The following is a 230,686-nucleotide window of genomic DNA, read 5'->3' as shown; positions in this document are numbered from 1 at the left end:
ATCATGCGCCAGGGCCGCTGGTCCAATCCGCGCACCGTGCACGGCTACATCCGCACCGCCAACCCACTGGAAGACAATGCGGTGACCAAGCTCGGACTGTGACCTCGGGAGTAGCCGAGCCAGTCGGAAGGCATGTTTGCTACAGATATGCTGGTCGTGTGCTCTCAGCGCCGGCGCCGATGCTGGCCGTCCCCGGACGGCCACCGCAGGACCGCGGGCGGTGGGCGTTCGAGATGAAATGGGACGGCATTCGCGCCATCGCGCGCTGCCGGGACGGGGACTGCCGTTTCTACAGTCGCAACAACCGTGATCTGAGTGGGTCGTTTCCCGAGCTCACAGCGATATTGGCGGATTTGGGCGAGCGCGGTGAACTGGTCCTGGACGGGGAGATCGTCGCGCCCGATCCGAAGACGGGGGCGCCGTCGTTCGGCCGCTTGCAGCGGCGGATGCATGTGGTCTCCCCGAGCGCGGAGTTGCTGCGCGGATTCCCGGCGCAATATCTCGCCTTCGATGTGCTGGCCGTCGATGATGAGGTTCTGCTGAATCTGCCCTATACCGAGCGCCGCGAGCGCTTGGCCGAACTCGCGCTCGACCGGCCGCTTGCCCGCACCCCGCCGCATTACACCGATATCGATCCCACCGTGCTGATGAACGTCGCCCGCGAGCACGGTCTGGAGGGCATCGTCGCCAAGCGCCTGGATTCCGCCTACTACCCCGGCCGCCGCTCCCCGTTGTGGATCAAGACGCCGCTGCGCAGGACGACGGAGGTCGTCGTCGCAGGCTGGTTACCCGGCAGCGGGCGTTTGTCCACGACGTTCGGTTCGCTCGCGCTCGGCGCCTACGACGACCACGACCGGTTGGTGCATATCGGCAACGTCGGCACCGGATGGACCATGCGCGATCGGCGCGACCTGCAAGCGCATCTGAACGAGTTGTCCCGCCCTGACACGCCTTTCGATGTCCCCCCGCCGCGCGCGATCGCCGTATCCGCGCACTGGGTGGAGCCCGTGCTCGTCGCCGACATCGAATATCGCGAAGCCACACCGGAGGGCCTGCGCCACCCCAGCTGGCGCGGCTTACGCCCGGACAAGGCCCCGCACGAGGCGAAAGTGCCGCTACCGCACTGACCCCAACGGCTCATTCCCCCAGACCCGGTCCTGTGGCTCGAACGACCCCGTCCTCGAAGACCAGCCGATAGACCGCGGGCATCGGCATCGCCCGCTGAAACGCCCAGCCCACCTCTCGGCGACCGAACCCGATCAGCGCCCGGGAGATAAAAGTCCCGTGGCTGCCGATGATCACGGTCCGGCCCGGGTGCCGCTGCGCCAACTCCGTCAGGATCGCGGTGGCACGGCCGCAGAGCTGTCGCAAGCTCTCCCCGCCGGGCCTGGCCAGCCATGGCTGAGCCCAGCTTTCGGCGTAGTAGCGGGCATAGCCGGGAGTCGGACCGATCCCGGAATCCCACTCGCGCAATTCGTTGTCGGTTACGACCGGAAGGCCGGTGAAACGGGCCAATGGTTCGACGGTTCGGACGGCTCGCAGGTAGGGACTGGAGACGATCGCGGCGGGTTGTTCGGCGGCCAGTTCGGTGACCAGTCCCTCGGCCTGGCATCTGCCCGCCTCGGTCAACGAACGCTCGTAGTCACCCGGTCCGCCCGGCCGCGGGATGAAGGGCTGCGCATGACGGACCAGAACGAGCACAGATCGCGTAGTCACCCCCTTTCGCACTCCTGTCCCCCGCCTCAGCGGCACGGGCTCGATTCGACAGCGACGCCGCGCTCCTGCTCCGGTGCGCACCCCACGCACCCGGCCGAATCACCGCCGGCATCGGCACTTCTCGCACGCACCGACAGGAATGGCGACCGGTCGTGCGCGATGCGTCGCACGACCTCGGGAAGCAAGGTGTGTTCGGCTTCGAGGACCCGTGCGCCGAGCGTGTCGGCGGTGTCGCCGGGGCGGACCGGCACCTCGGCCTGGGCGAGGACTTCCCCGGTGTCGTATACGCCGGAGACGAGATGGACCGTCGCGCCGCTGACGGGGTCTGCGGCGTCGAGGACGGCTCGGTGCACGTACCTGCCGTACATGCCGGGGCCACCGTGGCGGGGCAGCAACGCGGGATGGACGTTGATGATCCGGGCCGCGAATTCCGCTTCTGTGCGCGGACCGATCTTCTTCAGGTACCCGGCGGTCACCACGAGATCGGTCGAGTGCTCGACGAGTGCGGCGCGGATGGCTTCGTCCGGGTCGTCGTGGGTACGCCCGGACAGGTGCCGGGCGAGGATGCGGTTGTCTCGGGCGTAGCGCAGCGCACCGGAGTCGCTGTTGTTGCTGATGACCAGCACGATCCGGAACCGTGCGTCCGCGTCGCGGGAAGCGCGGTGCAGCGCACGCAGATTGGACCCGTTGTGGGAGGCGATCACCGCGACCCGAAGTTCCGGCATGGTCGCTCAGTCTTTCACAGCGGCTACCGTGCGCGGGCATAGGCGTAAGTCCGGGCGGCACCGCCGCCTTCACGAGAGCCCGGTGTCCGGCGCCTATAACGCACGATGGGCACCACGATCGTGCGCAGGGAGAGGTCAACGGTCGGGGTGCAGCCGATCGGCGTGGTCTTCGAGGCGAGCAGGCCACTGGTCGATGTGGACCAGCGGGGCGCGGCGCCGGGCCGGGAGGATGCCGAGGATGCCGCGATCGGCACGCAGGTCCGAACGTGCCTTGGCGACATAGTATTGCGTGTGGCAGGCGCCGGGGTGCCTGCGGCGGGCTTCGGCGAGCCATCCGGTGGCTTGGCGCAGAGCTTCGGTGCGGGTGAGGGGTTGATCGGCAGGCAGCAGCAGGGTGGCGTGGTCGGGGTCGGCGACGACCGCGGAGCCGAGATGTTGCAGGCAGCGGCCGATACCGGGGTCGTCATCGAGGGCGCGGTAGGCGGTCAGGGCGAGTTGCCAGCAGCGCAGGGCTCGGCGGGGTTCGCCGCGGGCCCACCACAGGGCTCCCATGGTCTCGTGGGTCTGCGCGCGGCCGTCGGGATCGAGGCCGGCGCGGGTGAGGGATTCGGCGAGTTCGAGGCGATCCTGCGCGGCGTCGAGGCGTCCTTGCCGGATGTGCACGACGGCGAGGTTGATCAGGGCGCACACCTCACCGGCGACGTCGTCGCGCGGCAACAGCCACCACGCGGTCTCCAACTGGTCGGCCACCTTGTCGAGATCCGGAGCCGCGGTGGCCAGCAGGCCCAACGCCGTTTGATGTTCCCAGCGGGCGGCCAGGCTCGTCGACAACCGCCGCGGCCGATAGCCCGGCGGTCGCTCGTCCAGCCGGCCCGCTCGCAGCCTCACCAGGTCGCGGTTCAGCTCGTCGATGCCGGGAAGCGAGCGCAGTTTGTCGGCCAACCCATGCGCGTTCTCTCCCAGGCCGCTTCGGGCATACCACACGTCCAGGGCATGGCCGAGGCGAATCAGGTACTCGACCGCTGCCGGGGGGAATTCCACGCCCGGTTCGGTCTCCTCGCCCGGCTGCGCGCACGCGGTCACCAGGGCGCGCAGGTAGGGTTCCTCGGTCTCGAACCAGCGGCGAGCGCCCACGGCGAAGCGCCGTGACTCCAGCGCGATCGCCCAGCGGCCGGCACGATCGGCGTAGTGATGCAGCAGCGCGGTGAGCGCGGCGGCCCACTGCGGTCCGGCGGTCACCGTCGCCCGATTCGGCAGCCTCGGCACGTGCCGCACGCAGAACCGCTGCGCACCGTGGGGGGCCAGGACCCCGCGGCGGCGCAGCCCCTCCAGCAGTTTCGCCGCGGTGCGTGCTGAGGGTTCCCTGGCCAGCGGCAACCGCCCCGGCGTGTCACGAATGGCGTTGAGCACCGCCAACAGCGCGACGGTTTCGTAGTCGTGCACCGGCAGATCCCGCAGCACCGCGGCAATGAGATGCCCGTCCAGCGCCGCGACCCGCCGTGGAGGCGGCGCGACCACCCGCGGTCTGTGGTCGGCCAGCGCGGGGCCCGGCTCGATCAGACCGGCGATCAAGTCCATTTCACGGGCGGTGCGTACCCTGGTGCGATACCCGCGGACGAACCGGGACAACGCATAGGTCGCGGCCGCGACGATGAACAGCACCGACAACCAGCGCAGCGGCCCGCCGAAGAACTGCACGAGGGCGTTCTCGCCGAACGAATTCACCACCAGGGTGCGCACCAGCTCGAACAGCACCGTGTAGGCGACCAGCGAGGCCGTGCCGAGAAATCCTATCCAGATCGACGATCTCGGCGTCGCGGTCTGCCCGACCGGTTCGGTGGGTTCGGTCGATGGGCTCACCGGATTCCTCCCTCGCCGCACCGGTTGCCACCGGCTCGGTTTGCTTCATCGCAGCACTCCACCGGTCAATCCCGGCACGACCCAGCGCCGCCAGGTCACCAACAGCAGCGCCACCGGCAGCACGGCCGACACGAGCGCTCCGGCGGCCACTTGCGCGATGTTCTCGCCGAATTGTCGTGCTTCGCCCCACAACAGCAGCGACCACGGGCTCGCTCCCGCTCCGCTGACCACGAGCCCGATGAAGAAGTCGTTCCATACCTGGACGAATTCGAGCACCGCCACTGCTCCCAGTGCGGGCCCGGCCGAGGCCAGCACGCGATGGGCGATGGTGCCCGGACTGGCCAGACCGTGCAGGGTGTCGGCGGCGGCGCTGCCCGGCGGAGCGAGCATCGCCCCGCGCAACACGAGGATGGCGATCGGCAGCCCGGCGGCGGCGTGCACGAGGATCAGCGGGATCCGCGTGCCCGACAGCTCGTAGGCGTCGACGAGACCGTCGAGCGTTCCGAGATAGGTTTGCGCCGGGATCACCGCGAGCACCACCAGCGCCACGACGGCCAGCCGGGCGGCAGTGCCGTTGGGCCGCAGCGCGGCCAGCCGGTAGGCCACCGGCGCGGCCGCGGTCACCACGACCACCGTCGCGATTCCCGCGACCCAGGCGGTGGTCTGCAGCGAGCGCCACAGTCCGTCGTCGCCTAGTACCAGAGCGACGGCGGAGAATCCGAAGCCTTCGTGTCCGCGCAGCCCGGTGTAGGCGAGGACGCCGATCGGGTACAACACCAGCAGTGAGACCAGCACGATGCCCACCGCCCGCACGGGGCCGATGCGCCGGCGTCCCGCCACCGACATCGCGTGCACCGCCGACCAACTCGCGCGGTGCCTGCGCACGTCCACTTGCAGCAGCCAGGCGACCGCGCCCACGAGCACCGCCAGCGGCAGCGCGTAGGCGGCCGCGACGCCGGGCCTGGCGTCGGCGGCCAGCCGCCACCAATGCACGGTCGCACTGTCGACCTGGTACTCGAGTGCCCCGGGCACGCCGATCAGCACCACGTCGAAGACACGCGCGGCCGCGACCCCCACAGCCAGCCCGGCGACCAGCAGCACCGGGCGCAGCAACTCGTACAGCCGCATCGCCATCGGTCTGCCGTCGTCACGGTAGAGATACCCGGCGCGCGCCGGATCGGCCTCTATCGCATGGATTCCCGCGCGGAACAGCGCGGTGAGAAAGCCCAGCCAGGTCCACAGGAACGCCGACCCCAGCATCGCCGCCAGCCACCACCGGTAGAGCCCGACGTCCTGGATGTCCAGCCATCGGGCGCCATTGCCGAAGATCACCCGGAACGCCACCCCGGACACGAGCGCCGACACACCGAACGGCACGATCAGCGGCAACCACAGCCATCGCGCCGCCCGCCCCCACCAGGCGATCGCCAGCGCCAAAATCAACAGCCCGATGCCGAAGGCCACCCACAGCAGCGTGCGCAGGTACGCGCCCCGGCCGTCGGCGGTCATCGTGGCGCCCAGCAGCCACATTCCTCCGACGGTGCCGCCGATCGCGAAAACCCACGCCGGTATTCGTCTGCGGGGAGCGCCCAGCCGCCTGCGCAGCACCGCGGGCAGGAGCGCACTCGCTGCGACGACCGCGCAGGCGAGGACCTCCAGCGGGCGCGCCCGGGTGGCGATGAGGACGGTCCACCCGGCGGGCAGCACCAACAGCGCGACCGTCAGGACCGTCGCGGGCAGTCTCGCCAGCCAACCCAGCCAGCGCCGTGGCCTGCCGCCGGGTACCAGCGGTCCGCGCATGCGGCGGGTGGCCAGCTCGATGCGCAGACCGTTGACGTCGAAATCCGGGGTCGTGGTCATCGGCGCCGCCGCTCGACGTCGTCCAGCGCGGCGATCGCGCGGCCGGTGGCCTCGGCGACCCGCGTCTGCGCACCGTCACCGATCGCGATGAGGAACTCCGTCAGCACCCGCCACAATCCTTCCCGGCCGCCGACCGGCCCGATCCGATCGGACAGATCGAAGGTGCTGCGGGTGGCGAGTTCCCGCGCGGAGGGCGCCAGCAGCGGCGAGTAGTCCGCCTCGGTGCGCAGGTTCGGCGCGAGGAAACCGCCGTAGCGCTGGATCCACGGCAGCGGGGCGCGGGCGCCGGCCAGTTTCTCGACCAGTTCGGCTGCGCGCGGGTTCGCCTGCTGCGTCACCACGATCACGTCACCGCCGACGATCTTCGGCCGCCCCGACGCGGCGGTCACCGCTGGAAAGGGCACGACCCCTACGGCGTCTTCGACCTTGCGCCCGGACGCGCGTACCGCGCTGCGCACGATCGGTTCCGCGAAGTCGGGAGCGACGACCGCCGCGGCCCGCCGGTGCTGGAACACGTCCCGGACGGCGTCGGAGAACTGCCTGGTCAACGCGACACCGACGCCGCCGGGAAAGGCGTGGCGTTGTCCCCACAACACACCCAGATGCCCGAACGCGGCCCGCACCGCCGGGTTGTCCCACTCGCGGCTGTTCTTCGAGGCCAATTCGTCGTAGATGCGCGGGGATTCGGCGAGCAGCACGTTCTCGAAGAAGTCGGTCAGCACCCAACCGTCGGCGGCGGCAAGCGCGAGCAGGCGGATCGGCGTCTGTGCGAGCACCTCCATCCGGTTGACCCAGTCGCCGAGAATCCAGGCGGCCGGTTCCCCCAGGCCGTGGGTGGCGAACTGCTGCCGGTCGAACCACACCAGCGACTTGTCCGCGGCCTTGAACGGCACACCGTAGAGCCGGTTCTCGTAGCGCAGCAAATGTTGCCAGGGCTGGGCGTAGCGGGTGCCGAGTTCGTCGGTCCACACCGTCTCGGCGACAGGCCGCAGTTCGTGCCGTTCGGCGAGTTCACGCACCCGTCCCGCCTGCGGAAGCAACACCACGTCCGGCGCGGACCGGCCACCGGCGGTGAACGCGGTGTCGGTGTTGTCCCCGAGGGGGATCACTTCGACCGCGAAACCGAGGTCAAGTCCGGCCAAGACGGTGTGGAAGGCCGCGAGCTCCTGCCCGCTCCAGGACACCCCTACGCGCACCGCGTCGGAGCTGCCCAACAGCAGGTCCGGCGCGCACGCAGCAGCCAGCGGGACAACGAATCCCGCTTGCAGCATCGCTCTACGCGTCCCCATCGACCCCCGATGTCATTGCGTGCCAATCGAACCCGATTATGCGGCAAAGCCGGCGCGCCGGTGGGCACTTCGCGATCTTTCGCGCACCGGCAGGTCATGGTGCACCGCGGCGTCCTCGGCAGCGTCGAGCGGGCGCCGTAGCAGGCGATCATCGGCGTCGAGGGGGCCGCGGCGGGCGATGTGATGCTGCGTCCAAGTGACGGACGCGGCCCGGGCTCGATGGCGGTCGGGCGCATCGAAGCCCTGCTCGCGGTCCACGGTGCCGAACCGTGGGTGGTCGCGTGACCGGTGGCCGCTTGCCCGATCACCTCTGTGTAGGCCTTGTCACAGCCTGGTACACGCGCGTACCGTTCGGGTGGTACATCGAAGTACCACGCGAGGAGGTGGGCATATGCCCGCTGTGCGACTGCCCAAGGGACCATCCACCCCTCCGATCGTGCAGAGCCTGCAAATATTGACCGGACGCACCCGCACGTGGCGGCGCATGCACGACCGCTACGGGTCGGCCTTCACCATCCAGATGCCCAGATTCGGACGCACGGTGGTACTCGCCGACCCCGCCGAGATCAAGGCGCTCTTCACCACGAGCACCGAACTCATCGACAACATCGACGTCAACCTGGGCGAATTCCTCGGCCCCGGCTCGTTGTTCGCACTGACCGGCACCGAACACCGCAAACAACGCAAACTGCTCACCCCGCCTTTCCACGGCCGCAGGCTGACCGTGTACGAATCGCTGGTCGAAGACGAAGCCGTCCGCGAAATGCAGTCCTGGCCCTCGGGCCGCGAGTTCGCGACGATGGACTCGATGATGCGCATCACGCTGAATGTGATCCTGCGGGCGGTATTCGGCGCCGAAGGCGCAGAGTTCGAGCGATTGCGCGAACTGCTGCCCAAACTCGTGCTCATCGGATCTGCGCTGGCCGCGTTCCCGGTGCCCAAGCGTGCGCTGGGCAGATACGGGCCCTGGTCCCGGTTCGCGGCCTACCGCCGCCGCTACGACGAGATCGTCGAACGGCTCATCGAGCGCGCGATCCACGACGGGATCGACCAGCGCGACGATGTGCTGGCGATGATGCTGCAAGCGCGCTACGACGACGGCTCGGCCATGTCGCGCGGTGAGATCGCCGACGAATTGCTGACCCTGCTCACCGCCGGGCACGAGACGACGGCGACGACATTGTCGTGGACGATCGAGCGGCTACGCAGGAACCCGGAGGTTGTGCGCCGTTTGGTCGACGAAGCCGATGCCGGGGGCTCGCAACTGCGCGAGGCGACGCTGCTGGAGGTGCAGCGCGTACGCCCCGTGATCGACGCGACCATTCGCCAGGTCCGGGCCGATTCACTGCGACTGGGCCGGTGGACGTTGCCGAAAGGACAGAAGGTGCTGGTCAGCATCCGGCTGATGCACGACAACGAGGATCTGTTCCCGAATGCCCGCACCTTCGACCCCGATCGTTTCCTCGGCGTGCGGCCGGGCACGTTCAGCTGGATCCCGTTCGGCGGCGGCAGCCGCCGGTGCATCGGCGCCGCGTTCGCCACGATGGAGATGAACGTCGTGCTGCGCACCCTGCTGCGCGATTTCACGCTGGAGCCGACCGACGCCCGCGGCGAGCGCGCGCACTTCCGCGGCGTCGCTCTCGCCCCGGCCGAGAAGGGTCGCGCCGTGGTGCACCGCCGCACGCCGCGACACAGTGTCCCCGCACTCGACCGCGCCGCCCGGACGCGCGATTACCACGCCATCACCTCCGAAACCAGGAGTATCGATGTCCCGCACCCGTAGGCCACTGTCGGGCCGCCCGGTGATGATCACCGGCGCGGCCTCCGGGATCGGCCGCAGTCTCGCCCGATTACTCTCCGGCACAGGCTCTCCCGTCGCGATAGCCGACATCGACCAGGTCGGGCTGAAAGAGACCGCCGCCACGCTGACCGGCCCGGTACTGACCCGCGTCCTCGACGTGCGCGACGCCGCCGACCAACTCGCGTTCGCCGAGGAGGTGCGCGACTGGCTGACCGCGCCGCTGGCGGCGGTGTTCAACAACGCCGGTGTCGCGGTCTCCTCCTCGGTGCTCGACGCGGTGCCCGAGGACGACGAATGGCTGCGGCGCATCAACTTCGACGGAGTCGTCAACGGCACGCGTGCCTTCCTACCCATCCTCGTCGAGCAGGATCACGGCGTCATCGTCAACACTTCGAGTGTGTTCGGGCTGCTCGGCATGCCCAACCAAAGCGCGTACTGCGCGGCGAAATTCGCGGTGCGCGGGTTCACCGACGCCCTGCGCCAGGAACTGCGCGACACCGGCGTGTCCGCGGTGAACGTCCACCCGGGCGGCATCAGCACCAACATCGCGCGCAATGCCCGGGTCCGCAAGGACCCGGAAGGCCGTGGCCGTACGCACGAGCAGATGGCGGCGGAATTCGAGGCGCTGACACTCACCACACCGGAGAAGGCGGCCGACATCATCCGCCGCGGCGTCGAACACGGCAAGTCCCGCATCCTCGTGGGACCCGACGCCTATCTGTTCGACATCTTGGCGCGGGTGACGCCCACCCACTACTACGGTGTGGTCGCGCTACTCGAGCGCCGCCTGCGCACCCGCGACACCACGGGAGCACCGGCATGAGCGAACACCTCGACGTCCTGATCGTCGGCGCCGGCCTGTCCGGCATCGGTGCGGCCCACCACCTGCAGGCGGCATTCCCCGCCCGTACCTACGCGATCCTCGAGGCACGCGACAGCCTCGGCGGCACCTGGGATCTGTTCCGCTACCCCGGCGTGCGCTCGGACTCCGATATGCACACCCTCGGATACCGATTCCGCCCGTGGACACAGGCCGAGGCCATCGCCGACGGTCCCGCCATCCTGCGCTACATCCGCGACACCGCCGCCGACGCCGGCATCGACCGGTTCATCCGATACGGGCATCGGGTGACCGACGCGTCCTGGTCAAGCGCCGAGTCCCGCTGGAGCGTGCTGGCCGAACACGACGGCGCCACGCGCACGATCACCTGCGACTTCCTGCTCGTGTGCAGCGGCTACTACCGCTACGACGAGGGCTACACACCACAGTTTCCCGGCATCGAAGATTTCCGCGGCCGGCTGGTGCATCCGCAGCACTGGCCCGAGGACCTGGACCACGCGGGCAAGCGGGTGGTCGTCATCGGCAGCGGCGCCACCGCCGTGACCCTGGTACCGGCCTTGGCCGAGACCGCCGCACAGGTGACGATGTTGCAGCGGTCGCCGACCTACATTCTGCCCGTCCCCGCCCGGGACACGGTGGCCGACCGGCTGCGGCGACTGCTGGGCCCGCGGCGGGCGTACGCCGTCGTCCGCTGGAAGAACGTGCTGATCAGCACGCTGATCTACCAGTTCAGCAGGCGCAGGCCCCGGCAGATGCGCAAGTTCATCCGCGATCTGACCGTCAAGCGACTGCCCGAGGGCTATGACGTCGACACCCACTTCAAGCCGTCCTACCAGCCGTGGGATCAGCGGCTGTGCCTGGTGCCCGACGGAGACCTGTTCCGCGCGATCCGCGCCGACCGCGCCACGGTGGTCACCGATCGCATCGACAGGTTCACCGCCACCGGGCTGCGCTTGGCATCCGGGCGCGAACTCGACGCCGACGTGGTGGTGACCGCGACCGGCCTGCGACTGCTCGCCCTCGGCGGCATCCGGCTCACGGTGGACGGACACGAGGTCGAGCTGCCTCAAACCATGGCCTACAAGGGAATGATGCTGAGCGGAGTCCCGAACTTCGCCTTCACCATCGGCTACACCAACGCGTCCTGGACACTGAAAGCCGACCTGGTCAGCGAATTCGTCTGCCGACTGCTCCGTCACATGGACGCGGGCGGCTACCGGCAGACCACCCCGTGGCCGGACCCCGCCGTGGCGCCGGCGCCGCTGCTGGACTTCCAGGCCGGCTACGTGCTGCGCGACATCGACCGATTCCCCACGGCCGGATCCCGGGCTCCGTGGCGGCTCGGCATGAGCTACGGCCACGACGTGCTCACCTTGCGCTATGGCCGCATCGATGACGGCACCATCCGATTCACCCGTCGCGGCGCGCCGTCCGGCGACGCCACGTCGTGGTAGCGGGGCACGATTCCGGACGGCCGACGGTCCGACAGCGCGACGGTGCGGGCAACCACCCGGCCGCGTGGCACGGGCCGGACACGACGAACCGAACGGAGTAACTAACCTGATTCTCGTGACACGCGCCGAGCCGGTACCCCGCACCTCCGCCGACAACGACGCGGACTCGGGGTTTCGCCGCCGCCTGCTCGACGGCATGGCCGTGGCGCTGCGCGAACGCGGTTACCAGGACTCGACCGTCGCCGACGTGGTCCGCCACGCCCGCACCTCACGCCGCACCTTCTACGAGCACTTCACCAGCAAACAGGACTGCTTCATCGCCCTGCTGACCGAGCATCACAAGCAGATGATCCAGCGGATCGATGCCGCGGTCGACCCGCATCTGCCCTGGCGCGCCCAGGTGCGCCAAGCCATCCAGGCGTGGATCCGCTCCGCGCAAGAAGAACCCTTTCTCACCCTCAGCTGGATCCGTGTCGTCCCCGCTCTCGGTGAGGACACCAGGCAGTTGCAGCGCGAGGTCGGCGACGCGTTCGTCGCACTGATCCAGAAACTCGCCGACACACCGGAATTCGCGGCGGCCGGACTGCGGCCGCCGTCCCGCCAGGTGGCGACCATCCTCTTCGGCGGCTTCCGAGAACTCATCGCCATCACCGTGGAAGACGGCGACGACATCGCAGGCATCGTCGACGTGGCGGTCGAATCCGCGATCGCGCTGGTCGGGCCGCACGTCTGACCCCCGGGCTACGCTGAGCGCCCGCGGTTACCGGGCAGCGTCGGTGAACGCTGCGTCGGTCAGCACCGGCACCGCCCCGCCTGCGTCGAGTTCGGTGGCCACCGCGTCATCCTCGACGGACCCGTCCGCGGCCACCGCCCGACCCGGCTCAGCCCTGCCCGGGGCGGCCGGGCCGATAGAACCACTCTTCCAGACCGAAATCGTCCCGGATCTTCTTCTGATCAACGAGGAACTGCTTGGTTCCCGTCAGCAGCTGGATACCGAGGGGCGCGAAGATCTCGTCGGGAATGTAGTCGGGGCGCGCGGTTGCCCGCACCACCGCCTCCGGCGCCTTCGATTGAGTGACTTCGTAACTCACGTAGTCCTCCCAATGCTCCTTCGCATACCGGTTGGCCTCGACGATCACCGACTGCCACGCGCCGCCGAACTCGGGATGGCTGTCGAGGAAGTCCTGGCTGCTGACCGAGGAGCTGGTACCGGCGAGATCGGGATGGTTGTCGTGGATCGAGTCGACTTGGTGGAAACCTTTGGCCAGGAACGCGTGGAAGAACGACGACGGGTTCACATCCGGCAACGCGACCGCCGCGATATCACCGCCGTTGAGCGGAGCCTCCGCGTCGGTGGCCAGCAGATGCACCAGCTGTGCCTGAATACCCTCGGCCTTCAGCGCACCCTGCAGGTAGCGATCGATGTAGGAACCCGACTGCACGCCGACCTTCCTGCCCGCCAGATCCTTCAGCGTCCGGATCGCCGGATCCTTGGCCACCACACCGGCGTTGTAGTTCACCGCCGCGATGGCCAGCAACCGCGTCTTCAACCCGCTACCGCGCGCGACCAGGGCGGGGGTGTCACCGTAGGTGGCGACGTCGAGGCGGCCCCCGACCAGTGCCTGGTTCAGGTCGGGACCGTTGGGGAAGCTGTAGACCTCGATATTGTCCACACCCAGCGGCTTCAGCGCAGGCAGCAGAGCACCGCGCTGATGGGCGAAGCCGACCGGTCCGGTGAGCACGTTACCGGTGCCGATCGTGCCGATACGAAGAGTCTTGATCTCGGCGCGGGTCGCCGAACCCGCGTCGTCCGCCCCGCAGCCGGACACGGCCAGCAGCAGGGCGGACACGACAGCAGGCACGATCAGCCTGAGATTGCGCATGATTCGCTTTCGTCGTTCACCAGTTCGGACAGCCGCGGCGGCGGAGCACCGTGCGGCAGACGCGGCCCTACCGCGAGGAGACTGCCGGGTTTGCGGCCGCGGCCCCAGCCGAGCTCCTTGCGGTAGCGGCCGATGTACTCGTCGCGGACCGCCTCGTGGTCGGCCAGCGGAGTCGATTCCGGGTCCACGTACAGCGCGTCCGTCGGGCAGTACGCCTCGCACATGAAACAGGTTTGGCAATCGGATTGCCGTGCGATGACCGGGATTCCGCTGTCGGTGCGGTCGAAGACATTCGTGGGGCACACGTCCACGCATTTGTCGCAGGCGATGCAGTCACCCGCGCGCACGATCTCGATCATCACGCCACCGCCAAGGCGCCGGTCGCCGCGGACGTCGCGGTCCACACCTCGTCGAGCCCACCGGACAGGACGTGGTGGTGCTGCTTCGGGTCCAAATCCGGATGGTCGGCGCGTTTGCTCATCCCCCGAGTCTCCGTGCGCGCCAGCGTCGACCGGTACATCAACCGTCCCACGGCGGTGATCGCGGCGGCCTGCCGCGCCCGCACCCGTTCGTCTCCGGTGCCGCCGCCCAAACCGTCAGCGGCCTGCTCCCACACACTGTCCAGCACGGCGAGCGCGGGCCGGATCCGGTCGCCGTGGCGCAGATAATTCTTCTCGAACGGGATCAGCTCCTGCTGCGCGGCCTCGACCACGTCCTCGGCCCGGACCGACTCGCCGTGTTCCGGCCGCAACCCGGTGCGCCCGGCTCCGCGCAGATCGGCACTGCGTGGGCCGGCCGATCCCAACGCGAACCCCGCCGCGCCGCGTCCGGCCCAGCTGCCCGACGACATCGCCCACGCCGAATTGTGGCTGCCGCCACCGGTGAAGCCGCCGCAGATCCGTTCCCTGGTCGCCGCGTCACCCGCGACGTACAGGCCCGGGACAGTGGTGGCGCAGTCGTCGTCGACGACATCGATGCCGCCGGTGCCGCGCACGGTGCCCTCGGCGAGCAGATCCACTTCGAACCGGTCGGTGAACGGGTCGATGCCGCGCCGGTCGAACTGCAAGAAGAAGTTGGGCTGCCCCAGCCGCATCTGCGCCTGCACCGTCGCATCGGCACGATCGAGCTGCGCGAACACCTTCTCCCGCAGCAGCGTCCGCGCGATCACCGAACGGCCCTTGGTCGAGCCGGCGCCCTCGAGCACCCGCCCGTCCTCCTGGAAGAAGGTCGCGTAGCCGTAGTAGGCGGTCTTGGTGATCGTCGAACCCTTCGGCACGATCGCGTACGCGTTGGAGAATTCCATGCCCGAGAAGCGAGCGCCCACCTCGGCCGCCATCAGCGCGCCGTCACCGGTGTCGACATTGGTGCCCAGCGCCCGGGACAGGAACGCGCAGCCGCCGCTCGCCAGCACCACCGCACCGGCGACCACCCGATAGTCCCGGTCGGCCTGACGCTGAAAGCCCGCCGCGCCGCGCACCACACCGTCGGCGTCGACCAGCAATTCCAGCGCGGGCGAGTGATCCAGGACGCGCACCCCGACCCGTTTCACCCACGCCCGCATCCGGCGCATGTACTCCGGGCCTTGCACGCCGGTACGAATCTGCGCACCGGTGCCGGGATCCACGGGGAACGGGTACCTACCCTCCACCGCGAGCCGATCCATATTCAGGTAGGTCTGATCGAGCACCCGATCCATCCAGTAGTGATCGGCCAGATGCCCGCCCAACGCTTCCCGGCTGGCTTTCGCGTTCGCCCGCGCGGTCGCCTCCGGCGCCACGTACCACACGCCGGTACCCGACGGGGCGGTGGCGCCGCTGGTCCCGCAGTAGCCCTTGTCCACCAACGTCACCTCGGCGCCGGCTTCGCGGGCATGGATCGCGGCCCAGCAGGCGGCAGGTCCGCCGCCGATCACCAAGACGTCCGTACTGATCTGCAACGGTGCACTCATGCGTCTGCTCCTGTCGGTGCCTCGGGATCCACGCCGAGTGCGAGCAGCAACCGGCGGCGGAGTGCGGAGAATTCGGGGTCGACCACCGATCGCGGGCGGGCGACGGTGATGTCGAAGGATTCGGCGATGCGGCCGTCGCGCAGCACGAGCGCGCGGTCGGCCAGCAGCAGCGCCTCTTCCACGTCGTGGGTCACCAGCAGCACCGACTGGCGGTGCAGCGTCCACAGGCGAGCCACCAGAGCCTGCACCTTCAACCGGGTCAGCGCGTCGAGGGCGCCGAACGGCTCGTCGAGCAGCAGCAGCTCCGGGTTGCGCACCAGCGCCCTGGCCAGCGCCACGCGCTGGGCTTCACCGCCGGACAGCGTCGCGGGCCACACATCCGCCTTCGCGGTGAGCCCCACTTCCTCCAGCGCCGTCAACGCCCGCGCCCTGGAGGCTCCATCGACGCCGAGAACGACATTGCGCCACACCGTCATCCAGGGAATCAGCCGGTGCTCCTGGAACACGATCGCCTTCGATCCGGGCACCTCGAACGATCCGCTGAACCCGCGGTCCAGCCCGCCGATCCCACGCAACAGCGTGCTCTTGCCGGAGCCGCTGGCGCCGAGCAGGGCGACGAATTCGCCGGGCGCGATATCCAAGTCGACCTCGCGCAGCACCGTGCGGCCGCCGAAAGCGCGCGCCGCGGAACGGATGCGCACACCGGTCCCGATGGTGGCGGTCATCTACTTCCCCTCATAGCCGGTGCGCCAGGACAGGAACCGGTGTTCCAGCACGCGCACGAACAGATCGGTGAGCAACCCGAGGACCGCGTAGATCACCAGGACCAGGAAGATCTGGTCGGTACGCAAAAACTCCTTGGCGTCGTTCATCAGGAAGCCGAGCCCCACCGGCGTGGTCTGCATCTCCGCGACCACCAGCGTGAGCCAGCCGATGCCCAGCGCCTGCCGCAGCCCGACGAAGATCTGCGGCAACGCGCCGGGCAGGATGATCTTCGTGGTCAGCTCGAACCGGTTGAGGCCGAGCGATTCCGCCGCCTCCACCAGCCGCCGGTCCACGCCACGAATCCCGGCCAGCACGTTCAGATAGATCGGGAAGATCGGCGCGACGATGATCAACGCGATCTTGAACGAATCACCGATGCCGAACCAGATGATGAACACCGGCACCAGCGCCAGCGTCGGCAACATCCGCAACGCCTGCAACGGGCCGTTGACCAGGTCCTCGGCGATCCGGAACAGTCCGGCCGCCACGCCGCACACCAGGCCGATGCCGATGCCGATCGCCAGCCCCACCGCCACCCGACGTCCGGACGCGGCCAGATGCTGCCACAACTCGCCCGACCGGATCAGCTCCCACCCAGCCTCGAGCACCTCGGTCGGCGCCGGCGTGGTCGTGCCGAGCCAGGACCGTGCACCGAGCTGCCAGATGATCACCGCCAGAATCAATCCGGAGGATGCCCGGGCCAGGCCGAGCAGCCCGCGGGCGAACGGGGCCGGGCTTTCGGTGGTCGCCTCGGCCGCGGCGGAAGGTGGCGCCGATGCGGTCGGATCCAACTGCAATGTCATCGGACACGGTCCTCACACGAGAAGTACTGTCCGGAACAGTAAGGCGCGCCGGCGGTTCACAGAATGGTTGCGATCAACGCGATCCTGAACCCGCGCGTGGTACCGCCACTGTGCTCGTCACCGCGCTCAGCAGGAAAGACGCGGGCCTCTCCGGGCCGGCCCGGTACCCCGGCCAGGACTTTGCCCGGACGGTCTCCCCTGTCGAATCATCCGCGCTCGACGAATCCGGCCGTCACGGACGAGGGGTGCGCCGCCGCCGTCCGAGAACCCAATTCGCTCAGCCGCTCGGCAAGGGCGGGCAGAACGGTCGAGCACCCCGCATCCACGGTGAGCGCGGCCAGCTCGTCACCGCGCGTGCGGCCGCGATTGACGATGACGACAGGACGGCCCCGCCTCGCGGCATGGCGTACGAACCGCAATCCGGACATCACCGTCAACGACGACCCGGCGACCAGCAGCGCGTCCGCGGCGTCGACCAGCTCGTACGCCGCGGCGACCCGCTCTTTGGGCACGTTCTCCCCGAAATACACGATGTCCGGTTTCAGCATGCCGCCACAGCGCACGCAGTCGACCATCCGGAAGCCACCGGTGTCACCGACCACCGCGTCCGCATCGGGCGCGACCTCGAGCCCATCGATCGTCACAGCCTCCGCGAAACCCGGATTCGCCGCCTCCAGCCGGTCGGCCAGCGACATCCGCGAAACCAGGCAGGCGCAGCCCAGGCAGCACACCCGCGCATAGGTGCCGTGCAGGTCGATCACCCGCCGATGCCCCGCCTTGGTGTGCAGCAAGTCCACGTTCTGGGTGATCAGCCCGGTGACCACGCCCATGCGCTCCAGCCGTGCCAGCGCGCGATGCCCAGGATTGGGGCGTGACCCGTCCATGCGCCGCCAGCCGACGTGATTGCGCGCCCAGTACCGCTGCCGGAATATCGAATCGCCGACGAACTGCTGGTAGGTCATCGGATTGCGCGGCGGTGAGGACGGACCGCGATAGTCCGGGATGCCGCTGTCGGTCGAGATCCCGGCGCCGGTCAACGCGACCACCCGGCGCCCGTCGAGCAACCGCACCAGCTGCTCGAACTCGGCGCCCGGAGACGTCCTCGGAAATTCCGGCATGCCGTTCAGGGTACGGCGGCCACTGGGGAAAGGCACGCCACCCATCAGGTGTTCGCCGAGGTCAGACCCGCCGCATCACCGACACGACCTTACCGAGCACGACCGCTTCGTCGCCGTCGATCACTTCGTAGACCGAATTGCGCGGCTCCAGGTACACATGACCGTTGCGCCGCCGGTACACCTTCACCGTCGCCTCTCCGTCGATCATCGCCGCCACGATCTCACCGGAATGCGCCTCGTGCTGCTTGCGCACCACCACGATGTCGCCGTCGCAGATGGCCGCGTCGATCATCGAGTCGCCGCGCACCCGCAGCCCGAACACCGTGCCGCGCCCGACGAGCTCGCGCGGCAACATCATCGTGTCCTCGGCGTGTTCCTCGGCCAGGATCGGAGCGCCCGCCGCGATATCGCCGACCACCGGCACCGCCACCGAATCCTCCACGGTCTCCCGCCGCGCGGGCGGGTGCAGGAACATCCGCACGTCGATCGGCCGCGACACCGTCCGGCTGCGGCGCAGGAAACCGCGCTCCTCGAGGCTCTTCAGATGCTTCGACACCGACGACGCCGACCGCAGACCCACCGCGTCACCGATCTCGCGCGTGTTCGGCGGATACCCGTGCCGGACCACCCAGTCCCGAATCGTGGCGAGAATCCGCTGCTGCCGCGGCGGTAACGTCGAGGTGTCGAGATGCTCGAACGCATCGAGCGGGTCGTATCCGGTCACTCGGGGAATGGTAGAGGCACGGGCGGACACTACCGCCCTGCCACCGCGCCGGGCACGCCGAACAGCGCCTGATCGGACTCGGGAACCCAGCAGGTGGCGGCGGTATCCCGGTTGTAATTGTCCGCGACGTGCTCGATCAAATGCCGCAGTCCCGGATGCCGGTTGCCCGCCGACCACAGCAACGCCAGCGGATAGGCCGGGGTGGGATCGACGATCATCAGGCGCCGCACGTTCGGATGCCACGGCGTCTGGCCCCCGTCTCCGCTGAAGGTCGTCAACGACGACGAGTCCGCGATACGTTCGACGATCTCCGCCATACCCGCCAGCGGCCCCCTGGTGTCGACCGGAATCCCGCTGAACGCGCTGAGATCTCGGTAGAAGTCGGCCCACTCCGATGGCACGCCCGCACCGGGCACCCACACCGGCCGCCCGGCGATCTCCCGCAACCCGATCGTCGACCGGCCTGCGAACGGATGGTCCTTACCCACCAGCAGATACAACGGCTCCAAATAGGCGGCAGCGGCGACGATCCCGTCGGGCAAAGCCACCGGGCCGCCGTAGGCGCGGGCCAGCGCCGCGTCGACGATGCCGCTGCGCAACGCTTCCCGCGAGGTCGTGATCATGTTCGAGATGACGATCTCGGTATCGCAGTGCGGATGCCGCGCGAGATAGAACTCCATCAAATCGGTCGCGGCCATCCGTTTTCCCAGCACCGCGACCCGCAACGGCCGTACTACTTCGCGCACCGCCCGCACCGCGGCCTCGGCGCCTGCGAGCAGCGACCGCGCGTGCGGCAGCAACCGGGTACCGGCGGCGGTCGGCACGCTGCCACCGTGCCCGCGGTCGAACAGCTCCGTTCCCAGCTGCGACTCGAGCTTCGCGATCCGCTTGGACACCGCCTGCTGGCTGATACCCAGCACGGCGGCCGCGTGACCGAACTGCTCCTCCTCCACTACCGCGACGAACGCGCGCACCGCCGCGAGATCCAGATCCACCCGCCACCTCCAGCGACAACCATACGTTGTCTCGTTTGCCGTGTCCTTGTTCGACCTGGACCATCTTTCCTGCTCATATGGAATCAACAATCACGATCGGCAGACGCAATTTACAACCAATCGATGTTACGCCGCACACGCCGAAGGCATCATCGCCACCATCGGCTGCCTATCCGGCGAGGTACAGACGCGACTGCGACTCGGAGAATTCGACGACGCCTACGAAGCCGCGGTCCGGTGGCGGGAAATCTTCGGCCCGACAACGTCTTCAAACCATCCGCGCGCGAAATCATCTACCACGCCCGCACCGGCCCGGCGCGCTACGGCATCGTTCCCGCGCTGCGCGTCCCACCTGTCCTCCGCCCTGCTCGGCGACCTCAAAGCGCTCCTGGGACCATCCTGTGTGGCGGGCGCAACGCCTCCACATCAGTGATCGGGCCCGCATAGCGCTCGACCTCCACCAGCGTGAGCTGTCCCGCACACCCCTGGCTGAGCGTGGAGGAAGGACGATCGGCGATGAGCACGTTCGGATTACCGTGGCGGCAGAACGTCGGGTCCGCCGGGTCGGGGTCATACCACGCTCCGGTGGACAGCTGCGCGACACCGGCCCGCACCCCATCGTCGACCACCAGACCCGCCAGGCAACTGCCCCGCTCGTTGAACACCCGCACGATCTCACCGGCACGCAGGCCACGGGCGTCTATGTCCGAGGGATGCATCCGGATCGGTTCTCGCCCATACACCTTGACCGACCGGCTGTAGGCGCCCATGTCGAGCTGACTGTGCAGCTTGGTCCGCGGTTGATTGGCCACCAGCTGCAGGGGGAACCGCGCCGCCGCCGCACCACCGAGCCACTCCTCCGGCTCCAACCACACCGGATGCCCCGGGCAATCGGCGTACCCGAAGCGATCGAGGGTCGCTGAGAAAATCTCGATCTTCCCGCTGGGTGTGATCAGCGGATACCGATCCGGATCGGCGCGAAAGTCCGCGGCCAGCACCTGCTTCGGGTCCGGGACCGGAAGCTCGAGGACCTCACCGGCCCAGAACGCGTCGAAGTCCGGCAGCTCGTGCCCCACATCCGACTGTTCGACGCGCCATTGCTCATACAGATACCTCAGCCATTCGACGGCCGACCGCCCCTCGGTGAATTCCTCGCCGACACCGAGCCGGTCGGCCGTCTCGGCGAAGATCGAATAATCGTCGCGCGCCTCCGCACGCGGGCGAGTCAGCGCCTTCATCGGGAAGAACGAACAGTCACCTTCCCCCACGCCGTAGTCGTCACGCTCGATCGACATCGTCGACGGCAGCACGATATCCGCGTGCCGTGCGGTAGCCGTCCAGAACGCGTCGTGCACCACGACCGTGTCCGGGCGTCCGAACGCCTTACGCAACCGCGCCAGGTCCTGGTGATGATGGAACGGATTGCCGCCACACCAGTACACCAACCGCACCTCCGGATACACCAGCTCCCGACCGTTGTAGCGGTAGGACCGGCCCGGCTCGAGCAGCATGTCCGCGATACGCGCGACCGGAATGAAGACATCCACGCCATTGCGCCCCTGCGGAAGTCGCGGCACCGGTCCGCGCGCCGGCTCCCCGACACCGGCAGCCGACCCGTATCCATGCCCGAATCCCCCTCCAGGAAGCCCGATCTGCCCTAGCATCGCCGCCACCGCGACACCCGCCCACAGCGGCTGCTCCCCATGCTCTGCCCGCTGTAGCGACCAACTCACCGTCAACAGAGTTCGCGCGGCAGCCATCTCACGCGCCAGCGTCCGGATCCGGTCGGCAGGAACACCGGTGATCGCGGCGGCCCACTCCGGATCCTTCACAACTCCATCCACCGCGCCGCGCAGGTACTCCGCGAAGCGTTCATAACCCACCGTGTACTCACGCAGGAAGTCCTCGTCCGCCGCCCCCTCCGCGTCCAGCACCTGAGCGAGCGCCAGCATCATCGCCACATCGGTACCCGGTCGTGGCGCGATCCACTCGGCTTCGCTCTCCTGCGGGGTGTCGTCGCGCAGCGGACTGATCGACACGAATCGGCAGCCCCGCGCCCGCGCGGCCTTGATCCAGCCGCGTGTGTTGTGCCGCGAGACCCCGCCCGGCGACACAGCCGCGTTCTTCGGCGACAATCCACCGAAAGCCACCACCAGCTCGGCATGTTCGGCCAAGACCGCCTTCGCCGTCGCCTGTTGGGTCACCCAGCCGATATCACCGATGACGTACGGCAGGAACACCGTCGAGGTACCCAGGCTGTAACTGTTCACGTGCCGCACGTAGCCGCCGAGACAGTTCAGGAAGCGGTGTAGTTGGCTCTGCGCGTGATGGAAGCGCCCGGCGCTGGCCCAGCCGTACGAACCGCCGTACACCGCCTCCGCTCCGTACTGCCGGTACACCCGGCCGATTTCGCCCGCCAGCAGGTCCAATGCCCGCTCCCACGACACCGGGACGAAAGACTCCGAGCCGCGCGGCCCTGGGCCCGGCCCGTTCTCCAGCCAACCGCGGCGGACATAGGGCCGATCGATACGCGTCGGATGGTGCTGCGCGGAAGCGATGTTGTCGATCAGCGGCACCGGCTCCGGGTCACCATGCCACGGCCGGACCGCTGTGAGCCGTTCACCGTCGCTGTCCGCCTCGAACGCGCCCCAGTGAGTCAGATGCGTGGCCACTGTCCCACCGTAACCGGACACACCGCCACCGGCCGCCACTCGTTCTCGATGCCACTCTCAGTCGGATATGCGGCGCAACTCGAAGATTCGGAACACCCGGCCACCGGAGAGTTCGTACTCCATGGCGTATCCGGGCCAGAACTCGACCGCCAGGTCCCAGACGCGCTTGCGCTCAACGCCGGTGATCTCGCGTACCGCGGCCAGGAACCGCTCACCCTTGTGCCGGACCGAGGCCGTTTGCGCGGCACGCAGGTTCGCCGACCAGGCGGGATGTTTGGGACCGCCCCAATTCGAACCGAGGACGATGAAGTCCGCACCGTGCGGGACATATAGCAACGACGTGGTGCGCGGGATCCCCGTCTTCCGCCCCGGCACGGTGACCTCGACGGACGGCAGCCCTGCCAGATCCAGCACGCCCTTTCGTCCGCCGCTCGCACGCCGGATCAGGCGTTCGACCCGCAGCACCGCCGGCGCCGACCGCATCACCCAGCGCTGCTGGGCGAGCCGTCGGGCCAGTAGCGGCACCGGATTCGAAGCCATAGACGAATACTGACACGCCTTCGGTCCCCCGCTGGATCGGCAGGCCGGTACCGAGGGACATCTCACACCAGACCACCTCCCCCTTCTTTGGCTTTTGTTTTTGTGCGAGCGGGACTCGGGATGGTTATGGGTAACCACATAGTGAGATACGCATATCTACGTATCCAAATGTTTTGATTATGAGTGCGCCGCTCCATTCCTTCCCCTTGCGTAGCTCTTCCAGCGAGCCCAAGTCCCCCGAGAATTCCGCTGCCCCCAACCCCTTCCCCGTCTTCAAGAAAACGGACAAGCGACCAGTTACCCTGTCCCCCGTGGTATCCATCCCGACTCGGTCCGTGCGCCGGAGGTCCGCGAGCGCCCGTCACCACTCTCGGAACAGGAGTTCGATGCGATCACACCCCCGCCAGGTCTCGGCTGCCCTCGCGGCCGTTGCCGCGGTCTTGCTCGGAGTCGCCGCTCCGGCCGAGGCCAGGCCCGCGCCACCCGCCGTGGTGGCACCGATGGGCCCGGACTTCCTCTGGGGCGTCGCCGCCTCGGGATACCAATCGGAAGGCCACGCCCCGGACAGCAACTGGTCCCGCTACGTCGCGGCCGGGAAAACGTCGGACCCCTACCGGGATTCGATCGACTTCTACACGCGCTACCGCTCCGACATCGCCCTCGCGGCCGGCCTGGGTGTGCGGGTATATCGCATCGGCGTCGAGTGGGCTCGGCTCCAGCCCGAGCCGGGCAAGTGGGACCCCGAGGGGTTGCGGTTCTACGACAACGTCATCGCCGCGATCACGGCCGCGGGCATGCGCCCCATGATCACCATCGACCACTGGGTCTATCCGGGCTGGGCGGTCGACCACGGAGGCTGGAACAACGCGGACATGGTCGAGGATTGGCTGGCCAACGCACGCACGGTCGTCGATCGCTACGCCCCGCACAAGCCGTTGTGGGTCACATTCAACGAGCCGACCTTCTACTTGGTGAACGAACTGCGCAACGGCGGACTGCCGCTTACCGCGGCGCCTGCCATGCAGGACCGGATCGCTCGAGCGCACAACAGCATCTACGACTACATTCACCGGATCCAGCCGGACGCCATGGTGACCAGCAATGTCGCCTACATCCCGGCCGCCGAGGACTTGGTGAACAAGCCACTGGTGGACAAAATCGACATCGCGCTGGACTACATCGGCATCGACTACTACTACGGCCTCTCCCCTGACAGCCTCGCTACCACGGGGAATCTCACCGAATTGTGGAAGAATCCACTGCAGCCGGAAGGCATCTATTACGCGCTGCAGCACTATGCGCGCCAGTTCCCCGGTAAGCCGCTCTACATCGTGGAGAACGGAATCCCCACTGAGAACGGCATGCCACGGGCGGACGGATACGGCCGCGCCGACTCCCTGCGCGACACCGTCTACTGGCTCCAGCGCGCCAAGGCCGACGGCATCAACTTGATCGGTTACAACTATTGGAGCCTCACCGACAACTACGAGTGGGGTTCCTACACACCACGTTTCGGCCTGTACACAGTCGACGTCCTCACCGATCCGGCACTGACGCGCAAGCCCACGGACGCGGTGGCCGCCTACACGGACATCACCCGAGCCGGCGGTGTCGCACCCGAGTATCGGCCGACTCGCGCGCCGAAGGACTGCTCCTTCGTCGACGGAGCGGCCAGTTGTTCCGACCCGGTCACCGTGCCGCGGTGATATCGAGCCGCATGAGCGCGAGCGGAGGTAGGCGATGACCGACGATCCCGTCTCGGTGCTACGGCGCTGGACTCATGCGGGCGGTATCTGGCGGGTCGCCGGGCGTCGATCCGGTTCGGTCACCGTCGCGCTCTACCAGTGCACCGGCGGTGAGGAAGTCGATCGCCTGACCTCCTCCGATCCCGCTCTGATCCGCTATCTCGGCGAGCGAACCAGCAGCGAGGACTGAATCGCTCAGCCCGCGACCGATCTCGTCGCCCCTGACCACAGCCGCTCCAGCACCTGCGCGGCCGGTTCCACGGAGGTGACCAGACCGACGCTCGAGCCCGCGTCGATCGGCGCGACGGCCGGGTCGTTCGCGGCGAGCGCGGCGGTCAGCGCGTGCTTGGCCGCCCGGTCCGTGGCGAGTTCCTCTTCCCGTCCAATCCATCGGTCGGTGAATCCGGTGCGCAGCACCCGCGCCGGAAACCTTGCCGGCCAAGGCAATCCCATCCCCACGTCGTAGGCGCGGGTCAGCACGGTGTCCGCACCGCGCGCGGCGAGCAGGGCCCGGCGGCCGGCATCCGGCAGCAGCGATTCCGAGCACGCCGCCAGGCACGTGCCGAGCCATGCTCCACTGGCCCCCGCCCGGAGTGCGGCGGCGAGATCTGCCGGCGCGCCGATGCCGCCCGCCGCCAGCACCGGGACGGTCGCCACGTCCAGCACCTCGTCCAGCAGCGGCAGCAGCGGCGCGTTCTCGGCCCCGTGTCCGCCACCCTCGACGCCGCGGGCCACGAGGACGCCGATGCCCGCATCCTGCGCACGCCGTGCCTCCTGCCCGCTGTAGACCTGGGTGGCGGGGACGATTCCCGCGTCCGCGAGGCGAGCCGCCCAGTCCAGGTCCTCGCCGAAGCTCACCGAGAGCAGTGCGGGACGAGCCTCGATCGCGACTTCCAGTAACCGCGGCTCCCGCGCGACCACCCAATCGACGAGCCCGATGCCGAAGGGCCCGTCCAGGCCGCGGATGTGGGGCAGCTCCCGCTCCAGCGCCGCGACCGATCCGGCGCTGCCCATCCCGATCATGCCCAGTCCACCCGCCGCGGTCACCGCCGCGGCGAGCCGGCCGCCCGCTACGCCACCCATCGGCGCGTTGACCAGTGGCATCCGCACACCGATCCGGCGCGCCCATGCCGTCGCCGCACTTACCTCGGGAGGCTGTTCGGAGGAACTCACGCGTCCCATCGCAACACACGCGGCCACGACCGAGCGCGGGCTCCCCCGTTGCGGGCGCGGATCACGCGCGGTGACCGAGCATGTCCAGCAGCCCGTCGAGCTGGAGTTCGAACAATTCGTTTCGGTCGGCGAAGGTGTCGGCGCCGTACATGTCGAAGACGTCCGCGCTCACCGCCCCGAACAGGCCCACCCAGAATGTCACGCCGCGGACGATCAGCCAATCGGGCACCTCGAGCTCGAACTGGTCGCGGATCCGCGCGAAACTGCCCGCGAGAGCGGCGGATAGCCGCGGCTCCCCGGCCGGCGCCACCAGTTCGCCTGCCCGGTATGCCCGAGCGAAGAGGACCAGCATCGTGGCGATCACGCGGGTGCCCGGCGCGATGGTCTCGGCAGCGGGTGCGTCGTAGCCGGGGACCGGCGTGCCGAACAGCAACCCGTAGCGGGCGGGTTCGGCCAGCGCCCAGCGCCGGACCGTTCGCCCGAGCAGCCGCAACCCGTCGATCGCATCGGCATCGGCCTCGTCCAGCGCGCCGTCGACCGCGTCGCCGAGGGCGTTGTAGCCGTCCACGACGAGCAGGGTCAGCAGTTCGTCACGACTGCGGACATATCGGTAGACGGCCGAGGAGACCACGCCGAGGTCACGCGCGACCGCACGCAGCGACAGGGCGGCGGCGCCGTCGGTCGCCAGGTGCTCCCGCCCGATCCGGACGATGTCGTTCATGGTCTGGGCCCTCGCACGGGCCCGAGGTGTCGTCGGCATAGCAAAACATTGCGCGCTTCAGAGAGCGTTGTCAACTAATGCGAGCATCGCTCTGAAAACAGTCCGGGCAACAGTTGGCAAACCCCATTACCCGAGCGAACCGCTGCTTCCAGCCGAGTTGCGAACCGTTACTTACCGGAGAGTAGTGTTAGCCGAGTCACTGGCGACACGATCGAGGAGTTCCACATGGACCAGCGGACGACGGATTTCGACGTGCTGATCGTCGGTTCGGGGTTCGGCGGCAGCGTCACCGCCCTCCGGCTGGTGGAGAAGGGTTACAAGGTCGGCGTGCTGGAGGCGGGCCGGCGCTTCGCCGACGACGAGTTGCCCGAGACCAGCTGGGAGTTGAAGAAGTTCCTGTGGGCGCCCGCGCTCGGCTGCTACGGAATCCAGCGCATCCATCCGCTGCGCAATGTCCTCATCCTGGGCGGCGCGGGCGTCGGGGGCGGTTCGTTGAACTACGCGAACACCCTGTACGTGCCGCCGGAGCCGTTCTTCCGCGACGCGCAGTGGCGTGACATCACCGACTGGCGCGACGAGCTGGCCCCCTACTACGAGCGGGCGCAGCAGATGCTCGGCGTGGTACGCAATCCGCACATGACGCCCGCCGACGAGGTCTTCAAAGCCGTCGCCGACGATATGGGTGTCGGCGACACGTTCGTGCAGACCCCCGTCGGCGTGTTCTTCGGCGAGCCGGGCAAGACCGTGCCGGATCCGTACTTCGGCGGCGTCGGCCCCGAGCGCACCGGGTGCGTCGAATGCGGCGACTGCATGGTGGGCTGTAAGTACGGCGCCAAGAACACCTTGGTGAAGAACTACCTCTACCTGGCGGAAAAGGCCGGCGCCGAGATCATTCCGATGACGACGGTCACCGAGCTGCGTCCGCATCCCGACGGCACCTGGGATGTGTCCACCGCCCGCACCGGCGCCTGGATGCGCAAGCAGCCCCGCACGCTCACCGCCACGCACGTCGTGCTCGCCGCCGGCACGCGCGGCACACAGAAGCTGCTGTTCGCCATGCGCGACAAGGGCGTCTTGCCCGACCTGTCCGATCGGCTCGGCATGCTGACGCGCACCAACTCGGAATCGATCGTCGGCGCGGCCACCAAGAAGGTGCGCCCCGGCGTCGACTTCACCAAGGGCGTCGCGATCACCTCATCGATCCATCCCACCCCGGACACACACATCGAGCCGGTCCGCTACGGCAAGGGCTCCAACGCCATGGGCCTGCTCCAGACGCTCATGGTCGACGGCGGCGGACGCATCCCACGGTGGCTGCGCTTCCTCGCCTTGGTGCTGCGGCATCCGATGGACCTGCTCAGGTTCCTCAGTACCAAGAACTGGAGCGAACGGACCATCATTTCGCTGGTCATGCAGCACCTGGACAATTCGATCACCACCTACACCAAACGTGGCTTGTTCGGTCGCAAGCTCACCAGCAAACAGGGCCACGGCGAGCCGAATCCGACCTGGATCCCGGTGGGCAACGACGTCACCAGGCGGGTCGCGGAGAAGATCGGCGGAATCGCCGGCGGTAGCTGGGGTGAGATCTTCAACATCCCGCTGACCGCCCATTTCCTGGGCGGCGCGGCGATCGGAGCCGACGCCGAGCACGGCGTGATCGACGCCTATCACCGCGTGTACGGCTACCCCACGCTCAGCGTCGTCGACGGCGCGGCGGTTTCGGCCAACCTGGGCGTCAACCCGTCGCTGACGATCACCGCGCAAGCCGAACGTGCGGCGGCGTACTGGCCGAACAAAGGCGAAGTGGACACTCGCCCTCCGGTAGGCACGGGATACCAGCGCATCGCTCCCATCGCACCAGCCAACCCGGTCGTTCCGGCGAGTTCGCCCGCGGCGCTGGTGCTTCCGATCGTGCAGATCCGGGAGACACCCGCCGCCGGGTAGGTCAGCGACCGGTCATGCTCGGCCAAATTCGTGGGGTCGGGCGGATCCGAAGCGAGAACCCGGCCAGCCGATGCCTGAACATGCCGCGCAGCAATCTCCACTGAACTAGCCTTTATCTGGTCTTTTGTCGCTACGACAGCCAGGAGGCGACCGATGAGCACACTGCGCCGCGGATGGGTCGGCCCCACGGCGATGGCGACGGCCGTCGTTCTCGCCCTGACCGGATGTGGCGGCGACGGAGCGGACTCCACAGGGGCGGGAGCGCCATCCGGTTCCGTGGCGATGCCCGACCGGTTCGCCGGTGTGCCGATACCGGATGGACGGGTGGACGACGCGGTGGGCGAGCTGGACGACCTCGCCGAGGGCCTGCTCACCTCCTCCGGCATACCCGGTATGGCGGTCGCCGTCGTGCACGGCGGAAAGGTGTTGTACAGCAAGGGCTTCGGCGTCCGCGACGTCGTCACCGAGGAGAAGGTCGACCCGGATACGGTCTTCCAGCTCGCGTCGCTGTCCAAACCGGTCGGCGCGACGGTCGTCGCTCGCCGGATCGCCGCGGGGGGCGTCGAATGGGATACCCCGGTGCACCGGCTGCTGCCGTCCTTCGCGCTCGCCGATCCCTACGTCACCGAGCACGTCACGGTAGGCGACCTGTACGCGCACCGCTCCGGACTGCCCGATCACGCGGGCGACCTGCTGGAAGACCTCGGCTACGATCGTGGGCAGATTCTCGACCGGCTCCGGCTGTTGCCGCTGGGCGCCTTCCGTGACTCCTACGAATACACCAATTTCGGATTGACCGCGGCCGCTGTCGCGGTGGCCACGGTCGCGGGAACCGATTGGGAGACGTTGTCCGAACAGACGATCTATCGCCCGCTCGGCATGACATCGACCAGCTCCCGCTACGCCGACTTCGCGTCTCGCGCGAACCGGGCCGAGGGTCACGTACTGGTCGACGCCAAGTACGAGCCGGCGAACCCGCAGCGTCAACCGGACGCGCAGTCCCCCGCCGGAGGGGTTAGTTCCTCGGTGTCCGACCTCGCCGAATGGATGACGATGGTGCTCGCGAACGGCTCTGCGGGCGGCTCCGTCCTGGTGCCACCGGAGGATCTCCTGCCCGCCATCTCTCCGCAGGCCGTGTCGGCGCCACCGAAGATGCCCGACGCGCGCGCCGGGTTCTACGGATTCGGTTTCAACGTCAGCGATTCCGCGTCCGGCCGGGTCGTCCTCGGCCACTCGGGGGCGTTCAGTCTCGGTGCGGGCACCGCGTTCACCTTGATCCCCTCCGCCGACGTCGGCATCGTGACTCTCACCAACGCGGCGCCGATCGGCGTGCCGGAAACGCTCAACGCGGAGTTCGCCGACCTGGTCCAGTTCGGGAAGATCCAGCAGGACTGGCGCTCGCTCTATCGAACAGCGTTCCAGCCGCTCGGCGCCCCGGCGGGGGTGCTCGCGGGCAAACAGCCGCCCACCGACCCCGCTCCCGCGCGACCGTCCGCCTCGTATGCGGGCACTTACGACAACGCCTACTACGGCCCGGCGACGGTCAACGCCACCGGCAATTCCCTGACCCTCGGCCTGGGCCCGAACAACATGACCTTCCCACTGGAGCACTGGGACGGCGATACTTTCGTCTTCACACCTGCCGGCGAGAACGCCAATCACGGCTCGGTCTCCCGGGCGACCTTCGATGGCGACAAGCTCATCCTCGAGTACTACGACACCGACCACCTCGGCGTGTTCACCCGTACGTGACTATCGCCGCCGGTGTGGGACTCATGCCCCTCGCCCGGCGCTATCCGAGCCTGCTCCGGGGGTTTGCTGTCGGCAGTTCCGGGAAGTCGCTGAATGCAGGAGAGGAGGCAGTGATGACCGAACAGAACGAGACCTACGACCCGCCGCAAGACACGGGTGCGCCCGACTCCGTCGAATCCGATCCGGCGGCGCTCAACAGCGCCGAGGATCTCGATGAGGACCGACTGCGTTCCGACCCGCTCGAGGCCGGAATGGACCCGCCGGAGCACTGGAGCGGCGTCACGAAGTACGGCGTGACGCCGTGGGAGCAAGCTCATCCGCGACCGATCGGCGACCGGCTCGCCGAGGAGGAGCCCGACATCGATCCGAGCCGAGTTCCGGAGACGGAGGAAGCCGGGAAACTCGACGACGACCGGAAGCTCGAAGACATCACCTCCGACGGAGAGGGCGTGCCCGCCGACCGTAGCTACGAGGAGGAGATCGGCGTCGCGGCCGACGTCGCGGGCGGTTCGGTGGCCGATGACATCCGTCGACCGGCCCCACCCGAATGAAGGGTGGGGTCCGGAGTTGATCGGCCGGCGGTCGCAACGACGCCGCCGGTCACCGGACACGACATTCGTCGCATATCGGATCGTCGCGCAAGTGACAGGCCGGGCAGTGTGCCCGGCCTGCCGCACTCCGATCCCCCGGCCTTACTCGTCCGAAAGCCATATCAGACAGAACGTGTGCCCCACCGGGTCGGCGTAAACACGGAACGCTCCGCCGGTTTCGCCTTGGACGAGTGTCGCGCCCAAAGCGAGCGCCGCGGGTTCGGCCTGCTCGATATCGTCCACCAATACGTCGAAATGAATCTGCTGGGATCCCTCGGGGTCGGGGAAACGTGGCGGTTTGTACTGCGGCGCTGTCTGAAACGCGATGCGTCTGCCCGAGGCATCGACCAGCACCACCCAATCGTCGTCATCATCCGCGAGCAACTCGCCTCCGAGCAGCTCCCGGTAGAAATCGGCGAGTTTTCGCGGTGCGGGGCAGTCCAGCACGACGCTGCGCAATTGTCCGACGGCATTGTTCGATGTCATACTCCGGCCTCCTACCTACGCCATTCGTCGTTGCCTACCCGCCCCCCACCGACGACAAACACGACCGCACAACCGGGCTCGCCCCTCGCCTCCCTCGCTCGGATCCGGCACGGACAGACCGAATGCAACGGCCCGCCCGGCGTCACGCTTCCGCCGGACGGGCCGCTTCCCCGTTCGCCATGCGACGCCGCCACGTCACACAGCGTGATCATGGTAAGCACTTTCCCCGGTCAAATCCGGCAGCCACGCCGGACCATCGGACGTCCGAGAAAAGACCGCAGTCGGTCGCGCATGTTATTCGCCGTGCGACGCTCGCCAGAGGATATCTTCGCGGCTGATCGCTTTTTCGGCGTCCGATACGATGTCCGCCCAGGCTGCTTCGGTGTTGTTCTGTTCCACGACTTCGGCGAAGCTGCTCAGTTCTATCGAGATTACGGCTCAGGCAGCGGCGCCGGTACTGTGCCTGCGGGGCGAGGACCAAGCGGCCAGACCAGCGATGGCGGCCGCGAAATGCCTGCGAGGTCGAAAACGACCGCGTTGAACGCACTCGCCGGCGCACCGGTCACCTCAAAAACGTGACCGCGTGCCGTATACCTGCGATCGACGCTGGTGATAGCTGAATTCGGTGGCGTACCACCGTTGTTGTTCGCTGATGCGATCGTCCAGATAGACGCGGCGCCGTTGGTCGAACGGCGCCGAACGCAGCCGGCGCACGCGATCGGTGATGGCAGGCGCGGTGGCCGGCCGCAGCGCGAGCCCCGAGATGGTTTGGCCGGCAGCACGATGCGCTGATCGGCATCGGCCGGGGCCAGCGTCCCGACGAACGGCGCACCCTGCACCGCGTACATCCAGGTCGCCGTGTTCACCGATTCGACGAGCGCGCGACCCTTCTACCAGGACTCGCCCGAGCGGCCGCGTAGGACACCGAGGGTTTGGACTGAAACATCGCGGTCAGGCCGGCCGCGCTACCGGTACGCGAAGAGCCGACGTGGACGGTGGACACCGCGCACGCAGCCGCTACCACCGTCAGTCCGGAGCCGGGGGAACAGGCAGCCGGTGCTGCTCGAATCCTTCCGCTCTTCGGGAATTGCGGATTTTGCAGCTACAGGCCATGTCCCGCGAAAGATGCGGCGTCATCCATGTCGACCCTGTAGATCTGCCATCAGATACCGGGTGGTGGCCCGATGCCCGTCGGTCACGGCGATGCGAGCAGTCCGCGCGGCAGCGCCGGAATTCGGTGAGCGACCGTCCATCCGAGACCAGTGGTGGAGCACCTGCGCTCGCAGGAACGCCCGGTCGCTCTGATTGTCGCAGATGAAGATCACCCTGGCGATGGGAAAGCGGTCGATCACGCGCTGCAATTCGAAGCGCGTTCCGGCGTTGGCGGGCACGTATCCGGCCAGGTCCAGCACAACGTAGTCGACCCGGGACAGCAGCATGTCCACCGCCGTCTGCCAGAAGCTGACGTGACAGAGGAGCGAACGCACCGGGTAGCTGCCCGCGGGATCGCGAACCCTGACCGCCAGATCGGTCACCCCCAGCAACCGCCTGCGCCCCGGCGGCAACGGGTCGGCCGAGTGTTTCGCCAGTTCCTCGCGCAACATGCGCGGTGACGCTACGAACATGGTGCGAAAGGCATTGTTCCTGCGCGCTTTCCGGACCTCTTCCGGGCTCACCGACGCTGCGCTGCGCAAAAGATGCACATATCCGAACTCGCGCCAAGCGCCACGCAGGAACTCTTTTGCGCGCGCTCGATTGTCGAACAGACGAAGATAGGCGATCCGGACCGGTTTCGCCCCGATCACGTTGGACTGTGGCGAGACTTGCCGAAGTAGTTCCTGACCGCGCGGCGGGGCGGTGAACTTCACGGTGAGTGCCGGAATCTCGGTTGCCCGCGACCAGGTCGGATCCGGGCCGATCCGACTGATCCGGGCGCTGTAGGCAGGGTCTTCGGACCATTTCTCGACCGTTCGGCTCGCACTCCATCGCCGCAACCGCAGCACCACCGACACCAGCAGCGCGGCTGCTGACAGGAACGCGAGGCCGAGGACGGCCGGCTCGAGTTCCGGCGCGGGACGCTGCGTCCCGTCGGGTTCCTCCACCGTCACCCCGGCTGTCAGCACCCCGACGAACAACGCGACCGGTACCGCGATCCAGAGCAATCGCCGCACCGTTACCGTGCCATGGCCGCGGACCTGCTGTTTCGTGGCCCGGTGCGTCTCCAGTGGCGGCACCAGCATGGCGATCCGATCGGGATCGCGGTCGACGCGCCGCCGAATCGTTCTGGCCCGCAGTCCCTGCGATGCGTCGGAGACCGTCTCCGCACCAGCGGCGAATGCCCCCACCCCCAGCACCGCCAGTGGAAACAATACCAGCTGCCGCCACGTCGACAATTCCACTCCGGGGACCCATACCGCCAGCAACTGCGGCCCACGAGCCCAAACCACGACCATAGCCGCCAACGACGCCACGAATCGAACGGCGTTACCGCCCGCCGAGCGGAACGACGCGGATTCCTCTTCCCGGACGCGAGCGTACAACTCGCTGTCGCCCATTCCGCTGACCACCGCTGCTGTACCGTCCCGCCCCTGTGCCGACGAGCATCCACACACCGACGTCCGCACCCGCCGTGCCGACGACACCCGCCCGGCACGTCAACCGCTTCCGCCGTCGCACCAGTATGAACCCGAAACAGTGCGGGGACATCGTGGTTGCCGCACGCGCTGTCGGCCGGCTCGATGGCGAGCCGCGACCCGTTCTATCCGAGGCGCACCGGCGCGGACTTGGGGAAGACGACCGGCAACGCCGTCAGAGCCCGGTGGAACGGGCCCGGCCGCCATTGCAGTTCGTTCTTGGGCCTGGCCAACTGGATCTCGGGCAGGGCATCGAACAGCTGATCGATGGCGTTCTGCACCGTCATGTACGCGACGGATTTGGCCGGACAAGCATGCGGGCCCGCACTCCAGGCCAGATGAGAACGGTTGCCGATCCGGCTACCGCCGGGTTCGTCGGTCCCGCGGATCTCGGGATCGTTGTTGCAGCCGGCGAGGCTGATGACGACCGGCTGGTCCGCGGGCAACCAGACTCCATCGACCATGATCGGCTGTCGCGGATACGTCGTGCAGAAGTTCGCCATCGGCGGGTCGTTGAACAAGACCTCGTCCAATGCGTCGGTCGTGGAAAGGTTGCGCCCGAGGACGTCGCCGAAGCGGAACCGGTCGTCGGTGATCATCAGCAGCACGGCGTTGGTGATCAGATTGCGCTGCGCTTCGAAACCGGCCCCGTAGAAGCTCATGAGCTGGGCGAAGATCTCGATATCGTCGAGATCGGTCGTGTGATGCGCCAGCCGCGAGGTCACGTCGTCGCCGGGCTCCCGGCGCTTGAGCCGGATGAGCTGCATCAACGCTTCCTTGAGCATCTTCATGCCCTCGGGCCCCCGGACCGTGTCGAAGCGCGCGGCCATACCGGTCGCGACCCGCTCGCCGATCTCGGCCGGGCAACCGACCATCGCGTTGAGGACGTCGAGAACGAGCGGAAACGCGTATTGGCTCACCAGGTCGGCGGATCCGGCTTCGCAGAAGGAATTGATCAGCGGGACAGCGATCTTCTCGACCGTAGTCGGCACGTCGAACAAATCGATCCCGTCGATGGCGTCGACGGAGGCATGCCGATAGCGGTCGTGTGCGAGGCCGGTGTTGTACCGCGCAGCCGGATACCACTCCATCATCGGCCGGACGGGCGAGTCCGAGGGGATGGTCTTCTGCCACGTGCGGGGATCGGCGGGGAAATGGTCCGGATCGCTCAGGATGCGCACCGCGGTCTGGTAGCCGATCACCAGAGTGGCGGGCACGCCGGGCGCAAGTTCGATCGGAACCAGCGAGCCGTGCATACGTCGCATCTCCCGGTATGCGCGATGCGGGTCCGCGACGAACTCTTTGGTGAACATCTCGACGCGCGCAGCGTCCGTCTCCGTCGGGGATCCGTGCTGGACGGGGCACGCTCCGGTTCCAGTGGTGTGCGGCGCGGCCATCGGGGACTGTGGTGTGGTCAAGAACGTGACTCCAGGTAATGGAACAGCAATTCGACGAACGTGGTCAGTGAGCGGGTGCACGTGCCTGCCGATTCCTGTCATCCAGAGCTCGGCGACCCGCTTACGCTAGCAACATAGCAACGCTCCGATCGTGGCGCTGACGAAGGCGGCGCCGACAAACGCACGAGAGCGCGTTCACGACAACGCAATTCGGCGCATTCGACCGTGACAGCCGGCCGGAGGCGCTGGTCGGTGGCCGACCGCACAGTGGTCGCGGGCCCGCTCGAACTCGTCCTCGGCGCGCGGAGGGTGTGGCACGCCGCGCGCGGCCGCAGGCCGCCGCGGCGCGGATCACCGTTCGCGTTCGTCACCTACGCCGGTCAGCGAGACCGTGGTGGCAACCGCCTGCCGTGCGCTGTCGACGGTGCATCGGCCGAGTCCGCAGGCGGTGGCGACACCATAGGCCGGGCGTCCGGCCGCTTGTTCGAAGAGAGCGAGCGCGCGGGCGCTGTCATCGCGGGAGTCCGGGGAGACGACACCGGCGATCACTCGCCACTCGGCGTCGAGCTTGCGCAGCGGTGCGTAGAACCGCGGATCCAGCGGCGCCGGTTCGGCACCATAGGCGCACGGGATATGCACCGGGGGTAGTGGAATCTCCTGCTTGTTCAGCAGCCGCGCGGTGTGCCCCAGCAACTTCACCGCAGGGGTGAGACTGCGCGGCGTCAGCAGGCTCTTGTGCTGATAGTCGCCGTAGCACAGGTGCACGATCGCCTCTGCTCCGATCTCGTGCATCCGCCCGAGAAAACCGGCGAGCTGCCCCGCGATGATCGGCCCGAGCACCCACTGCGAACGTAGTTGCTCGGCTTTGACCATGCTCAGCAGCGCCATGGGTGACTCCAGCTGAAAGACGACGCGGTCGCCGTACCGCTCGACCACCTCGGTCATCTCCTGCAACACCGCTTCGGTGAACACCGGTAGCTGCCGGAGCGCGGCCACCACGAGCCCGGAGCGCCGCACAGCCGGTCCGACCGGGAGCCCGGCGGAGACCGCCGCTCCCGCGAAGACGAACATCGCGAGGTCCAGCGGGTTCGGTTGACTGATCTGCACTTTCGTCGCGGCCAGCTCCGGCCGGTCGCGGCGCAGCGCCTCGAACGCGTCCACGACCCGGCCGATGCGCTCGACCCGGTCCATCGAGACGTGCCGCGGCTCCAGCGTGCACCCGGGCCGCACACCATAGCTGGGGAAATCGCTGTAGTCGGTGTACTCCCCCGCCCGGACGATCTCCAAGACGTCGGCGTGCTGCTTGCGCGTGCGAAGGTAGTCGAAGATCCAGTCCGGATCGAGGTCGCAAGGCACCGCCGTAACCGGCCGTCCTTCACTGTGGTCGGCAAACCATTCTATGACGGCACGATCACCCGTCATCAGTTCGGCAGGCAGGGTGCCGACATAATGCGCGTATCTGGTCATCTGTGGCTCTTCTGTTGTCTGGACGCGGGTTTCGCGGCCCAGGGCAATCCCGTTACGCCGATCGGTAGCTGTGTAAGCGTACACGGACGCACTCCGATCGCGCACCCCTGATGTTGCCACGCTATGGCGAAGCGCGGGGACCGCCCGAACATCCGTACCGCCCCACCTATCTCCGAAATTTCGCCACACGCAGATGGATTCGCGGTCTACCATCGGTGTCGACCAGAATCACGTGCTGGTCGGAGCTTTCCCACGACGCCTGGTTCGTACGGGCACCGTGTCGCGAATCGATTTGCTGTGCACCACTGATCTGATCCGAACGAACGCAGACTCTCGACGGCTCCGTCGTCGATGGTCTCGGTGTCCATCTCGGGGGTGAGAGCTTCGCATGACCATCGAAATGCTCGGGTCGAGCCGGCTTCGGCTCGTCTCCTGACCGATACCCCTTGTGCGTCTCGACGAGTGCGCGGGGTCGCCAGGTCCGATCCGCAGGACTGAGTGCCCGTTCAGCCGCGAGACGATCCGCTCGTGATTTTTCCACCGCCGCAGCACGACCGAGGATCCGCGCGATCTCCGAACCGGATGCGGCTCGCCGGCAGTGCTGGAAACGGCAGCGCTGGAAGACACCTTTACGCATCGACATGTAGTGCGGCAGGACCTGCGGTACAACCCGACGCGCCGGTCGCGAGAACCTCTCAGACAGAACGGAGTCCCCGTATGGCCTTCGAGCTTCTCGTGCCGGCTCTCACCGCGCTCGTGGCGGTGGTCGTCTTCGTGGCCGGGGATCGCCTGCATCCGAAGACGTGGCGGCAGACCGACGACGACACGGTCGGCGCACTGGTGCTCAACCTGATCAACACGATCTTCATGGCGGTGGTGGCGTTCATCGTGGTGATCGCCTGGCAGCAGTACGACAACGCGCGCAATCACACGATCGCCGAAGCCAAGGCGCTCATCGATACCTACTGGGCCGCACACGGAATGCCCGAGCCCGACCACACCCGAATCCAGGGCCTGGTGCGCGATTACACCGAGCAGGTCCTCACCGACGAATGGACCGTCATGGCCGACGACGGTCATCTCAATCAATCCACCCAGGACACCCTCGACACCCTGCGCGACGCGGTGGCCGAGGTGGACACCGCGGACGCCGAGGTCGACACGCTTCGTACCAGCGCGCTGACCAGCCTCGACGCGGTGGCCCAAGCCCGCGCCGATCGAGCGCTGGACGCCGGTTACCGGGTTCCCGGCTTCCTCTATCTGGCCATGTGGATCTGCACGGTGCTCCTGCTGTTCAGTGTGGTCCTCTCCGGCGTGCAGGTCACCAAGCGCAGTGTCGTGACCACCGCACTGCTCGGCGCGATCGTCGGTGTGGTGATCCGTGCGATCTACAACCTCGACGAGCCGTTCTCCGGCGGGAACGTGGTCCCGAAGGAAGCCTTTGAACTCGCTCTGTCCCGGTATCAGCACACCACCTGACCTTCCGGCCCGGTTTCGACTACGACGAGGCGACTGCACATGCGACGCAACCGTGAGGCAACTCGAACACAACAGTGGGCACGAGGATTGGCCACCGCGATGCTGCCGCTGACCATTGCGGCACTCGCGGCCCCACCGATGCGAGCAGCAGCGGAGCCCTTGCCGTGGCTGCCCCTCGGCGACCTCGCGACGGGGAGTTCGGAGGCAGCCACCGGCTCCGACCCGATGAGCACCTTCGCAGGCAGGGGTTCGAGCACCGGTGCCGGCGCCCCGTCGTCCGGTAGCGCCTCGGGTTTCGATGCCGAGGGCGCGACCAACGGCGGGTCTCTGGCTCTCGGCCCGGTTCGGCTGCCGTCCGGCAGTGCCGGTCATCCAGCGACCGGCAGCGCCGCGACAGGTGATGCTCTCGGCGGCCTCCTCGCCACCGGCCGTGGGGAACCCGACGAAGGGGCGACCCGCACAGCGGACACGGCGCCCCACCCGGATGGCGTGGCAGGTATCCCGGCCGAGACGCTGGAATCGGCCACGGGCAGCGTCCAGCAGGCATGTACCGGCAGCGCCGTGACGGGCAGCGCGTTGCTCCTACTCGGGCTCGCGACCGGCAGCGGCTTCGGCTCGCTCGGATCCAGCCTGATCGGCCCGGGGTCGAGCCTCATCGGCCCGGGGTCGAGCGGATCGGCCCTGGGCAGCGCCGCCGCGGGTAGCGCCTTCTCCGGCAGCGCTCTGCTGACTTGCTTGCTACTGCTTCCCACCCCGCCGCCGGTGCCCATGAGCCCTCTCCAACTCGGCCCGCCCGCCCCCGAATTCGGCATAATTCCGTCACCGGTCGCGATCACCGCGCAGACACCGTTCCAGGCCGAGCGCCCCCTCCCCGCGCTGCCCTCGTCCCCGCCCACCCGTCAACGGGGAAAGGACATTCGAGCCGCCGAACCGCCCCGCGACCCGGACGCGTGGAACCTCATGAGGCTGATGACGGTTTTGGTCGTCACGATCATCACCGTCGTCGGTATCCGTATATCCCCTGGCCCGCGACGGGTCCGGTGACCGACCCGGGGATGTAGCCGCACCCCGCCTCCCTCAAGAGCCGGCGGAGCGACGGCGTTGTCGATGTCCGCGCGAGTTCGCAGGGGGCGGCCTACCGGACGAGGCCGCCGACCGTTGTGGTGCACCGCCCCTGGGCGACGGCGCAGTGGCAGCGCGCAGCGTGAGCGGTGCGAGTATCGGACATCTCCGACACGCGCACCGGTTCACCTACTTCCGCGACTATTCAGCGCGGCCCCATCCGGATGGCGCCATCGAGACGGATGGTCTCTCCGTTGAGCATCGGGTTCTCCACGATGTGCCACGCGAGCGCGGCGTACTCGGCGGGGTCACCGAGTCGCGAGGGGTGCGGCACCTGGGCGCCCAGGGATGCGATGGCCTCGTCGGGCAGCGTGGCGAACAGCGGAGTGTGGAACAGCCCCGGCGCGATGGTCACCACACGGATCTTGATCGCCGCGAGGTCGCGCGCAACCGGCAAGGTCAGGCCCACGATCCCACCCTTGGACGCCGAGTAGGCCGCCTGCCCGATCTGGCCGTCGAACGCCGCTACCGACGCGGTATTGATGATGACACCGCGCTCCTCGCCCACCGGATCGGTCTCGGCGATTCGTTCGGCGGCCAGCCGGATCACGTTGAAGGTACCGATCAGGTTGACGTTGATCACCTTGGTGAAGTCCGCCAACGGGAACGCCCCGTTCTTGCCCACGGTTTTGATGGCATTGCCGATGCCCGCGCAGTTCACCGCGATGCGCAGGTCGCCCAGCTCTTGCGCGGCATCGAGGGCGGCCGTGACCTGCTCCTCGTTCGTGACGTCGGCCGCGGCGAAGACCGCGCCGTCGCCGAGCTCCTTGGCGACGGCCTCACCGGAGGACGACGGCAGGTCGATGATCACGACCTTCGCGCCCTTGCCGTGCAGTTCTCGCACGGTCGCCAAGCCGAGTCCCGACGCACCACCGGTCACCGCCGCGACCGCTTTGCTGATCTCCATCCCACTCCTCTTCTCCCGGTTGCCGAACAACGGCGCGAAACGCCGGCCGACTGGTTTCCGCTCCCCGCCCCGGGGCGGGGAGCCAGGTGCCGTGACCAATCGACACAGGCCGACAGGCTAACCGCCCAGGCAGCAATAAGTAAACAGCCATTCTCCTTCGAATCGACGAAAAGACCGCCTGGGGCGGCGCGAACCCTCAGCAGGAGCAGGGATATCGACGGGATGGCAAGCTGTCCGGCATGGCCGATATTCGCCTGGACGTCTCCGACGCCATTGCCACCATCACGCTCGACCGACCGCAGCAGCTCAACGCGTTCACCACCGCGATGGGCACCGAGTTGATCGAAGCCTTCGACACCTGCGACCGCGACGATCGGGTCCGAGCGGTGATCATCACGGGGGCCGGACGCGCCTTCTGCGCGGGCGCGGACCTGTCGGCGGGTGCGGAGACCTTCGTCGCGGGCGATGCGGGCGCCGCGGAATCCTTCCGGGACACCGGCGGCGAAGTCGTCCTGCGCATGTTCGAATCCCATAAGCCCGTCATCGCCGCCGTCAACGGCCCCGCCGTCGGCGTGGGCATCACCATGACGCTCGCGGCGGACTTCCGGATCGCGGTAGACAACGCCCGGATCGGGTTCGTCTTCAATCGCCGCGGCATTGTTCCCGAGTCCTGCTCCAGTTGGTTTTTGCCCCGCCTGGTGCCGATGCAGACCGCGTTGGACTGGGTGTACTCGGGCCGTCTCGTCGAGGCGGGTGAAGCACTCGAGGCCGGATTGTTCTCCGCGCTGCATCCCGCGGACACACTGCTGGACGAGGCTCGTGCGCTCGCCCGCCGGGTTACCGAGCATTCCGCGCCCGTGTCGGTGGCACTCTCCCGGCAGATGCTGTGGCGCAATCTCGGAGCCGACCATCCGATGATCGCCCACCGCATCGAATCCCGCGGTATCTACCACCGGGGGGCCGCCGCCGACGCCAGGGAAGGCGTGACGGCCTTTCTGGAGAAACGGCCCGCCCGATTCCCCGACAGCGTAGAACGCGACCTCCCGGATATCTTCGGTGACGATCTGGCGGTCCCGCCGTTCCGGCCGCGAAACATTGGGCGGTAGAAGTCGATCCGACTGCGCAGCGCGGGTCGGTCACGGATTCCGCATCGAGAATGGGCTCTCTCAGTGGCCCACTGCGCTGCCCTCGGTCCACGCCACGACGCGCAGCGGAAACGAGCCCGTCCCGCGCACCGGCGCAGGCAAAGCGACCAGCTTGGCGCCTGTGTCGGGCACCGAATCCAGATTCGTCATCTGCTCGATGATCGGAATTCCCGCACCGAGCAGGGTGTGGTGGCACGGCCGGGTCGGCAAGGACGTGTCGTCGATGTCGAGGGAATCAATTCCCACCAGCGCCACATTGGCGGCGACCAGCGCCTCGGCGACCTCACCGACCAGGAACGGATGCGCGGGACCTCGGTACTCGGACGACCCCCAGCCCGCCGACCAACCGGTGTGCACGAGTACCGCTTTGCCCCACAAGCGCGCGGGATCGCCGAGCACATCCGGCCCCACCGCGCGCAGTTCCGGCGCGCGGATCATCACGATCGGCACGTTGAACAACCGTTCCAACGGCAGTTCGGCGATGTCCGCGCCCTCGGCATGGAAATGGAAGGGCGCATGGATATAGGTCCCGGTCGGGCCGACCATGTCCACGCGTGCGATGTGGTAGGCCATGTCGATCAGCGGCGAGCGGTCCCGCGCCACAGCCGTGGTGATACGCGGGACCGGCAGGCCCGGATAGGTGAGCATGCCGTCGGATACCGGATGGGACAGCTCCACGATCGCTCGGCTCATGCCCGGGACGGTACCGCGCCGTGCACGGAGCGGATCAGGGCGCCGACGAAGCCGAAGAACTCACGGCGCCGTTCGCACCCGCCCGTCGAGATCGGCAGGTGCGCGCGGACCCGGAGAAGCGGAGAATGGACACCAGAAGGTCATCATGCGACTGCTACAAGGTCTGCTCGGTTCAGTGCTCGGGATCCTCACCGCCGTGCTCGGCACGGTCCTGGGGCTGGTCGCGGCCGTGCTGTGGCTCGTCGGCGCGGTGCTGTGCGTGACGATCATCCTGCTTCCGCTGGGCATCCCGGTCATCGGACTCGCCCGCCGTCTGTTCACCCTTTCCCGGCGCCTGATGCATCTTCCCTGAAGGCTCCGCCCGATGTCGGGATCGCGTTCGGTTCCGATGCCGACGCCGGGCATCACCCCTTCTCCGGAGCGTCGAAACCGAGTGTTGCACTCGATAGGCCGAGCGGATGACGGCGTAGAGCGCACGGACTTTCGGTCGCACAGTCCGACTCGGCGTCCGAACCACCGCGCTGCTGGCCGCGAGCACCACCGATGCATCCAGCGAATGCAGGAACGGGAACCGAAATCGGCGGCTTATCGGGTGCGTCCGAAACAGTGACCGCCGCCGAGGCGGCTAACCTCCGCCCGGGTGCGGGAACAACAGCGGCGCCAGGAAGCGCCGGGCGAACTCCTTCGCCGCCGCGGCATCGGCGAGCGGCAGCGCGCCACGCGGATTGGAGATGAACGACATCGTCAGGCGGACGAACAACTCGGCGACCACCTCGGCGTCGAAGACGCCGAGTTCGCCGCGCTTCTGCCAGTGCACGATGAAGCGCGAGACCAATGTCCGGCCCTGTTCGATGAATTCGTCCCCCGTGAGGAAACGGGCGAGCTCTCCGGCCGCCGAGGAGGCGCGCAGGCTGTGCGTCAGCAGGCGAGGCGCCTTCGCCTCGCTTACAAAGGCCGAGAACATCTCCGCCAGTGCACTCACCGGCCCTGCCGAGCGCTGCACCGCCTCGGCGACGATGATGCCGACACGTTGCGATTCGGCCATGAGCGCAAACCGCACCAAGGCGGACTTGGTGCCGAAACGGCGGTAGACCGTGGCCACGCCGACGCCCGCCCCCTCGGCGATGCGGACCATCGTCGTCTCCTCGAAACCCACCTCGGCGAAGCAGTCGCGGGCGGCATCGACGATGCGGCGCGACTTGGCATCCAAAGCGGTGAGGTCGGCCCACGCGTCGCCCACAGCGGCCAGGAACTCCGCGACGGTCGGGTCCTCGACGTCGCGTTCCGGCGAACGTGCCGAGGAATGCGCTTCGGCCGGGCCGACGCCACTCGGGGCCTTGTTCGGCCGGTTGCTCACCGCGGGCTTGCTCGAATCGTTTCGGTGCGCCCTCATCGGCGGGAGCCTACCGCCCGGCCGGTGCACCACCTCGTCACCACCATCCGACTTTCCGCGGCTCGGGACGCAGCATATCTCGCCTGCCGCACCACAAGAATGATAGTCTTAACCCTATATCACTATCACCCGTAGTTCAGAGGTGACCCATGGCAACGCACACAGAGCTGCCCGTTGTTTCCGAGTCCATCACCGGCGCCATGACGCCGGACCCGGTGCGTCCCGATGTCCTCGCCGAGTTCCGCAGGCATACCGGCAGCGTGCTGGCCGGCGTCTTCGCAGGCGCCGCCTTCGATCAAGTGGCGCTCGTCCCCGTCGCCGCCGCCGTGGACCGCACCGGTCGCTTCGCCGCGAACTTCGCCGATCGTGGCGTCCGTTCCGGTTTCTCCGCCTTGCTGGCGATGTGGGGCGACCCGGCCGACCGGCTGGCCGAGGCCGAATGGCTCAAGCAACGTCACCGCGACGTGCACGGCCGAGGCCGCGGCGACTATCAAGATGTCCGCTACAGCGCCCTGAACCCGCAGACGTGGATCTGGGTGGGCGTCAGCGGCATGTTCGTCGCGCTCAACACCTTCACCTATTGCACCGGCACGGTGCTGCGCCCGGAGGAGAAGGAAGTCGCGTATCAGATGCTGCGCGAGGGGTTCTCCGGGCTGGAACTGGCCGCGCGGTCGGGCAAGCTGCCCCCGGACCTGGCGTCGGCGACCGAGTACTACGACGCGATGGTGGAGCGGGAGCTGTCCGCCAACCCGTTCCTCGTCGAACAATTCGCCGGACTGACCCGGCTTCCGTTGCCCACCCTCGGGCTACCGTCTCTCGTGCGCCCCGTGCTCATGCCGTTGTGGCTACTGCTTCGCCCTCTGGCCGGTCACGTGATCCAGGTGTGCTCGGCCGAGGTCATGCATCCCGGTGTCCGCGGCATGGTCGGCTTCGAGCTGAAGCGGCGGCACCACCTCGAGTTCGCGGTGTATGTCCGGGTGCTGCAAGTGGCCTGGCGCCTGCTGCCGGATCGGCTGTTACTCCTTCCGCTGGCCTACAACCGCTTGCAATACGAGAAACTCGTCCGCTATCACCGCAAATTCGCACTGGACTCCTTCGCGCCTCCCTCCGGCGCGACGGGCGGCTGCCCGATCTGAGCGACCTGCCCGCCCGCAGACCGGCTCCGGATTCGAGTGATAGCGAAAGCTGCGTGTGCTATCACCGCACCGGCTGATCGCGATCTCCGCCGTCCTCGGCGGACCACGGACATGGTGGCAGCGTGGTGTCGAACCTATTGTTTCCCAGCGCGATTCAGCGGGATCCCCGCGCGGCGGCGGCGGCGATTCACCGGCTGCGAACGGCGTGGCAGAGGTAGCGTGTGCCGGTATGGCGACCCCCTTGGCGTATACGGCCACCTACACCCATTCGGCCGACGCGCTTCGTGCGGCGCTGGCCGACGAGCAGTACTGGAAAGACCGCATCGAGGAGGTCGGCGGGGACGACGCGCAGCTCGTCGAGTTCGACGCCGCCGAGGACCGCTTGTCCGTTCGAATGGTGCAGACCGTTCCGGCAGCGGAGTTGCCCAACGCTATCACCGCGGTGCGGCCCGAGGGCTTGGTCATTACCCGCTCCGAGACCTACACCCGCGAGGGCGGCAGTTTCGAGGCCCGCGTCCAGGGTGTGCCCGCCCAGGTGAGCGGCACCGTCCGGCTCACCGAGAGCGACACCGCGGCGGAGGCGCTCGTGGCCGGTGCCGCCGAAGTCGGTATCCCGTTGTTCGGGAAGAAGATCGAAGCCGCCATCGTGGCCCGGCTGCTCGACATGCTGGTCGCGGAGGCAAAGTTCACCGACACCTGGATCACCGACCACTGACGCCGTCCATCGGCAGCGGCCTTCATGAGGCTCCGTCGAGGCGATGGCATTTTGTGTGTGCTCCCATCCAGACCCGGGGCGCACTGGCCATCGAGCCCAACAAACGCGACGTCGCCTTGCCGCCGAGACATCCGCGGCCTACCGTGGGCCTGTTTCGTCCCGCCTCCCCTGGAAGGCCTTGTGTGACTTCCCTTGGCCCGCCCTCATACTCCCGCGGCGCGGCGCGGACCGCACGGCTTGTGGCGGTGTTGAGCATCGTCGCCCTCGGGTTCGTGACCGTTGCGGCCGGACCGGTCGACGCCCGACCCGAACTCCCGCCGCCGATCGGCAGGCACCCCGATCGACCGCATATCGCCGGTGCGGCTTCCGGACCCGGGCGGCTGGTCGAGCTGACGGTCCACTCGGCCGCGATGGCGAACGAGGTGACCGTTCGGGTCCTTCCGGCCGCAGACAGATCAGCTCCGGCACCCACCCTGTACCTGCTCAACGGTATCGACGGCGGAACCGACGGCAACTGGCTCAGCCGGACGGATGTGGGGGAGTTCTTCCGCGACAAGCAAGTCAATGTGGTGATCCCGTTCGGTGGCGCCAGCTCCTATTTCACGGATTGGCGCGCGGATGATCCGATGCTGGGGCGGCAGCGGTGGGCTACGTTCCTGACTCGGGAGTTGCCTCCGATCGTGGATGCGGAATTCGGGGGCAATGGGGCGAACGCGATCGCGGGCATCTCGATGGCGGGCACGTCGGTGTTCCAGCTGGCGTTGGCCGCGCCCGGGTTGTATCGGGCTATCGGCTCGTATTCCGGGTGTGTGCGCACCAGCGATCCGCAGGGTCAGGTGATCGTGAGCGCGGTGGTGGGCGGGCGTCGTGGCAACGTGGTGAACATGTGGGGTCCGCCGACCGATCCCGCGTGGGCGGCCAACGATCCTTATCTGCACGCGGACAAGCTGCGCGGTACCGCGATCTATGTCGCGAGCGGGACCGGTGCCCCCGGTCCGTACGACACCATCGACAGCGCAGGAATAGAGCACAACCCCAGCAAGCTGATCGACCAGCTCCTCATCGGCGGCGCCCTGGAGACATTCGCCGACCGCTGCACCCGTCAGCTGCGCGAAAGGCTGGATCAGCTGGCCATTCCCGCCACCTTCCAGCTGCGCGGCAGCGGCACCCATTCCTGGTCCTACTGGCAGGACGACCTGCACAGCTCGTGGCCGGTGTTCGCCGCCGCACTCGGCACCGGCTCCTGACGCGACCGGAGCCGCTGGAATCAAGCGGACGCTGCCACCTCACCGGTGGTGTGCTCGACGCCGGAGCGGATCGTCGCGGGATGACGCCCCAGGGCCGGAGCGATCAGCTCCGCGGTGTCGTGCAAGATCTGTTCGTAGTCGGCACGGCGGAACTCGTAGGGCAGCTCCAGCCGCAGCTCCGACGTCTCCGCGAGCACCGGATCGGCCCGCAGCCGGTCGACGATCTCCTCGGCCGGGCCGACCAAGTCCGGGGCGAACAGGACACGCCGCTCCCCTTGTGGCGCCAGGGTCCGCTCATACCTGCTCGCCGCGTACTGCCGGTACCGCTCGCGAGTCGCGCGGTCGGCGCTGTCGAACGGGACGATCACCCGTCCTACCGCGACCCGGGCCGGTCGGGCCGGGTCCACGAGTCGGCGGTACTCCCCGAGCAAGCTCAGTTGGGAGGTGGTGAAATCGTCGCTGCGCTCGCCGAAGACGATGTTCCCCGTGAGCAGGTTCAGCCCACTCTCCCCGGCCCAGCGGACCGAGCGGGAACTCGCCCCGCCATACCAGAGCCGATCGATCAAGCCGGGATTGTGCGGCTGCAATCGGGGACGCTGTGTGTTGCCCGGAGAGTGGATCACCGCGCCGGCGTCACCGAGAAAGTCACCCCGCAGGTTCTCGATCAGCCGGGTGATCCGGCCGTAGGACAGATCGTAGGAGCGCCAGTCACCGTCGAAGACCAGATCGCCGATCAAGTCGGCATGCGGCGGGGTGCCCGCGCTGAAGCCGGCCTGCAACCGGCCCCGCGAGAGCACATCGGCCAGCGACAGATCCTCGGCCAGCCGGAACGGGCTCTCGTAACCGATGGGAATCACCGCTGTGCCCAATTGGATTCGGCTGGTGCGCTGGCCTGCGGCGGCCAGGAACACCGCGGCCGACCCGACACCGTGCTCGAGATGACGCTGCCGGATCCACGCACCGTCGAAGCCGAGGCCCTCGCCGTACTCGAACAGCCGCAGCGTGTCCTCGAGCCCCGAGTAAGGGTCGTCGTCGGGGAAATTCCCCGGCGTCAGAAACGACAGCGTCCGGATCTGTAATGCTCTGTCGCTCATCGAGTTCAACCGCGCTCGTACGGGAGCTTCGCACCGGCTTCGATCGCGACCGGAAGCCGATTCTCCGCCGGTGGCAACGGGCAGGTCGCCAGGTCGGTGTAGGCGCAGGGCAGGTTCGCGGCTCGGTTGAAGTCCAGTTGCACCGATCCGTCCTCCCCGGGCGGGGACAGGTGCAGTACGCGATTGGCGGCGTAGGTGGTAACCCCGGAGGTCTCGTCGGTGAACAGTACGGTCAGGCTGCCGGGATCCTTGCCGGGGAACGCGGTCAGGCGCAGCGCCCGGCCGTCCAGCTCGAACTCCACTCGGCCGGGCGCGTCATAGACGTGTTCGAGTCCTTCGACAGCGGCGCCGACCGTGGTCGGCCGCGGCTTCGAAAAGGCAACATACCGGCCGGTGATCACCCATTTCGGGTGCGGTGGGTAGGCGGGCGTGCCGCGAAACGCCGTGCGCAGCGGGTTGTCCGGGTGCCGCGGGCGAACGATGTCGTACCCGCCGCGCTTGGCGACCTCGATCACCGCGTCACCCCACACGGCGTTCACGCCACCGCGTTCGGGGATGACGCCGAAGACATGCCGACCGCGCACCGATGTCCCGTCGACCACCAGCTCGTCACCGTCGTCGAGAACCACTGTGACGCCGTCGACGCCGGTGGACCAGGCGCCCGGCGCGTCGGGGAATCGCTGTGGGTCTGCGGTGAGCCAGTGCAGACCGGTGATGGACAGGAAGCCGTGCGGGTCGGCCAGTCGCGTCTCTTGCGTGCGGTGCCAGTCCTGCCATTCGGCGACGAAGGCGTCGGTCGGAGTCGCGGCGGTGGCCTGCGCTGTCATGTGGTGCTCCTCGTCTGAGGCTGCGGCTGTCCCCGAGTTCGGCGCTGTCGACGGAACCGGTACCTCGGTCGCGCTGTTCTCGGCAGTCCGAGGCCGGCACGTCTGCGGCCGAGGCGTCGGCGTCTCCTCTCGGGCAGCGAGGAACGAAGGCGTTACCGGATTCAATCGCGTACGCGCGCCCACGGACAGTATTGCGATCAGCGCGAACGCAATACTGCGCGCAGGCCCGGCGCACAGGACCGCGGCAAGTGATGGACGGCCGACAGATCGATACTGTGCCGACCACCGTGGTCACCGACCAGTAACCCGCTGACCAACGCGCCGTACTCACCGCGGCCCCGAACGCAGGTGGCGATGGTCATTCGAACCGCTCCCCCGTCATCGCGAGAACCCGGCGGGATGGCATCCATCCCGCCGGGACTCATGTGTCAGCGCGCTGCGCACACGTGCGACGTGCTGAAGGCCTGACGCGGCTCCACCGCGCTATCCCGCGGCCCGGCCTCCGAAGTAGTGCCCGCTGGGCACCGAGCCGGCCAGCGCGTCCTCGACGCAGGCGTAGATGGGCTGGAGAGCGTCGAGATCGAGGAGGGTCACGATGCGTGTCACGACCAACTGGTTGCCGACCACGCACAGCCGAACATCTCGGAGCCGGCATGCCTCGGCCTCCTCGGCCAAGGCCAGCATGGAACGGCAGGCCATGAAGCCGAGGCCGCCGGTGTCGATCACGATGATGCCCGGCGCCGCGGTTGCCGTGACGACCTCACGCAGCAGACTGCGCCACGTCGGCAGAGTATAGGCGTCGACTTCGCCGTGAAAATGGACGATGGACGCGTTGCCACGGCGTTCGACGGTCGCGCGCAATGCGGCGTGAGCGTCGTCCGGCCCTTCGGCCGGCGATTGGGTGGGGTTGCTGAGACCGTGCAGTGCTGTGCTCATATGGGCACACTCGATTCGTTTCGCGCTCGAAGCGCTCTACAGTGGGCCCACCCTGCATCCTCAAGACAGACCTGTCTTTCTTTACTAACAGAGACAGTACTGTCTGTACAGCGATACCGTGAAGGGGAGATGGAAACGCCGAACCTTCCACGCACCGCATCCGCCGCACCCGCTCGCGAGCGAATACTGAGCACTGCCTACACGTTGTTCACGCGGCGCGGCATCCGAGCGGTCGGCACCGACGAAGTGATCGCGGTATCCGGTGTGGCCAAGGCGACCCTGTACCGGCATTTTCCGTCCAAGGACGATCTTGTGCTCGCCGTGCTCCAGCGTCGCGAGCAGCTGTGGACGCTCGGCCTGGTCGAAACACAATCTCGTGCGCGCGGCAACACACCCGAAGAACAGTTGCTGGCGATTTTCGACGTCTTCCACGACTGGTTCCAGAAGCGGGAGGACTTCGACGGCTGCTCGTTCATCAACGTGCTGCTCGAACTCGGCGCCGCGCATCCGGCCGGGCAGGCCAGCATCGGATATCTGGACAATATCCGGGCCATCGTACGGAGCCGGGCCGAAGCGGCGGGACTGTCCGACCCGGACGATTTCGCCCGGTCCTGGCACATCCTGATGAAAGGCTCGATCATCTCCGCCGCCGAGGGAGATCTGCTGGCCGCTCACCGCGCCCAGCTCATGGCGCGAATGCTCATCGAACAGCACCGACCCGCCGCGTCATAGCGTCGCGGGCGCCGAGGCGGGCCAGGGCATGACCACCCGCGGGGCGGAATTTCAGCCACAGCTGGTTACGGCATCGCCTGCCCTCCGAGGGAGAGCGCCTCGGCCGCACCGCTGACGCTTATGCCGCTGATTCTTGTCGCTGCGCTCCGCTACATTCCACGATCATCGGGGTGCCCCAGCAGAAAAAGGGTGGCGCCCGTTCTTCGAGGAGTGGGAGTGTCGATGGGCGTGATCCTGTCGTTCACGAAAGTCACCGGCGAACAGCTGGGACGATTGGCCGCCGGGAGCGCGGACGAGCTATGGGCGCTCGAGTCCGCGGACGGGGATCCCTCCGGTTACCTGGACAAGTCGTGGGACGGGCTGCGATACCTGTTCGAGTCGGCCGAAGTAGGAATCGACCTGTTCTACGACGGCGACCTCCTCGACGACGAGTACTACGGATGGCCGGCGGATCTGGTGCGGGCTACCGCTCAGCGACTGAAAGCGGCACCGTTCGACCGGCTGGCCGCGCACTACGACGGCGCCGCGATGGATGCCGCCGACATCTACCCGCGCATCTGGTCCCGCGACGGCGAAGAGGGCTTGCACTACCTGCGCTACCACTACGACGCCTTGGTCGCCTTCTTCGACAATGCCGCGCGCTGCGGCGCCGCGGCGGTCATGCATTTCGGATGATCCACACCTGACCGATGCGGGATGCGGCACCGAAGGGCTGCCAGGCCACTGCCCGAGGGCTGCCCAGCGGCCCGCGTGGATCGAGTCATGGACGGTGGAAACGCCACTGCTGGATGTTGCTGGTGGCCGAGTAGCGCGTCAACCCGATCTGCTCGATCCCGATGTCGTGGCCGGGCAGGGCGAGGACGAACTCGACGACCGGCCAAACGGCGATGCGGTAGCAGGTGGGGTGGGCTTCGTCTGTGCTGATCCGCCATCCCATCGGCGTCCCGCTGCATTCGACATGGACACCTTCGGACACCAGACCGTCGCCGAGTCCGAGCCGGGTGCCGTTGCGGCCGTTGGTGATGTACCAGATCCCCTCGCCGAATTCCGGCGCGCTCGACAACAGCCAATGCTGCCAGCCGTCTTCGACACCCGCCTCCCCCACCACCGTGACCTGATCAGAGCTGTCGAGCGCCAACACATGACCCGTGCCGACGTTGACGATCCGATACACACCCTCGCTCAACTCAGCCATGATCCGTCGTCCTCACCGTATGGACACACCCCACATGCCAATGCCGACAGCATAGATACGATAGAACCTCAGCCGTGGTGGCCGGGCCGCAACCCGACAGCCAACGACGCCCGCACCGGATCGATCCGCTCGACGTCGGGGCGCGGCGTTCGCGGTTCCCGCTCCGCGGCGCCTCTGCCCAGCACGAAACTTACGAGCCGGGACTCCGGTCGAGCCGCATTCATTTGCCGGTTCGCGGGTGCTGCGGGAATCTCAGCCGTTGCCGTAGACCCGATCCGGCTGGACCAAGACCACCGCTCGGCGCTCGGCGGCCATCACCCTGTCGTACTCGTCCCAATCCTCGTGCACGCCACCGGCCGCGGTGAACACCTCACGCAGCAGAAGACGCAACCGCTCGGCATCGACGCCGGGGACCGGGTCGTCGGGACCGGCGATCCACACCGGCCCCTCGACGGCGGACCATTGCCATCCGGCGCGAACGACAACCGTCGCACGCGGCCGAGCACGCAGATAGGCCAATTTGCGGGCATCGCCGCGCACCACCATGCCCACCACGTCCGCACCGGTCGTGGGGTGTCGCAATACACCCGCGTTGACCACGGACGACTGAATCGTACGGTCGGCTCGCAGGGCGGAGACGACGCAGAGTCCGTGGTCGCCGGCGATCAGCCGGGCGAAGTCCGCGAGATCGGTCACGCCGGAAGTCTACGTAGGCGGGTCGGCGCGGTGGCCCGGAACACGGCACCGGCCGTTATCCGATCGCCGCTATCCGATCGGGTCGCGGGAAACCTCGCGGCTGGTCGAACGAACAGCGTGCTCCGCCGCCTGAACCGCCGCGGAGAGAGCCTGCCGGTCGACACCCGCGCGTCATCGGGCCCACCGAGGACATCATCGCGACCGTGGCGCTGGTCGATGACGACGGCATCCACGCCCGCGACGTCGGCGCCATGGCAGATGCAACTGGCCGCGCAGCGGCGTAGACGACCACGGTGAGCAGCTCCGTCTCCGCGTGTGCTGTGGGTTCGTTAGAGGACTGAACCGGTGTGTGAACGGCAAGTGCCCGGGTAGTGCTGGCCATATCGTTGCTGCGTCGGCGCTGCCCGAAGTTCATCGACGGGTCACGCTCGCCGTAGGTGACAAGTGACCGCGAATGCAGAGCAACTCGAAGGCTGGTGCCGTCATGGCTTCGCAGGTTCCGGACGCCCGTGTCGTCTCGCACGTCGGATACCGATCCGGAGCCGCATCGTGACCGCGGGCGGCTCGCACACCGCTTCTCACTCGGTGGTTCGCACCGATCGGCCGGAGCGGTACGGCAAGCAGTTGGTGGCGCATCTGGGGCGGCGCAATGGTGGCGAGTGGTCGGCGCAGTCCTCGTCGGGCTGGATCGACTTGGACACCGGCCGCGCGACGGTCACCGCGCACGAGGGCGAATTGCACCTGCGGATCGAAGCGGCCCCGGAGGACTTGGCGCGGCTCGAGGATGTGCTGGCGAGGCACCTGGTCCGGTTCGGCGAGCGCGACCAGTTGAGCGTGACGTGGCGACGCGATCCCGCCCCGCCGGAGAACTGACGCCTACCGCGAGCGGACGCCTATGACCGGCCCAATAGGCACGCGGAACCCGATCAGCGACCTCGGATCCGCGCTCCGCGAGTTGGCCCGGAACCCCGATCAACTGCGACCTGGATCCGCCGTAGCACCGGCCACGCCCGTCAGCTACGACCGATCTTGTTTCGGAGCGGGGATGGTCAACAGTCCGAGGATCGCTCGAGCTTGCTCCGCGGTCGGGGTGGGCAGGCTGCCGCGGCCGTGGATGAAGCCGATGCCCAAGTACACCATCGCACCGGCGCGCAGACGCGCTTCGTCCGGAGCGAAGCCCAGTTCCAGCATCGCTTTCTGCACCGTTTCGAAGATCTGCTGATCCAAGGCACGCACCGTCGCGGCCACCTTCTCATCGCTTCGCGCCCATTCGCGCACGGTAGCTTCGGTGGCCCAGGTGCCCTGGTCGATGAGATTGGCGGCCATGTTGGCGATGCGCTGCTCGACCGGAACGGACTCTATCGCGCCGAGCGCGCGGATGATTTCGGTCTGCAGCGCGCTCCAGCGGTCGGCCATCGCCTCCATGAGCTGTTCGATATCGTCGAAATGCCAGTAGAAACTGCCTTTGGTGACGCCGAGTTCCTGGCACAGCCGGGGAATTCTGACAGCGGAGACGCCTTCTCGGGCGAGCAGTGCCAGCGCACCGTCGACCCATGCCTCGTACGACAGCCGCGGAGCACGGCCGCGCTGCTGTGCCGCCGCCTTCCGGGAACGCCGCGGCGCGGAGTTCGTGGCGTCCACGTCAGGGGTCCGGATGCTGTCGCCGCCCGGTGGCCGGTCCGCTGTCATCGGCGCGACCCTGCGTCGGTGGAAATCACCTCTCGATCGTAGGTGACCCCGTCACAGGGCTGCTTCAGCGCGGCGACCGTCCACTGCACGCTTCTGGCGATGGTGGCGTATCTGCCGGTCACCGAACTCCTTTCGCGTTATCCCGCACGGATTAGAGATTTCCATTCGAAACGGTACCGATAACAATACCCGATGGTATGGTCACCTGCGTGGTGCGACGACGCCGCGTGGGTTGAGCACGCCGAGCCGAACGACCCGAACCGCATCGGATACCAGGAGAAGTCACCCATGTCAGTGGAGGTCCCGCCCGCGGGCGCGGATATCGTCGCGGAACAGCCGACGGTGAAGTGCCCCACCGCGTTCCGGTACTGGGAAGCGCGCCGCTCCCCCAAGTTTCAGCGCCTGGAGCGTCTGTTCGTGCGAGTCACCGGGAAAGAGCTGTTTCCCACCGACGTGCAAGCGGCCGCCTTGTGCGAGGACTTGTTCACCGGCGACCCGGTCGCGGAACGGTTCGTCGCGGAGGTTTTGCGCGGTGAGGTCGGCCCACAGGCGGGACGACAGATGCTGGAAGCCGCCCTCGCCGCCGGAATCGACGCCGTGCCGGACGCACCGGAGTCGATGCGGGCGCTGTTCGAGGAATTCGAGACGGTGCCCGAGTGGGTGGTGCCCGAACTGGTCGAGCAAGGCGCGGCGATCTGGCGACGGTGGGGCACGATGCTGTTCAGCTTCGCCGGCGCGGAGACACTGGAGATGTACACCGAAGCCGCTGTCGCGACGCCGTTGTCGCTGGCCGGCGGATACGCCGGAGACAGCGCGCTGCGCCGCTTCCTGGAGACCACCCGCTTCTGGATCGATGTCTCCGAGCCCCGCGCACTGCTGACTCCGGGCTCCGCAGGACGTGCCACGGCACTGAAGGTCCGCATCATGCACGTCTCGATCCGCGCGAAGGTGGCGGGCCATCCGGAGTGGCACATGGACAGGTGGGGCCTGCCGATCAGCCAGACTTATCAGATGCTGACCCTCCTGGGCGGCAGCGTCACCCCCGGCCTCGGATTGTGGGCGCTCGGCTATCAAACGACCCCTTCGGAAATACGCGCGCTGCTGCATTTCCAGAAGTACATGGGATACCTGCTCGGGGTGCGGCTGCGCTGGTATCCGGAGACAGTCCTCGACTCGCTGCGTGTTCTCGCCATGACCATCGCGTCCCGCTCCTACGACGCCGGTGCGCACGGCGCGGAGTTGATCGAGTCCTACCCGGTGGCCTTCGCGCCGCGCGACGGCCATCGCGGTCTCACGCGGCTGCGTGAGGCGTACAACTTCCGCATCAACTCCGTGTACTCCGCGATGTACATGGCTCCTTGGACCCGGCGCCGGTACACCATGCCCCCGGCGTTCCCTTGGATTGCCATCCCCCTCCTGCGTTTCCCCCTCATCACGGCGATGGAGATCCTGCGCAGGAACGTTCCGCCTTTCGCACGGGCGCACGAGAAGTTCATGCTCTGGCATCGCGAGAACTGGTACCGCGCCCAGATGCAAGGTCGTGAAGCGGCTTTCGACGCCGGCGGGGCGCTACGCCGATGACCTTCGCGCCGCGCTCGCCCTGCGCCGCCGCGGCGCGCCGATTCCGGACCCGACGCGCCACGGCCGTGTCCACCGACACCGAAAGCAGCCATGAGCACCGCAGAAATCGTCGAAGTATGGAATGGGCCCGGCCGCCGGGATGGAGTGCTGACCTCTGTTGAGCCTGAGCACAACGGACTTCATCCCTCGCCGAGCAAACTGGCGTTCGAGCACTGGTACTTCGACGCCCACCTCGACACCGGGCACGTGGTGATCGGATTCCTGACCAAACGGCGACCGGAGGACCTGCCCAACGCCAGACCTTGGGTGGAGATGATGGTGTACGCACCGGACGGCACCCGCCGCCAAGTGTCTCGGCGGTACCCCAGGGCGGCGGCCGTATTCTCGGCCGAAGCCTGCGACGTGCGGATCGGCGCCAACCACGCCCGTACCGAGCACCCGCTGGACGGGCTGCCGATTCACCACCTGCACATGGCCGAGGACGGCCTGGTCTTCGATCTGCGATTTCACAACGAAACTCCCAGTTGGATGCCGGGCAAAGGCGAGACCCGATTCGGGGCGCGGGATTCGTTCGGGTGGGTGGTCGCAGCGCCGCGCGCACAGGTGAGCGGCGCCATCGAACTCGACGGCATTCGGCACGAAGTCACCGGGCGCGGGTATCACGACCACAACTGGGGCGTCGGCGATATGAAGAAGATCATCGACCGTTGGCATTGGGGGCGCCTGTACGTCGAGGACTATTCGCTGCTCTACGCCTCGGTCTCGACCCAGCAACGGCGGGGCGGGCACGAGATCAGTCCACTGATGCTCGCCCATCACGGCGACATCGTGTTGTCCACCGGCGAGACGGTCCTCACCGAAGGCCCGGCGAGATTCGACCCGGTCGCCGGTCGCACCTATCCGGAATGGATCGAACTGTGCGTGCCGGGAAGCGTGGACCTGCGCTTGGACGTCGAGAAGGTCATCCACGCGCACGATTTGCTCGATGACATTCCGGTCGCCCGATCGCGACTGATCAAGCCGCTGGCGCATCGGCTCGTCGGCCATCCCGGCTACTTCCGGTTCGAGTCGTCGTTCGAACTGACCGTCCACACCGAGACCGGCGTCGAGACGCGCACCGGGTCCACGTTGCACGAACTGGTCGCTCTGGCCTGACCCGGCCCACCACCCAACTCCCCCGGAGCCGTGAACGTGGCGTCATCCTGATCCGAGAGTGGATGATTTCGGCTCGCCGAGGCGTGCGGCTCTATCTCCGATCGAATCTGCCTATCCGCGCAGTCACCGAGGGTTGCGATTGGCCTGCCCAGCTATCCGTTTCGTGTGCGATAACCTCGTTGACTCGGTAGGAGAAATCTCTCAGCAACCCCATTCTGCGGTCTATCTCCCCGTTGGAATTGGCGGCAGCCCGCGAGACGGATGCCCACTCCAGCTGGAAATCACACAACATCGCGTTGATCGACTGCGCGCTGCGCAGATCGCGCATCCACGCTGTGGAGACGCCGAAGAAACGGTCGAATCCGGCACCCCCGGCGGCGCAAGCGAGCAGGACGTATCCCCAGCTCGGATCGATGGCGTGCACCCCGGCGGTCGTCAGTAGTGGCACCAATATTCCGAGTAAGCCCAGGACCAGCGTAGCCGCGGTGAGGGCCAGGCTGGTTCGCCGCTTCGTCAGGCTGTCCCGCGAATACCAGTCACGTGCGTCTATGGCATACGCCTCGACACGTTGGAACAGCCGGGCAAGGGTCTCATCGGAACTCGACCAGTCGGCGGATCGGAGGTCCAGCGAAGGCGGCACTCCGAGGTCCTGCGAGCGATCCCCGCCGATGGGCGATCGTTGCTCTGTCACGGCCGTACTGTATCTCCCCTACCTCTCCGGAATCATCTTTCGCCTGTTCGTCCAGTCGATCGATCGGCGTTGCGTGCTCCGGCGAGTCGCCTGCCATCTCGACCGCAGATGTGCCGCTGCGCCGCAACGGGTTTCAGTTCGTCGTCGGCTGCCGGACGGTTCTCGTCCACCGTGTGGCCTGACGCGCTTTCGACCACCGGCCGACGGGATGGATCGCCTGGCGCCGGTCATGCGGCGCACTCGCCGTCGGACCGGCTGGCCGGCGCAGTCGGGGCACGGTCTCGACCGTGGCGTCACCCGACCGGGCTCACGTGTCCTCGAACACAACGAGAGAAGTACGGGCGCGCGGTACCGGAAATCGGATCGCGCTGATCGCAATCATTCATCGAACGTATTGCGCCTCTTAATGTCCGGATACCCCCTCTGCCGGACCCGTGCGTACGACGACCGCGGTCGGGGGACTGCCATATCCGCCTCGGTTCTCGACACCGAACACCCTTGATTTCGGAGCGAAGTGCAGCAAACCCCGTGGTCAGCGAGAGACACTCGGTCCGAACGAGTACCGAGCACTGCGCCGGGACGGCTCGCCGGTCTTCGCGCAAACCTGTCGCCGTTCCACGGCCACTGGGGCTATCTGAGCGCCGTGGCCGGCAGCCTCATCACGCTGATCCTGCTGTTCCAGCCGTGGCTCAGAGCTGCCGGCGCCGACGGCAAGGCCAGCGCCAATGCCTTCGGCCGGATCACCGCGACCACCTCGTACCTGAACACCTGGTCGTCCTCGCAACCGCCCACGGCTCGTATCAGCGGCGCCCTGGCGATACTTTCCGCCGGCGCGATCGTCCTCACCGTCTGCCTGGTGGCGGCGAATCTCCGGCTTCGCACCGACACCTTGTCGCACGCGGCGACGGTTTCCACCGTGACCACCGCCGCCCTCGTCCTGCTCACGGTGCTCTACATCAACAGCAAGGCCCCCGAGTTACGCGCCATGCTCGCCCGGACCACCGACCTGGGTGGGCAGATCGGAATGGTGACGAGCTGGGCCTTCGGCAATGGCAGTCTCATCGCACCGGGAGTCCGGCAGGTCTCCTACGACACCGCCGGACTCACCCATTGGCCACTGCTCGCCGGCATCACCTCGCTCGGCTCGGCGGTAACCGCCGTCGCTCAATGGACATACAACCGCCCGGGCACGTCTCTGCGGTTGCCGTGGCGCGCCGCCGGCGACGAGCCGGCCCGGCGTGATGACCGTCAGCCCACATAACAGCGTGCGGTGGCGCGGCGTCACTGCCCGCTCCACCGCGATGTTCCTGGCCAGCGCGCCCAGATTCTCCGTTGCGCGCATGAGGTTGCCGGTGGGGAACGCCGCCGCGAGCGCGTCGTCCGTGCCGTCCATGGATCGTTGTCGACCAGGACGATCGGCGCCGCGTCGGCCAACGTGGTCATGTGCGCGAGGTGTCCATCCGCCTCGGCCACGGTGTTGTCGTCGGAAGCGTTGTCCAGCACCACGATCGCGGGACGCGGGCGCAGTGCGCGTACCTCGGTCAGGGTGCGGGCCGATTCGGACGCGCGGTTACGGGTGGCGATGACGACGGTGGTCTTCGCCGCGGGCTCGGCGCTCACGCCGACTGTCCCGCGAGCAGTCCGTCGAGCAGGTCCCTGGTCGAGGCGTCGGCCGTAAGGACCGGGACACCCGCCGTAGTCCCGGCGCCGAACCGTGCAAACGTTCCCGCATGTGCCCGGCGCGGACCCGCTGCACCGCGGGTCGATCCGCCGCGAGAGTGGTCTTCGCGCTCGTTTGACCGCACCGTCGGCCATGTTCTAGTGCGGCGCCGGGCGCAGGTGCACGACCTTCGTCTGCGTCATCTCCTCCAGCAATTCGGGTCCGTAACCGAAGCCGGATCCGCTGGCCCGCCGGGGGTGCGCCGATCCGCCGGGCGCCCCACCGAACACCGCGTTGATCTTCACCGTGCCGACCGGCAATTCCCGCCAGGCATGCTGGGTATGGGCCATCGATGGAGTGAGCACGGTCGCCGCGAGGCCGTAATCGTCGGTGGCGGCCTCCGCGATGCCCTGCTCGAACGTGTCCACCACCCGCACCGGCGCGACCGGACCGAAAGTTTCCTCTCGCATGATCCGCATATTCGAATCGCAGTGCGCCAGCACGGTTGCCGGATAGTGCGCACCGGCACCATCCGGCATCGCTCCGCCCGTCAGCGGATCGGCTCCTCGATCCACCGCGTCGCGCACGTGGGCGTGTACCTGCTCGCGGTGGCGTCGGTCGACCAACGGCGCCACATTCCAGGACTCGGCCTCGGCGACCAGCGCCGCCAGAAAGGCGTCCGCGACGTCCCGGTGCACGAAGATCCTCTCGACGGACACGCAGATCTGGCCGGAGTTCGCGAACGCGCCGAGCGCCGCCTGCCCGGCGGCCCACACGGGATCCACCCCGGCGTCGACCACGAGCGCGTCGTTGCCGCCGTTCTCCAGTAATGCCTTGGCGCCCGTCGCCGCGGCACTCTTCGCGATCGACCGCCCCGCGGACGTGCTGCCGACGTGCGCGACGACGTCCACATCGGTGCGTGCGGCGAGCAGCGCGCCGATCCTCCCATCGCCTTGTACCGTCTGCAGCACCCCTTCGGGAAGCGCGCGGGCGAGCAGACCGCCGAGCAGACCGCCGGTGTGCGGCGTGCGTTCGCTCGGTTTGAACACGACCGCGTTCCCCGTGGCCAGCGCCGCGCCGAGCAAACCGCAGGACACGGCCACCGGATCGTTCCACGGCGTCAGGGCGACGACGACGCCGCGCGGCTCCCACACCATGAGGTCGGTCGCTTCGAAGTCCCCGTGCAGGGTCTTCCCTCGGTGCAGCGGACCCAATTCGGCGTATTGCTCCAACGTCGCGGCGCCTGCCAGCACACCCTCCTTGCTTTCCGGCCGCGGGCGTCCGGTTTCGACACGGTTGAGCTCGGCCAGTTCCTCGACATGCTCGCGAAGCAAGGCGGCACCGGCGCGTAACGCGGCGGCCCGCTCGGCCGCCGCGGTTCGCGCCCACTCCGACTGCACCCGACGGGCCAGCTCTACCTGCCGATCGATCTCCGCGACATCGGTCATGGGCACTCGGCCGACGGTGGCACCGGTAGCGGGATCGAGAATCTCGATCGTTTCGGGTGCCCGATTCTCGGTGGGAAACCTGACAGCGTTCGGTGCGCTCATATCGCGGCCATTGCCTGGGACCTACGGTTCAAACTCGTCGTCGGCCCCCGGCCGCGCCGGCCCGCGACGCGAACAGATGCCACCTCCTTGCCGATAGCTGACAGATTGCTTACAGCTGCGGGCATCGGGTTTGGTTCAGCAGTGACAGGCAAGAGCTACCGACATGGCCGCAACCACCGAACGGCTCACCGTGCTGCTGTGGCACGTCCACGGCTCGTGGACGACGTCGTTCGTTCAAGGGCCGCACCGATACCTGGTGCCGGTGGTGGAGGGCGGCGGGCCCTGGGGGCGCGGCCGGTGCGGCCGCGACTGGCCGTCTGCCGAGGAGGCGCCCCCCGCCGCGTTGCGCGATGCCGAGCCGGACGTGGTCGTTCTCCAGCGCCCGGAGGAAATAGATCTCACCGAGCGATGGCTCGGGCAGCGTCCCGGCGCCGACATTCCGGCGGTCTATGTCGAGCACAACACGCCGCGTCCCAGCGCGGCCACCACACGGCATCCGCTGGCGGATCGTGCCGACATCCCGATCGCGCACGTCACGCATTTCAACGATCTGATGTGGGACAGCGGACGCGCGCCCACCCGGGTGGTGCCGCACGGCATCGTGGACCCCGGCGCGCTGTACACCGGCGAACTGCCGCACGGCGTGGCCCTGATCAACGAACCGATACGGCGCGCAAGGATCACCGGAAGCGATCTGCTGCCCGACTTCGCGATGGCGGGACCGCTGGATGTGTTCGGCATCGGAGCGGAAGCCTGTACAGCGGACCGACCCACCGCCCACCCGATTCGCGGAATCGGTGACTTGCGGCAGTCGGCATTGCATCCGGAAATGGCGCGCAGAAGGGTGTACCTGCACACCGCGCGGTGGACTTCACTCGGATTGTCGCTCCTCGAGGCCATGCACCTGGCCATGCCGGTGGTCGCCCTGGCCACCACCGAGGCCGTCAGGGCAGTGCCGCCGGAAGCCGGCGCGATCTCTTCCGACGTCGCGGCGCTCACCGCGAAGTTCCACGAATTTCTTCACGAGCCCGACCTCGCGGTGCTCGCGGGCAAGTCGGGACGGCAGTTCGCGCTGGAGCATTACGGCCTCGAGCTCTTTCTGCGCCGGTGGGATTCCCTCCTCGCCGAGGTCGCCCGATGAAGGCAGTGTCCCGGAGACAGGAGGCGGATTCATGAAGATCGCGATGGTGTCCGAACACGCGAGTCCACTCGCCGCATTGGGCGGGGTCGATGCCGGCGGACAGAACGTGCATGTGGCGGAATTGTCCGCGGCCCTGTGCAGACAGGGGCACGAGGTCACCGTCTACACGCGCCGGGAGGGGGCGGAGGCGCCGCACACTGTCACCACCGAGCAGGGATATCGCGTGATCCGCGTCCCGGCCGGGCCCGCGCGTCCCCTGCCGAAGGATCGATTGCTGCCGCACATGGGCGATTTCGGCGCCTTTCTGCGAGCGCACTGGCGACAGTCACGCCCCGACGTGGTGCACGCGCATTTCTGGATGTCCGGGCTGGCCGCCCTGCGAGCCGCGCGCCCCGCCACCCTGCCGGTGGTGCAGACCTTTCACGCATTGGGGGTGGTCAAACGCCGCCATCAAGGCGCGAACGACACCAGCCCGGCCCACCGGGTGCGCCTCGAGCGATTGATCGCCACACAGACCGACCGCATCATCGCCACCTGTACCGACGAGGTCTTCGAATTGGCCAGGATGGGCATACCACGGTCGCGGACCTCGGTGATTCCGTGCGGCGTAGACCTCCTGCAATTCACGCCGGACGGGCCGTGCGCACCGAAGTCGGCCGAGCACCGGATGGTCAGTGTGGGCAGATTGGTGCCGCGCAAAGGTTTCGACACCGCGATCACCGCGCTCACCGGCCTGCCCGACACCGAGTTGGTCTTGGTCGGCGGCCCGGACGACGGCGAAGTCGCCGACGACCCGGAAGGCAGGCGGCTGCTCGCACTGGCGGAGGAGCTCGGCGTGCGGGACCGGCTCCACCTACTGGGACAGGTGCCACGGGCACGGATGGCTCCGCTGCTGAGATCGGCGGACGTGGTCGTGTGCACGCCGTGGTACGAACCCTTCGGCATCACCCCGCTGGAAGCGATGGCCTGCGGTATTCCCGTGGTGGCCACCGCGGTCGGGGGCCTGATCGACACCGTCGTCGACGGGGGGACCGGCAGGCTGGTCCCACCCCGGGCACCGGCGGAACTGGCCGACGCGGTCCGCGAACTTCTCGCGGCCCCCGTGATCAGGCAGAAGTATGGCCACGCGGGGCGCGAACGCGTGGAGGCGCGCTACTCGTGGGACCGGATCGCCACCGAGACCCTGCACACGTACCGGCGGGTGGTCGCGGCAATTGTACGGGCACACAACGAAAGCGGGCCCACCGACAGCGGCGCCGTCGGCCGCACCGGGGCCGGCGGCGGGCCTTCCACCGGGTCACCGTCGATAGGTCGCGGCATTCCCTCGAACGGTCACGGGTAGGCGAGACCGTGTCCGGACAATACGAACGCGCTTTGGTCACCGGCGGTAGCGGATTCGTCGGATCGCATCTGTGTGAGCAGTTGCTGGCCACGGGTACAGCCGTGGTCGCATTGGACAACTTCGCTACGTCCACGGTGGACAATGTGGCGCGGCTGCTGGACCGCCCCGAATTCGATCTCATCCAGCACGATGTCACCGAGCCGTGGCCTGCGCTGGGCTTTTTCGACGTCGTCTTCCACCTCGCCTCGGCCGCCTCGCCGCCGGATTACCTCCGGCTGCCGATCCAGACACTGCGCGCCGGATCACTCGGCACCGCCAATGCCCTCGACCTGGCCGAGCGGAATGACGCGCGATTCGTGCTCGCGTCGACGAGCGAGGTCTACGGCGACCCCGCTGTCCACCCGCAGCCCGAGCACTACTGGGGGTACGTCAATCCGGTCGGTCCGCGCAGCGTCTACGACGAGGCGAAACGGTACGCCGAGGCCTTGACCATGGCGCATCGGCGGGAACGGGGCCTGAACACCGGAATCGCCCGGATCTTCAATACCTACGGTCCCCGCATGCGTACCGACGACGGCCGGATGGTGCCCACATTCATCGCACAGGCGTTGTCGGACGCACCGCTCACCGTCGCCGGAACCGGCGAGCAGACCCGCTCGCTGTGCTACGTCGACGACACGGTGCGCGGCCTACTGGCGCTGGCGTCCACCGACCATCCGGGACCGGTCAACATCGGTAATCCACACGAGATCTCCGTGCGCCGCCTCGCTGAGGAGATCCGATCGGCAACCGGCAGCCGGTCGGTGGTGACCTATGTCGACGGCGCGATCGATGATCCGAAGCGGCGCTGCCCGGACATCACGCTGGCCCGGCGGGCTCTCGGCTGGTGTCCATCGGTCGGTAGAGCGGACGGGCTGCGCCGCACGATCGACTGGTTCGCCGGGCGCGCAACCGGGTCTGCTGAAAAGTTGCTGCACTGATAGGCACTATGCATGAAACGGTTTAGTGGCGACTTCAGCGGGTAGCGCCACCCATATGTCAGCGGGCAGACCGACAGGTCCCGTGTCTCCAACAGAAAGGCGGCCCGTGCGCATTCTCGGAATCAACGCGGTGTTCCACGACCCTGCTGCCGCCCTGATCGTGGACGGGGAAATCGTCGCGGCGGCCGAGGAAGAGCGATTCACCCGCCGCAAGCACGGTAAGCGGCCGGTGCCGTTCTCCGCGTGGGAGGTGCCCGAGCACGCGGCCGCATGGTGTCTGGAGCGAGCGGGGATACGTCCCGATCAGCTCGACGCGGTGGGCTATTCCTACGACCCGAGTCTGGTCGATCATTCGCTCGGCGGTCTCGATCAGACAAGCGAACCGACCCGCACGGACTACGCGTTCCGCGCGCCCGCTTTCCTCGCGGCCGCACTGCCCGGCCTGGATCCCTCGATCGTGCGCTTCGTGCGGCATCATCTGGCCCATGCCGCGTCCGCCGCCCTCGCGGCCCCTTCGGGTGACTCGGCGGTCCTGGTGGCCGACGGGCGCGGCGAAAGCCATTCCTATCTCGCCGGAGAATATCGAGACGGCAAATTCGTCGAATTGGCGTCCCAGCGGCTGCCGCACTCGCTCGGACTGATGTACGAGGACCTCACCGAGCATCTCGGATTCACGCGGTCGAGCGACGAATACAAGGTGATGGCTCTCGCCTCCTACGGCACGCCTCGGTTCCTCGACCGATTCCGGGAACTGCTGTATTCCGTCAGAGACGGCGGTTTCCACACCGAACCGGTGGATTGGGCGGAATTCGCTCCCGCCGTGACCGGCGGTGCGCTCGGCCGGGACCATGCCGATCTCGCCGCGAGCGTCCAACGGCGACTCGAGGACGTGTTACTGGAACTCAGTTGCTGGCTGCATCGCCAGACCGGACAGCAGCAGCTCACGCTGGCCGGCGGCATCGCGCTGAACTGCGTGGCCAACAGCCGGCTGTACGCCGAAGGTCCCTACGAACGGATCTGGGTGCAGCCGGCAGCCGGCGACGCGGGCACCGCGCTGGGCGCGGCGCTGCAATTGGCGGCCGAGTTCGGTGAGCGTGCCACCCCGATGCGGGGGGCCGCCCTCGGCCGCGAGTGGACGGATCCGGAACTGGAGGCCATTCTCCGCACGGCGAAGGTCAGGTACACCAGGTCCGAGGACATCGCGGCCGAAGTGGCGCAAGCGCTCGCGGACGACTTGGTGGTGGCCTGGTTCCAGGGCCGGGCCGAATTCGGGCCGCGCGCGCTCGGGCACCGTTCACTGCTGGCGCATCCCGGTCGGTCGGCGAATCTCGAACGCCTCAACGAGGTGAAGGGTCGCGAACAGTTCCGGCCACTAGCGCCGATGGTGCTCGCGGAACGGGCGTCCGAGATCTTCGAACGCGGGCCGTTGCCGAGCCCGTACATGCTGTTCGTCCACGATGTCGCTCCGGCATGGCGGGCCCGGATCCCCGCCGTGACGCATGTGGACGGCACCGCCCGGGTGCAAACCGTCGATCCCGCGGACAACCTTGTCCTGGCGCGGATGCTGTCGGAATTCGACAAGCGCACGGGTTTGCCGGTGGTGGTCAACACGAGCCTGAACACCGCGGGCAGGCCGATGGTCGACTCGCCCCGCGACGCGCTCGAGTGCTTCGGTTCCGCCCCGATCGATCTGCTCGCCCTCGGCCCGTTCGTGGTCCGCCGCCCGTGAACGGCCATACCGTGGACTACAGCATCGTGATCCCGACTACGGGCCGGGAAAGCCTTCGGCTGCTGCTCGAGTCGCTCGCCGCCGCGTCGGGCCCTCGACCACGGGACATCGTCGTGGTGGACGATCGGCCCCGAGGCGGGGAACTGGCGCTGCCCGAGACAGCGCTTCCGGTACGGGTCATCCGCTCGGGTGGCCACGGGCCCGCCGCGGCGCGGAACGCGGGTTGGCGGCACGCCGCGGGTGCGTGGATCGCCTTCCTGGACGACGATGTGATCACCGCGCCGGATTGGCCTGCCCGGCTGGCCGACGACCTACGCGATCTCGAAGAGCACACCGCGGCATCCACGGCCCGTATCGAGGTGCCGCTGCCGGAGCACCGGCGACCGACCGACGCGGAACGCGCAACCGCACGACTGGCCACGGCGCGGTGGATCACCGCGGACATGGCTTACCGCAGGTCCGCGCTGGTCGCGGTCGGCGGCTTCGACGAGCGGTTCCCGAGGGCCTTCCGCGAGGACGCCGACCTGGCGCTCCGGGTCTGCCTGGCGGGGTACGTCATCGCGTCCGGACAACGGCTCACTCGCCACCCGGTCCGCGAATCGGGGCCCATGGCGAGTGTGCGAGCCCAACGCGGAAACGCCGACAACGCCTTGCTGCGGCGAAAATACGGTGCTCGGTGGCGTCGGCGCATCGGCGAAGACAAAGGACTGCTCCCCCGCCACGCGCTCACCACGGCCGCGGGCACGGCGGCAATGGCGCTCGGCATCGCGGGCCGTCGCCGTTCCGCCCTCCTGCTCGCAGCGGTGTGGACGGCATCGACCGGTGAATTCGCCGCCCGCCGGATAGCGCCCGGCCCCCGCACGCCGGAGGAGATCGGCCGGATGACGGTGAGCAGTGCGCTCATCCCACCCGCTGCGTGCTGGCACCGCCTGCGCGGTGAACTGCGCCACCGGAACGCCACTCACACCTCGCCCCTGGCGTTGTTGTTCGACCGGGACGACACCCTCATCATCGATGTCCCCTACCTCGCCGATCCCAGCCGGGTGCAGCCGGTGCCGGGAGCCGTCGACGCGCTCAGGGGGGTGCGCGCGGCCGGCGTCCAGCTCGGCATCGTGAGCAATCAGTCCGGTGTCGCGCGCGGGTTGATCAGCCCCGAACAACTCGCCGCGGTGAACTCCCGGGTCGAGCAGTTGCTCGGACCGTTCGCGACCTGGCAGGTGTGCGTGCACGGCGAAGACGACGGCTGCGCGTGCCGCAAACCCGAGCCGGGCTTGGTGCGGCGGGCCGCCGCAGACCTCGGCGTCGACGTCGGCAGGTGCGTGGTCATCGGCGACACCGGCGCCGACGTCACTGCCGCGATGACCGCGGGCGCACGCGCGATCCTGGTACCCACGGCCAGAACCCGCCCCGAAGAGGTGCACCGCGCGCGTCGCGATGCGACCGTGGCCCAGAACTTGACCGAAGCCGTGCGGCTTGCGATGACGGGCGTGCCATGACAGGCCGGGCGCTGGTGGCACGCATGGACAACTTCGGCGATGTGCTGCTGGCGGGCCCGTGCGTGCGTGCGGTGGCAGCGCACGTCGATTCGGTGACGCTGTTGACCGGACCTCGCGGTCGCGCCGCCGGTGACCTCTTGCCGGGTGTGCACCAGGTATCGAACTGGTGCGCGCCGTGGATCGACCCGGAGCCGCCTCCGGTCACCGCGGCGGACACCACCGCGTTCATCGAGCGGATACGCGCCCTCGACGTGGATCTGGCACTGATTCTCACCTCGTTCCACCAGTCGCCACTGCCGCTGGCGCTGCTGCTCAGGATGGCCGGGGTTCCCTGGATCGGCGCCATCTCGGAGGACTACCCCGGTTCGCTGCTGGATCTGCGCCATCGCGTCGAAGGCGATCCGCCCGAGGCGGAACGCGCACTGTCGCTCGCGAAGGCGGCCGGTTTCCGGCTGCCGCCCGGTGACGACGGCAAACTCGCTGTCCGGCAGCCGTTGCCGGAGGTCGGTGGTCTCACCGGCGAACCGGGCTACGTGGTGGTGCATCCGGCCGCATCGGTCCCGGCACGGCAGCCGTCCTCGTCCCGTTCCGCGGCCATCGTCGCCGCACTGACCGGCGCCGGTCACCGGGTGATCGTGACCGGCGCCCGAACCGACCGGCCGCTCACCCACACGGTCGCCGGTAGGCACGCCGTCGACCTCGGCGGCGCCACCACCCTGCCCGAACTCGCGGCCGTGCTCCGCGACGCGAGCGTGGTGGTGGCGCCCAATACCGGTCCGGCACACCTCGCCGCGGCCGTCGGGACGCCCGTGGTCTCGCTCTTCGCGCCGGTCGTGCCCGCCGAGCGGTGGGCTCCCTACGGCGTGCCGGTGGCCATGCTCGGTGACCAACGCGCCCCGTGCCGCGGCAGCAGGGCACGCGAGTGTCCCGTGGCAGGCCACCCGTGCCTCGATTCGATCACTCCGGAGCAGGTCGTCATGGTGGCGGAAGAACTCGGTGCGGGCAGGCGTGAGCGTCTGCGGACAGGAGGTGCGCGGTGATCGAGGAGCATTTCGCGGCATTGGCTACGGCACTGGAGCGCACCAGTCGCTTCGCACCGAATATTCGCCGGTGGGGACAGGAACTGGCGACCGTACTCGACAACGGCGGCAGGTTGCTCGCGTGCGGCAATGGTGGCAGCGCCGCCGAAGCCCAGCACCTGACCGGGGAACTGGTCGGCCGCTTCCGCACCGAGCGGCGCCCGTTCTCGGCGATCGCCCTGCACGCCGACACCTCGGCGGGCACCGCGATCGTGAACGATTACGGCGGGATCGAACTGTTCGCGCGGCAGGTCCGCGCGCACGGCAGACCCGATGACGTGCTCATCCTGCTGTCCACGAGTGGTACAAGTCCGAACGTGGTGGCCGCGGCCAAAGCGGCGCACGACATCGGCGTCACCACGTGGGCCATGACCGGCCCGGCGCCCAATCCGCTTGCGGCGCTGTGCGACGACGCGTTGGCCGTGGAGGCGCACAGCACCGCCACCGTGCAGGAAGTACATCTGGTCTTGGTGCATGCCCTGTGCTCGGCGCTCGACGACGCACTGGGGGTGCCGACATGAAACCGTTGGTCGTGGTCGGTGACAGCATCCTCGACGTCGACATCGAGGGTGTCGCCGACCGGCTGTCTCCTGAAGCGCCGGTGCCCGTGGTGGACGTCGAACGCCAGTGGGTACGGCCGGGCGGTGCCGGTCTGGCCGCCGCGCTGGCCGCGCAGTCGGTCGCCGAGGTTTCGCTCATCACCGCGACCACCGACGACGGGGACGGCCGCACCCTCGCGCGGCTGCTCGGCGAGGATGTTCGAGTCGTTCCGATGCCGCTGCGCGGCCAGACGGTACGCAAGACCCGCATCCGCGCCGCCGGTCAGTCGATGCTGCGGCTGGACACCGGTGACGGCACGGCGGATGGCGGCCAGCTGAGCGCTTCGGTCGCCAGGACGCTGCGAGCGGCCGGCGCGATCCTCGTCGCGGACTACGGCCGGGGCGTGGCCGCGCATCCACGGATCCGGCACGTACTGACCGAACTGGCCCGGTCCGTACCGGTGGTGTGGGATCCGCACCCGCGCGGGCCTGCTCCGACACCGGGTGCGTCACTGGTCTCGCCGAATCTGAAGGAGGCGCGCCGGTTCGCGCCGGGATATGCCGAACCCGACGAATTGGCGAAAGTACTGCGGGACGAGTGGGCCGCGGATTCCGTTGCGGTCACCACCGGTTCGGCCGGGGCCGTACTGGCCAACGGGAAGCGCCTCACCGTGGTGCCCGTGCCCGCCGAGATACGGATCACCCGGCACAACGGTTCCGACACTTGCGGCGCGGGCGACCGATTCGCCTCGGCCGCGACCGCCGCACTGTGCCACGGGTCCACGGTGGCCGAGGCGGTCTCGCACGCCGTGGACGCGGCGGCCAGGTTCGTCGCGGCGGGCGGCGCGGCCACGTTGTCCACCTGCGACAGCACCGCTGTCCCGAACACGGACGCCACGCAAGCGGGCGGGTCGGCGTTCGAGGTGGCCGCGCGAATCAGGGCGGGCGGCGGCAGGCTCGTCGCCACGGGCGGCTGTTTCGACCTGCTGCATCCCGGCCATGTAAGCCTGCTGCGCCAGGCTCGCGCCATGGGCGACGCTTTGGTGGTCTGTCTGAACTCCGATGCGTCGGTGCGGCGTCTGAAAGGTCCGCGCCGCCCGATCGTCCCCGCACGCGATCGCGCCCGGCTGCTCATCGCCCTGTCGTCGGTGGACGCCGTCGCCGTCTTCGACGAGTCCGCCCCGAGCGCACTGCTGGACCGCCTCCGCCCCGATGTCTGGGTCAAGGGTGGCGATTACACCGGCGTCGATCTCCCCGAGGCCGCGGTGGTTCGCGGTTACGGCGGCGAGATCGCGCTGATTCCCACTGTTCGCGGTTACTCGACAACACAACTGGTCGCCGCGACCCAAGCCTGCGGCTGACCCGACGTAAGGAGCGCGATGCGAACCCTCGGCAATGTCTTGATCACCGGTGGCGCTTCCGGGCTCGGCGCGGCGGTCGTCGCCGCTGTACGCGAAAACGGCGGGCGCCCTTACGTGATCGACCGGGTGGAGCCGGCGACGCCCGTCGACTTCGTGTGTGCCGACCTCGCCGATACTTTCGCCGCCGAACAAGCCGTGCACGAACTCATCGAGCGTGCCGGTGGCCGGATCGACGGCGTGTTCACCGCCGCGGGAATCGACGCGTGCGGTCCACTGGACAAGGTGCCCACGAAGAAGTGGGAGTACGTGGTCCAAGTCAACCTGCTCGGCACGGCTGCTGTGATCCGCGCCGCGCTTCCGTCCTTGCGGGAGAGCAAGGGCACGGTGGTGACCTGTGCTTCCACCCTGGGTGTCAAGGCGGTCGGTGACGCGACCGCCTATTGCGCTTCGAAATTCGGCGTCGTCGGCTTCACACGGGCGCTCGCCGCCGAGACAGCGGGCAGCGTCGGGGTGACCTTGCTTATCCCGGGTGGGATGCACACCGCGTTCTTCGACGACCGCGACGAGCAGTACAAGCCGCCGCCCGACGCGAAACTCAACCGGCCGCAGGACGTCGCCGACGCGGTGATCTTCGCGCTGCGTCAGCAGCCGGGCTGCGAGGTCAGGGAGATGGTCGTGTGCACGTCGGAAGAGGGATCGTGGCCCTGAGCCACTCGATTCTCGTGCTCCGCGCACTCGGGCTCGGTGACCTGCTCACCATCGTGCCCACCGTGCGCGGGCTGAGAAACGCCTATCCGGACGACCGTGTGGTGCTGGCCGCACCGGAAGCGCTCCGCGATCTGGTCGATCTCATCGACGCAGTGGACGAACTGCTGCCCACCGCGGGACCGGGTGCGCTGCGATGGCACGGGGCACCGCCCAGGTTGGCGGTCAATGCGCACGGCCGTGGGCCGCAGAGCATCCGGGACCTCTCGGCGGCACGCCCCGGCACACTGCTGACCCACCATCATCCGGATTTCCCTGAGCTCCCCGGCCCCGAATGGCGCGACGACATGCACGAGGTGGATCGCTGGTGCCGGTTGTTGCGGTACGGAGGCATCGACGCCGATCCCGCCGCGCTGCTGCTGCCCGTTCCACCGGTGCCCGCCCCCGAGTCGAACGTGGTCGTGCTGCATCCCGGCGCGGCTTATGCCGCGCGTCGCTGGCCATCCGAACGCTACGCCCGAGTGGCGCGGGAGCTCGGCGCCGACGGCCACCGCGTGGTGATCACCGGTGCGCGCGGCGAGATCCCGTTGGCGAACGCGGTCGCCGAACAAGCCGGACTACCGCCCTCGGCGGTGTACGCGGGGCGCACCGGCCTGGCCGAGCTCGCGGCGCTGGTGGCGGGCGCGGCACTGGTCGTGTGCGGCGACACCGGCGTGGGGCATCTCGCCACTGCTTTCGGCACACCGTCGGTACTGCTGTTCGGTCCCACGCCTCCGGACCGCTGGGGGCCGCCCGCAGACGTGAAACACCATGTGCCGCTGTGGGCCGGGGCCGTGGGCGATCCGCATTCCGACCATCCGGACCCCGGGCTGCTCATGTTGCAACCCGAGCATGTGCTCACGGCCGCGGCCGGGCTGCTCGGCGAGAAGGTGCGCCATGGGTAGTCGAGTCGGTGTGGTGGGTGCCGGTTACGTGGGACTCACCAGCGCGGCTTGCCTCGCCCACCTGGGACACCATGTGGTCTGTGTCGATAACGACCGACACAAAATCGCGGAACTTCGCGCGGGTACGGTCTCGATCGTCGAGCCGGGTCTGCCGGAACTGGTCCGGGAAGGCCTGGCGGAGAACCGACTCGTCTTCACGTCCGATCCGGGGGCGCTGCACGACTGCGAATTGGTTCTGCTGTGCCTGCCCACACCGATGGGCACCGGCGGAACGGCCGACCTGGGTGTGATCGAGGAGGCGCTGAAGACGTTGTCCACCGTCCTGTCGCCGGATTGCGTCCTGGTCACCAAGTCCACTGTCCCGGTGGGGACGACGGCGCGGATCCCCACCCGGGCCGGGCTCGCGGGCACGGCGGTCATCAGCAACCCCGAATTCCTCCGAGAGGGCCACGCCGTCGAGGACTTCCTGCGTCCCGACCGCGTCCTCGTCGGTGCGGCCGAGGACGACCGGGAGCCGGCCGACCGTGTCGCGGCACTGTACGCCGGAACGGGCGCGCCGGTACTGCGATCGGACTCGGCCAGCGCGGAACTCGCCAAGTACGCCAGCAACGCCTTTCTCGCGGTCAAGTTGTCGTTCGTGAACACCTTGGCCGAACTGTGCGAACAGGTCGGCGCCGATATCACGAAGGTCACCGACGCGATGGGAAGGGACGACCGGATCGGTCCGGCCTTTCTCGCGCCAGGCCCCGGCTGGGGCGGCTCGTGCCTGCCCAAGGACACGCGCGCGCTCTTGCGGGCCGCGGAGGCATGGGGGGTGGACTTCGCGATGGTCCGAGATGCTCTGCGGGCCAACGACCGTCAGCAGGCGATGGTGCTGCGCAAGATCCGCCACGCGGTCACCGGCGCGGTCGACGGCTCACTGTCGGGGACACGGATCGGCGTGCTCGGCCTGACGTTCAAGGCCGGGACGGGGGACCTGCGCGACTCCCCCGCCGTCGCGGTCGCGCGTCAGCTGTCCCGGCACGAGGCCACGGTCACCGCCTACGACCCCTGTGTCCCGGCGGGCACCCCCGGCCTCGACGGCATCCGGGTGGTGGACGATCCATATCTGGTGGCCAAGGACTCCGGCGCGCTCGTGATCCTCACCGAGTGGCCCGAATTCCGTTCGCTCGACTGGGCGGAACTCGCGACCGTCGTCGACCGGCCCGTCATCGTGGACACCCGCAACCTGCTCGACGAGCACCTGCTCAGCGGCACCGGCTTCACCGTTCTGGGCACCGGCACCGCCGCGTCTGTCGAAGGCGGACCGATCTGAACGGTGCTCCGCGCATCCGACAGCAAAAACGATCTCGCTGCTCGACCGGGGCGTAAAATCGCCGGCGAGTCCATCGTGCGCGCAGCATCGTTTGGGGGGAAATGCCGAAGAGTTCGCAGCCGGACATGTCCGGTGCTCTGGGCGGCACCATTCCCGGGTTCCTCGGACGCGTATCGGTCGCTGCCAGCAGATGCGACATTGAAGGTGAAGCTCACCTACGACGCCCACCCGCAATCATGATGCAAGCTCCGCCGCCTCGGATGGGAGGATTCGTCAGACCGGTAGCCCTTCGGACGCCAGACCGGCTGCGCGGTCGCTTTCTCGTCGCCCACAGGAGCAGGAGCAGGAACTGGACCGGGGATGGCGATCCGCCTCGCTGCCTCGGACACGGGTCTCCCGTCCGTTTCCTCGCCGTCGTTACACACCGAGTCTGCGGCTCGCCGCTGGTAGCTCTGCGGTCGCGCCAGGTATCAGTTCGGTAACCACGCCGCGTCCGTGCGCTCCCAGATGCTTGGGCATATCGCACGCCCGGAAGTCGGCCCACCGACGTCGCGGCCGCATTCCGACACCAAGTCACGCTTTGGTCACGCTCGACCCCTCGTCTGCGTAACACGCGCCAGGTCTTTTCTCGAACCGGCATTCCGGCCACACTGTCGGTAACTGATAGTTAGCCTCAAGAACGTCGCAGAGCGGCCGCGGAGCTGCCTCATACGACGTCTCGGTCGCCGGCAACGGCGATCGGGTTTGCGTCCTGTTCCATATCGAATTGCTACATCGGTCGATCGGAGCGTCGGCCCGGGAGAACGTTATGGCTATCCCAGCGTCCATACCCAACCGGTTCGATACGGCCGGCACCGGAGTTTCCGCTGCCGCTCGATCGAGCCGGAGTGCCGCCGCGGACTCGGCGGGGTCCGTACGAGGCTTCGACGAGCAACTCGCGCCGCTACGAATCCCGGCGCTGGTGCTGGGCACACTGATGATCTGCCTCGGCATCGTGGCCCTGCTGCCATTGCGGGCATGGCTGCACGACTACGGCGCATGGCTGGTCATCGCCGCTTATCTGCAATACCTGGGCATAGCGGCAACTCTGGAAATATGGGGTCTGCGGATGACCGGGAGAAGCACCCGCCATAGATGACGCTCGCCCGGAACGCCCTCGAACTCCGAGACGTTCCGCCGTGCCGGCTCCACGGGAGACGGTCAGACCGGCCAACCGGCCGCGGCGGCAGTGGCCTCCGCGAATTCTGCGAAAGTTCGCGGCGGGCGGCCGAGAGCACGCTGCACGCCGTCGGAGACATACTCGTCCCTCCCCTCCCGGAGCGGCTCGATGACATCCGCGAAGGCTTCGGCGTCCCTGGACGACAAGCCCTGCGCGACGAGTTCGGCGACGTAATCCCCGACAGTGATCGGCACATAACGGATTTTGCGCCCGGTGGCCTCGGAGATCGTGGCGACCGCCTCGGTCAGCGTGAGCGCCCGGGGGCCGGACAACTCATAGATCCGGCCCGCGTGCCGGTCCTCGGTCAGCGCGGCGACCACCACCGCGGCGATGTCGTCGGCGTCGACGAAACTCGCGGCCCCGTCCCCGGCGGGCAGCCGCAGCTCACCGGCGCGGATGGCATCGGCGAAGAAGCCCTCGCTGAAGTTCTGCGCGAACCAGCCCGGCCTGCTGATCGTCCAATCCAAACCACTTTCCCGCACAGCGGCCTCGCTGTCGACGATGCCCGCCAAGACACCATTGCTGTCGTTCGCGTAGTCCGGATCGTCGATCCCGCGCCCCGAGGCCAGCACGATCCGCCGCACCCCGTGCCGCACCGCCCGCTCGATGAACGGGCGAACAAGCTTCGTACCGTCCACCTGCACGACGTAGACCGACCGCACGCCCTCCAGCGCGGCATCCCAGGTACCGCGCTCGCTCCAGTCGAAGACGTGCTCGCCGGTCCGCGCCGCCGCGCGGACCGGGAGTCCCTCGGCCCGAAGCCGGGCGACGACGCGGCGGCCGGACTTACCGGTCGCCCCGGTGACAAGAATCGGATGTTCAGACATGACCCCAGTCAACCGGCGCTGATCGAGACGATCCATGGCTGAGAAGCTTCACTTGATGTCTGGCCGTCTACACTGCGCGCATGGACGCCGTGTCGGAGCTGCTGTCAGAGGTACGGGCCCGAGGCGCCGTCTTCCGGCAGACGATCATGCGGCCGCCTTGGGCGCTGCGGATGGCCAGCGGCGCCCCGCTGACACTGGCGACGATGCTGCGCGGACAGGCCTGGATCGTCCCCGACCGCGACGAACCGGTAGTCATCGGCGTCGGTGACATCGCCGTCGTACGAGGCGACGTCCCCTACACGGTGGCCGACGCCCCCGCGACCACGCCCTCGCTGGTGGTGACCGGCGCGGACTACTGCCCGAAAGCCGAGGGCATCGAGCACACCCGCACCTGCGGAACACCAGCCGAAGGAGCCGCCGTGCTGCTCAGCGGAGCATTCGAGCGCCGTGGCGAAATCAGCGAGCGGCTGTTGCAGGCCCTGCCCGCCGTGCTGGTGGTGCCTGCCGAAGACAGCCCCTACCCGTCGGTGGAGATGCTGGCCGAGGAGGTCGCCGAGGACCGGCCGGGGCAGCAGTTGGTGCTGGACCGGATATTGGACCTGATGCTGGTCTCCGCGCTGCGTAGCTGGTTCGGCAACCCGGAGTCCGATGCCCCGGCTTGGTGTCGCGCCTTGGCGGATCCGGTGGTGGGTACCGCATTGCGGCTGTTGCACGAAACGCCCGCACGCTCGTGGACGGTGGCGGACCTGGCAGCCGAGGTAGGACTGTCGCGGGCCGCGCTCGCCCGACGGTTCACCGCGCTGGTCGGCGAACCACCGATGTCCTATCTCACGAGCTGGCGGATCGCCTTGGCCGCGGATCTGCTGCGCGAGACCGACCAAACGGTGGGCACGATCGCGCGAAAGGTGGGCTACGCCAACGCCTTCGCGCTGAGCGTGGCGTTCAAGCGACTGCGTGGCACTCGGCCCAGTGACCACCGGAGCCCGAAACCAGCATGGCGGGCCGAATGAGGCCCCGCCGGCCTCGTGAACACAGATCGCGCCGTTGGGGCAGCCGCGCCGTTCGAGCCACCTCATCGTGGGCCGCCGGAGAACTCTCGGTAGACGGTGGATGAGGCGACACGACCGAGATCGGTCGGTGACACGCCGTACACCCGATCGGTGCCGGAGGCCGGGCTGCGAAGCAGACGTTCCGGCTACTATCTGGCAAATGGTTGCTCAGCAACGGTTTCCCGCCGATGATCCGCATCCCTCGATCGAGTCGGCAACGGCAGTCGCCCAGTGCCGGCGAGCGGCCCCGAACCACCCGGATATGTCGTCCGGCTCGGTTTCCCAGATCTGACAAGCACGGCGCTCCGAAGCCGCTGCGGCGCGACCTAGGATGATTTTCCGATATCGCGCACGACGGGCCGCAAACGCGGTCGGAACGATCATCTTTCGACGACGAACGAATCGGAAATCCTTGGTTACCGAACAGGACGAGGTAGGAGGGATGCGGGTGGGCGCGGCAGCGCGATCTGGGAAGCAGCGGGTTTTGCGTGGTCGGCGGAGAACGACCGGCGCTGTCATGGCAACAGCCGTACTCATGTCATCGATCGGTGCGACTGTGGCGACGGCCGCGCCGATCCATGCGCCGATAGCGCGCGCGCCGGTGGGCGGACTCACTGAGCTATCCGTGCCGTCCAGCATGGGGCCGATCAAGGTACAGGTCCAGTGGGCGGCCCGCGGCGGGAGCGCGGCGCTCTACGTGCTCGACGGCCTGCGCGCGCCGACCGACCACAGTCAGTGGACGACCGATACCGACGCGCTGCGCCAGTTCGCGGAAGACAACGTCACCGTGGTGTTCCCGGTCGGTGGCCACTCGAGCTTCTACACCGACTGGTACCGACCGAGCAGCACCAACGGTCAAGCGACGACGTACAAATGGGAGACCTTCCTCACCAAGGAACTGCCTGCCTATCTGCAGAGGTACGGCGTGTCGCGCACCAACAACGCCATCGTCGGCGCCTCCATGGGCGGCAACGCCGCCCTGATGCTGGCCGCCTACCATCGCAACCAGTTCAAGTTCGCCGGATCCTTCTCCGGATTCCTGCACCCGACGTTCCCGCTTTGGAACGAAGCGATGCGCGCCGCCATGTGGGACGAGGGCAATTTCAATGTCGACGACATGTGGGGCCCGGCCGGGGACCCCGCCTGGAACCGCAACGATGCCACCGAACAGGCGGAAATGCTGCGCGGACTGCCGATCTACGTTTCCAGCGGCAATGGCCTGCCCGGTCCGCTCGATGTGCCGTTCGGATTGGGGAACACCGTGAACGCGATGGGGCTGGAGTCGATGACGATCGCTTCCGCCCAGATGTTCCGCGATCGAATCGCGGCGCTCGGCATCACCGCCCGCATCGACATCCTCGACGGAACGCACACCTGGCCCTACTGGCAGCAAGCGCTCGCGACAGCGCGTCCGATGATCCTCGATACGCTCGGCGCGCACTGACGCCGCGCTCCCCGGGTTCCGCGGCGGAACACCGATCGTAGTTTCGGACGGCGGTCGGGGCTCGCACCGAGTCGGCAGAGTCCCCGCGACGCTGACCGCGCTCTCGACCGTTTCGCACTCAGCCGGGCCCGCCTCCCGGTCGGCGAACAGCTAGTGCGGAGCCCCGATCGAGGTGGGGCGCCTGTGCATTCACATCGGCGATGCGGGCGATCCTGGTCACGTTCGACGGGTTACGCTGCTCCGCAGGAGCCACGTCACCACCGGATTCGCCCGCGTCGCGACCGGATCTCCGAGTCCCGCACCCGCTCTCCCTACAGGACGTCATGCCGTCGTGGCGCCGCCGGTGGGCGAGAACGGCTGCCGCTCAACGGCAATCGCACTGTCGCCTCCCGGCGGCGCGGAGCCATACGGGGATCAGCGGAAAACCAGCGCCGAGTCAGGTGCCCGATGGTCTCTCGCGGTGTCCGGGCCGAACGTGCTCGGAACCGGTCAATCGACACTGGCCGTCGACACACGAACGCCGCAGCCGGCCCCTCGAGACGGTTTGCATCAGTCCGATCGCCCAGCAGGTCGGGCACCCGCGCAGTGCGAGCAGACCCACCGGTGCGAGCAACAAGCTCACCACGCCGAATATCGGCAGCAACGCCACCGCGCCGATCAGCGCACCGAATCCCACGACGCCGCGCACCAGGTGCCGGGGCACCGACGCACTGGCGAAACTCCGGTCCTCAGTCATCTCGTCCGCTCCTTTCCGGAGTTGGGTGCGGTGTAGTCCGCAACTGGTGCTGCACCGTCGCCCGGGCGCGGTGCAGCCGTGACTTCATCGCCGCGACGCTCAGGCCGAGCATGCCGGCGACCATCCGGCCGCTGTACCCCTGGATGTCGCGCATGATCAGCACTCGCCGCTGGTCGTCGGGCAGCGCAGCGATCACCGCCGCCACCCTGGCGGCTTCCAGCCGCTGCACGGCCTCGTCCTCGGCCGACGCCACGGCGGAATCGGGCAGCGGCTCGAATTGCCTTGTCACCATTCGCCACTGCCGCACGCACTCGTTGCGGACGATGCGGAACATCCACGAGGCCAGCGCACCGGAGGCCCGCAACGTCCCGATCTTGCGATAGAGGATGATCAGCGCTTCCTGGGCGGCGTCCTCCGCGTCTTCGGCGGAGGCGCACAGTGTGTGGGCGAACCGGCGCACATGCGGGTAGGAGCCCGATACCAGCGCGGTGATCGCCGCGGCGTCGCCTTCGCGCGCCGCGGTGATCAAACGCTCGTCAGGCCAGGAATGGTCAGTCACGCGAGCGGCTCCAGCGGCGAAGCACGGCAACGCTACACCCGCCGACCAGCACGACGACCACGGCGATGGCGGCAACAATCACGACAACCTCCTCGATTCGCGCCGACCCGGTTGCCGGCACACCTATGAGAGGACCGCGCATCGACAAAGGATTCACACCGAACGTGAGTACAGCCGACGCCCGCGAACACAGGCAACCGAACCGATCTGCCGGGACCGAGCGCTACTGGCGGATCCGCAGAGCCGGATACCGGAATGTACCGGGTGGCGTCTCGTCCGCCGGACGGCCCCGCTCCACCGCGCCCGTGCGCGAAGCGGCGGCGGGCAGCAACGATCGGGCCGCGGATACTCTGACCCCGTGCCTATTTCGTTCGACACCGGGGAAATGCAGCAGGTCGACAACGCCACCTGGCGGGACCTCCGGACCGGTGACATGGTGAACGTGACGTACTTCGACCTCGTCCCGGACCTGCCCGCACTGGATGATCTGACGACTCTGCGCCGTCGCCTGGCCGAGCGAAGCGCCGAGAACGGTTGCCTGATCGAAGCTTTCGTGGTGTGGCTGGACGCCCAGCCCGCGCTGTTGCGTATGGAGAAGCTGCCGCTGCCCAACCAGCCGCAAGGCTTGGTGTTCGCCGCGTCCGTGATCGTCCCGAAGGCCCACAGCAGCGCGGTGCTTCAGATTCTCTGTCCCGAGACCGGTACCACCGGTCTGCGCGAGGCCGTGCTCGCGACCAAGATCGGTTTCGACGACATGTACCCGCCGCATCCCTACGCGCCCGAGGTGCGCGGGCGGCTGCCGTACAACGTGGCCGACGATATCCGGTGGGACCCGGAATTTCCCGACCATCCGCTCAGCCGTGCCCGCCGCTGGATCGCACACACCGTCCCGGCCGCCCGGCTCGCCCCGGAATTCGCGACTCTGCCCCCGTTCGCAGGCTGACCGGCGCTCCGACACCGACATCTGCACGGAGGGCACGACTTGCTACCGTGACGGCGGCAGCAGGCATCTCGAGGGGAAGATGTGGGGGGCGCGATGGCGCGGAGTGCGGACTCGACCGGTGCAGCGATCTCGACCGGATGGGCGGTTCTCGCGCTCGCCGCCGGCGTTGCGGCGTTGCTGCAGGCCGCGCTCGTGCCGTTCACCGCCACGCCGCAATTCGGGTTGCTGGTCAACGATGGCGATCTGGTGATCTACCGCAATGCCGCCCGTACAGTGCTCGATTCGCAGGCGCTCTACACCGCACCGATTCCGCCGGGAGGCTGGTTCACCTACCCGCCGTTCGCAGCCCTGTGTTTCGTTCCGCTCGCGATCGTGTCGTTCGGAGTCGCGAAAGTCGTCTGGTTCGCGATGTCGTTGGTTGCCCTGTGGGCCACGATCTGGCGGTGCTGGCGAGTGCTCGGCTATCGCGGGGATGCCCGCCTTGCCCTACTGAGCCTCGGACTGGGGTTGGTCGCGATCGACATCGAGGCGGTCCGTGGCACGCTGTGGCAGGGGCAGATCAACCTGCTGCTGATGGCGATCCTGGTCTGGGACCTCACCCGTCCGGCCGAGGCACGATTGCGCGGCTTCTCGGTCGGCCTAATCGCCGGGATCAAGCTCACCGCGATCGTGTTCCTGCCCTATCTGCTGCTCACTCGGCAGTGGCGCGCCGCTGCCACCGCGAGTGCCACCGGTCTGGCCACCGTGGTCGTGGCCTGGCTGATCCTGCCCGGCGACGCCTGGGAGTTCTGGCACGATGCCGCCGGTGACGTCGATCGCATCGGTCCGGTCACCCATCCGGGGAACCAGTCGATCAACGGCGTGCTGTCGAACCTGTGGGCGCCCCAGCTCGCGCCGGATCGACTGTGGGCCGCATGTGTCGCCGGCGCCGCCTGCCTCGGCTACGCCGCCGCCGTCGCCGCCCACCGCACACAACGCCCGCTACTCGGGGTGGTGGTGGTCGGGTTGATCGGGTGTGTTGTGCCGCCGCTGGCGTGGAGTCATCACTGGGTGTGGTTCGTGCCATTGCTGATCGTCTTGCTGCACTCCACCACACGCGTAGACGGACGCCGCATATTCCGAATCGTCGTGACGGCAACCCTGTTCGCGGCATCCTCGATGTGGCTGACCAGTTGGCTCTACGCCGAGATCGAGGCCCTCGGTCTGACCGGGGCTCCCACCTATGTCCCCGCCATGACCGCCGCTAGCGAACAGATGCCCCACATGGTCCGAGCCATCGTCTGCGGCGTTCCCGTCGCGGTCTACCTCGCCGTGGTCACCGCGATCCTCACCCGGCCACCGACCGGACGGCCGAAACAACACTCTGCCACCGAACTTCCCGATAGTCCCGCACTCGGATGACGAGACCACCATTACGCCGATGCTCGACAGTGGCTTGCAGAGGAACCGAGAGATGCTGTTCTCCAGTGGATCTGATCGTGTTTCGACCGAACCGGCATCTCCCGTAGAATAATCGCCGAAAAACCGTTCGTAGCACGGAGTGTTCGGAAAAGTATTACATATTCGAGTTCGCTTCCTTCTCTCGCGTTCTCCCGTATCCGTCGGCGCTGGTGGCAAGTTCGGGATCGCTCGACATCTCCTTCGCCGGGCGACAGTAGACCGGCTGACCGCCTGGCATATTCCGACGGGCACGTGAGTGGTTGCTATCACGCTCGTCGGATTCGTCAGCGCTGTTCGACGCAGATCCCGTGGGATAGCCGAGTGGCACGAACAATGTCCGACACGACAGACCTCACCCTGACATCTCGGCAATGCAGAACTCTTGCGGTGGCAGTACGGGCCGGTCGTATACTCGCAATATGGCGGATGAATCGTCCTCCACAGAATTTCCCGATGCGCCGGTTCTGGTGGTGCAGACAAGGGAACGCGTCTATCGGCTACGCGCCGGGGGCGCATATAATGTCGGCCGGGATCCAGAGGCCGACGTCGTCGTCACCGATCCGCGCGTCTCTTCCTTGCATGCCGTTCTGGAGCGGGATGCGGACGGGTGGAAAATCGAGGACGCGGGCAGCCTCAACGGAACCTTTTTCGACGGTCACCGCGTCGAGGAGATGATGATCGATCACGACGAGACGTTCCAGCTCGGTCACGCGGTGGACGGCGAGCAGTTGGCCTGTTCCTTGGAGGGACAAGACGGCCGACCCGCCCCCGAGTCCGGTAGCGGCGTCGGTGGAGACACGATGCTCGTCCCCGATCCCGGCTACGACCTCGACGATGAAGCCACGGTCACGAAGTTCCTTCCCGGCCTTCCCCGGCGAGTTTCGCCTCCGGCGACCCACCCCAGCGCGGTAGTCCGGATCACCTCACCCACGCTCCGAATCGGACGCGCCGCAGACAACGACATCGTTACGCCCGACCTCATGGTCTCCCGCCATCACGCCGAGCTGCGCACGGTCGGCGCGGGAAAGTACCAGATCGTCGACCTCGACAGCCACAACGGCACCTACGTCAACGGCTCCCGCGTCGAGGCCGTCGACCTCGCCGACTTCGACTCGATCGGCCTGGGGCATACCACGTTCCGGCTGGTCGGCGACGAGCTGCGCGAATCCGTCGACACCGGCGAGGTGTCGGTTTCGGTGCAGAACCTCACGGTGCGGACACCGGAAGGCAAAGTGCTCCTGGACGGCGTGGGGTTCCCCATCCCCCAGCGCTCGCTCGTCGGCGTCATCGGGCCGAGCGGGGCGGGCAAGTCGACCCTGCTCGGCGCGGTCACCGGGCTGCGGCCCGCGACGGAAGGGACGGTCCGCTACGACGGACGCGACCTGTACACCGATTACGACGAGCTCCGGCACCGGATCGGACTGGTCCCGCAGGAGGACATCCTGCACAACCAGCTTCCGACGCGGCGCGCGCTGCTCTACGCGGCCGAACTGCGCTTCCCCGGCGACACCGGCCGCGAGGAGCGCGAGCAGCGGGTCGACGAGGTGCTCGAAGAACTCGGCTTGGCGCGGCACGCGGATACCCGCATCGATAAGCTCTCGGGCGGGCAGCGCAAACGGGTGAGCGTCGCGCTGGAGTTGCTGACCAAACCGTCGCTGTTGTTCCTCGACGAACCGACCTCCGGTCTCGACCCGGGCCTGGACAAGACCGTCATGGAAATGCTGTCCGAACTGGCTCACGACGGACGGACCGTCATCGTCGTCACGCACAGCGTGGCGAACCTCGATTCCTGTGACCGCCTGTTGGTCTTGGTGCCCGGCGGCAGACTGGCCTATTACGGACCGCCGGCCGAGGGTTTACAGCAGTTCGGAAAGCGCACCTGGGCCGAAGTCTTCCAGGCATTCGACCGCGAGGAGGACCGCGACTGGGCCGGTGAATTCCGGGCTTCGCCACGCTTCGAGCAGTACGCGGCGGTCGCACCGATCGACGATGTCGGTCCCGCGGATGTACACACACCGGCGCCGCCGCCCGCGCCGCAGTCCAAGTCCAGCCAGCTCAGTACGTTGTGCAGGCGATATCTGGCGGTGATCGCCTCCGATCGCAGCTATCTGGCGCTGCTCGGGGTGATGCCCGTGCTGCTGGGTGGCTTGATCGCCGCGGTGCCGTCGGGCGAGGGGTTCATCGGGGCGCCGGGAACCAACATCGATGCCCCGACCAAGCTCATGGTTCTGGCATTCGCCGCATGCTTCGTCGGCACCGGCAACTCGATTCGCGAAATCGTCAAAGAGCAGACGATCTACCGCAGAGAACGCGCCGCGGGCTTGTCGGCGGGGGTCTATCTGATGTCGAAACTACTGGTACTAGGGGTGATCACCACCCTGCAAGCGGCGGTGCTGGTGTTGGTCGGCACCATCGGCGTGAGTATGCCGCCGAAAGGGCTTTTCACCTCCGTCGAGCTGGAGCTGATCCTCGCGATGGCGATGCTCGGCATCGCGTCGCTGGCGCTGGGCTTGCTGGTGTCGGTGGCGGTCAACACCTCGGAGAAGACCCTGCCGTTGCTGATCGTGCTCTCGATGGCGCAACTGGTGCTCACGGGCGGGCTGGTGCGGCTGCCCGGCACACCCGTTCTGGAGCAACTGTCCTATATATCGCCGTCCCGGTGGGGGTTCGGGGCGGGAGCCGCCACCCTCGACCTCGACACCCTCTCACCGCATACGGGCGCACCCGACGCGCTGTGGAAGCACACGCTCGGCACGTGGCTCGTCGATATGGGTGTCGTCGCCGGTCTGGGAGTCGCCTTCCTCGCCTTGGCTTGGTACCGCCTGTACCAGTTGCGCCCCAGGCGCCGAGGCGCCCGCCGCCCGAGGCTCTGACACCGGGGCAACTCCGCAAGTACGCCTGCGACCAATTCGGCGCGTGCGCGCACGACACGAACGCTCGGTCGGCGCTGGCACGCTAGTGAGCTAGCATGCTAATTTGCTAGCATCGCCTCATGGGCGAGGAAGTGAAGCAGTTCAACGTCTACCTGCCGGTCGAGCTGATCAAGCAGGTCAAGTACCGGGCGATCGAGTCGGAGATGTCGTTGTCGGCGCTGGTCACCGACGCGCTGCGCGCCTACCTCGCCGACGAGCACCCGCAGTCACCGTCAGGAGAGGATGGACAATGACGACCGAAGGCATCGAGGCCGTGTTCCTGGAAACCCACAATTGGGGCCGGATGGCCAAGTTCCTGCAAGGGTTGGGCTACGCCGTGGAGTTCGAGACCGACCACCACTCCGGCCGGTTCCGCAACGGCGACGGCCCTTACGTCTTCGTCGCAGAGGTCCCGCCGACGCAGCAATCGCGCACCCGGTTGGTGCTGAAGGTCCCGAATTCGCAGGACCGTCCGGGCGACGGCGTCGAGATCGTCACCGGCTTCGAACCGACCCACTACGGCACCCGGGAGATGACCGTCCGCGACCCGGACGGGCGACTGTGGAGCCTGCAAGCGCCGGACGAGGAGTGAGGCAGTGACACACGAGACGATCACGCCGGACAGCACCGCCGTCCGGGTGGCTCTGTGGCGAGCCGTGCACGTCCTGGACGACCCGCCCCCGCACGTGTTCGACGATCTCACCGGCCTGCGCTTGGCCGCACCCGAGGAGGGCTGGCGGCACCGACCGGATATGGATCCGCAGACCACCGCACCGATGCGCGCCGGCATCGTGTCCCGCGCCCGCTTTCTCGAGGATCTGCTCGCCCAGCAGGCCGAGCGCGGCGTGGATCAGTACGTCGTCCTCGGCGCCGGGCTGGACAGCTTCGCCCAGCGCCGGCCCGGCCTCGCCGCGAGGTTCACCGTCTTCGAGGTCGATCAGCCCGGACCTCAGGCGTGGAAACGGCAGCGTCTCGTCGAACTCGGGTTCGGCATCCCGTCGTGGCTGCGGCTGGTACCGGTCGATTTCGAGGTGGACGCGTGGTGGCAGCGGCTGCTCGAGGCGGGCTTCGATCCCACCCGCCCGGCGCTGATCGCCTCCGCCGGTGTCTCGATGTACCTCACCCGCCAGGCGAATATCGCAACCCTGCGACAACTGTCGGAGCTCGCGCCGGGTTCCACCCTTGCCACGACATTCCTGCTACCGCTCGAACTCGTCGACGCCGACGAGCAGCGACTACGCCGGTTCGCCGAAGAGGGCGCCCGCCGATCCGGCACCCCGTTCCTCAGCTTCTTCCGCCCCGACGAGATGGTGAAACTGGCCGAAGACGCCGGCTTCGCCGCCGCCCGGCACATCTCGTCCGCCGAGCTGACCACCCGCTACTTCGCCGACCGGACCGACGGCCTGCGGCCGGCCGAATCCGAGCAGATCGTCATCGCGACGACTTGACCGGCGCCGGCACGCCCGGCGCCGCCGAGGCCACGGCGGTGCCGGTCAGCGTGACCGCCACGGCGGCGCCCTGGAACGTAGGTGTGTTCATGATCACGACCTCGGACTCGTCGAACGCGGGCGCGGATCGCTCCGATCATCATCTCGGCGTCGAGGATGCCGTCGGGCGTCACAGCCGAACGATCATCTCTTGGCGAGCGCCTCGCCACGGATCCACTGGAGCAAGGTTGGGTTGTCGTCGGTGGTGACGACGCTGACGGTGGTCCGGAGGTGGCGGTCGTCGTCCAGCAGGGCCAGCATGCTCGCGGCCAGGTCGGAACGGGCAGTGAACCTGCCGTCGGCGTTGCCTTCGATGATCGTGTAAGCGGTGACCGACGGCAGGTGGTAGAGCCCGCTCGGGCGCACGATCGTCCAGTCCAGATCACTGGCGCGGACCAGCGCTTCCATCCGCCGCATGTCGTCGTACAGCGTCTTGCCCAGGACCCGCGTCACGTAGGGCAGGAGTACCCGGTTGAAAAGAAGACCCCCGTCGGAGTACGAGTGCGGCTCGACCCCACTCGAGCTGACCACAACCAGCCGACGCACCCGATGCCGTTGCATCGCGGCGACGATATTGGCCGCACCTCGTGAATAGGTGGTGATCGGTTCCTTTCCCGCGGGCACCCCGAGCGTCGACAGTACCGTGTCCCGCCCGGCCACGGCGGCGTCCACGGCGGCCGGATCGAGCACGTCGGCCCCGGCCACTTCGAGCCGATCATGCCGCAGCGGAAAGGAATCCGGCTGCCGGGTGACCGCGGTGACCTGATGTCCCGCGGCGAGCGCCTGGCCGGTGAGCAGGCGGCCGGTGGGACCATTGGCTCCGAAGACCGTGATACGCATGACGACTGTCCTTCCTTGGTTACAACACTTACTGCGAACGTCCGGGAAGCTGTGGGCAGCGAGCCGAGCGTCTGCGCCCACAAGCTCGCCGGCGAGCCGAATACCTCCGGCCCACCGTTGCTACCTGCGCGGCAGCCTCTCCGAGTAACCGGACGACCACTAGACGCCTGCGGCAGTGCCCGCGTAACAGGACGGTCCTATGACGTGCGTGACCGATATCCGCCCCCGCAAAGCGGCGGCGATCGTTCGGCAGCCGCACATTCCGCGGTATGGATCGGTTCCGCGACCGACGTGGCCTGGTTGGACGAGGCCGGGTAGCCCCTAGATGCTCATCGTGCCGGCATGAACCAGGTGCGGCCCGGAATCCACATCGGTGCTGGGGCGGATGCCGTAGGCCGCCAATAGCTCTGTCGCGGAATGGTCTTCGACCCGAGCGAAGCCCGAGGACAGCAATTCGGCGCGGATCTGGTCCGCCGTGAAGAAGCTGAGCCACGGCTCACCCACCGCGGCCACACGATCCGCGCGCGCTCGTTGTGCTCCGGTCGACCGATCACGCGATGTCGGAGCGGTCGGATAGAGATAGTCGAAGACCACCTCTGCTGCCGCGCCGTGATCGGCGATATAGCGAAGAGTGTCGTCGACCGATGTCCCGGTCAGGTACATGACGACGCCGAGCCAGATGAACAAGGCATCGCGCGTGCGGTCGAAGCCGGCCGCGGCCAACCCGGCGGCCAACGTGGACTGTTCGAAATCGATCGGGGCGAAGGTCACTGACGGCGGGACCGCGATTCCGGCCTCGGACAGTCGACCCCGCTTCCACTCCTGGGTATCCGGATGGTCGACCTCGAAGAATCGCACGCCCTCGGTAGTGTTGCGGTAGGCGGTCGTGTTCAGTCCGGCACCGAGGATCACCACCTGGCGGGTGCCTCGGGCGACGGCGACCGCCGCGACGTCGTCGGCGAATCGACTGCGCGCCGCGATGAACAACCGGCGGCGACGAGCCAGATCCTGATCGACGCCTCGGTCGAATTCATTTGCCCGAAAATCGGATTCGCCGATGATCCGCTGCGCCAGAGGATCGGTGAACACTCGGGGCTCGTCGGCAGCCTGATGGTAGGCCCGCGCTCGCGCGACGGCCATCGCGGTTCTACTCGGTTGCCCGACCTGCATGCCCGCCACACTACCGACTCGCCGAGCGCGCCCACCTGACCGGACGAGGGGTGATCTTCGACGCAACGGCCGATCCATCAGAGGGTCATCAGCTCGGACACCGCCACGTTCGAGTGGGAACCGTGCCAGCCGGGAAGAGATCGCCGCCACCGCGTGAATGTCGCCCTGCGATCTACTGATCCGCGCGAGTTCAACCGTTTCCGCTATGCAGGCGTCACATCACCGTCGGCAGCATCCCCTCGCCCATAGGCCTCCGCCTTGATCGTGCGACTGCTCGACGTCGACGCATATGGGCTGTGTTCCAACGCGAACCGGCCGGGATTTGGGATGTTTCGTAGGCGCCTCGGTTGGCGTTGACAGCCGGTAGAGGGCGCCCTATGTTTCATCGCGCCGGTGCGGAATGTGCCGGTGATACAGCTGCTCCGCTGTCATGACGAGAGGTCGTCGATGCCGGCACATTCGTTGACAAGCCACCGTCGGTACGGGAGACATCGTGACGGTGTTCTGCGTCTCCTGAGATCCGGCATCGTGACCACCGTGCTGGTCGTCGCGGCCGCGGCGCCGAGCGCGACGGCGCAGCCGAACGGGCCGGAACGTACCGAGACCGCGGTGGCTTCCTCCTCGTCGATCACAGCGGTGGCGGAATCCGTGGTCAGCCGTCGAATTCCGCTGCCGGAGTCCGTCGGGCCGCGTCCAGCCGCCTGCGACCGGCTGTCGTATCTGCGCTACCGAGATGCCGCCGGTCCGGCCCGCTCGGCGGACGCCGACGCCGTTCTGGTGGCGCAACCGGGGATCTTCGAAGGCGCGGGCGCGTTCGACAGCGTCGCGCGCAATACCGTCGCCGCGGCGGCGAAGCAGGGCAGGCACCTCGAGTTCTGGGCGTTGGATCGTCGCTCCAACTGCCTGGAGGACCACCTCGGCATGCAGGCCGGTCTCGCGTCGCGCGACGTGCACCTCGCGGTCGACTACTACTATCGCGGCGCCGACATCGACGGCCGCCGCTTCGGCGGCGTGGTGCCGAACGAGCGACTCGGGTGGCTCGGTCATATCGGTGTCGCGCAAACGGTGCAGGACCAATACGATCTGCTCACCGCCGAACTGCCGGATCCGGAGACACGGAAGCGAAAGACGTTGTGCGGTGGTCATTCGCTGGGCGGAGTCCTCACCGCGTTCTTCGCCGAATGGGATTTCGGCGGCGTCGCGGGCGCCGACCAGTGCGCCGGCTACTTCGCCCTCGATTCCTCGATAGACACCTCACTGTCCGCGCTCAACGGCATCCCCGACCTCCTCGACCTCTCGATCGGCGGGATCGGCTCGGCCGCGGTCGAGGCCGCGCTCGACGGTGGGGCCCTTCCGCGCGTGCTGGCTCTGCCCGCGGTCATCAACCCGGAGACGATGAACCTGCTGGGAATCGCCGGGCTCGCCGCATATCTCGCGCCCGACAGCGAATCCGATCTGGCGGCCTACGTTCCCAGCAGCCTCAACCAGGAAGCCACCTACCGCGTCCTGGTGTCGCGGAACGTGGCGGCCGCCGCGACCGGCTCGCCCTCGGTGCGTGATTTCCGGATCACCAATGCCGCCGCGCTCGGAGCGTTCCTCGACGCCAACTCCCAGCCGCTGGCACTGCTGCAAGCCGGATTCGGCTTCTTCGATGGCGGCACCGTAGTGGACAAGGACTTCCCGGTCCCCGGTGATGTCGCCGCGGTGCCGGCGCTGCGCGGGCTCACCGGCATGCTGTTCGGTCCGGATCGCAAGGCGATCCCCGATCAGCCGAACGGCCCGCTCTACACCTGGCGCGACTACGACGAACCAGCCGTGGCCGCGGGCGCATCGGACCGCCACGGCGTACCGTTCACCGACGCCACACATGAGGTCACCGCCATCGCGGACCTCGCACGCAGCCTGGCGGCGCAACCGCTGGACTTCACCGAGTGGTACTTCCCGATGCGACTCGCGTTCGACGTCTTCCAGTCGCAGGCACCCGACATCACGCGTCACCGCACGCACCCCGGCGGCATCTTCGCCAACCCGACCATCAACCTGATCGGCGGCGCCGGGGTCGTCATCGCGGCCGGGTGGCGTGGTCACGGCGAGACGGTGACCGCCCCCGGCTACCACCACATCGACGTGCTCACCGCCGCCGCGCGACAATCCGGCGGACAACCGGAGATCATCTCCACCAATCTGGCCCGCTTCGCCCTCGATCGCGTCGATCGCCCCTGATGCCCAGCGCCCTGTCAGGACGGCATTCGCCCGCTCCCGTCGGCGAGGGCCGATATCGGGGTAAGGCGCGGAGGCAGGCCTGCCCTCAGACAACCAGCATCGCGCTCGACACCTGCCACAGCCGGGCGGCGGCGTCGGGGTCGGGGTCGAGGGTGTGCGCGGTGACTCCGTTGCGGGCGCTGAGGACTCCGACCTCGGCTTCGCCGCAGTCCTCGAAGTAGCGTCCCCCGACACCGTCGAGCAAGGGCGATGTCGCGACCAGCACGGAAGTGGCCGCACCCTGCTGCGGCGTCTTCCACATCATGCGCGCCCCGCCTGCGGCCGCGCGGAGCCCGCGAGTTCCTCGTCGGACACGTGGCGCCGCAGATTGGTCTGGATTCCGCCGGGCATCAGCGCGTTGACCGTGATGCCCTCGCCGGCCCATTGCCGGGCCGCTTCCACGGCGAACAGCACGTTGGCCGTCTTGGACTGGCCGTAGGCCGACCACGGATCATAGGGGCGGCGCTCGAAATGGGTGTCGTCGAAAACGACCGGTGAACGATGATGCGCACTGGAACTCACCGACACGCGCCGCAATCGTCACACCGCAAGCGGCGGCAGACCCGGCGCGGTGCCGGAGACGCCCGTGGCGAGCCCGGCCCCCGCACCCAGTCCTCGGCACGGATTCCCGCCGGGATCGCCTATTTCGATCTGGGTGACTGTAATGCTGGCCGGGCCGGGGTGAGCGTGGTTTTCTCTGAGCCGATCGTCGGGTTCGAGCGAAAGGCCCCTTTGATGAACGACCGTGTTATCCGGCGATTCGCCCTCCGCGCGCCGTCGGGAATCGAACGTGCGGCATCGATTACTCTTTGACGGCTCGCGCGCCCGGACGACCGATCACGAACAGGTACCGCCTGATCTTCGGCTGACGATGGGAATCCCGTGAATTTATGGAACTACATCCGAGGGCGGGGCGAAGTTCTTGCGTTCCTCACTTATCAGCATGCTTCGCTGGCGTTCCAGACGGTCTTGGTCGGAACGGTCGTCGCCGTCCTCGTCGCGGTGGTGGTGTATCGGCTCCCGCTGTTGTCCGCGCTTTCGCTGACCTCCAGCCGTGTCGCGCTGACCATTCCTTCGCTGGCATTGCTGGCGATCCTGCTGGTCCCGTTCGGCTTGGGCGTGGTCCCGTCGTTCGTGATGCTGGCGTTCTTCGCGGCGTTACCGGTGATCGGCAACGCGATCGTGGGTTTGCGGTCGGTGCCCGCCTCGGTCGTCGAATCCGCGCGCGGAATCGGCTTTTCGCGGTGGCGCATTCTGCTGACCGTCGAATTGCCGATCGCCTGGCCGGTGATTCTCACCGGCATCAGGGTGTCCACCCAGATGATCGTCGGCGTCGCCGCCATCGTCGCCTATGTCCTCGGACCTGGCCTCGGATCGCTGATCTTCAACGGCCTTTCCCGCCTCGGTGGCGCGAACGCCCTGGAGATGGCGCTGACCGGCACCATCCTCATCGTCCTCATCGCGCTGGTGTTCGACGCGCTCCTCGTCCTGCTCGGACGCCTCACGATCGCAAAGGGATTGTCATGACCGACGATGTGACCAGCCGGCCCGCACCGCCCGCACCGGAGCGCACCGTTACCGGTGCGTCCATCCAGCTGGACTCGGTCGTCAAACGCTACAAGGGCCAGCAGAAGCCGGCGGTGCAGCGCCTCGACCTCGAGATCGAGGCCGGCGATATCGTCGCGTTCGTCGGCCCGTCGGGGTGCGGCAAGACGACCACGCTCAAGATGATCAACCGGCTGATCGAGCCGACCGAGGGCCGGATCTTCATCGGCGGTCGCGACGTCACCAGGGAGGACCCCGACAAGCTGCGGCAGTCGATCGGATATGTCATCCAGTCCGGTGGCCTGTTCCCCCATTGGACGGTCGCCAAGAACGTCGGCGCCATCCCGCGGGTGCTGGGATGGGACAAGAAGCGGATCGCCGAACGCACCGAATACCTGCTCGATCTGGTCGGTCTCGACCCAGGCACCTTCGCCGACCGGCTTCCCAAGGACATGTCCGGCGGACAACAGCAGCGGGTCGGCGTCGCGCGGGCGCTCGCGGCGGACCCGCCGGTGCTGCTCATGGACGAGCCGTTCGGCGCGGTCGACCCGATCACCCGGGTTCGCCTGCAGGACAGCTTGATCGCGATCCAGCACGAACTCGGGAAGACCATCGTGCTCGTCACGCACGATTTCGAGGAGGCCACCAAGCTGGGCGACAAGGTGCTGATCCTGTCCGAAGGCGGTCACGTCGAGCAGTACGCGCGCCCGGAGGAAATCCTCACCGACCCGGCCACGCCGTTCGTGGAGGAGTTCGTGGGCTCCGGCGCGAAGCTGGCGTATCTGACCGTGTCGCGGGTGCGCGACGTCGCCTATGACGAGGTGATCACCGCTCGCATCGGCGAGCCCGCGCACAGCGTGATCGACCGCGCGAAGGCTGCCGGGCAGACCTGGGTCGTCGTTGTCGACGCGGCCGGGCGGCCCCGGTCGTGGCCCTCACTCGCCGAGCTGGCGACCAAACCGGAGGTCTCGGACTACCTCGATCGGCGATTGCCCGTTGTCGCACGATCCTCGACGCTCAACGACGCGCTCGACGCGATGCTCGCCACCAGCCAGGGCGCCGCACTGGTGACCGATGGTCGCGGCGCGGTGCTCGGCTCACTGAGCATCGGCACCGTCACGGAGGTGATCCGGAACAAGCTCGCCGAGGGGCGTGCCGACGAGGAGGATCTTTCCTACACCACGTACATCGACGGGACCGATCCGGCGCCGACCCCGGTGGTCGCGGCGGACGACGATTCCGGATCGGCCGGGCAGTCATGAGCCGCCTGCGCCGCGTTCCGCTCGACGTGTGGTTCGAGCCGATCATCATCCTCGTCATCGGTGCCGGATACGTCATCTGGTACCGGTCCACGACGTTCACCGCGACGGAGAAGGCGTCCCTCGGCTGGGCCAACCTGCAGACCACGATCCTCCGGCACGTCGAGCTGACCGTGGTGGCCACGGTGATCGTGGTGGTCGTCGCGATTCCGCTGGGCATCGCGCTGACCCGCCCGGCGTTGCGGCGGCTCGAACCCATCGCCGTCAATATCGCCAATGTCGGCCAAGCCGCGCCTGCCGTCGGCCTGCTGGTCTTGTTCACCTTCTGGCTGGGCACCGGATTCCGTACGGCGATCGTCGGTCTCGTCGTGTACGCGATCCTGCCGATCCTGCAGAACACGATCGTCGGGCTCCGGCAGGTCGATCAGCGCACGATCGAGGCGTCGCGGGGCATCGGGTTCTCGGCCACGCGGACGCTGTTCCAGGTCGAACTGCCGCTGGCGGTGCCGGTGATTCTCAACGGGGTGCGCACCGCGCTGGTGATCCTGGTCGGTACCGCGACGCTGAGTACGTTCATCGGCGCGACCAGCCTCGGCACGCTCATCACGACCGGCGTCACCCTTTTCCTGCCGAAACTGCTCCTCTCCGGCGCGATCCTGGTCGGACTTCTGGCATTGCTCATCGACTGGCTCGGCAGACTGGTCGAATTGGCCGCGACCCCACGAGGTATCTCATGAGATCGCCACGAGCCCGGCTGGCCACACTTGTTTCCACGCTCGTCGTAGTGGCGATGCTCGCCGGGTGCGGTCTGGTGAGCTCATCCGGAACCTTCCACGACGCGCGCCTGCCGGACGGTGCGCGGCCACTGGACGGCGCGAAGCTGGTCGTCACCTCGAAGAGCTTCACCGAGGGCGTGTTGCTGGGCAAGATCACCGCGACCTACCTGGCCGCGGCGGGCGCGAGCGTCACCGACCTGACCGGGGCGCCGGGTTCCGCGTCGTCTCGACAGGCCCAGCTCAACGGCGACGCCGATGTGCTCTGGGAGTACACCGGCACCGGCTGGGTCAACTATCACAACCAGACCGAGACGATCTCGGACCCGAACGAACTCTGGCAGCGCGTCCACGACATCGAGGAGCGCGACCACAACCTGGAGTGGCTGCCGCCGGCCAACTTCAACGACACCTACGCGTTCGGCGCGTCGACGCCGACCGCCGACCGCCTGAAGGTCCGGTCGCTGTCGGACGTGGCGGCGCTTCCGATCCCCGAGCGGACGTTCTGCGTCGACGACGAATTCTTCAGTCGCTCGGACGGTTTCATTCCGATGCTGCAGAAGTACGGGATTCCCTACAACGATCCGGGCGGTGTCCCGTCCGGCAACGTCACGCGGATGGACGCCGGTGTCGTCTACACGGCCACGGCCAAGAGCGCCCCGTGCAATTTCGGCATGATCTACACCACCGACGGCCGGGTCAAGAACCTGAAGCTGGTGGTGCTCGACGACGACAAGCAGTTCTTCCTGCCCTACAGCGGCACCGCGGTCGTGCGCGGTGCGATCATCGACCGCTACCCGCAGTTGCGCACCCTGCTCGGAACGATCTCCGAGCACCTCACCGATGAGCTTATGCAGGACCTGAACGGCCGCGTCGACATCGATGGCGAGGATCCCGCCGACGTCGCCTACGACTGGCTCGAGAGCGAGAAGCTGATCCAGTAGGAAGGTATCAACCTCTTTCCACTCTCAATCTATAGCGGACCCGGGGGCTTGCGGCAAGACCCGGGTCATGCCGCAGAATCGCTGGCCGTGGCCAGAACCTGCGGAAATGGGAGTAGCGAAATGCGGAGTGCGAGCAGTGTCCGCGTGCACCACGCAGGATCGCCGAGCCGGAAAGAGGAGGGGCCTGTGTCGGCTCAGGGGTACGAGGACGAATTGCGGTCCGAGCGGGACTATGTGGCCGGGCTCTACGCGCGGCTCGACGCCGAACGCGCGCGAGTGCGGGGTCGCTACGCCGCGGCGTTGCGTGGGAACGGCGGAACGCCGATGGAACGGGATGTCGAGGTGCGCGCGCTGGCCAAGGAGGCCAAGCGGCTGGACGTGGCGGACAACGGGCTGTGTTTCGGTCGGTTGGACACCCTGTCGGGTGAACACTCCTACATCGGCCGGATCGGACTCTTCGACGAGGAGAACGAGTACGAACCGCTGTTACTCGATTGGCGGGCGCCTGCGGCGCGCGCGTTCTACGTCGCCACCGCCGCCAGCCCGGAGAACATGCGCAGACGCCGCCAATTCCACACCCGCGGACGCGGCGTCGTCGATTTCACCGACGAGGTGCTCGGCCGCCCCGGCGGTGGCGAGCGAGGCGACGCTGCGCTGCTCGCGGCGGTCGACGCGCCGCGCGGTACGGGAATGCGCGACATCGTGGCGACGATCCAGTCCGAGCAGGACGAGATAATCCGGCTCGATCACCCCGGTGTACTGGTGATCGAAGGTGGTCCCGGCACCGGGAAGACCGTGGTGGCGCTGCACCGCGTCGCGTACCTGCTCTACACCCAGCGCGAGCGGATGGAACGCAACGGCGTGCTCGTGATCGGGCCCAATCCGGCGTTCCTCGATCACATCAGCCGCGTCCTGCCCTCGCTGGGCGAGACGAACGTCGTGTTCATGACCACCGGCGACTTGATGCCCGGTCTGCGCGTCACGGCCGAGGACACCCCGGCGGCGGCCCGGCTCAAAGGCTCGCTGGACATCCTGGACGTGCTCGCGGCAGCGGTGGCCGATCGGCAGCGGCTGCCGGAGCGTCCGCTACCGATCGAACTGACCGACGTCACGGTGCGCATCGATGCCGAGACCGCGGAGTGGGCCAGGCAGGAGGCGCGCGCGAGCGGGCAGCCGCACAACGAAGCTCGCGCGGTGTTCCGGGAGATCGTCACATGGGTGCTCACCGAACGAGCGATAGCCCGGATCGGCCGCGGCTGGCTGACCCGGCAGGAGCGCGAAGCATGGGAGAACCTGCGGACGGACCTGATCGCGGAGCTCGCGGACTGCGACCAGTTCGCCGCCGCGCTCGACGAACTCTGGCCGATTCTGACACCGGAAACCCTGTTGGCGCAGCTGTACGAGTCCCCCGAGCGGTTGGCGGCGGCAGGCGCCGACGAGGCGCTGTGGCGCGCCGATGGCGCTGCCTGGACGGTATCGGACGTGCCGCTGCTCGACGAGTTGGTCGACTTGCTCGGCCGCGACCGGTCGGACGACCGCGCAGCCGAGCGGGAACAGCAGGCCGAGGCCGCCTACGCGGCCGGCGTATTGGACCTCCTGGTCAGCCGGGAGGACCTGATGGACGACGAGGACCACCTGCTCGCCCAGGACATGCTCTACGGACACGACCTGGCGGATCGCTTCCTCGAACGCGACACTCGCGAACTCGCCGAACGCGCCGCGGCAGACCGGGACTGGACCTACCGGCACGTCGTGGTCGACGAGGCCCAGGAACTGTCCGAGATGGACTGGCGAGTGTTGATGCGGCGCTGCCCCGGCCGATCCTTCACGGTGGTCGGTGACCTCGCTCAACGCCGGTCGGTCGCCGGAGCGACCTCGTGGGACACGATGCTGGAGCCGTACGTACCCGGCCGCTGGGTCTACCGGTCGCTGTCGGTGAACTACCGCACCCCGGCGGAGATCATGTCCGTCGCCGCCGCGCTGCTCGCCGAATTCGCGCCCGGGGTGCAACCACCGGAGTCGGTTCGCGCGTGCGGTGTCCAGCCATGGTCCAGACGAATCACCGAGCACCAATTGGCCGCTGCGATCGAGGATTTCGTACGGGATGAAGCCGGTCGCGAAGGCACCAGCGTCGTGATCGGGCCGCCGGATGTGCCGGGCACGGTGGCGGCATCGGAAACCAAGGGCTTGGAGTACGACGCCGTCCTGGTCGTGGAACCGGAACGGATCCTCGCCGAAGGACCGCGCGGCGCGGCCGAACTCTACGTCGCCCTCACCCGCGCCACGCAGCGCCTCGGTGTCCTGCACCGTGATTCGTTGCCGCGGGCTTTGACCGGACTCGCCGAAAGCGGGACACCGGCCCAGGCCCGAAAATAGGGGGCCGGCATGACGTGCGGGTAGGGCCCGAGCGAGAACCTCGGCGCGCCAGACGCACCAGCGGGACCGAGCCTCTTGGCCTCGTCGAGCGCGGGACCACACCATCGACATCGGCTCGATCGACGCGCGACCCCCCGCGCCGCATCTTGTCGACATCTCGACCGCCGAGACCGGCGCTGACCGGGGCAGCGGCGGTCTCACGCGCTCCTACCCTTCCGTCGCGACACGACCGCCCTGGAGATCGCAGCCGAGCGGTCGGCGCCGGAAATTCGGCGAACCATTGACTCAATGAAACAATCTTTGTACTTTTGTATCATGACCGAGGGCATCGACGGCGTCGACGAGAGGATCATGGACGCCGCGCTCGACCGAATCCTGCAGGTCGGGATTCGCCGGGCAAGCCTCGAGGACATCGCCCGCATGGCCGGGCTCAGCCGGATCACCATTCATCGCCGGTTCGCAGGCAAGGACAACCTGATCGAGGCGGTACTCGCCCGGGAGACCCGCCGCATGCTCGCCGAGGTCACCGCGATCGCCGCCACCACCGCCGACGTGGACGCTCAGATCGAGGACACGATGCTCTACGTGCTGCTGCAGACCCGCATCCACCGGCTGGTCACCCAGTTGCTGCGGGTCGCGCCCGACGAGGCGTTGCGCTTTTCTACCGTGCAGGGCGAACGCCTGGTGTCCATCGGGATCGAGTACATCGTCGGCATGCTCGGCCACGCCCGGTCCGCGGGCCTCGTCGACGACTACGACCCGCGCCCGGTCGCCGAACTCGTCGCCCGCCTCGCCCATTCGCTGCTGCTCACTCCCGGCGGCGGCAGCGTCGACTTCACCGATGACGACCGTGCCCGCGCCTTTGTCCGCACCACCATCGTGCCGTTGATGAAGCACGGCATCACCCGCCCCGATGAGGAGCCCAGCAATGACCACGTCCGCCACCATCCCGGCACGGCACCCCGACCGGCCCCGTAAGGCACCCGGCCTCGGCCCGTTCGCCGCGCTGTTGCGCATCGGGAAACCGTCCCCGCAGCGCTGGCAGCTGCTCGGTGAATCACTGCTCGTCGGCGACGAGCCGATGGACCGCCTCGTCGAGTGGATGTACGCCGAAGGCATGGCCGTGACGCGGCCGTTGTTCGAGCGGGCACTCCGGACGGGCGTCGACAGCATCCCCGACGCTCCCGCGCCGCTGCGCGATTTCTTCACCGTGGTCGAGGACACCCCGGCATGGGTCGACCCTGATCTGTTGCGCGCCGGCGAGCGGGTGTTCCGCTCCGGCGGCAACGACGGGCTGTATTTCGCTCGCGACGTGTCCTTCATCGGCGGCTACCTGGCCTCCGGATTCAACAAGACCCTCCTGCGCACCGGCGCCCTGGAGAAAGGCCCCGCCCGCCGGTTCGCCGAAACCTTGCAATGGGCGATGGACGTGTCCACCGAGAACGGCATGGACCGTTACGGTGTCGGTTACCGCTCCACCCTGCACGTGCGGCTGATCCACTCCTTGGTCCGCAGGCACGTCGCCGCCATGCCCGACTGGCGCACCGGTGAGTGGGGCCTGCCGATCAACCAGACCGACATGGCCGCCACCCTCGTCGGCGCCCTGCTCGCACCGGTCGTCGGCGGTATGGCGCTCGGTGTGATCCTCTCCCCCCGCGAACTGGCCGCCGCCGCCCACCTCACCCGCTATGTCGGCTGGCTCATCGGCGTCGAAGAACAGTGGCTGCCCACCGGCTTCCGCGACGGCATCGCAATCCTCGACCACTGCCTGACCGCCATCACCAACCCCGACCAGACCAGCCGCCAACTCGCTCGTCCCATGGCCGACGATCCGCTGCACTGGTCCTACCCCAACCTGCCCGGTCTTCGAGGCCGCCTCGCGCGCGCCCAGCACCTGTCCGTCAGCAGCGCCTTCCTCGGACCCAAAGCGATGCGGACTCTCGGACTGCCCGCCTATGTCCCACCCTGGTACCCCGCGCTGCGCATCCCCGTCAACCTCGCACGCACTGCCTACACACACCTGGCTCCCGGCGGACTCGACCGCGCCGCCATCCACGGCCGCAAGCAGCAAGAAGCTTTCCTGCAACGCCTGATCGGCGAAACCAGCGCCACGATCGGCGATTCCGCACCGCAATTGGCACGAACCGCCTGACCGCCCGCACGGCTCTCCAGCTGACCGGTCGGCTGCTCGGAGCCGACCGGAAAGGTATTCGAAGGCCCTCGCGCACCGTCTGTTCGACTCGTGCACCACCGCATGAGGCCCCGCGTGTCAATGCGTCCTGATCCCCGGCGCCGCACACGAAGGACGAGATCCGCGCCGCGAGAACGGTTCGACGCGTCGTCGGTTGCTGCGTAGACCTGGACGAACAGCTCCCGGCCTGCTGCGACCGCCGCTCCGCATGGTGACGACAACCGGTGACCGATCCCGGGCATTCGCCACACGCTCCGCGCGTGAGTATGTGATGTTGCCGACAACGTGGCCGGGGGGCTATCTACACTGACAACGCTGACTGCAACCGGGTCGATGCCTTGTCCGAAAACCACACCGCGACGGAGAAGCCTATGTCCGGCCGACGAAATCACAAGCGCTCGAGCAGCATCCGTCCTTCCGACACCGTGCCGGCGATCCGGTATCCGGCCCGTTCGATCCTCGATACTCTGCTACCGGCCATGATCTCGCGCCGCAGCAGCGCGTCCAGCAGCGACCCGGGCCTCGTGCACATCTGGGGCTTCACCGGCACCGGCGACGACGACACGTCGAGCGCGGCGGGCTTCGCGGAATTCTCACCCGACGACAGCCCCACGGTCGCGGGCTCTCCGATCCTGGACATCGCCGGGCGGATGATGGCGGGGATGCACGGCCGCCTGTGGGGATTCGGGCTGGCCCACCGAGCCGCCGCGGACACCGTCGTCCGCGAGATCGACGACCAGCCCGACACGACGACCACCACATCGCCGGACGAGCCGTCCACCACCGAGGAAGTCTGGGCCGCGAGCATTTTCGACGCCCGCGGCAGGGAGACCACCCAGTTGCGTTACGTGCACCTGCCCGAACTCGAACCGATCACCTTCGACGACGACACCCTGGACCGGCACAGCACCATCCACGACTGGATCGACCGCGTCCAGACCGGCGTGATCTCAGCGCACGTCTGGGCCGCAGCCCTGGCCCTGGACGCCCAGCGCAATCGATCCGTCCTCGCGAAACTCGAACAGCGGCTACTGAGCTGACCGCCCAGCCGCGCACCACGCCGACCGGCCTCCAGCCGCCCGTGGCACCTGGAGTGCGGATCAGGTGGTTTCCCGTTGCGCGGCGAGGTCGCGAGATGCGGCGTCGAGGACCCGATCGAACGCATAGGTGAACAGCGGCCGCACGATTCGACGGGTGAGGGCGGCGCCGATGAGCGGTATTCGGAGTTGCGCGGTGGTGGTCCACACCACGTGGGTCCCGCCCGCGGTCTCGCTGAAGCCGACCCGCCCCGTCTCGTGCTTGGAGGGCGGGATGCTGCGGTAGACGTGGTATTCGAACGAACGAGGCGGGTCGTAAGCGGTGATGCGTTCCCAGAACACGCCGACGGCCCAGATCAGCACGCGAACCGCGCCACGCCCATAGGGCGCTTCGTCGCCGGGCACCGCGAGTCGCTCGTGCAGGACCAACGGAATGCGGGTGTAGTTGTGCGCATTGCTGATCCAGTCGAACACCGCGTCGACAGGTGCGGCGATCGTGCGCTCGACGGTGATCGTTTCCATGCTGGTCCCTCCCGATTTCACGGCTCCCCATCCGGCCGGACGTGCCCGTCATGACACAGACCGGATCTACTACAGACCATAGTAGAGGGTCTGAGAAGAATCCGAGTGCTCGGCTCGCTCAACGCGGTGAAGGCCCGATATCGCGAGACGACCTGAGCGACGCCATGGCGGCAGCGATGGCCGCGGCGGCGAGAGCGGCGGTGGCGGGCCAGCCGAACCAGCCGACGGCGGCGGCACCGGCAGCGGTACCAGCGCTGCCGCCGATGAAATAGACGATCATGTAGGCGCTGTTGAAGCGGGCCGGTGCGGCCGGGTCGATGGCCAGAACCACGCTTTGGTTGGCTACTTGGGCCGCGAACAGTCCGGCATCGAAGAGGCCGAGGCAAACGAGGGTGACAACGGGATGCTCCAGGAAGGCGCTCGAGGCCGCCGCGGCGGCGGCAGAGAGCCCGAGCCCGATCAGGATCACTCGCCGCGCACCGACGCGATCAGTCCACGTCCCCGCAATGCGCGTGGCGGCGACGCCGAGTAACCCGGCAACGGCGTACATGCCGATCCGTTCCGCCGAATACGAGTAGGGCGGCTGCGACAGCGCGACCGTGAGCCCGGCCCAGACCGCGCAGAAGGCGAAGAACCACAAGGCGCCGCGGCCGGCCGCCGACCGCAGCGCCGGAAATCGCTTGTACAGAGCGGGGATCTCGCGCAGCGTCGCCAAATAGCCGTCGGCGGCACTTCCCCGCGTTGCAGGTAGCACGAAGCGGGCGATCGCCGCGATGACGGCGCAAGCCACTGCGAACGTGGCGAGCATCGCGCGCCAGCCGATGAGCTCCGTCAGCCACCCTCCGACGATCCGGCCCGCGATGATCCCCGCCGAAATACCCGCTGTCACGATCCCCAGCGCCGTGGCCTGCCGCGACGGATGCGCGAAACGCCCCGCGATCGAACTCAATTGAGCACCGGCCGACGAGCCCGCCCCGACCAGGCCGACGACGAAGCCGAGCAGCCAGGGCGAGCCGACCACCGCACTCACCGCCGAGGTGACCGCCAGCGCGCCGAATTGGGCCGACAACACGATGCGCGGTGCGAACTGGTCCACCAGTGGCACCAGGAGCGCCAAGCCCACCACGTAGCCGATCGGTCCGCAGGCCAGAGCCATGCCGACCGCCGCGATCGAGGTGTGCATCGAGTCGGCCACTTCCGCGATGGCCGGTTGCAGCGGATAGATACCGGCGGTGCCCAGCGCGGCCGCGAGCGCCATGAACCACACGACGGAGGTCCGCAACGCGGTGCTGAGCCGCGCTTCGGGAATAAGATCGGTTTCCATCGCACCGACGTTAAGAACACCGAGCTCACGATTCCGGCGGGAAAAGGACGCGACCGTCGCCGCCAAAGCCCACCTCGGCGCACGATGGTGCGGACAACTCACCGGCCGCATCGGCCCCAGCACAGCCCATCGTAGGGCGGTATCAACGGGTCCCGACTACGCATTCGATCTCGGTGTCGAGGAGAGCACCGCTTCGGAGGTGGTGCCGACGAAGCGCTCCCACACCGCCGCTCCGACCTGCTCGGTCCCGTCCACTCCCGTCGGCTTGCGCGCGGGGACATCGCCGAGGGCGTGACCGCACTCGGGTGACAAGCCGGTCGGCCCGGCCACGAATTCGCATCGCCTGTCGCCGTTTGCGACCGTCTCGACGAACACCCCGATCACCGCCACCGCGTCGGACCGTATCGAATCCCGCGTAGCAGCGCGGATTCGACGTCGACGCAGAGGGCCCCTGACCGAATGTCACATCCTCCGACACCTCTAAATTCCCTACTACGCAGGTCACGCAGTCCGGCAAATTGACCGCGCCGCAACGTGTCCCACCTGGTTCGGTCGTCGCCCGGAGTTGGCCGGGCGCCGATCCGGGCCCAGCGGCGGGGTAACTCTGGGTGAACGGCTCGTGCGGCCGGAGTGCGCGCCGTATCCTGAATCCGTAGGGAGAGTGGGGTGATGACCATACGACGTGCACCGCCCTTGCCCACCCCAGACATCGCACCTCATCAGCCGTGGCTTCGCCGCAATGGCCAATTATTTTTCCCCGCAACGGTTTTCGCGCTGACCGCGCTGCTCGATCAGTTGGGCACCGCAGTTCGGGCCGAGTCACAACGAATCGGCAGGGCGACCTCGTGCGGGGATTTTGGCAATCCTGTAGCAATTACGAACCGGCGCTGCTAGAGGTTGTCAAATGCCTTGTATATCTTGCAGTTTCGCTATCAATTGCTAGAATCAGACCGTGCACCGTTAGCATGGCTAATCAGTGGCAATATTCGTCCGGGCTCTCCCAAGACCGTGGGGCCGCTCGGAGCTGTTTGCCACCGAAGTGGGTGCACGATCCGTTGTCGGCAGTTCCAGGGAGTTCGCTATGGACAATCCGCACGTTCTGGTCATCGGAGGCGGCCCAGCCGGGTCCACCACCGCAGCCCTGCTCGCCAAATCGGGGGTCCGGGTGACCCTCCTGGAACGAGATAAGTTTCCCCGGTATCACATCGGTGAAAGCCTGTTGGCCTCGGTTCTGTCGACCCTGCGCCTCTCCGGCGCCTACGACGCGGTTGCCGCTCATGGCTTCCAGGTCAAACGAGGAGGCCACTTCCAGTGGCAGAACGACGACTGGCTGCTGGACTGGTCCAAACTGGTGGACGCGGAGGCATGGTCGTGGCAAGTTCAGCGTGACGTCTTCGACGATCTTCTGTTGCGCAACGCGGCCGAGCAAGGCGCGGAGGTGATCGAGCGGGCGACGGTCACCAACGTCTTGTTCGAGGGCGACCGGCCGACGGCCGTCGAGTGGACCGTCGACGGTGACGACCGGATCCACACCACCGGGATCGATTTCCTCGTCGACGCGTCCGGCCGGGCCGGTGTGCTGGCCAAACACCAAGTCGTCGAGCGTCAGCAGCACCCGGCCTTCCGCAACGTGGCCGTGTGGTCGTATTGGGAAGGCGCGCACCTACATCCGGACAGTCCGGAGGGGGCGATCAATGTGGTGTCCACGCCCGAGGGCGGCTGGTTCTGGAATATTCCGCTCTCGAACGGCCACCACAGCGTCGGCTACGTCGTTTCCGCGCGCAAAGCCGCCCCGAAGCTTCGGGAACAAGGCCGCGAGGCGTACTACCTGGAGACCATCGGCGACAGTGCGGCGATGGGCAAGCTGCTCGCGGGCGCGCGGCAGGTCGCGGGGGTCAAGGCGGAGCAGGACTACTCCTACACCTCCGACCGGTTCAGCGGTCGCGGTTGGGTCGTCGTCGGCGACGCGGCCTGCTTCCTCGATCCGCTGCTGTCCAGCGGCGTGCATCTGGCGACGTACTCGGGGCTGGTCGCCGCCGCGGCGATCGCGACGGTGTCGCGCGGTGAACTGAGCGAATCCGACGCTCTGGCCTTCTACGAGCACGCCTACCGCCGGGCTTACACCCGATTCCTGGTCCTGGTCTCGCGCATGTACGAGCAGTACGTCGGCTCGGAGGAATATTTCGCGCATGCGGGCACCCTGACGACCGGGCACAGCGGCGATACGAAGCAGGCCCAGTTCACCGAGATCATGGCGGGCCTGACCGACATGGACGAGTCCTCGGGAGCGCAACAGCGCACCGCGACCGAAACCATCATCTCCGCGGCCGAACATCTCCATGCGGAGTCGGCGAATCTCGAGTACATGGGTCACCTCGACATGTCCGTGGTGTGGGATCACTGGCGCGACCCGTTGGCCGACACCACCACCGGCGAGCTACGGATCACGACCGAACCGGTGCTCGGCCTGACCGCTCGGCCCAGGACGGACGAGGAAGTCGCAGCAGTGGCTCGCCCCGTGCTCCCCCCGACAGCAACCGGCGCGCCCATCCTCTAGCGCCGGTCTCGTACGGATCTCTCGTGATAGTCAGTGCACGGAGCCGGTCGTGACGATCACGCACACCGGCCCCGAACCACCGGGTGATTGCCCGCCCGGTGGTTCGGGTTTCCGAAACCACAGCGACATAAGGCGATTCGGCCACCCCCTGACCAGGATGCTGCTGGCGAGCGACGGATTCACCACGCCCGCCCTGTCGGCGATATTGGGCACCGACCTGCACGTGCGGGTGTTGCGCCAAGACGCTGTCGCGGCCGGTCTGCTACCGAACACCGTCACCGATGCCCTGCGCGTGTCCGGTGCCGATCGCGTCCTCGTCCGCCATTCCTGTCTGGTCAACGCGGATTTGGTCACCGCGTCCGTGAACTACGTCGTCGCCGGGCGATCGGGCGCGGCCGCGTCCGGATTGGACGATGTGGGGGTGCCGATCGGGTCCGGTTTGATCTCCCGTGGGGTATCCCAGCGACGCCACCTACTGCGGACCGGTGTGATGACGTGGCCGGACGGGCGGGTGTGCGCAGCGCGCGCATACGTCATGCTGCTCGGCGACCGGCCGCTCTGTTATGTCCGGGAATCGTTCAATCCGGACGTCGTTCCACCCGACTTCACCGCTACGACCGGCGACGATCGACCTTGGGCCGACGAACCGGCGCCTGCGCGGGCGGCGACGTTCGCGATCTCGAGACAACCCTTCGCGGCGCACGAACTCCGGGGCGGCGAGCAGTACGGCGAGGCATCCGCGACCCCGCCGACCGGCGCGCAGCGTTCGCGGCCGCTGCGCGCACTGGTCCACCCGGACGAATGCGACGCGCTCACAACCGGTTTGGCGAAGGCGACGCACGGCGAGGGCTTCGTGCTGCACCTCGGCGGCCGCGACGACGCCTCGTCAGGGGGCCGATCCCGCGCAGTCGCCGACCGCCGGGCACTGATACACGCCACAGCGGCGGTCATGGCGCATGTGCTCGGAGAAACGTCCGTCACCATAGAACGAGCGCCCAGGCGGCAGCCCGGATACCTTCGCGCTGCCGCGGCGCTCGACGAGTGGCCCGGCGATCGCCTGCCGCTCACGTTGTGCGTGAACATGCTGCACCGCGCCGCGGATCGGTGCCGTGAGCCGGTGCGACGCGATCTGCTCCGCGCGGTCGGCGGACTGTTGCCCATCGCCGCGATCGCACCGCCGGGCGGTCACGAATTGCACAATTCGATTGTGCCGCCGCGTGTCTCGCGGGAGCCGAGGCTGCCGTACGCGGCGGCGCCGGCCCGTCAGGGACCGGACGGGCGGTGGTGGGATCGTTCGGCACACCTGTTGTGGATCGGCAATCCCGCGCCCGACCGAGTGCGGTTCGCCACGAGTGTCGGCAACCCCGTTGCGGTAGCGCTCGGTCCCACGACCACACCGCACGACGTCGAGCACCTGTGCCGAGCGCTGAATCCGCAGAAGCAGCCGGGTAGACTCACGCTGGTCCCCCGGCTCGGCGTCGCCCGCACTCTCGACACGCTACCGGCGTTGTTCGCCGCGGCCGCCGCGTGCGAGACCCCGGTCTGCTGGGTGTGCGATCCGATGCCCGTCAGGCGAACGAGGCACGGTCCCGTTCCCCTTCGGGTCGAGGGTGTCATCGACGCGATCAGCGCGTTCTTCCGAGCCTGCCGGGCGACCGGCACCGTTCCCGGCGGCCTGCATCTCGAGTGTGGGCCCGATGTCGTCATCGACTCACGGGGCGACAGGGAGACAGCCAAGCTTCCCGCGGACCGCCGAAGTCGTCGCGCCCCTGGCCTGGATCCCGTGGCGATATTGCACTGCGTCGTCGCTGCCCTCGAGTTGCGGGCCGGCTGACGCGGATTGTCTCCAGCGGCGGGAACTCGAATTCGAAGCCGCGCTATATCATCGCTCGGTTGAGATGGGCTCGGTAAGCCCATCTCCGAGCCGCATCCGACCGACTCGGCCGGAGGGGCAACCAGGCCATCCTGCGTGACCGACGCCCGAGCTCGCCGACAATTTTTATGACCAGAACTGGCGGTTAGTTAGCAATAGAGATTTGCTCTGATTCGACGATTACGATTCGACGACACCGCACGACGTCATCCGCGTGACCGGCACTTCCCGCTTCATGCGCCATCGGTGTCGTCCTACAGCATGCACAGCCAAATTTTGGAATAATTGCGGTTCACTTGTCGAGTGTCACAAAAACATGTGATTCGCGATCGAATCGCTACACTTTCGTTATTCTTCGGACGGGTACAGGTGAGGTACCGCCCGGATCGGGCGGGGCCGTGTCAAAGGTAGGCATTTCAAGCCGTGAGCAAGTGGTCTGAGCTACGCGAATCCGCTGTGGGAGTGGTTCGGTCGAGCCAGCGTGATGTCCGTGGTCGAGTCGGTGTTCGGGTACGACTGCTGGCCATCGTGCTCATATCGAGCGTCACGCTACTCACGATCGGGGTGGGTGCGGCGGGCTACCTGGTGCGATCCGCTCAGGCAGCGAAGGAATGGGCGGAGTTGGCCAGCAGTACGACGGCGCCGGCCATTCTCATGGTGCAGTCGTTCCAGGAGGAGCGGCGCCTGTCGCTGTTGTATCTGGCCGGCGACACCGAAATCGTCGGTGAACTCGCCGCCGCGCGCCAGCGCTCGGACGCGGGGCTGGCGGCGGTGATAGCCAAAGGCGATGCCGCCCGCAAACTGAACCCCGGTGGATCCGCCTCCGATATCGAGGGCTACAACAAGCTCTTCGCGCTGGTTCCGACGCTGCGCGCCGGGGTCGACACCCGCCAGGCCGTGCCGAAGGAGGTCTTCGAGGTCTTCAGTGGGGTGATCGGCACGATCATCGCCGCGTCGACGCTCGCCGCCCGGGTGGCGCCGGAAGCCGACATCGCCATGGAACTGAACTACGGCGTCGAGCCCTTGCGCGCGGCCGAAGCGTTGTCGATGGCGGACACCTTGGGCGCGGTGGCGGTGACCGTCGGTGAGCACACCCCCGAGCAACTGACCGTATTCAGCCGGTTGCTCGGCGAATTCCGCAGTCAGATCGCCTATTCCGGCCGCGTGCTGAAGGGCACTCGCCTCGCTCAACTGCAGCAGATCACCGACGGACCGGCCTATCATAAGGTGCTCGCGATGCAGGACGCGGTGCTGCTGCGAGGACCGGTGGAGGCGGGCTCGGACTTCGACGACTCCACTCGGTCCACCGATGGCACCGGCCGAAGCCAGAGCGGCCGCTCCACCGCGAGAACCGAGCCGGTGCCCATGGATGTCGCGGCATGGCAAGAGGCTTCCGGGCAGGTCGGGGCGAACCTGCTGAAGCTGTGGGACGATCAGAGCCGCGACGCGCACGCCATCGCACGCGAGCGCGGCGACCGGACCGCGCAGCAGTCCATGCTGGGTGGCGCGGCGGTTCTGCTGGTCGCGACGCTCGCCTTCCTCGCGGCGATGGTCCTGGCCAATCGGTTCATCGCGCGCATGCGGCGGCTGCGGCGCGACACCCTGGAATTGGCTGACCAGCAGTTGCCCGAAGTCATGCAAAAACTCGGTCGAGGTGAAAGCCTCGACTCCGAAACCGAACTCACGCGTCTCGATTTCGGCACCGATGAATTGGGCCAGGTGGCCGACGCCTTCAACCGCGCCCATATCGCGGCCGTGTCGGCCGCGGTCGCGGAAGCGAAGACCCGGGCGGGCGTCAACGCGGTGTTCCTCAACATCGCCCATCGCAGCCAGGTCGTGGTGCACCGCCAGCTCGCCCTGCTCGACCAGGCCGAACGCCAAGAGGAGAACGCCGACCAGCTCGAGCTGCTGTTCCAGCTCGATCACCTGGCGACGCGGGCCCGGCGCAACGCGGAGAACCTGATCATCCTCGGTGGCGAGAAGCCGGGCCGGCGCTGGCGCAAGCCGGTGCCGCTGCTCGACCTGGTCCGCGCCGCCGTCGCGGAAAGCCTCGACTACGCCAGGATCCAGACCGGCCGGCTGCCGGAGACCCAGGTGTCGAGCAACGCCGTCGCCGACCTGATCCACTTGATGGCCGAGCTGATGGACAACGCGACGGCCTTCTCACCCCCGCAGGCGCGCGTGGAGGTGTCCGGCGTCGTGGTCGGGCGCGGTGTGGCGGTCGAGATCATCGACCAAGGGCTCGGTATGTCGGAGGCCGACTTCGCCGCGCGTAACGAGTTGCTGTCCAACCCACCCGATTTCAGTGTGGTGACCCTGTCCAGCGATACCCGGCTGGGGTTGTTCGTGGTCGCGAAACTGGCCCACCGTCACGGTGTCTCGGTGCGTCTGGGTGAATCGGTCTACGGCGGCGTGCGGGCGGTGGTACTGATTCCGAACGCGCTTCTGCAATCGGGGACGCAACCACGCGAACAGAACGACGGCGACAGTATCGAGCCCGTGCCGACGCCGATGCCGGACAACGCACCCCCTCGGCCTGCGCCGGGCACGGGACGGTCGGCATGGTTCACCTCGTCCTCCGACCAGTCCCGGGCATCGGACCCGCACACCGACAGTCGTGGATTCGACACCGGCGCCGCTCCATATGCCGCGACTGCGCCGGATGGCAGGCCACCGTTGCCACGCCGCCGACGCCAGTCCGCCGACGAGCAATCGGCGCCGCCCGCCGCGGCCCCGGTTCGGCAGCGGACCGCCGATGAAGCACGCAATCTGATGAGTGCCATCGAGAGCGGGACCCGCCAGGGACGCCGGAAGCGTCCCGACTTCGACTAGTCCGCAATCCCATAGACATGCAGAAGGCGACGATGACTACTTCCCAGGGAACCGGCCTCGGTTGGCTGCTCGACGAGCTGGTCACCGGACTGGTCGGAGCCCAGTCCGCGGTCCTGCTGTCCTCGGACGGCCTGCTGATCGGCCATTCGGCCCAGCTGGACAAGGCCGACGCCGAGCGGTTCTGCGCGATGGCGTCGGCTCTGCACAGCCTGTCCCGCAGTGTGGGTCATCATTTCGACGCCGGTGGCGTCTGCCAGACCGTGGTGGAACTCGACCGCGCGGTGCTGTTCGTCACCACCGCGGGGGCCAACGCGTGCCTGGCGCTGATGGCGTCCGAGACCGCCGATATGGGTATGGTGGCCTACGAGATGAACCAGACGGTGCAGCGAGTCGGAACACACCTGTCGGTCGATACGCGCCCGCACCCACCCGCTTCGACACAGCCATGAGTTATCAGCACGATCCCTGGTACGAGGAAGACGCCGGTCCGTTGGTCCGGCTCTTCGCCATCACCCGCGGCCGGGGTCGTGCCGTGCGCCCGGAACTGAACTTGGTCACCCTGGTGGTCGACAGCGCGCCCGGCGCCGCGCTGCGGCGCACCGAACCGGAATACGCGGCGATCGTGGAGTTGTGCCGCACCCCGCAGTCGGTGGCCGAGGTGTCCGCGCGACTGCGCCTGCCGCTGACGATGACGAAGGTCCTCATCGGCGACCTGCTCGACGACGGCAGGCTGATCTGCCGGTCGGCACCGCCCGCAGCGGGACCGGAGTCGGATCTGGGCGTCCTGCGCGCGGTGCTCGACGGCATCCGCGCGCTCTGACCGCCCGATGGGTGCTCAGACCAGCTGCGCGGCAAGCCGTTTCGCGTTCATGTAGGCGATCGCCTCGATCGAGACCATGGGGTTGACACCCGAGGCCGTGGGGAAGCAGGACGCGTCGGCGACGACGATGTTCGCCGCCTCCCAGGTGGCGCCGTCCGGGTTGGTGGCCGAGGTGTCCGGTGAGCCACCCATCCGCGCCGAGCCCATGATGTGCAGCGCGCCCAGGGAACACTGTCCCGGCCCGTACCCGGCGGCCCGGCATGCGGCGGCGAACTCGGCATGCGAGCCGCGCCGGCCCGGCTCATAGGAGATGCCGGCCTGATGCCCGGAGAAGATGCGCTGCGCCCCCGCTGCCTCCAGGATGCTCGCCGCGCCCTCGAAACCGGTGTGCAAATGGGCGGCGTCGTAGTCCGACAACCGGTAGTTGACGATCGGCTCACCGGCGCGATCGACGGACACGGTACCCGAATCACGGTCGCGAGTGATGATGCCGATCGCGTTCGAATGCGCGAAATCGAGCATGGTGGCCCGATGGTCCGCGGCGCCACGCCAGCTCATGAACCCGGTGGCGAGACCCGGATGGATCGGGCCGGTTTCGTAGATCACGCCGTAGCCGTTGCCGTCCAGGTCACTGTGCCTGCGGCAGATCCGGGTCTGCAAGCCGCCTTCCCACGGCCGGATCTCTTCCTCGAACACGCCGAACACCGCGGCCGCCGGATGCAGCCGCAGATGGCGGCCGATGTTGTCGTTGCGCAATCCGGAGCGCCGCAGCAACGCCGGGGTCTGGATCGCGCCGGCCGCCACCACCACCGCCCGAGCGCGCACCTCGATCGCCACACCACCGGAGGTGACCGCCGAAACTCCTTGCGCCCGACCGCCGTGCACGGTGATCCGCCGTACATCGGCGTCCACGACGAGCCGAGCGCCCCGATCGGCCGCGTCGGCGAGCCAGGTCTTGGTCACCGACTGTTTGGCGCCCAGCCGGCAGCCGTATCCGCAGCGACCGCACTCCACGCCGGCATCGCAGGCGTCGGTGACGTTGCGCGGCAACGTGTCCACTTCCCAGCCCAACGCCTGGGCGCCGCGCTCGAGAACACCGTCGCGGGCCGACAACATCGACCGCTGGTCGGTGACGCCGAGCCGCCGTCGCACCACCTCGAGCGCTTGGTCGAACTCGGCCTCGGCGAACTGGGCGGCGCCCAGCGCGGCCCACTCCGCCCGGACGTCCTGCGGCGTCGGCAAGGACGTGCTCCAGTTCACGACCGTCCCGCCGCCCAAACAGGTGCCCGCGACGAGGGTGATCTGGCCTTCGGTGGATCCGGGCGGTCCCGGCGCGTACAGGTGTTGCAGCCCGCCGAGCTCGCCGGTGCCGAAATCGCGGTCGTCGTAGTAGTTTCCACGCTCCAGCACGACGACGTCGAGGCCCGCTTCGGCCAGCACCGCGGCGGCGACACCGCCTCCGGCGCCGGAACCGACGACCACGACGTCACAGTGCAGTTCAGTGGCTTCGCCGAAGTGCAGCGGAGTCAACGCGGGCGCGGGCGCCGCCTGGAGCGGACCGGCCGGGGCCGGATACCCGATCTCCTTCCACAGCGGATTGACGCCCGCCGGGCCGGGGGTGACGTTGTAGGACAGCAGCGACGCCTGTTTGAGCGCCTGGAAGATCACCCGCACGGACTCGAAGCGGGAATCGGCCAGGCGCAGCAATACCCGTTCCCGTTCCGCCTGTGCCAGGCTGGAGAAACGCCGGGGACCACTGCCGGTGAGCAGGCCCGCCAGCCGCGAATCCCACAGGTTCAGCAGCGTGGCAAGTTGCTTCTTCTCGGCCTCGCGGGGATTGCGCCCCAGCAACTCGAAGACGGTGTCGACGGCGCCGAGCGCGCTCGCCGGCGGCAGCGTAAGCCCGTCGCCCGGGTTGAAGGTGTCGCAGATGATGTTCATCGCCGCGCGTTGCTTAGCTGTCGGTTCCATGTCGAACTGTCCCCTTCGTTTCGCCAGTGAGTTCTATCACACGACATGAACAACCACTAACTAAAGTCGCGTTTGCCGAGGTGATAGCAACTTCTTCGAAAGAATTCATGGACACATAGCGCGGCACTCACCCACCTTGCCGACCGATCTGGCCCGCACCCCCTACGGGCAATGTTTCCCCCGGCCGTTCATGCCGGGATGACGACTGCCGCCGCGTATCCGACCGCCAGGAACGCGTGTACGACCGAGACGAGCGCGCGGCCGAGTTCCGCCGCCGGGTCCTCGCGGGTGCGCGGCCGCGCCAGCGACCACCGGGTGAACGTCCGCTCGGCATGCACCGCGAGGCGCAGCAGCTCGGCGCGATACGACCCGAGCAGCGGTTGCTCGCAGGCCCCCAGCGCCGCGGCGGTGAGTTGGGCGCAGCGACCTATCGTCACCACGACCTCGAGCACCTCGTCCGGCACGGCCGTGATGACGTAGGCGTGCGCGAGCGCGGCCGCCGTGTGCGTGCGCTCGAGGACACGGCCGAGCGCCTCCCCGAGTTCGGAGAATTGCTCGCTGTCGTCGACCGCCGGTCCGGATGCCAGCGCAGCGGTCAAGTTGTCCATGACCACGCCGAGCGCGTGCTCGACTCGGCGCAATCGGTGGAGAATGCCGGAGACGTCTACCGGGGAGCACCCGAAATCCGCGATCACCGTCGCCGCCTCGACCAAGGTGGCAGCCGCCGCACGGAAGTAGATTTCGGTCGTCGCACCGGCCGGTACCGTACCCACACCCACTCCTCGGGTAGTAACCCTCGATCAGCCGCCACCGCGTGTCGGCGCCGACCGGACAGCTTCGGCCGGATAGCCTCGGCAGCCCTGCATCATCCAGGCAGCAACCACAACCTGCTGCCCGACTATACGATAATAGTCCATAACATATAACGCCTCTATGCTGGTAGACAAATAAAACCTGCTGGAACTGCGATTTACTTAATGTCCGGCGGTCGATGGCTGGATCTGTCGGCTACAACCGGGCATCGAACCCTTCCGGCCCGGCCTCGCAGAGACGATCGCGGCGTGTTCCCCGACCCGCTCCCCGGCGCCGAGCGTTCGGCGAGATTCGAGGTGACCGCCGGATCCGGCGACCCGCCCGCACACGGGCGATGATGGAGCGGAGCAGATGAGCATCGAGAGGATCGAGGAATGGACCGTCTGAGGCGCTGCCTGGCCGCGGTGGTCGTCCTGTTGGGAGCCGCCGCCGGATGCGGGAACACCGACCGCGCAGCACCGCCTGCCCGCGGTGAGATCGTATCGACCACTCCCCTGATGAGCCTGCCGCCCGAGCAGACCGCGACACTGCTGGCCGACGGCGGAATCCGGACGCCCGTCCGCAACGGTGTCGACGCCTTTCGTCTCGAGTACCGCACGATCACCCCGCAGGGCGAGCCGACCACCGCCAGCGGGCTGGTGGTGCTGCCGCGCACCGACGCTCGGCGGTTGCGGGTGATCAGCTACGAGCACGGGACCATGACACTGAAGAGCGACGCGCCGTCGGTCGACACCCGCAACCTTTCCGAGCGGCTGCGTACGGTTGCGTTCGCCGCCGCCGGATACGCGGCGACGGCGCCGGATTACTTGGGCCTCGGGAATGGTCCGGGGACGCATCCCTACACCCATGCCGCCTCCGAGACCAGCGCTTCGGCCGATCTTCTCCGCGCGGCCGATTCCCTTGCCGCGCAACAGCGCCGAGAGCTGGACCCGGAGGTGCTCGTGACCGGCTTCTCCCAGGGAGGCCACGCCGCGATGGCGCTCGGCAAAGCGCTGCACGCCGGAACGATCCCCGGCTTCGGGGTCGCTGCCCTGGCCCCGGTCAGCGGCCCTTACGACCTCCAGCACGTCCAAGCGCCCGCCGCACTCGACGGGCGCGTCGTACCGGGCGCGGCGGTGCTGTTCCTCTCGTATTGGCTCACTTCGATGAACCGCATCCACCAGCTCTACGACGATCCCGCGGAAGCCTTCCAGCAACCCTATGCCGACAAAGTCGAAGAACTCTTCGACGGCTTCCACAACGAGATCACCATCGTGACCTCGCTGGCCACAACGCCCGCGCAATTGCTGACCCCGCGGTTCCTCCAGTTGGCCACCGAGCCGACCGGCGCGGTCGCCGCGGCCATCGCCGAGAGCGACGGCACCTGCGACTGGAAGCCCCGCGTGCCGGTCCGGCTCTACGCTTCCCACGGCGACCGCGCCGTCCCCTACCCCAATGCCGAGCACTGCCTGCAAGCTCTCGGCAGCGACAACGCCACGCTGCGCGACTTGGGCGAGGTGGACCACGCCGGATCGGCTCGGACCGCCCTGCCCGAGATCCTCGACTGGTTCCAGCACCAGTTCCCACCGAGCTGACCGCCGCCGTCCGCCCGGCTGCGACGGTCAGTGGGATCGGGCCGACTGCGTTTGCGCCTCGCAGGGCGAATCGATGCCATCCGGGACAAGCCGGATATCGAGGTTCGCGATCCGGCCGGATGCGTCGAACTCGACCTCACCCGCCAGACCGTCGCCGCTGAATTCCAGCCACCGGTAGTCGTCGACGAATTCGGTGACCAGCCCCCGCCGGTTCAGGTAGCTGTACACGGCACGCCGATGATCCGTCAGCGGCAGTGCACCGAAACCATAGGCCAGGACCCGAGCGAGGCCGGAGGGGGTGGGCGCGGGCAGCTCGAACGCCGGATGGTCGATGAGGAACGCGACGCAGGCGCCGTCGATGACACCGCAGTAGGAGGTCCAGCGCCCGCACACGATCTTCGCGGCGTCCGCCATCAGCCCGGCCACCTGATAGGGCTCCGGCGACGCACCCCCGAGGGCCACCGGCAGTTCGGCCGAACACAATTCGGCGACACGGTAACGGAAGCCGAACTCGCGCACCGTCTGCGCGGCACGCAGTAGCGACTGGGGGTAGCCCCAAGGATTGACCCACCCCCACAGCCACGTCTCCGCGTCGGCCGTACCCAGCAGATGGACGTCGGTGCATACGAAGGAGCCCGAGTCGCCGGCGAATTCGAGCCGACGGTCCTCCAGGTCGACCTCCCACACGTGTGCGCCGAGCACGTCTTCGAGGTGGAGCCGGTGCTCGAGTGACAGCAAGCCCGCGTCATCGAGAAGTCTCGTCAGTGGCACGGATTGGGGCACCGCGTCAGCGTAGTCAACGCACAGCCACCGCTCCGCTTCTGATCGGGTTTCGAGGGAGGGCGTGCGATCCGGAATGCGGCGACGCCGCGCTACGACGACTTCCGGCCGGGCAAGGGGTGGGGAAGGAAACCATCGGCGAACAGCTGCATGGAGCCGCATCGATCGCACCGGTAGGCATGCTGCTGGACGACCTGCTGGCCCAGCTCGCTGGGGTGGTCGGTCATGAAGCCGGTATGCCCGGTGATGAAACCGAGAATGCCGAGGTAGGTGCGTTGCCGCTCACACCATGGGCACGTCAGGTCCACGGACTCGCGCCTGCGGCGAATCTCGTCCTCCTGCTGCTCGATCCGCCGTTTCGCCTGGTCGATGTAGTGCCGGGCTTCCGACACCGATATCTGACGAGCTTCGCTCCACGGCCCTTCGTAGACACCGTCGACGGCGGTGCGAAGATGCGCGAACTCCGCCTCGGAACAGCGCACCAGCCGGGTACCGCGGATACCACCCTCGGCGCGGTAGGTGACCTCGGCCCGGGAAACGCCCTGCGGAAGACCTCTGTACAGCTTCACCCGCTTCGGGTCATCCGCATCCGGCTTGAATTCGATCCCCCGCTCCGACACACCATCACGTTACCGCCGCGCCGGCGGTAGCGCAGTGCCTGTGCGGCATTGGCCCGGCCTGCTCGAGGAGCGACGCGTCCTGCTCGAAAAAGGACTGCTCAGCGCCGATGAGGGCGGATCGTTCTTGATCGCCGACAAGTTCGCGATCCGCCACCGCAGTCCTCCCCATGTAGGCACCCGACCTCGACGCCACATCAACCGACCTACTGACCGATCCCCGTTCAGACGTTAGTCTAGACAGTTGTCTACATTAGCTGTCAGCGTTCGGCACGACTCCTATCCGAGAGACGAGATGCTCCATGCCTGGGATCAATCGATGGACCGTGCCGGATTACGGCGACCAGAGCGGTCGTGTCGCCGTCGTCACCGGCGCCAATACCGGGATCGGCCTGGAAGTGGCGCGGCAACTGGCCGCAGCGAATACCGAAGTCATTCTGGCCTGCCGCGATGCCCAGCGCGCCGGGGCCGCCCTGGACGCGATACGGGAAACGTGTCCTCGATCGAAACTCGCCGCCGTACTATTGGATTTGGGAAGTTCGGCATCGATCGAGGACTGCGCGAGCCGGCTGCGCGCGCGGTGGCCGGTTATCGATCTCCTGATCAACAATGCCGGAGTGATGGCGGCGAGTCCCGGGCGCACCACCGATGGCTTCGAGACGGACTTCGGGACGAACTTTCTCGGCCACTTCGCCCTGACCGGACGGCTCATCGACCAGATCAGCGCTTCACGAGCAGGTCGCATCGTGACCGTCAGCAGCCTCACGCACCGGCGGCGTTCGGCGACACTGAATTTCGGCGAACTCGACACCCTGGAGAACTTCGACGCCGCCGTCGCCTACGGCCGATCGAAGATGGCTTCGATGGTCTTCATGGTCGAGATGGGGCGTCGGCTCGCCGCACGCGGCGCGTCCACCTTGTCGGTGGGCGCGCATCCCGGCGGAGTGCGCACCAGCATTCTGCGACAGCAGAACCCGCTGGTGCGGCTGGTGTACAACCCTCGCCTGATCGGCTTGACGAACTGGTTCACCCAAAGCGCCGCCGAGGGTGCACTGCCGGTAGTACGAGCGGCCCTCGATCCCGAGACCCGCGGCGGCGACTACTACGGTCCGGCCGGGCGCCGGGAGCTGATCGGACCACCGGTCCTGGTCAAGATGTCACAGCGCGCTCGCGATGCCGAGACCGGTCTGCGCTTGTGGCAGCTCGCAGAGGAGATGACCGGGGTGCGTTTCCTGAGCGGCGAGGACGACCACCTCTAGGGTCGTCGATTCCCAGCGCTCCAGCAATGATCAGCTAGGAAGGTTCCGCCAGAACTCGTCGCGCACAGATTCCCAGCATTCATCAGTAATTCGGGAGACCTGGAGGCGTCCATATCTCGTGTCCGTCGTGTGTCAGGACTCTGCGATCTCGACCAGCTGCTTGCCGAGGTTACGACCCTCGAAGACGGCACGCAACGCGCTCGGCGCGGATTCCAGTCCACTGCTGATGGTCTCGGCAATGGTGATGGCTCCCTGGGCCTGCCAGTCACGCAATGCCATGAAGGCTTCCGGAAAACGGTCGAGGTAATCGAGGAAGATGAACCCCTCCATACGCGCCCGGTCCAGCGCCAGCCTCATATAGTTCCGCGGCCCACATGCCGGATCGGCGCCCTGATACCCGGAAGAGATGGCCCCGGCCAGGACGACACGCGCACGACGGGCAAGGTGCGCCAAACCATGCTCGAGGATACGGCCGCCCACACCGTCGAAGAAGACGTCGACGCCGTTGGGGGCAAGACGGGTCAAACAGGCATCGATATCGTCGTGTTTGTAGTCGAGGGCGGCATCCAGACCCGCATGCTCGGTGATCCAGGAGCACTTATCCGGGCCGCCGGCGATTCCGATGACCGTGCAGCCCAACGCCTTTGCGATCTGCCCCGCGATGGACCCGGTGACGCCGGCCGCCGCCGAAACCAGCACCGTCTGGCCGGGCTCGGGTCGGCCGATATCCGTCATACCGAAGTACGCGGTCAAACCCGGCGCTCCGAACAGACTCAGCATCGACGTAGGCGGCACACCGTCGGGCACCACGTTCAACCCGAACAGCCCGCCCGCCGACCGGACGACATAGTCCTGCCACCCCACCATTCCCGCGACCCAGCTACCCACTGGACAATCCGGATCGTTCGAGCGCACCACCTGCCCGACACCACTACCACGCATCACCGCGCCGATCGGGACGGCGTCGATATAGTTGTCAGCCTCATTGAGCCAGCCCCGCTGGGTGGGATCGATCCCCAGCCAACGCACCCGAATCAAGGCCTCCCCCGGCCCCGGAACCGGCACCGGCACACTCTTCAACTCGAAATCCTTGTCCCGCAGCGCCCCTACCGGCCGCCGCCTCAACACCCACTGCCTGTTCACCACATCCGCCACGAGGGCGATACTAGATCGTCTATACCCCGCCGCTCGACCCCATTTACTGCCGCCCGCATTCGGCATTACCGCGTGTTCCCTGGGTCCAATCGCCGCCACTGTGTGTGACCTCAGCCGCCGACAATATGTGGGAACCGCCATCTATAGCTGGGGGTCGCACCATCACCAACCCGAATCTTGATTATGGTGACAGATACCCTCTGAAAACGGAGCAACTCACAGGCGGTGGTGACCACAACCGCTGCGGCCGCGATCAGATCCGCAGGGGGTGCGGCCGCGTCGGGCGAGTGAGGTCAGCCGACTCGGGGTGTCAGACGGATGACCGGGATTTCGCGGTCGGCTTTTCTTCCGGGCCGTGGCCGCCAGGTCAGATCGTAGGGTTGGCGACGGTGACCTTCCCGGCGACAGCAGGCAGGAGTATCTTATGCCGCCGAACAGTGGGGCACGTCGTCGTCCGACACAGGAACGTGCGAAGGCGACGCGTGAGCACATCCTCGACAGTGCCGCGCGCCTGTTCGGAGAGCACGGGATCGCCAACACCTCGGCCAACCGGATCGCCACCGAGGCCGGAGTGAGCGTCGGCACCGTCTACCGCTATTTCACCGACCGCACGGTCATGGTCGACAAGCTGATCGAGCGGCTGGTGGAAAATGCCGAACAACGCTTCACTCAGCGTGTATTCGGCCTCGCCGAGCAAACCACCGCGGAACTGGTGACGTCCATCTTGGAGGTCATCACCGACGAGTTGGTGGCCAACGCCCAGTTGATACGTGCGCTCTCGGCCGGGGTCTCGTTCTATGACACCGGAATTCCCGATCTCGAACTCCGTCTGCGTCTTTTCGCCAAGGTACTGGTTATCCAGCTGCTGGGCCCGGGCGACGACCACAAATACGACATCATGAGCATCGTGTTGATCAACACCGGGATCGCGGCAGCACTCCGCGCATCGGTGCTCGAGCTCGACAACCAGCAACGTAGGCAGGCCCTCACCATCACCGCGCGTGCGGTCGCGGTGTGGATCGAATCCGAACGCATACAGGACTCGGCATGACGCAGGTCGAACGGGAACAGTCGGCGCACCGTCAGTCGCACAACACCCGGCCTCCCGGGTCGGCAGACAGGAGCGAGTACGTGACCCCGCCGAAGAAGGCGACTCGTCGTCCGACGCAGGAACGGGCGAAGGCGACCAGGGCGCACATCCTCGATACCGCCGCACGCCTGTTCGGAGAACACGGCATCGCCAACACCTCGACCAACCGGATCGCTGCCGAGGCCGGGGTGAGTGTCAATACCGTCTACCGTCACTTCAGCGACCGCGCGGTCATGGTGGAAGAATTGCTGGAGAAGCTGCTGGAGAATATCGAACAGCACCTCATTCGCAGCGTGTCCGATTCCGCCGGCAGAACAGTTCTGGAGCTGTCGGTCACCATTCTCGAGGCCATCACCGACGAACTGGTGGCCAACGCTGCACTGGTGCGGGCGCTGGCGGGAGGGCTGGCGTACTACGACAGCGGTCTCCCGGGATTCGAACCACGCCTGCGCGCGCTGCTGAAAGTCTTGCTGATCCAGGTGCTCGGCCCCTGCACTGAGAATGCTCACGACGCAATAGCGTTCGTTCTGATCAACATCGGTTTCGCGGCGGCAGTCCGCGCCGCGCTACTCGACGCCGACACCGGCGAGCGCCAGGAAGTCATCGTCATGACCGCCCGCCTCATCGCGACAGCGGCCCAAGCCGAAATCGAGGCATCGACAATTCTCGGATGACCGACACACGCGCTCAGTCACCGGGGCACGCCCGAGACATGGATCGCCGGTTGAAGTCCCACATCGGATGAGCATCCGGCTGGAGCTGGGCTGACGGCGTGTCGAAAGGCCGGAATTCGCAATGGCAGTTCACACGGTGTCGACTTGGGTATCGGGGTTGCTGCGCTTACTGAACGTGCGGGCGATGAGCGCCGAACGCAGCTGCCACACACCCGACGTGGTGGTGGGATCGAGTCCGGTGAGCTGGCTGATGCGCTTGAGCCGATAGTCGACGGTGTTGGTGTGGATTTGCAGCGAGCGGGCAGTGCGTTGGCGATTGAGGTTGTTGCTGATATAGCTCCGCATGGTTTGGAGCAGCTCGGGGTGATGATCGAGGGGGTCCAGCAACGCCCCTAGAGTTTCACGACCCGGACCCGGCCGGGTCAGCTGGTATTCCAGCGCCATATCGGCGAAACGGTACAGAGCGGGGGCACACTGCAGCCGCCGCACCATGTCGAGCACTTCGTGAGCGCGGTCGGCCGCACCGGGCACTCCGGTAACCGACGTGGTGACAACGACTGCTGTCACGGGTACGCGCGCGGCAGCCGACAGCTGGGCGAGCAGTTCGTCGAGGCGCTCGTCGCTCAGCGTCGCAGTCGGGATCAGGATCGTCCCACCGTCCACACTGAGCAGCGCGAGTGCGTTATCGCCGCAGCGGGTGGCGAGTTCGGCCTGCAGGCGGCGCAGTTTGCGACGAGCGACGACCTTGCCGTCGAGCATCGGATGCCGCTCGTCCGGGTGTTTTTGAATATCTAATGCCAGAACCGAATACTCGTCGGCGATGCCGATTCCGTATTCGCGGGCCTTCGTCGCGGTGGCGTATCCCCCCAGCAGCGCGGAGGTCAGCGTGTGGACGGCGGTGTGGTGCTCACTGACTGCCGCCTTGTGCTCACGGACATAGGCTCGGGCGACGGTCGCGCTCATGAGGTCGAGCATTTCCACCACCAGTTTCACACCGTCTACCAGAATGGCGTAGTCCTTCACCGTCACGTTCGAGAAGATGAGATCCATACCGAGCTTCAATCCTTCATGGATGGAATGCAGGATCGTATCGATCGGTACGCCCTCCCTGGCCCAATCGGCCGCCGCTTCGGCCAGCCGGCCGGTCTTCGCCGGAATATTCTGCCTGTCCAGCATGCTGACAGACAGCTCGAGACAGACCCGGGTGACGGCGGTGACGTCGCCGGTGACGACGTCACCGGGCAGCATGGCGCAGGTCATCACATCGTCGGTAGAGGGCCCGACCAGCGGTCGAGACATGCCCCGGACGTCCTTTGTGGGTAATGGCATCGGTTTGCCCGAGACGGTCAATCCATCCCGAAGTGCCCCGTCGGCTGTCATCGTCGACTCCCTTCCGCCCGGTTGCTGCGGTTCTACCGGCCGATGGTGCAGTCGGCAGCCGCACGCGGCGGCCCAACTCCTACGGCAACCGCATTCGACCTGCGGCCCTTCATCGGTCGTGGTGCAACGATAAGATGATCCCGAACTCACCTTCCACTCTTCTTTGCCCACCCCCTCGATGTCGATGAATCACGGCGGTGACATGCGGCGGAAGACTGTTTGTCACAGCGTTCGAAGAAATCCTTCGGTGAATACGCGAGACGGTTGCTCACTTTTTGCGGAAACGCTCACAAGCCGAGCGAGCAGCGAACGTCGGCCGGGAGTCGCGCAATCCTTCCGCCACCAGATCCGGCAGCGATGCCGGTAGCCGTAGGCCGATCAGGATGGAATGCCCGATTCGCGCGAACCAGATCGTCCGTCTGATCGCAGAAGATCGAGCGGGCGTCAGTGACAGGACGCGCTGAAACCGTCCCAGCCGCGAGGCTCAACGTAGTGACGGCAGGTGAGCAGCTCGTACTTCGGCCTCGAGCCATGCGCCGATCATCTGCGCGGTCATCGCGATGGCCTCGCGGCGTTCATGGTCGTCGACCTCTCGGGCCGTTGTGCGCAGCACCGCCGTTGAGCCGATATTGATCAGAACGTACGCCATCACGTCATACCTTTGATCGTCTCCCGGACCGAGGAGCTGGATCAACAGCACTTTGACCAGCGGACGCAGACGCGGTTCGAACTCGGAAATGCCGCTGCCATGGGATTGAACACCGTCGACCAGCGCGCGCACCAAATACGCGTTGGCGACCAATTCTTCGGTGAAAGGCTCCAGCATCTCGGTGAACACCCTCGGGACCGAGGGGAGCAGTTGGGTGATCGGGCGCTGCGACAAGTCGGACACCCACTGTGTGAAGCGCCGCTCCGCGTTCTCGAGGAGGCGCTCGAGCAACTCGTCGACGATGGCGGTCCGATCTGGGAAGTACCGATAGACCGTGCCAATGCTCAACCCGGCCTCCGCCGCGACCCGGTTCGTCGAGGTTTCAGCGATTCCACGCTCACCGAACAACCGCGCCGCGGTGTCGAGTATGTGCTCCCTCGTTTCCTTCGCGCGCTGCTGGGTCGGGCGACGGCGCTGTCGAGCGGCTTTCTGCGACATCACACTTCCCTGCCTTATGGTCAGAACCTGAGCTTTGCTCACTTCATCTTCAGCTGTCGAATCCCACTGCTGCTTGTTGTAAGTTGTCAGACCGACGAGCTGATGCCGAGGTTGCGGGCACGGTCGACATCAGCGGCGCGCGGTATCGGTCATGGGTCGGCCCACGGAGGTGTTGATGGCGGCCGGTCAGCTGCCCAGAGGTCGACTGACGCGGGGCGGTCGGCTGGGCCGACTGGTCGCGGGGCAGGCTGTGCGTGGAGTCGGGACTCGGTTGTCTATGATCGGTCGGCCTGACGAAGCCCGGCAGATACTCGCCGAGCGGTCCGCTCTGCAAGCCGCGCAGCAAATGGTCACGGTGCTCGGCGGCATGAAGGGTGCGGCGATGAAGCTGGGCCAGATGCTGTCGGTTCTCGATGTCGACCTCGTCCCCGAATCGCACCGTGAACTGTTTCGGGTGAAGCTGGCCGAACTTCGAGATCGCGCACCGGAGGTTCCGTTCAGGGCGATGCGGAAGGTCATCGAGGGTGATCTCGGGCCGATGTCGCGCGTGTTCGCCGATTTCGAGGAGACGCCGGTGGCCGCGGCTTCGATCGGACAGGTGTATCGGGCGAGGTTGCATGACGGGCGCATGGTCGCGGTGAAGGTGAAATACCCCGGTGTGGACGAGGCCGTCCAAGCGGACATGCGCAACTTGCAGCTGTTCGCCAAGCTGTGGAGATCCGTGCTGCCGAGCGCGGCCGACGCCGCCGTGCTGGACGAGATCGCACGCAACATCGGTGGTGAACTCGACTACCTGCGCGAAGCGCGGACTCAGCATGCAGTCGCCTCGCGCTTCCACGAACATCCCTTCATCACCGTCCCCGATAGCGTTGAAGAACACTGCACGCACCACGTTCTCGTGACAGAGTTCGTCGAAGGGAAGCCCTTTCAGGAGATTCAGGCTCTGCCCGAAGCCGACCGAGATCGGATCGGTGAGCTGATCTACCGCTTCTACATCAGTCCGCTGTTCTCCGACTACGAGTTCTGCGGTGACCCGCATCCCGGCAACATCCTTCTGGACGAAGACGGTCGCGTCGCCTTCGTGGACTTCGGGCTCTACTACCGCATGAATCCTGCGGACGCCGAGTTCGAGCGCGCGTCCCTGCTCGCCGCCGGGGAACACCGGGCCGGGGATCTGTACCAGGCGTGGGTCGGACGCGGCATCATCGACCCGGACGCGAGCGTCACACCGCAGGAATGCCTGGAATACGTGTGGGCCGCTTCGGGTTGGCATCTGCTCGACGAGGAGATCACGCTCACCCCCGAACTCGCCACCGCGGCAGTGGTGCTCGCCGTCGACCCGAGGGCGGATGAATTCCGGGGAATGCGACATCAGCTCCTTCCTCCTGAGCACGTGTTCTCCAGGCGGGCGGAGTTGTTCACCTTCGCTGCACTCGGTCAGCTCGAGACGACCAACAATTGGCATCGACTGGCCCGTGAATGGCTCTACGGCGAACCTCCGGCAACCGACATCGGGCGGGCGACAGCACGGTGGCGAACCGGGCGACTGCCGGGCCCACCTTCTCACCGCTGACCAGGTCATCGCCGCGCTGCGGGGAAGCTGATCCGCCTCTCGGGTCATCTTCGCCGATGTTCCTGGCGGGCAGGGCCACGCACTGGTGGTGCGCCATAACGGCGGGGCATGAATTCATCCGACAGACCGGCGACCTCGCACCCGACCGGTCACGGTGACCGGTTCGGCGACCTGGTCGGTGAATTCGCTGATGCCGTCGGTGGTGACCTCGAGCACACAGGCGGTGGAGATGTCGAAGAACAGGCCCGATACCGTCAGACCGCGGGCGGTGGCGGCCTGACGGATCACCGGGTGGCGTTGCAGGATCTCGAGCTGCACGGCGACATTGACCATGCTCAGCTGGGCGGTTTCGTCGTAACCTGCGGCCGCCGCAACGGCCCGCACCGGGTGCCCGGCACGATAGGCATCCAGGCTCGGGCGGGCGTGGGCGAGCCAAGTGTCCAGTCCCGGTCCGGCGGAGGTGCCTGCCAGCAGGGCCTTCATGGCACCGCAGGAGGAATGGCCGCACACCACCACGTTGTGCACCTTCAGGTTTTCCACCGCGAAGGACAGGGACGCCTCGATCGAGGCGTCCGATCCGTCTGCGGGGTGCAGGTTGCCGACGTTGCGGACGGTGAACAGATCACCGGGGCCGCTGTTGGTGATCACATTGGGCACGATGCGCGAGTCGGCACAGGTGAGAAACAGCGAGTGCGGATCCTGCCGTTCGCGCAACTGGTCCAGATGCGGCCGCATCACGTGGGCGTGGCTGCGATGGTAGGCGACCACGCCGGCTGCGACCGCGTCGCCGTTGCGCTCGCGCCATGGGCCGAGCACCTCGTCGAGCGCGTCGCGCGACCGGCCACGCCGCGGCGGTCCGGTCAAGACGTGTTCCATGCGCGCGGCGCCGATCTCGACGAATTCCACGTTCCCACCGGCACTTTCGTGCTGGTGAGCCCAATCGTGGATGGCCTCGTAGCCGGCGTGGTCGAGGAAGTCGACGGTCAGCTCGACACGTACGTCGGTACCGGTCGGCACGGTGGCCAGCTCCTTGGTCAGCTTCGGCAGCGCCAAGAACGTGCACGTGCCGTCGACGCTGACGATCCAGCGGTCGGTGCCCACCACCGGTGTGGCCTGTACCGACACCTTCACCACTCGCCACAGCAGCATCGCGAACGCGATGGCCAGGCCGATCAGCACGCCCTCGAGCAGGTTCAGAAGCACCACGCTGACCATGGTCACCACATAGACCGCCAGGTCGCCGGTGCGATGGGCGAGCTGGATGTGGGCCAGTTTCACCAGTTGAATACCCACCACGATGAGCAGCCCGGCCAGCGCCGATTTCGGGACCTGCTGCACGACGCCGACGAGCGCCACGGAGAACACGAGAATCCAGATGCCGTGCAGAATCGTCGAAGCCCGGGTCCGCGCACCGGCGGCCACGTTGGTGGAGCTGCGCACGATCACGCCTGTGACCGGTAGGCCGCCGAGCATGCCGGAGGTCATGTTGGCCGCGCCTTGGGCCAGCAGCTCGCGGTCGAAGTTGGTGCGCCTGCCAGTGTGCAGTTTGTCGACGGCCACCGCCGACAGGAGGCTCTCCACGCTGGCGATCAGGGCGACGGTCAACACCGACGCCACCACCCCGCCCCAGTTGCCGCTGGGCAGGGCCGGCAGGCCGATGGCGCTGAACAGCGAGCTGTCGATCTCGATCCGGTCCGGATTGCCAGGCAGCACCAGGGACAGCACCGTACCCACCAGCACCGCGACCAGCGGGCCGGGGATCAGGCGAACCTTCTCGGGCACCCAGCGCCAGGCGACGATGAGGCCGATGACGATCAGGCCGATGACGAAGTCGTCACCGCGCGGGTTCAGCAGCTGACCGGGTAGTTCGGTGATGTTCTCGATAGCCGAGCTACGCGATGCCCCGCCCAGCAACACGTGCACCTGCTGCAGCGCGATGGTGACACCGATACCGGCGAGCATGGCATGCACGACGACCGGCGCTATCGCCAGCGCGGCGCGCGCGATCCGGCTCAATCCGAACACGATCTGCAACAGGCCGGCCGCTACGGAGATGAAACAGGTCGTCCCCCAACCGAACTGGTGGATGATCTCGGCGACGACCACAGTGAGGCCCGCAGCCGGTCCGCTGACCTGCATCGGGCTTCCACCGAGGAAGCCGACGGCGATGCCACCCACCGCGGCCGCGATCAGGCCGGCGGCGATAGGGGCGTCGGAGGCGATGGCAATGCCCAGCGACAACGGCAGGGCGACGAGGAACACCACGATCGAGGCGGGCAAATCATGGCGGGAGATCGACGAAAGCCGTTCGGACCAGGGGCTCTCAGGTGCGGCGTCTGCTCGAGGCGTCGTATCGGTGTCGCTGGACATATTTCTCCTTCACCAGGCCTATGGGCCGGTCCGGTCGGTCGAACATTTTGCTCGCCAGGCATCGAAAGCAGCTGCGGGACGACGGATTCCCGACATCGGATCAGGCAGCCTCAGGCATGAGATGTTTTCCGAGATCAAAGTACTGGCGATAGCGACGCGAAAAGCGATCGAAACGGATGTTTGTGACCGACGCTATTTCGAACCACAGCGTCTTCCTCGGCGTCACAACGCGCCACCGGCGCAAAGCTGGTCTCAGGAAATTTGCATGAGTTTTCATTCGACGGTGGGCGCGGCGACCAGTGCGGGTGCCGAAGTGAGGCAGCAGCTCTCCTGGCCGACCTCGCGATTCGATGTCAGCGACGAGTGCCACAATCAATGAACACAGTTATCGTGTACATTCGGGTCACAGTTAGTGCGAATGCCGCTGAATCCTGTGAAGATCTACGACGGATTCGGAAAGAGTTGATCTAGAAATCCAAATTCTCGAAAACAATGTCCAACGGCCTCCGAGTTCGTGATCTGATCGTTCCGTCCCGGACCCGGGAAAATCCACCTGAACACGACTGAGGATGACTGTATGAACTCGAGAATTATCCGCCCGCTCGCCGTCGTCGCATTCGCGCTGTCCGCCACCGCCCTCGGCGTCGGCACGGCCTCGGCAGATGCCTCCGCGGCCACCGCGGTCGCAGGCTCGGTGGAAGTGTGCGTCCCCATCCCGGTCGGCCCCATCGAGCTCAGCTTCTGCCTGTGACCGGCTAGCCCCGTTGCACGCGGCGGTGGCGACATGGTTCTTGGTGAGCACGACTGCGCGTATCCCAGTTCGACCTCGTCACCGCCGCGATCAGGGCTGCCTGTGGCAGGCCATCCGCCCGCGACGACGGCCGAGTATCCGTCAGCGACGGCGCCGAGGCCGGACGCCACCCATGGATCGTTCCCGATCAGGTGAGGAGCAGTTGCATGTCAGCCGTTGATATCGCGGACGCCACAGCACTGGCCGCCACGGCGGCGCGCCTACGTATTGCATTGACAGTCATTTTGCGCCGTACCCGGACGTACCCGAATAAGTGTCGATTGTCCGCGACGCAGTGGGCGGTATTGGGACGCTTGCACCGATGCGGAGCCATGGCCGCTGTCGATCTGGCACGGCTGGAGATGTTGCGCCCGCAGACAATGCGCAATGTCGTCGACGGGTTACGAGATAAGGGGCTGATCGTGGGCGCCCGCGACCCGATCGACGGACGCCGCGTGAACTTGATCCTCACCGACGACGGCCTGGCCTGGGTACGCGGACAGCAGGGGTCACCGAGCAACACTCTCGCGCCGGTTTTGTCGGAGAGCTTGTCGTCCGGTGAACTGAGCAAGGTGGGCGAAGCGCTGGATCTGCTGGAGAGAATCGCTTACGGTTGATCTACCCGTGCCGTGTACCCGCCTCGGCGAGCGCTCGGTCGATAGCGTATGCCGCATTACTCACCGGCCTTTCGGCACATCAGGGCGAGGCTCCAGCCGACCGCCATTGTGAACTATCACTATCGCTTGCCGACCACTTCTGCCGAAATATCACGATCCTCGGAGTGAACCGTTCCCACGGTTCCTGTTCTGGTTACGCTGGAGCAATATCGCAGCTAACGGGGGCTGGAAGGAAGTTCGACGATGTCCGTCACCTCTGCCCGCCGGCAAGGACTCACCGTATCCGGCCGGCCTATATCGTCGCCGTTGAAAGACGTGCGGGCATTGTCACGGCAGATGGTTGGGCATTTTGTCGAGACCGTCGCCCCCTGCGGCACGTTGCCCGGTGACGCGATCCACGGCGACATCACCGTCATTACCCGCGTGTGCCTGGAGCTGGCAGTCAGCATTCTGGACGGCAGCAACGTTCCGGAGAAAACCGAGCGACTCGAGGACGCCGCGACTCAATGGGCTCGCGAAGGCGTACCCATCGATACCATTCACCACGCCATCCATGAGGGCTTCAAGATCGGCTTCGACCTGGTGGTCTCCACCGCCTTGGCGCAGCAGCGTGCATCCGGCTCGACCGACACCGAGCCGATGCTCGCCCTCAGCATGGCCGATTACCAAAGCATTCTCGACGGCGCCAAACTGGTCGTCGAAATGCTCGACACCATGACCATGGCGGTCTCGATGGCCTATGTGCGAGAACTGCGCGCGGTCGTGTCGGAGCACCACACCGCGGTGCACACACTCACCTCGGCGCTGCTCGGGGGGCACCCCACCTCCACCATGGCCCGCGAATGCGGCATCGAAATCTCCGACCGCTATCGCGTGATAGCCCTCGCCATTCCATCGCACCCGGACGAATCCAACCCGATTCTGGACGCGCAAGTCGTCGCCCGCCGCAAACTCCGGCGCGTGCAGGCGGAGCTGGCCACCCGCTGCGACGACACCGTGCTGTCACTGTTGTCGATCGACGGCGGCACCCTGCTCATCCCCGCCGATCACATCACCGAGGGCGCCCTCGAGGAACTGATCAGGCACCTGTCGCAGGCGGCCCGCGTGCCCATCACCGCCGCGGTGGTCACCGCCCCCACCGACATCGTGCCCACCGCTGCCGATCAAGCCCATCAACTACTCGACATGGTCACCCGGCTGCGGTCGGTGCCAGGCCTGTATCACTTCGACGATCTGGCTCTGGAATACCAGCTCACCCGCCCCGGCCCCGCCCGCGACTGCGTCGGGTCGCTGCTCGACCCACTGGACGAGCATCCGGAACTTCTGGAGACCCTGCAGGTCCATATCGCGCACAACCTGAATCGCCAGCGCACTGCGCGGCTCCTGCACGTACACACCAACACCGTGGACTACCGGCTCAAGCGGATCGGTCAGCTCACAGGGTTCGATCCCACCCAGGCAAGCGGGCTGTGGCACCTGCGTTCGGCATTGGTTGCCCGCACTTACCGTGAGTAAGCAGGTGGAAGCGAGCTGGTGCTAAATACTCCAATCGATCAGCGTCCGCCGTTCCCGCGCCCCACGGCACGGCGGCGCCCCCAAAGTGGCTTCGATCGTAGATTTTCACCCCACCGGGTACATCCATGAGCTGAAGTCGGTACAGATTTTGTGTTTCTCACCGTCGACACCGGTAACGGTGGAAAACACTGTGGAAAAAGAGTTGACAAGGTGAAAGACAGCATGGAAGAGATGCGACTGACCGAAGCCGGCGGATTGCGCGCGACATGGCGGCTGTTTCATGACCACCTGATCTCCATCGTCGCCGTCCACGACGCATCCGGCGCCACGCCGATCGTATCCTTCGGCCCCGACGACTTTCCGGATCTCGCACAAGCACGAGAACTCCTCCCGGAACTGAACAAATTGTGGGATGCGGTGCGCCACGACTTCTGGACGAAAATCATCCCGCCGCGACCAGAGCATCAACAATGGCGATGGATGTGATCTCGAAGCCGCGCCCACTGCTGCGTACGCGTCGGGCTGGTCAACCAATGATCGCCGCCATGTGGGTCGAAACGACACTGGAACGGTTCGCAGGGTCCGCCCCCGAGTGACTCGAGAAGCCGGCAGCACCTTGTCGTATTCGTGGTCGGCGGCGAGATAATCGAGCAGGTCGTGAACCCTCGCGCAGGATCCAGTGCTCGAGTTGCCGTCGGCGCCGGTCATATCGCATGGTGATGCGGTGGTCGGCGATACTGCGTGTACACACGATGCTGGAGCGGCTGCCGAAGCTCACATCGAACACGACGCAGGAGAGCGACATTGGCGAAGCTACACCGGCCCGGGCGTCCTGACGATCTGCCGGATGCGCGACTGCTGTGGGCTCGGTGGGCCGCCGTCGCGGTCGCTACCTATGATCGCGACGAAGAGCGTGAGCCGCAGCAGCATCGTTCGGGGTACTGGATCGACGACGACGGCCTGCACTGGGACGACTGTGGTTGTACCTGGTGGGTGCTGAAGTGGTTCGGCGACGGCCGTGCGGTGCTCGTCGGAGAGGACGAATCGAGCCGGGTCAAGGGGTACGAGCCCGCCATCGACCTGCTGGCCGGAGCGCCGGAATGGTTACCGCGGCACTACCTGCAGGACCTGATCGATGATTACATGGTCGGCTGCGTCTACTGGTTCGACGAGGAGGCCTGGCACCGTGCGCCCTACCCCGACGATCTGGCCGACGACGGACTCGACTGTGGCATCTCGGCTTTGACGACACGAGCGGGCGCCGTCGGCGAGATCGCCGACCGGCTCGAGTTCGACGCCACCGACACCGGTATGCCGGAGCTGTGTGAACAACTCCTCGACGACGCCGAGCGTGGCGCTCTCACCGAGACCGCGCTTCGATCCTTTGCCGAGACGATGGTGCGGTTGAAGGCACAGCATTACCCGGAGGTCGATCTCCAACCGCGCACCGACAACGACCTCGCCGCCATGTTCGTACTCGCCGCGCGTGCCGGTCTCGATACGGCCGCCTGGACCGGCACGCTCGGCATCCCTAGTTGAACCGGATGGCCCTTGCCCGGCGAGGGCGGCGCACAGATGCCCGAAACCCGCTGTCCGACTGTGACATCACGAAGACGGCGAAGAACCCTGACCTCGCACGACGCACCTCCGAAAGATCATCCTGACATCGGCATGGGCGCCCATTCGGTCGACACGTCGAGTCAGTTGTATCAGGGCACATAGACGATGCGGTCCCCCGTCTCCGCGCTCCAGGTCTCGGCGATCCGGGCGAGCGGTACGGGGCATGCCCGCACGTCGAGCGCGCCGGTGTGCACCGCGACGGCGAGTTCCGGTAACTCCGCGAGGAAGTCGCGGGAGGAGACCGAACCGATCCCACTACCGCAGATCTGTAGCCGGGATGCGCGCAGCAGCGAGGACTGGACGGGAATCGTCTGGCCGGCGACGGATCCGATCTGGATCCAGTCCAGCGGGGCGCGGCGGTCGCGGCGGGCGGTGATCATCGCGGTCATCGCACGGGCGGAGGGTTCTCCCCACACGTAGTCGAGGACCACGTCGACGTCGGCGGCGCGGTCGGCCTGCTCGAACGTCACTGCCTCGTCCGCGCCGAGGTCGTGCAGCGCGGCGAGCCGGGAAGCGTTGCGTCCGGCGGCGATCACCTGTGTGGCACCGAATTGCTTGGCTATCTGCACCGCCATGCGTCCAGCGCTACCGGTGGCGCCTAGGACGAGGACGCGTTGACCCTCTTGGAACGCGATGCGGCGGCGCAGGGCGACCCAGGACGACATCGCCGGGTTCATCGCGGCGGCGATACGCACCGGGTCGACGTCGCCCGGTAGTACCACGCTGCGCCGGGGATCGATCACCGTCTGTTCGGCGAACGTGCCCAGGTCGCCGACGTCCAGAGCCGCGTACCTGAGGTTTCCGTGCTGGTCGCGCACGACGCCGTCGACGCCGGGAACGAACGGGAGCCTGCCGGCGCTGCTGTAGTGCGTGCCGTTCGCCCGAGCCCTGACCAGGTGGTGCAAACCGGCCGCGAGAACGTCCACGACCATCTCGTTCTCCCCCTTGGCCACGGGAGTGGGGTACTCGCTGTATCGGGGTGGAGCGTCGAAGCTGGTGACGACGGCTGCGTGCATGGCAACTCCTCAGTTTGTTTGTATTACCAACTAAACCGAGTTTGGTTGGTAATACAAACTATGTCAAGTACGATCGCGTCATGAAACCTGACGATGCGCTGGAGGACGCCCTCGTTCGGACGTCCTTCCGGATGATGGCCGTGCTCACCCGCATCGGGTCGGAGCACGACCTGTCCCTCACGCAGCTGCGGCTACTCGGCCTTCTGCGTGACCGCCGCCCGCGGATGACCGATCTGGCGGCGTTTCTGGGGCTGGACAAGTCCACGATGTCCGGTCTCGTCGAGCGGGCCGAGCGCCGAGGTCTCGTGGCACGAGGCAAATCGCCGGAGGATCGCCGGGTGGTCGACGTGTTCATCACCCCGGCGGGCAGCGAACTCGCCGAACGGGTGCAAGAAGAGATTCGCGTGGCCCTGGCCCCCTACACGGACCGGCTGTCGGCCGACCAACGCCACGCACTCACGCAGCTGCTCGACTTCGCTTCCGGTAGACCGACAGAGAACCGCGGGAAAGGAGGGCCGACGAACGCGTTGTGAGTCCGCCGAGCATCGGATATCCAAGGGTGCGCTTTCCCTCGGACGCACCGAGAGGGCGACGAGGCCACCCGCTCGACCGACCACCGAGTGCCGTTGCGGTACCACCTCGTCGAGGGCGAATCTATTCTCGTACCATCCGGGACATATCCCGGACAGACTGGAAGCGGGTCCGAAACAGGTACCGGGTCTTGTTCAGCCCCGATGACGCAACTCATCGGTGCTGCAATGTCTTTCGTGCCATCATTCGGTGATCGAGTCGCGGCGTCATCGGCCGCGATCACTTCGACATCGATGGGGGCGGAAGTGCGTTCTTTTTCTCGTGTTTCGCTGCGGCCGCTGTTCGCGATACTCGTCACGGTGGCGGTGCTACCCGCCTGCGGCAGCGACCGGAACTCCGGCACGGCGACCAGCGCAGGCCGGGGTTTCGCAATCCTGAACACCGATTCCGGTCTCGCCGTCACCGATGGCACCGGCGCTCGGGAATTGACGTCTTTCGCTCCCAAAGACGGGAACTGGAACGGCGCAGCTGTCGCCTGGCTCGATCGCGGCACTGCGATCGTGGTGTCCGGCAACATGATCGGCATCGTCGACGCGACGGGTACGCGCCGTACCGCACCCTGTATGGACTGCCGTGGCGTCGCGCTCGCGGGCGACATCGCGATCACCGCGCGCGCGAACTACCGGGCCGGGGACGGCTTCGACCTGGTCGAATTCGATGGCAGCCTCGGCGAAATCCGTTCCACACCGTCGACTCGACTGAACGAACGCTGGCTCGGCATCCGTACCGACGAGGACTCGCGGCCGCCGGACGTGCTGGCGGCGACGGACGAGCACATCTATCTGTCCTACGTCTCGCGGCTCGGCGGCGCGCGCCGGGGACCGGAGGTCGTCGCGCGGTATTCCCGCACCGGGCAGTTGCTGAGTTACCTGATGATCGACGGAAGAACCTTCGACGCCGAGATTTCGCCCGACCGGCGCTATCTGGCGCTCACCGCGGGCGGATCCGGCGGAGCCTGTCACACCATCGCCCATCTTCGCGTGGTCGATCTCGCGGAGATGCGCGAGCTGGAGACCTACCCCGATCGCCCCCTGGCCCGCATGACGTCCTCGGGCACTTTGTCCGATCCGTGGTTCTACATCGACAGTCTGCGCTGGATCGACGGCAAGGTCGTGGTCACCGGCCAGGTGCACGCACCGCCGCGCGACGAGACGTGCGATCCGGCACCGCAGTCATGGATCCGTACTTACGACGTCCAGACCCAGACATTCACCGACGCACTCGCGCAGTCCGACCGCGCGGCGCAGGTGATCGGCCCGACGTGCGACGACACGATCGGCTACACGGGTGTCGACGACAAGCGGTCGGTTGTCGCGGTCTCCGGTGGCGCCCGTAGAGAGTTCCCCAAGTCCGCGGTTCTGGCCGCCACCTCAGGGAGCCTGTCGTGCTGAACGAAACACCCACGCCGACGAACGAGACGCCGACTCGCTTCGACGCGTTCATCTCCTATCGAGCGCAGACCTCGAGCAAGGCCGCGCACCAGTTGCAGCGCGCGCTCGTCGCCTTGTCGAAACGGCACCGTCCCGACGGCGATCTCATCTCCCTGTTCTTGGATACCCAGTCCCTCATCGCCGGCAAGCTCAGCGGGGAGATCAAGGACGCGCTGGAGAATTCCCGCTCCCTGATCGTCCTACTCGGTCCGGACACCTACAAGTCTCCGTGGGTGGATCTCGAGATCCGGCACTGGTTGGACAACGGTGGTGACGTGTCCCGCCTGTTCCTGGTGCGGCACGACCCGTCGGTGGATTTGAAGTGGGATGACGATCGCAACGACTTCGCCGAACCGCGATTCCTGCCGTCGGCGCTCTCGAAGCGGTTCCCCGAGGAGCAGAAATGGCTCGAATTGCGGAGTTCTCCGATCGGAACCGACGAGACCGCACTGGTCGGCTTGTACGCGCCGATTGCGGGGATACGCCCCGAGGACCTCTTGCTCGCCGAGGCGAACTTCCAGCAGCGCCGCCAGCGACAGACGAGGGCGATTGTGTCGGCGCTGAGCATTCTGCTGGTGATGGCGCTTGTCGCGGCCACCCTGGCGTTCTCCAATTGGCGAAGCTCCGAGAGCAATCGTGCGCGCGCGGACCGAGAGGCCGTGCAGGCCAGGGCAGAAGCGAACGCGGCGCAGGCGCTGCTCGCCGCCGGGGACTCCGCAGCACGCGGCATCCGGCTGGGTGTCGAAGCCGCGCAACTGTCGTCGAGCACCAGCGTCCGCGCCGCATTGCTCGCCGTCGCGGACTCCAGTGCCGTACTGCAGCACGCGTTCGAGTTCCCGCGTGCGGACGCCGGTTATCCCGGCACGGGTGTCGCTTTCTCACACGACAGTTCGCACCTTTTCGCCTGGGGGCATGCTCCGGACGGCGACGATTCGTATCTGGTCCAGTGGGACCTGGAGACCGGGCGGCAGCTGTTCGCGACGCGGCTCCGCGTACCGAAGCTCAGTGCGATCGCCTCGGTCGGGTCCCGCTGGGCCGCGGGCTGTAGCGACGCGGGTCCATTGATCATCTCGTTGGTCACCCGGGAGGTCCGCAGGCTGGACACCGCTTGGCCGCGTTCTTGGTCGTGCGCACTGCACACGTTCGCCGGGGGGCTCGTCGTGACCACCCAGGAGAAAGGTGGACCGCAGGGCATTTCGTATTTCGCCGACAATGCCGGCGAGACGACCGAACTGGCAGGCATGTCGAGCGCCGCCGTACGGCACGAAGCTCCGGCGGCCGTCGTCGCCGGTGCGGGCGGCATCGCCGTAGTGCGCGCCGACGGTGTGCATCGGCTCGGCGATCAGCCGGTGCGCACGGTCGATGTGCTGGACAACTCGGGCGGTTTCGCCGTCCGCGCAGACGATCGGCGCTGGCTCTTCGGGCGCCCGGACCAGGACGGATACGCGCTCACCGAAGTGACCGCGACTCCGGAAGCCGTCGACTCCGCACCCAGGCTGACTCTGAACGGACTCACCGGTGAACTCGCCGAGGTAGCCGCGGACGGCACGGTCTCCATGCCCGGCACCCCCGGATCGGTCCGTATCGAGAATCGGGCGCGCGAAGAGCGGTTCTTCCACGCGACACGGATCCGGCCTATCAGAAACGGTTTCGTCGTCATATTCCGGGATGGCGCCTCGGTTGTCTGGCCGCCCGGCGAATTGGCGTACCCGTCGCTGGTCAACCATATGCCTCGCGACACCTGGCGTGTGCTGCCCTCGGGGTGGGGCCAGAGCGCGGGCCGAGCCGGGGAAGACGCCGTCCTCGGCGCCTGCGCGAACGGTGAACAGGTGTATCTCACCGGAGGCACCCGATCCACGGCCGTCTGGGCCGTCGACGCCAACCGCCTCGCACGCAAATTCAACGGCTTCGCCACCTCGGGTCCGGACTGCGGTGTCGTCTCCGTCGACGAGGGGCTCCGATTCTCCTCCGCCCGCGGCGACGGCTCAGCCGGAAAGACCGTGCTGCGAAAAAGTTCGGCTTACGACGGGCTGGCGCTGAGCACCGACGAGTCGAAGATCGCGATTGTTCAGGCCGAGTTGCCGATCGAAGTGCTCTCGAGTCAGGGCGCCGCCAACCAACCCTGGGGGATGCGGCAGATGCCCCTGCCGGAGACGACGACCGCGCTGGGCGCGCTCCGGGTGATCAAGGGATACGACCATGTGCGAATAGTGCAGCCCAACGGCAAGGTACGGAGCTGGCGCGACGAGAAGATGGGCGATGTACTCGCCGTGCACCCCGCGGGGAAGGAGATTCTGGCCGATTTCCTCGGGCCGGAAACCCGTGCCATCCTGGTCACCGAGACCGGAAAGACTGGCGACGCCGACAACTTCTGCGCCGTGCGGCCTGCGAAGTACGTCCCCGCTCCGGGTTTCCAGACATCCAAGAAGTCGGCCCAACAGGCGCTGCTGGTAGCCGCGGGGCCACGTGGCACGATCGACTGCCACAGCGGAAAACTCGTAGACGCGATCCCGCCCGACCGAGTCGTCGACTACGGCATCGACGGCGACCGCGGCCGGATCCTCTGGCGCGACGACGCAGGACGGCTGCAGATCACCGAATGGGACGGCGATTCCTCCGACGTCCGCACCACGCCCGCGCCCGCGGAGATCAGCAGACCGGGCGCGCGTGTCTCGGTGTCGGACTCGCTGATCGCGGGAATCGCCGAAGGCGAGGGGCTGCTGCGCGTCTACCGGTCCGCCTCCGGCGGCTGGCAACAGCAAACGACGATTCCCGTGACGGTGCAACGTATCGTCGGCCTCGCCCTGGCCGATCACGGCACCCTCGCGGTCGTGGTGGCCGAGGATTCGACATTCGAGATCTTCGACATCGCGACCGGCCGCCGCCTCATGACCAGTCGCCAATCGTTCGACACCACCATGCATCCGCAACGTATCGCGCTGTACGAATCGGATGGCTTCATCACCATCCTGCTGTATGAAAAGGACAAGCCGACTTCGCGCAGCGCCGTCGAGATCCCGATCACGGTTCCGCTGCTGATCGACCAGCTGTGTACCGCGTATACGGCACCTGCCTGCTCCGGTGCTGGAGGGTGAGGATGAACTCCGACATAGACGTCTTCCTGTCCTATGCGCGCAAGGCGGACGAGGACATCGCTCCCGCCCTGCAGCAAGGCCTCGCACGCCTGGCCAAACCATGGAACCGGCCCCGTGCTCTGCGGGTCTTCCGCGACCGTACCGACCTCTCCGCCGCGCACGATCTGACCGCCGAGATCGAGGATGCGCTGCGCCGCTCCCGGTACTTCGTGCTGCTGGCTTCTCCGCAGGCCGCGCAGTCGCAGTGGGTCGGCAAGGAGATCGAGTACTGGAAGGAACACAAGTCCCCCGAAACGTTGCTGATCGCGCTCACGCACGGCGAAATCGTTTGGCGTGACGATGATTTCGATTGGACCGAGACAACGTCCCTGCCTCGATCGCTGAGCGGGTACTTCGATGCCGAACCGATCTGGGAGGACTTCCGGTTCGCCACCGACGCGGACCGCCGATCGCTGCGCCACGCCGGATTCCGTAGTGCGGTGGCGTCACTGGCCGCCCGGCCACGCGGTGTCCCGAAAGAACAGCTCGACAGCGCCGATGTGCGACTCCATCGTGCTGCGGTACGGCTTCGCCGGGCCGCCGTTTCCGGACTGGCGGTGCTGCTGGTACTGGCCCTCGTCGCCGGCGCGGGATTTCTCGTGCAGCGCAACGACGCACGGCAGCAACGTGATGTCGCACAAGAGCAGAATCGGATCGCCTCGGCGCGTCTGATGTCCGCGCGCGCCGACAATCTCATGGCGACCGATGTGCGCGGTGCGCTGCTGCTCGCGGTTGCGGGCTACCGTACCGACCCGAGTTCGCAAGCGCTGTCCACGCTGCTGCGGGCCAATCTGGCGGCTCCCGCGCTGCGCGGTTACTTGAAAGCCGACGCGGCGGTGACGGGTGTGGAGACCAGCCGCGACGGACGGACCGTTCTGGCCAAGCTCGCCGACAACCGGGTGGTGCGGTGGACGGAAGGCGAACAAACACTGTCCACCCTCGCGACCCTGGACGGCCCCGCCCGATCCATTTCCATGAACGCCGACGCCACCGTCATCGCGATGACCGACCGGAGCCGCGTAACACTGTGGCGCAGCGGTACCGGCACCGTCACGCTGGAACTTCCCGATGGGTCTGCCGCCGGTGCTATTACCACCGCGTCGGTATCGCCGTCCGGAAAAACCGTCGTGGCAGCCCTGAGCAGCGGTGACTGCGCGGTCTTCGATGCGAGCACGGCCGCCCTCCGGACGATCCATCACGCGCCATCCGACTTCGGCCAGACGATCGCTACCTCGGACGATGAGATCTTCCGCTATGACAGCACATACGGGAAAGGCGAACGCAGGAACCTTCACGATTGGTCGGTGACCGCCGCATTCCGGCTCTCCTTCGGAAACCATGAACTCGGCAGTGATCCGACGGGCGATGCGGCTTATCTCGGCGCGACCAACGGCAATCCCTCCATTCCGGTATGGCCTACCTCCGCCGACCGGCCCGACGGCGACTCCGGTCTCACGGTCGAGGTGCCGCGGTTGTACCGGGCATCGCCGACCGTCCTCAGCGAGGACGGCACAACCATGGCGGTGGCGCAGGACGGGGACATCTACATCGCACCGGTCGCGCCGCGCGGCACGCCGCGGCCGGATCCGGTCGTCCTCAGTGGCGGCGGGACGATCTCGTCCACCGGCCTGCTGCGGTTTCTCGGCCCCGAGAAGCGGGGATTGGTCTCGGCCTACGACGACCTGATCGCGATCTGGAATCTCGATCAAATCGATCGGCTCGCGCGAAGCGCCTCCCTGCCGATCACCGATTCCTGCGGCGGCTGTGCCGCGCCGAGCATCTCCGTCGCCCCCAACGCCGAAACCGCGGTGATCGGTGGCGCGGACCTTCTTCGCGGCACCTCGACAGTCTCGGGCACCCTCGTGGAGCCGCTGCGCGACATCGAGGGACCCCGCCATGCGGTGATGAACCTGGAGGGCATTCCGGTCTGGAGCAGCCCCACCGAAGCGTTGCTCATCAGCACCGACGATCCGCAAGCTTGGTCGACTCTGCCGGAGCACCTGGAGATCGTTCAGATCGCCGAGCACCCGGCGACGGCCAGGATCAGAAGCGATGGAAAGACCGTGGCCACCGTCGACGGCTACGGGCGATTGCATGTGTACGAGATCGCCACCGGCAAGCCTCTTCCCGGCCGCGACAGCGCCGAACCACCATTCGACCGGAACGCGAGAATAGGCCAGTCGGCTATCGACGTCGACGGTCGGCTCGCGGCCGTGCTGGTGGGAAATCACGGCGTGGTCGTCTTGGACGTCGAGTCCGGCCGTCGCGTCGGCGAGGTGCGGGGAGACGATATCGCCACCATTGCCTACGCCGGGTCTCGGCTGTTGATCGAACGCGCCAACGGAAGTCTGGAGATCTGGAAGCCGGATGCGTCGGAGATGCAGGCGGCCACCGCGGCCGATCGGGGCTATCCGCTCAATCCGTATTCGAGCAGGCTCAGCGGTGCTGACGACGGCTCGCTCATCGCACGAGTCAGAAAGGACGGTTCGATTGTCCTCGCCGACGCCGCGAGCGGCATCACACTCGCACATATCCCAGCTGTGAACCCCGGCGAGATCGGCAAAACCGGTGTCGGGCTCTCCCCCGACGGCGGCTACCTGGTGACCGTCACGGAAGGTGCACACGAGAAAGCCGGGAAGCTGGTCGAGCGTGCGATCGATCCCACCGCGTTGATTCGCACGGCCTGCGATGCCGCCGCCGGCGACCTTTCCCCCGACGAATGGAAGCGAATCATCGGAATTCCTCGCCCCGCTTCGGCCGGATGCCCGGCAGCAAGTTGATACTGCAACAGTGTGGAATCCCGGCGCCGGACATCGGCTTGGCCATCGTCCCCACAGGCATCGACGCGGTGGCATTCCAGCCGACGAACGACGATCTGATCGTCACCGGAGGCCCGGCGGCGTGACCATCCGACCGTGCGGGTAGTCGCCGAGCTCCGTCTCCATCACAGCGGATCGGCCCTCAAACTGCGAGTTTGTCGGTGATCGCGGTCAGAACGCCGACCGGTTCGTCCAGCGAGACGATCCGGGTGAGAGGTGATTCGGCGATGCGGGCGGCTTGGTCGTCGGCGTGTACGCCGGTGCGGGCTCGGGCGATCTCGTCGGCGGCGCGGCCGGATCCGTTCAGCACGAGGACGGAACGACCGGCCGCGAGGCTGTGCAACGCGTCGGTGTAGGCGATCGCGCCACCGTTGATCAGCAGAGTGGTCGAAGGGCGGCCCGCCGCGATCGAGGTGGCGGTGGCGGCCAGCCACGGGGACTCGTCGCCCCAGCACGTACCGGGCACGACGACCAGGTGGCTGTGCTGGATTTCGGCGGGTGCCGAATCCGGCGAGGGAGGCTGCTCCCCAGGCAGTGCCACGGTGCCTGTCGCGGCCACTCCGATGAGAGGGAAGGAAGCGCCGGCGCGGGCCCGTGCTTGTCCGATCAGTCGCATCACGCCCGCGTCGGTGCCCCCGTCGACGACCGAGACGCCGAGCCGATCCAACGCGGGCACAAGCTGATCCGAGCACAACGCGGTGAGGGCGGGCGGCAGATCGGAGCCCATGCCCGACGCTCCGCCCACCACCACGAGCACGGGGCGGCTCAGGGCCACACCGGCGCGGGACAGCTCTGCGTCGAGCGCTTCTGCCGAGTCGACCCGGATGACCTCGGGGCCGCTCATGCTGACCGCGTCGCGCGTCTGGTGTGCACGTGTCGAGTGTCGCACGCCCGTGGCACGAGGTACGTCACTCGTGGGGACAGCTCGCTCGGCGCAGCGCCTTCTCCAGGATGTCCCACTCCTCGGAGTCCGAATCCGATGCCGCGCGTACCCGCAGGATCGTCTCCAGCGTCGACTCGGCCTCCATGGGGCCGGGTCCCGTGGCGAGAGCGTCGTCCAACGCTCGAACGGCGGCCTGCATGTCACCGCGATAGGTGGCCACCTCGATCATCGTCGCGTGATCCCAGTAGTCGGTACTGCCCCACTTGATTCGCATCCGAGTGGCGAACTCGACCACCGGCAGCAGCTGCGCGAGCCGCGGGTCGGCGCGGTCGGTGAGCCAGAGCAGATGAACGGCGTTGATGCCGGGATAGGGATTGGTCCAATCCGCCTCGAAACCGGCGAGATAGGCGTCGAGCGCCTTGCGGAGCAACCCGTCCGCCCGGCCGGAGGCGCGTTCGGCCAGCCAGCGATCCTTGAAGACCCGCCCGAGAATCCCCAGGGTCTCGCCATTGGGGCCGTGCTCGTCGCGGAGCTTCTCCAGCTCCCGCTGCGCCAGCGGCGAACCGGGCCGCAGCCGGTTGCGGGCCACGGCCCGCTGTTCGCGGACGACGGGGTTGTCTCTGATGTGCGCGGGCATTCGCTCGACCAGATCGATCATTCGCTGCCACTGCCGGAACCGGCGGTGCGCGAGCAGAAGGTCGATCAGCACGCCGTCATCGAGGCCGTCCAGCACACCCAGTTCGGCTTCCACGGCGGCGACGTCGCGTGGACTGCTCGCGGACTTGAGCAGTGCTTGCAGCCGCTCGGTCCGCTCCACTCGCTCCTTGAACGCCTTCGTATCCAGCACTGTGACATCCGGCGCGCGCAGCCGCCGGAACAGGTCGAACAAGGGACTGTCGACCTGCTGGTGCTGTCGGGCGTGGGCGAGCATCCAGCCGAGATCGGCGCGGTCGTGCTCCGGCCGGGTCGGCTCGCCGTGTGCGTCGACGGCGTACCGAGCCACCCGGGCCTGGGCGATGTTGAACGGAAGACGGAAATCCGCCGCCGACACCAGCACGGTGCTCCACGGGCGGATCGCGTGCCTGATGCCGAGTTCGTAGTAGACGTTGGCGTTGGCCATGGTCAGATCCGCGACGGCATAGTCGCAGAGCATGAGTCGTTCGAACATGGTGCGGTGGATGGAACCGCCGAACTGCTCCTCGTCGGCGCGCAAGCAGGTCATCCCGGATTGCTCGACGGCGGCATGGATGATTTGCTCGTACACCTTGTCGAACTGCACGGTCATGCCGGTATCGCTCTTGGTGCCGAACGGCATCACGACGAAGCACAACGGACGAGTCACAGGAAGCCTCGGAAGTGCTCCGGCCGCACGTCGCGCGCCACCCGGGACCCGATCCGCCGCAGGTCTTGCGTGGACTCGACGGAATCGAGCCGTTGCACCCGGCGCGGGTCGATGCCGCCCAGACCGAGGGCCGTCAGGCCCGATTCGGTCAGCGCGGCGTTGTATCGGAGATAGGTGAAGTGGCGTTCGCCGGGCAGCCCGTCGGCCGGGCCCATGAGGTCGCCGACCTCGCGGTCGATGACCGCGCCGTGCAGGCAGCGCCCGAAGACACGGCACAGCATGTCCTGCTCGTGCAACGCGGCGGCCATCAGCGCGGCCGGTATCGAGGGGATGTTGAACAAGAGGTTCATGTCACCCGCGCGCAGCCGGTCATCGCTCTTCGGCGCGGTGCCGGTGCCGACGGAGACGACCAGCATGCGGTCCTCGCCGGTGGGCCAGCACAGACCGTACACTCCCAACGTCGCCATCAAGAACAGCTGGAACGCCGGGTTGTTGTACATCGTCAATCCGCCGTCGACGAAGACGAATTCGTGCTCCCCGATCTCGACCATCTCCGGCGGGAAGTAGACCGGCGCGGCCGTGCTCGCGCGGACCAATTGCCACAGCGGCAGCGTCAAGTTGTTGTCCGGACGCCCGGCGTCGTTGAAGGTGGCGCGCGGATTGTTGCTCAGCGGCCACGGCGAATCGGTGCTCGCATTGCGCAGCACCACCATGAGCAATGTGCGCAGCCGGTCGTCGCCGAAGGTGGTAGCGGCGCCGAATTCCTGCTGCAGCAGCCCTTGCAGGCGCGTACTGTCGTACTGATATCTGAACCGCCTGGTGAGAAACGCGCGGTCGAACATTTCCCGCCCGTTGTCGTGGTAGAGACGCTGGATGCGCTGCACCGGCATGCCGCACGACAGCCCGGCCGCGATGATCGCCCCCGTGCTCGTGCCGCCGATGTAATCGAAATAGTCGGCGAGTACGAATCTTTCGTCCCTGCCGAGTTCGCGGCGCAGCATCGCCTCCAGTTCGGCGAGGACCTCCAGGGTCAGCACCCCCCGGATACCGCCGCCATCCAGCGCCAGCAGCTTCTTCAGACCGGCGGCGTCGACGCGGTCGCGATAACTGGTCACACCAGCCCCCTCCTGTCTCGCGGCACGGCGCGGCATCAGCCGTCTTCTGTTGCCGCGCATCCACTCTGACCAACCGTGTGTCGTCTGCCACGAGTACTCCGTTACTCGAATACCGGCCTGGCACCACTACCCTTCCGGGTGAGCCGTACGGTGGTCGGTCGACGATATTTCGTGTCATCATTCCTGGATTGGGTCTTGGTGGAGGGGAACATGAGCCGGATATCCGATGCGGACATGCCCGCGTTCTGGCGCAGTGCGGACGCGGCGTCGTTGCGGGGGCAGCAGTTGACGCTGCGGCTCAACCGGTTCCGGCTCGGGGGGACGGTGCTCGCCGCGGTCGGCGGAGCGCTGAGTTGGCAGGCAGGCGCGGTCAACGTCTGGGGAGTGGTGGCGCTGCTCGGCTTCGCCGCCGCGCTCGCAGCGGAGATCGTGTTGATCACGGTGCGTCCGGAGCAGGATTGGTACTCCGGGCGCGCGCTCGCGGAGTCGGCCAAGACCTTGGCGTGGCGATACGCGGTGGGCGGTGAACCGTTCCTTCCCGCTATGACCGCGTCCGATGCCCGTACCGCGATGCGGGACCGTCTTGCTGCCATCGCCGCGGAGTTCGGCAACCAGATCCCGATCGGAGCGGGCGAGGCGGTCGTCACCCCCGGGATGCAGGCATTGCGCAGCGCCCTGTTTCCGGAGCGGAAGGCTGCCTATCTTCGGGACCGTACCGAGGACCAGCGTCAGTGGTACGCGCGCAAAGCCGAGGACGCGAAGCAGAAGATGTCCCGCTGGCGCATGGCGCTCGTTCTCGGAGAGGTCACGGGATTGGTGCTGGCCGGGCTGCGGGCGTTCGGCGTCTGGGAGATCGACTGGTCCGGCGTCATCGCCGCCTGCATCGCGGCAGGTACCGCCTGGATGGGCTTGAAGCAATTTGCGACACTCAACTCCGCCTACGCCACCGCAGCGAACGAATTGGCCCTGCAAGCGGACAAGCTGGCCGATGTCTCGGAAGACGAATGGCCGCAGGCGGTCGCGGACGCCGAAGAAGCCATCAGCCGCGAGCACACCATGTGGCTGGCATCCCACACCGCCAACCTGCTATGAGCTCGTCTGGAGTCTTGAAGGCGGGCAACTGGCCGATCGGCTCGGCGTCACGCTTCCGACTCCATGACCGGTCATGGGATCCCACTGACTCGATCCGAAACACGGCCCAGCGCCGCTCTGCCCCAGTGCTGTGCCCGCTCCGATGAACCGGCCCGCATGAGCGCTGGAGGAGACGATTTCGCGTGCAGCCCGACGCGGAACGAGCAGCCGTCGATCCGGTTCACCCGGATGCGCACGAGTTCCTGGATCAGCGGGTCGAGCGAGCCACAACCGCCACTCGGGACATTGCTCATCTCCCGTCCTACAGTTGCCCGATCGAATACGATGACCATGCATCGGTGACATCACCCGAAACCATTGGCAGCACTGGATATCGGGTAGTTATCGGCGTGTTTCCGGCCGGACAGCCGAAGGGGAGGCGATGTCCCAGCAACCGAGTACCCATCCGAGAGACCCGGCGCCGGGCCGGCACGATCCGCGCAAGCGGACCATCGTGGTCGCGCTGGTAGCGGTTGTCCTCCTGATCGTCGCAGGCGCGGTCGGCTACTCGGTGTTCCGGTCGCAGGCGGCTCCCACCGAATCGGCGCGGCCCGGAGCGACTATCGCGCCTGGCTCGAAACTGAACATCTTCGCCGACGGCGATCACCCGTGGAGCATGCTCATCCGGTCGGACGCCGGAGGAGAGTGCGGCCTCGCGGCCAACCACACCGTGCCGCCGTGCAGCTTGCTGATCCCGGAAGGCACCACGGTCATGCGCTTGGAGGCGACCTTCCAGCAACGGTTGATCTACGATCAACCGCCGCGTGACGGTTTCCGCTGGTACGGCTGCGACGAGGGACCAAGATCCGAGACATGCACTTTCACCGTTACCCGGCCGGGTGGCATATGTATCACCGGCGTCGATCCGGAATTCGTACGGGTCGACGGCTGTAAGCTGCTGTACGAAGACGGTGTGCTGGACCGCCTGCCCAAGGCCCCACCGGAATTCTCGCGCGTTCCCGTGAGTAATCGCTTGACTTGGAGCTTCCCGCCTGGCGTATGTCAGGGTAAATCGGGAGTAACCCGCTGCTGATGGCCGAGCCGGGTCGTTACGACGCCTTCATCTCTTACAGCAACAAGCTCGACACCGAGCTGGCTCCGGCGTTGCAGAAGGGGCTACGTGCGCTGAATCGGCGATGGTATCGACCGTACGCGCTGCGGGTCTTCCGCGACACGACCGGCCTCGGCGTGAATGCCAGTTTGTGGAACGGCATCGAAAGCGCCTTGGCCAAGGCGGATCACTTCATCCTCCTCGCTTCTCCGCCTGCCGCCCGATCGGTATGGGTCGGCAGGGAGGTGGAGTGGTGGCAGTCGCACCGTTCCCCCGACACATTTTTCGTCGCACTCACCGGTGGCGAAATCGCCTGGGATCCGACGGAGGGCGATTTCGACTGGGATCGGACCGATGCGCTGCCGAGGTCCCTGTCGGGTTGGTTCTCCGCGGAGCCGAAATACGCGGACCTACGCTGGGTGAGGCAGGAAGCTCTCTCGGTAGAACACAGTCGGTTTCGTAGCGACGTCGCTACCCTGGCCGCCCCCATCCACAAGCTCGGTAAAGACGAACTCGAGGGCGAGGACATCCGCCAGCGGCGGATCAACCGCCGGATCATCACGGGTGTCCTCACGGTGCTGAGCGTGCTCCTGGTCGGGGTTCTGATCGCGGCCTCCCTCGCCGTGCGGGCGCAGCGAGAGGCGCTGGACCAGCAACGCGTCGCGGCAGCTCGCTCCCTGATCACTGCCGCGGACGCGGCGAGGAACGGCAATCCCCCGGATATCGATACGGCTTTGCGGCTGGGTGCGGCGGCCTACGCCAACCTGCCGAATCCGGAGACCGCGGCGAGCCTCGTGCACACGCTCGCCGCGAGTCCGCTGGCGACGGTCCTGCCGGGGCGTTTCGGACTTTTCACCCCGCTTGCCGTCTCGCCGGACGATGGGCTACTGGCGGTTGCGGACGGGGGCAAATCCCTCCAGTTGTGGAACCTCGGTGGCGACCGGCCGTCGAGGTGGGGCGACCCACTCGTGTCCGACTACCTCATGGACTTCCTCGCCGTGTCCCCGGACGGAAGGTTGTTGGCGGCAGCGGGCGCAGGAGTCCTGCAATTGTGGGACATCTCCGATCGTGCGAAGCCTTCACGGATCCAGTTGCCCGCGATGGAGATCATTCCGGTCGGAGCGCTCGCATTCTCGCCGGACGGCCGGCTACTGGCCACCGGGCGCGGCAGCGAGTTGCTGCTGTTGGACGTGAGCAAGGCGCTGGACCCGCAGGTCGTGAGTTCGGTCGACATACTGGCCTCGATCGATACCGATGTGCCCGTGAACGTTACGGCCGTGGCGTTCGCGAGCAACGCGGCGCGGATGGCGGTGGGTTATACCAATGGGCTCGTCGGCGTCTGGGATGTTCGCGACGCCGGGGCGCCGCAGAGTCTTACCGGAGCCTGGATCGCGAGCACGCGGGCCGTCGCACAACTCGGACTGTCCCCCGACGCCTCGCTGATCGTCACCTCGGAGGTGGAAGCGGTCTCCCTCTTCTCCCTCACCGAGGGCAACGCGCGGTTGGTGGCTCACGTCGACTCGTCCTCAGGGCCGACCGAGGCACCGGCGAGTTTCTACAACGCCGGCTTCTCCACCTTCGTGCCGCACGGTCGCTCCGCCGTCACGATCGTCGGCCGGACAGTGGTGTGGTGGGACGTCACTGCGGCGGACTCGCCCCGGGAGACCCGTCGCTTCACGGTCGACCACACCGGGGGCATCAACTATGCCGCCCTGTCGGCGAGTGGCCGGTGGCTGGCCACCAGTGGTGACAACGGACAGGTGCTTCTGTGGGACGTCACTGATTCGACTCGGCCGCAACGTCTTTCGGAAGCGCTCGGCCAACTGGGCGCCGATGCGTCGAAGGTGGCGTTCGCTCAACGGCGGCCCGTCGTGGCAGTAGCCGCCGGCGATACGGTAGGGCTGTGGAGCCTCGAGGCCGGCGAGCCCGTGCCCAGCGGGCAGGTGCGACGACCAGGCCAAGCGATCAGCGCGATGGCGCTCTCCCCGGACGGACGAATCCTCGCGGTCGGTGGCTATGACAACAACACGACGTTGTGGAACATCGATAACCTCGCCGAGCCCCGAGCGGTCGGAAGTCCGCTCACCGATTTCACCAATACCGTTCGCGCCATCGCTTTTTCCCCGGATGGCACGTTGCTCGCCGTCACGGGTCATCCGGCCATGATGTTGTGGGATATAGGTCGACCCGAGCGCCCGAGGCGACTCGGTCCGAAGCCGGTCGGACAGCAAAGCGCAACGACAGCTCTGGCATTCTCACCGGATGGCCGCACCGTCGCTGCCGCGCGCGACCGTGACGTCGTGCTGCTCGACGTGGACGACGTGACGCGTTCGATCAGTGAGCTGGCCGGCGCACGCCAGTCCACCATGCAACTGATGTTCTCCCCGGATGGGCGCACCCTCGCCACCGGCGGCGATAATCCGGGCGTGCTGCTGTGGGACGTTACGGATCGCGCTCGCCCCTCGCTCCTGGGCCAGCCGCTTCCCGGCTATCCGGGCTCCGTTCGTCACCTGGCATTCGCCCCTGACGGCCGCACCCTCGCGGTGGTCGCCGATACGGCTCGACTGTGGGACCTCACCGACCGTCCGCGTCCGCGCCCACTGGGTCCGCCGATGGAGACCGGCGGCCCGCTGCGGCCGGTTGCCTTCGCGCCGGATGGGCACACTTTGGGAATCGGCACTGCCGACCACACGATCGCCCTGTGGGATCTGCGCGGCCTCGATGAACTACGCGCCGATCCGCTGCGGGTCGCCTGCCGGCGCATGTCGTCCGTGCTCGACGAGGCCACCTGGTCGTTCTACGCCCCCGGTCTCGAGTATCACGACGGCTGCGGGCGCTGATTCTGCAACGGCACTCGGGGCAGTGACGTGTTGGTCTGGCCGTGGATCGTCCCCGCGCGCCCGGCCCGATGCGGTGTGCCGGGTTGCCACCCTCGCGGCGTGCGGGCTTGGCTCCGGGTGCTCAGTGGTTACCCCTGAGGGAGAATACGGACGTGAGCGAAGCAAGCAGCGATAAGTTCGATCATCCGCTCGGAGTACCAGAGGTCGTGGTTCCGACGGGTACCGTGGCACTCGTCAGCTGCTAGCTCGATGTCGGAGCGCGAAGCGCCGGGACGGGAATCCTTGCCAAGGGCCGGCGGAAAGAAGTTCGACGAGCTGGAACGGTTGCGCAGGAAGTCGGAAAAAGGAATGAAGGCTGTGGAGACCCCCGGAGCAGGAGACGGCATGTCAAAAGTCACCCGGCTACCGCGTCGCCCGCGGCGCGTGGCGGAAGAGGCCGGTGAGCGTCTGCCGAAGAGTCGGCGCTCGGAAAGGGGCTCCGTCTATGATCCTGCGCCGACCAAGCCCGTACTGCGATCGGAACTGCAGCGGGAGACAGGGTGGTGGCCGGTCGACCCCGGCGCGGCACGGCACCCGGCTCCGAAGGATCATCCGGGCGGTGCCGGGCCGGAGGGGAGTGTCGTCGATCTCGACGCGTTGCGGCGGAAACGAGCTGGTGACGATGCTCCGGCCGTCGGCAGCCGGCGCATGGTCAAACCGCGCCGAATCGGAAAGAGTGCCGGTGAGAGATCAGGCACCGAAGGTGAGCCCGACCGTGGTCGCAGCGGTGATGCCGATTCTCCACGGTTGGACGGGCCTGCTGGGCCGCACTGACTCGCCGCGAGGCCGTCGCCACACCCAGCACCCACACACCCGTCGGGAATCCACACGCATTGCGTGAACAGCTCATCCCGTAGGGCCGACTACGGCGGCACCGATGGGCAATCCGCCATCGGTCCGCCGAGACCGAATGGGACCATCAGCAGTCGGCGCGAGTCGTGATGGTATGCGCGGCGGGCTCCACCGACCTGTTCCCTTCGGAGATTCACCGCGCCCTCGGCCCCAGGCACCGCCAACGCCGCCATCACCCGGCATTGACATCAACGAATGCAGCGGAGTTGACTGAAGGCTTACAGGTGAAAGTCGCTGGTCACCCGCCATAGGCGAGGATGATCTGACTGCGTCGACACCGACCGGCGCTCGTCCGCGCGGGCACGGAGTCTCGGGTCCATATCTCGAAGCCAAGAAGTCGCCATGATCATCGCCGGAGTCATCCCGCTCATCGCGGGATACCTCCTCGGTATTCCGATCCTGGGGACCATCGAGTTCATTTTCCTGGTCATCGGTGTGGCGCTGCTGAGGAAATGCCTGGACCGCGCTGTCGAGGGCCGCCACCACAATCACCGACCCGTCCGCACGCCCGACCCGCATACAGCGACGTCACTCATCCGCAACCAACTCCAAGGAGCCGGAGATGGCCACCAGCACCATCGTTTGGATCATCGTCATCGCGGTTGTCGTAGTTCTGCTCTTGGCAGCGCTCGCATGGGCGCTGCAACGTAGACGCACCCAGCAGCGCCATGCCGAAGCCGAGCAGATCCGCGCCCAGACCGTGGAGCAGACCCGGCAGGTTCGGCAACGTGAAGCGCTCGCCGACGAGACCGCCGCGAAGGCGCGCGCTGCCGCTGCCGAGGCCGACGCCAAAGCCGCCCACGCCACCGGGTTGGAGCAGCAAGCATCCGAACACCGACAGGCGGCGGCGTCCTCTCGCGACGCTTTGGACCGGGAACGCGAACGCGCCGAGCAATTAGACCCCAGCTCGAAGACGACTGAATCTCCTGAACATCCGCGGGGAGAGAATCGCACCAGATAGCGCGACATTCGAGTGTATGTTCGAGGTGCCTCGCACGGTGTCACCGGCGGGCCGGATCGGCCAGGCGGCCGCCGCGTCGCCGAGTGGGATGGCGCCGTGACCGCAGCGAAGCGCTGACTCGACCACCTGCGCCGGAGTGGCAGGCGCTCGGGGCCTATTGCCACAGCGGGGATTTCATGTTTGCCAGTCGCCGAGCCACCGGTCAAGGATGGCTGCATGTCGCATGCCCCGATATCTCTGCGTGAACTTCCCCGGCTACGCACCCGCAACATCGCGCAGATCGGTGGACTGATGCGCCCCGGCACGCACGGTTCCCCCTTGCTCGAATTGGGCGAACGGTTCGTCGTTTCGCCGCCGGGATTCCCGGCCATGCTGGTCACCTACAACATGGACGATGTGCGAGAACTGTTCGCCAACCATGACGACTTCTCGGTCGGGCAGGTGCTGAGCCGCTTCTCCAGCCACGACATGATGTTCGGCAAGCAGACGTTGATCTTCCTCGACGGTGACGAACATCGGCGCGAACGTCAACTGTTCTCGCCGCCGTTCCAGAGCAAGGCACTCCGGTCCTACGAAGATCTCATGGTGGAGGTGGTCCAGCGCGAACTGCCGACCTGGCCTGTCGGTGAACCGTTCGAGTTCTTGAAGGTCGGCTACGACCTGGCCATCGGCGTGCTGCTCGGCGTCGTCTTCGGCGACGTGGCTGCGCCCCGCAAGGACCGGCTGAAACAGGCGGTGAGCCGGTGGTTCGGCGAGATAGAAAGTCGCGGATTTCTCGCCGTCACCTTGCTCACCCCGCTGGTCGGTGGTTACACGCTGCCCTACCCGCCGCTCACCCGGCGCCAGTCCGAGGTCGACGCCATCATCATCGAGGAAATCGCCGCGCGCCGGGCCACGCCCGACGACGGGAACGACCGGAAAGATGTGCTGTCCCGGTATGTCGGCACCGAACTGGATCAGCACGACGACGCCGCATTGGCCCGCAATATGCGTGGCATTCTGCTGGGCGCCTACGAGACCACCGCGATCACGCTCGGCTGGATCGCCGCCTTGCTGGCCGTCCACCCGGCAGCCATGGCCGAGCTCGACGCGGCGGTCGACGCCGGTGACAGTACCCGGCTCGACGCATACCTCGACGCCGTGGTCGCCGAAACGATGCGGGTCCGCCCGGTGTCACCGTTCACCGGGCGGCGGGCACTGCGCGACACCGTGGTCAACGGTGTCCGAGTCCCGAAAGGCGCTATCGTGATAGTCCCGATCCTGCTCATTCACGAATCACCACGGCACTACCCGGACCCGATGGCGTTCCGCCCCGAACGATTCCTCGACAAGCCACCGAACGGCCGCACCTGGCTGACCTTCGGCGCCGGTGCGCATCGCTGCCTGGGTGCCCAATTCGCCCTGGCGGAAGCGCGCATCCTCTTCCGCACGGTCCTCGAGCATCGCCGCATCGGTGCGGCCACCGGACTCGTCGAACCCCCGCGTCGCTATCACACCGGCCTCAGCCCCGAACACAACGCGCGGATCACCCTATATCCCCGCTGAACGATTTCGCACCGCGCAGGACGGTTCAAATCGCTGCACTGCGGAAGCCGGTGTGGTGGGCGTACCGCGCCGCGCTGCGCACTCTCGCTACCGGAGTGCGCGCAGCGCGGAATTTGCCGACGTGGCACGGGTTTTCGTCGTCGATTGGTAGCATGCGAACGGCTGCCGGGTCATACGTCGGCGGCAGGCAGGGGCGATCATGGAAGTGGAGGACGTCCACCACTCATATGGCAGGCGGTTGGTGCTGCGTGGCGTCGACTTCGTGTTGCCCGCGGGCGCGCTGGTGGGAATCGTGGGTGAGAACGGGGTAGGTAAGTCCACGTTGCTGAAGATCCTTTCCGGAGGTCTGCGACCGGACCGGGGGGTGGTCCGGCACCGTGGGAGATTCGGCTACTGTCCGCAACAGGTGGTCTTGAACGACGCGTTCACAGTTCGTCAGCACCTGGACTTCTTCGCGGCGGCCTATGCGATTCCGGACTTGCGGCGGGCCGAGCAGACCATGGAAACCTTGCGTTTCGCCGAGTATGCCGGTGAGCGGGTCGCGACGCTGAGCGGCGGCACGCGACAGAAGCTCAACCTGACCCTGGCGGTGATGCACGATCCGCAGGTTCTGCTCCTCGACGAGCCATACCAAGGTTTCGACTGGGAGACGTATCTACGTTTCTGGGATCTGGTCGCGGAGTTCCGTGACACCGGTCGGTCTGTTCTGGTCGTCTCGCATCTGGCGCACGACACCGACAAGCTGGATCAGGTGTGGCGGTTGCACGACGGCGTTCTGCGGGGCAGAGAAGAGGGGGCAGGATGAGCGACGGTGTGCGGCTGTTCGCGATCGCTACGCGTTACGGCCTCGTCGAGCATGCTCGTAACCGGTTCGCCATGCTGTTGGTGGCAGTCTTCGTCCCCATATTGATCACTCTGGTGCGCGTGGCCGTCACCGACGTCGAGGTACCGTTCCGGCTTCGGGACACCGGTCTCGTACTGCGCGCCAACGGGAACGAGCTAGCCCAGATCAGCGGCGCTCTCACCGCGGTTTCACTGATCATCGGGTTCATGATGTTCGCGGCGACTTTCAGCAGCGGAGCATTCGACCGGCGTCTGTCGATGGCCGGATATCCTCGGGTGGCGCTGGCCCTGGCGAAGATCGCGTGCCTGGTGGTGGCCTCGATGGTGGTCTGCGCGTATGCCACCGCTGTCATCTGCTGCTACTGGTCGCCTCGGCAGCCCGTCCTGCTCGCTGTGGCGCTGTTCGGCGCGGCGATGACCTACGGGGCGCTGGGTGTCGCGCTCGGCGCGCTGCTGCGCCGTGAAGTGGAGGGCATGTTCGCCATCGCGATGATCAGCTGCTTCGACATGGCCGTGCAAAACCCCATTGCCAGCGCCGGGGCGGACAGCGAACTCGTGCGCTGGCTGCCCTCCTACGGGGCGATGCAGGCTTCGACCGCGGCCGGTTTCTCCGACACCACGCCGTTCGGAGGTTTTGCCGTCCAACTGACCTGGTTCACCGCGAGCGCCCTCGTCGGCCTGGGTGCTTTCCATCTGCGCACCCGCTCGTCACTACGAACTACGATCCGGATCCGCGTCCCCGGCCCCACGAGGTCTGGACAACCGACGAAGCACTGAGTGTGTCCCCGCGCGACCCACCTTGCTGGTCGCGCGGGGACACACCGCTGCTGTGCCGGCTGGGGGGCTCAGCGCGCGGTCGGAGCCGGTTCGTCGGCTGAGAGGTAGATTTCGCTGCGCAAGCGTTCCAGATCCGGTGCTGCGGGAGTGGAAGTTTGCTCGTACCTGTCACTCTCACGTCCCCAGAGCCCCACGCTCGTTATGTTCATGTACATCTCCGCGTAGTCCTTCCCCCGGCCCGACAGGCCGGGAAGCACGCGGAGCAGCGCGGGAACATAGTGGATCACCGCCTCGAGCTGAGCGCGCTGGTCGGCCACCTGGCGCTGCACCTGTTCGACGGCTTCGCGGCGGGTGCAACCGGTCTCGTGACGGACCGCCCGCACCAGGTTGTAGGGGACTCGGTCTGCCTCGTCCTGGTCCAGCCCCACCAAGTCGTTCTCCACGAAGGTCACCCAGAAGGCGAGTTCCTCGAGACGCCGGATCACGGGGTGATCGCGCAGCATCGACGGCAGTTCCCGGTCCTGGTACACCTCCATGCAGGCGAGGGCGGTTTCGACCCCACTGGTCGACATCCGCAGCGGGAGGTAGTCGGCCGTGGAAGGGATGTAGCCGTTGATGCGGTGGTGCGCTTCGCGTTCGGCGGCTTCGAACCACTCCTCGATGCCGTCGAGAAAACGCTCCTGCCAGCGGGTGGTCCGGCCCTCGCGCAGATGCGGCCACAAGCTCGCCCAAGCTTTCGAGATCGCGCCGGACCGCCATGGCGTCGCGGGGTCCTGGCGCAGTATCGCCACCATGCCACGCTTCAGCGCGGTGACGGCTTCCGGATCCCGCAACTGCGGATCCTCGAAGAGGTCGTCCCACGCGAGCACCAGCACGGCCATGCCGTACGCGGTCTGTTCACGGGCCGCGTCCGCTGCTGGAGCCAACGTCTGTGCCGGGATGCGGATCGCTCCCATCCACCGGTGGTAGTCGGCCTCGGCCGCGGAGGTGGCCAGGCCGGTGTCCACCATCCAACCGCGCAACCATTGCGTAAGCTGCGGCGAAAGCCCCGCACCGTGCGTCCGGGACGGCCGCGTCGGTTGCCGGATGACCGCGGGACCGGCAGTTCGCCGGTCGAGTACGGACCGGGCGTACTCGATCATCGCGTGGCGGGCGCGGGGGTCGACAGCAGGCATGGCGAGCTGACCAGCAGCCTCGTCCATGATTTCATCGGCTTTCGTCCGCGCCTCGTGCACGGCGCCGGAGGCGATGACGAGGTCGCGGGCACGTGCGGCTTGCTCACGCGTCATCGCTCTGCGCAGCATGTTGGCCAGGTCCCGGTCTCGGGCAGCGGCGCGGATGACGGGAAGGGTGTAGATGCCCTCGGGCAGATCCGCGTTGACGGGCTTGCCCATTTCTTCGGCGGTCGAGGTCAGATCGAGGATGTCGTCATGCAGCTGATAGGCCAGCCCGAAGTGCCTGCCGAACAGCGCCAGCGCCTCTTCTTGATCGGCGGGGCGGCCGGCCTGCATCGCGCCCACCCGGCATGCCAGCGAGAGCACCGCCGCTGTCTTGCCGTCGATCGCTTCGAGGTAGGACTGCTCGCTGCGGGAAGCCACGTAGAGGTCGGCGGCCTCGATCACCATGCCCGCGCACATCTGCTCGCCCGCGATCGCTCCCGCGAGAACTTCGCGCGGGCCTAGTTCGGCCAGCATGCGCACACTCGTGAGCATTACCGAATCCCCACCCAGTACCGCCATGTGTGAACCCCACACCACATTGGCACTGGGACGGCCTCGACGCTCGTACGCGTGATCGACGACGTCGTCGTGGTAGAGCGAGCCCAGATGCAGCAACTCCACGGCAGCGGCGGCGCGCACCACCCGGTCGTCGGCCGGTGCCGCGGGATCGGTGAGCAGGTAGTACGACAGTAATGTCAAGGTGGGACGGACCAAGCGGCGCGAGGTATCCGGCCCTCCGTCGGTGAGTGCGGTCAGTTCAGGCCTGCTCCGCAACCGTACGGGGCCGAGAACGTCACGGACCCGGTCCAGGTCCGCATCCAGATGTGGGAAGACAGCCGAATCGATTTCACGTGGCACGCGCGCACTCCTGTCTGTTACACCGGTCGTCTGCAACACCGACGATCAACGGCAATTTGACACCACAAGTACGCGGAATGTGTTGGTATCCGCCATTTTTGATGCCACGCGCAGGGTCGGTCACCTGGTCGTGGGCGGCTGCCGGATCGCGTACGGCCGCGACAATGGCGCGCAAGTCCGCACACCCGAGAACACTTCGATCGTTGCGTGAATCAACGCCGGGCGGTGTTGGGGACTCGCGTCCACTTGACACCACTCCAGTTGTAGCACTATGGTTCGAACACTTCATGCGGAGTACTACAAACGAGGCGGTAAGGATTGAAGGAATTCATCCGCTCCACAGATCGGTACGACGGGATCCCACTACGGCCCGATCGGGCCGTAGATATTCGTACGAGGCCGGAAGCGGCCGGAAGGACAGGCTCTGATATGCGTGACGTGAACATCTGGAGTGAAGAGTTCGGCGCCGTGACGGATACGCCGATCCTGTTGATCATGGGGTCGATGTCCCAGGGCATCCTGTGGCCGGAGGAGTTCATCGACCGCCTAGTCGCCGGAGGCCGTCGGGTGATCCGGTACGACCACCGTGACACCGGCATGTCGGACACCGTCGACTTCGCGGCCGAGCCGTACACGTGGCACGACATCAAGAACGACGGGTACCGCGTGATGGACGCCCACGGTCTGCGGAGCGCGCACCTGGTAGCCCACTCGGCGGGCGGGCTGCTCGCCCAGTTCATCGCGGTGGAGCGGCCGGAGCGGGTGCGCTCGCTGACCGTCATCGGCTCCTCGCCGCTGGGCGGCGGCGAAGGTCAGGTGCTCATGCGGGCGCTGCTGGGGCAGCCCCAGACCGAGGGAAGCCTGCCCGAGCCGGCGCCTGAGTTCACGTCCTTCTACCGCGCACTGATGGCCACCCCACCGCCAGAGGACCGGCGCGCCCGCATCGACGGCATGGTCGCAGAGCAGCGCCTGCTGCACGGCACCGGGTTGCCGTTCGACGAGGACGAGGCGCGTCGGCTACAGGAACGGATCTACGACCGGGCCCGCGACCTGTCCGCGGTGGTCAACCACCGGCTGGCCGCAGCGGCCGAGCCGAACTTCGAGCCGGTGGACGTACTGCACAAGGTGACAGCACCCACGCTGGTCATCGAGGGCAGCCACGAGCCGGTCAAGCCGGGCCACGGCGCGATCATCGCCGAGCAGATTCCCGGGGCGCGGCTGATGGTCGTGGCAGGCATGGGCCACACGCTGCCGCCGGAGGTGCACGAGGAGCTGGCCGCCGCCATCCTCGCGCATACGCCTGGGTGACGTCCTGTGCCTCCAGCCGGTGGCTGGGTTGGTGGACGGGTCGATCAGCCGGTCGAGCCAAACGTTCTCTGACGCAATGGGATTCACTGATGTCCAGGATGAGCATCGCCGCCAGCGGCGCGAATTCACGGGTTGGAGCGCTACGTTGATCCCGAAGTCATCCTCCGGACACTCGTGCCCGAACACAGGCTCAGTGCCGACATCAGCGACTGCACGGGCAAGGTACGAATTTCCGAGGTTCGCCGCTGCATCGATGCCGAACAGCACCGCCCGAACCAGGCACGGAGTGCGACCGAAGATCAAATCCACCGGGCCACCGCCAGGCCCGGTGAAACGACGTCGGCGTGGACGACTCCCCGACTTTTCGGTCCGTAGTTCGATACCGATCTGGAACTGTGACGTCGCGACATCGAGGACGGACGTGCGCGATCAAGAGACCGCGTGCCACACCACGGCCCTGTCGCCCGCTCGTAGGGATCGGATGCGATGTCGTAGTTCTTCGGCCGCCACGGGTTTGCCCGGTGCGAGCCGAATGTAGGCGCCGAGGGAGTGCAGTTCGGTGATGTCGCGCAGCAAGGTCCATTCGGGCCAGTCGAGAAGGTCGTAGCCGTACGCCTCCGCGAAGCGTGCCCGCTCGTGTTGTGGTTGGTGGAAGTGGTCGGGCAATCCGTTTACCAGGTCGAGTTCGCGTGGCCCGATGCTGCATTGGTCCCAGTCGATCAGCACCCACTGCCCGTGTTCGCGGACGGCATTCTCACTGTGGACATCGACATGTACAAGACCTTCCCCGAGCGGGAAATCGGTCTCCACGAACTGGTCGACCAGTGCCTTGGTGCGGTCGGTCAACCAAGCACAATCAGAGCCGGTGAGCGCGGGCATCGTTCGCTCGTCATCGAGGGCTAGGGCTTCGAACAGCCGTCGCAGTGGCTGGTATCGAGGCAGGGGGAACGGTGGCTGCGCCACCGAGTGCAGCCGCCGTACGAGTGTGCCGAGGTCGGCCGGGCTTGGCCGATCTAGCGAGGGGCGGTAGGGCCAGAACGTGGAGATCGCGCCGTTGGCGGTGACTGGCTGGGTTCCGGACGCTGGAGCGAGCGCGATGGGTTGGGCTTCGGCTGCCAGCCACCGCGTGACGGCGACGGCGGTGTGGGCGCGCTCGCGCCGGTAGGCGGTGTCGGGCGCCAGGCGCACGACGAGATCAGCGTGCGGTAGCGACCACACTGCGTTCGACCGATGATGCAGCAGTTGCGCGTCGCGGTCGTCGACGCCGAAAGCTTGGCATGCGGCGCGCACGGCTGCGCGACCGGGAAGCTGGCCTTCTGTGGTCATGAGGCCGCAGTAGCGAGGACTGTTCTCAGATCGCTGCGCAATTCAGCGATGATCGGGGCGCCGTCGTGCTGGGTGGCTATACCGTCCAGGTCGCGGAGGCGGACGTAGCAGCGGGGTGAAGACAGCTCGGTGATCGCCGTGATCGCCTCGCGCCCGTACCGGTTGGCCGACTCGAAATCACCCGCTTGCAGACAGGCGCCGGCAAGGGTGGGTAAGGCGACGGCGCGGCTGCGCGCATGTTCGCTGGCGTGTCCGGGGATCGCGGTGGACAGGCGCTCGACCGCCGATGGCGCGAACTTAGGATCCGAGAGCGACAGCAGATACATCGCATGGCCGTGTTGAGCGGCGATTTCCGCGGGCGTGACGAACCAGGCCCAGGAGGGGATGGTGTCGGGTTCGGCTGCGGCGTAGCGGTCTTCGGAGAGCCCGAGGGCGCGCTGGGTGGCTGCGGAGTCGTTTAGGGATGCCCAGCACCACCCCGTTACCGTTGCGATGTATCCGGCGGTGATGGTGCTTATCGGATGGCGTCTGTTGGCGGCGGTCGATGAGGCGAGCTGCACGAATTTCAGTGCTTCATCAGGTCGTTTCAGGTGCAATGACTGGTGGGCCATGTCGAGGAGAATGCTGACCGTCAGGTCGGTGCTGCGCGGATGGTCTTGGCCGCGGTGGGCGGTTTGCAGGGCGTATGTCCACAGTTTGCGGGCCGAGTCGTGTTCTTCGATGTCGTAGGCCAGCCAGCCGGCCATGCTTGCCAGGTCGGCGGTGGCGATCCACAGACGTGTTCGAACGTCCGTGGTGCATGCGGCGCCTTCCAGGGTGCGGACTTGGTGCAGCTGGGTGAGTGCCGCGGTCCGGCAGAGTCCGCCGCCGTGCGCGAGGTCCCATCGCCGGAATCCTTCGGTGATGGCTTCGATCGCGTCGATGTCGGCGGATCCGATGTGCGGTCGGGTGACTGGCTCGAGCCGGTCAGGGAGGATGCTGCCCAGCCGGTCGAGTTGCGGGTGAAGATGGGAACCGAGTGCGGCTGCGGTTGCCAGGGTGATGAAGTCTCTACGTTCCACCCACGTCACCTCCTCGCGGGCCAGATTACTCGCAGTCCCGGAGCCGAACCCGAGCAGCGAGGCGGGGATCGCGAAGGTGTCGGCGATTCTGGCGACCAGCTTGGCGCTGGTGAGACGGCGTTCTCCGCGTTCGACGGCTGAGATTCTGGATTGTGTGAGGTCGAGCAACGCGGCCAGTTGAAGTTGTGAGAGCCCGGTTGCTTCGCGAATCCAGGTGAACACGACGCTGAAGTCGTGGTCTGCCAGCGCCGCGCGGATCGTCGGGTCGTCGAAGAAGTCGGCGGTGAGCGCGTGCTTGAACCCGGCAGCGGGACTGTGGATCTAACGGTGTTTGCGGCCTGACGCGCTGAACGAAGTTCAGCGCGGAGGTGCCGTGATGACGACACTTAATGCCGTGGCGAGGAAGAAGGCCGAGGCGTCGGCCGAGGAGCTGGCAGCGGCGGAGCTGGTCGAGCCGAACGACCGCTCCACGGCCCAGCGACGCGGCAGTACCTCGAACTTGGTCGCCGCGTAGCGAGCGACTCTGGCGCAGGGCCTCTCGGGTTGCGACGGATAATATGAAACCTCGGTCATATCGGGGGGTGCCTGCTGCTCTCGCGAGAGATGCGTCGAGGGTGACGCGCTGTCCATGGCTGAGTCGAACCTGAGCGGAGGGAACATGGTGGGGTCGATGGTTCGTACCGGATCGAGTCTGCTGGCCGTCGTCGCCGGTGTCGCAGTGCTGGCGGGTTGCGGTTGGGGGAGCTCGATGGATTCGGCGGCGGAGCCGAGCGGGGCGACGACCTCGACGACGACCTCGACGACAGCCAAACCAGCAAGCTGCCCCGCCCTCTCTGCCGATCCCCTGGTTACCAAGGAATTGAAGACCGCCCTGGCAGCGACGCACCTACCGGTGGGAGCGTGTCTCATTTCTGTGGACGTGGTGGGAGATCCCAGCCGACTGGATGAAATGGTATTCCTCATCACCCTCGATGTACCCACGGCGGCAACGCCGGATGACCTCCGCCCGATCGCCACCGACATCGCACATGTGTGGAAGGAAAGCGAACTCGGACAGAGGACGGCCGAGCTGGATATCACCAATTGGGGTTATGCCGGAGCGAAATACATGGAGTACCTCGTGGACAATGGTTTTCGGAACCATCCGTGGAACGGGACACCGTCTCGCGAAGCCGAGCTGGCGATATGGACCGTCACAGCCAAGGGATGAACGCGACTCCCGAGGGTTGGGCCGAAAGAAGCCGACATCAGTCCTCTGGTCCTAATCTCTCGATCGAATGAACGACGACACGAGTACTCCGGAGACCCTGACAGAAGAGATGACAGCTCGCCGCAATCTGCCGCTCGAGGACTCCCCGCCAGTTCGGAGCTCCTCGGTGCATTTTGGTACGACTGGCGCCGACACCGAGTTGATGACGGGCCGACGACCACCCGGCCGTGAGTCGACGCGGGTCGGCTTCCCTGTGCTCGCTGTTGCGTTCGTTCTCGACATGCTGCTGCACATCGCCGTGGGCGCGGTGGTCTGGTACGTGATGGGGTAATCCCCGGACGCTGCCGCTTCGCCGGTCGTGGCCGGTGTGGCAGCCGGTATCGCCGCCTCGTTCGTCCACCGCACGCTGTTACAGCGGCTGTTCCGGACTACAGCGGGCAAGGCGGTGTTCGGGCTGCGATTATCGAAATACATCTGGCGCCGGGCCTGCCGCCCGAGGTGGTGGCGTTGAAATCATCGCCGCACTACATATGGCCCTGGGCCCTGAGCGAGCCCGATCTCCCAGCGACCACGGCGCCAAGCACGCCGCCGGTCAGTCCACCAACGCCCCAGCCGGACCAAACGACGCAAGGCCCGAGCCGCCGCCGGATGCGGGAGCCCGATACGGTCGGGCCCAGCGATTGGCCCGACGACTTCGATGACTACCCCGGCGCGCAAAGGAGTTGGCTTGTCTAGGTTTGCCCGCACACACCTCGCAGTGATCGCACCGGCTGCGGCTGTACTCGCCATCACCGGATGCTCCGGCTCGGATCACGACGCCGCACACACACCCACATCAGCGACGACCACAGCCAACGCCTCAGCCTCCACTACACCCGCCGCGCCCAGCGTGAGCCCGATATCGGGCCTGGATGTGTGCACCTTGGTGACCCCGGATGAAGTCTTCAACGCTGTCGGCAAGCAAGGGCTGGCTCCGCAACGAACAATCGACGAAAAACACGGTCAGGTAGTCGCGGAGTCCTGCAACTGGGGCTCGGAAACAGAGGGACTGATCACGGTGAGCTGGATGCGCGAACCGATCCCGGCGTGGGGCGAAAACAAACAATCACGCGCCTTCACCGACATCGTCGGCCGCCGCGTCACCCTGAACACCTGGGAGGGCAAAGCCTGCACGGCTTTCGCCGAAAGCGCCAACGGCAACATCGGAATCAACATCGTCCCATCCGATGCGTCCCTGACCGCGCAGCCATCAGGCCCGGGAAACGACATCTGCGACCGGAATCGACCGGCGATCGTCGCAGCCTTCGAGCGGGCACAGCGCGCATAGCTCGGGCGTGGTCGGCTTCGGTTAAGACCGGGGCGTGTTGCGTTCACGCGACGTCTTGCGGCCCACCACGACGACTGTCCCCAGCGGTGCGGTGCCCGCCTCCCGCGAAATATCGGGAGAGTGGACCCGCGAAGACGGATGCCAAGGCACAGGCCGTCGCCACACCAGAGCCGTTACGTGGCACTGCGATGTTCAGGACAGGCCCAGATCCCGGGCCACGATCATCTTCATGACCTCGCTGGTGCCCGCATAGATACGCGCCACGCGCGCATCGGTGTACAGCCGGGCGATCGGGTATTCCATCATGTACCCGTATCCGCCGAACAATTGCAGGCAACGGTCCACGACGCGGGCCTGTACCTCGGTGCAGAACAGTTTCACGCGGGCGGCGTCCGCGCCGGAGAGGGTGCCCTCGACCAGCTCGAGCACCGCACGGTCGACCATGGTCTGAGCCGCTTCGACTTCCGCGGACATCGCGGCCAGTTCGAACTTCGTGTTCTGGAACGAGGCGACCGGCGTGCCGAATGCCTTGCGCTCCTTGGTGTAGGCGACGGTCGCGGCGATCGCGGCACGCGCCTGCGCGACCGAGCCGACCGCGACGGTCAGCCGTTCCTGTGGCAGGTTGTGCCCGAGATAGCCGAACGCCGCACCCTCGGCGCCGAGCCGGTTGGCCACCGGTACCCGGACGTCGCGGAACGACAGCTCCATGGTGTCCTGCACCTTGCAGCCCATCTTCTCCAGCATGCGGCCGCGGTTGAAGCCGGGCATTCCGTCCTCCACCACCAGCAGGGTGAGCCCGGCGCGCCGGTTGTCCGGGTCGGTAGACGTGCGTGCCACCACGATCACCAGATCCGCGAGCAGACCGCCGGTGATGAAAGTCTTGGCCCCGTTGAGCACATAGTCCTCGCCATCGCGTACCGCGCTGGTCCGCATCCCCGCCAGATCCGAGCCCGTGCCCGGCTCGGTCATGGCGATCGCGGTGAGCAGCCGCCCCGACGCGAGCCCGGGAAACCATCGCTGCCGTTGCGCGGCGTCGGCGTACTCCAGGAAGTACGGCAGGATGACGTCGAGCTGGGTGCGCACGGTGCCGAGCGTGACCAGCGCCCGGGCCGCCTCCTCTTGCAGGATCACGTTGTAGCGGTAGTCGCGTATCCCCGCTCCCCCGTGTTCCTCGGGCACCGCGAAGCCCAGCAACCCGAGTTCGCCCATCTCGGCGAAGATCTCGCGCGGCATTCTGCCGTCCTTCTCCCACGCGGAGTAGTCCGGCGCGACCCGCTTCGCCACGAAATGCCGGGCCAACTCCCGGAATGCCTCGTGGTCGGCGGTGAACAGCTCTCGTCGCACTGGGTGCCTCCGTTCAGGACATCAGTTCGACGACGGTGGCGTTCGCGGTGCCGCCACCCTCACACATGGTCTGTAAGCCGTAGCGAATGCCGTTGTCGCGCATGTGATGCAGCATCCGGGTGAGCAGAACGGCGCCGGACCCGCCCAGCGGGTGGCCGAGTGCGATCGCTCCGCCCAGCGGATTCACCAGCGCTTCATCCGCGCCGGTCTCGGCGAGCCAGGCGAGCGGGACGGGCGCGAACGCCTCGTTCACCTCGAAGACGCCGATGTCGGCCAGCGCGAGACCCGCTTTGCGCAACACCTTCTCCGTCGCGGGGATCGGACCGGTGAGCATCAGCACCGGATCGGAACCGGCTACGGCGCCCGCGCGGTAGCGGGCCAGCGGCGTCAGGCCCAGCTCGCGCGCCTTGCGCGGGGTGGTCACCAGCAGGGCGGCCGCGCCGTCGGAGATCTGTGAGGCGTTGCCCGCGTGGATCACACCGTCATCCTGAAACGCGGGTTTCAGGCCGGCGAGCTTCGCCGCGGTGGTGCCGCGCCGGATCCCCTCGTCCGCGTCCACCACACCTTCTTCGGTGCTCACGGGCACGATCTGGTCGGTGAACGCGCCCGCGTCCTGGGCGGCGGCGGCACGCTCATGCGACCGCGCGGAGTACTCGTCGAGCCGGGTGCGGTCGAACCCCCACTTCTTCGCGATCAGTTCGGCCGAGATGCCCTGGTTGAACGCGAAGCCGTCATAGCGCGCCAACGCTTTCGGCCCGTAGGGAGCGCCGGAAGCCTTCGCCGCGTTCAGCGGCACCCGGCTCATCACTTCGACGCCTCCGGCGACCACGATGTCCTGCTGTCCGGAGAGCACGGCTTGCGCCGCGAAATCCAGTGCTTGCTGGCTGGAGCCGCAGGCTCGGCTCACCGTCGTGCCCGGAACGCTTTCCGGCCAGCCGGCCGCCAGCACGGCGTAGCGGCCGATGTTGCTGGACTGGTCGCCGACCTGGGATACACAGCCCCAGATCACGTCCTCGATCTGTGCCGGATCGAGGGCGCAGCGCTCGGCCAGCGCGGCGAGCACGTGCGCGGACAGGTCGGCCGGGTGCACCCCGGCCAGTCCTCCGTTGCGCTTGCCGACGGCGGTGCGGACCGCCCCGGCGATGACTACCTCACGCATCTCATCTCCCGTTCTCGGAATTCCCGGCGGTACGAATCGGCGGCCGCCGGACCGTCCATCGGCCGGTGAACCGTGGTTCACGTCGTTCGGCGAAGGCCGCGAACGCCTCCGGGGCGTCGGCGGTGGCGAAGTTCAGTCCCTGCGCCCTGGCCTCGGCCGCGAGCGCTTCCCGGAGTGTCGAACCTGCGCCTTCGTGCAGCAGTGCCTTGGTCTGGGCCAGTGCGACCGGCGGTCCGGACGCCAGGCGCGCGGCGAGATCGGTGACGAATTCGTCGATCTCCTCTTGCGGCACCATCCAGGTGACCAGTCCCAGATCGAGGGCCTGTGCGGCGTCGATCGTCTCGGCCAGCAACGCCAGCCGCTTGGCCTGTTGCAGGCCGATCAGCCGGGGCAGCAGCCAGGAGCCGCCGAGATCCAGCGACAGTCCGCGGCGGGTGAAGATCTGCGCGAACGTCGATTCCGGGGTGGCCACGACGAGATCACAGCCCAGGGCCAGATTCCACCCCGCGCCGACCGCGACGCCGGTGACTTTCGCGACGGTGGGCAGCGGCAGTTCGTGCAGCAGGACCGCGACGTCGGTGAGGGCGCGCATCCGGTAGACCGGGTGCGCGTTGTCGGGCGTCGAAATGTCCGCACCGGAGCAGAACGCGCCGCCCGCGCCGGTGAGCACCAGGGCGCGCACAGCGCGGTCGGCCGCGGCCGCGCGCAGCGCGTCGGCCAGCGCCGACCAGAGTTCGGCGTCGAGCGCGTTCTTGCGGTGCGGCCGGTTCAGCGTCAGCGTGCGCACGCCGTCGCGATCTTCCGTCCGCAGCACGGACTCGCCGCTCATCGGTGTGCTCCGATCACTCCGGCGTCTCGCAGTGCCTCGATATCCGTTGTGGTGCAGCCCAGTTCGGTGAGCACGGCGCCGGTGTGCGCGCCGAGGCCTGGCACCGGGCCCATCGGCGGCTCGAACCCGGCGAGGATCGCGGGTGGCAGCAGGGACGGGATCGAACCAGCGGGAGTCTCGACGCTGCGCCAGCGGTCGCGCTCGGTGAGCTGTGGGTGGTCGAGCACCTCGGAGGGGCGGAGGTAGCAGGAGTTGCCGATCCCCGCGTCGTCGGCGATCTTCTGGATCCGCGTCAGGTCGTGACGCAGGCACCAGGCGGCGATCACGTCATCGATCTCGCCGCGGTGGCGCACCCGCCCGGGGTTGGTGCGGAATCGTTCGTCCGCGGCGAGATCCGGGCGGTCCAGGATCTCGATCGCCAGCCGCTGCCACTCGCGGTCGTTGGTGGTGCCCAGCACCACTGTTCGCCCGTCGGCGGTGCGATACGCGCCGTAGGGCGCCACGGCCGGTGAACTCATCCCGAGCGGCTGCTGATCCACGCCGGTGTGCCGCGCGTAGGTCAGGTGGTAGCCCATCATCTCGGCCATGGTGTCGAACAAGCTCACCGAGATGGTGTTGCCGTGGGCCGCGTCCCGAGCCCGCCCGCACAGTGCGGCCAGGATGGACAGCGCCGCGTACAGGCCCGTGGTGACGTCGGCGACCGGCGGCCCGGGTTTGGCCGGGGCGTCGGCGGTGCCGGTCACCGCGCAGACGCCCGATTCGGCTTGGACGAGCAGGTCGTAGGCGCGTTTGTGGGATAGCGGCCCGCCCGCGCCGAACCCGTCGATCTCCACCGCGATCAGGTCCGGATGCCGCGCGGCCAGGTCCGCCGGCGCGAGGCCGAGGCGCGCGGTGGCGCCGGGCGCGAGGTTGGACACCAGCACGTCGGCTCGGCTCAGCAGGCGGTGCAGCAGATCGACTCCCGCGGGCGACTTCAGGTCGAGGGTGACCGACTCCTTGCCCCGGTTGACCCAGACGAAGTGCGCGGCTTGCCCGTGCACCACATCGTCGTAGTACCGGGCGAAATCACCGCCGCCCGGGTGTTCCACCTTGATCACCCGGGCGCCGAAATCGGCCAAGGTGCGCGTGCACATCGGCGCGGACACCGCCTGTTCCAAAGCGACGACCGTGACACCGGCGAGTGGCCCCCGGGCAGTCCGGTGTGACGTCGCCGCGCCCGGCGGGCCGGGAGACCCGGCCTCCGGCGCGGAATGCTGGATGGGGCCGGTCATCAGATCACCGTGCCGCCGTCCACCGGCAGCACCTGGCCGGTGATGAAGGAGGCGGCGTCGGAGGCGAGGAAGACGAAGGCGCCCGCGACTTCCTCCGGTTCGGCCCAGCGGCGCAGCAGGATTCGGTTGAGCATCTGCTCGGAGAACCGCTCGTCGGTGCGGATGGTTTGCGTCATCGGCGTCGCCGCCAGCGGGGCGAGCGCGTTGACCAGGATGTTCTTGCGTGCCAGTTCTTTCGCCAGCGATTTGGTGATGCCGATGATCGCGGCTTTGGCGGCCGAGTAGTTCACCTGGCCGAGCGTGCCGACGATACCCGCGGCGGAGGTGACGTTGATGATCCGCCCGGTGCCGTCGGTGGGCAGGAACGGCAACGCCGCCTGCGCGCAATTGATCGTGCCGAGCGCGTGGATGTCGAACAGCCGCCGCACCGATTCCGCCGTGGTGTCGGCGAACATCGCCGGTGCGGTGACACCGGCGTTGTTCACGACGATGTGCAGCACACCGTCGGCCAGTCCGGCGGCCTGCTCGGCGGCCGCCGCGGCGGAGTTCCGGTCGGAGACGTCCAGCGCCCGACCTGCCGCGCTGCCGCCGTTCGCGACGATCTTCTCCGCGACGGCGGTGGCCGCCTCGCCGTTGACATCGGTGACCAGCACGGCCGCGCCCGCGGCGGCCAACGCCTGCGCCACCGCGGAGCCGATCCCGCCCGCGGCGCCCGTGACCAGCGCCGAACGTCCGGTGAGGTCGAACAATGTCTGCTGCGCCATCAGTAGCTCCTCGGTAGTCCCAGGGCATGCGAACCCAGATAGTTCAAGATCATTTCTTGGCTGACTGGGGCGATGCGCATCACGCGCGCCTCCCGGAAGTAGCGGGACACGTGGTATTCCTCGGCGTATCCCATGCCGCCGTGCGTCTGCAGCGCTCGATCGGCGGCGGTGAAACCCGCGTCGGCGCACAGGTATTTGGCCGTGTTCGCCTCGCGCCCACAGGGCTTTCCGTTGTCGTAGCGCCAGGTGGCCTTCCGCAGCATCAGCTCGGCCGCGTCCAGCCGGGCCAGCGAATCGGCCAGGGGAAACTGGATGCCCTGGTTCATGCCGATCGGCCGGTCGAAGACCACGCGTTCCTTCGCGTACCGCACCGCCCGGTCCAACGCGACCCGGCCGAGGCCCAGCGCCTCCGCGGCGATCAGCATGCGCTCGGGATTCAGTCCGTCGAGCAGATAGCGGAACCCGGCGCCCTCCTCGCCGACCCGATCCTCCACCGGCACCCGCAAGTCGTCGATGAACAGCTCGTTGGAGGTGACGGCGTTGCGGCCCATCTTGGCGATCGGCCGGATATCGACGTGCGCGCGGTCGAGGTCGGTGAGGAACAGCGTCATGCCGTCGGTCTTCTTGGTGACCTCGTCATAGGGGGTTGTGCGGGTCAGCAGCAGGATCTTCTCCGATTCCTGCGCTTTCGAGATCCACACCTTGCGCCCGTTCACGACGTAGTGGTCACCGTCGCGACGGGCGAACGTCGTGATGCGCGGAGTGTCCAGTCCCGCACCGGGTTCGGTCACGCCGAAGCAGACGTGCAGATCACCGCTCGCGATGCGCGGCAGCGTCCGCCGCTTCAAGTCCTCGCAACCGTGCACCACCACGGGATGCATGCCGAAGATCGACATGTGGATCGAGCTGGCCGCGTTCATCCCGCCGCCGGAGCGCGATACCTCTTCGGCGAGCAGGGTGGCCTCGGTGATGCCGAGGCCGTGGCCACCGTACTGCTCGGGGATGGTGATGCCGAGCCAGCCGCCGCCCGCGACGGCGTCGTAGAACTCGGTGGGAAACTCGTGCGCCTGGTCCTTCGCCATCCAGTACTGGTCGTCGAACTTGCGGCACAACTCCGCCACCGATCTCCGGATCAGCTCCTGGTCGTCGGAGAGCTCGAAATTCATGCCCTCGTCGTTCGTGTCACCGGACACTTGCGCACCTCCACTTCCTCGTATCGCGGCCGCTCGCGGCGCACGCCGGTGCGAGAGGTCCCTCCCGCACCGGCGGCACCCGACGGTCGACCGCGCGTGTGGCCCTCCGTCTCCCCAGTCGAGGCGGACGACGCGCGAGCCGATCCCCGTCCCCCGGTGCGGCAGTGCACCGAGGTGATTCCCGTGCCCGGCGAGGTTGCGCCGGGCATGGCGTGCACCGCCGCTGCCCGGCCCCGGCCGGAGCAGGCGTTGTCCGTGTTCGCCTGCGGGAGTTCGTTCGGTCCCGCAGGCAGGTGGCTCAGCGGGGCGCCGGGGCCACCCCGTCGTAGCGAATCTCCGCGCCGAGCACCCGATTACCGAGTTCGTCGAGGTCGTAGGACTGGCGCGCCAGCCAGAACCGCAGGAAATTGGTCAGCGAATAACGCAGGAACAGTGCCGAACCCACCACGCTCGCCGCCACCCCGCCGAGGGCGAGGGTGATGGCGTCGCGCTGGGCGAGGGCGTCGGTGGTGCCGTGGGACATGAAATACGCCAGCACCGCCACCACCACCCCGGCCACCATGAGCGTCGCGCCGGTGCGCAGCCACAGCCCGGAGCGTCCTGCCGCCGGATCGGGGATCTTCAACTCCTGCAGTTCGCGGACGAAACGCTCCGCGCGAGATTCGGTCATGTGGAACTTCCTAGGTAGAGGGCTGCCAATTCGTTGCGGATTCCGCGGTCGGGATGTCCCTGCCGCACCACCCGGCCGCGCACCAGCACGGCCGCGTGATCGGCGATGTCCAGTACGGCGGCGGCGAACTGCTCGACCACCAGCACCGCGACACCTTGGCGGGCGATTTCGGCGACCTCGTCGTAGAGCCTGCCGACCACCAAAGGGGCCAAGCCCATGGACAGTTCGTCGAGCAGCAGCACGGCGGGATCGGTCGCCAGGCCACGGGCCAGCGCCAGCATCTGCTGTTCGCCGCCGGACATGGTGCCCGCGATCTGGCTCGCGCGTTCGCCGAGGATCGGGAACCGGCTGAAGGCGATCTCCTCGATCTCCTCCCTCGACCGTCCGGTGAAGGTCATCATGAGCAAGTTGTCGCGCACGGTGAGGTTCGGGAACACACCGCGGCCTTCGGGGATCAGGCAGACGCCCGCGCGGGCAAGGTCGCGCGGATCGGCTCCGGTGGCGTCGCGCCCGCCGAGAATCAGCCGCCCGGAGGCGACCGGGTGGATGCCCGCGAGAACCTTCAGCGCGGTGGTCTTGCCGGCACCGTTGGGCCCGAGCAGTGCCACCACCTGTCCGGCCGCGACGTCCAGGTCGACGCCGTGCAGCACGGTGATGGCGTCGTAGGCGGCGCGCACCTCGCGCAGCGCGAGGAGTCCGGCGGGCTCGGAAGCCATTGTCGTCGTGACTGTTTCGGTTGCACTCTGCACGCTCATACGTCTCCCAGATAGGCCGCGAGCACGGTTTCGTCGGCGCGGATCACCGCGGGCGGACCGGAGGCGATCACCTTGCCGAGATCGAGCACGAACACCTCGTCGCAGACGTTCATCACCAAGCCCATGTCGTGTTCGACGAGCAGCACCGCGGTGCCGTCGTCGGCCAGCGACCGCAGCAGTTCGCCGAACCGCTCGGTCTCGGTGTGGTCCTGGCCCGCGGCCGGCTCGTCGAGCAGGATCAGGCTGGGCCGCGCCGCTATCGCCCGGCCCACTTCCACCAGGCGGCCGGTGCCGGTCGGCAGGTCGTCGGTGCAGGCGTCGGCGATCTCGTGCAGTCCGAGCCGGTCGATGATCTCGGTGACGATCCGGGCGGCGTGCCTGCGCTGCGGGCCGAGTTCGGCCGCGACCAAGAGGTTGTCGCGCACGCTCAGCCTGCCGAACAGCTCGAGCCGCTGGAAGGTGCGAGCCAGGCCGTGCCGGGCCCGGCGGGACGGGCCCAGCCGGGTGACGTCGGCGCCGTCGATCGCCACCCGTCCCGTGGTCGGCTTGCGCAACCCGCAGATCACGTCGAACAACGTGCTCTTACCCGCGCCGTTCGGGCCGATCAGTCCGGTCACCGCGCCGCGTTCGGCGCGTAATCCGGCGCCGTCGAGCGCACGGTTACCGCCGAAGACGACAGTGACATCGTCAACTTCCAGTAGCGACGGCACGGTCGAGCACCTCCTCGTCGTCGGATGTCCACGGCCGCCGCATGCCCCACCACTCCACCGGGACCTCCGCGGGATCCGGCGCCGGTCGCTTCCGCACTCCATGCCAGACGCGCGCCGCCACCACGGCGATCACCACACCGAGGGTGAAGCCCCACCCGTCGACGACGTCGATCAGACGCAGCGCCCACAGCCCCACAACCATCAGCGCGAGCAGCGGGGCGACGATCCGGTCGCGCAGCATCGGCACCCACTCGTCGCGCAGCGAAGCGATCGCACCGTCTTTCAACACGCCACCGCCGAAGGCGATACCGCCGAGCGCGGGCAGCACTTGCGCCAGATTCTGCAGGCCCGGCCACAACACGGGGATCACGTTCAGCGGTCCGGCGAAGACCGCGCCGGTGAAGAGGCCCGCACCGACCGCACCGAGACCGGCGATGGTCACGATGAGGAAGATCGGCAGTCCGGCCACCAGATTGAACTGTTCGGGCGCGACCGCCCGCACCTGCATGCCGTACAGCGCGCCGCCCAATCCGGCGATGGCCGCCGCCAGCGCAAAGACCAGCACGCGCGCCGCCAGCAGGCTGCCACCGAGGGTCGCGTAAGCGGCCTCGCTGTCGCGCAAGGCGATCAGGCGACGCCCGAATCGGCTGCGCCGCAACACCACCACCGCCAGCCCCGCCACCGCCAGGCACACCGCGGCGAAGACGGTCACCTCGGCGGTCGTGTCCAGTTCCAGGCCGAACAGATCCGGCCCGACCAAGGACACCGAGCCCTGGTCGAACAACGAGATCCGCACGCCGAGGATCTCGAACGAGGGCAGGGTGAAGATCCAGCGATCCAGGACGACGGCGAATGCCGCCGTCGCCAGCGCCAGATACACCCCGGACAGCCGCAGCGCGGGCACCGCGACCACCGCCCCGACCACCCCCGCGATCCCCATCGAGGCGGGCAGGGCCCACCACTGGCCCTCCGGCCCCAGATGCGCGTAGGCCACCGCGCCCACACCGGCCAGGCTGAGCTGGCACAGCGAGATCTGACCCGCGAAACCGAGCAGCGGCACGTACGACAGCGCGACCACACCCCAGGCGAACATCGCGCCATAGGTGATCAGGTCGGATTCGGTGAGCATGGTCGCCAGCATCAATCCGAGCACGACCACCACCGCGGCGAACGCCAGCGATCCGTTGATCGAGGGCAGCGGCACCGGGCTGAGCTTGCGGTCGCGACCGCGCAACCTGCCGTGCGGGAACACCAGCAGCGCCACGAACAACAGCAGCGCGGGGGCCGCCAGCCGCAGGCCGGGCAGGTACTCGTTGCTGGGCAGGTACCCGGTGAGGTAGCTCTCCAGCAAGCCGACCACCACCGCGCCCGCGAACGTCATCGGCAGGTTGCGCAAACGCCCGAAGATGGCCGCGGTGTAGGCGCTGACGATCAGCAGCGACAGCTGCGCGGCATCCAGCGCCACGGTCGGCGCGATGAGGATGCCGCCGATCGCGGCCAGTTCGATGCCCAGCATCCAGGCGATCCGGTTCGCCCGCCGGGGATCGGCGCCGGTCAGGCCCACCAGCGCACGATCGTCCACGGTGGCCCGCATCTCGGCGCCGATCCTGGTGCGGTACAGCAGGATGCGCAGCGCGACGGCGACCGCGACGGCCACGGCCATGGTGAGCGCCTGATGCCAGGTGATGATGACCGGGCCGAGATCGATCGACGGCTTGTCCGCGAAGAAACGCGTCAGCGATCGCGATTCGTTGGGATTCCAGATCCAGCGCGCCAGCACGATGAGCCCGCTGAGCAAGGCGATCGTCATCACGAGTTTCTCGGCGTCACCGAGCCCCTGCGTAGGCGCCAGGGCCTTGCCGAACAGCAAGCCGAACAGCGGTGCGAAGACCAGCAGCACCGCGACGATCGCCACCGGCGCGGGCCAGCCCCAACCGACGGTGAGCTGCCAGTAGACGAATGCCGAGATCATCCCCGCGGCGCCGTGCGCGAAGTTGAACACGCCGGTCGTCGTATAGGTGAGCACCAGACCGCTGCCGATCACGGCATAGATCGCCGCGGTGCTGAGGCCGACGATCCCGAAGGCGATGAACTGCTCCATCAGCGCGAACGCTCCGTCACTTCAGGTCGCTTCGGCTCTTGCCGACATCGGCGAGGGTCAGCGGCTTGCCGAAATCCTGGGTGTACTTGTATGGGGTGAAGCCGCAGCGGAATACGCCGTTGTTCGGCCTGAAGTCAGCGGTCTTCCAGCCGTCGGGCGTGGCCTGCTGGACGTTGAAGCACCGGGTCTGCTCGGACAGCGGCCGGGACAGATCGACCGGCGCCTGCAAGCCGCCGCCGGTCCACGCGGTCTCCTTGCTCGCGGTGTCGTACACGCACGCGCGGGTGAGGTTGTCACCGCAGCTGGTCGCCGACTTGGCGAAAAGCAACCACGACTGGAAGGCCCGCAACACCTGGAAGGTGATCGCGCTGCTGGGCGCGTACTGCTTGAACAGGTCTTTCAGCTGCTGTACCGCGGGCACTCGCGCGGCCGCGTCCAGCGGGGCGGTCCCGCTCAGATCGGCGTAATTGTTCTGACTGGCCAGAGAACTCTTCGTGACGTCGAGGAACGACTGGTTGTAGGAGTTGGCGTTGGCGTCGATCCAGTCCAGCTTGTAGTTCATGCTGGTGAGTACGTCTTGCAGCTTGGCGAGATAACGGAACTCCCCGAAGAAGATCAGGCCCTTGACGCTATTGGCTTTGATCGCCTGCGCGTACGGCGTCCAGTCCGACACGCCCGCCAGCGGGTAGAGGTCGTTGTAGACGATCTTCGCGCCGTTCGCGGTCAGTGACTCGGTGAGCTTCTCGCCCATGACCTTGGTGATCGGCGAGTCACCGTTGATCATCCCGACCGCACCGGCCGAATTCGGATAGGCCTCTTTGATCAGCCAGTCCTGGAAGCCGGTATACGGGTTGACCGCTTCGGAAGCCGAGGAGCCGCCGCCCAATTGGAGATCGGAGCCGGTATTCGCGGTCTGGGTCACCTGGGCGGGGAATTCCGGCAGCAGGCACGACAGCCGGTCCTTCACGCCGAGCCCGTCCAGCGCGGCGCTGCCGCCGACCAGGACGAAATCCTCCCGGCACGCCTCCAGCATGCGCTGGCGTACTTCCATGAGCTTGGTGTCGCGCAGGTTGGTCACCAGCTTGCGACCGTTGATGCCACCAGCGGCGTTGCACCAGGAGGTGAACACCTTCGCCGCGTCGACCAGGTCGGGATTCTTCGTGAAACCTATGTCGGAGAAGACTCCGACCTCGATCTCGGTGGCCGTGACGCCCTGCGCCGACGCGCTTTTCGCGTTCCCGGGCTGACAGACGCTGGTCAGTTCGCCGAAGTTGCCGGAGGCGGCTGTGCCCGGGCCCTCGTCGGTTCCGCGTCCACCGCCCTCGCGGCCACAGCCGGCCACCAAGAGCGCGATCGCCATCGCGGCAACGACCATTCGCTGCGGTTTCACCGTAGTTCCTCCTCCGTGGGCTGCTCGGCACCCGATCGGCCCAGGCCGTCGCCGACGTCTCGCCCCTTGCTCGTCGATGAGCAGCACGTGCCCTGTGGGCACACTCGCTGTCAGGGAAACTATCTTCTCAGATTCGGATAATCAATATCTGCTCTTTGGAGAGCGTATGCAGCGAACCCGCCCAGAGGCACCCTGCGCGCGTCCCAGAACCCGCGTCACGGGCGGGCGACTCGATCAGCGTTGACAGGCGCGCAACCACATGGAAATGTACTAGTTGATTTTGAGAATGCTATTCTCATTTTTGAAGCACGGAGGGCGCATGCCTATCCGGAACGGCTGACGAACGGTCAGTGGCGGCCCGTCGCGCGGAGCACGCGACCGGCGACAGCCGAGGAGTCGTCGCCGCTCGGCCGGCACGGTCCACCGGACACGGCATGCGACACCTCCGGCGCTCGCCGGACCACGAAAGGTAATCCCTTGGCACACTTCACGAAACCCGCTGCCGGGAGCTGGACGCAGAACTATCCCGAGCTGGGTACCGAGCCGGTCGACTACACCGACTCCATCGACCCCGCCTTCTATGAAGACGAGCGTCAGGCGATCTTTCGCAAGAACTGGCTCAACGTGGGCCGGATCAACCGGCTACCCCGGGTCGGCAGCTACTTCACCAAGGAACTTGCCTGCGTCGGCACCTCGCTGATCATCGTCAAGGACAACGATGGCGTAGTACGGGCGTACCACAACATCTGCCGGCATCGCGGGAACAAGCTGGTCTGGGACGACTACCCCGGCGAGGAGACCGCAGGCACCTGCCGCCAGTTCACCTGCAAGTACCACGCGTGGCGCTACAGCCTCAAAGGTGAGCTGACCTTCGTCCAGCAGGAGAAGGAGTTCTTCGACCTGGACAAGGAGAAGTTCGGTCTGAAACCGGTGCGCTGCGAGGTGTGGGAGGGCTTCATCTTCGTCAACCTCGACGACAACGCCGAGCCACTCACCGAATACCTGGGTCCACTGGCCAAAGGGCTCGAAGGGTACCCGTTCGATCAGATGACCGAGGTCTTCAGCTACCGGGCCGAGATCGGCAGCAACTGGAAGCTGTTCATCGACGCGTTCGCCGAGTTCTACCACGCACCGGTGCTGCACCAGAAGCAGGCGGTCAAGGACGAGGCCGACAAACTCTACGGCGTCGGTTACGAGGCGCTGCACTACGAGATCGCGGCCCCACACTCGATGATCTCCTCCTGGGGCGGGATGGCCCCGCCGAAGGACCCGACGATGGTCAAGCCGATCGAGCGCGAACTGCGCAGCGGCCTGTTCGGCCCGTGGGACCGGCCCGACATCGAGGGCTTGGAGCCGCTACCGCAGGGCATCAATCCGGTCAAGCACCGCGCCTGGGGCGTCGACGAATTCGAGTTCTTCCCGAATTTCTCACTGCTGTTCTGGGCGCCGGGCTGGTACCTGACCTACCACTACTGGCCGACCGCCGTGGACCGGCACATCTTCGAGGCGAGCCTGTACTTCGTGCCCGCCGCGAATGCCCGGGAGCGGCTGGCCCAGGAGCTGGCCGCGGTGACCTTCAAGGAGTACGCGCTACAGGACGCGAACACGCTGGAAGCGACCCAGACCATGATCGCCACCCGCGAGGTCACCGAGTTCCCGCTCAACGACCAGGAGATCCTGCTCCGTCACCTGCACAAGACCGCCCAGAAGATCGTCGAGGAGTACCGCGATGGCCGCGCCCACTGACCAACAGACCGACCAGGCGGACGCCACGCCGCTGCCGACCGAGTTCGCCGACCTGGCACAGTTCTCGGACTGGATCCTGGCCACCGAACCGGAACGCTACGCCAAGCGGCTGGCCTCCTCCATGGACGAGATGCAGCGGTTGTACGACACCGTGTTCCCACGACTGCAACCCGCCCTGGACTACATCGACAAGTACGACTGGCACGACCTGCCCGACGAAGTACGCAACCTGTTCCACCTGTTGCAATCGCTGGTGATGGTGTCGTTCCCGATCGAAGTGTGGAAGCAGCCGCGGGTACCGGATTCCGGTGCGGCATACCTGGATATCGTCCGCGAGCCGGTGGTCTGACCCGTGGCGCCGCTGACACTGAAGGCCGCCGGTCTGCTCGACCTCGACACCGGTGCGATCGTCCGGCCCGGCGTCCTGCGGATCGAGGACGATCGGATCGCCGGTGTCGGCGGCGCCGTCGCCGGCGAGGTCGTCGATCTCGGCGACCTCGTCCTGCTGCCGGGTCTGATGGACATGGAGGTCAACCTCCTCATGGGCGGCCGCGGGGAGACCGGTCTGGCCTCCAGCGTCAAGGACGATCCGGCGCTGCGCGTACTGCGCGCGGTGGGCAATGCCCGCCGGACCCTGCGCGCCGGTTTCACGACCGTCCGCAATCTCGGGCTGTTCGTGAAGACCGGCGGCTACCTGCTGGACGTGGCGCTGGGCAAGGCGATCGACGCGGGCTGGATCGAAGGCCCGCGCATCGTGCCCGCCGGGCACGCGATCACGCCCACGGGGGGCCATCTGGACCCGACCATGTTCTCCGCCTTCGCGCCCGACGTACTGAAACTCACCCTCGAGGAGGGCATCGCCAACGGCGTGGACGAGGTGCGCAAGGCGGTGCGGTACCAGATCAAGCACGGCGCGCAGCTGATCAAGATCTGCGTCTCCGGCGGGGTCATGTCGCTCACCGGAGCGCCGGGTGCACAACACTATTCGGACGAGGAGTTGCGGGCGATCGTCGACGAGGCGCACCGGCGCGGGCTCAAGGTGGCCGCGCACACCCACGGCGCGGACGCGGTGAAGCACGCGGTGCACGCGGGCATCGACTGCATCGAGCACGGATTCCTCATCGATGACGAGGCGATCGACCTGATGGTGGAGCACGGCACCTGGCTGGTGCCGACCACCCGGCTGGCCGACGCCATGGACGTCTCGAAAGCGGACCCCGCGCTCCAGGCGAAGGCGGCCGAGATGTTCCCGAAGGCCCGCACTTCCGTGCTGGCCGCTTACAAGGCGGGCGTGAAGATCGCGGTGGGCACCGATGCCCCCGCGATTCCGCACGGCCGCAACGCCGACGAGCTCGTGGCGCTGGTCGAGCGCGGACTGCCGCCGCTGGACGTACTGCGGGCCGCGACGGTGGCCTCGGCCGAGCTGGTCGGCGTGGAGGACCGCGGCCGGCTGGCGGAGGGGTTGCTGGCCGACGTGATCGGCGTTCCCGGCGACCCGGTGCGGGACATCACCGTCACCCGGGACGTGCGCTTCGTGATGAAAGGCGGAAGAATTCATGTCCAGAAGTGACGATCTGCTGGAGATCCAGCAGGTGCTGGCCCGGTACGCGGTGACCATCACCAAGGGCGACATCGAGGGCCTGCTCGCGGTCTTCACACCGGACGGCAGCTACAGCGCCTTCGGCGACACCTACACCCTGGACCTGTTCCCGGAACTGGTCGCGGCCGCGCCGAAAGGCCTGTTCCTCACCGGGACACCGGCACTCGACATCGACGGCGACACCGCCACCGGCACCCAGCCGCTGTGCTTCGTCGAGCACAGCACGCACGACATGCGCATCGGGTACTACACCGACACCCTCGTGCGCACCGCGGACGGATGGCGGTTGCGAACGCGCGCGATGACGTTCATCCGCCGCAACGGCGAGCACGACTCCGGGATCCCGCACGCTTTCGAGCGTTCCAAGGCATGAGCACGTCGCAGCCCCTGCCAGGCAGCTTCCGCCATCGCGCGGGGCCTTCGGCTCGGGCGAGAACGGACATCGCATGACCGCGGGCGCCGACCCGAACGGGGACGTCGCCACTTTCCGGTCGAACCTGCGCGCCTGGCTGGAGGTCAACGACCTCACCCCCGGCCCCGACCACTCGCTGGACGGACAGGTCGAACAACTGCTGCGCGTACGGCGTGCCTTGTACGACGCGGACTGGATGCGCTACGGCTGGCCCACCGCCGTGCACGGGCTCGGGGGCCCCGCCGCCCTGCGCGCGGTGCTCGGTGAGGAAGTCGCCTCCCGCGACCTGGCCGAACCCGGCATCTATTCGATGATCGAAGTGCTCGCGCCGACAGTGATCTCCTACGCGCGACCGGAATTGGCCGCCGCGATGGTGCCGCTGCTGTTGTCCGGCCGCGAGCAGTGGTGCCAGGGTTTCTCCGAGCCCGGATCGGGCAGCGACCTGGCCTCGCTGGCCACCAAGGCGACGCCACGCGGTGACAACTGGGTGGTCAACGGCCAGAAGGTGTGGACCAGCCTGGCCCAGTATGCCGCTCGCTGCGTGCTGCTAACCCGCACCGGGCCCGGCCACGACGGCATCACCGCCTTCTTCGTGGACATGGATTCGCCCGGCGTCACCGTCCGCCCGTTGCGCACCATGCACGGCGTGGACGAGTTCGCCGAGGTCTTCTTCGACGACGTACCGGTGCCGGGCGACCGGATGCTCGGCGCACCCGGCGACGGCTGGCGGGTGGCGATGGATCTGCTGCCCTATGAACGCTCCACCTGTTTCTGGCACCGGATCGCCTACTTGTTCACCCGGCTGGACCGGGTGCTCGAGCAGTCCACGATCGCCGACGACGCCGATCTCGGCGCCGCGTATCTGGCGCTGCACACGGTGCGGTGCCGCTCGCACACGACGCAGCGGCGCCTGGCGGGCGGCGCCCGGCTGGGGGCGGAGACGTCGGTCGACAAGGTGCTGCTGGCCACCGCCGAGCAGCGGCTGTTCGACACCGCGCGCGATCTGCTGCCCGGTGCGGTGGAACTCGCCGACTCGCCGTGGCGCACCGAGTTCCTCTACTCCCGCGCGGCGACGATCTACGGCGGCACCGCCGAGATCCAGCGCAATATCATCGCCCGCCGCCTGCTGAACCTGGGCAAGGAGTGACCGTGGCCGAAGCCGGATTCGACCGGGCCGAACTGGACCTGCTCACCGAGTCGATGCGCAAGGCCATGTCGGCTGCCACCGGTCCGGAACTCGACAGGGCGCTGGCCGGGCTGGGCTGGCCGGAACTGCTGGCCGAATGGCCCGATGTCGCCGTCCCGCTGGTGTTCCGGCTGCTCGGTGAGACCGGCGCGCATGCCGCGGTCCTCGACGACGTCGTCCGGCACGCCGCCGGATACCCGGGCCCCGGTCCTGTCCCACTGCCGTTCACAGGCGAGGCCTGGGTGGTCTGGGACCGCGACGGCAAGCCCGGCGCAGCCGTCGACGAGGAGCTGCCGCTGCGCAGCGTGGCGACCGGAACCGAGCTACCCCGGCAGGCCGTCGCGGCCGCGCGGCGCGCCCTCGGCTGGTGGCTGCTCGGCACCGGCCACACGATGCTGACACTGGCGCGCGGGCATGTGCTGGAACGCACCCAGTTCGGACGCCCGCTCGCCTCGTTCCAGGCGGTCCGGCACCGGCTCGCGGAAACCCTCGTCGCGCTCGAGGGCGCCCAGGCCGCCCTGCACAACGCCGAGGGCGAATTCGGAGCTCTGCTGGGCAAGGCCGCCGCGGGCCAGGCCGCGCTCACCGCTGCCCGGCACTGCCAGCAGGTGCTGGGCGGCATCGGCTTCACCGCCGAGCACGACTTGCACCGGCACGTCCGCCGCACCCTGGTTCTGGACGGACTGTTCGGCAGCACAAGGGAACTCGTCCGCGAGGCGGGTGCGCACATCCGCGCCGCAGGTTCCGCTCCTCGGATAGCGCAGCTGTAGCCGATACCCGGCGAAAGGCCCGGCACCGGAAACCACTCCGGCGCCGGGCCTTCGGCGTGTATCGGTGATCAGCAAGCCGGCGACGTACCGCCCTGGAGGGTCATCAACGCGCAGAACGTGGCCGTGGCGACCTTCCACTGGCCGCCGTCCTCGACCGCCTGCCCGGTCTGGTTCGGCAGCACCGGATTACCGCCCATCAGCAGCGTGTAGGTGACATCGGCGTTCTTCGCGTCCACGAGCTTCACCGCCGAGACCGTCACCGACGTGCCCTGAGACTGCGGGTTGCCCGCCTGCGCTTGCAGGATCGGCAGGAAGACATCGCCTTTCTGTACCAGCGCGGCCTTCTGCTCCGGTGGGGTCGAAGGGCTGAAGAAGCTCGTGTACACGTCGGTGATCGCCTTGGTGGTCGCCGCGTCGGCCTGGGCGGGCGCCGCACTGGTCGCCGGGGCGGCCGACGTGCTCGACGCGGTGCCGGTCGATTCGTCGTCGTCACCGCAGCCGGTCAACGCCGCGGCCGCGACGACGGCCAGGCCACAACAGGCTACGGCCTTGCGAAGGAGGGAAGCGCGCATGGAAATCCTCGTTTTCGGAAAGGGAACAGCGAGGGCGCCGGGCGCACACGCGCCCGATCGCCGGTGGATCGCACGGACACGGTGTCCCTTTCGAGGCGGCAAGGGCCGTGCGAATACTGCCGGAGCACTCCGGCAGATGATGGGGGCGGACCGGATTACCGCATGTTGGCCTTCATGTCGTCCAGTCGGACCAGGATCGGGAACCCGTTGACGCTCAGCGCGTTGCCGTGGCCGGTCTGGTGCACGTCGAACACGGATTGGATCGCGGCGTAGAAACCTTGCACGTCCAGTGTCTGGTTGACCGCGCGCTTGGCCTGACGCAGCCCGAACGGGGGCATCGTCGCGATCTGCGCGGCCAGTTCCCTGGTCTGCTCGTCCAATTCGGCGCGCGGCACCACCTTGTTCACCATGCCGACCTGCCGCGCCTCCTCGGCGGTCACCGGCCGGCCGGTGAACAGGATCTCCTTCGCCTTGCGCGCGCCGAGTTCCCAGGTGTGGCCGTGATACTCGACGCCGCCGATACCCATGAGCACCACCGGGTCGGAGAACAGCGCGTCGTCGGCGGCCACGATGAGATCGCACGGCCAGCACAGCAGCAGGCCACCCGCGATGCACCGGCCCTGCACCGCCGCGATGGACGGTTTCGGCACGTTGCGCCAGCGCAGCGAGTACTCCAGGTAGCGGCGTGACTCCAGCCCGTAGATGCGGTCGAGGGTGATCTTGCTCGGGTCCGGCCACGATTTGTCTTTCAGATCGTGGCCTGCCGAGAAGTGCTTGCCCTCCCCACGCAGCACGATGACCGCGACATCGTCGTCCGCCGCGGCGCGTACCCACGCGGCGTCGAGCTGGTCGAGCAGTTCGCCGTTCTGCGCGTTGGCCGCCTCGGGCCGGTCGAGGGTGATGGTGGCGATCCGGTCCGCGACCTCATAGCGAATGTACAAAACGAGCTCCTCGCGTGCGGGAAGGCCGGGCGGGTACCCGGCGACGACGGCGCGCCGAAGTGCGGCCAGGCCGGCCGGAGCGGTGCCCAACGACCATCGCGGCCTGCCTCCTTCCCGCATCGGTGCCTGATTGGCAGCGAGAATAACATTCTCGATATAGGAAAGGATAGTCTCGCCGGAGGGTCGGACACGGTGACCCAGGAACCCGATGACACACCGTTCTCCGGTACAGTGCATTCATGTTCTCTCCATATGACCGAGGACCGAGGCGCCCGTGACCAGCCCGAGCGAGAAACCGGCCTGGAAGCAGCGCGCCGTCGAGCGCTCTCTCCGCACCGCCAAGCTGCGCGCCGAGGAGCGCGTGCAGCGGTTCCTGGACGCCGCCCAGGCCATCATCACCGAGAAGGGCAGCACGGACTTCACGGTGCAAGAGGTCGTCGACCGCTCCCGGCAATCTCTGCGTAGTTTCTACCTGCAGTTCGACGGCAAACACGAGCTGCTGCTCGCGTTGTTCGAGGACGCGCTGAGTCGCACGTCCGATCAGCTGCGCGCCGCCGCCGACGGCCAGACCGACCCGCTGGACAAGCTCCAGGTGGCCGTCGAGCTGTTGTTCGAGCTGTGCAGGCCGGATCCGTCGGCGCAGCGGCCCTTGTTCACCGATTTCGCACCGCAGCTGTTGATTTCGCATCCCGATCACGTGAAGGTCGCGCATGCGCCGATGCTGGCCCTGTTCACCGAACTGATGGATCTGGCCAAGGACGCCGGGCAACTGCGGCCGGAGGTCAACTCCCGCCGGACGGCGGCCATGGTGATGCAGACCGTCATGTTCACCGCGCAGTCCGCGGGAGCCTCCGATGACGAGACACAGCATCCGATCACCGCGTCCGAAGTATGGAACTTCTGCGCACACGGTTTCGCTCGCGGTTGAGAACACTATTCTCCTTCGGGAGAATCTGACTTACACTCGGGCTCATGCCCGATCTGTGGAGTGATCTCGTCTCCTGCCTCGACTTGTCCGCGACCTCCTCCGGCGACGACGTCTTCGAGGGCCGCAATCTGCGGTTGCCCTACAGCCGGGTGTTCGGCGGGCAGTTGCTCGGCCAGTTCGTCCGTGCGGCCACCGCGGGCGTCCCCGACAAGTCGATCAAGTCCTTGCACACGGTGTTCGCACGCGAGGGCCGCACCGACGAGCCGATCCGCTACCGGGTGCACCGCCACCACGCGGGCCGCTCCTTCGCCACGCTGTCGCTGATCGCCGAGCAGTCCGGCGGCGTCGTGGCGACCGCCTCGGTTTCCCTGCACGCGGAGGAACAGGGCCCGCACCGGCAGTCCGTCGCGGCGCCGCCGGAGCTGTTGTCCGCCGAGCACAAGGTGGAATGGGATCTGCTGCCCTGGGAGACTCGCGCCGGCGTGGACCTCGACGATCTCGGCGTCGGCGCACCGGAGTTCGAGTTCTGGATGCGCACCCCGGAGGTCGATCCGGCACTGGCACCCGCCCTCACCGCCTACGCGACCGATCTCACGCTCATCGGCACCGCCCTGCTGCCGCTGGACGGGTACGCCCAGAGCGGCAACGGCACCGCGTTCGTCTCGGCCGTCACCTCGCACACCCTCTGGTTCCATCGGCGTTTCCGCACCGACGAATGGTTGCTGCTGCGCCAGCACAGCCCGCTGCTCGCGCAGGCTCGCGCCTACGGCCGGGGCGACATCCTCACCGCGGACGGCACCCTGGTGGCCTCCTACGCCCAGGAAGCCATGGTGCGCCTCCCCCAGACCTGACAACGGCGTCACTCCGGGGTCGGCAGCAACAGTTCGGCCGCGCGGTAGGCGTCGCATTCGCCCGCGGCGACGGCCGCGGCCAGCCGGTCCAGATCGGCGTGCGCGCGCAATCGCGTCTGCGCCAGCGAGAGGATCTGCGCGCGGGCCCGCGCCGTGCGCCGCGCCGGGCTGTCGGCGCGATGGTGCGCCTCGATCGCCTCCGCCAATTCGGCGACCCGCTCGCCGCGCGCGGCGACCAGAGTGAGGATCGGCACGTCGGATTCGGCGCGCAGATCACGCACGGTCTGTTCGGCGCCCGCCCGGTCCGCCTTGTTGACCACCAGCAGGTCGGCTACCTCGAGCAGACCGGCCTTCGCGGCTTGGACCGCGTCCCCCGCGCCGGGATTCAGGATCACCAGCGTGGGATCCGCGACCGCCGCGATCTCGATCTCCGACTGTCCCACCCCCACGGTCTCCAGCAGCACGACGTCGTAGCGCAGCGCGGCGAGTAGCCGGATGGCGGCCGGAACCGCGGCGGACAGTCCGCCCAGATGTCCGCGCGCGGCCAGCGACCGGATCAGCACACCGGGATCATCGATGTGCTGCGCCATGCGGATCCGGTCCCCCAGCAGCGCTCCCCCGCTGTAGGGCGACGACGGGTCGACCGCCAGGACCGCGACCCGCAGCCCGCGCGCCCGGTACACGCCGGCCAGCGCGGCGATCGTGGTCGACTTGCCCGCGCCGGGCGGGCCGGTCACGCCGATCACTCGGACGGCTCGCGGCTCCAGCGCGGCTTGCACCTCGTCGCGGCGGTCCCCTTCGACCAGACTCAGCAACCGGCCCGTCGCCCGCGCCGATCCGGCGCGCGCCTGGGCCAGCAACTCGGCGACGGTCGCCGACGCCAGGGTCACGCCCATTCCGGTGCTGCGCTCGGTGATCCGGTCACGGAGCGGGGACCTCGATGACCGTGGCCGCACCCATGCCACCGCCCGCGCACATCGCCGCGATTCCCAACCCACCACCGCGACGCCGCAATTCGTGCACCAGCGTGACGATCATGCGGGCTCCCGATGCGGCCACCGGGTGCCCGAGGGAGCAGCCGCTTCCGCTGACGTTCACCTTGTCCGGATCGAGGTCCAGTGCGCGGATCGCCGCGATCGGGACCGAGGCGAAGGCCTCGTTGATCTCGATCAGCCCGACCGCGGACAGCGAGATCCCAGCCCGGTAGACCGCTTTGGTGATCGCCTCGATCGGCGCGAGACCGGTATCGGCGGGATCGACGCCCACCGACGACCAGGCACGGATATAGCCCAGCGCGGGCAGGCCCAGCCGGTCGCTGGCGATGGCGAGCGCGGCGGCGCCGTCGTTGGCGCCGGAGGCGTTGCCCGCGGTGATCGAAAAGCCCTCGATCTCCGGATGCAGCACTTTGAGCGCGGCCAGTCTCTCCGCACTGGTGTCGCGCCGGGGATGTTCGTCGGTGTCGAACAGGCCGTGCGGGGTCTCGATGGGCACGATCTCTTCCTTGAACCGGCCCTCGTCGATGGCGGCGATCGCGTTGCGGTGCGAACGCAGTGCCCAGGCGTCCATCTCGGCACGAGAGATGCCGGCCTTCACCGCGGCGTTCCAGCCCACGGTGATGGACATGTCCAGCGCGGGCGCGTCGGGGCGGTCCGGGTGGCTCGGGGACACCCACGGGTCGATCCACTCGTCCGCACCGACCCTGAACCGCGCCTTGGGAGCGGTGGATTCGGAGTTCACCCCGCCCGCGATCACGAGCTCGTCCATGCCGGAGCGAATCCCGGCCGCGGCCGTCTGCACCGCGGACATTCCCGCCGCGCAATGCCGGTTCTGAGCCAGGCCCGGCACCGTGGTCAGTCCCGTGGTCACGGCCGCGTGCCGGGCCAGCACGCCGCCGCCGTAACGGCCCTCACCCAGGACGACGTCATCGATCCTGGCCGGATCGAGACCCTCGGCGGTCGCGCCCACCACGTGGTGAGCCAGATCGAACGCGTTGGTGTCGCGCAGCGTTCCCTTTCGTGCGGTACCGATGGGCGTCCGCAGCGCGGACACGATGACGGCTTCGGGCATCGGGGGCCTCCATTCCGGGCGACGCGATTGCGGCGCGGCGATTTTTCGGTGATCATGCCGAAAGGGTTATGAGAACATTATTCTCTCAAGTCGAGAGTATGAGTTGCAAGATGGGATTACGATATGCAGATCAGTGGAAGCTCCGCGCTCGTCGTCGGCGGGACCGGCGGCCTGGGCGAGGCGACCGTGCGGCGCCTGCACGCCGCCGGGGCGAAGGTCGTGGTCGCCGATGTCGCCGATGAGAAGGGCAAGCAGCTCGAGACCGAACTCGGGACCCGCTACGTGCACACCGACGCCACCGACGAGGACTCCGTGCTAGCCGCCATCGCGGAGGCGGAATCGCTCGGGCCGCTGCGCATCTCGGTCGACACCCATGGCGGTCCCGCGACGGGCGGCCGCCTCATCGGCAAGGACGGCGCGCCCCTGCCCCTCGACGGTTTCCGCACCACCATCGAGTTCTATCTGACCGCCGTGTTCAACGTGCTGCGTCTCGCGGCGGCCGCGATCGCGAAGAACGACCCCCAGGAGGAGGGCGGGCGCGGCGTCATCGTGAACACCGCCTCGATCGCCGCGTTCGAGGGGCAGATCGGTCAGCTGCCCTACGCCGCGGCCAAGGGCGGCGTCGTCGGGATGACCCTGGTGGCCGCCCGCGATCTGTCGCCGGTGGGCATCCGCGTGGTGACCATCGCCCCGGGCACCGTGAACACGCCCGCCTACGGCAAGGCCGCCGACCGGTTGGAGGCGTACTGGGGTCCGCAGGTGCCGTTCCCCAAGCGTATGGGCCGTTCCGAGGAGTACGCCAAGCTGGCTACCGCCATCATCGAGAACGACTATCTCAACGGCGAAGTCATCCGGCTCGACGGCGCCTTGCGGTTCCCGCCGAAATAGCCGCCGAACCGTCAGCAGGTTCGGCGGAATTCGAGACGCTCCGGTCATTCATGAGAAAGACCGAAGTTCTCTCCGACGTGGGCAATTGTGGCCCAGCGGTCTATCAGGCGGCGGCATGCGTGGATGAGCTCTGGTGGGTGGAGTTCGGTGAGTTCGGTGTCGAAGGTGGCGAGGATGCCGGCGATGCCGGCCCACGACCAGGCGCCGAGAGTGAGTCGGCAGTGCTCGGTGTCGAGGTGTTCGACGACCGAACCTCCTGGTGCCCAGCGGGCCACGATGTGAGCGGGCAGGTCGAGCCGGGCGGTGCCCGTGTATGGCCAGGCTGCGGGGCTGTCGCCGCGGTCGTGGGTGCTCATCACGAATTGGGCGAGGTTGTCGCCAGGAAGCGCGCGGGCGGAGAAATGCTGGGTGGTGGGGCGGGGGTGCAGTCGATCGACGCGGTGAACTCGCCATTGGTGGTCGGTGAGGTCGTAGGCGACCAGGTACCACCGGGCGGCCCAGACGACCAGGTGATGGGGCTCGATGCGGTGGGCGGGCAGGAAGTCGGGGTCACCGGGTCCGGGGCGTGTGCCGTCGGCACGCAGTGTCTCGGTGACGAGTAGGATTCCATGGCGGTGGATCCTGGCCACCGACACCACCCTCGGCGCCGCAGCCACCGCCGTGAGCACCCCGATTCTGGCCGCAGCCGCTCGGCTACGTCACTGACCAGCCACGCGACACCCAGTGCAGCAGCCGCGGGCGGCGGCGCTCGGGATCAGCGCCCACTGGATAGGCCATACCACCCTGACCTTCGTCGAACGGCATTCGGCATCGCCGTCACGCAGGCCTACGCCGGCCACGAGGACGGACGTTCGGCGGGTGGACCTACCACGTTCACCTACATCGAGGCCGGACTGCTGGACGTGACCGAGGCACTGATCGCATCAATCGGCGAGCCTCATCCGCTGCTGCCGAACGCCGAGCGAAATCCCCTGTCACCGAGCAGTTGGCAACGGTCCAGCGACCCAGAACCATGAGATAACGTAACACGCAATAAACCCACTTTTGTGGCGGGTTCGCTGCGGAATGGGTGTTCTAAACTGGAATCGGACGGCCTATGCCCTGGCAGTAGGGAGCGGATGAACATCGCCAAAGCGCCTCAGCCGGAATACCGGCAGGCCTGCTTCGCCGATATCGAAGACATCGCGGCCATCGAGGCCGAGGTGTTCGCCGAGCCGTACCTGTACCTGATGCTGCGCCAGCTGTTCGACCTGCACGGATCCGAATGGCTGGTCGCGGAGGTGGAGGGGGCCGTGATCGGTTACGCGCTGACTTTGGAGAAGTCCGGCCGGGCACTGCTGTTCACCTTCGCGGTGGCCAAAAGATATCAGGGCGAAGGGTACGGCCGCGTCCTGTTGAACCGCGCCTTGCAGACCTGCCGGAAGGTGGGCGCCGAGGTGCTGTATTTGACCGTGCGGCCGGACAACCAGTCGGCGAGCGATCTGTTCAAGCGAGCGGGGTTCGAATTCGTCGAGCACGACGACCGGTATTTCGGGCCGGGGGAGCCGCGCGACGTTTTCGAGTACCGGTTGAAGGGTCGCCCGCTAGACTCGTGACATGGGGGAGATTTCGCCCTTCGTCGCATCCATCTCGACTCGGATCGCAAGGCGCGCGGACGAATACACCGCCGCGATTGATCGGGGTGAGCGCCCGGAGCAGGCCGAACTGGAGCAGTTCATCGCGCATGCCGAGGCGATCCTCGCCGACTACGACCCGCCCAGTGCCCGGCGGCACTCCGACTCTCTGGTATTCCGGCACCTCTACGCGGCCGCGCGGCAACCGGTGCCGGACGAAGCGGACTGGCGGGTGCCGAGCGCTATCCCGGCGGCACTGCTGGCCGCCGAGATCGAGTTTCGCGGTCCGCTCCGGCTGAGCAGCCGGCAGAACACCATGCTGGCCGAGGAGTACGAACTGTTGGGCGCGCAACTCTCCGCGGCCGGATTGCCCGCTCATGCGGCGCTGGCCTACCGGAGAGGGGCCGCGCTGTACCGGATGAACGAGGACGACGAGGCCCAGGATCGCTGCGGTCTGCGATTGGCCCGGGCCCGTACCCTCGCGCTGCCGCCGGGCCCCCGGCGCTGGCCGGGGCAACTGTCGTATGTGCTGTGCGGCTACGGTTACCGGCCGTTCTGGCTGCTCGGCTGGGTGGCCGTGCAGCTGGTGCTGTTCACCGTCGCCGCTGTGCTCCTGAGCGGAATCCCCTCGTCGGCTGCCACCGTCTACACGTGCGTGACCGGCTTCATCAATCCACTGGGCCCGGGTGACACAGAGAATCTGCGTCCGGCGGCCCGGCCGCTGTTCGCCGTCGAAGCGTGGACCGGCACGGTGTCGATGTCGGTGTTCTTCGCACTGCTGGTGCGCAAGTGGTTCCGGATGTAGCCGCGACGGACGCTACCATTCGGTGTCGAAGGCCTTGTGCTGCAACATATTCAGTGTCGCGACGACGATTCGGTTCTGCAGCTGGGCAACGAGGGCGTTCCACTGCCGGGACAATCCTGGATCGACCTGCAGCTCCCGCCACAACGCGCGCATCGACGCCGGGGTGTGCGCTCCCGGCATCCACAGCCCCGCGAGGTCTTCGAGCACCGGGGCGAGGATATCGGTGCGTTTGCGGCTGTGCGAGGGGAAGCGCTGGGCCTCCGCCAGCGCGGCGGCGACGACGGTCAGCAGCCAGTCGTGCGCGGCGAGATCTTCGCAGAATCGTTGCGCATCATCCAGATCCGCCTCGTCGCGCACGATCATCCGGACCGTGCGAAGGGCGCCGTCGTCCAGGTGCAGCGCGGCGGCGGGGCCCGCGCTGCCCCCGATCCGGGCAGTCCAGCGCAGCCGGGTGGTACCTGCCCGCACCGAGGGCGTCTGATCCAGCCCGGGGTCGGCGCGCAGGCGATTCAGCAGGCGTTCGCTGATCGAGGCCAGGTCCAGTGTGTCCATATCGGCCGGGCCGGTGAGATACCCCTCCACCAGAGCTTCACCGGCGGTGGCTCGTTCGGGAATGCGGCTGATGACCTCGCTCACCCCCTTCTGGCTGAGGTAGTGCGACCAGGTTTGCCTGCGCCGGCCCGCGGCGCGCACCACCCGGGTGCACGCGGTGGATTGCAGCACACGTCCGCCGGTCAGGGCGGCGCTGGTCGCCACGGTTCCGACGATATGCGCGGTCTGCTCGCCCAAGGCCAGATCGCAGTCGACGCCCACCGCGGTGGTCGGCGACACCGCCAGCGTGCCCGGCCGCTCCCGCCAGCGCACCGTGCAGCCCGGCATGAGCGCCAGCAGATCGCAGGCCTCCGCACCGGTCAACGCGGTCGACGACGGCAGCAGGCAGGTGCGCACTTCACCCAGGACGACCAGAGGCGTGGTCGCGGCCATGTCAGGCCCCGTCGAGCAGCAGGTGGGAGAGCCGATCGCTGATCTTGCGCGGCACCGCCACCGGCGGCACCTCGGCGGCCCCGCGGGCGATGATCTGCTCGACCACGTCGTCGTCGAGGTCGAGGTGGTCGAGCACCAGCCGCACCGCGTGCTCGATGCCGATGTACCGCTTGGGCAACATCGAAAGCGTCTTGTACGCGGCGAACGGCGCGGCGGAGGGATTGAGCTGCACCACCGGCGGCAGGTCGGGCCAGCGGCGCGGCGCCGGGTCCTCGCGCCGCCACGGTTGCGGATCCACCACGGCGGCACCGTGATAGCGCAGCATGCCGAGCCGCAGCAGATGCCAGACGGCAGCCAGAAACGGGCACGACCAGCGCGTGGCCGTCACCCCGTCGACGACATGCCTGCTCCACAATTCCACGTCGAGGAAGATCGAATGCTCCCGGCGGCCGAACTCCTCCGGTGGCTGATAGGTCCGCCTGCGCATGGCTTGACCGTGTTCGTCATCCGACGACCGGCGCCCGTTGCACAACCAGCCCGATTCCGCGGTCGGCGGCCTGCGGCCGGTACTCGGCGGCGCGGGCTCGGCGACGATGCGCGCGGCCACCATCTCCGCCACGGGAATCGGCTCACCGACCACCACACCGTCGACGAACTTCGAGGCCCGCCAGCAGCCGGACTCGCGCGCCAGATAGTCGATGACCAAGCCGGATTCCTCCGCGGCGTCCAGCAGCTTTGTGAGCACGGCGGAGGGATCGGTGTCGGGGTGGAAGTAGTCGTCGATGAGATAGCAGGTGCTCACGCGGGCGTTCGGACCGAACTGCACCTTGACCGACTCGACGAATGCCGACACCAAGGGGACGATGCGACGGAACTCCGCGGTGACCCGTTCGATGTCGGAGGTGATGTCGTTGAGGTAGAAGTGCCCGACCTCGATCGACAAGTGCGACAACGGAACCGAAGCGATCCGAGGCTGCTCGGTCGCCTCGCTGTAGCCCTGTGTATCCCGCATCTACAGCCTCTCCCAAGTGGCGTTGTCGACCAGTCGGCGAGCCAGTTCGGCATAGGCCAGCGCGGTCTCGGCGTTGGCGATCTGAGCGTTCACGTCGGCATCGAGGATGAGCTGTTCGCGCCGCTGCAACACCGGTTCCATGGGGGTGTCGCCGAGCTTCGCGGTCGCGCCGAGCCGTTTGGCGGTGGCCAGCCGCCGCAACGCGGTGTCCTGCTCTTGCAGCCACGCCGCCTGCGCCGGGCGCTGAGCGACCCCGTCCCAATTGGCGTCGGGCACCGCGGTGCGCACATAGCGCACCGAGCCGAGCAACTCCTCCGGGTCGTGGCCGCATTCGGCGCCTGCCTTCAGCAGACCGTGCGGGCCGTACACCAGACCGGCGGCGGCCACGATGTGCTGGCGAGTCCAGCGGTGGAAGATCAACCAGCGAGCGGTGCGCCTGCGCAACTGCGGCAACGCGGTGGCCTGCAGGACGATCTGCAGGGCAGCCGAGCGGCCCGCGCTGAGATCCACGATCACGACGCGGAACTCCTGATCCAGCGCCACCAGCAGTTCCGCGCATCGCTCCACCACGGCGTCGTCGTCGGTGAGGAATTCGGCGCCGCCCTCGTCCCCGGGCAGCAGCACGAGCCGGCCCGAGTTGGGACCGATCCGGCGCAGGTCCGGCCGATCGGTCGCCGCGCCCACATCGACGCGGGCCACGGTTCCGCTCTCACCGAGCAGGTAGGAATGCACGCCGCCGCGCGGCACACCGCGTTCGGCCGCTCCGACCTCGAACAGCGCACCGGCGGTCGGCGAGCCGAGGTCGAAGTCGGCGTAGGCGACGTCGAGGCCGGAAAGACACAGCCGGTAGGCGATATTGCAACTGGTCACCGAGCGTCCGGTGCCGCCCTTGTCGGAGGTGGAGAACACCAGCACCATGCCGCCCCTACCGCGTCGCGTCCCGGCGGGCGTACGCCAGTTCGTCGAGCTGGACCAACGCCTGAGTGGCCAGGCTGTACGCGGTGCCGGGACGCTCGCGCAGCACCCGGCGGGCTCGGTCGAGCGATTGCCGGATTCGGTTGACCGCGGCCTGTTTCGGCGAGAAGTCCTGGCCTTCGACCTCCAGTTCCTCCTGATTGAGCAAATGCTCGGCCTCGCTGAGCAGGTCCACCGCGCGGGCGACCATCGCCTGGGGAGCCAACGGGGGTTGCTCGAAAGTGCTGTAGGCGATGACCAGGCACTCCATCATCCGCTCCGTGACGAACCAGGACGGCCCTTCCGGCCCCGCGTCCGCCGAGCCGACCAGCCTGCCGATGTCGTCCCACAGGCCGATCACCGGGCCGTCCCGCAGCACTCGCTGGTCGAGATGATCCATCGCGGCTTCGGCCAGCGCCATCAGCCGGTCGCGGGTGTCCACGTCGGTGCGCAAGCGCGCGGCCTGCAGGCAGCGTTTGAGCAGCATGGTCGCGAAATCCGGGACGTACCAGATCAACTGGGGCCCCTCGGCGGCGTCCTCGCTGCCCGCCAGGTTCAGTCGCACACCCGGATAGTGCAGCGGCGCCGCGGGATCGCCCACGGTGAACCGGCTGGTGATGCGTCCGCGGCGGGCCAGTTGGTCGAGCACCGCCACCGTGCGGGTCAGATCCTCGGTGCTCTCCCGGTAGACCAGGTCCTGGATGAGCATGGCGGTGACCACGAGACTGAAGTACTCCGATTCCTCGCCGTCGGCGGTGCGCCACGGGATGTCCTCGAGCGGCCAGCGCCCGCTGCCGAAGCGAGCGACTCTCGACCAGTAGTTGCGGGTCAGCTCGAAGCGCAACTGCAGCGCGTCGGCGAGGGTGCGCTGCTCGTCGGTCAGCAGATCCAGTTCCCGGATGCGCTGCGAGGACAGGTCGATGATGCCGTCCAGGGCGACGGCGGTGAAGTACAGATACGGGCGGGCTTCGGCGTGCCCGGTAGCGCTGCTGACCCGGCCGGGCACGAGGTCGATGGATTCGGCACTGCGCACGATGCCCCAGCTCCATCCGCACTCGAACAGCCGCCCGTCGTCGGCGATGTCGATCTCGGTTGTCTGGCTGAGCCTGACCTCGTTGGCCGCCTGCACCCGCAGGCGTTCCAGCTGGGTCGACAACCGTTCGATGATCTCGTCGGGTGGTGTGCGGGTCTGATTGAGCATGTAGATGATCGACTGCCCGAACTCGGTATTCGGCTCCGGTGTGTGGATGACGAAACTGCGGACCAGCCCCGCCATCGCCGCGGTGAGCCGCGCGCTGACCAGTTCGATCACCGCCGGAATCCGCTCGCGCAGTTGCCTGGCCTCCAGCCGGACCTCGCCGCTGACGAAGCGCAGGAATCCGCGCAGGAACCGCAGCGCCGCGATGCACAGGCTCAGTGACATCGAGTAGGAGTCGACCACCTCCACAGCCGATTGCGCGTCGGTGAGCGGGCTGCCGTCGCTGGAGCGCAAGTAGGAGCCGCTGGCGAAGACCGGTTCGCCATCGGCTTCGGTGTAGCGGCGTAGATAGTCCTCCACCAGGGCGACCAGGACACCCCCGATCCGGGTCTCCTCGCCGAGCGGGGCCAGTGCGGACCTGATGTCGGAACTCATGTCGTTCGGTTGATCCAGCGCGAACGCTTCGATCTCGGTCGCCGGATACAACAGGCAGAGCAGTTGCTCGGCGTCACTGATGGAATTGGCGCCGTCGCGTCCGCCCCAGATCCACGTTCCGTCCGGATAGGAACAGGCGAGCACCGCTCGCCACAGCTCGAGCAGCTGCTGCCTCGGCCGAATCCTCATCTGCTGTCGGACCTCGCCCCCCGCGTTCGACCGGCCGCGCCGGACGTCGTTACATAGAGTGTGCCCCGCGGAGGTTCACTTAGCCAAGCACCGTTTACGGGGGCAGGGTTGCTACGGGATGTCCTGCGCGAGCGGATTCTTCGCGATCCTCGGCGATCCGGCGTCAGCCCCGGTCCGCGGTGAGGGCGGTGATCACCGCCCGGAAGTCCGCGGTCTGGAAAGACAGGTCCTCCGCGGTGGTCGCGTAGTCCAGGGTTGCCAGCACCGCGCGTTCCAAGTGCAGGTTCAGCAGGCGCTTGGTGCTCTCGACCGCTTGGCGGGGCAGTTCGAGGATGCGTTTCGCGCAGGCCAGCGCCTCGGTGCGCGGATCGGCGACCACGTGGTTGACCAATCCCATCTCGCGGGCCCGCTCGGCGGGGATCTTCGCGCCGGTGAGCGCGTACTCCTTGGCCAGCAGCAAGCTGGTGTGCAGCGGCCAGGTCAGCGGTCCGCCGTCCGCGGCGACCAGCCCCACCTGGACGTGCGGGTCCTTCAAGTAGGCGGTCTCGGCGATGTAGGCGATGTCGCTCAGCGCGACCAGACTGCATCCCAGGCCCACCGCGGGGCCGTTCACCGCCGCCACCACCGGCACCCGGCACCGGGCCATGCCGAGCACGATGTCGCGGCCGTGCGCGATCGTCTTGGCGCGCAGCTCGGCGTCGCTGCCCAGCTCGGCGAGATAGGCGAAATCCCCGCCCGCCGAGAACGCCTTGCCCGCGCCGGTGAGCACCGCGACCCGCGCCTCCCGGTCGTCGGACAGCCGGGGCCAGAGCCGGGCCAGGCCGGCGTGCAGGTCGTCGTTGACGGCGTTGAGCGCGTCGGGCCGGTTGAGCGTGATGATCCGAATCGCTCCGTCGGCTGAAACGTGGATCTCGTCCGGCAAGTCGTACATGGGTCAAACTCCTAATCCGAGGATGCGCGAGGCGATGATGTTCTTCTGGATCTGCGAAGTGCCGCCCATGACGCTCTGGGCGCGGCTGTAGAAATAACTGCCGAGCAATTCCGGATCGTCCGTGCCGCCGACCGCCAGCGCCGCGTGCCCGACCGCCTGGTCCACCCAGGTCATGAGCAGTTTGTCCAGTGAGCCGTCGGGACCGTGCACCACGCCGTCCAGCTGTTCGGACAGCCGCCGCCGCACGTGCAAGCGCAGCATCTCGGTCTGCACCGCCGCCCAGGACAGTTCCTCCGGGGCGGGACCGTCGAGCCGGGAAGCCAACTGACGCACCAACTTTCCGTAGCGGGCCGCATACCCGAGGGTGGAAGGCTCGCGTTCGTGCCCGACGACGGTCATCGCCAGCTTCCAGCCATCGCCGGGCTCGCCCACCATCTGATCGGCGGGCACCGTGGCGCCATCGAAGAACACTTGCCCGAATTCCCTGGTGACGCCGCTGATCATGGCCAGCGGTCGCTGCTGCACACCGGGCTGGTCCATGGCGATCACGAACGCCGAGATGCCCTTGTGCCGTGGCGCTTCCGGGTCGGTCCTGGCCAGCAGCAGGCACCAGTCCGCGACGTCGGAATAGCTTGTCCAGATCTTGTGCCCGTGCACGACGTAGTGGTCGCCGTCGCGGGTCGCGGTAGTGCGCAGTGCGGCGAGGTCGGAACCCGCACCCGGCTCGCTGAAACCCTGACACCAGCGCTGGGTGCCGTCGATCATGCCGGGCAGGAAGCGACGCCGCAGTTCCTTGCTGCCGTGGCGGCCCAGACCCTGGACGAGGTAGCCGAGGCTGGGGCGCGGCGGCGCGCCGGCCAGTACGAGTTCCTCGTCCACGATCACGTCGTAGACCGGGGGCAGCTCATGGCCGCCGAATTCGCTCGGCCAGGACAATCCGAAGAATCCCGCCGCGTACAGCGCGCGATGCCATTCGCCCTGGCGCGCCCAGTAGTCGTCGCCCGAGGTCGGGAACTTCCCGGCCGTCTCGGCCAGCCAGGCGCGCAGGCGCGTGCGAAATTCGGCCTCCTGCGGTGAATCACGAAAGTCCAAGGTCGATCTCCTCCAGGCGAACGGGGAACAGTTCGGTCGAGACCAGCGCGCGCCGCAGGTAGACGTGGGCGAGGCAATCCCAGGTGTTGCCGATGCCGCCGTGCACCTGGATCGAGGTCTCGCAGACGGTGCGGGCGGCCCGCGCGGTGTAGGCCTTGGCGATCCGCGCGGCCTGTAACGCTCGCACCGGAGCCAGTTCGTCGACCGCCCAGGCCGCGTGCCGCAGCACGCTGATCGCCCCTTCGATCAGCGCTCGGTTCTCGGCCAGCAGATGCGCCACGGCTTGGTAGGACCCGATCGTGCGACCGTACTGCTCGCGGACCTTCGCGTACTCGACCGCGAGATCTTGCGCGCCACGGGCGACGCCGAGCAGGTCTGCGGTGGTCGCGGTGACGGCGAGCGCGTGCCATCGGGCGGTCGCGCCTGGCGCGAGTGCGCCGATGTGCTGCCGTCGCTCCGCGACCGACGCGGTGCGCCGGGTCAGATCCGCGCCGGGCAGTGCGGCGCCCAGCGGTGCGGCCAGGACCTGCTCGCCGGCGACGAGCAGTGCCCATTCGCTGCCACGCGCGTCGACGGCGCGGTCACCGACCGCGATCGTCCAGTCGCGATCGTCGGCGCCGCAGCGCACGCGCAGGTCGTCGGCGAGAACCGGGCCGAGGAAGGCGACGTCGAGCAGGCCGCGGCCGAACTCCTCGGCCACGATCGCGACCTCGACGCCGGAGGCGCCGTCGGTGCGCAGGGCACGCCAGCCGGTGGCGGCCACCGCTCGCTCCAGGCGGGCCAGGCGGTGCTCGTCGTCGAGCCCGGCGACCGACCCGGGGCCGAGGTCGTCGGCCAATTTCGCGGCGGCGTCGCGCAATTGCCGTTGTTCACCGGTCAGACGGACGTCCATAGCGCTCCTTGAGTACTCGGCGCAGCGCCTTGCCCGAGGGCAGGCGCGGGATCTCGGGCACGAACACGATGCGGTGTGGACGCTTGTAGCGGGCCAGGCGCTCGCCGACCAGAGCGATCAGCTCGTCCGCGGTGACCGCCGCGGCGCCGGCCACCGCCGCGACGATCGCCTCGCCGTCCGCGGCGTCGGGCTCACCGAACACGGCGCAATCGGTCACCTCCGGGTGGCCGTGCAGGACGGCTTCGATCTCGGCGGGCGCCACCTGGAAACCGCGGACCTTGATCATTTCCTTGGCCCGGTCGGTGAGCCGGATCCAGCCTTCTTCGTCGACGTAGCCGACGTCGCCGGTGCGGTACCAGCCGTCGTCGAAGGCGCGTGCGGTTTCCTCGACGGGCAGGTATCCGGCCATCACCGACTCCGCGCGGCATTGGATCTCGCCGATCTCCGTGGGCGGCAGAACTTCTCCGGTGTCCAGCGCGACCACCCGCACCCGCACACCGGGCGCGGCCTTGCCCACCGTGTCCAGCCGCGGGTCGTCCAGCGGGTTGCAGGCGATCACCGGTAGCTCGCTCGCGCCGTAGGCCGGTACCCAGCGCACTCCCGTGCGCCGGGTGACGGTCTCGGCCACACCGGCCGTCACCGGCGTCGCGCCCCACATGATGTAGCGCAGCGAACCGAGGTCGTAGGACTCGAGATCCGGGTGCCGGGCGAGAGCGAGAGCGATCGGCGCGACGGCCATCTCGACGGTGATCCGGTCGTCCTGGATGCAGCCGAGCATGGTCTCCAGGTCGAAGCGGCGGTGCAGGCGCATCCACGCACCCGCCCGCAGCGCGGTCACGATGTTGAGCAGACCGAGGATGTGCGAAGGCGGCGTGGCGATCTGGATCCGGTCACTCGCGGTCAGGCCGAGCACCCCCGCCCACTGCCGCACCGCGACCGCCAGCGACGCGTGGCTGTGCCGCACCGCCTTCGGCATCCCGGTGGTGCCGGAACTGAACACCAGCACCGCGTCCGAGGCCGGGTCGGGCGGCGCGTCGTCGCGGCGCACGGGGATGATCGGTGCGTCCAGGTGCCGCATCGGCAGTAACTCGGCCAGCACCGGATTGTCGCCGACGCCGCGGCCCGGCCCGGCGACCGCCACCGCGTGCGCGACCTCGTCGTGCTTCCACGCCGGACTGATCAGCACCGCGGCGGCGCCGAGCCGCCAGATCGCCAGCACCGCGACGACGAACTCCGGCCGATTCGACGACATCAGCGCCACCCGGTCGCCGGCGCGCACGCCGCCGTCTGCCAGTTCGGCCGCCAGACCGGCTGCGAGATCGTCGAGTTCGGTCCTCGGATAGGCCCGCCCCTCGAAGACGAGCACGCTCGAAGCGGTGGTCGAGAACATTTGAGAGATCCCGTCTCGTGAGTGAGAATATAATTCTCATTCGGATAGAATCTTCATACCAGGAGGACACGGTTCATGGCGAGACCCTCTTTGTTCCAACGCGCGACCGTGACCCGGATCGTGAAGGAGAGCGCCGACGCGCGCACGTTCGTGCTCGCACCGCACGACGGGCCGATCCCCTACCGCGCCGGACAGTTCTGCACGTTCAAGATCGCCGTGAACGGGACGGAGCTGTTCCGGTCGTACTCGATGTCGAGCGCGCCGGAGACCGACGGCGAATTGATGACGACGGTCAAGCGGGTGCCGGGCGGGGCCGTGTCGAACTGGATGCACGACAACCTCTCCGAGGGCGACGAGGTGGAGATGACCAAGGCGGCGGGGCGGTTCTGCCTGCGCGAGACCGACGTGCCGCTGCTGGGCTTCAGCGGCGGCAGCGGGATCACGCCGATCCTGTCGCTCACCAAGTGCGCGCTGGCCACCACACGGCGGCGGGTCCGGCTGCTGTGCGCGGACCGCGACGCGGATTCGATGATCTTCGAATCGGCTTTGGCCGAGCTGGCCCGGCGCCATCCCGGCCGGCTCGCGGTGGTCCGGCACCTGGACAGCGCGGGCGGCTTCCTCGACCCCGCGGCGGTGCGCGCCTTCGTCCGCGACGACGGCCATGCCGATCACTACGTCTGCGGACCCGAGGCGTTCATGGAGATGGTCGAACTGGCGCTCCCGGGTCCGGGGGTGGTGTTCAGCGAGCGGTTCGGTGCGCCCGCGCCCCTTCCCGACGCCGTGGACGACGCCCCGGCCGACAGCGTGACCCGCCCGTCGACGGCTCGTTCCGCAGCGCCCACGGCGGCGGGCACCGTGACGATCATCCTCAACGGCAAGAAGAAGACGGTGCCACGCAAAGACGGCGAGACTCTGCTGGAGAGCGCCCGCCGGGGCGGGCTGGCCCCGCCGTTCTCGTGCGAGGCGGGCAACTGCGCCACCTGCATCGCCAAGGTGACCACGGGAAGCGCGACGCTACGCCAGAACAACGCACTGACCGACGACGAACTCGACGACGGCTATGTGCTCACCTGCCAGGCCGTCCCGGACACCGACTCGATCACCGTCGACTACGAGTGAGCGGCGAGGCGGGTCCCGCGCAGTCGGGTTCCGCCTCGACATCGGCTGTGCCGCCGCGGCACCCGACTGCACTGTCCCGACACCCGACTGCGCCGTCGGCGTACGACGAGCGCGCCGCGTCGAGTCGGCCCGGGCATGCGGCGCACGGTGCGCAATTACACAGCGTCACAGCGAGATTTGTAGTCGCGTCCACACGTCCACGATCGGTTTACACGTTCTTCACGCGGCCCGGGCGACACCTGCGGCGGGGATAACGGCCGGGCTGCGGGCGACCGTGGGCGCGGGGTGCCGATGCTGGTGCCGGTCGCCCCCACCGAATCCGGCGTCGCGCTTTTCAGCCCCCGTGCTGGCCCAGTAGAGGTGGCGGCGTGTACTGCGGCTCATAGCCCGCGATCCGGATCGGGCTGCCGACGAGCCGGAAGCCCCCCGCCGTCACCACGGACTCCGGGCTTGTCTCCAGCGCCTCCGGCAGGTCACGGACCGCGGCGGCGGGAATTCCGAGCGAGCGCAGCCGCGCTTCCCATCCGGTCGCGGTGTCGGCCGCGAGGGCGGCGGTCACCGCCGCCAGCACCTCCACGCGACGGGCGACACGGTCGGCCATCAGCTCGAACCCGTCGACACCCGCCTCCGCGGCGAAGGTCTTCCAGAAGCCGTCGTGGGTCACGAACAGCGCGAGATAGCCGTCGGCAGTCGGGAAGAGCTGCGCGGGTACGTAATACGAGTGCGCCCCGAACGGGCGGCGCTGCGGCCGCTTCCCCTCGTTGAGGTAGGCGGCCGCGTGATAGTTCAACTGCGAGAGCATGACCTCGTACAGCGACACGTCGATCTGCCCGCCACGACCGGAGACGATCTGCGCCAACAGTCCCAGCGCGGCCGTCAGACCGGTCGAGTTGTCCGCCGAGGAGTATCCCGGCAGCGTCGGCGGGCCCGCGGGATCACCGGTGAGAGCGGCGATCCCGGCCGCCGCCTGGATCACGTAGTCGAAGGCCGGATCGTCGCCGCCGTACAGGCCGTAGCCGGTGATCGCGACGCAGACGATCCGCTCGTTCCACCGGCGCAGCGCGTCGTAGGTGAGACCGAGTCGCCGGATCGCCGATGGCTTGAGGTTCACCAGCAGCGCGTGCGAGCCCGCGACGAGTTCGCCGAGCCGCGCCTGCCCGTGCTCGCTGCCCAATTCGACGCGGATGCTGCGTTTGCCGCGGTTCAGGCTCGCGAAGTAGCTGTCGCTCACCTGACGGGAGATGTCACCGCCCGCCGGTTCGAGTTTGGTGACTTCCGCGCCCAAATCGGCGAGCATCATGGTGGCGTACGGGCCGGCGAGCATGGTGCCGACCTCGAGGATCCGGATCCCGGCCAGGGGCCCGGTGCCCGCTGGGCTCACCGCAACTCCCGGGCGAGTCCGGCGATCATCTCCCTGGTGCGTTGTTTGGACGCCACCAGTTCGTCACGGGTTTCGCCGATCGGCAGCAGCCGCACCGAGACATCCGTGGCGCCCGCCTCCGCGTAGCGGCGCAATCCGGCCGCGATTTGCGTTTCGTCACCCGCGAGGCAAAGGTCGCCGATGTCGCGGGCGTCGCCTTGGTCGAGCAGACGTTGATAGTTGGGGGAGATCTCGGCCTCGCCCAGAATGCGGTTGGCCCGCTCGCGCGCCTCGGCCACCCGGCCGGGCTCGCACAGGCACACCGGCAACCCGGCGACCACGCGCGGCGCCGGACGGCCCGCCTCGGCCGCCGCTTTGCTGATCTTCGGGACGACGTGATCGGCGATCGCCCGCTCGTCGGCCATCCACAGCACGGTGCCGTCGGCCTGCTCGCCCGCGATGCGCAGCATCACCGGCCCCAACGCGGCGATCAGCACCGGCACGTGCGCCACCGGCCCGAGATCGAGCGGGTTGTGCACGGTGAACGTCGCGTTCTCCACGTCCACCTGCCCCGGCCCGCGCAATCCGGCGTGCAGCACCTCGAGGTAGTCGCGGGTGTAGGCGGCCGGTTTGTCGTAGGGCAGGCCGAGCATGTCCCGCACGATCCAGTGATGTGACGGGCCAACGCCCAGCGCCAACCTGCCACCGGCCGCGGCATGCGCCGAGAGCGCCTGCCGCGCCAGGGCGACCGGATGCTGCGCCTGCAAGGGCACGACCGCGGTGCCCAGTTCGATCCGCGAGGTGCGCAGTCCCATCACGGCGATCGTGATCAGCGCGTCGAAATCGGTGGGGATCTGCGGGATCCACGCCGTGTCCAGACCCGCCGACTCCGCCCACTCGATGTCGCGCAGCATCCGTTCGAGTTTGCGCGCGGAGTCCCCCTTCTCCGGCCCGATCATCACTCCGATGCGCACAATCCCTCCAAGCTGTCCGAAGTCGGCACCCGGCCGGTCATGGAGCCGGGTGCCCGGTCAACGCGCGGATCTCGGTGACGAGCGTCTCCAGCGGAGTGCTCGTCGGAAACACCGCTGCCGCACCGGCTTCCAGCAGCCGGGGTACATCCGCCCGCGGGATGGTTCCACCGACCACCACCGCGATGTCGCCCGCGTCGGCGGCGCGCAGTGCGTCCACCACCCGCGTGGTGAGCGCGACGTGCGCGCCGGAGAGAATGCTCAGGCCGACGACGGCCACGTCCTCCTGCAATGCGATCGCGACGATGTCCTCCACACGCTGGCGGATTCCGGTGTAGACGACCTCGAATCCGGCATCGCGCAGCGTGCGGGCGACGATCTTGGCGCCGCGGTCGTGCCCGTCCAGGCCCGGTTTGGCGACCAGCACACGAGCGGGCATCAGAACACCACCGGCTGCTGGAACTCGCCCCATACCGACTTCAGTGCGGCGGTCATCTCGCCGACGGTGCAGTAGGCGTTCGCGCAATCGATGAGGCGATGCATCAGGTTCTCGTCTCCCTCCGCGGCGCGCGAGAGGGCCGCCAGGGTGTCGCGCACGGTCCCGGCGTCGCGCTCGGACCGCACGCGGGCCAGCCGCTTCAACTGCCGTTCGCGCCCGTCGGCGTCGAGTTCGTAGGTGCCGATGTCCGGCGCGGGCTCGTCGGAGACGAACGTGTTGACCCCGACCACCGGGCGCTCGCCCGATTCCACCGCCTGGTGCAACCGGTAGGCCTCGTCGGCGATCAGACCCTGCAGGTACCCGTCCTCGATACAGCGCACCATGCCGCCGTGCTGTTCGAGATCGCGCATGATCTCGATGATCGCGGCCTCGGTGGAATCGGTCAGCGCCTCGACGAAGTACGAGCCGCCGAGCGGGTCGGCCACCCTGGTCACCCCGGTCTCGTAGGCGAGCACCTGCTGGGTGCGCAGCGCCAGGGTCGCGGAATCCTCGCTGGGCAGCGCGAACGGCTCGTCCCACGCGGCGGTGAACATCGACTGCACGCCGCCGAGCACCGAGGCCAGCGACTCGTAGGCGACGCGAACCAGGTTGTTCTGCGCTTGGGGCGCGTAGAGCGAGGCGCCACCTGCCACACAGCCGAAGCGGAACATCGACGCCTTGTCGGTGGTGGCGCCGTAGCGTTCGCGCACGATGGTGGCCCACCGCCGGCGTCCGGCACGGTATTTCGCGATCTCTTCGAAGAAGTCGCCGTGCGTGTAGAAGAAGAACGAGATCTGCGGGGCGAACTGATCGATGGTCATCCGGCCGCGTTCGATCACGGTGTCGCAGTAAGTGACGCCATCGGCCAGCGTGAAGGCCATCTCCTGCACGGCGTTCGCCCCCGCATCGCGAAAGTGCGCGCCCGCCACCGAGATCGCGTTGAACCGCGGCACCTCGACCGCGCAGAACTCGATGGTGTCGGCGATCAAGCGCAAGGAAGGCTCCGGCGGCCAGATCCAAGTACCGCGCGAGGCGTACTCCTTGAGGATGTCGTTCTGGATCGTGCCGGTGAGCTTCGCGCGCGGCACGCCCTTCTTCTCCGCGGCGGCCACGTAGAAGGCCAGCAGGATCGCGGCGGTGCCGTTGATGGTGAAGCTGGTGCTGATCCGGTCCAGCGGGATGTTTTCGAAGAGCACTTCGGCATCGGCGAGGGTGTCCACCGCGACGCCTACCCGGCCGACCTCTTCGCTCACTTCCGGGTCGTCGGAGTCGTACCCGCACTGGGTGGGCAGATCGAGCGCGACCGACAGCCCGGTGCCGCCTTGCTCCAGCAGATAGCGGTAGCGGCGGTTGGACTCCTCGGCGGTGCCGAAGCCGGAGTACTGCCGGAAGGTCCACAGCCGCCCCCGGTAGCCGGTCGCGAAGTTGCCGCGAGTGAAGGGGTAGGCGCCCGGCGCGGGCGGATCGACCTTTCGGGCGTCCGGTCCGTAGCTCGGCTCCAGCGGTATCCCGGAGGAGGTCTGCACTTGGTTGTTCATCATTGAATACAGTACTTGCGAAAAAAGAGAATGCCAATAACCATTCAGGGGGTGGGAGCGGGTCGGCGTACCCCGCGACGAGCGAGGAGAACGATGCCGGACCAGGAGCGACAGCTGATCGATCGCACGGTGGTGGTATCCGGCGCGAGCCGAGGTATCGGCTTGGCGATCGCCCTCGCGGCCGCCGCCGAGGGCGCGAACGTGGTGCTGCTGGCGAAAACCGCCGAGCCGCACCCCCGCCTGCCTGGCACCGTGCACACCGCGGCCGCCGCGGTGGAAGCCGCGGGCGGGCGCGCCGCCGCGGTGGTCGGTGACGTACGCGAGGAAGCGGACGTGCGGCGCGTCGTCGAGATCGCGCTGCGGCGGTTCGGCGGCATCGATGTGTGCGTGAACAACGCCAGTGCGATCGCCACCGAACCGACCGAGCGACTGCCGGTCAAGAAGTTCGACCTGATGCATGACGTCAATATTCGCGGCATGTTCCTGTTGACCCAGGCCTGTCTGCCGCATCTGCGCGAAGCGGCCAACCCGCACGTGCTGACCATCGCGCCGCCGGTGAACCTCAACCCCCGCTGGCTCGGCGCCCACCCGGCCTACACCCTCTCCAAATACGGCATGACGTTGCTGTCGCAGGGCTGGGCAGCCGAATTCGCCGACGCCGGAATAGGTTTCAACTGCCTGTGGCCGCAGACCTACATCGCCACCTCGGCGGTCGCGAACCTCGCCGACGGCGAGCGGCAGCTCGCGGCCGCCCGCAGCCCGCGGATCATGGCCGACGCCGCCGTCGCGATCCTGACCCGGCCCGCGAAGCAGGTCACCGGCAATTGCTTCATCGATGCGGACGCGCTGTCGTTCTATGCCGGGATCGATGATCTGTCCGGGTATGGCGGCGGCGAAAACCCCATGCCGGACCTGTTTCTGGACTGAACGATCGACCCTCTCCGCGCGCTAGAACCCGATGGCGCGCCCGGTCGCGAGTGGCATCTCACCGGGATGAATGGGCCGTTCGGTGGCGGAAAGCGGCCGCGCGGAGCCGCCGCGCCGGACGGTGACGATCTCGGCTCCGATCGCGATGGCCGTCTCCTCCGGCGTCCGACCGCCCAGTTCGAGGCCGATCGGCGAGTGCAGCCGCCCCAGTTGCTCCTCGGTGATTCCGGCGGCGCGCAACCGGAGCCGCCGGTCGCGGTCGGCCCGGCGTGACCCCATCGCGCCCACATACGCCACGGGCAGGCGCAGCGCTTCGGTGAGCACCGGGATGTCGAACTTGGGATCGTGCGTGAGTACGCAGATCACCGTGCGGGCGTCGACTCGCGTGCGCCGCAGATACCGATGCGGCCAGTCGCGGACCACCTCGGCGGCGTCCGGCATCCGAGCATGGTCAGCGAAGGCCGGACGCGCCTCGCAGACGGTGACGCGATACCCGAGCAACCGGCCGACTCGGCACAGCGCGGTGGAGAAATCGGTGGCGCCGAAGATCAGCATGCGCGGCGCGGGCGCGAAGGACTCGACGAACACCGTGCGCTCCCGGTCCGCGCAGCCCACGACGCGCACACCGGTCGCACCGGTGTCGAGCATCGCGCGCGCCTGCCGCACCACCGCGTGATCGAAGTCCGCGCCGGTGGCGCTCGCGGGCGCCAGCGCGGCCACCGCCCCGGAGTCCAGGTCGCGCACGAACGTCATCGGACCGCTCGGATCGAGTGCGGCCTCGACGGCCGGATATTCCCCCGGAGTGATCCGATGCACGAAGATCTCCAGCTCTCCCCCACAGGTCAGACCGACCGCGAAAGCGTCGGCATCGCTGTAGCCGAACGTCCGCCGAACGGGTTCGCCGGATTCGAGCACCTCTCGGCACAGCTCGTAGACCGCACCCTCGACGCAACCGCCCGACAGGCTGCCGCGCACGTTTCCGGATCCGTCCACGGCCATGGTGGCGCCGGCCGGCCGGGGCGCGCTGCCGGTCACGCGCACCACGGTGGCGAGCACGTACACGGTGTTCGCGGCATGCCAGCGCAGCAGGTGCGCAGCGAGTTCGCGCATAGTGAACCCTCTCTGCGATCGTCGCCCCGCAGGGAGGCGTCTTCCGCCCCGTCCGGCGTTTTCGCCTGCCGAAGCTGTGAGAATGTTATTCTCATTCGATACTAGCGGCATAATCATTTTTGACATAGGCGGAATTGACAGCGTGCGAACCTCGATGCTAGACACGTGCTCAGCATGCGCGAGCGGCAACAGATCGGCGCACCGGCACGAGGCTCGCCCGGACTTCGGGCTCCCGTCCCCGATGACCGGATTCGCCGCGGGCAGAGACCGCTATGCGGGCACGCCGGCCCGGGCGGCCCGAGGTGAACGGAGGACCAACCGGATGACTTCGATCAGGCCGCCCCGCGGCGGATCCCACGCGCACCACTTGCGAGCCGACCGATGACCCAGACCGAGCCCACCATCTCCACCGGTGTGGTCGGCACCCGCGTGCCGCGCATCGAGGACGCGCGCCTGGTGACCGGCAAGGGAACCTTCGTCGACGACGTGACCCGGCCGGGCATGGCGCACGCGTGCTTCATCCGCAGCCCGCTCCCCCGCGCGACGATCGGTGACATCGATGTCTCCGCCGCACTCGAACTCGACGGCGTGCTGGCCGTCTACACCGCCGCGGACCTGAATTCCGGCGTGCACGAAATCTCCTACGCACTGGACATCGTCGGCTTCCCGTCGGTGCCCCGCCCGCCGCTGGCCGAGGAGGAGGTGCGGTTCGTCGGCGACCCGGTGGCTCTGGTGATCGCGGTCGACCGGTACGTGGCCGAGGACGCCGCCGAACTGGTGGTCATCGACTACGAGCCACTGGAACCGGTGGTGGACTACGTCACCGCGGCGGATTCGCCGAACCTGGTGCACGCCGGATTCGCCGGGAACTCCGCGGGCGAACTGGGCGGACGCCCCGCCGCCGATCTGGCGCCCCTGTTCGACTCGGCCGCGCATGTGGTGCGGCAGAAAATCTTTCAGCAGGCGTACCTGCCGGTCCCGCTGGAGACGCGCGGAATCGTCGCGGACTGGTCGGCGCCGACCGGGGAGATGACGATCTGGAGTTCCACCCAGTCACCGCACGAAGTGCGTGGATTCTGCGCCCGGCTGCTCGGCATCGCCGAACACCAGGTGCGCGTCATCGCTCGCGACACCGGCGGCGGGTTCGGCCTCAAGCAGGTGCCGTTGCGCGAGGACGCCTGCGTCCTGCTGGCGGCACGCAAACTCGGCACGGCGGTGAAGTGGATCGAGGATCGCCAGGAGAACTTGATGGCCGCGGGCATGTCGCGCCATGAGCACGCCGATGTCCGGATGGCGTTCGACGGCGAGGGAAACATCCTCGCCGCCGCCATCGACCACGTGCAGAACGTGGGCGCCTATCCGACGCCTTCTCCGCTTACCGGCGGCGTTGTGGTCGGGATCCTGTTCCCGGGGCCGTACCGGATCACCGACGCCTCCTTCACCGCGAAGTTCCTGTACTCCAACACCGTCGGCAGGCTCGCCTACCGGGGACCGTGGCAGTTCGAATCGGTGACCAGGGAGATCCTGCTCGACCACGCCGCCCGGCAGATCGGCATCGACCCGATCGAGCTGCGCAGGCGGAACATGCTGCGCCGGGACGAGTTGCCGTGGGCGAACCCGAACGGGATGACCTTCGACAACATCTCGCCGCTGGAAACGCTGGAGCAGGCCGTCGAGATGCTGGACTACGAGGCTTTCCGCGAGCAGCAGCGCGCAGCTCGCGCCGAAGGCCGCTATCTCGGCGTAGGGTCCTGCACCTACGTGGAGCCGACCACCGGAGCCAGCCCGTTCCTCAGTACCGAGGGCGCGACCATTCGCATCGAACCGAGCGGCAAGGTGAACGTCTACGTCGCGGGCGGCTCCGCGGGCAACAGCTTGGAGACGACCGTCGTCCAGCTCGCCGCCGACGCGCTCGGGGCGGACCTGGCCGATGTGCGAACCATCCAGGGAGACACCGCGATCACGCCGTTCGGCGGCGGCACCGGCGGCAGCAGATCCGGCTCGATGACCGCGGGAGCGATCGGCGAGACGGCGTCGATCTTGCGCGAACGCATCCTGGCGATCGCCGCCCACCGCTTGGGCGCGAGCCCCGTCGACATCGAGTTCGTCCGCAGCCGGGCCACCGTCCGCGAAGCGCCGGACAAAGGTCTGTCGCTGGCCGAGATCGCCGAAATCGCCTACTTTCAGGCTGATTCATTGCCGCCCGGGGTGCCGCCAGGGCTGGAGGCGAGCGGACGCTACAAGACCCCGCAAATGGCGATCTGGGCCAACGCCACCCACGTGTGCACCTGCGAGGTCGACATCGACACCGGGGCGGTGCGGCTGCTGCGCTACATCGTCAGCGAGGACTGCGGCCCGATGATCAACCCCAACGTCGTCGAAGGCCAGATCTACGGCGGCACCGTGCAGGGTATCGGCGGCGCCCTCTACGAGCATCTCGCCTACGACGAGAGCGGTAACCCCGTGGCCACCACCTTCCTGGACTATCTACTGCCCACGGCGACCGAAGCGCCGACGATCGAAGTGGGGCACATCGAGACACCGAGCCCGGGGCCCGGCAATTTCAAAGGCGTCGGCGAGGGCGGGGCCATCGGCGCCACTCCGGCCGTCCTGAACGCCGTCGCCGACGCGCTCGCGCCGTTCGGCGTGGAGATCTCGAAACTGCCCCTTTCCCCGGCCACGATCGTGGCGATGCTGGACGAGGCGCGCGCCGCCGGAAAGGGTCCCGCATGAAACCGGCGGCCTTCGAGTACCACGCACCCGCGACCGCCGATGAGGCCATCGCACTCCTGGCCGATCTCGGTGACGAGGCCAAGATCATCGCGGGCGGGCAGAGTTTGGTGCCGATGCTGGCGTTGCGGCTGGCCGTCTTCGAGCATCTCGTCGACCTGCGCCGCCTCGACGAACTGCGCGGCATCGAGACCCGCGGCGACGCCGTCCGCATCGGTGCGGCGACCACCCACGCCGAGGTCGGCCGGTCCGAAGACGTCCGGCGGGGTGTGCCGTTGCTCGCCAGGGCCACTCCCCTCATCGGGCACTTCCAGATCCGCAACCGCGGAACGATCGGCGGTGCGATAGCGCACGCCGACGCCGCGGCCGAATATCCCGCGGTGGCGCTCGCCCTCGATGCCGAGATCGAGGCGCTCTCGCCGCGCGGACGACGCACGATCCCCGCATCGGAGTTCTTCACCGGCATGTGGACCACCGATCTGGCCGCCGATGAGCTGGTCACCGGGATCGTGTTTCCGATGTGGCGCGGCCGATGCGGCTTCGCCATCGAGGAGTTCGCCCGCCGCAGTGGAGATTTCGCGATGGCGGGCGCGGCGGTGGCGGTCCGGCTGGACGCGGACTCGCGCGTCGAGCGTTGCGCGATCGGTTTGTTCGGCCTCGCGGCGACCCCGGTGCGGGCGACCGAAGCCGAGGCAGGACTGGTCGGCTCCGCTGTCGATGCGACGCGAGCCGAGGAGATCGGCCGCGTCGCGACCGCCGGACTGACCGCGATCTCGTCGGACGTGCACGGCTCGGCCGACTACCGGCGCCGGGTCGGAGCGGCAATGGTGGCGCGCGCATGGCGGCGCGCCGTAGAGGAGGCCGGCAATGACTGACATCGACATCGAGCTGCGCATCAACGGCGCGCTCCGCCGGGACCGCGTGCCGGCCCGGCTCACCTTGGCCGACTATCTGCGCGACAAGTGCGGCCTGACCGGCACCCATCTCGGGTGCGAACACGGTGTGTGCGGCGCCTGCACGATCATGCTCGACGGCCGGGCCGTGCGTGCCTGCCTGGTGTTCGCCGTGCAAGCCGACGGCGCCGAACTCACCACCGTCGAGGGCATCGCCGGACCGGACGGCGAACTCTCTCCGGTGCAGGCGGCGTTCCGGGAAAAGCACGGGCTGCAATGCGGCTTCTGCACCCCCGGCTTCATCGTGTCGGCCACGGCCTTCCTGCGCGACAATCCTGATCCCTCCGAAACCGAGATCCGCGAGGCAATCTCCGGGAACCTGTGCCGTTGCACCGGATATCAGGGCATCGTCGGGGCGGTCCGCGCCGCCGCCGATTCGATGAACGCCGAGACCGAGATCCGCGAGGCACGCGTGAGCACCGAAGGACTTCCATGAAACTCGACAACACCTTCACCATCCCGGTTCCGGCTACGCAGGCCTGGCAGGTGCTGCTGGATCTGGAGCGCATCGCCCCATGCGTTCCCGGCGCCACGATCACCTCCCGGGACGGCGACGACTTCCACGGCAAGATCAAGGTCAAACTCGGCCCTGTGGGACTGAGCTACAGCGGCGTCATCAAGGTCGTCTTCCAGGACGAGGCCGCCGGGATCGCCGTACTGGAGGGGCGCGGCCGTGAAACCCGCGGCAACGGAACGGCCAAAGCCACCATCACCTGCCGACTCGTCGAATCCGACGGCGATACGGATGTTTTCGTGGACACCGACCTGGCCATCACCGGCAAGCCCGCGCAATTCGGGCGCGGTGCGCTCGCCGACGTGGCGGGCACGCTCATCGGCCAGTTCGCCACCAATCTCGCCGACGAGATCACCGCATCCGCCGTGCCGGGACCGAAGCCGGACATCGTCTCGGCGGTTCCGGAGTCCGACGATGCCGTCTCCGCGAAGGAGACCGCGCCGCGCAAGCCGGCCGAGCCGATCGACCTGCTCCAGGCCGCAGGCGCGAGCAGCGCCACCCGGTTGGGCGGACTGGCCTTCGCCGCCGTCCTCGTCCTGCTGTTGACCCTCCTGCTGCGCAAACGCTCCGCCCGATCGGCACCGTGATGGCCCGCCCTGTCCAGACGATGCGCCTCGGGCCGCACCCGCGGAACGCGATCGCGCGCGTCCGGCACATCCGCATCGAAACGGGCGCTTTCGCCGTGGAGTATCAGGCGGGCGCGGCGCAGATCGCGGACATCGTCGCCGAATTGGGCGCCCACGCCGGATTCGTGATCACCGTCGACGACGACGTCAGCCCCGGTCTGCCGCCTCTGCCGTGCGGGGAACTCTGGGACTGACGAGAAGTGGAGTGCCCCTTGCCCACCCTCGTCGTCACGGATCTGCACATGGTGGTGTGCTGTACGTAGTGCACTGTCTCCTGTGCGCGGTGCTGGGCTGCGATGTGAGAAGGGGAGTCGAACCCCTCGCACTGCCCGTCGTGCGCCAGAAAGTGGCCGGAATATCCCGTCCGGCCGCGGGTTCGTGCACGCCTCCGCGACGACTACCTGCTCCACTTCCTCCGGTCAGTCCAGCAGCTCGACCTCCCAGTTCGAGCGCTGGATGCGCACGTCGAGTTCGCGCAGCTCCCTGGCGATGTCGTCGGCCTGCCCGCGCAGTTCGGCCACCGGCAACGCGGACAACATCTTCAGCTCCGACCGCAGCTGGCGCGCGTATCCCGGCTGCCCCTTACCCGCCGCGGCGTCCGCGGCGGAGGTGACCAGTGAGTGCCGCAGGCGCAACGCATCCCGACGGGCCAGTGCGTCGGTCAAGGTGCCATCGGTTCCGATCCGCGCCGCGGCGTTGGTGCGATTGATGCGGCGGATCAGCGTCTCGTATTCGCCCAGCACCTCCTCCGCCTCGGTGAGCAGAGCCGCCGCGTTCTCGGCGGGCTCCTCCCCCTCCTGGAATCGCGCATTGCTCACAACGCGAGCACGCAACTGCTCGATCCGCCGCGCCGCATCCGCGCGCAACGCCAACGCCTCCGCCAGCTTCAAGTCCCTTACCTCCCCGATATCGACTCGTGCGGGTCGAGTATGGGTCATCGCGCAGCACGAGTCACGCGAATTACGCACGGCCGAAATCACGCTCGCTGCCAAGGTACTGCCTGGTCTCGCCGAAGCCGATCGCCGATGCCGCGGCGGTCAGTGCGGCAGCAGGTCGGTCCAGGCCCGGCCGGGCGAGGATGCCAGGTCGCTCTGCTGATAAAGCCGGCCGTCGGGGCCGAGGTAGTTACCGGTGCGGGGGTCGTATCGGGCGATGCCGATCGAGGGGGCGGCCGGGTTCGCCGGAGCCGACGCCGGTGCGGCCGGTGGTGGCGCGTCCGGAGACCAGCGTGAATCCGGCGGAATGCCCTGCTCTTCCAGGCCGGGGTCGCGCGGGTAGGGGCCCAGCAGGGGTTGCTCGGTGGCGAGCGGCTGGAATTCCTCGTCGCTGTTGCACAGTGCCGCGGACGGCGCCCGCTTGGCGGGGTTGTTCGCGCAGGGGATGTTGCGTACGCCGCGCACTGCGATCTCGGAATCCTGGGGCAGTTTGCAGTACAGCCCGTCCGGTGTGTCGATGGTGGCGGTCTCCTCCGGCGATCGCCACGCCGACGGCGGCAGGAAGCCGACCGTGCAGGCGGGCGGGTCCGAGATACCCCCGAGCCGGAAGTCGCCCAGCCCCAGCCCGGAGGCGTTGCGATTCGGCTGCACCGCCTGGATCATCGAGATCGCCGGCGGCAGCAACACCAGAATCTGTTCCAGCCCGGCGTTATAAGTCACGCCGAGCTGCCCGATGGACGTCAGATTCGACAGCAGGATCGGCAGCGTGAGCTTCACCGAGTCCAGCAAGTGCGTGACCTCCGCGGCGAATCCGGGACCGGATCGCAACAGGTTACGGATCTGCGGGTCGTCGGCGACGAGCCGACCGGTGAGGCCGGCGAGGCTGCGCGTCCAGATCCGGATGGCGTCGGCAGATCGCACCTGCGAATCCAGCAGCGGACGGGAGTCTTCGATCAGCGTGCGGGTCCGGTCACCGGCTCCGTTCAACTCGGCGGCCAGAGTTTGCGCCGAAGTCAGCAGCGAATCCAGATCGTATCGGGCGCCGTGCATGCCCCGGAAGAGTTCGTCGAGCAGTTCGTGCAACTTGTCGGCGGGGATGCTGCCCACCAGATCGCTGAGCTCGTCCAGCATGGGGCCGACCGGCTGCGGAACCGTGGTGTGGCGCAGGTCGATCACCGAACCGTCACGCAAGTAGGGTGGCGAGTCCGTGCGGGGCCGCAGCTCGACGTATTGCTCCCCCACCGCGGACACACTGCGTACCTCCGCGGTGAGGTCGGCGGGGATGTCGTAGGAGCCATCGATCTTCAACGTGGCCCGCACACCGTCGCCGGTCAGTTCGACCGAGCTCACCTCACCCACTTCGACGCCCCGGTAGGTGACATTGCCGAAGCGATAGAGCCCACCGGTCGTGGGCAGTTCCATGGACACGCTGATGGTGCCGATACCCGCCAGGTCGGGCAAGCGCATGTAGACGGTCGCCATCGTGGTCAGCCCGACCACCGACAGGACCGCGAAGATCAGCAATTGGGTGCGGACGAAGCGGGACAGCAGCATCAGCGGCCTCCGGTGGTCGGCGGCGCGATTCCGGCCCCGAGCGGGTCGGAGGTCTGCTGTGCGTAGCCCGGGTCCCCGACCGCCGCCTGCACCACGGCGGTCGGATCACCCCACGGCGTGCCCAGCAGCATTTCCCGCTTCAGCCGCGGAACCGTGAGATCGACCGTAGCGAACAGGTTCAAGTAGTCGCCCTGCACCGCGCGGTCGATGACGGACTGGCCGTAGGGGAACACGGTCGCGTACGCCAGAGCCGCGTCGATCTGCGGGCCGACGTCGGCCAGTGCCCGAAGCGTGGGCTCGAGGTTGCGCAGATTGGTCAGGAGATCCGTTCGGACGTCGGTGATCACCGCCGTGGCGGTGTCGCTGAAGGTGCGCAGCCGATCCAGTGCCGCGGTGATGTTCGGCCGCTGCGCCAGCAGGACATCGAGTGCGGGCGGAAGTCGTCGCAGGGTTTCGGTGACGACGTCGCGCTGCTCGGCGAACCGCCCGGCCAGCCGGTTGAGCGCATCGATCGAAGCGATGATGTCGTCGCGTTGACCGTCGAGCACGCCCATCATCGTGTCGAGGCGGACCAGCAGCGAGCCGATCTGGTCCTGGTGTCCGCTGAAAGCGTCGTTGAGATTGCCGATGATCTCACCGAGTTGTCCGAGACCGCCACCGTTGACGACCACCGACAGCGACGCCAGCGTCTGTTCGGTGGAGGGATAGGTCGAGGATTTGGTCAGCGGGATCCGGGTTCCCGAGGCGAGCCGCCCGGAGGGCGCGGCGCCCGCGTGTGTGTTCAGCGCGAGATGGCTGGAACCGAGCAGGCTGGTCTGCCCGATCGTCGCCACCACGTTCGCGGGTACCGCGGCGTCCGCGCGGATCGATGCCTCGACCACCGCGTGCCACCCGTCGAGCCGGATCCCGCTCACACTGCCGACGACCACGTCGTCGACGAGCACCGGCGAGTTCGACACCAGCGTGCCGACATTCGCCATCTCCACCTGGATGACGGTCGCTCCCGGACCTTGCCCGGGCGCACCCGGCAGTGGCAGCTCGTTCACTCCGTGCCAGCCGCAGCCGGTGAGCGTCAGCAGCGAACAGGCACCCACGGCCAGCAGCCGACCGCGCCGTCGCGCGAAAGTTCTCACGGTCAACGCCTTCCGCCGGGGAACAGGATGTCCGCAATGCTCGGCATGGGCGGGGGCGGATTTTCGGCTGCCACCACCTGCGGAATCAGATGATCTTCGGTGTAGATGAGGCTTTCCGGGCGCGCGGTCGGCCCGTGCACCGGGTTGACCGCGAACGGCAGGTAGTTGAAGTTCAGCAGCCCGATCACCGGGCCGAGATAGTCACGGCACTTACGCGCCGCCTCCGCGGTCGTCGTCTTCTCCAACGCCGCGATGGACGAGCACACGAATTGCACCGGGCTGGAGAAATTGTTCACGACGAAAACGCCGGCTTCGGTCGCGGTGTCGGGATTGTAGATGTTGTAGAAGTTGGCGATGCTCGTCGGGAATATGTGCAGCAGTTCCTCGACGTCTTCGCGGTGATCGACCAGATTCTGCGTCACGTCCGCCAGCCGCCGAACCTGTTCGGCCGCGCCGTTCCGGTTGGCCGCGACGAACCGCTGAACGTCCGTCACCGCGATGGACAGTTCCGACAGCGCGGCATCGAGAACGGATCCGCTGTCGTCGAGCACGCTGGAGAGGCTGGCGAGCCGGTTCTGGAATTCGACGATCTGCACATCGCTGTCGCGCAGCACCGTCACGAAGTGCTGCAGCTCGGTGATGATGCCGACGATATCGCCGCTGCCGTCGGCCAGTACCCGTCCGATCCCGGACAGCTGTGCCAGTGTCTGCCGCAGTTTGTCGCCGTTGCCCGCCATCGCGTCCGCGGCGCGGTCGATGAATCGGCCGGTCGAACTGCCTGCCAGGTCGAGGCCGGGGCCGAGTTCGGTGGCCAGCCGGGTGAGCTGGGTCTTGACCTCGTCCCACTCGACCGGGACGGCGGTGCGTTCCAGGGGGATGACCGCTCCGTCGGGCAGCGTCGCCCCCTGCGAGCGGTAGGCGGGCGTCAGCTGCACGTAGCGGGCGCCGACGAGACTCTGAGCGACGATCACTGCCTTGGCGTCGGCCGGAATCGGCACGTCGCGGTCGACCGCGAGCACCATTTCGGTGCCGGTGCCGCGCGGTTGAAGGGAGATGATCCGGCCGACTTCGACACCGGCCACGCGCACGTCGTCACCTGGATAGATCGCGGTGGCAGAGGTGAAGACCGCCCGAATCGTCTTAGGGCCGAACGCGGCCCGATACCCGAAATGAGCGCCGATGAGGACGAGCCCCGAGACCACCACCGCTGCCAGAATTCTCATCTTCATCGGGGCGGCTCCGGAGCAGGGATGGGGAATTGGCTGGGCGGCTGGATGCCGAAGGCCTGATCGATGGCAGGCTGGATGAGCTGGGCGGGTATCAGATTCGCGACGAAGGCGTTGTAGAACGGCCCACCGGACACGGCTTCGCCCTGGGTGAGCGCGACTTTGGCCAGACCGGGAATCGCCGCGGCGATGTTGTCGCGGTTCTTCTCCAGCATTGCCACCACCGAATTCAGCCGGTCCAGGGTCGGCGCGAGCTCGGCTTCGTTGTCCGCGACCAGGCCCGAGAGTTGCGTGGCCACCGCGGCGGTGTTGGCCAGCAGGTCGACGATCGCCTGCCTGCGCGCGGCCAGCACGCCGAGCAACGAATTCGCGTTCAGGATCAGTGCGTTCACCTGTTCGCCGCGCTGCCCGAGGATCGCGGTCACATCGGCGGTCGCGTGCAACATGTCGCGCAGCGAGCCGTTGCGGCTGTTGATCGACCGGGACAGTTGGGTCAGCCCGTCGAATGCCGGGCCCAGCTGCGGTGCGATCCGGTCCAGCGTCGCCGACAGCATGTCCAGCGACCGGTTGAGCGCGTCGGTGTCGATCTCCGAGACATTGGTGGCCAGATCGCCGACCGCGTCGGTCAGCGAATAGGGCGAGGAAGTGCGCTCCAACGGGATGATTCCGGACGGCCGCAGGGCGTGTTCCCCGGCGGAGACGAGGGTCAGCACCCGTTTACCCAGCAGTGAACCGGTTTTGATGTGCGCCGCACTGTAGTCCCCGAGCCGGATCGTCTCCTCGACCGCGAACGTGACCCAGGCATCGCCCCCACGCAGCGAGACATCCGACACCCGGCCCACCCTCATGCCGGAGACGAGCACGTCGTCGCCGACGGCCAGCCCACCCGCCTCGCTGAAGACGGCCTGGTATCGCACGGTGGTCGCCCACTCGATAAACCTTTGGGACTGCAGCCCGATCGCGATGACGCAGATCGCGAGCACGACGCCGATCACGCCGTGCCGGGCCAGATGGTTTCCGCGATACTCCAGCATGGCTATCCGCTGCACCTTCCGGTTTCCTGCTGGATCCAGGGCAGCACCGCCACCTGCCCCGACTCGTCGGTCACCCGGACCGTGACCGCGCAGATGTAGTACTGGACGAAGTTGCCGTAGGCGCCGGTGCGCACCAGTTTGCGAAAGTTGCCCGGCGCCCGCCCCAAGGCGTCGTCGAGGAGCTGCTTGTCCTGGTCGACCAGCGGCGCCAGCCGCGCGAGCTGGTCGACAGTGCCGGCCAGCGGCGGCCGGGCCCCGGTCAGCAGGTCGGCGATGGTCGCGGTGCCGTTGTCCAGGGCGTCGATCGCCGCCGCGATCGGATCGCGGTCCTCGGACAAGTGCGTGACCAGCTGTTCCAGCCGGTCGATGGTGCCCGTGAACTGCTCGCCGTTTTTCGCCAGCGTCGCCATGACCGTGCCGAGGTGGTCGATCAGCTGCTCGATCACTTCGGCGTGGCCGGCGAGCGCGGTGGTGAACGCCGAGGTCCGCGACAGCAGCGAGTCGAGCGTGCCCTCCTTGCCTTGAAAGATTTCCAGCAACGACCAGGTCAACGCGTTCACCTCGTGCGCGTCCAAGCCCTGGATCACCGGCTTCAGCCCGCCGAGCAGGAGGTCGAGGTCGAGCGCGGGCGACGTCCGCTCGACCGGGATCTCCGTGCCCGCCGCCAGGATTCCGGCCGGGCCTGCGGTGTCGGACAATTCCAGATAGCGGTCGCCGACGAGGTTGAGATACCGGACAGCCACCGCCGTGCCGTTCGTCAGCGCGATGCCGCGCTCCGCGTCGAACGTCACCTCGACCTTGTGGTCGTCGCGCAACGACACCCGCCGCACCGTGCCCACCTCCACGCCCGCGATCCGGACGGTATTGCCCGGACGCAACCCGGAGGAGTCGGTGAACACGGCGGCGTACTCCACGCGCGATCCGCTCCGGTATTGGCCGAACACGAGCAGCAGGAATCCGGACAGCACGAGCATGACCGCCGCGAACACACCGAATTTCAGCAACGGCGAAGTGCGCGGGCTCATCGGGGCCCGCCGTCCCCCGGTTGCCCGGCGTAGGGACCGAACAACGCCTGCGACAGGTTACCGACGTTGAGTTCCACGGTCTGGTTTCCCTTCTCGAAGGGGTTGGCGCCGACGTCGGCGACGACGAACGGCGGCCGTCCCTCGTACGGAACCGGCAGCACCGAACACTGCGGACCGCCCGTGGCGGCCACCTTCGGCAGATTGCGCGGATACCGGTACGGTTCGGTGCCGAACAGGAAGTTCGCCGACAGGCCGAGCCCTGGCACGTCGACCGGTTTCGAGCGCGACAGCCACCCGAGACCGTCGAGCGCGCAAGTCAGTACCTGGTGGTATCCGTTGGTGAGCGTGGTGGTCGGCACCAGAGCCGCCAGCGCGCTGTCCAGCGCGGCGTGGTTGTCGGCGAGCACCGCGGTTCCGGTGTCCGACAAACCGATCAGCCCGATCAGCAGGGCATCGATATTCTGCTGTTCGTCCACGATCGTCCGGCTGATCGCGCCGGCGTTGCGGGCGGTCTCCAGCAACGGGGCGGTCGCGTCGGCATAGGCGTTCAACACCGGCGGCGCCATGGCGAGATCGGCGCGCAGCGCGGGCAGTCCCGGCTCGAGCCGGGCGAGGAAGTTCTCCAGATCGCCGAGCATCAGGCCCAGCTTGTCGCCGCGTCCGCCGGTCGCGTCGGCGATCGCACCGAGAGTCTCGTTGAGCTTCTCCGGCTCGATGCGCCCGAGCACCGCGGTCAGCCGCTGGAACACGGTGTTGATCTCCACCGTGACGTGCTCGGCCTCGAGCACCTGCCCGGCCCGCATCGCTCGCGGTGCAGGATGTTCCGGCGGAACGAGCTGTACGAACTTCGCGCCGAACACCGTCGTGGAGGCGATATCGACCCGCACGTCGGCGGGAATGAGGTGCAGCTGTCCGGCATCGATCGCCAGCCGGATCGACGCGAGCCCGTCGGCGCGTTCGCCGATCGACTCGACCCGGCCCACCGTTACCCCGCGCATCTTGACGTCGGCGTCCGGATACATCACCAGCCCGGCGCGCGGCGACAGCACGGTCACCGGCACGGTGTCGGTGAATCCACCGTTGAACATGGTCACACTCAGGCCGATCACCGCGATTCCCACGGCGATCGAGGCCGCCCCGGCCGCGGGGCGAGCCAGACCGCGCGACGCCCGAGCGAGCGACTTCATCGTCGACAACATCGGCACCTCTCAACCGGACAGATCGAAGTTCCCATTGGCGCCGTAGACCGCCAGGGAAACCAGCAGCGTCACCGACACGACCCCGATCAGCGACGTCCGCACGGCGTTGCCCACCGCGATGCCCACACCCGACGGGCCGCCGCTGGCGAAATAGCCGAAGTAGGTGTGGATCAACAGGATCGTCAGCGCCATCAGGATCGCTTGCAGGAACGACCACACCAGGTCGATGGGGTTCAGGAAGGTTCCGAAGTAGTGGTCGTACAACCCGGCGGACTGGCCGAGCAGCACGACGGTGGTCAGCCTGCTCGCGATGAACGAGGCGATGACCGCGAGGGCGTAGAGCGGGACTATCGCGATCATGCCCGCGACGATCCTGGTGCCGACCAGGTACGGGATGGGTTGGATCGCCAGCGACTCGAGCGCATCGATCTCCTCGTTGATCCGCATCGCTCCCAGCTGCGCGGTGGCCCCGGCGCCGAAGGTCGCCGCGAGTCCGATGCCCGCGACCACCGGCGCCGAGATGCGGACGTTGATGAACGCCGACAGGAAGCCGGTCAGCGCCTCGATGCCGATATTGCCCAGCGAGCTGTAGCCCTGGACGGCGAGGGTGCCGCCGGTGGCCAAGGTCAGGAATCCGACGATCACCACCGTTCCGCCGAACACCGCCAGCGCCCCGGAGCCCATGCTGATCTCGGCGATGAGCCGGACGGTCTCGCGGCGGTAGTGCCAGGCGCCGAACGGCGCGTACACCAGCGCCTTCACATAGAAGATGGCGTGGTCGCCGATCCGGCCCAGCGCCTGGTACGGCCGCCGGATGCGCCGGATCGCCTTGGGATAGCGCGCGATCAGAGTCACGAGCGCCGCTCCTTCATCGCACGGTCATCTGGATGCCGATCGCCGTGACGACGACATTGATCACGAACAGGGACATGAAGGCGTAGACGACGGTCTCGTTGACCGCGTTGCCGACTGCCTTGGCCCCGCCGGTCACGATCAACCCCCGGTAGCAGGCGACGAGACCGGCCACGAGACCGAACAGCAGTGCCTTGACCGAGGAGATGATCACCTCGTCGATCCCGGTGAGCAGGGTGATCCCGGCGGCGAAAGCGCCCGGATTCACGTCTTGGACGTAGACGGAGAACACGTAGCCACCGAGCACGCCGATGATGCACACCAGGTTGTTCAACAGGAACGCCACCAGACCGGAGGCCAGCATCCGTGGCGTCACGAGTCGCTGTACCGGATCGATGCCCAGCACCTGCATCGCCGCGATCTCCTCGCGGATGGTGCGCGAGCCGAGGTCTGCGCACATCGCCGTCGCGCCGGATCCGGCGACGATCAGGACGGTGACCATCGGACCCACCTGGGTCACCGCGCCGAACGCGGCACCCGCGCCACTGAGATCCGCGGCGCCGAGTTCACGCAGCAGGATGTTGAGGGTGAAGCTCACCAGCACCGTGAACGGGATCGCCACGAGCAGCGTGGGCACCAGCGAGACCCGCACGATGAACCAGGACTGCTCGAGAAACTCCCTGGTCTGAAACGGTCTGCGGAACAGGAACCGCACCGCGTCCGCCGACATCGCGAACAGCCCTCCGATTGCCTGCATCGGCCCCGCCGCCGCGCGCGCGATCCTGCCGCGCGCCTCGCGTTCCGGCAGCGGACGGTGACGCCGCCGCGCCGCATCGACCAACGGTCGCATCAATCACCCTCTCCGTGGTGGAAAATGCCATTCTCACATGTGCATACGGTGACATATCTCAAATGAGAATTCAATACGCGGAAGGATACAAGTGGTCGAACATGCCCGCTGGAGACGCAGCCGACCCTTCCCCTGATGCGCCTACCGAGAGAAGGCGACTATGCGCAGCCGATCGACTGGGTTGCTTACGGTCACCGGGCGGCGCGGCGCGAAGAACGGGCTGCGCCACGGCTTGGAATCAGCCGAGCCAGACGGTTCGAGACGAGACCGGGTCAGCCGACGGGACTGAGGTCGGCACCTACCGGAGGGAAGGACGACAGCCCGCAGCGGAAGACTTCGGTGGCGCCGACCGAGGTGGCCGGAACCGCCGCCGCGGTCAGCGCCTGGGCCTTGAACGCTTGCGCGGCCACACTGAGCCGGTGCAGCACCGGATCGACCCGGTGCTCCGGCGGCGACGGCCAGCCCTCACCCCAGACCACCACCTGAACACCCCCGTCGTTCAACGCCTTCGACAAACCCCGGCGCGCCCGACGATCGCACTCACACACGTCGGCGGCCACCGCCAGCGCATGCGGCTGACGCCCCTGCCCCCGCGAGGCGAGCACGTGCTCGAGCTCCAGTACCTCCGCCCCCAGGATGCGCAGCGGCCGAGTGTCCGAGAGATCGGCCACGAGCACCGTCACGTCCCAGCCGGCGACCGAACGGTCGAACAGCCATCCGCCCGCATGCTCGACGACATCCACGACACTGGTCGCGACGACATCGAGGCGGTATCTCATCGTTCCCCATCCGGAGCGAAGTCGCGGGCCAGTGACCTGGTGTACTCGTGGAACACCTCGGTCAGCGGGATCGAGTGGTCGAGCATCCATGAGATCTCCATTCCATTGATGAAAGCGACGATTTCCACAGCCCGGATGTCAGGATCGAAATCGGGCCGGTACCGTCCGATCTCCTGGTTGCGACGGATGACGTCGGCGACGATGCCGACGGCCACCTTCCAACGGTCGAGCAGGCGCTCGTGCAGTGGAGCCTCGGGCAGCAGGTTCTCCACCAGCAGGACTACGAAGGTGCCGACCAGTTCCGGGGAACGCTGGATGCGATCGGCGACCTTGCGGATCTCCAGGAACAGATCTCCGGTCACGTCGGCTTCGCGAGCGTCGTCGACGTCGCGGGCGTCGAGCACGGCGTGCAAGAGTTGCTCCTTGGATTGGAAATGGTGCAACAGTCCGGCCGGGCTCACGCCCGCTTCGCGGGCGATCTGAGCCAAAGTCGTACTGCGCCAACCATTTCGGGTGAGCAGTCGCTGGGCGACGGCAAGGATGCGCTGCCTGCGGTCTTCACCTTTGGCCAGCAGGGAGGCATATGGACGAGGAGTGGTCACGGGAATCCCTGTTCGATCAAACCTAGTGAACACACAGTAGGTTGGTTTCGGCGATGTGACAAGGGTCTCATGAGGACCACCTCGATCTCCCCGGAGACCTCCCTCTCGCCGCGGCGCTGGGGTTCGCCGCCGAAGAGTGGCGAACCCGTCTTCTGGCGACACCTTTCGCTGGCCTCTGCTTTGCAGAGGTATCAGATGAAAATCTCATTCTCGCTGTTGAAGGGCACTTATATCGACTACTGGGGAACAATTTTGTAGGTATCACTCTCGTATTGTGATAACGTCATTCCCACGATGTAGCCGCAGCGATCCGAGGCGGATCGCCGTCGCGCGGGTTGTCGCCGGCCCGGCCACCGAAGCCGAGCGGATCGCGGCCGCGGTCCACGACACCCGCCGAAGTCCGCGTTCGCCACCCCGACGTGACCGCGGTTGCGTGCAGCGAATAGATCCATGGGAGGGTCAAGATGTCGGTTCCGACCAGCAGTGCCTCGTTGTACCCGCCCGGCGGCTTCGGACCGCCGAAAGACCGCCGCGGCCAAGCCGAGGGGTCGGTGGGCCTGCCGCAGGGCACCGAGGTGTTCTCGGCGGACAACCACATCTCGCTGGCCCACGACATCTTCTACGAGCGATTCCCGGAATCGCTCAAGGATCGGGCCCCCCGGGTGTGGTACGAGGACGGCGCCTACCAGCTGGGCCGCAAGGGCAAATCGTTCCTCCCCGGCGACTTCAGCCACGTGTTGATGCAGTACGACCCGCTGGACGGATCCGGCAGCGCCAACCTGGAAGCGCGCATCGCGGACCTGCGCGCCGACGGCATCGCCAAGGAACTCGCGTTCCCGAATGCCCTGCTCGCGCTGCTGTTCTACCCGGACAAAGAGATTCGCGAGCTCTCCTTCCGGGTGTACAACGCCTACATCGCGGAATTGCAGGAGCAGTCCGGCGGCACCTTCTACGGCGTCGGGCTGATCAACTGGTGGGACGCCGAGGGCGCGCGCCGTACCCTCGCGGAATTGAAGTCGCTGGGACTCAAGACTTTCCTGCTGCCGTTGTCGGCGGGCAAGGACGACGATGGCAAGGTCATCGACTACGCGAGCACCGCGATGATCCCGGTGTGGGACGCCATCGAGGAGTCCGGTGTTCCGGTCTCCCACCACATCGGCGAGTCGCCGCTGTCGAGTCCCTGCGAGGTGAACAGTGTCGCCGTCGGCATGATGCACAATGTCGCCCCGTTCCGTGAGCTGTTCTCCAAGTACATCTTCAGTGGCATCATCGACCGGCATCCCGGCCTCAGCATCGGCTGGTTCGAGGGCGGGGTGAACTGGGTGCCCTCGGCGATCCAGGACGCCGAGCACATGCTGGCCTCCTTCCAGCACATGCTCGATCGCCCGGTCGAGCACGACGTGCGCTACTACTGGGAAAACCACATGCGCGCGTCGTTCATGGTGGACCCGCTCGGCCTGTCGCTGATCGACCACATCGGCCGCGACCGGGTCATGTGGTCGTCGGACTACCCGCACAACGAGAGCACCTTCGGTTATTCGGAGAAGTCCCTGGAAGCCGTGGTGCAGGCGGTGGGCGCGGAGGACGCCGCCCGGATCGTCAGCGGCAACGTGGCGGAATTCCTGGGTCTGTCATGACGACATTCCCCGTCGCGGCCACCTCGTCGGTCGAGATCCCCGAGGTACCGGATCGCGCCCGCATGCGGCGCGATACCGGAGCGCGACTGCGATCCGCCATGGCCGAGCAGGGCGTGGACGCCCTGATCCTGCTGAACAACAGCAACGTCGTGTATTCGACCGGGGCCAACTGGCCGCTCGGCGACGCCGGTCTCGCCCACGTCGAGCGGCCCGTCGCCGTGGTCGTGGCGGGCGATCCGTGGCCGCACCTGTTCCTGCCTTTCCGGGAGGGAGCATCGGCGGAGTCGGATCTTCCGGCCGATCACCTGCACGGGCCCGTCTACCTCGAATTCGACGAAGGCGTAGCGGCTTTCGCGCGGTTGATCGCCGACCTCGTCCCGGACGGGGCGACCATCGCGGTGGACGAGTGCACCGGCGCCATGCTGCGCGCGCGGTCCGCGCTGTTCCCCGGCGGCCCGCCATCGGACGCCGCTGCCGTGATCGGCGCCGCGAAACTGATCAAGACGCCCGACGAGATCGCCTGCATCCGCACCGCATGCCGGATCACCGAGCAGGCCATGATCGACGTCCAGGCGGCATTGGCGCCGGGGCGCAGGCAGATCGACCTGTCGGCGAGCTTCGTGCGCCGGGCCTTCGAGCTGGGCGCCACCGCCACCATGCTCGACGCCATCTGGCAGGTGATGCCGGAGACCAAGGCCGACGGCGTCTGGACCACGCACGGCGACCTCGCCCTCCCGCTGCTGACCACCGAGCGGGAACTGGCCGCGGGTGACGTGCTCTGGACCGATGTCAGCATCACCTACGGCGGCTACTGCTCCGACTTCGGCCGCACCTGGACGGTGGGCACCGAGCCCGACGCACGCCAGCAGCGGCAGTTCGAGCGCTGGCGCGAGATCCTCACCGCGGTGCTGGACGTGACCCGCGCCGGCGCCACCGCGGCCGATCTCGCCCGGGCGGCGATCGCCGCCAACGGCGGCGCCAAGCCCTGGCTGCCGCATTTCTACCTGGGACACGGAATCGGCGTGAGCGCCGCCGAGATGCCGATGATCGGCACCGATCTCGGCGACGAGTTCGACGAGAACTTCGTGTTCGAACCCAACATGGTGCTGGTTCTGGAGCCGGTCGTCTGGGAAGACGGCACCGGCGGTTACCGAAGCGAGGAAATCATCGTGATCACCGAGGAGGGCTGGACCGCCCTCACCGACTATCCCTATGCCCCGTATGGCCACTGAGATCGTGCCGGACGATCGCGCCCTGCGATATGGGCGGCGCGATCGTGCCCTGGCACAAATGGAAGCCCATGAACTGGACGTCCTCGTTCTCGGACGCCAGGCCAATGCCCGCTACGTGTCGGGCACACCGCAACTGTGGGTCGCGGGCACCCGCCCGTTCGGTCCGGTCGCGACGGTGGTGCGGCAGACGCGCGCGGTGCATCTGCTGAGCACCTGGGACGAAGGCGTGCCCGACGACATCCCGCACGATCACCTGTACGGCATCGCGTGGAACCCGGTGAACACCATCGCGGTGCTGCGCGGCATCGAGGGAGCCGCCACCGCGCGGCGGGTCGGCACCGACGCACTGTCCCCCACCTTCGCGAAGCTACTGCCGACCGCCTTCCCCGACGCCGAACTGGTGGACGGTGAGCTGGCGATGCGCGCCGCGCGCCGGATAAAGACCGCCCACGAGGTGGAGGTTCTGCGCGGGACGCTCCGGATCGCCGAGACCGGTCTGTCCGCGGCGGTGGCCCGGCTGGCGCCGGAGGTCACCGAACAGGCGTTGATCGGTGCGCTGCTGGAAGCGATGACGGCGGGCGGCGTCAGCACGCCGGCGTCGCAGGATTCGGCCTGGGTGACCTCGCGAGAGCACCCGTGGCGGCGCGCGGGCGCGGACCGGCGCGTGCGACCGGGCGATCTGGTGGCCTTCTCCTCCGGTGTCCTCGGTGAGGGCTATATCGGCGAGGTGGGCCGTACCTGGCCGGTCGGCGGAGAAGGCGACGACGGCGTCCGGAAACTGTACCGGCGGTGGGACGGGTTGTGGGCGCGGCTGATCGAGGCGTGCCGCCCCGGATCGGCCGGCTCGGATCTGCTCGCCGCCTACGAGATCGCGGGCGAACCGCTGCCGCCGATGCCGGTCGCGCGTGGACTCGGCATGGGTTTCGACCCGCCGGTGGTTACCTCCCAGCTGCGGGCCAGCGCCGAGGCCGAGCGCCTGGAACCGGGCATGGTGCTCGCTGTCACCGCCTATGTGTGGGAATCGGGTGTCGGCGCTGTGTTCGGGCGCGACGCGGTGCTGATCACCGAGGACGGCGCCGAGGTGCTCACCGCCGCCCCGCACTGGGAGCACTAGGGATCGGCGCTCCGGAACTACGCCGGAGCATCGAACAATCGTGTCCGGCAAAAGGTTTCGGATACGTCAACTTCGGCAAAGGAGCCCGCCCATGCCCGGTCCCGAGCAGCCCTCGGCGGAGGAGATCATCCGCTACGAGAAGGACCCCGAGACCCGGATCGCGACCATCACGTTCGACCGGCCCGATCATCTCAACGCGCCCACCATCGCCGCGCGCCTGCGCTACGCCGACCTCTTGCACCGCGCGAACGTCGACGACGAGGTGAAGGTGCTCGTCGTCCGTGGCGCGGGCGACGATCTCGGCACCGGAGCCGACCTGCCCGAGTTCATGGCGGTACAGAACGCGCCGACCCAGGGCCCGCGGTTGAGCGAGTACAAGATCGGCGAGGACGAGGTGCGGTATCCGCCCAAGGAGTCCTTCCGGCACGGCGCCACGATCAGCCAGTGGTACGCCAATGCCCAAGCCGGGTGCCGCAGTCTCCAGGAGTTCAAGAAGATCAGCATCCTGGAGGTGAAGGGCTACTGCTACGGCTGGCATTTCTATCAGGCCGCCGACGCCGATCTGGTGATCTCCTCCGAGGACGCCCTCTTCGGTCATCCGTCGTTCCGGTACTACGGCTGGGGGCCCCGGATGTGGACGTGGGCGCAGACCATGGGGTTGCGCCGGTTCCAAGAGATGGTTTTCACCGGCCGGGCGTTCACGGCGCGGGAGATGTACGAGTGCAACTTCCTGAACAAGGTCGTATCCAGGGCGGATCTGGAAGCCGAGACCGAGAAGTACGCGCGGGCCTGTGCGCGCAACCGGCCCACCGACACGGTCTTCATGCAGAAGGTCTTCTTCGAGGTGATGAAGCAGCACCAGGGTGAGTACATGGGCAGCCTGCTGAGCGGGTTCTTCGAGTCGATGGGCGGCCACATCCACGCCGACGACGACGAACTCATGCTGGACAACGCCTTCGAGGGCGGGCTGAACAACTCGGTCAAGGACAACGACGCGCAGTTCCCGCCGGAGTTCCGGCTCAGCAAGTCGGGTCGCGAGAAGCAGGTCTAGTCCGCCGCGGGCCGGGGATCGGAACGGTGAGGGTCATGGCATCGAAGGAATCCGCAAGCAGCGCCGAACGCCCCGTCGAGCCGCCGTTGCGCGGTTGCGTGGTGGTCGACCTCTCCTCCGGGATCGCCGGTGCGTATTGCACCAAACTACTGGCCGACGGCGGCGCGGAGGTGATCGGAGTCGAAGCGCCGGAGGGGAACCCGCTCCGGCGCTGGTCGGCCTCGCGAGCCGGGATCGACCCCGGCACCGACGGCGCGCTGTTCGCCTTCCTGGCCTCTTCGAAGAAGAGTGTCGTCGCCGACCCCGGCGCGCCCGCCGACCTGGAACTCGTCGACGGCCTGCTGGCCTCGGCCGACATGGTGGTGTGGTCCCCTGGGCCGGGACTCACCGAGCATCCCCGGTTCACCGCCGCCGCGCTGCGGCGGGCGCACCGGCACCTGGTGATCACCGCGATCACCCCCTTCGGACTCGACGGGCCGTGGCACGATCGCCCGGCCACCGAGTTCACCCTGCAGGCGTGGTCCGGCGGCATCGTCGGACTCGGCCGGGGCGCACCGGACCGCGCTCCGGTGCACGTGGGCGGCCGGATCGGCGAGTGGTTCGCCGGCGCCTACGCCGCCGCGGCCACCATGACCTCGCGGCTGCGCACGCTCGGAACCGGTGCGGGCGAGCTGGTCGACCTGTCCGTGCTGGAAACCCAGATCCTCGGGCTCACCTATTTCCCGGTCTCGTTCTTCGACGCGCTCGGCCGTCCGTTCCGCACGGAACGACGGCTCAGCGTGCCCGGCGTCGCCACCGCCGCCGACGGCTTGGTGGCGGTGGGCTGCGGCACCGCGCAGCAGTGGTTCGACCTGTGCGCGATGGTGGGCCATCCGGAATGGATCGAGGAGGACCTCACCCCCGGAATCACCCAGCGAGCCAACGAGAAGGCGCCGGAGATCTCCGCCTGGATGGCCGAGCAGCCCGCGGAGGTGATCCGCGATCTGGCGACGGCCTTCCGCATCCCCAACGGTCCCGTGGTCAACGGGGCCGACGCGACCACCATGGATCATCATGTGGCCCGCAAATTCTTCACGGTCAACCCCCGGGACGGCTTCGTCCAGCCCGGCCCGCCGTACCGCACCCGGCCGGCGCTGCTGCGCGACCCGCAACCCGCTCCCCGGCTCGGGGAGCACACCGAGGAGTATCGAGCCCGGCGCCGCGAGCGCGCGGGCACCGCGGGTGTCACCGCGCCGGATCCGTTGCCGTTGCGCGAACTACGCGTCCTGGATCTCACGACATTCTGGGCCGGCCCTTCGTGCACCCACTTCCTCGCCATGCTCGGTGCGGAGGTCATCCATGTGGAGTCGGCCGGACGACCCGACGGCACCCGCCTCATCGCGGGCGTGCCGCCGACCGAAGAGCAGTGGTGGGAGAAGTCCCCGATTTTCTCCGGGCTGAACACCAACAAGAAGAGCCTTACGCTGGACTTCCGCTCCGAGCGCGGGCAGGACCTGCTCAAGCGCCTGGCCGCCACGTGCGACGTGATCGTCGAGAACTACACGCCTCGGGTGCTGGACCAGATCGGCCTGGACTACCCATCCGTGCGGACAATGCGCCCGGACGCGATCATGGTCCGGATGCCCGGATTCGGCCTGGACGGCCCGTGGCGCGACAATCCCGCCTTCGCCTACGTAATCGAGGACACTTCTGGCTTGACCTGGCTGACCGGCCACCCGGACCAGAACCCGGTGGAGCCCTATTCGATCGGCGATCCGAACGCGGGCGTGCACGCGCTCAACGCTCTGCTGCTGGCCTTGGAACACCGCCGGCGCACCGGGCAGGGGGTGCTGGTCGAGGCCGCGATGGTGGAGGCGGCGCTCAACGTGGCCGCCGAGCAGGTGATCGAGTACTCCGCCTACGGTGCGCTGCTCGAGCGCGACGGCAATCGCGGGCCCGTCGCCGCGCCGCAGAACCTCTATCGCGCGGCGGGTGTGGACGAATTCGGCAGAGAGGATTGCTGGGTGGCGATCGCGGTCGCCACCGACGCGCAGTGGCGGCGGTTACGCGAAGCGCTCGGCACCCCGTTCTGGGCTTTGGATCCGGAACTCTCGTCCGAGCCGGGGCGCAGGCGCAGACACGATTTGATCGACGAGCGGCTCGCCGAATGGTGTGCGCAGCGCGACAGCGACGAGATCGTCCGCGTCCTCTGGGACGCCGGTGTCCCGGTCGCGAAGGTCATGCAACCGCATCGGCAGTTCGAACTGCCACAACTGCAATACCGTGATTTTTTCGAGGCGGTCGCCCACCCCGTCACCGAAACAGCCAGGCACAGTACGGTGCCCGTCCGCTTCTCGGCCGGTCCGCGGCGTTTCCACCGCGAGCACGCCCCCCTGCTCGGCCAGCACAACACCGCACTGCTCACCGCTCTCGGTCTGAGCGAGAGAGAGATTCGCGCGCTGGAGGCCGACGGCGTCATAGGAGGTCATCCCGTCGTCGCGCGACCGCCGGTGCAATCCGAGTGATCGCCGAGAGCCGACGACCAGCGGTGATGATTGTCTGGTCGACTCGGTGTAGCCCCCATCCTGGTCGCAAGCACCCGCCATCACGGCGATGATCAGATTCTTCACCCGATCGGCCGGTTGTAGCGTCGGCCGATGGTGGACGACCGTCAAGGGCAACGACTTCCAGCAGCGGTGTCGCGCGCGGCTTGCGCACGGCCCCGGCTGACGATGGCAGTGGGCGCGCTGGGCCGTCTGCACCTCGGAACCCGTACCGCCGGAGCGAAACCCCAGGGCGAGGCAGCCGTAGGCCGCTCGCCGATCCACGGGCCCGGCCCGGGGCTCCCGTCCGTCACCGGCGCGGCATCGCTGTGGGCGCACCGGCAACCGGCATCCGCCGCGCGCGATACCGGAAGCGGGTCACGAGGTGAACGCGGGCAGCGTCTCCCAGCCGCGGACGGTCGAGGTCGGTGACAGCTTCGCGTTCGCCAGGTCCACCTCCCACTCGGGGAACCGTGCGAGGATCTCCTCGAGCGCGATCCGTCCCTCCAGGCGAGCCAGCGCCGATCCGAGGCAGTAGTGCGTGCCCACACTGAACGAGAGGTGCTGGCGGGTGTCGCGGTGGATGTCGAAAATGTCACCGTCCGGCGGGAACTGCCGATGGTCGCGGTTGGCCGCGCCGATGAGCATCATCATGGCACTGCCCTCCGGCACGGTCCGGCCGTGCACCTCGACATCGCGGGTCACGTACCGCGCCACGTGCGGGGCGGGCGGTTCGAACCGCAGCAGCTCTTCGACGGCGTTCGGAATCAATCGCGGGTTCGCCACGAGTTCGCGGCGCTGGTCCGGATGCTCGGCGAGAACCTTGCCCGCCCAGCCGATCAGCCGGGTCGTGGTCTCGTTGCCCGCGCCGGAGACCACGTTGACGTAGGTCAGCAATTCTTCGCGACTCAGCTTGCGCACGGTGCCGGTGTGGTCCTCGAACTCGACGTTGAGCAACTCGGTCATGATGTCGTCGGAGGGATGCTCGGCTCGCCAGTCGATGTAGGCGGCGAAGATGTCGCCACTGACCATGCCCTCGGAGGCGGCCTTCATCGGCTTGCCCTCCTCGGTGCGCATCTGTTCGTTCGCGAAGTCCCGGATGGCCTCCTGGTCATCCTCCGGAATGCCGAGCAGCATGCCGATGGTGCGCATCGGCATCTGCGCGCCGATGTCGGCGATGAAGTCCAGCCGTCCGGTGCCGACGTGCGGATCGAGGCTGCGCGCGCAGAATTCGCGAATCTTGTCCTCGAGCGCGCGGATCTTGCGCGGGGTGAACATGCGCGACAGCAGGCCGCGATGGATGTCGTGGATCGGCGGATCCTCGAAGATCAGCACACCGGAAGGGATCTCGATGTTCGCCTTGATCAGCTCGATGATCGCACCGCGCGCGGAGCTGTAGGTACCCGTGTCCAGCAACGCCGCGTTGACATCCGCGTGGCGGCTGACCGCGTAGAAGTCGTGTTTCTCGTTGTAGTACAGCGGCATGTCCTCGCGGAGCCGCTTGAACATCGGATAGGGATCGGCGTTGAGATCGACATCGTACGGGTCGTAGTAGACGTCGCTGGCCGCGCTCGTGGTCACAGGGGTTCGCCTCTCGCGGGAACTTCATCGTCCTCGGTGGTGCGTTGTGATTCAGCCGAAGATCGAGGTGTCGGAGTCCTGCCAAGTGTAAATTTGCCGACCGTCAGACGCAAGCACCCTTCTCACTGAGAGAGATTGGCATTCTCGTCAGATTGCCGGGGCAATGTGGGCGCTGCGCACCGGCGCCGTCGCGGGCGGGACGACGTCGGACAGACCGAAGGGGCCAGGGCCGAACAGTCCGCAGCGAACCCCTGCGCGAGGGGCGTCAGCCGTACGAAATAGTCGGCGTCGCATGACGGTTCATGATCCCGGAAAGCGAGAGGCCCCGTCTCCGACAGTTGTCGGAGACGGGGCCGCTCGGGTCCCTGCGTAGGGGATCAGTCGATGGTGCAGCCGGAAACAGGTTTGTCGGCGAGGCGGTCGAGGAGATAGGTGATCGCGTTGTCGGGGCCGAATCCGTCGATCATCTCCGGACCGAAATGGTTCGGGATGGTGGCACCGGGAAGGATCGGCGGCAGATCGTTGGTACGGAAGGTGACCGTGGCGCCTTTCGCGCACCAGTCTTCGGCGAGCCGGCGCGCTTGACCATAGGGAACGGTGTCGTCGTTCAAGCCACTGGTGATCAGCACCGGCGTCCTCGGGGTGAGG

210 protein-coding genes and 2 pseudogenes (1 of these 212 cut by a window edge) are annotated in these 230,686 nt (G+C 67.6%); 110 read left to right on the top strand and 102 right to left on the bottom strand.

All coding sequences use genetic code 11. From position 1 onward, the window contains the following. Positions 1–102 carry the end of a site-specific integrase gene (locus ACFU5M_RS01060; protein WP_379041832.1) on the top strand. Its footprint begins 1,104 nt before the window's first position, so the window shows 102 of its 1,206 coding nt (coding positions 1,105–1,206); the start codon falls outside the window, past its left edge; its stop codon occupies positions 100–102. Between the two features lie 77 nt (positions 103–179). After that, the gene (gene ligD / locus ACFU5M_RS01055; RefSeq protein ID WP_379041893.1) at positions 180–1,127 is read left to right on the top strand and encodes a non-homologous end-joining DNA ligase; all 948 of its coding nucleotides are present in this window, start codon (positions 180–182) and stop codon (positions 1,125–1,127) included. 10 nt (positions 1,128–1,137) lie between these two features. Here ligD and ACFU5M_RS01050 read toward each other — a convergent pair whose 3' ends face one another. The 5 genes from ACFU5M_RS01050 to ACFU5M_RS01030 form a co-directional block, all read right to left on the bottom strand. Further along, positions 1,138–1,716, bottom strand: a complete 579-nt coding sequence (locus ACFU5M_RS01050) for a histidine phosphatase family protein (RefSeq protein ID WP_379041830.1) — start codon at positions 1,714–1,716, stop codon at positions 1,138–1,140. A gap of 26 nt (positions 1,717–1,742) precedes the next feature. Then, the gene (locus tag ACFU5M_RS01045; protein WP_379041828.1) at positions 1,743–2,441 is read right to left on the bottom strand and encodes a phosphoribosylglycinamide formyltransferase; all 699 of its coding nucleotides are present in this window, start codon (positions 2,439–2,441) and stop codon (positions 1,743–1,745) included. Between the two features lie 135 nt (positions 2,442–2,576). Continuing rightward, positions 2,577–4,301 carry a tetratricopeptide repeat protein gene (locus ACFU5M_RS01040; RefSeq protein ID WP_379041826.1) on the bottom strand — a complete coding sequence of 575 codons (1,725 nt, stop codon included), beginning with the start codon at positions 4,299–4,301 and terminating at the stop codon, positions 2,577–2,579. Between the two features lie 45 nt (positions 4,302–4,346). Next, positions 4,347–6,161 carry a hypothetical protein gene (locus tag ACFU5M_RS01035; protein ID WP_379041824.1) on the bottom strand — a complete coding sequence of 605 codons (1,815 nt, stop codon included), beginning with the start codon at positions 6,159–6,161 and terminating at the stop codon, positions 4,347–4,349. Next, a complete protein-coding gene (locus ACFU5M_RS01030) occupies positions 6,158–7,450 on the bottom strand; it encodes an ABC transporter substrate-binding protein (protein ID WP_379041822.1) in 1,293 nt (430 codons plus the stop codon). Before ACFU5M_RS01030 ends, ACFU5M_RS01035 begins: the two co-directional genes overlap by 4 nt. A 391-nt stretch (positions 7,451–7,841) precedes the next feature. Here ACFU5M_RS01030 and ACFU5M_RS01025 point away from each other — a divergent pair, with 391 nt between their 5' ends. The 4 genes from ACFU5M_RS01025 to ACFU5M_RS01010 all read left to right on the top strand — a co-directional run bounded on the left by ACFU5M_RS01025 (position 7,842) and on the right by ACFU5M_RS01010 (position 12,279). Next, positions 7,842–9,233, top strand: a complete 1,392-nt coding sequence (locus ACFU5M_RS01025) for a cytochrome P450 (RefSeq protein ID WP_379041820.1) — start codon at positions 7,842–7,844, stop codon at positions 9,231–9,233. Then, positions 9,217–10,074, top strand: a complete 858-nt coding sequence (locus tag ACFU5M_RS01020) for an SDR family NAD(P)-dependent oxidoreductase (RefSeq protein WP_379041818.1) — start codon at positions 9,217–9,219, stop codon at positions 10,072–10,074. The genes ACFU5M_RS01025 and ACFU5M_RS01020 overlap by 17 nt, the downstream gene beginning before the upstream one ends. Then, positions 10,071–11,546, top strand: a complete 1,476-nt coding sequence (locus ACFU5M_RS01015) for a flavin-containing monooxygenase (protein WP_379041816.1) — start codon at positions 10,071–10,073, stop codon at positions 11,544–11,546. The genes ACFU5M_RS01020 and ACFU5M_RS01015 overlap by 4 nt, the downstream gene beginning before the upstream one ends. A gap of 115 nt (positions 11,547–11,661) precedes the next feature. Further along, positions 11,662–12,279, top strand: coding sequence for a TetR/AcrR family transcriptional regulator (locus ACFU5M_RS01010; protein ID WP_379041814.1), 618 nt, complete (start codon positions 11,662–11,664; stop codon positions 12,277–12,279). 148 nt (positions 12,280–12,427) lie between these two features. On the opposite strand, the gene ACFU5M_RS01005 is transcribed toward ACFU5M_RS01010, so the two are convergent. From ACFU5M_RS01005 to ACFU5M_RS00970, 8 genes are all read right to left on the bottom strand, one after another. Then, complete coding sequence (locus ACFU5M_RS01005) at positions 12,428–13,429, bottom strand: ABC transporter substrate-binding protein (protein WP_379041812.1); 1,002 nt, start codon at positions 13,427–13,429, stop codon at positions 12,428–12,430. Further along, a complete protein-coding gene (locus ACFU5M_RS01000) occupies positions 13,411–13,788 on the bottom strand; it encodes a 4Fe-4S dicluster domain-containing protein (RefSeq protein ID WP_379041810.1) in 378 nt (125 codons plus the stop codon). Before ACFU5M_RS01000 ends, ACFU5M_RS01005 begins: the two co-directional genes overlap by 19 nt. Then, a complete protein-coding gene (locus tag ACFU5M_RS00995) occupies positions 13,788–15,377 on the bottom strand; it encodes an FAD-dependent oxidoreductase (protein WP_379041808.1) in 1,590 nt (529 codons plus the stop codon). Before ACFU5M_RS00995 ends, ACFU5M_RS01000 begins: the two co-directional genes overlap by 1 nt. Continuing rightward, on the bottom strand, positions 15,374–16,102 hold the full coding sequence (locus tag ACFU5M_RS00990) for an ABC transporter ATP-binding protein (RefSeq protein ID WP_379041806.1): 729 nt from the start codon (positions 16,100–16,102) through the stop codon (positions 15,374–15,376). The genes ACFU5M_RS00995 and ACFU5M_RS00990 overlap by 4 nt, the downstream gene beginning before the upstream one ends. Further along, entirely contained in the window at positions 16,103–16,945 is an 843-nt protein-coding gene (locus tag ACFU5M_RS00985; RefSeq protein WP_379041804.1) for an ABC transporter permease, read from the bottom strand. It lies immediately after the preceding gene. 206 nt (positions 16,946–17,151) lie between these two features. Beyond that, positions 17,152–18,063 (bottom strand): NAD-dependent protein deacetylase, encoded by a 912-nt coding sequence (locus ACFU5M_RS00980; RefSeq protein WP_379041802.1) that lies wholly within the window; start codon positions 18,061–18,063, stop codon positions 17,152–17,154. A gap of 61 nt (positions 18,064–18,124) precedes the next feature. Then, complete coding sequence (gene lexA, locus ACFU5M_RS00975) at positions 18,125–18,787, bottom strand: transcriptional repressor LexA (protein ID WP_379041800.1); 663 nt, start codon at positions 18,785–18,787, stop codon at positions 18,125–18,127. Between the two features lie 29 nt (positions 18,788–18,816). After that, positions 18,817–19,782 (bottom strand): LysR family transcriptional regulator, encoded by a 966-nt coding sequence (locus ACFU5M_RS00970; RefSeq protein ID WP_379041798.1) that lies wholly within the window; start codon positions 19,780–19,782, stop codon positions 18,817–18,819. A 40-nt stretch (positions 19,783–19,822) separates the two neighbouring features. Here ACFU5M_RS00970 and ACFU5M_RS00965 point away from each other — a divergent pair. Continuing rightward, positions 19,823–20,041, top strand: a pseudogene (locus ACFU5M_RS00965) (PHP domain-containing protein); the annotation flags it as partial. Positions 20,042–20,159: 118 nt separating this feature from the next. Here the strand turns inward: ACFU5M_RS00965 and ACFU5M_RS00960 are convergent. After that, complete coding sequence (locus ACFU5M_RS00960) at positions 20,160–22,454, bottom strand: molybdopterin-dependent oxidoreductase (protein WP_379041796.1); 2,295 nt, start codon at positions 22,452–22,454, stop codon at positions 20,160–20,162. 57 nt (positions 22,455–22,511) lie between these two features. After that, the gene (locus ACFU5M_RS00955; protein ID WP_379041794.1) at positions 22,512–22,994 is read right to left on the bottom strand and encodes a nitroreductase family deazaflavin-dependent oxidoreductase; all 483 of its coding nucleotides are present in this window, start codon (positions 22,992–22,994) and stop codon (positions 22,512–22,514) included. 386 nt (positions 22,995–23,380) lie between these two features. Between ACFU5M_RS00955 and ACFU5M_RS00950 the strand changes: the two genes are divergently transcribed. Beyond that, positions 23,381–24,700 (top strand): family 1 glycosylhydrolase, encoded by a 1,320-nt coding sequence (locus ACFU5M_RS00950; RefSeq protein ID WP_379041792.1) that lies wholly within the window; start codon positions 23,381–23,383, stop codon positions 24,698–24,700. 34 nt (positions 24,701–24,734) lie between these two features. Further along, a complete protein-coding gene (locus tag ACFU5M_RS00945) occupies positions 24,735–24,929 on the top strand; it encodes a hypothetical protein (protein ID WP_379041789.1) in 195 nt (64 codons plus the stop codon). Positions 24,930–24,934: 5 nt separating this feature from the next. On the opposite strand, the gene ACFU5M_RS00940 is transcribed toward ACFU5M_RS00945, so the two are convergent. Continuing rightward, the gene (locus ACFU5M_RS00940; protein ID WP_379041891.1) at positions 24,935–25,843 is read right to left on the bottom strand and encodes an NAD(P)H-dependent flavin oxidoreductase; all 909 of its coding nucleotides are present in this window, start codon (positions 25,841–25,843) and stop codon (positions 24,935–24,937) included. A 130-nt stretch (positions 25,844–25,973) separates the two neighbouring features. Beyond that, the gene (locus ACFU5M_RS00935) at positions 25,974–26,672 is read right to left on the bottom strand and encodes a TetR/AcrR family transcriptional regulator (RefSeq protein ID WP_379041787.1); all 699 of its coding nucleotides are present in this window, start codon (positions 26,670–26,672) and stop codon (positions 25,974–25,976) included. A 186-nt stretch (positions 26,673–26,858) separates the two neighbouring features. On the opposite strand from ACFU5M_RS00935, the gene ACFU5M_RS00930 reads away from it, so the two are divergent. The 3 genes from ACFU5M_RS00930 (at position 26,859) to ACFU5M_RS00920 (ending at position 30,883) form a co-directional block, all read left to right on the top strand. Continuing rightward, complete coding sequence (locus ACFU5M_RS00930) at positions 26,859–28,580, top strand: FAD-dependent oxidoreductase (RefSeq protein WP_379041784.1); 1,722 nt, start codon at positions 26,859–26,861, stop codon at positions 28,578–28,580. A 153-nt stretch (positions 28,581–28,733) separates the two neighbouring features. Further along, on the top strand, positions 28,734–30,332 hold the full coding sequence (locus ACFU5M_RS00925; protein WP_379041782.1) for a serine hydrolase: 1,599 nt from the start codon (positions 28,734–28,736) through the stop codon (positions 30,330–30,332). 113 nt (positions 30,333–30,445) lie between these two features. Beyond that, positions 30,446–30,883 carry a hypothetical protein gene (locus tag ACFU5M_RS00920; protein ID WP_379041780.1) on the top strand — a complete coding sequence of 146 codons (438 nt, stop codon included), beginning with the start codon at positions 30,446–30,448 and terminating at the stop codon, positions 30,881–30,883. Between the two features lie 141 nt (positions 30,884–31,024). Here ACFU5M_RS00920 and ACFU5M_RS00915 read toward each other — a convergent pair whose 3' ends face one another. The 5 genes and pseudogenes from ACFU5M_RS00915 to ACFU5M_RS00895 all read right to left on the bottom strand — a co-directional run bounded on the left by ACFU5M_RS00915 (position 31,025) and on the right by ACFU5M_RS00895 (position 36,905). Then, positions 31,025–31,408: a VOC family protein gene (locus ACFU5M_RS00915; protein ID WP_379041778.1), complete on the bottom strand. Its 384-nt coding sequence runs from the start codon at positions 31,406–31,408 to the stop codon at positions 31,025–31,027. Between the two features lie 431 nt (positions 31,409–31,839). Then, positions 31,840–32,286 (bottom strand): annotated as a pseudogene (locus ACFU5M_RS00910) (hypothetical protein); the annotation flags it as partial. A gap of 255 nt (positions 32,287–32,541) precedes the next feature. Continuing rightward, positions 32,542–33,963, bottom strand: a complete 1,422-nt coding sequence (locus ACFU5M_RS00905; RefSeq protein WP_379041776.1) for a hypothetical protein — start codon at positions 33,961–33,963, stop codon at positions 32,542–32,544. 203 nt (positions 33,964–34,166) lie between these two features. Further along, positions 34,167–35,438: a cytochrome P450 gene (locus ACFU5M_RS00900; RefSeq protein ID WP_379041889.1), complete on the bottom strand. Its 1,272-nt coding sequence runs from the start codon at positions 35,436–35,438 to the stop codon at positions 34,167–34,169. A 351-nt stretch (positions 35,439–35,789) separates the two neighbouring features. Continuing rightward, positions 35,790–36,905, bottom strand: a complete 1,116-nt coding sequence (locus ACFU5M_RS00895) for a hypothetical protein (protein WP_379041774.1) — start codon at positions 36,903–36,905, stop codon at positions 35,790–35,792. 717 nt (positions 36,906–37,622) lie between these two features. On the opposite strand from ACFU5M_RS00895, the gene ACFU5M_RS00890 reads away from it, so the two are divergent. Then, complete coding sequence (locus tag ACFU5M_RS00890) at positions 37,623–38,384, top strand: DUF4239 domain-containing protein (protein ID WP_379041772.1); 762 nt, start codon at positions 37,623–37,625, stop codon at positions 38,382–38,384. Between the two features lie 39 nt (positions 38,385–38,423). After that, positions 38,424–39,428 carry a hypothetical protein gene (locus tag ACFU5M_RS00885; RefSeq protein ID WP_379041770.1) on the top strand — a complete coding sequence of 335 codons (1,005 nt, stop codon included), beginning with the start codon at positions 38,424–38,426 and terminating at the stop codon, positions 39,426–39,428. Between the two features lie 223 nt (positions 39,429–39,651). Here the strand turns inward: ACFU5M_RS00885 and ACFU5M_RS00880 are convergent, their stop codons facing one another. After that, positions 39,652–40,413, bottom strand: coding sequence for a 3-hydroxyacyl-CoA dehydrogenase (locus ACFU5M_RS00880; RefSeq protein WP_379041768.1), 762 nt, complete (start codon positions 40,411–40,413; stop codon positions 39,652–39,654). Positions 40,414–40,652: 239 nt separating this feature from the next. Between ACFU5M_RS00880 and ACFU5M_RS00875 the strand changes: the two genes are divergently transcribed. Next, complete coding sequence (locus tag ACFU5M_RS00875) at positions 40,653–41,519, top strand: crotonase/enoyl-CoA hydratase family protein (RefSeq protein WP_379041766.1); 867 nt, start codon at positions 40,653–40,655, stop codon at positions 41,517–41,519. 60 nt (positions 41,520–41,579) lie between these two features. Here ACFU5M_RS00875 and ACFU5M_RS00870 read toward each other — a convergent pair whose 3' ends face one another. Further along, the gene (locus tag ACFU5M_RS00870) at positions 41,580–42,251 is read right to left on the bottom strand and encodes a cyclase family protein (protein WP_379041764.1); all 672 of its coding nucleotides are present in this window, start codon (positions 42,249–42,251) and stop codon (positions 41,580–41,582) included. Between the two features lie 145 nt (positions 42,252–42,396). On the opposite strand from ACFU5M_RS00870, the gene ACFU5M_RS00865 reads away from it, so the two are divergent. Beyond that, entirely contained in the window at positions 42,397–42,603 is a 207-nt protein-coding gene (locus ACFU5M_RS00865) for a hypothetical protein (protein ID WP_379041762.1), read from the top strand. 273 nt (positions 42,604–42,876) lie between these two features. Here the strand turns inward: ACFU5M_RS00865 and ACFU5M_RS00860 are convergent, their stop codons facing one another. Beyond that, positions 42,877–43,644, bottom strand: coding sequence for a TetR/AcrR family transcriptional regulator (locus ACFU5M_RS00860; protein WP_379041760.1), 768 nt, complete (start codon positions 43,642–43,644; stop codon positions 42,877–42,879). Between the two features lie 149 nt (positions 43,645–43,793). On the opposite strand from ACFU5M_RS00860, the gene ACFU5M_RS00855 reads away from it, so the two are divergent. From ACFU5M_RS00855 to ACFU5M_RS00845, 3 genes are all read left to right on the top strand, one after another. Beyond that, positions 43,794–44,780 (top strand): oxygenase MpaB family protein, encoded by a 987-nt coding sequence (locus ACFU5M_RS00855; RefSeq protein WP_379041758.1) that lies wholly within the window; start codon positions 43,794–43,796, stop codon positions 44,778–44,780. A gap of 229 nt (positions 44,781–45,009) precedes the next feature. Next, positions 45,010–45,495, top strand: coding sequence for a DUF2505 domain-containing protein (locus tag ACFU5M_RS00850; RefSeq protein WP_379041756.1), 486 nt, complete (start codon positions 45,010–45,012; stop codon positions 45,493–45,495). Positions 45,496–45,734: 239 nt separating this feature from the next. Further along, on the top strand, positions 45,735–46,742 hold the full coding sequence (locus ACFU5M_RS00845; RefSeq protein WP_379041754.1) for an alpha/beta hydrolase: 1,008 nt from the start codon (positions 45,735–45,737) through the stop codon (positions 46,740–46,742). 20 nt (positions 46,743–46,762) lie between these two features. On the opposite strand, the gene ACFU5M_RS00840 is transcribed toward ACFU5M_RS00845, so the two are convergent. From ACFU5M_RS00840 to ACFU5M_RS00830, 3 genes are all read right to left on the bottom strand, one after another. After that, positions 46,763–47,836 (bottom strand): LLM class flavin-dependent oxidoreductase, encoded by a 1,074-nt coding sequence (locus ACFU5M_RS00840; RefSeq protein ID WP_379041752.1) that lies wholly within the window; start codon positions 47,834–47,836, stop codon positions 46,763–46,765. Positions 47,837–47,841: 5 nt separating this feature from the next. After that, complete coding sequence (locus ACFU5M_RS00835) at positions 47,842–48,663, bottom strand: DUF1684 domain-containing protein (RefSeq protein ID WP_379041750.1); 822 nt, start codon at positions 48,661–48,663, stop codon at positions 47,842–47,844. 483 nt (positions 48,664–49,146) lie between these two features. Then, entirely contained in the window at positions 49,147–49,599 is a 453-nt protein-coding gene (locus ACFU5M_RS00830; RefSeq protein ID WP_379041748.1) for an anti-sigma factor antagonist, read from the bottom strand. A 129-nt stretch (positions 49,600–49,728) separates the two neighbouring features. On the opposite strand from ACFU5M_RS00830, the gene ACFU5M_RS00825 reads away from it, so the two are divergent. Continuing rightward, positions 49,729–50,331, top strand: a complete 603-nt coding sequence (locus ACFU5M_RS00825) for a TetR/AcrR family transcriptional regulator (RefSeq protein ID WP_379041746.1) — start codon at positions 49,729–49,731, stop codon at positions 50,329–50,331. Between the two features lie 222 nt (positions 50,332–50,553). Beyond that, on the top strand, positions 50,554–51,006 hold the full coding sequence (locus ACFU5M_RS00820; protein WP_379041887.1) for a YfbM family protein: 453 nt from the start codon (positions 50,554–50,556) through the stop codon (positions 51,004–51,006). A gap of 85 nt (positions 51,007–51,091) precedes the next feature. Here ACFU5M_RS00820 and ACFU5M_RS00815 read toward each other — a convergent pair whose 3' ends face one another. Then, a complete protein-coding gene (locus ACFU5M_RS00815; RefSeq protein ID WP_379041744.1) occupies positions 51,092–51,526 on the bottom strand; it encodes a hypothetical protein in 435 nt (144 codons plus the stop codon). Positions 51,527–51,778: 252 nt separating this feature from the next. Then, complete coding sequence (locus ACFU5M_RS00810) at positions 51,779–52,222, bottom strand: pyridoxamine 5'-phosphate oxidase (protein WP_379041742.1); 444 nt, start codon at positions 52,220–52,222, stop codon at positions 51,779–51,781. A gap of 585 nt (positions 52,223–52,807) precedes the next feature. Here ACFU5M_RS00810 and ACFU5M_RS00805 point away from each other — a divergent pair. Further along, positions 52,808–53,095, top strand: coding sequence for a DUF2218 domain-containing protein (locus ACFU5M_RS00805; protein WP_379041740.1), 288 nt, complete (start codon positions 52,808–52,810; stop codon positions 53,093–53,095). A 144-nt stretch (positions 53,096–53,239) separates the two neighbouring features. Here ACFU5M_RS00805 and ACFU5M_RS00800 read toward each other — a convergent pair whose 3' ends face one another. Then, positions 53,240–53,911 (bottom strand): TetR/AcrR family transcriptional regulator, encoded by a 672-nt coding sequence (locus ACFU5M_RS00800; protein WP_379041738.1) that lies wholly within the window; start codon positions 53,909–53,911, stop codon positions 53,240–53,242. Further along, positions 53,908–54,033 (bottom strand): hypothetical protein, encoded by a 126-nt coding sequence (locus ACFU5M_RS00795; protein WP_379041736.1) that lies wholly within the window; start codon positions 54,031–54,033, stop codon positions 53,908–53,910. Before ACFU5M_RS00795 ends, ACFU5M_RS00800 begins: the two co-directional genes overlap by 4 nt. A gap of 166 nt (positions 54,034–54,199) precedes the next feature. Between ACFU5M_RS00795 and ACFU5M_RS00790 the strand changes: the two genes are divergently transcribed. Continuing rightward, on the top strand, positions 54,200–55,492 hold the full coding sequence (locus ACFU5M_RS00790; RefSeq protein ID WP_379041734.1) for an oxygenase MpaB family protein: 1,293 nt from the start codon (positions 54,200–54,202) through the stop codon (positions 55,490–55,492). Between the two features lie 90 nt (positions 55,493–55,582). Beyond that, a complete protein-coding gene (locus ACFU5M_RS00785; protein ID WP_379041732.1) occupies positions 55,583–56,647 on the top strand; it encodes a lipocalin-like domain-containing protein in 1,065 nt (354 codons plus the stop codon). Between the two features lie 91 nt (positions 56,648–56,738). Here the strand turns inward: ACFU5M_RS00785 and ACFU5M_RS00780 are convergent, their stop codons facing one another. Next, the gene (locus ACFU5M_RS00780; protein WP_379041730.1) at positions 56,739–57,338 is read right to left on the bottom strand and encodes an SLATT domain-containing protein; all 600 of its coding nucleotides are present in this window, start codon (positions 57,336–57,338) and stop codon (positions 56,739–56,741) included. Between the two features lie 643 nt (positions 57,339–57,981). On the opposite strand from ACFU5M_RS00780, the gene ACFU5M_RS00775 reads away from it, so the two are divergent. Beyond that, the gene (locus tag ACFU5M_RS00775) at positions 57,982–58,599 is read left to right on the top strand and encodes a hypothetical protein (RefSeq protein ID WP_379041728.1); all 618 of its coding nucleotides are present in this window, start codon (positions 57,982–57,984) and stop codon (positions 58,597–58,599) included. A gap of 20 nt (positions 58,600–58,619) precedes the next feature. Here the strand turns inward: ACFU5M_RS00775 and ACFU5M_RS00770 are convergent, their stop codons facing one another. Both ACFU5M_RS00770 and ACFU5M_RS00765 read right to left on the bottom strand, forming a co-directional pair. Further along, positions 58,620–58,958 (bottom strand): glycosyltransferase family 2 protein, encoded by a 339-nt coding sequence (locus tag ACFU5M_RS00770; RefSeq protein ID WP_379041726.1) that lies wholly within the window; start codon positions 58,956–58,958, stop codon positions 58,620–58,622. Between the two features lie 198 nt (positions 58,959–59,156). Beyond that, positions 59,157–60,548: an aldehyde dehydrogenase family protein gene (locus tag ACFU5M_RS00765; protein WP_379041724.1), complete on the bottom strand. Its 1,392-nt coding sequence runs from the start codon at positions 60,546–60,548 to the stop codon at positions 59,157–59,159. Positions 60,549–60,711: 163 nt separating this feature from the next. On the opposite strand from ACFU5M_RS00765, the gene ACFU5M_RS00760 reads away from it, so the two are divergent. The 12 genes from ACFU5M_RS00760 to ACFU5M_RS00705 all read left to right on the top strand — a co-directional run bounded on the left by ACFU5M_RS00760 (position 60,712) and on the right by ACFU5M_RS00705 (position 74,317). Continuing rightward, positions 60,712–61,689, top strand: coding sequence for a glycosyltransferase (locus tag ACFU5M_RS00760; protein WP_379041722.1), 978 nt, complete (start codon positions 60,712–60,714; stop codon positions 61,687–61,689). Positions 61,690–61,720: 31 nt separating this feature from the next. Beyond that, positions 61,721–63,031 carry a glycosyltransferase gene (locus tag ACFU5M_RS00755; RefSeq protein WP_379041720.1) on the top strand — a complete coding sequence of 437 codons (1,311 nt, stop codon included), beginning with the start codon at positions 61,721–61,723 and terminating at the stop codon, positions 63,029–63,031. An 8-nt stretch (positions 63,032–63,039) separates the two neighbouring features. After that, positions 63,040–64,011, top strand: a complete 972-nt coding sequence (locus ACFU5M_RS00750; protein ID WP_379041718.1) for a UDP-glucuronic acid decarboxylase family protein — start codon at positions 63,040–63,042, stop codon at positions 64,009–64,011. Positions 64,012–64,117: 106 nt separating this feature from the next. Then, positions 64,118–65,740: a carbamoyltransferase gene (locus tag ACFU5M_RS00745; protein WP_379041715.1), complete on the top strand. Its 1,623-nt coding sequence runs from the start codon at positions 64,118–64,120 to the stop codon at positions 65,738–65,740. After that, positions 65,737–67,236, top strand: coding sequence for an HAD-IIIA family hydrolase (locus tag ACFU5M_RS00740; RefSeq protein ID WP_379041713.1), 1,500 nt, complete (start codon positions 65,737–65,739; stop codon positions 67,234–67,236). The genes ACFU5M_RS00745 and ACFU5M_RS00740 overlap by 4 nt, the downstream gene beginning before the upstream one ends. Next, positions 67,233–68,276: a glycosyltransferase family 9 protein gene (locus ACFU5M_RS00735; RefSeq protein WP_379041711.1), complete on the top strand. Its 1,044-nt coding sequence runs from the start codon at positions 67,233–67,235 to the stop codon at positions 68,274–68,276. Before ACFU5M_RS00740 ends, ACFU5M_RS00735 begins: the two co-directional genes overlap by 4 nt. Beyond that, positions 68,273–68,836: an SIS domain-containing protein gene (locus tag ACFU5M_RS00730; RefSeq protein WP_379041709.1), complete on the top strand. Its 564-nt coding sequence runs from the start codon at positions 68,273–68,275 to the stop codon at positions 68,834–68,836. Before ACFU5M_RS00735 ends, ACFU5M_RS00730 begins: the two co-directional genes overlap by 4 nt. Continuing rightward, a complete protein-coding gene (locus tag ACFU5M_RS00725; RefSeq protein WP_379041707.1) occupies positions 68,833–70,215 on the top strand; it encodes a PfkB family carbohydrate kinase in 1,383 nt (460 codons plus the stop codon). The genes ACFU5M_RS00730 and ACFU5M_RS00725 overlap by 4 nt, the downstream gene beginning before the upstream one ends. An 18-nt stretch (positions 70,216–70,233) precedes the next feature. Beyond that, on the top strand, positions 70,234–70,923 hold the full coding sequence (locus ACFU5M_RS00720) for an SDR family oxidoreductase (RefSeq protein ID WP_379041705.1): 690 nt from the start codon (positions 70,234–70,236) through the stop codon (positions 70,921–70,923). Beyond that, positions 70,914–71,864, top strand: a complete 951-nt coding sequence (locus ACFU5M_RS00715) for a glycosyltransferase family 9 protein (protein ID WP_379041703.1) — start codon at positions 70,914–70,916, stop codon at positions 71,862–71,864. Before ACFU5M_RS00720 ends, ACFU5M_RS00715 begins: the two co-directional genes overlap by 10 nt. Continuing rightward, a complete protein-coding gene (locus tag ACFU5M_RS00710) occupies positions 71,857–73,179 on the top strand; it encodes a UDP-glucose dehydrogenase family protein (protein WP_379041701.1) in 1,323 nt (440 codons plus the stop codon). Before ACFU5M_RS00715 ends, ACFU5M_RS00710 begins: the two co-directional genes overlap by 8 nt. 808 nt (positions 73,180–73,987) lie before the next feature. Then, a complete protein-coding gene (locus ACFU5M_RS00705) occupies positions 73,988–74,317 on the top strand; it encodes a hypothetical protein (protein ID WP_379041699.1) in 330 nt (109 codons plus the stop codon). 62 nt (positions 74,318–74,379) lie between these two features. Here ACFU5M_RS00705 and ACFU5M_RS00700 read toward each other — a convergent pair whose 3' ends face one another. Next, positions 74,380–75,225, bottom strand: a complete 846-nt coding sequence (locus ACFU5M_RS00700; protein WP_379041697.1) for an NAD(P)H-binding protein — start codon at positions 75,223–75,225, stop codon at positions 74,380–74,382. Between the two features lie 80 nt (positions 75,226–75,305). Between ACFU5M_RS00700 and ACFU5M_RS00695 the strand changes: the two genes are divergently transcribed. Together ACFU5M_RS00695 and ACFU5M_RS00690 are read left to right on the top strand one after the other, a co-directional pair. Further along, entirely contained in the window at positions 75,306–76,235 is a 930-nt protein-coding gene (locus ACFU5M_RS00695; RefSeq protein ID WP_379041695.1) for an AraC family transcriptional regulator, read from the top strand. A gap of 481 nt (positions 76,236–76,716) precedes the next feature. Further along, on the top strand, positions 76,717–77,718 hold the full coding sequence (locus ACFU5M_RS00690) for an alpha/beta hydrolase (protein ID WP_379041693.1): 1,002 nt from the start codon (positions 76,717–76,719) through the stop codon (positions 77,716–77,718). 436 nt (positions 77,719–78,154) lie between these two features. Here the strand turns inward: ACFU5M_RS00690 and ACFU5M_RS00685 are convergent, their stop codons facing one another. Together ACFU5M_RS00685 and ACFU5M_RS00680 are read right to left on the bottom strand one after the other, a co-directional pair. Beyond that, positions 78,155–78,454 (bottom strand): hypothetical protein, encoded by a 300-nt coding sequence (locus tag ACFU5M_RS00685; RefSeq protein WP_379041691.1) that lies wholly within the window; start codon positions 78,452–78,454, stop codon positions 78,155–78,157. Further along, positions 78,447–79,013, bottom strand: a complete 567-nt coding sequence (locus ACFU5M_RS00680; protein WP_379041689.1) for an RNA polymerase sigma factor — start codon at positions 79,011–79,013, stop codon at positions 78,447–78,449. Before ACFU5M_RS00680 ends, ACFU5M_RS00685 begins: the two co-directional genes overlap by 8 nt. 358 nt (positions 79,014–79,371) lie before the next feature. Between ACFU5M_RS00680 and ACFU5M_RS00675 the strand changes: the two genes are divergently transcribed. The 6 genes from ACFU5M_RS00675 (at position 79,372) to ACFU5M_RS00650 (ending at position 85,756) form a co-directional block, all read left to right on the top strand. Next, a complete protein-coding gene (locus ACFU5M_RS00675; protein ID WP_379041687.1) occupies positions 79,372–79,956 on the top strand; it encodes a hypothetical protein in 585 nt (194 codons plus the stop codon). A gap of 93 nt (positions 79,957–80,049) precedes the next feature. Continuing rightward, on the top strand, positions 80,050–81,357 hold the full coding sequence (locus ACFU5M_RS00670; protein ID WP_379041685.1) for a glycosyltransferase 87 family protein: 1,308 nt from the start codon (positions 80,050–80,052) through the stop codon (positions 81,355–81,357). A gap of 458 nt (positions 81,358–81,815) precedes the next feature. Beyond that, positions 81,816–84,269 carry an FHA domain-containing protein gene (locus ACFU5M_RS00665; protein ID WP_379041683.1) on the top strand — a complete coding sequence of 818 codons (2,454 nt, stop codon included), beginning with the start codon at positions 81,816–81,818 and terminating at the stop codon, positions 84,267–84,269. A gap of 119 nt (positions 84,270–84,388) precedes the next feature. Beyond that, a complete protein-coding gene (locus tag ACFU5M_RS00660) occupies positions 84,389–84,562 on the top strand; it encodes a CopG family transcriptional regulator (protein ID WP_379041681.1) in 174 nt (57 codons plus the stop codon). Further along, positions 84,559–84,900 (top strand): VOC family protein, encoded by a 342-nt coding sequence (locus tag ACFU5M_RS00655; RefSeq protein WP_379041679.1) that lies wholly within the window; start codon positions 84,559–84,561, stop codon positions 84,898–84,900. Before ACFU5M_RS00660 ends, ACFU5M_RS00655 begins: the two co-directional genes overlap by 4 nt. Before the next feature lie 19 nt (positions 84,901–84,919). Next, positions 84,920–85,756 (top strand): class I SAM-dependent methyltransferase, encoded by an 837-nt coding sequence (locus tag ACFU5M_RS00650; protein ID WP_379041885.1) that lies wholly within the window; start codon positions 84,920–84,922, stop codon positions 85,754–85,756. 183 nt (positions 85,757–85,939) lie between these two features. Here ACFU5M_RS00650 and ACFU5M_RS00645 read toward each other — a convergent pair whose 3' ends face one another. Then, positions 85,940–86,635 carry an NAD(P)-dependent oxidoreductase gene (locus ACFU5M_RS00645; protein WP_379041677.1) on the bottom strand — a complete coding sequence of 232 codons (696 nt, stop codon included), beginning with the start codon at positions 86,633–86,635 and terminating at the stop codon, positions 85,940–85,942. Positions 86,636–86,956: 321 nt separating this feature from the next. Next, positions 86,957–87,775 carry a class I SAM-dependent methyltransferase gene (locus ACFU5M_RS00640; RefSeq protein ID WP_379041675.1) on the bottom strand — a complete coding sequence of 273 codons (819 nt, stop codon included), beginning with the start codon at positions 87,773–87,775 and terminating at the stop codon, positions 86,957–86,959. 558 nt (positions 87,776–88,333) lie between these two features. On the opposite strand from ACFU5M_RS00640, the gene ACFU5M_RS00635 reads away from it, so the two are divergent. Continuing rightward, on the top strand, positions 88,334–90,028 hold the full coding sequence (locus ACFU5M_RS00635; protein ID WP_379041673.1) for a hypothetical protein: 1,695 nt from the start codon (positions 88,334–88,336) through the stop codon (positions 90,026–90,028). Between the two features lie 85 nt (positions 90,029–90,113). Here ACFU5M_RS00635 and ACFU5M_RS00630 read toward each other — a convergent pair whose 3' ends face one another. Together ACFU5M_RS00630 and ACFU5M_RS00625 are read right to left on the bottom strand one after the other, a co-directional pair. Beyond that, positions 90,114–90,332 carry a hypothetical protein gene (locus ACFU5M_RS00630; RefSeq protein WP_379041671.1) on the bottom strand — a complete coding sequence of 73 codons (219 nt, stop codon included), beginning with the start codon at positions 90,330–90,332 and terminating at the stop codon, positions 90,114–90,116. After that, positions 90,329–90,589, bottom strand: coding sequence for an SDR family NAD(P)-dependent oxidoreductase (locus tag ACFU5M_RS00625; protein ID WP_379041669.1), 261 nt, complete (start codon positions 90,587–90,589; stop codon positions 90,329–90,331). The genes ACFU5M_RS00630 and ACFU5M_RS00625 overlap by 4 nt, the downstream gene beginning before the upstream one ends. Positions 90,590–90,949: 360 nt before the next feature. Between ACFU5M_RS00625 and ACFU5M_RS00620 the strand changes: the two genes are divergently transcribed. From ACFU5M_RS00620 to ACFU5M_RS00585, 8 genes are all read left to right on the top strand, one after another. Continuing rightward, positions 90,950–91,594: an ABC transporter permease gene (locus ACFU5M_RS00620; RefSeq protein WP_379041666.1), complete on the top strand. Its 645-nt coding sequence runs from the start codon at positions 90,950–90,952 to the stop codon at positions 91,592–91,594. Further along, positions 91,591–92,874, top strand: coding sequence for an ATP-binding cassette domain-containing protein (locus tag ACFU5M_RS00615; RefSeq protein ID WP_379041664.1), 1,284 nt, complete (start codon positions 91,591–91,593; stop codon positions 92,872–92,874). Before ACFU5M_RS00620 ends, ACFU5M_RS00615 begins: the two co-directional genes overlap by 4 nt. After that, complete coding sequence (locus ACFU5M_RS00610; protein WP_379041662.1) at positions 92,871–93,608, top strand: ABC transporter permease; 738 nt, start codon at positions 92,871–92,873, stop codon at positions 93,606–93,608. The genes ACFU5M_RS00615 and ACFU5M_RS00610 overlap by 4 nt, the downstream gene beginning before the upstream one ends. Then, complete coding sequence (locus ACFU5M_RS00605) at positions 93,605–94,588, top strand: glycine betaine ABC transporter substrate-binding protein (RefSeq protein ID WP_379041660.1); 984 nt, start codon at positions 93,605–93,607, stop codon at positions 94,586–94,588. Before ACFU5M_RS00610 ends, ACFU5M_RS00605 begins: the two co-directional genes overlap by 4 nt. A 186-nt stretch (positions 94,589–94,774) precedes the next feature. Further along, entirely contained in the window at positions 94,775–96,964 is a 2,190-nt protein-coding gene (helR, locus tag ACFU5M_RS00600; protein WP_379041658.1) for an RNA polymerase recycling motor ATPase HelR, read from the top strand. Positions 96,965–97,279: 315 nt separating this feature from the next. Continuing rightward, positions 97,280–97,942 carry a TetR/AcrR family transcriptional regulator gene (locus tag ACFU5M_RS00595; protein ID WP_379041656.1) on the top strand — a complete coding sequence of 221 codons (663 nt, stop codon included), beginning with the start codon at positions 97,280–97,282 and terminating at the stop codon, positions 97,940–97,942. Continuing rightward, positions 97,893–99,116 (top strand): oxygenase MpaB family protein, encoded by a 1,224-nt coding sequence (locus ACFU5M_RS00590; protein ID WP_379041654.1) that lies wholly within the window; start codon positions 97,893–97,895, stop codon positions 99,114–99,116. The genes ACFU5M_RS00595 and ACFU5M_RS00590 overlap by 50 nt, the downstream gene beginning before the upstream one ends. A 410-nt stretch (positions 99,117–99,526) precedes the next feature. Continuing rightward, positions 99,527–100,195: a hypothetical protein gene (locus ACFU5M_RS00585; RefSeq protein WP_379041652.1), complete on the top strand. Its 669-nt coding sequence runs from the start codon at positions 99,527–99,529 to the stop codon at positions 100,193–100,195. A 60-nt stretch (positions 100,196–100,255) separates the two neighbouring features. Here the strand turns inward: ACFU5M_RS00585 and ACFU5M_RS00580 are convergent, their stop codons facing one another. The 3 genes from ACFU5M_RS00580 to ACFU5M_RS00570 all read right to left on the bottom strand — a co-directional run bounded on the left by ACFU5M_RS00580 (position 100,256) and on the right by ACFU5M_RS00570 (position 102,428). After that, positions 100,256–100,714 carry an SRPBCC family protein gene (locus tag ACFU5M_RS00580; RefSeq protein WP_379041650.1) on the bottom strand — a complete coding sequence of 153 codons (459 nt, stop codon included), beginning with the start codon at positions 100,712–100,714 and terminating at the stop codon, positions 100,256–100,258. Positions 100,715–100,832: 118 nt separating this feature from the next. Further along, the gene (locus ACFU5M_RS00575) at positions 100,833–102,104 is read right to left on the bottom strand and encodes an MFS transporter (RefSeq protein WP_379041648.1); all 1,272 of its coding nucleotides are present in this window, start codon (positions 102,102–102,104) and stop codon (positions 100,833–100,835) included. Positions 102,105–102,194: 90 nt separating this feature from the next. Further along, complete coding sequence (locus ACFU5M_RS00570) at positions 102,195–102,428, bottom strand: hypothetical protein (RefSeq protein WP_379041646.1); 234 nt, start codon at positions 102,426–102,428, stop codon at positions 102,195–102,197. Between the two features lie 691 nt (positions 102,429–103,119). Here ACFU5M_RS00570 and ACFU5M_RS00565 point away from each other — a divergent pair. From ACFU5M_RS00565 to ACFU5M_RS00545, 5 genes are all read left to right on the top strand, one after another. Further along, positions 103,120–104,595, top strand: a complete 1,476-nt coding sequence (locus tag ACFU5M_RS00565; protein ID WP_379041644.1) for an NAD(P)/FAD-dependent oxidoreductase — start codon at positions 103,120–103,122, stop codon at positions 104,593–104,595. A 49-nt stretch (positions 104,596–104,644) separates the two neighbouring features. Further along, positions 104,645–106,429, top strand: a complete 1,785-nt coding sequence (locus ACFU5M_RS00560; RefSeq protein WP_379041641.1) for a 3-deoxy-7-phosphoheptulonate synthase — start codon at positions 104,645–104,647, stop codon at positions 106,427–106,429. 567 nt (positions 106,430–106,996) lie between these two features. Beyond that, a complete protein-coding gene (locus tag ACFU5M_RS00555) occupies positions 106,997–109,300 on the top strand; it encodes a nitrate- and nitrite sensing domain-containing protein (protein ID WP_379041639.1) in 2,304 nt (767 codons plus the stop codon). Between the two features lie 32 nt (positions 109,301–109,332). Beyond that, the gene (locus tag ACFU5M_RS00550) at positions 109,333–109,749 is read left to right on the top strand and encodes a roadblock/LC7 domain-containing protein (RefSeq protein ID WP_379041637.1); all 417 of its coding nucleotides are present in this window, start codon (positions 109,333–109,335) and stop codon (positions 109,747–109,749) included. Next, the gene (locus tag ACFU5M_RS00545) at positions 109,746–110,120 is read left to right on the top strand and encodes a DUF742 domain-containing protein (RefSeq protein ID WP_379041635.1); all 375 of its coding nucleotides are present in this window, start codon (positions 109,746–109,748) and stop codon (positions 110,118–110,120) included. Before ACFU5M_RS00550 ends, ACFU5M_RS00545 begins: the two co-directional genes overlap by 4 nt. Before the next feature lie 15 nt (positions 110,121–110,135). Here ACFU5M_RS00545 and ACFU5M_RS00540 read toward each other — a convergent pair whose 3' ends face one another. Next, positions 110,136–112,091, bottom strand: coding sequence for an FAD-dependent oxidoreductase (locus tag ACFU5M_RS00540; RefSeq protein WP_379041633.1), 1,956 nt, complete (start codon positions 112,089–112,091; stop codon positions 110,136–110,138). Positions 112,092–112,279: 188 nt separating this feature from the next. Further along, positions 112,280–112,864, bottom strand: coding sequence for a hypothetical protein (locus ACFU5M_RS00535; RefSeq protein ID WP_379041631.1), 585 nt, complete (start codon positions 112,862–112,864; stop codon positions 112,280–112,282). 414 nt (positions 112,865–113,278) lie between these two features. Between ACFU5M_RS00535 and ACFU5M_RS00530 the strand changes: the two genes are divergently transcribed. Then, entirely contained in the window at positions 113,279–114,478 is a 1,200-nt protein-coding gene (locus ACFU5M_RS00530; RefSeq protein WP_379041629.1) for a lipase family protein, read from the top strand. Between the two features lie 27 nt (positions 114,479–114,505). On the opposite strand, the gene ACFU5M_RS00525 is transcribed toward ACFU5M_RS00530, so the two are convergent. Beyond that, complete coding sequence (locus ACFU5M_RS00525) at positions 114,506–115,261, bottom strand: DUF6882 domain-containing protein (RefSeq protein WP_379041627.1); 756 nt, start codon at positions 115,259–115,261, stop codon at positions 114,506–114,508. An 89-nt stretch (positions 115,262–115,350) separates the two neighbouring features. Beyond that, a complete protein-coding gene (locus ACFU5M_RS00520) occupies positions 115,351–115,878 on the bottom strand; it encodes a hypothetical protein (protein ID WP_379041625.1) in 528 nt (175 codons plus the stop codon). 299 nt (positions 115,879–116,177) lie between these two features. On the opposite strand from ACFU5M_RS00520, the gene ACFU5M_RS00515 reads away from it, so the two are divergent. After that, the gene (locus ACFU5M_RS00515; RefSeq protein ID WP_379041623.1) at positions 116,178–117,134 is read left to right on the top strand and encodes an oxidoreductase; all 957 of its coding nucleotides are present in this window, start codon (positions 116,178–116,180) and stop codon (positions 117,132–117,134) included. 132 nt (positions 117,135–117,266) lie between these two features. Here the strand turns inward: ACFU5M_RS00515 and ACFU5M_RS00510 are convergent, their stop codons facing one another. Continuing rightward, positions 117,267–118,289: an NADP-dependent oxidoreductase gene (locus ACFU5M_RS00510; protein WP_379041621.1), complete on the bottom strand. Its 1,023-nt coding sequence runs from the start codon at positions 118,287–118,289 to the stop codon at positions 117,267–117,269. A gap of 424 nt (positions 118,290–118,713) precedes the next feature. On the opposite strand from ACFU5M_RS00510, the gene ACFU5M_RS00505 reads away from it, so the two are divergent. Both ACFU5M_RS00505 and ACFU5M_RS00500 read left to right on the top strand, forming a co-directional pair. Then, positions 118,714–119,340, top strand: a complete 627-nt coding sequence (locus ACFU5M_RS00505; RefSeq protein ID WP_379041619.1) for a TetR/AcrR family transcriptional regulator — start codon at positions 118,714–118,716, stop codon at positions 119,338–119,340. Positions 119,341–119,420: 80 nt separating this feature from the next. After that, on the top strand, positions 119,421–120,053 hold the full coding sequence (locus tag ACFU5M_RS00500; protein ID WP_379041617.1) for a TetR/AcrR family transcriptional regulator: 633 nt from the start codon (positions 119,421–119,423) through the stop codon (positions 120,051–120,053). A gap of 129 nt (positions 120,054–120,182) precedes the next feature. On the opposite strand, the gene ACFU5M_RS00495 is transcribed toward ACFU5M_RS00500, so the two are convergent. After that, positions 120,183–121,433 carry a PucR family transcriptional regulator gene (locus tag ACFU5M_RS00495; RefSeq protein WP_379041615.1) on the bottom strand — a complete coding sequence of 417 codons (1,251 nt, stop codon included), beginning with the start codon at positions 121,431–121,433 and terminating at the stop codon, positions 120,183–120,185. A 484-nt stretch (positions 121,434–121,917) separates the two neighbouring features. Next, a complete protein-coding gene (locus ACFU5M_RS00490; protein ID WP_379041613.1) occupies positions 121,918–122,622 on the bottom strand; it encodes a TetR/AcrR family transcriptional regulator in 705 nt (234 codons plus the stop codon). A gap of 133 nt (positions 122,623–122,755) precedes the next feature. Between ACFU5M_RS00490 and ACFU5M_RS00485 the strand changes: the two genes are divergently transcribed. Beyond that, positions 122,756–124,153, top strand: a complete 1,398-nt coding sequence (locus ACFU5M_RS00485) for an ABC1 kinase family protein (protein WP_379041883.1) — start codon at positions 122,756–122,758, stop codon at positions 124,151–124,153. Positions 124,154–124,267: 114 nt separating this feature from the next. Here the strand turns inward: ACFU5M_RS00485 and ACFU5M_RS00480 are convergent, their stop codons facing one another. Beyond that, positions 124,268–126,523: a SulP family inorganic anion transporter gene (locus ACFU5M_RS00480; RefSeq protein WP_379041611.1), complete on the bottom strand. Its 2,256-nt coding sequence runs from the start codon at positions 126,521–126,523 to the stop codon at positions 124,268–124,270. On the opposite strand from ACFU5M_RS00480, the gene ACFU5M_RS00475 reads away from it, so the two are divergent. From ACFU5M_RS00475 to ACFU5M_RS00450, 6 genes are all read left to right on the top strand, one after another. Further along, the gene (locus tag ACFU5M_RS00475) at positions 126,510–126,902 is read left to right on the top strand and encodes a hypothetical protein (protein ID WP_379041609.1); all 393 of its coding nucleotides are present in this window, start codon (positions 126,510–126,512) and stop codon (positions 126,900–126,902) included. The two genes, ACFU5M_RS00480 and ACFU5M_RS00475, sit on opposite strands and share 14 nt — an antisense overlap. A gap of 198 nt (positions 126,903–127,100) precedes the next feature. After that, on the top strand, positions 127,101–127,274 hold the full coding sequence (locus ACFU5M_RS00470) for a hypothetical protein (protein WP_379041607.1): 174 nt from the start codon (positions 127,101–127,103) through the stop codon (positions 127,272–127,274). Positions 127,275–127,480: 206 nt separating this feature from the next. Then, on the top strand, positions 127,481–127,930 hold the full coding sequence (locus ACFU5M_RS00465; RefSeq protein ID WP_379041605.1) for a MarR family winged helix-turn-helix transcriptional regulator: 450 nt from the start codon (positions 127,481–127,483) through the stop codon (positions 127,928–127,930). A 243-nt stretch (positions 127,931–128,173) separates the two neighbouring features. After that, positions 128,174–129,445 carry a PucR family transcriptional regulator gene (locus ACFU5M_RS00460; protein WP_379041603.1) on the top strand — a complete coding sequence of 424 codons (1,272 nt, stop codon included), beginning with the start codon at positions 128,174–128,176 and terminating at the stop codon, positions 129,443–129,445. A gap of 210 nt (positions 129,446–129,655) precedes the next feature. Next, on the top strand, positions 129,656–129,931 hold the full coding sequence (locus ACFU5M_RS00455) for a hypothetical protein (RefSeq protein WP_379041601.1): 276 nt from the start codon (positions 129,656–129,658) through the stop codon (positions 129,929–129,931). Positions 129,932–130,249: 318 nt separating this feature from the next. After that, positions 130,250–130,984: a hypothetical protein gene (locus tag ACFU5M_RS00450; protein ID WP_379041599.1), complete on the top strand. Its 735-nt coding sequence runs from the start codon at positions 130,250–130,252 to the stop codon at positions 130,982–130,984. Between the two features lie 170 nt (positions 130,985–131,154). On the opposite strand, the gene ACFU5M_RS00445 is transcribed toward ACFU5M_RS00450, so the two are convergent. After that, the gene (locus tag ACFU5M_RS00445; protein ID WP_379041597.1) at positions 131,155–132,081 is read right to left on the bottom strand and encodes a zinc-binding alcohol dehydrogenase family protein; all 927 of its coding nucleotides are present in this window, start codon (positions 132,079–132,081) and stop codon (positions 131,155–131,157) included. An 80-nt stretch (positions 132,082–132,161) separates the two neighbouring features. Here ACFU5M_RS00445 and ACFU5M_RS00440 point away from each other — a divergent pair, with 80 nt between their 5' ends. The 5 genes from ACFU5M_RS00440 (at position 132,162) to ACFU5M_RS00420 (ending at position 140,141) form a co-directional block, all read left to right on the top strand. After that, positions 132,162–132,614 carry a MarR family winged helix-turn-helix transcriptional regulator gene (locus ACFU5M_RS00440; RefSeq protein WP_379041594.1) on the top strand — a complete coding sequence of 151 codons (453 nt, stop codon included), beginning with the start codon at positions 132,162–132,164 and terminating at the stop codon, positions 132,612–132,614. 357 nt (positions 132,615–132,971) lie between these two features. Continuing rightward, complete coding sequence (locus ACFU5M_RS00435; RefSeq protein ID WP_379041592.1) at positions 132,972–134,063, top strand: hypothetical protein; 1,092 nt, start codon at positions 132,972–132,974, stop codon at positions 134,061–134,063. Next, on the top strand, positions 134,057–137,197 hold the full coding sequence (locus tag ACFU5M_RS00430; RefSeq protein WP_379041590.1) for a TIR domain-containing protein: 3,141 nt from the start codon (positions 134,057–134,059) through the stop codon (positions 137,195–137,197). The genes ACFU5M_RS00435 and ACFU5M_RS00430 overlap by 7 nt, the downstream gene beginning before the upstream one ends. Positions 137,198–137,199: 2 nt before the next feature. Continuing rightward, positions 137,200–140,016, top strand: coding sequence for a toll/interleukin-1 receptor domain-containing protein (locus ACFU5M_RS00425; RefSeq protein ID WP_379041587.1), 2,817 nt, complete (start codon positions 137,200–137,202; stop codon positions 140,014–140,016). Then, a complete protein-coding gene (locus ACFU5M_RS00420; RefSeq protein WP_379041585.1) occupies positions 139,998–140,141 on the top strand; it encodes a hypothetical protein in 144 nt (47 codons plus the stop codon). Before ACFU5M_RS00425 ends, ACFU5M_RS00420 begins: the two co-directional genes overlap by 19 nt. Before the next feature lie 56 nt (positions 140,142–140,197). Here ACFU5M_RS00420 and ACFU5M_RS00415 read toward each other — a convergent pair whose 3' ends face one another. The 3 genes from ACFU5M_RS00415 to ACFU5M_RS00405 all read right to left on the bottom strand — a co-directional run bounded on the left by ACFU5M_RS00415 (position 140,198) and on the right by ACFU5M_RS00405 (position 143,395). Next, positions 140,198–140,899: a hypothetical protein gene (locus ACFU5M_RS00415; RefSeq protein ID WP_379041583.1), complete on the bottom strand. Its 702-nt coding sequence runs from the start codon at positions 140,897–140,899 to the stop codon at positions 140,198–140,200. 64 nt (positions 140,900–140,963) lie between these two features. Continuing rightward, a complete protein-coding gene (locus tag ACFU5M_RS00410; protein ID WP_379041581.1) occupies positions 140,964–142,280 on the bottom strand; it encodes a TRAFs-binding domain-containing protein in 1,317 nt (438 codons plus the stop codon). Next, positions 142,277–143,395: a patatin-like phospholipase family protein gene (locus ACFU5M_RS00405; RefSeq protein WP_379041579.1), complete on the bottom strand. Its 1,119-nt coding sequence runs from the start codon at positions 143,393–143,395 to the stop codon at positions 142,277–142,279. The genes ACFU5M_RS00410 and ACFU5M_RS00405 overlap by 4 nt, the downstream gene beginning before the upstream one ends. Positions 143,396–143,605: 210 nt before the next feature. On the opposite strand from ACFU5M_RS00405, the gene ACFU5M_RS00400 reads away from it, so the two are divergent. From ACFU5M_RS00400 to ACFU5M_RS00370, 7 genes are all read left to right on the top strand, one after another. Next, positions 143,606–144,487: a DUF4231 domain-containing protein gene (locus ACFU5M_RS00400; protein ID WP_379041577.1), complete on the top strand. Its 882-nt coding sequence runs from the start codon at positions 143,606–143,608 to the stop codon at positions 144,485–144,487. A gap of 421 nt (positions 144,488–144,908) precedes the next feature. Beyond that, the gene (locus tag ACFU5M_RS00395; protein ID WP_379041575.1) at positions 144,909–145,559 is read left to right on the top strand and encodes a hypothetical protein; all 651 of its coding nucleotides are present in this window, start codon (positions 144,909–144,911) and stop codon (positions 145,557–145,559) included. After that, entirely contained in the window at positions 145,559–148,417 is a 2,859-nt protein-coding gene (locus tag ACFU5M_RS00390; RefSeq protein ID WP_379041573.1) for a hypothetical protein, read from the top strand. Before ACFU5M_RS00395 ends, ACFU5M_RS00390 begins: the two co-directional genes overlap by 1 nt. 1,453 nt (positions 148,418–149,870) lie before the next feature. Next, positions 149,871–150,269: a hypothetical protein gene (locus ACFU5M_RS00385; RefSeq protein ID WP_379041571.1), complete on the top strand. Its 399-nt coding sequence runs from the start codon at positions 149,871–149,873 to the stop codon at positions 150,267–150,269. A gap of 216 nt (positions 150,270–150,485) precedes the next feature. Then, positions 150,486–151,814, top strand: coding sequence for a cytochrome P450 (locus ACFU5M_RS00380; protein WP_379041569.1), 1,329 nt, complete (start codon positions 150,486–150,488; stop codon positions 151,812–151,814). A 199-nt stretch (positions 151,815–152,013) separates the two neighbouring features. Beyond that, on the top strand, positions 152,014–152,619 hold the full coding sequence (locus tag ACFU5M_RS00375; RefSeq protein WP_379041567.1) for an ABC transporter ATP-binding protein: 606 nt from the start codon (positions 152,014–152,016) through the stop codon (positions 152,617–152,619). Continuing rightward, a complete protein-coding gene (locus ACFU5M_RS00370) occupies positions 152,616–153,434 on the top strand; it encodes a hypothetical protein (RefSeq protein WP_379041564.1) in 819 nt (272 codons plus the stop codon). Before ACFU5M_RS00375 ends, ACFU5M_RS00370 begins: the two co-directional genes overlap by 4 nt. 68 nt (positions 153,435–153,502) lie before the next feature. Here ACFU5M_RS00370 and ACFU5M_RS00365 read toward each other — a convergent pair whose 3' ends face one another. Then, positions 153,503–155,512: a polyprenyl synthetase family protein gene (locus ACFU5M_RS00365; protein ID WP_379041562.1), complete on the bottom strand. Its 2,010-nt coding sequence runs from the start codon at positions 155,510–155,512 to the stop codon at positions 153,503–153,505. A 429-nt stretch (positions 155,513–155,941) separates the two neighbouring features. On the opposite strand from ACFU5M_RS00365, the gene ACFU5M_RS00360 reads away from it, so the two are divergent. After that, positions 155,942–156,820 carry an alpha/beta hydrolase gene (locus tag ACFU5M_RS00360; protein WP_379041560.1) on the top strand — a complete coding sequence of 293 codons (879 nt, stop codon included), beginning with the start codon at positions 155,942–155,944 and terminating at the stop codon, positions 156,818–156,820. 429 nt (positions 156,821–157,249) lie between these two features. Here the strand turns inward: ACFU5M_RS00360 and ACFU5M_RS00355 are convergent, their stop codons facing one another. Both ACFU5M_RS00355 and ACFU5M_RS00350 read right to left on the bottom strand, forming a co-directional pair. Beyond that, the gene (locus ACFU5M_RS00355; RefSeq protein ID WP_379041558.1) at positions 157,250–158,146 is read right to left on the bottom strand and encodes an aminoglycoside phosphotransferase family protein; all 897 of its coding nucleotides are present in this window, start codon (positions 158,144–158,146) and stop codon (positions 157,250–157,252) included. Then, the gene (locus ACFU5M_RS00350; protein WP_379041556.1) at positions 158,143–159,429 is read right to left on the bottom strand and encodes a helix-turn-helix domain-containing protein; all 1,287 of its coding nucleotides are present in this window, start codon (positions 159,427–159,429) and stop codon (positions 158,143–158,145) included. The genes ACFU5M_RS00355 and ACFU5M_RS00350 overlap by 4 nt, the downstream gene beginning before the upstream one ends. A gap of 154 nt (positions 159,430–159,583) precedes the next feature. Between ACFU5M_RS00350 and ACFU5M_RS00345 the strand changes: the two genes are divergently transcribed. From ACFU5M_RS00345 to ACFU5M_RS00330, 4 genes are all read left to right on the top strand, one after another. Further along, positions 159,584–159,721, top strand: coding sequence for a hypothetical protein (locus ACFU5M_RS00345; RefSeq protein WP_379041554.1), 138 nt, complete (start codon positions 159,584–159,586; stop codon positions 159,719–159,721). Between the two features lie 114 nt (positions 159,722–159,835). After that, entirely contained in the window at positions 159,836–160,417 is a 582-nt protein-coding gene (locus ACFU5M_RS00340; protein ID WP_379041552.1) for a hypothetical protein, read from the top strand. A 67-nt stretch (positions 160,418–160,484) separates the two neighbouring features. Further along, entirely contained in the window at positions 160,485–160,748 is a 264-nt protein-coding gene (locus tag ACFU5M_RS00335) for a hypothetical protein (RefSeq protein ID WP_379041550.1), read from the top strand. A 366-nt stretch (positions 160,749–161,114) separates the two neighbouring features. After that, a complete protein-coding gene (locus ACFU5M_RS00330; RefSeq protein WP_379041548.1) occupies positions 161,115–161,744 on the top strand; it encodes a DUF3558 family protein in 630 nt (209 codons plus the stop codon). Positions 161,745–161,936: 192 nt separating this feature from the next. On the opposite strand, the gene ACFU5M_RS00325 is transcribed toward ACFU5M_RS00330, so the two are convergent. The 11 genes from ACFU5M_RS00325 to ACFU5M_RS00275 all read right to left on the bottom strand — a co-directional run bounded on the left by ACFU5M_RS00325 (position 161,937) and on the right by ACFU5M_RS00275 (position 173,915). Then, complete coding sequence (locus ACFU5M_RS00325; RefSeq protein WP_379041546.1) at positions 161,937–163,088, bottom strand: acyl-CoA dehydrogenase family protein; 1,152 nt, start codon at positions 163,086–163,088, stop codon at positions 161,937–161,939. A 13-nt stretch (positions 163,089–163,101) separates the two neighbouring features. Next, complete coding sequence (locus ACFU5M_RS00320; RefSeq protein WP_379041544.1) at positions 163,102–164,247, bottom strand: thiolase family protein; 1,146 nt, start codon at positions 164,245–164,247, stop codon at positions 163,102–163,104. 1 nt (position 164,248) lies between these two features. Further along, positions 164,249–165,076, bottom strand: a complete 828-nt coding sequence (locus ACFU5M_RS00315) for an enoyl-CoA hydratase/isomerase family protein (protein ID WP_379041542.1) — start codon at positions 165,074–165,076, stop codon at positions 164,249–164,251. Further along, positions 165,073–166,347: a CaiB/BaiF CoA transferase family protein gene (locus ACFU5M_RS00310; RefSeq protein ID WP_379041540.1), complete on the bottom strand. Its 1,275-nt coding sequence runs from the start codon at positions 166,345–166,347 to the stop codon at positions 165,073–165,075. Before ACFU5M_RS00310 ends, ACFU5M_RS00315 begins: the two co-directional genes overlap by 4 nt. Beyond that, positions 166,347–167,111, bottom strand: a complete 765-nt coding sequence (locus tag ACFU5M_RS00305) for an SDR family NAD(P)-dependent oxidoreductase (RefSeq protein ID WP_379041538.1) — start codon at positions 167,109–167,111, stop codon at positions 166,347–166,349. The genes ACFU5M_RS00310 and ACFU5M_RS00305 overlap by 1 nt, the downstream gene beginning before the upstream one ends. Beyond that, positions 167,111–168,277 carry an acyl-CoA dehydrogenase family protein gene (locus ACFU5M_RS00300; RefSeq protein ID WP_379041881.1) on the bottom strand — a complete coding sequence of 389 codons (1,167 nt, stop codon included), beginning with the start codon at positions 168,275–168,277 and terminating at the stop codon, positions 167,111–167,113. Before ACFU5M_RS00300 ends, ACFU5M_RS00305 begins: the two co-directional genes overlap by 1 nt. A 325-nt stretch (positions 168,278–168,602) precedes the next feature. Continuing rightward, a complete protein-coding gene (locus ACFU5M_RS00295; RefSeq protein ID WP_379041536.1) occupies positions 168,603–168,974 on the bottom strand; it encodes a hypothetical protein in 372 nt (123 codons plus the stop codon). Continuing rightward, the gene (locus tag ACFU5M_RS00290; RefSeq protein WP_379041534.1) at positions 168,971–169,690 is read right to left on the bottom strand and encodes an ABC transporter ATP-binding protein; all 720 of its coding nucleotides are present in this window, start codon (positions 169,688–169,690) and stop codon (positions 168,971–168,973) included. The genes ACFU5M_RS00295 and ACFU5M_RS00290 overlap by 4 nt, the downstream gene beginning before the upstream one ends. 35 nt (positions 169,691–169,725) lie before the next feature. Then, positions 169,726–170,439, bottom strand: coding sequence for an ABC transporter ATP-binding protein (locus ACFU5M_RS00285; RefSeq protein ID WP_379041532.1), 714 nt, complete (start codon positions 170,437–170,439; stop codon positions 169,726–169,728). Further along, the gene (locus ACFU5M_RS00280; protein WP_379041530.1) at positions 170,417–172,540 is read right to left on the bottom strand and encodes an ABC transporter permease; all 2,124 of its coding nucleotides are present in this window, start codon (positions 172,538–172,540) and stop codon (positions 170,417–170,419) included. Before ACFU5M_RS00280 ends, ACFU5M_RS00285 begins: the two co-directional genes overlap by 23 nt. 16 nt (positions 172,541–172,556) lie before the next feature. Next, complete coding sequence (locus tag ACFU5M_RS00275) at positions 172,557–173,915, bottom strand: ABC transporter substrate-binding protein (RefSeq protein WP_379041879.1); 1,359 nt, start codon at positions 173,913–173,915, stop codon at positions 172,557–172,559. 492 nt (positions 173,916–174,407) lie between these two features. Here ACFU5M_RS00275 and ACFU5M_RS00270 point away from each other — a divergent pair, with 492 nt between their 5' ends. The 6 genes from ACFU5M_RS00270 to ACFU5M_RS00245 all read left to right on the top strand — a co-directional run bounded on the left by ACFU5M_RS00270 (position 174,408) and on the right by ACFU5M_RS00245 (position 179,644). Further along, entirely contained in the window at positions 174,408–175,676 is a 1,269-nt protein-coding gene (locus tag ACFU5M_RS00270) for an aromatic ring-hydroxylating dioxygenase subunit alpha (RefSeq protein ID WP_379041528.1), read from the top strand. Further along, positions 175,660–176,025, top strand: coding sequence for a hypothetical protein (locus ACFU5M_RS00265; protein ID WP_379041525.1), 366 nt, complete (start codon positions 175,660–175,662; stop codon positions 176,023–176,025). Before ACFU5M_RS00270 ends, ACFU5M_RS00265 begins: the two co-directional genes overlap by 17 nt. 3 nt (positions 176,026–176,028) lie before the next feature. Continuing rightward, entirely contained in the window at positions 176,029–177,246 is a 1,218-nt protein-coding gene (locus ACFU5M_RS00260; RefSeq protein WP_379041523.1) for an amidohydrolase family protein, read from the top strand. Beyond that, on the top strand, positions 177,233–177,649 hold the full coding sequence (locus ACFU5M_RS00255; RefSeq protein ID WP_379041521.1) for a nuclear transport factor 2 family protein: 417 nt from the start codon (positions 177,233–177,235) through the stop codon (positions 177,647–177,649). The genes ACFU5M_RS00260 and ACFU5M_RS00255 overlap by 14 nt, the downstream gene beginning before the upstream one ends. Before the next feature lie 73 nt (positions 177,650–177,722). Next, complete coding sequence (locus tag ACFU5M_RS00250) at positions 177,723–178,835, top strand: acyl-CoA dehydrogenase family protein (protein ID WP_379041519.1); 1,113 nt, start codon at positions 177,723–177,725, stop codon at positions 178,833–178,835. Positions 178,836–178,888: 53 nt separating this feature from the next. Next, on the top strand, positions 178,889–179,644 hold the full coding sequence (locus tag ACFU5M_RS00245; protein ID WP_379041877.1) for an acyl-CoA dehydrogenase family protein: 756 nt from the start codon (positions 178,889–178,891) through the stop codon (positions 179,642–179,644). Positions 179,645–179,712: 68 nt separating this feature from the next. Here the strand turns inward: ACFU5M_RS00245 and ACFU5M_RS00240 are convergent, their stop codons facing one another. After that, positions 179,713–180,216, bottom strand: coding sequence for a hypothetical protein (locus ACFU5M_RS00240; RefSeq protein ID WP_379041517.1), 504 nt, complete (start codon positions 180,214–180,216; stop codon positions 179,713–179,715). Positions 180,217–180,371: 155 nt separating this feature from the next. Beyond that, complete coding sequence (locus tag ACFU5M_RS00235) at positions 180,372–181,157, bottom strand: enoyl-CoA hydratase (protein ID WP_379041515.1); 786 nt, start codon at positions 181,155–181,157, stop codon at positions 180,372–180,374. Positions 181,158–181,431: 274 nt separating this feature from the next. Here ACFU5M_RS00235 and ACFU5M_RS00230 point away from each other — a divergent pair, with 274 nt between their 5' ends. Together ACFU5M_RS00230 and ACFU5M_RS00225 are read left to right on the top strand one after the other, a co-directional pair. After that, on the top strand, positions 181,432–182,085 hold the full coding sequence (locus tag ACFU5M_RS00230) for a TetR/AcrR family transcriptional regulator (protein ID WP_379041513.1): 654 nt from the start codon (positions 181,432–181,434) through the stop codon (positions 182,083–182,085). A 44-nt stretch (positions 182,086–182,129) separates the two neighbouring features. Further along, positions 182,130–182,936: an acyl-CoA thioesterase gene (locus ACFU5M_RS00225; protein ID WP_379041511.1), complete on the top strand. Its 807-nt coding sequence runs from the start codon at positions 182,130–182,132 to the stop codon at positions 182,934–182,936. A gap of 8 nt (positions 182,937–182,944) precedes the next feature. Here ACFU5M_RS00225 and ACFU5M_RS00220 read toward each other — a convergent pair whose 3' ends face one another. Both ACFU5M_RS00220 and ACFU5M_RS00215 read right to left on the bottom strand, forming a co-directional pair. After that, positions 182,945–183,826: an ArgK/MeaB family GTPase gene (locus ACFU5M_RS00220; protein WP_379041509.1), complete on the bottom strand. Its 882-nt coding sequence runs from the start codon at positions 183,824–183,826 to the stop codon at positions 182,945–182,947. Positions 183,827–183,857: 31 nt separating this feature from the next. Next, positions 183,858–185,003, bottom strand: coding sequence for a thiolase family protein (locus ACFU5M_RS00215; RefSeq protein WP_379041507.1), 1,146 nt, complete (start codon positions 185,001–185,003; stop codon positions 183,858–183,860). A 123-nt stretch (positions 185,004–185,126) separates the two neighbouring features. On the opposite strand from ACFU5M_RS00215, the gene ACFU5M_RS00210 reads away from it, so the two are divergent. Next, the gene (locus ACFU5M_RS00210; RefSeq protein WP_379041505.1) at positions 185,127–185,891 is read left to right on the top strand and encodes an SDR family NAD(P)-dependent oxidoreductase; all 765 of its coding nucleotides are present in this window, start codon (positions 185,127–185,129) and stop codon (positions 185,889–185,891) included. A 44-nt stretch (positions 185,892–185,935) separates the two neighbouring features. On the opposite strand, the gene ACFU5M_RS00205 is transcribed toward ACFU5M_RS00210, so the two are convergent. Beyond that, the gene (locus ACFU5M_RS00205; RefSeq protein ID WP_379041503.1) at positions 185,936–186,520 is read right to left on the bottom strand and encodes a helix-turn-helix transcriptional regulator; all 585 of its coding nucleotides are present in this window, start codon (positions 186,518–186,520) and stop codon (positions 185,936–185,938) included. 489 nt (positions 186,521–187,009) lie between these two features. Between ACFU5M_RS00205 and ACFU5M_RS00200 the strand changes: the two genes are divergently transcribed. Next, the gene (locus ACFU5M_RS00200; RefSeq protein ID WP_379041501.1) at positions 187,010–187,486 is read left to right on the top strand and encodes a GNAT family N-acetyltransferase; all 477 of its coding nucleotides are present in this window, start codon (positions 187,010–187,012) and stop codon (positions 187,484–187,486) included. A 1-nt stretch (position 187,487) separates the two neighbouring features. Continuing rightward, positions 187,488–188,309: a hypothetical protein gene (locus tag ACFU5M_RS00195; protein ID WP_379041499.1), complete on the top strand. Its 822-nt coding sequence runs from the start codon at positions 187,488–187,490 to the stop codon at positions 188,307–188,309. A gap of 12 nt (positions 188,310–188,321) precedes the next feature. Here the strand turns inward: ACFU5M_RS00195 and ACFU5M_RS00190 are convergent, their stop codons facing one another. The 8 genes from ACFU5M_RS00190 to ACFU5M_RS00155 all read right to left on the bottom strand — a co-directional run bounded on the left by ACFU5M_RS00190 (position 188,322) and on the right by ACFU5M_RS00155 (position 197,386). Next, positions 188,322–189,293 (bottom strand): SCO2521 family protein, encoded by a 972-nt coding sequence (locus ACFU5M_RS00190; RefSeq protein WP_379041497.1) that lies wholly within the window; start codon positions 189,291–189,293, stop codon positions 188,322–188,324. A gap of 1 nt (position 189,294) precedes the next feature. Continuing rightward, entirely contained in the window at positions 189,295–190,305 is a 1,011-nt protein-coding gene (locus tag ACFU5M_RS00185) for an SCO2522 family protein (protein ID WP_379041495.1), read from the bottom strand. Then, positions 190,306–191,223 (bottom strand): SCO2523 family variant P-loop protein, encoded by a 918-nt coding sequence (locus ACFU5M_RS00180; RefSeq protein WP_379041493.1) that lies wholly within the window; start codon positions 191,221–191,223, stop codon positions 190,306–190,308. Between the two features lie 7 nt (positions 191,224–191,230). After that, on the bottom strand, positions 191,231–193,081 hold the full coding sequence (locus ACFU5M_RS00175; protein ID WP_379041491.1) for an SCO2524 family protein: 1,851 nt from the start codon (positions 193,079–193,081) through the stop codon (positions 191,231–191,233). A 163-nt stretch (positions 193,082–193,244) separates the two neighbouring features. After that, positions 193,245–194,012, bottom strand: coding sequence for an enoyl-CoA hydratase/isomerase family protein (locus ACFU5M_RS00170; protein ID WP_379041489.1), 768 nt, complete (start codon positions 194,010–194,012; stop codon positions 193,245–193,247). Between the two features lie 3 nt (positions 194,013–194,015). Then, positions 194,016–195,104, bottom strand: a complete 1,089-nt coding sequence (locus tag ACFU5M_RS00165; RefSeq protein ID WP_379041487.1) for an acyl-CoA dehydrogenase family protein — start codon at positions 195,102–195,104, stop codon at positions 194,016–194,018. Next, on the bottom strand, positions 195,091–195,996 hold the full coding sequence (locus tag ACFU5M_RS00160; RefSeq protein ID WP_379041485.1) for an acyl-CoA dehydrogenase family protein: 906 nt from the start codon (positions 195,994–195,996) through the stop codon (positions 195,091–195,093). Before ACFU5M_RS00160 ends, ACFU5M_RS00165 begins: the two co-directional genes overlap by 14 nt. Then, positions 195,974–197,386, bottom strand: coding sequence for a class I adenylate-forming enzyme family protein (locus ACFU5M_RS00155; protein ID WP_379041483.1), 1,413 nt, complete (start codon positions 197,384–197,386; stop codon positions 195,974–195,976). The genes ACFU5M_RS00160 and ACFU5M_RS00155 overlap by 23 nt, the downstream gene beginning before the upstream one ends. 75 nt (positions 197,387–197,461) lie before the next feature. On the opposite strand from ACFU5M_RS00155, the gene ACFU5M_RS00150 reads away from it, so the two are divergent. Beyond that, the gene (locus tag ACFU5M_RS00150; protein ID WP_379041481.1) at positions 197,462–198,505 is read left to right on the top strand and encodes a 2Fe-2S iron-sulfur cluster-binding protein; all 1,044 of its coding nucleotides are present in this window, start codon (positions 197,462–197,464) and stop codon (positions 198,503–198,505) included. Positions 198,506–198,839: 334 nt separating this feature from the next. Here the strand turns inward: ACFU5M_RS00150 and ACFU5M_RS00145 are convergent, their stop codons facing one another. The 4 genes from ACFU5M_RS00145 to ACFU5M_RS00130 are packed head-to-tail and all read right to left on the bottom strand — an operon-like array spanning position 198,840 to position 202,852. Continuing rightward, on the bottom strand, positions 198,840–199,886 hold the full coding sequence (locus ACFU5M_RS00145) for a CaiB/BaiF CoA transferase family protein (protein ID WP_379041479.1): 1,047 nt from the start codon (positions 199,884–199,886) through the stop codon (positions 198,840–198,842). Then, positions 199,883–200,839: an LLM class F420-dependent oxidoreductase gene (locus ACFU5M_RS00140; RefSeq protein ID WP_379041477.1), complete on the bottom strand. Its 957-nt coding sequence runs from the start codon at positions 200,837–200,839 to the stop codon at positions 199,883–199,885. The genes ACFU5M_RS00145 and ACFU5M_RS00140 overlap by 4 nt, the downstream gene beginning before the upstream one ends. 37 nt (positions 200,840–200,876) lie before the next feature. After that, the gene (locus tag ACFU5M_RS00135; protein ID WP_379041475.1) at positions 200,877–201,275 is read right to left on the bottom strand and encodes a cobalamin B12-binding domain-containing protein; all 399 of its coding nucleotides are present in this window, start codon (positions 201,273–201,275) and stop codon (positions 200,877–200,879) included. After that, positions 201,275–202,852 (bottom strand): methylmalonyl-CoA mutase family protein, encoded by a 1,578-nt coding sequence (locus tag ACFU5M_RS00130; protein WP_379041473.1) that lies wholly within the window; start codon positions 202,850–202,852, stop codon positions 201,275–201,277. The genes ACFU5M_RS00135 and ACFU5M_RS00130 overlap by 1 nt, the downstream gene beginning before the upstream one ends. Before the next feature lie 93 nt (positions 202,853–202,945). Between ACFU5M_RS00130 and ACFU5M_RS00125 the strand changes: the two genes are divergently transcribed. Continuing rightward, positions 202,946–203,779, top strand: a complete 834-nt coding sequence (locus ACFU5M_RS00125) for an SDR family oxidoreductase (RefSeq protein WP_379041471.1) — start codon at positions 202,946–202,948, stop codon at positions 203,777–203,779. 21 nt (positions 203,780–203,800) lie between these two features. Here ACFU5M_RS00125 and ACFU5M_RS00120 read toward each other — a convergent pair whose 3' ends face one another. Then, positions 203,801–204,889, bottom strand: coding sequence for an XdhC family protein (locus ACFU5M_RS00120; protein WP_379041468.1), 1,089 nt, complete (start codon positions 204,887–204,889; stop codon positions 203,801–203,803). A gap of 381 nt (positions 204,890–205,270) precedes the next feature. Here ACFU5M_RS00120 and ACFU5M_RS00115 point away from each other — a divergent pair, with 381 nt between their 5' ends. Genes ACFU5M_RS00115 through ACFU5M_RS00095 form a run of 5 tightly spaced genes read left to right on the top strand, consistent with a single transcriptional unit; the run spans position 205,271 to position 209,906 of the window. Next, complete coding sequence (locus ACFU5M_RS00115) at positions 205,271–207,622, top strand: xanthine dehydrogenase family protein molybdopterin-binding subunit (protein WP_379041466.1); 2,352 nt, start codon at positions 205,271–205,273, stop codon at positions 207,620–207,622. Further along, a complete protein-coding gene (locus ACFU5M_RS00110) occupies positions 207,619–208,494 on the top strand; it encodes an FAD binding domain-containing protein (RefSeq protein WP_379041464.1) in 876 nt (291 codons plus the stop codon). Before ACFU5M_RS00115 ends, ACFU5M_RS00110 begins: the two co-directional genes overlap by 4 nt. Next, positions 208,487–209,008, top strand: a complete 522-nt coding sequence (locus ACFU5M_RS00105; RefSeq protein WP_379041462.1) for a (2Fe-2S)-binding protein — start codon at positions 208,487–208,489, stop codon at positions 209,006–209,008. Before ACFU5M_RS00110 ends, ACFU5M_RS00105 begins: the two co-directional genes overlap by 8 nt. Continuing rightward, on the top strand, positions 209,005–209,673 hold the full coding sequence (locus tag ACFU5M_RS00100; RefSeq protein ID WP_379041460.1) for an SRPBCC family protein: 669 nt from the start codon (positions 209,005–209,007) through the stop codon (positions 209,671–209,673). The genes ACFU5M_RS00105 and ACFU5M_RS00100 overlap by 4 nt, the downstream gene beginning before the upstream one ends. Continuing rightward, positions 209,673–209,906, top strand: a complete 234-nt coding sequence (locus ACFU5M_RS00095) for a hypothetical protein (RefSeq protein ID WP_379041458.1) — start codon at positions 209,673–209,675, stop codon at positions 209,904–209,906. The genes ACFU5M_RS00100 and ACFU5M_RS00095 overlap by 1 nt, the downstream gene beginning before the upstream one ends. A gap of 225 nt (positions 209,907–210,131) precedes the next feature. Here ACFU5M_RS00095 and ACFU5M_RS00090 read toward each other — a convergent pair whose 3' ends face one another. From ACFU5M_RS00090 to ACFU5M_RS00040, 11 genes are all read right to left on the bottom strand, one after another. Further along, positions 210,132–210,602: a DIP1984 family protein gene (locus tag ACFU5M_RS00090; protein WP_379041456.1), complete on the bottom strand. Its 471-nt coding sequence runs from the start codon at positions 210,600–210,602 to the stop codon at positions 210,132–210,134. A 147-nt stretch (positions 210,603–210,749) separates the two neighbouring features. Next, the gene (locus tag ACFU5M_RS00085; RefSeq protein WP_379041454.1) at positions 210,750–212,201 is read right to left on the bottom strand and encodes an MCE family protein; all 1,452 of its coding nucleotides are present in this window, start codon (positions 212,199–212,201) and stop codon (positions 210,750–210,752) included. Beyond that, positions 212,201–213,334 carry an MCE family protein gene (locus ACFU5M_RS00080; RefSeq protein WP_379041452.1) on the bottom strand — a complete coding sequence of 378 codons (1,134 nt, stop codon included), beginning with the start codon at positions 213,332–213,334 and terminating at the stop codon, positions 212,201–212,203. The genes ACFU5M_RS00085 and ACFU5M_RS00080 overlap by 1 nt, the downstream gene beginning before the upstream one ends. A gap of 2 nt (positions 213,335–213,336) precedes the next feature. Beyond that, complete coding sequence (locus ACFU5M_RS00075) at positions 213,337–214,563, bottom strand: MCE family protein (RefSeq protein ID WP_379041450.1); 1,227 nt, start codon at positions 214,561–214,563, stop codon at positions 213,337–213,339. Beyond that, a complete protein-coding gene (locus ACFU5M_RS00070) occupies positions 214,560–215,594 on the bottom strand; it encodes an MCE family protein (protein ID WP_379041448.1) in 1,035 nt (344 codons plus the stop codon). Before ACFU5M_RS00070 ends, ACFU5M_RS00075 begins: the two co-directional genes overlap by 4 nt. Before the next feature lie 2 nt (positions 215,595–215,596). After that, entirely contained in the window at positions 215,597–216,619 is a 1,023-nt protein-coding gene (locus tag ACFU5M_RS00065; protein ID WP_379041446.1) for an MCE family protein, read from the bottom strand. Then, positions 216,616–217,806 (bottom strand): MCE family protein, encoded by a 1,191-nt coding sequence (locus tag ACFU5M_RS00060; RefSeq protein ID WP_379041444.1) that lies wholly within the window; start codon positions 217,804–217,806, stop codon positions 216,616–216,618. Before ACFU5M_RS00060 ends, ACFU5M_RS00065 begins: the two co-directional genes overlap by 4 nt. Before the next feature lie 21 nt (positions 217,807–217,827). Beyond that, positions 217,828–218,673, bottom strand: a complete 846-nt coding sequence (locus ACFU5M_RS00055) for an MlaE family ABC transporter permease (protein WP_379041442.1) — start codon at positions 218,671–218,673, stop codon at positions 217,828–217,830. Positions 218,674–218,686: 13 nt separating this feature from the next. Then, positions 218,687–219,427, bottom strand: a complete 741-nt coding sequence (locus ACFU5M_RS00050; protein ID WP_379041875.1) for an MlaE family ABC transporter permease — start codon at positions 219,425–219,427, stop codon at positions 218,687–218,689. 365 nt (positions 219,428–219,792) lie between these two features. Continuing rightward, positions 219,793–220,299, bottom strand: a complete 507-nt coding sequence (locus tag ACFU5M_RS00045; protein ID WP_379041440.1) for a hypothetical protein — start codon at positions 220,297–220,299, stop codon at positions 219,793–219,795. Then, on the bottom strand, positions 220,296–220,901 hold the full coding sequence (locus ACFU5M_RS00040) for a TetR/AcrR family transcriptional regulator (protein ID WP_379041438.1): 606 nt from the start codon (positions 220,899–220,901) through the stop codon (positions 220,296–220,298). The genes ACFU5M_RS00045 and ACFU5M_RS00040 overlap by 4 nt, the downstream gene beginning before the upstream one ends. 464 nt (positions 220,902–221,365) lie before the next feature. On the opposite strand from ACFU5M_RS00040, the gene ACFU5M_RS00035 reads away from it, so the two are divergent. The 5 genes from ACFU5M_RS00035 (at position 221,366) to ACFU5M_RS00015 (ending at position 228,439) form a co-directional block, all read left to right on the top strand. Then, positions 221,366–222,538, top strand: coding sequence for an amidohydrolase family protein (locus ACFU5M_RS00035; protein WP_379041436.1), 1,173 nt, complete (start codon positions 221,366–221,368; stop codon positions 222,536–222,538). Then, entirely contained in the window at positions 222,535–223,770 is a 1,236-nt protein-coding gene (locus tag ACFU5M_RS00030; protein WP_379041434.1) for a M24 family metallopeptidase, read from the top strand. The genes ACFU5M_RS00035 and ACFU5M_RS00030 overlap by 4 nt, the downstream gene beginning before the upstream one ends. Then, positions 223,760–224,884, top strand: coding sequence for a M24 family metallopeptidase (locus tag ACFU5M_RS00025; RefSeq protein ID WP_379041432.1), 1,125 nt, complete (start codon positions 223,760–223,762; stop codon positions 224,882–224,884). Before ACFU5M_RS00030 ends, ACFU5M_RS00025 begins: the two co-directional genes overlap by 11 nt. Positions 224,885–224,975: 91 nt before the next feature. Next, positions 224,976–225,935 carry an enoyl-CoA hydratase/isomerase family protein gene (locus ACFU5M_RS00020; protein WP_379041430.1) on the top strand — a complete coding sequence of 320 codons (960 nt, stop codon included), beginning with the start codon at positions 224,976–224,978 and terminating at the stop codon, positions 225,933–225,935. Between the two features lie 35 nt (positions 225,936–225,970). Beyond that, the gene (locus ACFU5M_RS00015; RefSeq protein WP_379041428.1) at positions 225,971–228,439 is read left to right on the top strand and encodes a CoA transferase; all 2,469 of its coding nucleotides are present in this window, start codon (positions 225,971–225,973) and stop codon (positions 228,437–228,439) included. Between the two features lie 396 nt (positions 228,440–228,835). Here ACFU5M_RS00015 and ACFU5M_RS00010 read toward each other — a convergent pair whose 3' ends face one another. Beyond that, positions 228,836–230,038, bottom strand: a complete 1,203-nt coding sequence (locus ACFU5M_RS00010) for a cytochrome P450 (protein WP_379041426.1) — start codon at positions 230,036–230,038, stop codon at positions 228,836–228,838. A 377-nt stretch (positions 230,039–230,415) separates the two neighbouring features. Beyond that, positions 230,416–230,686: lipase family protein (locus ACFU5M_RS00005; protein ID WP_379041424.1), on the bottom strand; the 271-nt coding region annotated here is incomplete at its 5' end.

The organism is Nocardia sp. NPDC057455 (assembly GCF_042802775.1).
Taxonomy (GTDB): Bacteria; Actinomycetota; Actinomycetes; order Mycobacteriales; family Mycobacteriaceae; genus Nocardia.
This window is presented reverse-complemented; position numbering and strand designations above follow the sequence as displayed.

Coding starts and splice junctions, on each gene's coding strand:
- ACFU5M_RS00180 (WP_379041493.1), bottom strand. CDS start 191,223: ATGGTGCTGGTGTTCTCCACCTCCGACAAGGGCGGCACCGGACGCTCG.
- ACFU5M_RS00630 (WP_379041671.1), bottom strand. CDS start 90,332: ATGATGTGGAAGACGCCGCAGCAGGGTGCGGCCACTTCCGTGCTGGTC.
- ACFU5M_RS00185 (WP_379041495.1), bottom strand. CDS start 190,305: ATGCGGGATACACAGGGCTACAGCGAGGCGACCGAGCAGCCTCGGATC.
- ACFU5M_RS00130 (WP_379041473.1), bottom strand. CDS start 202,852: ATGAACAACCAAGTGCAGACCTCCTCCGGGATACCGCTGGAGCCGAGC.
- ACFU5M_RS00330 (WP_379041548.1), top strand. CDS start 161,115: ATGACTACCCCGGCGCGCAAAGGAGTTGGCTTGTCTAGGTTTGCCCGC.
- ACFU5M_RS00995 (WP_379041808.1), bottom strand. CDS start 15,377: ATGAGTGCACCGTTGCAGATCAGTACGGACGTCTTGGTGATCGGCGGC.
- ACFU5M_RS01005 (WP_379041812.1), bottom strand. CDS start 13,429: ATGCGCAATCTCAGGCTGATCGTGCCTGCTGTCGTGTCCGCCCTGCTG.
- ACFU5M_RS00160 (WP_379041485.1), bottom strand. CDS start 195,996: ATGGACGTCCGTCTGACCGGTGAACAACGGCAATTGCGCGACGCCGCC.
- ACFU5M_RS00760 (WP_379041722.1), top strand. CDS start 60,712: ATGGCCGCAACCACCGAACGGCTCACCGTGCTGCTGTGGCACGTCCAC.
- ACFU5M_RS00370 (WP_379041564.1), top strand. CDS start 152,616: ATGAGCGACGGTGTGCGGCTGTTCGCGATCGCTACGCGTTACGGCCTC.
- ACFU5M_RS00015 (WP_379041428.1), top strand. CDS start 225,971: ATGGCATCGAAGGAATCCGCAAGCAGCGCCGAACGCCCCGTCGAGCCG.
- ACFU5M_RS00495 (WP_379041615.1), bottom strand. CDS start 121,433: ATGACAGCCGACGGGGCACTTCGGGATGGATTGACCGTCTCGGGCAAA.
- ACFU5M_RS00125 (WP_379041471.1), top strand. CDS start 202,946: ATGCCGGACCAGGAGCGACAGCTGATCGATCGCACGGTGGTGGTATCC.
- ACFU5M_RS00320 (WP_379041544.1), bottom strand. CDS start 164,247: ATGCGTGAGGTAGTCATCGCCGGGGCGGTCCGCACCGCCGTCGGCAAG.
- ACFU5M_RS00155 (WP_379041483.1), bottom strand. CDS start 197,386: ATGTTCTCGACCACCGCTTCGAGCGTGCTCGTCTTCGAGGGGCGGGCC.
- ACFU5M_RS00585 (WP_379041652.1), top strand. CDS start 99,527: ATGTCCGGCCGACGAAATCACAAGCGCTCGAGCAGCATCCGTCCTTCC.
- ACFU5M_RS00830 (WP_379041748.1), bottom strand. CDS start 49,599: ATGAGCACAGCACTGCACGGTCTCAGCAACCCCACCCAATCGCCGGCC.
- ACFU5M_RS00035 (WP_379041436.1), top strand. CDS start 221,366: ATGTCGGTTCCGACCAGCAGTGCCTCGTTGTACCCGCCCGGCGGCTTC.
- ACFU5M_RS00950 (WP_379041792.1), top strand. CDS start 23,381: ATGCGATCACACCCCCGCCAGGTCTCGGCTGCCCTCGCGGCCGTTGCC.
- ACFU5M_RS00385 (WP_379041571.1), top strand. CDS start 149,871: ATGGCCACCAGCACCATCGTTTGGATCATCGTCATCGCGGTTGTCGTA.
- ACFU5M_RS00200 (WP_379041501.1), top strand. CDS start 187,010: ATGAACATCGCCAAAGCGCCTCAGCCGGAATACCGGCAGGCCTGCTTC.
- ACFU5M_RS00720 (WP_379041705.1), top strand. CDS start 70,234: ATGCGAACCCTCGGCAATGTCTTGATCACCGGTGGCGCTTCCGGGCTC.
- ACFU5M_RS00660 (WP_379041681.1), top strand. CDS start 84,389: ATGGGCGAGGAAGTGAAGCAGTTCAACGTCTACCTGCCGGTCGAGCTG.
- ACFU5M_RS00415 (WP_379041583.1), bottom strand. CDS start 140,899: ATGAGCGGCCCCGAGGTCATCCGGGTCGACTCGGCAGAAGCGCTCGAC.
- ACFU5M_RS00445 (WP_379041597.1), bottom strand. CDS start 132,081: ATGCACGCAGCCGTCGTCACCAGCTTCGACGCTCCACCCCGATACAGC.
- ACFU5M_RS00815 (WP_379041744.1), bottom strand. CDS start 51,526: ATGGCTGAGTTGAGCGAGGGTGTGTATCGGATCGTCAACGTCGGCACG.
- ACFU5M_RS00240 (WP_379041517.1), bottom strand. CDS start 180,216: ATGCGCGCTTCCCTCCTTCGCAAGGCCGTAGCCTGTTGTGGCCTGGCC.
- ACFU5M_RS00470 (WP_379041607.1), top strand. CDS start 127,101: ATGAACTCGAGAATTATCCGCCCGCTCGCCGTCGTCGCATTCGCGCTG.
- ACFU5M_RS00925 (WP_379041782.1), top strand. CDS start 28,734: ATGAGCACACTGCGCCGCGGATGGGTCGGCCCCACGGCGATGGCGACG.
- ACFU5M_RS00100 (WP_379041460.1), top strand. CDS start 209,005: ATGAAACTCGACAACACCTTCACCATCCCGGTTCCGGCTACGCAGGCC.
- ACFU5M_RS00545 (WP_379041635.1), top strand. CDS start 109,746: ATGAGTTATCAGCACGATCCCTGGTACGAGGAAGACGCCGGTCCGTTG.
- ACFU5M_RS00340 (WP_379041552.1), top strand. CDS start 159,836: ATGGCTGAGTCGAACCTGAGCGGAGGGAACATGGTGGGGTCGATGGTT.
- ACFU5M_RS00955 (WP_379041794.1), bottom strand. CDS start 22,994: ATGGCTTCGAATCCGGTGCCGCTACTGGCCCGACGGCTCGCCCAGCAG.
- ACFU5M_RS00530 (WP_379041629.1), top strand. CDS start 113,279: ATGGACCGTCTGAGGCGCTGCCTGGCCGCGGTGGTCGTCCTGTTGGGA.
- ACFU5M_RS00245 (WP_379041877.1), top strand. CDS start 178,889: ATGCGCAAGGCCATGTCGGCTGCCACCGGTCCGGAACTCGACAGGGCG.
- ACFU5M_RS01035 (WP_379041824.1), bottom strand. CDS start 6,161: ATGACCACGACCCCGGATTTCGACGTCAACGGTCTGCGCATCGAGCTG.
- ACFU5M_RS00305 (WP_379041538.1), bottom strand. CDS start 167,111: ATGGCGCAGCAGACATTGTTCGACCTCACCGGACGTTCGGCGCTGGTC.
- ACFU5M_RS00615 (WP_379041664.1), top strand. CDS start 91,591: ATGACCGACGATGTGACCAGCCGGCCCGCACCGCCCGCACCGGAGCGC.
- ACFU5M_RS00685 (WP_379041691.1), bottom strand. CDS start 78,454: ATGACTGAGGACCGGAGTTTCGCCAGTGCGTCGGTGCCCCGGCACCTG.
- ACFU5M_RS00150 (WP_379041481.1), top strand. CDS start 197,462: ATGGCGAGACCCTCTTTGTTCCAACGCGCGACCGTGACCCGGATCGTG.
- ACFU5M_RS00945 (WP_379041789.1), top strand. CDS start 24,735: ATGACCGACGATCCCGTCTCGGTGCTACGGCGCTGGACTCATGCGGGC.
- ACFU5M_RS00250 (WP_379041519.1), top strand. CDS start 177,723: ATGACCGCGGGCGCCGACCCGAACGGGGACGTCGCCACTTTCCGGTCG.
- ACFU5M_RS00425 (WP_379041587.1), top strand. CDS start 137,200: ATGAACTCCGACATAGACGTCTTCCTGTCCTATGCGCGCAAGGCGGAC.
- ACFU5M_RS00050 (WP_379041875.1), bottom strand. CDS start 219,427: ATGCAGGCAATCGGAGGGCTGTTCGCGATGTCGGCGGACGCGGTGCGG.
- ACFU5M_RS00655 (WP_379041679.1), top strand. CDS start 84,559: ATGACGACCGAAGGCATCGAGGCCGTGTTCCTGGAAACCCACAATTGG.
- ACFU5M_RS00890 (WP_379041772.1), top strand. CDS start 37,623: ATGGCCTTCGAGCTTCTCGTGCCGGCTCTCACCGCGCTCGTGGCGGTG.
- ACFU5M_RS00640 (WP_379041675.1), bottom strand. CDS start 87,775: ATGGCCGTCGCGCGAGCGCGGGCCTACCATCAGGCTGCCGACGAGCCC.
- ACFU5M_RS00505 (WP_379041619.1), top strand. CDS start 118,714: ATGCCGCCGAACAGTGGGGCACGTCGTCGTCCGACACAGGAACGTGCG.
- ACFU5M_RS00295 (WP_379041536.1), bottom strand. CDS start 168,974: ATGACCGAATCTCGCGCGGAGCGTTTCGTCCGCGAACTGCAGGAGTTG.
- ACFU5M_RS00670 (WP_379041685.1), top strand. CDS start 80,050: ATGGCGCGGAGTGCGGACTCGACCGGTGCAGCGATCTCGACCGGATGG.
- ACFU5M_RS00605 (WP_379041660.1), top strand. CDS start 93,605: ATGAGATCGCCACGAGCCCGGCTGGCCACACTTGTTTCCACGCTCGTC.
- ACFU5M_RS00190 (WP_379041497.1), bottom strand. CDS start 189,293: ATGGCCGCGACCACGCCTCTGGTCGTCCTGGGTGAAGTGCGCACCTGC.
- ACFU5M_RS00515 (WP_379041623.1), top strand. CDS start 116,178: ATGCCTGGGATCAATCGATGGACCGTGCCGGATTACGGCGACCAGAGC.
- ACFU5M_RS00835 (WP_379041750.1), bottom strand. CDS start 48,663: ATGACAGCGCAGGCCACCGCCGCGACTCCGACCGACGCCTTCGTCGCC.
- ACFU5M_RS00465 (WP_379041605.1), top strand. CDS start 127,481: ATGTCAGCCGTTGATATCGCGGACGCCACAGCACTGGCCGCCACGGCG.
- ACFU5M_RS00310 (WP_379041540.1), bottom strand. CDS start 166,347: ATGACCGGCCCCATCCAGCATTCCGCGCCGGAGGCCGGGTCTCCCGGC.
- ACFU5M_RS00110 (WP_379041464.1), top strand. CDS start 207,619: ATGAAACCGGCGGCCTTCGAGTACCACGCACCCGCGACCGCCGATGAG.
- ACFU5M_RS00195 (WP_379041499.1), top strand. CDS start 187,488: ATGGGGGAGATTTCGCCCTTCGTCGCATCCATCTCGACTCGGATCGCA.
- ACFU5M_RS00215 (WP_379041507.1), bottom strand. CDS start 185,003: ATGCCCGAAGCCGTCATCGTGTCCGCGCTGCGGACGCCCATCGGTACC.
- ACFU5M_RS00875 (WP_379041766.1), top strand. CDS start 40,653: ATGGCCGATATTCGCCTGGACGTCTCCGACGCCATTGCCACCATCACG.
- ACFU5M_RS00755 (WP_379041720.1), top strand. CDS start 61,721: ATGAAGATCGCGATGGTGTCCGAACACGCGAGTCCACTCGCCGCATTG.
- ACFU5M_RS00980 (WP_379041802.1), bottom strand. CDS start 18,063: ATGCCGGAATTTCCGAGGACGTCTCCGGGCGCCGAGTTCGAGCAGCTG.
- ACFU5M_RS00440 (WP_379041594.1), top strand. CDS start 132,162: ATGAAACCTGACGATGCGCTGGAGGACGCCCTCGTTCGGACGTCCTTC.
- ACFU5M_RS00045 (WP_379041440.1), bottom strand. CDS start 220,299: ATGAGATACCGCCTCGATGTCGTCGCGACCAGTGTCGTGGATGTCGTC.
- ACFU5M_RS00895 (WP_379041774.1), bottom strand. CDS start 36,905: ATGACCAGATACGCGCATTATGTCGGCACCCTGCCTGCCGAACTGATG.
- ACFU5M_RS00170 (WP_379041489.1), bottom strand. CDS start 194,012: ATGTACGACTTGCCGGACGAGATCCACGTTTCAGCCGACGGAGCGATT.
- ACFU5M_RS00700 (WP_379041697.1), bottom strand. CDS start 75,225: ATGTCTGAACATCCGATTCTTGTCACCGGGGCGACCGGTAAGTCCGGC.
- ACFU5M_RS00985 (WP_379041804.1), bottom strand. CDS start 16,945: ATGACATTGCAGTTGGATCCGACCGCATCGGCGCCACCTTCCGCCGCG.
- ACFU5M_RS00880 (WP_379041768.1), bottom strand. CDS start 40,413: ATGGAGATCAGCAAAGCGGTCGCGGCGGTGACCGGTGGTGCGTCGGGA.
- ACFU5M_RS00860 (WP_379041760.1), bottom strand. CDS start 43,644: ATGAGGGCGCACCGAAACGATTCGAGCAAGCCCGCGGTGAGCAACCGG.
- ACFU5M_RS00075 (WP_379041450.1), bottom strand. CDS start 214,563: ATGAAGATGAGAATTCTGGCAGCGGTGGTGGTCTCGGGGCTCGTCCTC.
- ACFU5M_RS00255 (WP_379041521.1), top strand. CDS start 177,233: ATGTCCAGAAGTGACGATCTGCTGGAGATCCAGCAGGTGCTGGCCCGG.
- ACFU5M_RS00540 (WP_379041633.1), bottom strand. CDS start 112,091: ATGGAACCGACAGCTAAGCAACGCGCGGCGATGAACATCATCTGCGAC.
- ACFU5M_RS01015 (WP_379041816.1), top strand. CDS start 10,071: ATGAGCGAACACCTCGACGTCCTGATCGTCGGCGCCGGCCTGTCCGGC.
- ACFU5M_RS00375 (WP_379041567.1), top strand. CDS start 152,014: ATGGAAGTGGAGGACGTCCACCACTCATATGGCAGGCGGTTGGTGCTG.
- ACFU5M_RS00420 (WP_379041585.1), top strand. CDS start 139,998: ATGCCCGGCAGCAAGTTGATACTGCAACAGTGTGGAATCCCGGCGCCG.
- ACFU5M_RS00870 (WP_379041764.1), bottom strand. CDS start 42,251: ATGAGCCGAGCGATCGTGGAGCTGTCCCATCCGGTATCCGACGGCATG.
- ACFU5M_RS00020 (WP_379041430.1), top strand. CDS start 224,976: ATGCCCGGTCCCGAGCAGCCCTCGGCGGAGGAGATCATCCGCTACGAG.
- ACFU5M_RS00590 (WP_379041654.1), top strand. CDS start 97,893: ATGACCACGTCCGCCACCATCCCGGCACGGCACCCCGACCGGCCCCGT.
- ACFU5M_RS00665 (WP_379041683.1), top strand. CDS start 81,816: ATGGCGGATGAATCGTCCTCCACAGAATTTCCCGATGCGCCGGTTCTG.
- ACFU5M_RS01000 (WP_379041810.1), bottom strand. CDS start 13,788: ATGATCGAGATCGTGCGCGCGGGTGACTGCATCGCCTGCGACAAATGC.
- ACFU5M_RS01045 (WP_379041828.1), bottom strand. CDS start 2,441: ATGCCGGAACTTCGGGTCGCGGTGATCGCCTCCCACAACGGGTCCAAT.
- ACFU5M_RS00485 (WP_379041883.1), top strand. CDS start 122,756: ATGGCGGCCGGTCAGCTGCCCAGAGGTCGACTGACGCGGGGCGGTCGG.
- ACFU5M_RS00990 (WP_379041806.1), bottom strand. CDS start 16,102: ATGACCGCCACCATCGGGACCGGTGTGCGCATCCGTTCCGCGGCGCGC.
- ACFU5M_RS00920 (WP_379041780.1), top strand. CDS start 30,446: ATGACCGAACAGAACGAGACCTACGACCCGCCGCAAGACACGGGTGCG.
- ACFU5M_RS00940 (WP_379041891.1), bottom strand. CDS start 25,843: ATGCCACTGGTCAACGCGCCGATGGGTGGCGTAGCGGGCGGCCGGCTC.
- ACFU5M_RS00800 (WP_379041738.1), bottom strand. CDS start 53,911: ATGACAGCGGACCGGCCACCGGGCGGCGACAGCATCCGGACCCCTGAC.
- ACFU5M_RS00825 (WP_379041746.1), top strand. CDS start 49,729: ATGGAAACGCCGAACCTTCCACGCACCGCATCCGCCGCACCCGCTCGC.
- ACFU5M_RS01025 (WP_379041820.1), top strand. CDS start 7,842: ATGCCCGCTGTGCGACTGCCCAAGGGACCATCCACCCCTCCGATCGTG.
- ACFU5M_RS01020 (WP_379041818.1), top strand. CDS start 9,217: ATGTCCCGCACCCGTAGGCCACTGTCGGGCCGCCCGGTGATGATCACC.
- ACFU5M_RS00905 (WP_379041776.1), bottom strand. CDS start 33,963: ATGGGCGACAGCGAGTTGTACGCTCGCGTCCGGGAAGAGGAATCCGCG.
- ACFU5M_RS00645 (WP_379041677.1), bottom strand. CDS start 86,635: ATGCGTATCACGGTCTTCGGAGCCAATGGTCCCACCGGCCGCCTGCTC.
- ACFU5M_RS00820 (WP_379041887.1), top strand. CDS start 50,554: ATGGGCGTGATCCTGTCGTTCACGAAAGTCACCGGCGAACAGCTGGGA.
- ACFU5M_RS00480 (WP_379041611.1), bottom strand. CDS start 126,523: ATGTCCAGCGACACCGATACGACGCCTCGAGCAGACGCCGCACCTGAG.
- ACFU5M_RS00400 (WP_379041577.1), top strand. CDS start 143,606: ATGAGCCGGATATCCGATGCGGACATGCCCGCGTTCTGGCGCAGTGCG.
- ACFU5M_RS00345 (WP_379041554.1), top strand. CDS start 159,584: ATGACGACACTTAATGCCGTGGCGAGGAAGAAGGCCGAGGCGTCGGCC.
- ACFU5M_RS00610 (WP_379041662.1), top strand. CDS start 92,871: ATGAGCCGCCTGCGCCGCGTTCCGCTCGACGTGTGGTTCGAGCCGATC.
- ACFU5M_RS00095 (WP_379041458.1), top strand. CDS start 209,673: ATGGCCCGCCCTGTCCAGACGATGCGCCTCGGGCCGCACCCGCGGAAC.
- ACFU5M_RS00790 (WP_379041734.1), top strand. CDS start 54,200: ATGTCAGTGGAGGTCCCGCCCGCGGGCGCGGATATCGTCGCGGAACAG.
- ACFU5M_RS00175 (WP_379041491.1), bottom strand. CDS start 193,081: ATGAGGATTCGGCCGAGGCAGCAGCTGCTCGAGCTGTGGCGAGCGGTG.
- ACFU5M_RS00115 (WP_379041466.1), top strand. CDS start 205,271: ATGACCCAGACCGAGCCCACCATCTCCACCGGTGTGGTCGGCACCCGC.
- ACFU5M_RS00275 (WP_379041879.1), bottom strand. CDS start 173,915: ATGGTCGTTGCCGCGATGGCGATCGCGCTCTTGGTGGCCGGCTGTGGC.
- ACFU5M_RS00765 (WP_379041724.1), bottom strand. CDS start 60,548: ATGAGCGCACCGAACGCTGTCAGGTTTCCCACCGAGAATCGGGCACCC.
- ACFU5M_RS00935 (WP_379041787.1), bottom strand. CDS start 26,672: ATGCCGACGACACCTCGGGCCCGTGCGAGGGCCCAGACCATGAACGAC.
- ACFU5M_RS00135 (WP_379041475.1), bottom strand. CDS start 201,275: ATGCCCGCTCGTGTGCTGGTCGCCAAACCGGGCCTGGACGGGCACGAC.
- ACFU5M_RS00865 (WP_379041762.1), top strand. CDS start 42,397: ATGCGACTGCTACAAGGTCTGCTCGGTTCAGTGCTCGGGATCCTCACC.
- ACFU5M_RS00855 (WP_379041758.1), top strand. CDS start 43,794: ATGGCAACGCACACAGAGCTGCCCGTTGTTTCCGAGTCCATCACCGGC.
- ACFU5M_RS00025 (WP_379041432.1), top strand. CDS start 223,760: ATGGCCACTGAGATCGTGCCGGACGATCGCGCCCTGCGATATGGGCGG.
- ACFU5M_RS00300 (WP_379041881.1), bottom strand. CDS start 168,277: ATGAATTTCGAGCTCTCCGACGACCAGGAGCTGATCCGGAGATCGGTG.
- ACFU5M_RS00915 (WP_379041778.1), bottom strand. CDS start 31,408: ATGACATCGAACAATGCCGTCGGACAATTGCGCAGCGTCGTGCTGGAC.
- ACFU5M_RS00900 (WP_379041889.1), bottom strand. CDS start 35,438: ATGGCCGCGCCGCACACCACTGGAACCGGAGCGTGCCCCGTCCAGCAC.
- ACFU5M_RS00710 (WP_379041701.1), top strand. CDS start 71,857: ATGGGTAGTCGAGTCGGTGTGGTGGGTGCCGGTTACGTGGGACTCACC.
- ACFU5M_RS00060 (WP_379041444.1), bottom strand. CDS start 217,806: ATGAAGTCGCTCGCTCGGGCGTCGCGCGGTCTGGCTCGCCCCGCGGCC.
- ACFU5M_RS00355 (WP_379041558.1), bottom strand. CDS start 158,146: ATGACCACAGAAGGCCAGCTTCCCGGTCGCGCAGCCGTGCGCGCCGCA.
- ACFU5M_RS00280 (WP_379041530.1), bottom strand. CDS start 172,540: ATGGAGCAGTTCATCGCCTTCGGGATCGTCGGCCTCAGCACCGCGGCG.
- ACFU5M_RS00705 (WP_379041699.1), top strand. CDS start 73,988: ATGGCTATCCCAGCGTCCATACCCAACCGGTTCGATACGGCCGGCACC.
- ACFU5M_RS01030 (WP_379041822.1), bottom strand. CDS start 7,450: ATGGGGACGCGTAGAGCGATGCTGCAAGCGGGATTCGTTGTCCCGCTG.
- ACFU5M_RS00580 (WP_379041650.1), bottom strand. CDS start 100,714: ATGGAAACGATCACCGTCGAGCGCACGATCGCCGCACCTGTCGACGCG.
- ACFU5M_RS00550 (WP_379041637.1), top strand. CDS start 109,333: ATGACTACTTCCCAGGGAACCGGCCTCGGTTGGCTGCTCGACGAGCTG.
- ACFU5M_RS00360 (WP_379041560.1), top strand. CDS start 155,942: ATGCGTGACGTGAACATCTGGAGTGAAGAGTTCGGCGCCGTGACGGAT.
- ACFU5M_RS00595 (WP_379041656.1), top strand. CDS start 97,280: ATGACCGAGGGCATCGACGGCGTCGACGAGAGGATCATGGACGCCGCG.
- ACFU5M_RS00380 (WP_379041569.1), top strand. CDS start 150,486: ATGTCGCATGCCCCGATATCTCTGCGTGAACTTCCCCGGCTACGCACC.
- ACFU5M_RS00735 (WP_379041711.1), top strand. CDS start 67,233: ATGACAGGCCGGGCGCTGGTGGCACGCATGGACAACTTCGGCGATGTG.
- ACFU5M_RS00065 (WP_379041446.1), bottom strand. CDS start 216,619: ATGAGCCCGCGCACTTCGCCGTTGCTGAAATTCGGTGTGTTCGCGGCG.
- ACFU5M_RS00885 (WP_379041770.1), top strand. CDS start 38,424: ATGCGACGCAACCGTGAGGCAACTCGAACACAACAGTGGGCACGAGGA.
- ACFU5M_RS00460 (WP_379041603.1), top strand. CDS start 128,174: ATGTCCGTCACCTCTGCCCGCCGGCAAGGACTCACCGTATCCGGCCGG.
- ACFU5M_RS00030 (WP_379041434.1), top strand. CDS start 222,535: ATGACGACATTCCCCGTCGCGGCCACCTCGTCGGTCGAGATCCCCGAG.
- ACFU5M_RS00840 (WP_379041752.1), bottom strand. CDS start 47,836: ATGAGCGACAGAGCATTACAGATCCGGACGCTGTCGTTTCTGACGCCG.
- ACFU5M_RS00315 (WP_379041542.1), bottom strand. CDS start 165,076: ATGAGCGGCGAGTCCGTGCTGCGGACGGAAGATCGCGACGGCGTGCGC.
- ACFU5M_RS00930 (WP_379041784.1), top strand. CDS start 26,859: ATGGACCAGCGGACGACGGATTTCGACGTGCTGATCGTCGGTTCGGGG.
- ACFU5M_RS00120 (WP_379041468.1), bottom strand. CDS start 204,889: ATGCGCGAACTCGCTGCGCACCTGCTGCGCTGGCATGCCGCGAACACC.
- ACFU5M_RS00785 (WP_379041732.1), top strand. CDS start 55,583: ATGAGCACCGCAGAAATCGTCGAAGTATGGAATGGGCCCGGCCGCCGG.
- ACFU5M_RS00335 (WP_379041550.1), top strand. CDS start 160,485: ATGAACGACGACACGAGTACTCCGGAGACCCTGACAGAAGAGATGACA.
- ACFU5M_RS00105 (WP_379041462.1), top strand. CDS start 208,487: ATGACTGACATCGACATCGAGCTGCGCATCAACGGCGCGCTCCGCCGG.
- ACFU5M_RS00850 (WP_379041756.1), top strand. CDS start 45,010: ATGGCGACCCCCTTGGCGTATACGGCCACCTACACCCATTCGGCCGAC.
- ACFU5M_RS00070 (WP_379041448.1), bottom strand. CDS start 215,594: ATGCTGGAGTATCGCGGAAACCATCTGGCCCGGCACGGCGTGATCGGC.
- ACFU5M_RS00265 (WP_379041525.1), top strand. CDS start 175,660: ATGGCCGCGCCCACTGACCAACAGACCGACCAGGCGGACGCCACGCCG.
- ACFU5M_RS00225 (WP_379041511.1), top strand. CDS start 182,130: ATGCCCGATCTGTGGAGTGATCTCGTCTCCTGCCTCGACTTGTCCGCG.
- ligD (WP_379041893.1), top strand. CDS start 180: ATGCTGGCCGTCCCCGGACGGCCACCGCAGGACCGCGGGCGGTGGGCG.
- ACFU5M_RS00690 (WP_379041693.1), top strand. CDS start 76,717: ATGCGGGTGGGCGCGGCAGCGCGATCTGGGAAGCAGCGGGTTTTGCGT.
- ACFU5M_RS00085 (WP_379041454.1), bottom strand. CDS start 212,201: ATGCTGCTGTCCCGCTTCGTCCGCACCCAATTGCTGATCTTCGCGGTC.
- ACFU5M_RS00290 (WP_379041534.1), bottom strand. CDS start 169,690: ATGGCTTCCGAGCCCGCCGGACTCCTCGCGCTGCGCGAGGTGCGCGCC.
- ACFU5M_RS00210 (WP_379041505.1), top strand. CDS start 185,127: ATGCAGATCAGTGGAAGCTCCGCGCTCGTCGTCGGCGGGACCGGCGGC.
- ACFU5M_RS00565 (WP_379041644.1), top strand. CDS start 103,120: ATGGACAATCCGCACGTTCTGGTCATCGGAGGCGGCCCAGCCGGGTCC.
- ACFU5M_RS00395 (WP_379041575.1), top strand. CDS start 144,909: ATGTCCCAGCAACCGAGTACCCATCCGAGAGACCCGGCGCCGGGCCGG.
- ACFU5M_RS00695 (WP_379041695.1), top strand. CDS start 75,306: ATGGACGCCGTGTCGGAGCTGCTGTCAGAGGTACGGGCCCGAGGCGCC.
- ACFU5M_RS00390 (WP_379041573.1), top strand. CDS start 145,559: ATGGCCGAGCCGGGTCGTTACGACGCCTTCATCTCTTACAGCAACAAG.
- ACFU5M_RS00725 (WP_379041707.1), top strand. CDS start 68,833: ATGAAACCGTTGGTCGTGGTCGGTGACAGCATCCTCGACGTCGACATC.